This is a genomic window from Microbacterium stercoris, assembly GCF_017592545.1.
GTDB lineage: Bacteria > Actinomycetota > Actinomycetes > Actinomycetales > Microbacteriaceae > Microbacterium > Microbacterium stercoris.
The window spans coordinates 1-226516 of the sequence record NZ_JAGFOA010000004.1 but is presented as its reverse complement, the minus strand read 5'-3'; the positions used below and the strand labels follow the sequence as shown (position 1 = coordinate 226516).

General features: G+C 69.5%; 217 protein-coding genes, 7 tRNA genes and 2 pseudogenes (1 of these 226 cut by a window edge). 89 read left to right on the top strand and 137 right to left on the bottom strand.

Translation table 11 applies throughout. The features are described 5' to 3' along the window. The 3 genes in view from valS to J5V96_RS11260 are tightly spaced (at most 7 nt apart) and all read left to right on the top strand, a layout consistent with a single transcriptional unit that may run on beyond the window. On the top strand, positions 1–1631 hold the 3' portion of the coding sequence (valS, locus tag J5V96_RS11270; protein ID WP_208503814.1) for a valine--tRNA ligase. 940 nt of this gene lie to the left of the window's left edge; the window shows 1631 of its 2571 coding nt (coding positions 941–2571); its start codon lies beyond the left edge, outside the window; its stop codon occupies positions 1629–1631. Continuing rightward, entirely contained in the window at positions 1631–1840 is a 210-nt protein-coding gene (locus J5V96_RS11265) for a hypothetical protein (protein ID WP_208503813.1), read from the top strand. The genes valS and J5V96_RS11265 overlap by 1 nt, the downstream gene beginning before the upstream one ends. Before the next feature lie 7 nt (positions 1841–1847). Beyond that, the gene (locus J5V96_RS11260; RefSeq protein ID WP_208503811.1) at positions 1848–3467 is read left to right on the top strand and encodes an ABC-F family ATP-binding cassette domain-containing protein; all 1620 of its coding nucleotides are present in this window, start codon (positions 1848–1850) and stop codon (positions 3465–3467) included. A gap of 18 nt (positions 3468–3485) precedes the next feature. On the opposite strand, the gene J5V96_RS11255 is transcribed toward J5V96_RS11260, so the two are convergent. Continuing rightward, complete coding sequence (locus tag J5V96_RS11255) at positions 3486–3704, bottom strand: hypothetical protein (RefSeq protein ID WP_208503809.1); 219 nt, start codon at positions 3702–3704, stop codon at positions 3486–3488. Further along, entirely contained in the window at positions 3701–4300 is a 600-nt protein-coding gene (locus J5V96_RS11250; RefSeq protein ID WP_208503807.1) for an ArsR/SmtB family transcription factor, read from the bottom strand. Before J5V96_RS11250 ends, J5V96_RS11255 begins: the two co-directional genes overlap by 4 nt. A gap of 98 nt (positions 4301–4398) precedes the next feature. Here J5V96_RS11250 and J5V96_RS11245 point away from each other — a divergent pair, with 98 nt between their 5' ends. Next, positions 4399–6462 (top strand): M3 family metallopeptidase, encoded by a 2064-nt coding sequence (locus tag J5V96_RS11245; RefSeq protein WP_208503805.1) that lies wholly within the window; start codon positions 4399–4401, stop codon positions 6460–6462. A 69-nt stretch (positions 6463–6531) separates the two neighbouring features. After that, the gene (locus J5V96_RS11240) at positions 6532–7110 is read left to right on the top strand and encodes a carboxymuconolactone decarboxylase family protein (RefSeq protein ID WP_208503803.1); all 579 of its coding nucleotides are present in this window, start codon (positions 6532–6534) and stop codon (positions 7108–7110) included. Between the two features lie 10 nt (positions 7111–7120). Here the strand turns inward: J5V96_RS11240 and J5V96_RS11235 are convergent, their stop codons facing one another. The 4 genes from J5V96_RS11235 to J5V96_RS11220 form a co-directional block, all read right to left on the bottom strand. After that, positions 7121–8230, bottom strand: a complete 1110-nt coding sequence (locus J5V96_RS11235) for an epoxide hydrolase family protein (RefSeq protein WP_208503802.1) — start codon at positions 8228–8230, stop codon at positions 7121–7123. Positions 8231–8287: 57 nt separating this feature from the next. After that, entirely contained in the window at positions 8288–9562 is a 1275-nt protein-coding gene (gene clpX, locus J5V96_RS11230; RefSeq protein WP_208503800.1) for an ATP-dependent Clp protease ATP-binding subunit ClpX, read from the bottom strand. 151 nt (positions 9563–9713) lie between these two features. Then, complete coding sequence (locus J5V96_RS11225; protein WP_208504224.1) at positions 9714–10379, bottom strand: ATP-dependent Clp protease proteolytic subunit; 666 nt, start codon at positions 10377–10379, stop codon at positions 9714–9716. 22 nt (positions 10380–10401) lie between these two features. Further along, entirely contained in the window at positions 10402–10995 is a 594-nt protein-coding gene (locus J5V96_RS11220; RefSeq protein ID WP_208503798.1) for an ATP-dependent Clp protease proteolytic subunit, read from the bottom strand. 196 nt (positions 10996–11191) lie between these two features. On the opposite strand from J5V96_RS11220, the gene glgX reads away from it, so the two are divergent. Genes glgX through treZ form a run of 3 tightly spaced genes read left to right on the top strand, consistent with a single transcriptional unit; the run spans position 11192 to position 17369 of the window. Beyond that, positions 11192–13363, top strand: a complete 2172-nt coding sequence (glgX, locus tag J5V96_RS11215; RefSeq protein WP_208503795.1) for a glycogen debranching protein GlgX — start codon at positions 11192–11194, stop codon at positions 13361–13363. Continuing rightward, a complete protein-coding gene (gene treY, locus J5V96_RS11210; protein ID WP_208503793.1) occupies positions 13360–15681 on the top strand; it encodes a malto-oligosyltrehalose synthase in 2322 nt (773 codons plus the stop codon). Before glgX ends, treY begins: the two co-directional genes overlap by 4 nt. Beyond that, a complete protein-coding gene (gene treZ / locus J5V96_RS11205) occupies positions 15678–17369 on the top strand; it encodes a malto-oligosyltrehalose trehalohydrolase (RefSeq protein WP_208503791.1) in 1692 nt (563 codons plus the stop codon). Before treY ends, treZ begins: the two co-directional genes overlap by 4 nt. Positions 17370–17435: 66 nt before the next feature. On the opposite strand, the gene tig is transcribed toward treZ, so the two are convergent. The 4 genes from tig to J5V96_RS11185 all read right to left on the bottom strand — a co-directional run bounded on the left by tig (position 17436) and on the right by J5V96_RS11185 (position 21132). Next, positions 17436–18968 carry a trigger factor gene (tig, locus tag J5V96_RS11200; RefSeq protein ID WP_208503789.1) on the bottom strand — a complete coding sequence of 511 codons (1533 nt, stop codon included), beginning with the start codon at positions 18966–18968 and terminating at the stop codon, positions 17436–17438. Positions 18969–19042: 74 nt separating this feature from the next. Further along, positions 19043–19116: transfer RNA gene (locus J5V96_RS11195), tRNA-Pro, on the bottom strand. Positions 19117–19183: 67 nt separating this feature from the next. Beyond that, a complete protein-coding gene (locus J5V96_RS11190; protein ID WP_208503787.1) occupies positions 19184–20035 on the bottom strand; it encodes a phosphotransferase family protein in 852 nt (283 codons plus the stop codon). Positions 20036–20421: 386 nt separating this feature from the next. After that, positions 20422–21132, bottom strand: a complete 711-nt coding sequence (locus J5V96_RS11185) for a DUF4238 domain-containing protein (protein WP_208503785.1) — start codon at positions 21130–21132, stop codon at positions 20422–20424. A 76-nt stretch (positions 21133–21208) separates the two neighbouring features. Here J5V96_RS11185 and J5V96_RS11180 point away from each other — a divergent pair, with 76 nt between their 5' ends. After that, complete coding sequence (locus J5V96_RS11180; protein ID WP_208503783.1) at positions 21209–22300, top strand: toll/interleukin-1 receptor domain-containing protein; 1092 nt, start codon at positions 21209–21211, stop codon at positions 22298–22300. Between the two features lie 229 nt (positions 22301–22529). On the opposite strand, the gene J5V96_RS11175 is transcribed toward J5V96_RS11180, so the two are convergent. Both J5V96_RS11175 and J5V96_RS11170 read right to left on the bottom strand, forming a co-directional pair. Further along, entirely contained in the window at positions 22530–23021 is a 492-nt protein-coding gene (locus tag J5V96_RS11175) for a hypothetical protein (RefSeq protein WP_208503781.1), read from the bottom strand. A 132-nt stretch (positions 23022–23153) separates the two neighbouring features. Next, entirely contained in the window at positions 23154–23771 is a 618-nt protein-coding gene (locus tag J5V96_RS11170; protein WP_208503779.1) for a toll/interleukin-1 receptor domain-containing protein, read from the bottom strand. Positions 23772–24002: 231 nt separating this feature from the next. Between J5V96_RS11170 and J5V96_RS17075 the strand changes: the two genes are divergently transcribed. From J5V96_RS17075 to J5V96_RS11155, 3 genes are all read left to right on the top strand, one after another. Beyond that, complete coding sequence (locus J5V96_RS17075) at positions 24003–24185, top strand: excisionase family DNA-binding protein (RefSeq protein ID WP_208503777.1); 183 nt, start codon at positions 24003–24005, stop codon at positions 24183–24185. Positions 24186–25299: 1114 nt separating this feature from the next. Continuing rightward, on the top strand, positions 25300–25614 hold the full coding sequence (locus J5V96_RS11160) for a WhiB family transcriptional regulator (RefSeq protein ID WP_208503775.1): 315 nt from the start codon (positions 25300–25302) through the stop codon (positions 25612–25614). 58 nt (positions 25615–25672) lie between these two features. After that, on the top strand, positions 25673–25975 hold the full coding sequence (locus J5V96_RS11155) for a hypothetical protein (protein ID WP_208503774.1): 303 nt from the start codon (positions 25673–25675) through the stop codon (positions 25973–25975). Positions 25976–26189: 214 nt separating this feature from the next. Here the strand turns inward: J5V96_RS11155 and J5V96_RS11150 are convergent, their stop codons facing one another. Further along, positions 26190–27515: a hypothetical protein gene (locus J5V96_RS11150; RefSeq protein ID WP_208503773.1), complete on the bottom strand. Its 1326-nt coding sequence runs from the start codon at positions 27513–27515 to the stop codon at positions 26190–26192. A 323-nt stretch (positions 27516–27838) separates the two neighbouring features. On the opposite strand from J5V96_RS11150, the pseudogene J5V96_RS11145 reads away from it, so the two are divergent. Further along, a pseudogene (locus J5V96_RS11145) lies at positions 27839–28394 on the top strand (recombinase family protein). A gap of 109 nt (positions 28395–28503) precedes the next feature. On the opposite strand, the gene J5V96_RS11140 reads toward J5V96_RS11145, so the two are convergent. Continuing rightward, positions 28504–28577: transfer RNA gene (locus J5V96_RS11140), tRNA-Gly, on the bottom strand. Positions 28578–28773: 196 nt separating this feature from the next. Here J5V96_RS11140 and J5V96_RS11135 point away from each other — a divergent pair. Next, positions 28774–28956: a hypothetical protein gene (locus J5V96_RS11135; protein ID WP_208503771.1), complete on the top strand. Its 183-nt coding sequence runs from the start codon at positions 28774–28776 to the stop codon at positions 28954–28956. A 56-nt stretch (positions 28957–29012) separates the two neighbouring features. Continuing rightward, positions 29013–31883, top strand: a complete 2871-nt coding sequence (locus tag J5V96_RS17415) for a helix-turn-helix transcriptional regulator (protein WP_208503770.1) — start codon at positions 29013–29015, stop codon at positions 31881–31883. 36 nt (positions 31884–31919) lie between these two features. Here J5V96_RS17415 and J5V96_RS11125 read toward each other — a convergent pair whose 3' ends face one another. Further along, the gene (locus tag J5V96_RS11125) at positions 31920–32474 is read right to left on the bottom strand and encodes a gamma carbonic anhydrase family protein (RefSeq protein ID WP_208503769.1); all 555 of its coding nucleotides are present in this window, start codon (positions 32472–32474) and stop codon (positions 31920–31922) included. Between the two features lie 176 nt (positions 32475–32650). On the opposite strand from J5V96_RS11125, the gene J5V96_RS11120 reads away from it, so the two are divergent. After that, positions 32651–33133 (top strand): Dps family protein, encoded by a 483-nt coding sequence (locus J5V96_RS11120; RefSeq protein WP_208503768.1) that lies wholly within the window; start codon positions 32651–32653, stop codon positions 33131–33133. Positions 33134–33229: 96 nt separating this feature from the next. Here J5V96_RS11120 and J5V96_RS11115 read toward each other — a convergent pair whose 3' ends face one another. From J5V96_RS11115 to J5V96_RS11105, 3 genes are all read right to left on the bottom strand, one after another. Further along, positions 33230–34750 carry an amidohydrolase gene (locus J5V96_RS11115; protein ID WP_208503765.1) on the bottom strand — a complete coding sequence of 507 codons (1521 nt, stop codon included), beginning with the start codon at positions 34748–34750 and terminating at the stop codon, positions 33230–33232. Further along, positions 34747–35397 (bottom strand): FMN-binding negative transcriptional regulator, encoded by a 651-nt coding sequence (locus J5V96_RS11110; protein ID WP_208503763.1) that lies wholly within the window; start codon positions 35395–35397, stop codon positions 34747–34749. The genes J5V96_RS11115 and J5V96_RS11110 overlap by 4 nt, the downstream gene beginning before the upstream one ends. Positions 35398–35465: 68 nt before the next feature. Continuing rightward, on the bottom strand, positions 35466–35993 hold the full coding sequence (locus J5V96_RS11105; RefSeq protein WP_208503761.1) for a MarR family winged helix-turn-helix transcriptional regulator: 528 nt from the start codon (positions 35991–35993) through the stop codon (positions 35466–35468). A gap of 72 nt (positions 35994–36065) precedes the next feature. Here J5V96_RS11105 and J5V96_RS11100 point away from each other — a divergent pair, with 72 nt between their 5' ends. Beyond that, positions 36066–36857 carry an SDR family NAD(P)-dependent oxidoreductase gene (locus J5V96_RS11100; RefSeq protein WP_208503759.1) on the top strand — a complete coding sequence of 264 codons (792 nt, stop codon included), beginning with the start codon at positions 36066–36068 and terminating at the stop codon, positions 36855–36857. A gap of 49 nt (positions 36858–36906) precedes the next feature. On the opposite strand, the gene J5V96_RS11095 is transcribed toward J5V96_RS11100, so the two are convergent. The 3 genes from J5V96_RS11095 to J5V96_RS11085 are packed head-to-tail and all read right to left on the bottom strand — an operon-like array spanning position 36907 to position 39718. After that, complete coding sequence (locus J5V96_RS11095) at positions 36907–37935, bottom strand: Fpg/Nei family DNA glycosylase (RefSeq protein ID WP_208503758.1); 1029 nt, start codon at positions 37933–37935, stop codon at positions 36907–36909. Between the two features lie 18 nt (positions 37936–37953). Continuing rightward, entirely contained in the window at positions 37954–38439 is a 486-nt protein-coding gene (locus J5V96_RS11090) for a ribose-5-phosphate isomerase (protein WP_208503757.1), read from the bottom strand. Positions 38440–38485: 46 nt separating this feature from the next. Further along, positions 38486–39718: a ferrochelatase gene (locus J5V96_RS11085; protein ID WP_208503756.1), complete on the bottom strand. Its 1233-nt coding sequence runs from the start codon at positions 39716–39718 to the stop codon at positions 38486–38488. Between the two features lie 179 nt (positions 39719–39897). On the opposite strand from J5V96_RS11085, the gene pepN reads away from it, so the two are divergent. From pepN to J5V96_RS11070, 3 genes are all read left to right on the top strand, one after another. Beyond that, positions 39898–42447, top strand: a complete 2550-nt coding sequence (gene pepN, locus J5V96_RS11080) for an aminopeptidase N (protein WP_208503755.1) — start codon at positions 39898–39900, stop codon at positions 42445–42447. Positions 42448–42531: 84 nt separating this feature from the next. Continuing rightward, positions 42532–43707 (top strand): mechanosensitive ion channel domain-containing protein, encoded by a 1176-nt coding sequence (locus J5V96_RS11075; protein WP_208503754.1) that lies wholly within the window; start codon positions 42532–42534, stop codon positions 43705–43707. 32 nt (positions 43708–43739) lie between these two features. Continuing rightward, the gene (locus tag J5V96_RS11070) at positions 43740–44144 is read left to right on the top strand and encodes a globin (protein ID WP_208504222.1); all 405 of its coding nucleotides are present in this window, start codon (positions 43740–43742) and stop codon (positions 44142–44144) included. A 129-nt stretch (positions 44145–44273) separates the two neighbouring features. On the opposite strand, the gene J5V96_RS11065 is transcribed toward J5V96_RS11070, so the two are convergent. After that, on the bottom strand, positions 44274–44933 hold the full coding sequence (locus tag J5V96_RS11065; RefSeq protein WP_208503753.1) for a DUF8185 domain-containing protein: 660 nt from the start codon (positions 44931–44933) through the stop codon (positions 44274–44276). Between the two features lie 38 nt (positions 44934–44971). Here J5V96_RS11065 and J5V96_RS11060 point away from each other — a divergent pair, with 38 nt between their 5' ends. From J5V96_RS11060 to J5V96_RS11050, 3 genes are all read left to right on the top strand, one after another. Continuing rightward, complete coding sequence (locus J5V96_RS11060; RefSeq protein ID WP_307793596.1) at positions 44972–45856, top strand: acyl-CoA thioesterase; 885 nt, start codon at positions 44972–44974, stop codon at positions 45854–45856. A 69-nt stretch (positions 45857–45925) separates the two neighbouring features. After that, positions 45926–46867 carry an ABC transporter substrate-binding protein gene (locus J5V96_RS11055; protein WP_208503752.1) on the top strand — a complete coding sequence of 314 codons (942 nt, stop codon included), beginning with the start codon at positions 45926–45928 and terminating at the stop codon, positions 46865–46867. An 808-nt stretch (positions 46868–47675) separates the two neighbouring features. Beyond that, entirely contained in the window at positions 47676–48101 is a 426-nt protein-coding gene (locus J5V96_RS11050) for a site-specific integrase (protein WP_208503751.1), read from the top strand. On the opposite strand, the gene J5V96_RS11045 is transcribed toward J5V96_RS11050, so the two are convergent. Next, entirely contained in the window at positions 48070–48915 is an 846-nt protein-coding gene (locus J5V96_RS11045) for a hypothetical protein (protein WP_208503749.1), read from the bottom strand. The two genes, J5V96_RS11050 and J5V96_RS11045, sit on opposite strands and share 32 nt — an antisense overlap. Before the next feature lie 470 nt (positions 48916–49385). On the opposite strand from J5V96_RS11045, the gene J5V96_RS11040 reads away from it, so the two are divergent. After that, on the top strand, positions 49386–49535 hold the full coding sequence (locus J5V96_RS11040; protein ID WP_208503747.1) for a hypothetical protein: 150 nt from the start codon (positions 49386–49388) through the stop codon (positions 49533–49535). Between the two features lie 7 nt (positions 49536–49542). Here the strand turns inward: J5V96_RS11040 and J5V96_RS11035 are convergent, their stop codons facing one another. From J5V96_RS11035 to msrA, 8 genes are all read right to left on the bottom strand, one after another. Continuing rightward, positions 49543–50325, bottom strand: a complete 783-nt coding sequence (locus J5V96_RS11035) for a hypothetical protein (protein WP_208503746.1) — start codon at positions 50323–50325, stop codon at positions 49543–49545. 162 nt (positions 50326–50487) lie between these two features. Next, complete coding sequence (gene sufU, locus J5V96_RS11030) at positions 50488–50925, bottom strand: Fe-S cluster assembly sulfur transfer protein SufU (protein WP_208503744.1); 438 nt, start codon at positions 50923–50925, stop codon at positions 50488–50490. Next, the gene (locus J5V96_RS11025) at positions 50922–52172 is read right to left on the bottom strand and encodes an aminotransferase class V-fold PLP-dependent enzyme (protein ID WP_208503742.1); all 1251 of its coding nucleotides are present in this window, start codon (positions 52170–52172) and stop codon (positions 50922–50924) included. Before J5V96_RS11025 ends, sufU begins: the two co-directional genes overlap by 4 nt. 48 nt (positions 52173–52220) lie before the next feature. Next, on the bottom strand, positions 52221–52703 hold the full coding sequence (locus J5V96_RS11020; protein WP_208503740.1) for an acyl-CoA thioesterase: 483 nt from the start codon (positions 52701–52703) through the stop codon (positions 52221–52223). 160 nt (positions 52704–52863) lie between these two features. After that, on the bottom strand, positions 52864–54543 hold the full coding sequence (gene ettA, locus J5V96_RS11015) for an energy-dependent translational throttle protein EttA (protein WP_208503738.1): 1680 nt from the start codon (positions 54541–54543) through the stop codon (positions 52864–52866). A gap of 63 nt (positions 54544–54606) precedes the next feature. Further along, a complete protein-coding gene (locus J5V96_RS17060; protein WP_307793594.1) occupies positions 54607–55122 on the bottom strand; it encodes a DUF6993 domain-containing protein in 516 nt (171 codons plus the stop codon). Positions 55123–55174: 52 nt separating this feature from the next. Next, positions 55175–55690, bottom strand: a complete 516-nt coding sequence (gene ssb / locus J5V96_RS11005; RefSeq protein WP_208503736.1) for a single-stranded DNA-binding protein — start codon at positions 55688–55690, stop codon at positions 55175–55177. A gap of 146 nt (positions 55691–55836) precedes the next feature. Next, complete coding sequence (gene msrA, locus J5V96_RS11000; RefSeq protein ID WP_208503734.1) at positions 55837–56379, bottom strand: peptide-methionine (S)-S-oxide reductase MsrA; 543 nt, start codon at positions 56377–56379, stop codon at positions 55837–55839. Between the two features lie 113 nt (positions 56380–56492). Between msrA and J5V96_RS10995 the strand changes: the two genes are divergently transcribed. Continuing rightward, a complete protein-coding gene (locus J5V96_RS10995) occupies positions 56493–56750 on the top strand; it encodes a hypothetical protein (RefSeq protein WP_208503732.1) in 258 nt (85 codons plus the stop codon). Positions 56751–56755: 5 nt separating this feature from the next. Here J5V96_RS10995 and yczR read toward each other — a convergent pair whose 3' ends face one another. After that, positions 56756–58189: a MocR-like transcription factor YczR gene (yczR, locus tag J5V96_RS10990; protein ID WP_236014750.1), complete on the bottom strand. Its 1434-nt coding sequence runs from the start codon at positions 58187–58189 to the stop codon at positions 56756–56758. Between the two features lie 61 nt (positions 58190–58250). Between yczR and J5V96_RS10985 the strand changes: the two genes are divergently transcribed. Both J5V96_RS10985 and yczE read left to right on the top strand, forming a co-directional pair. After that, positions 58251–58412: a hypothetical protein gene (locus J5V96_RS10985; RefSeq protein ID WP_208503729.1), complete on the top strand. Its 162-nt coding sequence runs from the start codon at positions 58251–58253 to the stop codon at positions 58410–58412. Continuing rightward, positions 58409–59053, top strand: a complete 645-nt coding sequence (gene yczE, locus J5V96_RS10980) for a membrane protein YczE (RefSeq protein WP_236014749.1) — start codon at positions 58409–58411, stop codon at positions 59051–59053. The genes J5V96_RS10985 and yczE overlap by 4 nt, the downstream gene beginning before the upstream one ends. Before the next feature lies 1 nt (position 59054). On the opposite strand, the gene J5V96_RS10975 is transcribed toward yczE, so the two are convergent. Further along, on the bottom strand, positions 59055–59267 hold the full coding sequence (locus J5V96_RS10975; RefSeq protein ID WP_208503728.1) for a methyltransferase: 213 nt from the start codon (positions 59265–59267) through the stop codon (positions 59055–59057). Between the two features lie 27 nt (positions 59268–59294). Beyond that, positions 59295–59711, bottom strand: a complete 417-nt coding sequence (locus J5V96_RS10970; RefSeq protein WP_208503726.1) for a hypothetical protein — start codon at positions 59709–59711, stop codon at positions 59295–59297. Between the two features lie 214 nt (positions 59712–59925). On the opposite strand from J5V96_RS10970, the gene J5V96_RS10965 reads away from it, so the two are divergent. The 6 genes from J5V96_RS10965 to J5V96_RS10940 all read left to right on the top strand — a co-directional run bounded on the left by J5V96_RS10965 (position 59926) and on the right by J5V96_RS10940 (position 61931). After that, positions 59926–59998 (top strand) — tRNA-Arg (locus J5V96_RS10965). A 48-nt stretch (positions 59999–60046) separates the two neighbouring features. Next, positions 60047–60673 (top strand): oligoribonuclease, encoded by a 627-nt coding sequence (orn, locus tag J5V96_RS10960; RefSeq protein ID WP_208503723.1) that lies wholly within the window; start codon positions 60047–60049, stop codon positions 60671–60673. A gap of 38 nt (positions 60674–60711) precedes the next feature. Then, a tRNA-His gene (locus J5V96_RS10955) sits at positions 60712–60787 on the top strand. Between the two features lie 18 nt (positions 60788–60805). Further along, positions 60806–61156, top strand: coding sequence for a metallopeptidase family protein (locus J5V96_RS10950; RefSeq protein ID WP_208503721.1), 351 nt, complete (start codon positions 60806–60808; stop codon positions 61154–61156). Continuing rightward, on the top strand, positions 61156–61455 hold the full coding sequence (gene clpS / locus J5V96_RS10945) for an ATP-dependent Clp protease adapter ClpS (RefSeq protein WP_208503719.1): 300 nt from the start codon (positions 61156–61158) through the stop codon (positions 61453–61455). The genes J5V96_RS10950 and clpS overlap by 1 nt, the downstream gene beginning before the upstream one ends. Then, positions 61452–61931 (top strand): DUF2017 family protein, encoded by a 480-nt coding sequence (locus J5V96_RS10940; RefSeq protein ID WP_208503718.1) that lies wholly within the window; start codon positions 61452–61454, stop codon positions 61929–61931. Before clpS ends, J5V96_RS10940 begins: the two co-directional genes overlap by 4 nt. Here the strand turns inward: J5V96_RS10940 and J5V96_RS10935 are convergent. Genes J5V96_RS10935 through J5V96_RS10880 form a run of 12 tightly spaced genes read right to left on the bottom strand, consistent with a single transcriptional unit; the run spans position 61928 to position 74656 of the window. Next, positions 61928–62518 (bottom strand): nucleoside/nucleotide kinase family protein, encoded by a 591-nt coding sequence (locus tag J5V96_RS10935; protein ID WP_208503716.1) that lies wholly within the window; start codon positions 62516–62518, stop codon positions 61928–61930. The two genes, J5V96_RS10940 and J5V96_RS10935, sit on opposite strands and share 4 nt — an antisense overlap. Then, the gene (locus tag J5V96_RS10930; protein WP_208503714.1) at positions 62502–62822 is read right to left on the bottom strand and encodes a hypothetical protein; all 321 of its coding nucleotides are present in this window, start codon (positions 62820–62822) and stop codon (positions 62502–62504) included. Before J5V96_RS10930 ends, J5V96_RS10935 begins: the two co-directional genes overlap by 17 nt. A 47-nt stretch (positions 62823–62869) precedes the next feature. Continuing rightward, on the bottom strand, positions 62870–64129 hold the full coding sequence (dinB, locus tag J5V96_RS10925) for a DNA polymerase IV (RefSeq protein WP_208503712.1): 1260 nt from the start codon (positions 64127–64129) through the stop codon (positions 62870–62872). Between the two features lie 46 nt (positions 64130–64175). Beyond that, entirely contained in the window at positions 64176–65336 is a 1161-nt protein-coding gene (locus J5V96_RS10920) for a glycoside hydrolase family 3 N-terminal domain-containing protein (RefSeq protein ID WP_208503710.1), read from the bottom strand. A 30-nt stretch (positions 65337–65366) separates the two neighbouring features. Further along, the gene (gatB, locus tag J5V96_RS10915) at positions 65367–66890 is read right to left on the bottom strand and encodes an Asp-tRNA(Asn)/Glu-tRNA(Gln) amidotransferase subunit GatB (protein WP_208503708.1); all 1524 of its coding nucleotides are present in this window, start codon (positions 66888–66890) and stop codon (positions 65367–65369) included. Then, positions 66890–68404: an Asp-tRNA(Asn)/Glu-tRNA(Gln) amidotransferase subunit GatA gene (gatA, locus tag J5V96_RS10910; RefSeq protein WP_208503706.1), complete on the bottom strand. Its 1515-nt coding sequence runs from the start codon at positions 68402–68404 to the stop codon at positions 66890–66892. The genes gatB and gatA overlap by 1 nt, the downstream gene beginning before the upstream one ends. Next, complete coding sequence (gene gatC, locus J5V96_RS10905; protein WP_208503704.1) at positions 68401–68700, bottom strand: Asp-tRNA(Asn)/Glu-tRNA(Gln) amidotransferase subunit GatC; 300 nt, start codon at positions 68698–68700, stop codon at positions 68401–68403. The genes gatA and gatC overlap by 4 nt, the downstream gene beginning before the upstream one ends. Before the next feature lie 44 nt (positions 68701–68744). Further along, positions 68745–70307, bottom strand: coding sequence for a glycosyltransferase family 39 protein (locus tag J5V96_RS10900; RefSeq protein WP_208503702.1), 1563 nt, complete (start codon positions 70305–70307; stop codon positions 68745–68747). 13 nt (positions 70308–70320) lie between these two features. Continuing rightward, positions 70321–71571 carry a DUF6716 putative glycosyltransferase gene (locus J5V96_RS10895; protein ID WP_208503699.1) on the bottom strand — a complete coding sequence of 417 codons (1251 nt, stop codon included), beginning with the start codon at positions 71569–71571 and terminating at the stop codon, positions 70321–70323. Positions 71572–71574: 3 nt separating this feature from the next. Then, positions 71575–72447: an N-acetylneuraminate synthase family protein gene (locus J5V96_RS10890; RefSeq protein WP_208503698.1), complete on the bottom strand. Its 873-nt coding sequence runs from the start codon at positions 72445–72447 to the stop codon at positions 71575–71577. Continuing rightward, positions 72444–73688 carry an acylneuraminate cytidylyltransferase gene (locus J5V96_RS10885; protein WP_208503697.1) on the bottom strand — a complete coding sequence of 415 codons (1245 nt, stop codon included), beginning with the start codon at positions 73686–73688 and terminating at the stop codon, positions 72444–72446. Before J5V96_RS10885 ends, J5V96_RS10890 begins: the two co-directional genes overlap by 4 nt. Then, positions 73685–74656, bottom strand: a complete 972-nt coding sequence (locus J5V96_RS10880; RefSeq protein ID WP_208503696.1) for a hypothetical protein — start codon at positions 74654–74656, stop codon at positions 73685–73687. The genes J5V96_RS10885 and J5V96_RS10880 overlap by 4 nt, the downstream gene beginning before the upstream one ends. Before the next feature lie 119 nt (positions 74657–74775). Between J5V96_RS10880 and J5V96_RS10875 the strand changes: the two genes are divergently transcribed. Both J5V96_RS10875 and J5V96_RS10870 read left to right on the top strand, forming a co-directional pair. Further along, entirely contained in the window at positions 74776–76479 is a 1704-nt protein-coding gene (locus tag J5V96_RS10875; RefSeq protein ID WP_208503693.1) for a long-chain-fatty-acid--CoA ligase, read from the top strand. Positions 76480–76551: 72 nt separating this feature from the next. After that, the gene (locus J5V96_RS10870; protein ID WP_208504212.1) at positions 76552–78402 is read left to right on the top strand and encodes a DEAD/DEAH box helicase; all 1851 of its coding nucleotides are present in this window, start codon (positions 76552–76554) and stop codon (positions 78400–78402) included. 64 nt (positions 78403–78466) lie between these two features. Here J5V96_RS10870 and J5V96_RS10865 read toward each other — a convergent pair whose 3' ends face one another. From J5V96_RS10865 to J5V96_RS10840, 6 genes are all read right to left on the bottom strand, one after another. After that, a complete protein-coding gene (locus J5V96_RS10865; protein WP_208503692.1) occupies positions 78467–79453 on the bottom strand; it encodes an aldo/keto reductase in 987 nt (328 codons plus the stop codon). 10 nt (positions 79454–79463) lie between these two features. Beyond that, positions 79464–81788 carry an NAD-dependent DNA ligase LigA gene (gene ligA / locus J5V96_RS10860; protein WP_307793592.1) on the bottom strand — a complete coding sequence of 775 codons (2325 nt, stop codon included), beginning with the start codon at positions 81786–81788 and terminating at the stop codon, positions 79464–79466. 37 nt (positions 81789–81825) lie between these two features. After that, positions 81826–82929 (bottom strand): tRNA 2-thiouridine(34) synthase MnmA, encoded by a 1104-nt coding sequence (gene mnmA / locus J5V96_RS10855; protein WP_208503689.1) that lies wholly within the window; start codon positions 82927–82929, stop codon positions 81826–81828. A gap of 61 nt (positions 82930–82990) precedes the next feature. Then, positions 82991–84154 carry a cysteine desulfurase family protein gene (locus J5V96_RS10850; RefSeq protein WP_208503687.1) on the bottom strand — a complete coding sequence of 388 codons (1164 nt, stop codon included), beginning with the start codon at positions 84152–84154 and terminating at the stop codon, positions 82991–82993. Between the two features lie 15 nt (positions 84155–84169). Next, entirely contained in the window at positions 84170–85120 is a 951-nt protein-coding gene (locus J5V96_RS10845; protein WP_208503686.1) for a tetratricopeptide repeat protein, read from the bottom strand. 46 nt (positions 85121–85166) lie between these two features. After that, positions 85167–87056, bottom strand: a complete 1890-nt coding sequence (locus J5V96_RS10840) for a DUF8094 domain-containing protein (protein WP_208503684.1) — start codon at positions 87054–87056, stop codon at positions 85167–85169. A 166-nt stretch (positions 87057–87222) separates the two neighbouring features. Between J5V96_RS10840 and J5V96_RS10835 the strand changes: the two genes are divergently transcribed. Continuing rightward, positions 87223–88272: an AI-2E family transporter gene (locus tag J5V96_RS10835; RefSeq protein ID WP_208503682.1), complete on the top strand. Its 1050-nt coding sequence runs from the start codon at positions 87223–87225 to the stop codon at positions 88270–88272. 21 nt (positions 88273–88293) lie between these two features. On the opposite strand, the gene J5V96_RS10830 is transcribed toward J5V96_RS10835, so the two are convergent. From J5V96_RS10830 to rpsB, 9 genes are all read right to left on the bottom strand, one after another. Next, positions 88294–89004, bottom strand: coding sequence for an alpha/beta hydrolase (locus J5V96_RS10830; protein WP_208503680.1), 711 nt, complete (start codon positions 89002–89004; stop codon positions 88294–88296). A gap of 20 nt (positions 89005–89024) precedes the next feature. Beyond that, complete coding sequence (locus J5V96_RS10825) at positions 89025–89309, bottom strand: Rv1322 family protein (protein WP_208503679.1); 285 nt, start codon at positions 89307–89309, stop codon at positions 89025–89027. Positions 89310–89318: 9 nt separating this feature from the next. Then, a complete protein-coding gene (locus tag J5V96_RS17055) occupies positions 89319–90146 on the bottom strand; it encodes an aggregation-promoting factor C-terminal-like domain-containing protein (protein ID WP_236014748.1) in 828 nt (275 codons plus the stop codon). Between the two features lie 80 nt (positions 90147–90226). Next, on the bottom strand, positions 90227–90790 hold the full coding sequence (locus tag J5V96_RS10815) for a DivIVA domain-containing protein (RefSeq protein ID WP_208503678.1): 564 nt from the start codon (positions 90788–90790) through the stop codon (positions 90227–90229). After that, on the bottom strand, positions 90787–91809 hold the full coding sequence (locus tag J5V96_RS10810; protein WP_208503677.1) for a phosphatidate cytidylyltransferase: 1023 nt from the start codon (positions 91807–91809) through the stop codon (positions 90787–90789). Before J5V96_RS10810 ends, J5V96_RS10815 begins: the two co-directional genes overlap by 4 nt. Positions 91810–91813: 4 nt before the next feature. After that, positions 91814–92368, bottom strand: coding sequence for a ribosome recycling factor (gene frr, locus J5V96_RS10805; protein ID WP_208503676.1), 555 nt, complete (start codon positions 92366–92368; stop codon positions 91814–91816). Positions 92369–92450: 82 nt separating this feature from the next. Further along, the gene (pyrH, locus tag J5V96_RS10800; protein WP_208503675.1) at positions 92451–93167 is read right to left on the bottom strand and encodes a UMP kinase; all 717 of its coding nucleotides are present in this window, start codon (positions 93165–93167) and stop codon (positions 92451–92453) included. Between the two features lie 144 nt (positions 93168–93311). Further along, positions 93312–94139, bottom strand: a complete 828-nt coding sequence (tsf, locus tag J5V96_RS10795) for a translation elongation factor Ts (RefSeq protein ID WP_208503673.1) — start codon at positions 94137–94139, stop codon at positions 93312–93314. A 47-nt stretch (positions 94140–94186) separates the two neighbouring features. After that, a complete protein-coding gene (gene rpsB, locus J5V96_RS10790; RefSeq protein ID WP_208503672.1) occupies positions 94187–95035 on the bottom strand; it encodes a 30S ribosomal protein S2 in 849 nt (282 codons plus the stop codon). 322 nt (positions 95036–95357) lie between these two features. On the opposite strand from rpsB, the gene J5V96_RS10785 reads away from it, so the two are divergent. Continuing rightward, a complete protein-coding gene (locus J5V96_RS10785) occupies positions 95358–95879 on the top strand; it encodes a murein hydrolase activator EnvC family protein (protein ID WP_208503670.1) in 522 nt (173 codons plus the stop codon). Between the two features lie 3 nt (positions 95880–95882). Here the strand turns inward: J5V96_RS10785 and J5V96_RS10780 are convergent, their stop codons facing one another. Beyond that, the gene (locus J5V96_RS10780; protein ID WP_208503668.1) at positions 95883–96785 is read right to left on the bottom strand and encodes a tyrosine recombinase XerC; all 903 of its coding nucleotides are present in this window, start codon (positions 96783–96785) and stop codon (positions 95883–95885) included. Between the two features lie 71 nt (positions 96786–96856). Further along, positions 96857–97183 carry a DUF2469 domain-containing protein gene (locus tag J5V96_RS10775; protein ID WP_208503667.1) on the bottom strand — a complete coding sequence of 109 codons (327 nt, stop codon included), beginning with the start codon at positions 97181–97183 and terminating at the stop codon, positions 96857–96859. Positions 97184–97329: 146 nt separating this feature from the next. On the opposite strand from J5V96_RS10775, the gene J5V96_RS10770 reads away from it, so the two are divergent. The 3 genes from J5V96_RS10770 to dprA are packed head-to-tail and all read left to right on the top strand — an operon-like array spanning position 97330 to position 100414. Then, complete coding sequence (locus J5V96_RS10770) at positions 97330–97692, top strand: YraN family protein (protein WP_208503665.1); 363 nt, start codon at positions 97330–97332, stop codon at positions 97690–97692. Further along, positions 97689–99212, top strand: coding sequence for a YifB family Mg chelatase-like AAA ATPase (locus tag J5V96_RS10765; protein ID WP_208503663.1), 1524 nt, complete (start codon positions 97689–97691; stop codon positions 99210–99212). The genes J5V96_RS10770 and J5V96_RS10765 overlap by 4 nt, the downstream gene beginning before the upstream one ends. After that, positions 99209–100414 carry a DNA-processing protein DprA gene (dprA, locus tag J5V96_RS10760; protein WP_208503660.1) on the top strand — a complete coding sequence of 402 codons (1206 nt, stop codon included), beginning with the start codon at positions 99209–99211 and terminating at the stop codon, positions 100412–100414. The genes J5V96_RS10765 and dprA overlap by 4 nt, the downstream gene beginning before the upstream one ends. Positions 100415–100417: 3 nt before the next feature. Here dprA and rnhB read toward each other — a convergent pair whose 3' ends face one another. The 4 genes from rnhB to J5V96_RS10740 all read right to left on the bottom strand — a co-directional run bounded on the left by rnhB (position 100418) and on the right by J5V96_RS10740 (position 103013). Next, complete coding sequence (rnhB, locus tag J5V96_RS10755) at positions 100418–101077, bottom strand: ribonuclease HII (protein ID WP_208503658.1); 660 nt, start codon at positions 101075–101077, stop codon at positions 100418–100420. Then, positions 101077–101859: a signal peptidase I gene (gene lepB, locus J5V96_RS10750; protein ID WP_208503656.1), complete on the bottom strand. Its 783-nt coding sequence runs from the start codon at positions 101857–101859 to the stop codon at positions 101077–101079. The genes rnhB and lepB overlap by 1 nt, the downstream gene beginning before the upstream one ends. Before the next feature lie 188 nt (positions 101860–102047). Further along, positions 102048–102392: a 50S ribosomal protein L19 gene (gene rplS / locus J5V96_RS10745; protein WP_208503654.1), complete on the bottom strand. Its 345-nt coding sequence runs from the start codon at positions 102390–102392 to the stop codon at positions 102048–102050. A 198-nt stretch (positions 102393–102590) separates the two neighbouring features. Continuing rightward, positions 102591–103013 (bottom strand): MFS transporter permease, encoded by a 423-nt coding sequence (locus tag J5V96_RS10740; protein ID WP_208503653.1) that lies wholly within the window; start codon positions 103011–103013, stop codon positions 102591–102593. Positions 103014–103110: 97 nt separating this feature from the next. Between J5V96_RS10740 and map the strand changes: the two genes are divergently transcribed. From map to J5V96_RS10710, 6 genes are all read left to right on the top strand, one after another. Next, on the top strand, positions 103111–103893 hold the full coding sequence (gene map / locus J5V96_RS10735; RefSeq protein WP_208503651.1) for a type I methionyl aminopeptidase: 783 nt from the start codon (positions 103111–103113) through the stop codon (positions 103891–103893). 118 nt (positions 103894–104011) lie between these two features. Further along, positions 104012–106597 carry a nitrite reductase large subunit NirB gene (gene nirB, locus J5V96_RS10730; protein ID WP_208503649.1) on the top strand — a complete coding sequence of 862 codons (2586 nt, stop codon included), beginning with the start codon at positions 104012–104014 and terminating at the stop codon, positions 106595–106597. Next, complete coding sequence (locus J5V96_RS10725) at positions 106594–107067, top strand: nitrite reductase (NAD(P)H) small subunit (protein ID WP_208503647.1); 474 nt, start codon at positions 106594–106596, stop codon at positions 107065–107067. The genes nirB and J5V96_RS10725 overlap by 4 nt, the downstream gene beginning before the upstream one ends. Positions 107068–107098: 31 nt before the next feature. Then, on the top strand, positions 107099–107863 hold the full coding sequence (gene cobA / locus J5V96_RS10720; RefSeq protein WP_236014747.1) for a uroporphyrinogen-III C-methyltransferase: 765 nt from the start codon (positions 107099–107101) through the stop codon (positions 107861–107863). Positions 107864–107916: 53 nt separating this feature from the next. Further along, on the top strand, positions 107917–109080 hold the full coding sequence (locus tag J5V96_RS10715) for a uroporphyrinogen-III synthase (protein ID WP_208503642.1): 1164 nt from the start codon (positions 107917–107919) through the stop codon (positions 109078–109080). Continuing rightward, positions 109077–109772 carry a sirohydrochlorin chelatase gene (locus tag J5V96_RS10710; protein WP_208503641.1) on the top strand — a complete coding sequence of 232 codons (696 nt, stop codon included), beginning with the start codon at positions 109077–109079 and terminating at the stop codon, positions 109770–109772. The genes J5V96_RS10715 and J5V96_RS10710 overlap by 4 nt, the downstream gene beginning before the upstream one ends. A 7-nt stretch (positions 109773–109779) precedes the next feature. Here the strand turns inward: J5V96_RS10710 and moaA are convergent, their stop codons facing one another. The 4 genes from moaA to modA form a co-directional block, all read right to left on the bottom strand. Continuing rightward, positions 109780–110856, bottom strand: a complete 1077-nt coding sequence (gene moaA / locus J5V96_RS10705; protein ID WP_372439941.1) for a GTP 3',8-cyclase MoaA — start codon at positions 110854–110856, stop codon at positions 109780–109782. An 81-nt stretch (positions 110857–110937) separates the two neighbouring features. Continuing rightward, positions 110938–112095 carry a sulfate/molybdate ABC transporter ATP-binding protein gene (locus J5V96_RS10700; RefSeq protein ID WP_307793591.1) on the bottom strand — a complete coding sequence of 386 codons (1158 nt, stop codon included), beginning with the start codon at positions 112093–112095 and terminating at the stop codon, positions 110938–110940. Positions 112096–112112: 17 nt separating this feature from the next. Next, positions 112113–112943, bottom strand: a complete 831-nt coding sequence (locus J5V96_RS10695) for an ABC transporter permease (RefSeq protein WP_208503637.1) — start codon at positions 112941–112943, stop codon at positions 112113–112115. A 117-nt stretch (positions 112944–113060) separates the two neighbouring features. After that, on the bottom strand, positions 113061–113834 hold the full coding sequence (modA, locus tag J5V96_RS10690) for a molybdate ABC transporter substrate-binding protein (protein ID WP_236014746.1): 774 nt from the start codon (positions 113832–113834) through the stop codon (positions 113061–113063). 113 nt (positions 113835–113947) lie between these two features. Here modA and J5V96_RS10685 point away from each other — a divergent pair, with 113 nt between their 5' ends. From J5V96_RS10685 to J5V96_RS10665, 5 genes are read left to right on the top strand one after another with little or no spacing between them, the layout of a single operon-like run. Then, complete coding sequence (locus J5V96_RS10685) at positions 113948–115096, top strand: ThiF family adenylyltransferase (protein WP_208503630.1); 1149 nt, start codon at positions 113948–113950, stop codon at positions 115094–115096. Next, positions 115093–116325 (top strand): molybdopterin molybdotransferase MoeA, encoded by a 1233-nt coding sequence (locus J5V96_RS10680; RefSeq protein WP_208503628.1) that lies wholly within the window; start codon positions 115093–115095, stop codon positions 116323–116325. Before J5V96_RS10685 ends, J5V96_RS10680 begins: the two co-directional genes overlap by 4 nt. Next, positions 116322–116798, top strand: coding sequence for a cyclic pyranopterin monophosphate synthase MoaC (gene moaC / locus J5V96_RS10675; RefSeq protein WP_208503626.1), 477 nt, complete (start codon positions 116322–116324; stop codon positions 116796–116798). Before J5V96_RS10680 ends, moaC begins: the two co-directional genes overlap by 4 nt. 22 nt (positions 116799–116820) lie before the next feature. After that, positions 116821–117093, top strand: a complete 273-nt coding sequence (locus J5V96_RS10670; RefSeq protein ID WP_236014745.1) for a DUF6457 domain-containing protein — start codon at positions 116821–116823, stop codon at positions 117091–117093. Continuing rightward, entirely contained in the window at positions 117090–117323 is a 234-nt protein-coding gene (locus J5V96_RS10665; RefSeq protein WP_208503624.1) for a MoaD/ThiS family protein, read from the top strand. The genes J5V96_RS10670 and J5V96_RS10665 overlap by 4 nt, the downstream gene beginning before the upstream one ends. A gap of 2 nt (positions 117324–117325) precedes the next feature. On the opposite strand, the gene J5V96_RS10660 is transcribed toward J5V96_RS10665, so the two are convergent. The 3 genes from J5V96_RS10660 to J5V96_RS10650 all read right to left on the bottom strand — a co-directional run bounded on the left by J5V96_RS10660 (position 117326) and on the right by J5V96_RS10650 (position 119158). Beyond that, a complete protein-coding gene (locus J5V96_RS10660) occupies positions 117326–118111 on the bottom strand; it encodes an NAD(P)H-binding protein (RefSeq protein WP_208503622.1) in 786 nt (261 codons plus the stop codon). A gap of 125 nt (positions 118112–118236) precedes the next feature. Beyond that, complete coding sequence (locus J5V96_RS10655; RefSeq protein ID WP_208503619.1) at positions 118237–118665, bottom strand: molybdenum cofactor biosynthesis protein MoaE; 429 nt, start codon at positions 118663–118665, stop codon at positions 118237–118239. 1 nt (position 118666) lies between these two features. Beyond that, positions 118667–119158, bottom strand: coding sequence for a MogA/MoaB family molybdenum cofactor biosynthesis protein (locus J5V96_RS10650; protein ID WP_208503617.1), 492 nt, complete (start codon positions 119156–119158; stop codon positions 118667–118669). Positions 119159–119346: 188 nt separating this feature from the next. On the opposite strand from J5V96_RS10650, the gene J5V96_RS10645 reads away from it, so the two are divergent. The 3 genes from J5V96_RS10645 to J5V96_RS10635 are packed head-to-tail and all read left to right on the top strand — an operon-like array spanning position 119347 to position 124425. Then, positions 119347–120762 (top strand): MFS transporter, encoded by a 1416-nt coding sequence (locus J5V96_RS10645; protein ID WP_372439940.1) that lies wholly within the window; start codon positions 119347–119349, stop codon positions 120760–120762. 10 nt (positions 120763–120772) lie between these two features. Further along, entirely contained in the window at positions 120773–122323 is a 1551-nt protein-coding gene (locus J5V96_RS10640) for an FAD-dependent oxidoreductase (RefSeq protein ID WP_208503615.1), read from the top strand. Next, positions 122320–124425 (top strand): molybdopterin oxidoreductase family protein, encoded by a 2106-nt coding sequence (locus J5V96_RS10635; protein WP_307793590.1) that lies wholly within the window; start codon positions 122320–122322, stop codon positions 124423–124425. The genes J5V96_RS10640 and J5V96_RS10635 overlap by 4 nt, the downstream gene beginning before the upstream one ends. A 43-nt stretch (positions 124426–124468) precedes the next feature. On the opposite strand, the gene J5V96_RS10630 is transcribed toward J5V96_RS10635, so the two are convergent. Genes J5V96_RS10630 through rpsP form a run of 5 tightly spaced genes read right to left on the bottom strand, consistent with a single transcriptional unit; the run spans position 124469 to position 127336 of the window. After that, positions 124469–125338, bottom strand: coding sequence for a fructosamine kinase family protein (locus J5V96_RS10630; RefSeq protein WP_208503613.1), 870 nt, complete (start codon positions 125336–125338; stop codon positions 124469–124471). 46 nt (positions 125339–125384) lie between these two features. After that, a complete protein-coding gene (trmD, locus tag J5V96_RS10625) occupies positions 125385–126065 on the bottom strand; it encodes a tRNA (guanosine(37)-N1)-methyltransferase TrmD (protein WP_208503611.1) in 681 nt (226 codons plus the stop codon). Between the two features lie 4 nt (positions 126066–126069). Further along, positions 126070–126678, bottom strand: a complete 609-nt coding sequence (gene rimM, locus J5V96_RS10620; protein WP_372439943.1) for a ribosome maturation factor RimM — start codon at positions 126676–126678, stop codon at positions 126070–126072. Further along, complete coding sequence (locus tag J5V96_RS10615; protein ID WP_208503607.1) at positions 126675–126905, bottom strand: RNA-binding protein; 231 nt, start codon at positions 126903–126905, stop codon at positions 126675–126677. The genes rimM and J5V96_RS10615 overlap by 4 nt, the downstream gene beginning before the upstream one ends. A gap of 2 nt (positions 126906–126907) precedes the next feature. Continuing rightward, the gene (rpsP, locus tag J5V96_RS10610) at positions 126908–127336 is read right to left on the bottom strand and encodes a 30S ribosomal protein S16 (RefSeq protein ID WP_208503605.1); all 429 of its coding nucleotides are present in this window, start codon (positions 127334–127336) and stop codon (positions 126908–126910) included. Positions 127337–127531: 195 nt separating this feature from the next. Between rpsP and J5V96_RS10605 the strand changes: the two genes are divergently transcribed. Beyond that, on the top strand, positions 127532–128686 hold the full coding sequence (locus J5V96_RS10605; protein ID WP_208503603.1) for a glutamate--cysteine ligase: 1155 nt from the start codon (positions 127532–127534) through the stop codon (positions 128684–128686). Positions 128687–128698: 12 nt separating this feature from the next. Here J5V96_RS10605 and glpK read toward each other — a convergent pair whose 3' ends face one another. After that, entirely contained in the window at positions 128699–130195 is a 1497-nt protein-coding gene (gene glpK, locus J5V96_RS10600) for a glycerol kinase GlpK (RefSeq protein WP_208503601.1), read from the bottom strand. 44 nt (positions 130196–130239) lie between these two features. Here glpK and J5V96_RS10595 point away from each other — a divergent pair, with 44 nt between their 5' ends. Continuing rightward, the gene (locus J5V96_RS10595) at positions 130240–131910 is read left to right on the top strand and encodes a glycerol-3-phosphate dehydrogenase/oxidase (protein ID WP_208503599.1); all 1671 of its coding nucleotides are present in this window, start codon (positions 130240–130242) and stop codon (positions 131908–131910) included. A 73-nt stretch (positions 131911–131983) separates the two neighbouring features. On the opposite strand, the gene ffh is transcribed toward J5V96_RS10595, so the two are convergent. Further along, positions 131984–133540, bottom strand: a complete 1557-nt coding sequence (ffh, locus tag J5V96_RS10590) for a signal recognition particle protein (RefSeq protein ID WP_208503597.1) — start codon at positions 133538–133540, stop codon at positions 131984–131986. 143 nt (positions 133541–133683) lie between these two features. Beyond that, positions 133684–134145 carry a hypothetical protein gene (locus J5V96_RS10585; RefSeq protein ID WP_208503595.1) on the bottom strand — a complete coding sequence of 154 codons (462 nt, stop codon included), beginning with the start codon at positions 134143–134145 and terminating at the stop codon, positions 133684–133686. A gap of 609 nt (positions 134146–134754) precedes the next feature. On the opposite strand from J5V96_RS10585, the gene lipB reads away from it, so the two are divergent. Continuing rightward, positions 134755–135399, top strand: a complete 645-nt coding sequence (lipB, locus tag J5V96_RS10580) for a lipoyl(octanoyl) transferase LipB (protein ID WP_208503592.1) — start codon at positions 134755–134757, stop codon at positions 135397–135399. A gap of 56 nt (positions 135400–135455) precedes the next feature. Continuing rightward, entirely contained in the window at positions 135456–136418 is a 963-nt protein-coding gene (gene lipA / locus J5V96_RS10575; protein WP_208504200.1) for a lipoyl synthase, read from the top strand. A 23-nt stretch (positions 136419–136441) separates the two neighbouring features. On the opposite strand, the gene J5V96_RS10570 is transcribed toward lipA, so the two are convergent. Genes J5V96_RS10570 through J5V96_RS10560 form a run of 3 tightly spaced genes read right to left on the bottom strand, consistent with a single transcriptional unit; the run spans position 136442 to position 138848 of the window. Then, positions 136442–137002 carry a TetR/AcrR family transcriptional regulator gene (locus tag J5V96_RS10570; protein ID WP_208503590.1) on the bottom strand — a complete coding sequence of 187 codons (561 nt, stop codon included), beginning with the start codon at positions 137000–137002 and terminating at the stop codon, positions 136442–136444. Then, the gene (locus J5V96_RS10565; protein WP_208503588.1) at positions 136999–137769 is read right to left on the bottom strand and encodes a carbon-nitrogen hydrolase family protein; all 771 of its coding nucleotides are present in this window, start codon (positions 137767–137769) and stop codon (positions 136999–137001) included. The genes J5V96_RS10570 and J5V96_RS10565 overlap by 4 nt, the downstream gene beginning before the upstream one ends. Positions 137770–137822: 53 nt before the next feature. Then, the gene (locus tag J5V96_RS10560; protein WP_208503586.1) at positions 137823–138848 is read right to left on the bottom strand and encodes a GGDEF domain-containing protein; all 1026 of its coding nucleotides are present in this window, start codon (positions 138846–138848) and stop codon (positions 137823–137825) included. A 199-nt stretch (positions 138849–139047) separates the two neighbouring features. Here J5V96_RS10560 and J5V96_RS10555 point away from each other — a divergent pair, with 199 nt between their 5' ends. From J5V96_RS10555 to J5V96_RS10545, 4 genes are read left to right on the top strand one after another with little or no spacing between them, the layout of a single operon-like run. Beyond that, positions 139048–140634, top strand: a complete 1587-nt coding sequence (locus J5V96_RS10555) for an ABC transporter substrate-binding protein (RefSeq protein WP_236014744.1) — start codon at positions 139048–139050, stop codon at positions 140632–140634. Then, positions 140615–141628 (top strand): ABC transporter permease, encoded by a 1014-nt coding sequence (locus J5V96_RS17050; RefSeq protein WP_236014743.1) that lies wholly within the window; start codon positions 140615–140617, stop codon positions 141626–141628. The genes J5V96_RS10555 and J5V96_RS17050 overlap by 20 nt, the downstream gene beginning before the upstream one ends. Then, positions 141625–142440, top strand: a complete 816-nt coding sequence (locus J5V96_RS10550; RefSeq protein ID WP_307793589.1) for an ABC transporter permease — start codon at positions 141625–141627, stop codon at positions 142438–142440. Before J5V96_RS17050 ends, J5V96_RS10550 begins: the two co-directional genes overlap by 4 nt. Further along, on the top strand, positions 142440–143975 hold the full coding sequence (locus J5V96_RS10545) for an ATP-binding cassette domain-containing protein (RefSeq protein WP_208503580.1): 1536 nt from the start codon (positions 142440–142442) through the stop codon (positions 143973–143975). The genes J5V96_RS10550 and J5V96_RS10545 overlap by 1 nt, the downstream gene beginning before the upstream one ends. Positions 143976–143981: 6 nt before the next feature. On the opposite strand, the gene J5V96_RS10540 is transcribed toward J5V96_RS10545, so the two are convergent. After that, complete coding sequence (locus J5V96_RS10540) at positions 143982–144482, bottom strand: DUF2004 domain-containing protein (RefSeq protein ID WP_208503578.1); 501 nt, start codon at positions 144480–144482, stop codon at positions 143982–143984. 199 nt (positions 144483–144681) lie between these two features. Between J5V96_RS10540 and J5V96_RS10535 the strand changes: the two genes are divergently transcribed. Further along, on the top strand, positions 144682–146631 hold the full coding sequence (locus tag J5V96_RS10535) for a potassium transporter Kup (protein ID WP_307793588.1): 1950 nt from the start codon (positions 144682–144684) through the stop codon (positions 146629–146631). Between the two features lie 42 nt (positions 146632–146673). On the opposite strand, the gene ftsY is transcribed toward J5V96_RS10535, so the two are convergent. Both ftsY and glgC read right to left on the bottom strand, forming a co-directional pair. Then, positions 146674–147555: a signal recognition particle-docking protein FtsY gene (gene ftsY, locus J5V96_RS10530; RefSeq protein WP_208503576.1), complete on the bottom strand. Its 882-nt coding sequence runs from the start codon at positions 147553–147555 to the stop codon at positions 146674–146676. A 38-nt stretch (positions 147556–147593) separates the two neighbouring features. After that, positions 147594–148856 (bottom strand): glucose-1-phosphate adenylyltransferase, encoded by a 1263-nt coding sequence (gene glgC, locus J5V96_RS10525; protein ID WP_208503574.1) that lies wholly within the window; start codon positions 148854–148856, stop codon positions 147594–147596. Positions 148857–149008: 152 nt separating this feature from the next. Here glgC and glgA point away from each other — a divergent pair, with 152 nt between their 5' ends. Further along, on the top strand, positions 149009–150214 hold the full coding sequence (glgA, locus tag J5V96_RS10520; RefSeq protein WP_208503572.1) for a glycogen synthase: 1206 nt from the start codon (positions 149009–149011) through the stop codon (positions 150212–150214). Positions 150215–150231: 17 nt separating this feature from the next. Here glgA and J5V96_RS10515 read toward each other — a convergent pair whose 3' ends face one another. Together J5V96_RS10515 and smc are read right to left on the bottom strand one after the other, a co-directional pair. Beyond that, complete coding sequence (locus J5V96_RS10515) at positions 150232–151359, bottom strand: class I SAM-dependent methyltransferase (protein ID WP_208503570.1); 1128 nt, start codon at positions 151357–151359, stop codon at positions 150232–150234. Beyond that, positions 151356–154919 carry a chromosome segregation protein SMC gene (smc, locus tag J5V96_RS10510; protein WP_208503568.1) on the bottom strand — a complete coding sequence of 1188 codons (3564 nt, stop codon included), beginning with the start codon at positions 154917–154919 and terminating at the stop codon, positions 151356–151358. The genes J5V96_RS10515 and smc overlap by 4 nt, the downstream gene beginning before the upstream one ends. Positions 154920–155095: 176 nt before the next feature. Between smc and J5V96_RS17290 the strand changes: the two genes are divergently transcribed. From J5V96_RS17290 to cofD, 5 genes are all read left to right on the top strand, one after another. Next, positions 155096–155224, top strand: a complete 129-nt coding sequence (locus J5V96_RS17290) for a hypothetical protein (protein WP_268927566.1) — start codon at positions 155096–155098, stop codon at positions 155222–155224. A 245-nt stretch (positions 155225–155469) separates the two neighbouring features. Beyond that, positions 155470–155844, top strand: a complete 375-nt coding sequence (locus J5V96_RS10505; protein WP_208503566.1) for a hypothetical protein — start codon at positions 155470–155472, stop codon at positions 155842–155844. 69 nt (positions 155845–155913) lie between these two features. Further along, entirely contained in the window at positions 155914–157005 is a 1092-nt protein-coding gene (locus tag J5V96_RS10500; RefSeq protein WP_208503564.1) for a GNAT family N-acetyltransferase, read from the top strand. Then, a complete protein-coding gene (locus J5V96_RS10495) occupies positions 157005–158081 on the top strand; it encodes a GNAT family N-acetyltransferase (RefSeq protein WP_208503562.1) in 1077 nt (358 codons plus the stop codon). Before J5V96_RS10500 ends, J5V96_RS10495 begins: the two co-directional genes overlap by 1 nt. 37 nt (positions 158082–158118) lie before the next feature. Then, complete coding sequence (gene cofD, locus J5V96_RS10490) at positions 158119–159102, top strand: 2-phospho-L-lactate transferase (RefSeq protein ID WP_208503560.1); 984 nt, start codon at positions 158119–158121, stop codon at positions 159100–159102. An 84-nt stretch (positions 159103–159186) separates the two neighbouring features. Here cofD and J5V96_RS10485 read toward each other — a convergent pair whose 3' ends face one another. The 7 genes from J5V96_RS10485 to J5V96_RS10455 form a co-directional block, all read right to left on the bottom strand. After that, positions 159187–159828, bottom strand: a complete 642-nt coding sequence (locus tag J5V96_RS10485; protein ID WP_208503559.1) for a SatD family protein — start codon at positions 159826–159828, stop codon at positions 159187–159189. A gap of 113 nt (positions 159829–159941) precedes the next feature. After that, the gene (locus J5V96_RS10480; protein ID WP_208503557.1) at positions 159942–160871 is read right to left on the bottom strand and encodes a hypothetical protein; all 930 of its coding nucleotides are present in this window, start codon (positions 160869–160871) and stop codon (positions 159942–159944) included. Positions 160872–160945: 74 nt separating this feature from the next. Beyond that, entirely contained in the window at positions 160946–161746 is an 801-nt protein-coding gene (locus J5V96_RS10475) for a signal peptidase I (RefSeq protein ID WP_208503555.1), read from the bottom strand. Positions 161747–161830: 84 nt separating this feature from the next. Continuing rightward, on the bottom strand, positions 161831–162598 hold the full coding sequence (locus J5V96_RS10470) for an alternate-type signal peptide domain-containing protein (RefSeq protein WP_208503553.1): 768 nt from the start codon (positions 162596–162598) through the stop codon (positions 161831–161833). Between the two features lie 92 nt (positions 162599–162690). After that, positions 162691–163581, bottom strand: a complete 891-nt coding sequence (locus tag J5V96_RS10465; RefSeq protein WP_208503551.1) for a hypothetical protein — start codon at positions 163579–163581, stop codon at positions 162691–162693. An 11-nt stretch (positions 163582–163592) separates the two neighbouring features. Continuing rightward, complete coding sequence (locus J5V96_RS10460) at positions 163593–164180, bottom strand: hypothetical protein (protein ID WP_208503550.1); 588 nt, start codon at positions 164178–164180, stop codon at positions 163593–163595. A gap of 95 nt (positions 164181–164275) precedes the next feature. Beyond that, positions 164276–167119 (bottom strand): right-handed parallel beta-helix repeat-containing protein, encoded by a 2844-nt coding sequence (locus J5V96_RS10455; RefSeq protein WP_208503547.1) that lies wholly within the window; start codon positions 167117–167119, stop codon positions 164276–164278. Between the two features lie 347 nt (positions 167120–167466). Between J5V96_RS10455 and J5V96_RS10450 the strand changes: the two genes are divergently transcribed. Next, positions 167467–168216, top strand: coding sequence for a tyrosine-protein phosphatase (locus tag J5V96_RS10450; RefSeq protein ID WP_208503546.1), 750 nt, complete (start codon positions 167467–167469; stop codon positions 168214–168216). On the opposite strand, the gene mutM is transcribed toward J5V96_RS10450, so the two are convergent. The 6 genes from mutM to J5V96_RS10420 form a co-directional block, all read right to left on the bottom strand. Then, entirely contained in the window at positions 168201–169106 is a 906-nt protein-coding gene (gene mutM / locus J5V96_RS10445; RefSeq protein WP_208503544.1) for a bifunctional DNA-formamidopyrimidine glycosylase/DNA-(apurinic or apyrimidinic site) lyase, read from the bottom strand. The two genes, J5V96_RS10450 and mutM, sit on opposite strands and share 16 nt — an antisense overlap. 4 nt (positions 169107–169110) lie before the next feature. Then, entirely contained in the window at positions 169111–169734 is a 624-nt protein-coding gene (rnc, locus tag J5V96_RS10440) for a ribonuclease III (RefSeq protein ID WP_208503541.1), read from the bottom strand. A gap of 180 nt (positions 169735–169914) precedes the next feature. Further along, positions 169915–170124 carry a 50S ribosomal protein L32 gene (gene rpmF / locus J5V96_RS10435; protein WP_208503539.1) on the bottom strand — a complete coding sequence of 70 codons (210 nt, stop codon included), beginning with the start codon at positions 170122–170124 and terminating at the stop codon, positions 169915–169917. Between the two features lie 3 nt (positions 170125–170127). After that, a complete protein-coding gene (locus J5V96_RS10430; protein ID WP_208504196.1) occupies positions 170128–170619 on the bottom strand; it encodes a YceD family protein in 492 nt (163 codons plus the stop codon). 139 nt (positions 170620–170758) lie between these two features. Then, a complete protein-coding gene (gene coaD / locus J5V96_RS10425) occupies positions 170759–171259 on the bottom strand; it encodes a pantetheine-phosphate adenylyltransferase (protein ID WP_208503537.1) in 501 nt (166 codons plus the stop codon). 58 nt (positions 171260–171317) lie between these two features. Beyond that, positions 171318–173504: an ATP-dependent DNA helicase RecG gene (locus tag J5V96_RS10420; protein ID WP_208503535.1), complete on the bottom strand. Its 2187-nt coding sequence runs from the start codon at positions 173502–173504 to the stop codon at positions 171318–171320. Between the two features lie 123 nt (positions 173505–173627). Between J5V96_RS10420 and J5V96_RS10415 the strand changes: the two genes are divergently transcribed. Continuing rightward, positions 173628–174227, top strand: a complete 600-nt coding sequence (locus J5V96_RS10415) for an RsmD family RNA methyltransferase (RefSeq protein WP_208503533.1) — start codon at positions 173628–173630, stop codon at positions 174225–174227. Here the strand turns inward: J5V96_RS10415 and thiL are convergent. Then, the gene (gene thiL, locus J5V96_RS10410; RefSeq protein ID WP_208503531.1) at positions 174197–175195 is read right to left on the bottom strand and encodes a thiamine-phosphate kinase; all 999 of its coding nucleotides are present in this window, start codon (positions 175193–175195) and stop codon (positions 174197–174199) included. The genes J5V96_RS10415 and thiL overlap by 31 nt on opposite strands. Before the next feature lie 57 nt (positions 175196–175252). Between thiL and J5V96_RS10405 the strand changes: the two genes are divergently transcribed. After that, entirely contained in the window at positions 175253–175750 is a 498-nt protein-coding gene (locus tag J5V96_RS10405) for a DUF3515 family protein (RefSeq protein WP_307793587.1), read from the top strand. A gap of 7 nt (positions 175751–175757) precedes the next feature. Here the strand turns inward: J5V96_RS10405 and J5V96_RS10400 are convergent, their stop codons facing one another. From J5V96_RS10400 to J5V96_RS10370, 7 genes are all read right to left on the bottom strand, one after another. Beyond that, a complete protein-coding gene (locus J5V96_RS10400) occupies positions 175758–176852 on the bottom strand; it encodes a D-alanine--D-alanine ligase family protein (protein WP_208503529.1) in 1095 nt (364 codons plus the stop codon). Then, positions 176758–177849, bottom strand: a complete 1092-nt coding sequence (locus J5V96_RS10395; RefSeq protein WP_307793627.1) for an NAD(P)H-dependent glycerol-3-phosphate dehydrogenase — start codon at positions 177847–177849, stop codon at positions 176758–176760. The genes J5V96_RS10400 and J5V96_RS10395 overlap by 95 nt, the downstream gene beginning before the upstream one ends. Positions 177850–177914: 65 nt before the next feature. Next, complete coding sequence (locus J5V96_RS10390) at positions 177915–178658, bottom strand: lysophospholipid acyltransferase family protein (protein WP_208503525.1); 744 nt, start codon at positions 178656–178658, stop codon at positions 177915–177917. A gap of 10 nt (positions 178659–178668) precedes the next feature. Continuing rightward, the gene (gene murA, locus J5V96_RS10385) at positions 178669–180036 is read right to left on the bottom strand and encodes a UDP-N-acetylglucosamine 1-carboxyvinyltransferase (protein ID WP_208503522.1); all 1368 of its coding nucleotides are present in this window, start codon (positions 180034–180036) and stop codon (positions 178669–178671) included. A gap of 86 nt (positions 180037–180122) precedes the next feature. Then, complete coding sequence (leuD, locus tag J5V96_RS10380; protein WP_208503520.1) at positions 180123–180719, bottom strand: 3-isopropylmalate dehydratase small subunit; 597 nt, start codon at positions 180717–180719, stop codon at positions 180123–180125. Position 180720: 1 nt separating this feature from the next. Continuing rightward, positions 180721–182187 carry a 3-isopropylmalate dehydratase large subunit gene (gene leuC / locus J5V96_RS10375; protein ID WP_208503518.1) on the bottom strand — a complete coding sequence of 489 codons (1467 nt, stop codon included), beginning with the start codon at positions 182185–182187 and terminating at the stop codon, positions 180721–180723. A 238-nt stretch (positions 182188–182425) separates the two neighbouring features. After that, positions 182426–183424 (bottom strand): TerC family protein, encoded by a 999-nt coding sequence (locus J5V96_RS10370; RefSeq protein ID WP_208503517.1) that lies wholly within the window; start codon positions 183422–183424, stop codon positions 182426–182428. 297 nt (positions 183425–183721) lie between these two features. Here J5V96_RS10370 and J5V96_RS10365 point away from each other — a divergent pair, with 297 nt between their 5' ends. The 7 genes from J5V96_RS10365 (at position 183722) to J5V96_RS10335 (ending at position 193475) form a co-directional block, all read left to right on the top strand. Continuing rightward, a complete protein-coding gene (locus J5V96_RS10365; RefSeq protein WP_208503514.1) occupies positions 183722–184270 on the top strand; it encodes an RNA polymerase sigma factor in 549 nt (182 codons plus the stop codon). A gap of 5 nt (positions 184271–184275) precedes the next feature. Continuing rightward, on the top strand, positions 184276–185361 hold the full coding sequence (locus J5V96_RS10360) for a DUF4349 domain-containing protein (RefSeq protein ID WP_236014763.1): 1086 nt from the start codon (positions 184276–184278) through the stop codon (positions 185359–185361). Positions 185362–185426: 65 nt separating this feature from the next. Continuing rightward, positions 185427–189134: a nitrate reductase subunit alpha gene (locus J5V96_RS10355; protein ID WP_208503510.1), complete on the top strand. Its 3708-nt coding sequence runs from the start codon at positions 185427–185429 to the stop codon at positions 189132–189134. Between the two features lie 30 nt (positions 189135–189164). Beyond that, the gene (gene narH / locus J5V96_RS10350; protein ID WP_208503508.1) at positions 189165–190838 is read left to right on the top strand and encodes a nitrate reductase subunit beta; all 1674 of its coding nucleotides are present in this window, start codon (positions 189165–189167) and stop codon (positions 190836–190838) included. After that, on the top strand, positions 190838–191464 hold the full coding sequence (gene narJ / locus J5V96_RS10345; protein ID WP_236014742.1) for a nitrate reductase molybdenum cofactor assembly chaperone: 627 nt from the start codon (positions 190838–190840) through the stop codon (positions 191462–191464). Before narH ends, narJ begins: the two co-directional genes overlap by 1 nt. Next, positions 191461–192258 carry a respiratory nitrate reductase subunit gamma gene (narI, locus tag J5V96_RS10340; RefSeq protein ID WP_208503504.1) on the top strand — a complete coding sequence of 266 codons (798 nt, stop codon included), beginning with the start codon at positions 191461–191463 and terminating at the stop codon, positions 192256–192258. The genes narJ and narI overlap by 4 nt, the downstream gene beginning before the upstream one ends. Then, positions 192255–193475 carry a nitrate/nitrite transporter gene (locus J5V96_RS10335; RefSeq protein WP_307793586.1) on the top strand — a complete coding sequence of 407 codons (1221 nt, stop codon included), beginning with the start codon at positions 192255–192257 and terminating at the stop codon, positions 193473–193475. The genes narI and J5V96_RS10335 overlap by 4 nt, the downstream gene beginning before the upstream one ends. A 262-nt stretch (positions 193476–193737) precedes the next feature. Here the strand turns inward: J5V96_RS10335 and J5V96_RS10330 are convergent, their stop codons facing one another. From J5V96_RS10330 to J5V96_RS10320, 3 genes are all read right to left on the bottom strand, one after another. Next, the gene (locus J5V96_RS10330; protein WP_208503502.1) at positions 193738–194745 is read right to left on the bottom strand and encodes a hypothetical protein; all 1008 of its coding nucleotides are present in this window, start codon (positions 194743–194745) and stop codon (positions 193738–193740) included. 11 nt (positions 194746–194756) lie between these two features. Beyond that, positions 194757–195821 carry a restriction endonuclease gene (locus J5V96_RS10325; RefSeq protein ID WP_208503501.1) on the bottom strand — a complete coding sequence of 355 codons (1065 nt, stop codon included), beginning with the start codon at positions 195819–195821 and terminating at the stop codon, positions 194757–194759. A gap of 289 nt (positions 195822–196110) precedes the next feature. Further along, a complete protein-coding gene (locus J5V96_RS10320) occupies positions 196111–197142 on the bottom strand; it encodes a hypothetical protein (RefSeq protein ID WP_208503498.1) in 1032 nt (343 codons plus the stop codon). A gap of 282 nt (positions 197143–197424) precedes the next feature. Between J5V96_RS10320 and J5V96_RS10315 the strand changes: the two genes are divergently transcribed. Continuing rightward, positions 197425–197709 carry a hypothetical protein gene (locus J5V96_RS10315; protein ID WP_208503496.1) on the top strand — a complete coding sequence of 95 codons (285 nt, stop codon included), beginning with the start codon at positions 197425–197427 and terminating at the stop codon, positions 197707–197709. Between the two features lie 50 nt (positions 197710–197759). Here J5V96_RS10315 and J5V96_RS10310 read toward each other — a convergent pair. Both J5V96_RS10310 and J5V96_RS10305 read right to left on the bottom strand, forming a co-directional pair. Continuing rightward, positions 197760–197835, bottom strand: a tRNA-Glu gene (locus tag J5V96_RS10310). Between the two features lie 68 nt (positions 197836–197903). Next, positions 197904–197976 (bottom strand) — tRNA-Glu (locus tag J5V96_RS10305). 137 nt (positions 197977–198113) lie between these two features. Between J5V96_RS10305 and J5V96_RS10300 the strand changes: the two genes are divergently transcribed. Further along, the gene (locus J5V96_RS10300; protein ID WP_208503494.1) at positions 198114–198764 is read left to right on the top strand and encodes an MBL fold metallo-hydrolase; all 651 of its coding nucleotides are present in this window, start codon (positions 198114–198116) and stop codon (positions 198762–198764) included. Positions 198765–198768: 4 nt separating this feature from the next. On the opposite strand, the gene J5V96_RS10295 is transcribed toward J5V96_RS10300, so the two are convergent. The 8 genes from J5V96_RS10295 to J5V96_RS10260 form a co-directional block, all read right to left on the bottom strand. Next, entirely contained in the window at positions 198769–199599 is an 831-nt protein-coding gene (locus tag J5V96_RS10295) for a hypothetical protein (RefSeq protein WP_208503492.1), read from the bottom strand. A 110-nt stretch (positions 199600–199709) separates the two neighbouring features. Further along, positions 199710–200105, bottom strand: a complete 396-nt coding sequence (locus J5V96_RS10290) for a pyridoxamine 5'-phosphate oxidase family protein (RefSeq protein WP_208503490.1) — start codon at positions 200103–200105, stop codon at positions 199710–199712. 58 nt (positions 200106–200163) lie between these two features. Then, positions 200164–201108, bottom strand: coding sequence for a hypothetical protein (locus tag J5V96_RS10285; RefSeq protein ID WP_208503487.1), 945 nt, complete (start codon positions 201106–201108; stop codon positions 200164–200166). A 77-nt stretch (positions 201109–201185) separates the two neighbouring features. Continuing rightward, a complete protein-coding gene (locus tag J5V96_RS10280; RefSeq protein ID WP_208503485.1) occupies positions 201186–201488 on the bottom strand; it encodes a hypothetical protein in 303 nt (100 codons plus the stop codon). 135 nt (positions 201489–201623) lie between these two features. Further along, complete coding sequence (locus tag J5V96_RS10275) at positions 201624–202598, bottom strand: LLM class flavin-dependent oxidoreductase (protein WP_208503483.1); 975 nt, start codon at positions 202596–202598, stop codon at positions 201624–201626. A gap of 103 nt (positions 202599–202701) precedes the next feature. Beyond that, positions 202702–202773 (bottom strand) — tRNA-Gln (locus J5V96_RS10270). Between the two features lie 90 nt (positions 202774–202863). Next, positions 202864–204378: a glutamate--tRNA ligase gene (gene gltX, locus J5V96_RS10265; protein WP_208503481.1), complete on the bottom strand. Its 1515-nt coding sequence runs from the start codon at positions 204376–204378 to the stop codon at positions 202864–202866. A 41-nt stretch (positions 204379–204419) separates the two neighbouring features. After that, positions 204420–205391, bottom strand: coding sequence for a LysR family transcriptional regulator (locus tag J5V96_RS10260; RefSeq protein ID WP_236014741.1), 972 nt, complete (start codon positions 205389–205391; stop codon positions 204420–204422). Between the two features lie 81 nt (positions 205392–205472). Between J5V96_RS10260 and J5V96_RS10255 the strand changes: the two genes are divergently transcribed. Next, positions 205473–206534, top strand: coding sequence for an aminotransferase class V-fold PLP-dependent enzyme (locus tag J5V96_RS10255; protein ID WP_208503478.1), 1062 nt, complete (start codon positions 205473–205475; stop codon positions 206532–206534). A 10-nt stretch (positions 206535–206544) separates the two neighbouring features. Here J5V96_RS10255 and J5V96_RS10250 read toward each other — a convergent pair whose 3' ends face one another. From J5V96_RS10250 to J5V96_RS10230, 5 genes are all read right to left on the bottom strand, one after another. Beyond that, the gene (locus J5V96_RS10250) at positions 206545–207804 is read right to left on the bottom strand and encodes an MFS transporter (protein WP_208503476.1); all 1260 of its coding nucleotides are present in this window, start codon (positions 207802–207804) and stop codon (positions 206545–206547) included. A 1-nt stretch (position 207805) separates the two neighbouring features. After that, complete coding sequence (locus J5V96_RS10245; protein WP_208503474.1) at positions 207806–208579, bottom strand: fumarylacetoacetate hydrolase family protein; 774 nt, start codon at positions 208577–208579, stop codon at positions 207806–207808. 126 nt (positions 208580–208705) lie between these two features. Next, the gene (locus tag J5V96_RS10240; RefSeq protein WP_208503472.1) at positions 208706–209806 is read right to left on the bottom strand and encodes a branched-chain amino acid aminotransferase; all 1101 of its coding nucleotides are present in this window, start codon (positions 209804–209806) and stop codon (positions 208706–208708) included. 48 nt (positions 209807–209854) lie between these two features. Then, positions 209855–210907, bottom strand: coding sequence for a 3-isopropylmalate dehydrogenase (locus J5V96_RS10235; protein WP_208503470.1), 1053 nt, complete (start codon positions 210905–210907; stop codon positions 209855–209857). A 54-nt stretch (positions 210908–210961) separates the two neighbouring features. Further along, positions 210962–212482: an MFS transporter gene (locus J5V96_RS10230; protein WP_208503468.1), complete on the bottom strand. Its 1521-nt coding sequence runs from the start codon at positions 212480–212482 to the stop codon at positions 210962–210964. An 85-nt stretch (positions 212483–212567) separates the two neighbouring features. On the opposite strand from J5V96_RS10230, the gene J5V96_RS10225 reads away from it, so the two are divergent. Beyond that, complete coding sequence (locus J5V96_RS10225) at positions 212568–213110, top strand: TetR/AcrR family transcriptional regulator (RefSeq protein ID WP_208503466.1); 543 nt, start codon at positions 212568–212570, stop codon at positions 213108–213110. 88 nt (positions 213111–213198) lie between these two features. Here the strand turns inward: J5V96_RS10225 and serA are convergent, their stop codons facing one another. The 4 genes from serA to prfB all read right to left on the bottom strand — a co-directional run bounded on the left by serA (position 213199) and on the right by prfB (position 216938). Continuing rightward, positions 213199–214788, bottom strand: coding sequence for a phosphoglycerate dehydrogenase (gene serA, locus J5V96_RS10220; RefSeq protein WP_208503464.1), 1590 nt, complete (start codon positions 214786–214788; stop codon positions 213199–213201). A 145-nt stretch (positions 214789–214933) separates the two neighbouring features. After that, positions 214934–215284 (bottom strand): bacitracin resistance protein, encoded by a 351-nt coding sequence (locus tag J5V96_RS10215; protein ID WP_208503462.1) that lies wholly within the window; start codon positions 215282–215284, stop codon positions 214934–214936. Next, positions 215281–215808, bottom strand: a complete 528-nt coding sequence (locus tag J5V96_RS10210) for a DNA polymerase III subunit gamma/tau (RefSeq protein ID WP_208503460.1) — start codon at positions 215806–215808, stop codon at positions 215281–215283. Before J5V96_RS10210 ends, J5V96_RS10215 begins: the two co-directional genes overlap by 4 nt. A 20-nt stretch (positions 215809–215828) precedes the next feature. Next, positions 215829–216938 (bottom strand): peptide chain release factor 2, encoded by a 1110-nt coding sequence (gene prfB / locus J5V96_RS10205; RefSeq protein ID WP_208503458.1) that lies wholly within the window; start codon positions 216936–216938, stop codon positions 215829–215831. Positions 216939–217027: 89 nt separating this feature from the next. On the opposite strand from prfB, the gene J5V96_RS10200 reads away from it, so the two are divergent. Beyond that, positions 217028–218353 carry an MFS transporter gene (locus J5V96_RS10200; protein ID WP_236014740.1) on the top strand — a complete coding sequence of 442 codons (1326 nt, stop codon included), beginning with the start codon at positions 217028–217030 and terminating at the stop codon, positions 218351–218353. 141 nt (positions 218354–218494) lie between these two features. Here the strand turns inward: J5V96_RS10200 and J5V96_RS10195 are convergent, their stop codons facing one another. Further along, positions 218495–218665 carry a hypothetical protein gene (locus J5V96_RS10195; protein ID WP_208503456.1) on the bottom strand — a complete coding sequence of 57 codons (171 nt, stop codon included), beginning with the start codon at positions 218663–218665 and terminating at the stop codon, positions 218495–218497. A gap of 435 nt (positions 218666–219100) precedes the next feature. Between J5V96_RS10195 and J5V96_RS10190 the strand changes: the two genes are divergently transcribed. After that, complete coding sequence (locus J5V96_RS10190) at positions 219101–219346, top strand: hypothetical protein (protein WP_208503454.1); 246 nt, start codon at positions 219101–219103, stop codon at positions 219344–219346. Positions 219347–219665: 319 nt separating this feature from the next. Here J5V96_RS10190 and J5V96_RS10185 read toward each other — a convergent pair whose 3' ends face one another. The 3 genes from J5V96_RS10185 to J5V96_RS10180 form a co-directional block, all read right to left on the bottom strand. Further along, entirely contained in the window at positions 219666–220382 is a 717-nt protein-coding gene (locus tag J5V96_RS10185) for a hypothetical protein (protein ID WP_208503452.1), read from the bottom strand. A gap of 77 nt (positions 220383–220459) precedes the next feature. Next, entirely contained in the window at positions 220460–220594 is a 135-nt protein-coding gene (locus J5V96_RS17285) for a hypothetical protein (RefSeq protein ID WP_268927565.1), read from the bottom strand. A gap of 400 nt (positions 220595–220994) precedes the next feature. Further along, positions 220995–221897 carry a DUF4062 domain-containing protein gene (locus J5V96_RS10180; protein ID WP_236014760.1) on the bottom strand — a complete coding sequence of 301 codons (903 nt, stop codon included), beginning with the start codon at positions 221895–221897 and terminating at the stop codon, positions 220995–220997. Between the two features lie 565 nt (positions 221898–222462). Here J5V96_RS10180 and J5V96_RS10175 point away from each other — a divergent pair. From J5V96_RS10175 to J5V96_RS10160, 4 genes and pseudogenes are all read left to right on the top strand, one after another. Next, entirely contained in the window at positions 222463–223095 is a 633-nt protein-coding gene (locus J5V96_RS10175) for a hypothetical protein (protein WP_208503450.1), read from the top strand. A 1168-nt stretch (positions 223096–224263) separates the two neighbouring features. Continuing rightward, positions 224264–224809 carry a DUF4365 domain-containing protein gene (locus tag J5V96_RS10170; protein ID WP_208503448.1) on the top strand — a complete coding sequence of 182 codons (546 nt, stop codon included), beginning with the start codon at positions 224264–224266 and terminating at the stop codon, positions 224807–224809. Next, positions 224806–225936: a hypothetical protein gene (locus tag J5V96_RS10165; RefSeq protein ID WP_208503446.1), complete on the top strand. Its 1131-nt coding sequence runs from the start codon at positions 224806–224808 to the stop codon at positions 225934–225936. The genes J5V96_RS10170 and J5V96_RS10165 overlap by 4 nt, the downstream gene beginning before the upstream one ends. A gap of 113 nt (positions 225937–226049) precedes the next feature. After that, a pseudogene (locus J5V96_RS10160) lies at positions 226050–226498 on the top strand (MFS transporter); the annotation flags it as partial. Positions 226499–226516 lie beyond the last annotated feature (18 nt).

Genomic DNA, 226516 nt, shown 5'->3' with positions numbered 1-226516 from the left:
GGCGCGAGCTCGACCTGCCGATCCGCACGATCATCGGCCTCGACGGCCGCGTCGTGGCGGATGCCCCCGAAGCCATCACGAGCGAGGAGGGCAAGGCGGCCTACGCCGAGCTCGTGGGTCTCACCGTCTTCAGCGCGAAGAAGAAGATGGTCGAGCTGCTCGAGGCCGCCGGCGGCCTGCTCGAGGTCGGCAAGCCCTTTATGCACCCGGTGAAGTTCTTCGAGAAGGGCGACCGCCCGCTCGAGATCGTCTCCACCAAGCAGTGGTACCTCACCAACGGCGCGCGCGACGAGAAGCTCAAGGAGCGCCTCCTCGAGCTCGGCCGGCAGATCGAATGGCACCCCGAGTTCATGCGCGTGCGCTACGAGAACTGGGTGAACGGGCTCTCGGGCGACTGGCTCGTGTCGCGTCAGCGCTTCTTCGGCGTGGCGATCCCGGTCTGGTACCGCCTCGATGAGAACGGCGAGCAGGGCGAGGTCATCTACGCCGACGTCGCCCAGCTGCCCGTCGACCCCTCCACGGATGTACCGACCGGCTTCACCGCCGAGCAGCGCGGCGTTCCCGGTGGCTTCGTCGGAGAGACCGACGTGCTCGACACGTGGGCGACCTCCTCGCTGACGCCCCAGATCGTGGGCGGCTGGCAGCGCGACGAGGAGCTGTGGAACCTCGTGGCGCCGTTCGACGTGCGCCCGCAGGGCCAGGACATCATCCGCACCTGGCTGTTCTCGACGCTGCTGCGCAGTGCCCTCGAGGACGACCGCACCCCGTGGGCCCACGCGTCGATCTCCGGATTCATCGTCGATCCCGACCGCAAGAAGATGTCGAAGTCGAAGGGCAATGTCGTCACGCCCGCGGACATCCTGGCGCAGCACGGATCCGACGCGGTGCGCTACTGGGCGGCCTCCAGCCGTCTCGGCACCGACGCCGCGTTCGACCCGCAGAACCCGACGCAGATCAAGATCGGCCGACGCCTCGCGATCAAGCTGCTCAACGCGGCGAAGTTCGTCCTGTCGTTCCCGGTCCCCGAGGGCGCCGAGATCACCGACCCGCTCGACCTGTCGATGCTCGCCGGCCTCGACCGGGTCGTCGCCGACGCCACCACGGCGCTCGAGGCGTACGACCACGCGCGCGCTCTGGAGCTGTCGGAGTCGTTCTTCTGGACGTTCTGCGACGACTACCTCGAACTCGTCAAGGAGCGCGCCTACGACCAGGAGAACCCGGGGCAGGCGTCGGCGGCACTGGCCCTGCGCACCGCCCTCGAGACGCTCACGCGCCTGTTCGCGCCGGTGCTCTCGTTCGCGTCCGAGGAGGTGTGGTCCTGGTTCCAGGAGGGCTCCGTGCACACCGCCGCCTGGCCGACGCCGTCGGGCATCGAGGGCGACCTCGCCGTGCTCACCGCCGCCTCGGAGGCCCTGATCGGCATCCGCCGCGCGAAGACCGAAGCGAAGGCGTCGCAGAAGACCCCGGTCGCCGTCGCGTCCATCACCGCCCCCGCCGCCACAGCCGCGGCGCTTCGTCGCGTGAGCGGCGATCTCAAGGCCGTCGGCCGCATCGCCGAGCTCGAGATCACCGACGGCGAGGAGTTCGCGGTGACGCGCATCGATCTCGCCGAGACGGAAGCGCCCGCCTGATGCAGCTCGGCACCCGATGGAGCGCGGGCGGGGACATCCCCGCCCGCGTCCCGGCCGTCCTGCACGACGCGATCCGCGCGGTCGAGGCGCAGGGCGCGACCGGATCCTGGACGCTGACCTTCCTCGAGGGGCGTCCGCTGGCCGAGCTGGATGCGGGCTTCGAGGTCGCGCTGCACGCGGACGGATCGGTCACGACGGAGCGGTTCTGAGGCGCGTATGCATCTCATCGCGTCGGAGCTGACGTTCTCCTACCCCGGACGCCCCGTCATCCGCGGGGTGAACGTCGGCATCTCCGAGGGTGTGCGGCTCGGCATCGTCGGCGAGAACGGGTCAGGCAAGTCGACCCTGCTGCACCTGCTGGCCGGCGACCTCACGCCCTCCGGCGGAGAGATCCGCCGGCAGGGCACGATCGCGCTCGTCGAGCAGGAGCTCCATCCCGAGCCGGGCCAGACGATCGGCGACCTGGTGCAGACGGCGCTCGCCGGTGTGCGCGCCGCGTCCGCCGCTCTGGACGAGGCCGTCGCGGCCTTCGACCACGAGTCGGGCGACCTCGCGGCGCTTCAGCGTGCCCTCGCGAACGTCGAGCACCTCGCCGCGTGGGATGCGGACCGTCGCGTCGACGTCGCGCTCACGCGGTTGGGCGCACCCCGCGATCCCGCGCTGAAGCTCGCCGAGCTGAGCGTCGGACAGCGATTCCGCGTGCGTCTCGCCTGCCGCCTCGCCGAGCGCAGCGACCTGCTGCTGCTCGACGAGCCGACGAACCACCTCGACGACGCCGCCATCGCCTTCCTCACCACGGAGCTGGCCGCCTGGCGCGGCGGTGTGGTCGTCGTCACACACGATCGCGAGCTGCTGGATGACGTGGCCACGGCGATCCTCGACCTCGATCCGTCCTGGGATGGCAAGCCGGTGCTCTACGGGCAGCCCGGCTACCTCTCCTACCGTTTCGCGAAGAACCAGGCACTGCACAGGTGGCGCCAGCGGTACGCGGCCGAGCGCCAGCGCGCCGAGAAGCTCGCCTTCCGCCTCGATCGCACCTACGAGGGGCTGTCGGATGAATGGCGACCGCCGAAGGGCTCCAACAAGCACCGCCGCCAGACGGGTGCCCGCATCCATGTGAAGGCGGCCGACAGGCTGGTGCAGAAGCTCGAGGCCGAGGCGATCGAGGTGCCCGTGCCTCCCGTGGAGCTCGCTTTCCCCGACCTGCCCGCAGCGTCCCCCGACTGGGACCGCTCCCGGCCCGTCATCGATCTGCGCTCGCCCCGCGTCGGCGATCGTCTTGACCTTCCGGGCACACGCATCGACATCACGGCCTCCGGTCGCCTGCTCATCACCGGGCCGAACGGCAGCGGGAAGTCGACCCTGCTCGCCGCGCTCGGCGGCGCGATCAAGCTCGACCGGGGCGTCCGCGAGGTGATCCCCGGCGCCCGCATCGGCGTGGTGCGCCAGGAGAGTCCGCGGCTGGCGGGCCCGGCGGCCCAGCGCACGGGCTTCAAGGCCTACGGGGAAGAGGCTCTGGCCCTGCTGAAGACGGGCGAACTGGACCCGGATCTCGTGGTGCCGATCGCGGCTCTCGGGCTGCTGTCCGAGGAAGAGCTCGATCGCCCGATCGGCGAGCTCTCGGTGGGGCGGCGTCGCCGGTTCGAACTCGCTCGTGCGCTCGTGCACGTTCCGCACGTGCTGCTGCTCGATGAGCCGACGAACCACCTGTCCATCGATCTCGTCGACGAGTTGACACGCGCGCTGCGAGTGACGCCCGCCGCGGTGGTCATCGCGACGCACGACCGCCGGATGCGCGACGAGCTCGCCGACTGGCCTCGGCTCGAGCTGAGCTGAGGTCTTGCGCGCGGCGTGTCAGAAGAGCCGCGGCACGTCGTACGCGATCGCGCGCATGGCTCGCATTCGCGTGTCAGCCAGCGCGCGCTCGCGCTCGAGGTCGGCGAGCAGGCGGGCATCGCGCCGCATGGCGCGGCGATGGATGTGCGCGGCGAGGTCATCGGCGGCTCGCAAGAGGATGCGCTCCGTCGCCGTGATGCGCATTGCGGACGGTCGGGGCAGCGTGACGGCGGTCATGAGGCACCTCCGAGAGGAGAGAGCGGGAACAGGTCGGCCCGGATGCTCACGACGCGCACGTCGTCGCCCTCCTGGTCGCGGTGACGCTCACCGGCTTCGGTGATGAGCGCTTCGATGCGTTCCGCCAGCTCTCCGAGCTGCGCGGCCGTCATCCTGGTGGTCGTCGTGAAAGAGGAGCTCACATCGCGCCATTCCTCCGGCTCACGGTCCACACGGCGGGTGAAGAAGTCGGTCGTGTCCTCGTTGCGAAGGCGGTGGAACTCGGAGGTAGCCGCCTGCAGCGCCGCACGTCCGGCGGGGGTGCGCGTCTCCTCCGTGTCGCCCCACGATGTCTGGCCACGGGGGCGCTCCCACCAGCGCTCACGCCCCACGCTGCGCTCAGGAATCTCGCGGATCAGGTCCTGCTTGGCGAGAATGCGCAGATGGTAGCTGGTGGACCCCGACGACTCCCCCGTCAGCTCCGCGAGCGTGCTGGACGTCTGCGGACCGTGCTGGCTGAGGATGTCGAAGATGCGCATGCGCAGCGGGTGCCCGAGGGCCCGAAGTTCGGCGACGCCGAGCACCCTGCGCTCGCGCGGCTTCTCGTTCTCATCCATGAGGACGACGATAACAATGCAAAGAGATCTTTGCAATCATTTCTTTGCATACTGTTCTTTGCAAGGAATCCTCGGCACTCGCTCAGTAGAGTCGATGCATGACTGACGACGCCGTCTTCAACCCGCTGCTCGCCCCGTCTCCGCTTCCCTACGGCGTGCCCGACTACGCCGCTATCCGGCCTGAGCACTACCTGCCGGCATTCGAGGCGGCGTTCGCGGAGCACCGGGCGGAGATCGAGGCGATCGCAACGGATCCGGCGGATCCCACCTTCGAGAACACGCTGCTCGCGCTCGAGCGCGCGGGCGCCCAGCTGGAGCGGGTGATCCTGGCGTTCTACACGGTCAGCTCCGCCGACGCGACCGCCGAGATCCAGGAGATCGACGAGAAGCTCGCGCCGCTGATGTCCGCCCACAATGACGCGGTCACCCTCGACGGACGCCTCTACGCGCGCATCAGCGCCGTGCACGACCGGCTCGATCAGCTCGATCTCGACGACGAGGGGCGCCGTCTCGTGGAGCGCCATCTCCGCGAGCGCACGCACGCCGGCGCGGCGCTCGACGAGCAGGCCAAGGCACGTCTGACAGACCTCAACCGCCGTCTGTCGGAACTCACCACGCAGTTCGAGAAGAACCTGCTCGCCGACACCAACGAGCTCGCGGTGTCCTTCGCGGCGGAGGCCGAGCTCGACGGGCTCAGCGCGGGCGAGCTGTCGGCGGCGGCCGAGGCCGCCCGTGAGCGCGGGCTCGACGGGCGCTATCTGGTGACACTCACCCTGTTCTCCGGACATCCCTACCTCGAGCAGCTCGCCGACCGCGTCTCGCGGGAGCGCATCATGACGGCGTCTCGCGCACGGGGTTCGCGCGGCAACGCGAACGACAACAGCGACGTGCTGCTGCAGATCGTGCGGCTGCGAGCCGAGCGCGCGGAGCTGCTCGGCTACCCGTCGCACGCCGCTTACGTCACCGCCGACCAGACCGCGGGGACACCGGAGGCCGTGCATCGCCTGCTGCGCGAGCTGGCCGTTCCCGCCGCGCGTAACGCCCAGCGGGAGAAGGCCGCCCTCCAGCGCCTCATCGACGAGTCCGAGAGCACGCCCTACGCGCTCGAGGCGCACGACTGGGCCTTCTGGACCGAGAGGGTGCGCGCCGCCGAGTACGACCTCGACGCGGCCGCCCTGCGACCGTGGTTCGAGGCCGAACGGGTGCTGATCGACGGCGTGTTCCGTGCCGCCACACTGCTGTACGGCCTCACATTCCGGGAGCGCGCGGACATTCCGGCGTATCACCCGGACGCCCGCACGTTCGAAGTCTTCAATGAGGACGGCACGCCTCTCGGGCTCTACGTACTGGATCTCTACACGCGCGATACCAAGCGCGGCGGAGCGTGGATGAACTCGATCGTGAAGCAGTCACGCGTGCGCGGCACCCAACCGGTCGTTGTGAACAACCTCAACGTTCCCAAGCCCGCGCCCGGGCAGCCGACCCTCCTCACACTCGACCAGGTGACGACGCTGTTCCACGAGTTCGGACACGCACTGCACGGCCTCTTCGCCACGGTCACCTACCCCCACTTCGCTGCCACCGCGGTGCACCGCGACTTCGTGGAGTTCCCGAGCCAGGTCAACGAGATGTGGATCCTGTGGCCCGAGGTGCTGGCCTCATACGCCATCCACCATGACACGGGCGAACCGCTCCCCGGCCACCTCGTCGACCGGTTGCGAGCCACCGAGACCTTCAACCAGGGCTTCGCGACGAGCGAGTATCTCGCCGCGGCGTGGCTCGATCAGGCGTGGCATTCGCTGTCGGCCGCCGACGCCGCCGAGGTCACCGATGTCCGGGCGTTCGAGGCGGCGGCGCTTGCCGACATCGGTCTCGACGAGCCCGCGGTGCCGACGCGATACTCGTCCACCTACTTCGCCCATGTCTTCTCCGGCGGCTACAGCGCCGGCTACTACTCGTACATCTGGGCCGAGGTGCTCGATGCCGACACCGTCGAGTGGTTCCGCGAGCACGGCGGACTGCTCCGCGCCAATGGCGACCGTTTCCGCGAGCGACTTCTCGGTGTCGGCGGGTCGAAAGACCCGCTCGAGGCCTACCGCGACTTCCGTGGCCGCGATGCGGAGATCACGCCGCTGCTGGCGCGCCGCGGCCTCGGCGCCTGATCCGTACCCCTCTGTCGTCCGTCGGATCGAAGGTCTACGCTTCGCGCAGGATCACGGACGGAGTGCACCATGTATCTGAAGACGGTGTCGGACGACGAGGCCACCGGCGAACTCGCCGAGGTCTACGAGGCCGAGCGCTCTGACATGGGGGCGGTGATGAACGCCACGCGCAGCCTCTCGGCGCGGCCCGATCTCGCCGCGCCGGTTGAGGCGCTGCTGCATCAGCTGCGCGACGGCTTCTCGCTCGGGCTGGAGGCCTTCCGGATGATCACGCTCGTTGTGGCGAAGAACGTGCCGTCGAGCTACTGCAGCCACGTGTACTTCCGCGGACTGTCGCGCTTCACGGGGCGGGAGAAAGCCCTGGCCATCCAGAAGGACCACCGCTCGGCGGGCCTGAGCGAGCGTGAGGTCGCGATGCTCGACTACGCCGAGCAGATCGCCGTGGACGCCTCACGGATCGACGAGACCCACATCGAGCGCCTCCGCGGGGTCGGCTTCTCGGACCTCGAGATCGCGGACATCGCCTATGCGGCGTCGTTCCGCAGCTTCCTCAGCCGTTACTTCGACGCGGTCGGCGCCACCGCCGAACCGGAGTTCCTCGATGCCGACGAGGCGGTGCGGGCCACGCTGTCGGTAGGCAAGGCCTAACGGGGCACGCTCACCAGACGTCCGCGGCGAACCGGCGGACGCGCGCGGCCATCTCGCTCGGCACCTCGGCGACCGTGAAGTGACCGCCGCGGTCGAGCCGCTCGAACGTGCGCAGGTCCTGGTAGTAGGTTCGCGCGAGCGATTCGGGATAGTCATGCTCATGCCTCTGGATGTGCACGGATGCCGGCACTCGCACGAGCGGGAACTCCTCGTCCTCGCTCTCGTAGTACGGCCGGAAGGACGTCGCGATGGTGCGCGTGAACCAGTAGATCGCGGCCTCGGTCAGGATCCGTTCGCGCGAGATCGTCTGTTCGATCGACTGCGGATCGGAGGGGTCGGGGAGATCACCCCAGGCGGCGAACTTCTCCGCGACCCAGGCGAGCAGGCCGACCGGCGAGTCATTCAGCGCGGCGGCGAGGACATCAGGGCGTGTGCCCTGGACGTGCGCGTAGCCGCCCTCCTCCCAGAACTCGCCGTTCATGCGATCGAAGAACGCACGCTCCTCGGCATCGGTCGTGAGGTCGCGCTCCGCCATCAGCGGGAAGTGTGCGTGGGTGGCGACGATGCCCGCGACATGCTCCGGATGCTCTGCCGCCAGCCTGTCGCTGACGTAGGCGGAGATGTCCTCACCGTAGGTGAGGTACCGCGTGTACCCGAGCACCTCGGTCATCAGGAGGTGCATGGTGTCGGCCACCCGCCGCTCCGTGAACGGCCCCTCGGAGTAGGGCTGCGAGAAGGCGAAGCCTGGCAAGCTCGCCACCACAACGTGGAAGTCGGTGAGCTGCGCGGCGAAGTCGAGCTGCAGCGCGAAGGTGTGCGGCCAGCCGTGCATCACGAGCAGCACGGGGGCATCCGCGTCTTCCGCCCTGAGATGCACGAAGTGGATCTCTGTGCCCTGGATGTCTGCAAGGAACTGCGGGAATGACGCAAGCCATTCTTCACGAGCGCGCCAGTCGTCGTCGCGCCAGGTCGCGACCAGCTCGCGCAGCCACTCGCCTGTCATCCCCGCCGGGGGCCGCCGCGGCGAGTCGGGCAGCAGCCGCGCGCGCTCGAGCCGCCCGCGCAGATCGTCGAGCTCTTCGTCTGCGACACGAAACCGGAACGGACGAACGAGGGTCATGGAAGCGACGCTAGGCCCGGCCACCGACATTCGTCAGACGCGGGTGGTCGCCTCGTGTTACGCCGACTTCTTCTTCGCCGGCGCGAGCACCAGCGTCGCCTCCGCGCCGTCCTCCACGGCCGCCCGGGTGACGATGACCTTGGCCACGTCTTCCGTCGAGGGAATGTCGAACATGATCGGGCCGAGGACGTCCTCGAGGATCGCGCGCAGACCGCGCGCGCCCGTCTTCCGCAGCACCGCGAGGTCGGCGATCGCGCGGAGCGCGTCATCCTCGAACTCGAGCGCGACTCCGTCGAGCTCGAACATGCGCTGGTACTGCTTGACCAGCGCGTTGCGCGGCACGGTCAGGATCTCCATCAGGGCGTCCTGGTCGAGCGGCTGCACCGAGGCGACGACGGGCAGACGGCCGATGAACTCGGGGATCAGGCCGAACTTGTGCAGGTCTTCAGGGAGCACCTCGCCGAACAGCGACGAGTCGTCGTTCTTGTCGTGCAGCGGGGCTCCGAAGCCGACGCCGTGCTTGCCGACGCGCGAAGAGATGATGTCCTCCAGGCCGGCGAAGGCCCCCGCCACGATGAACAGCACGTTCGTCGTGTCGATCTGGATGAACTCCTGATGCGGATGCTTGCGACCGCCCTGCGGCGGCACCGAGGCGACCGTGCCCTCGAGGATCTTCAGCAGCGCCTGCTGCACGCCCTCGCCCGAGACGTCTCGGGTGATCGACGGGTTCTCGGCCTTTCGGGCGATCTTGTCGACCTCGTCGATGTAGATGATGCCGGTCTCGGCGCGCTTGACGTCGAAGTCGGCGGCCTGGAGCAGCTTGAGCAGGATGTTCTCGACGTCCTCGCCCACGTACCCGGCCTCGGTGAGCGCGGTGGCATCGGCGACGGCGAAGGGCACGTTCAGGCGCTTGGCCAGGGTCTGCGCGAGATAGGTCTTGCCGCAGCCGGTGGGACCGAGCATCAGGATGTTGCTCTTGGCGACCTCGACGTCCTCCGCCTTCTGGTCGGCCGCCTTCAGCTCGCCGCGCGCGCGGACGCGCTTGTAGTGGTTGTAAACGGCCACCGCCAGGGCGCGCTTCGCCGGCTCCTGACCGATCACGTACTCCTCGAGGAACGAGAAGATCTCGCGCGGCTTGGGCAGATCGAACTCCGCGACCTCGCCCGAGCCGGCCGATTCGGCCATCCGCTCCTCGATGATCTCGTTGCAGAGCTCGACGCATTCGTCGCAGATGTACACGCCGGGGCCGGCGATCAGCTGCTGCACCTGCTTCTGGCTCTTGCCGCAGAACGAGCACTTGAAGAGGTCGGCGCTCTCACCGATGCGTGCCATTCGAGTCCTCCTCGGACCTTTCCGTTCGAGTCTTCCTGAGCCTAACCGCTGCCGCCGACACCGGCGCGGCGGCGCGCTCCGGATTCACCCTTCGGGCGAAATATGACGGATGCCCCGGGGAGAGCTCCCCGGGGCATCCGTCTCTTCGCGATCAGCGGTTGAGCGCCGCCGGCTGGCGCTTGCGCGTCGTCAGCACCTGGTCGACCAGTCCGTACTCGACGGCCTCGACGCCCGAGAGGATCTTGTCGCGGTCGATGTCCTTGTGGACCTCTTCCACCGACTTGTTGGAGTGCTTCGAGAGCGTCTCCTCCAGCCACGTGCGCATGCGCAGGATCTCCGCCGCCTGGATCTCGATGTCCGACGCCTGGCCGTGACCCGACTCGCCGACCGCGGGCTGGTGAATCAGCACGCGCGCGTTCGGAAGTGCCAGGCGCTTGCCGGGGGCGCCGGCCGCGAGCAGCACGGCCGCGGCGGAGGCCGCCTGGCCCAGCACGACCGTCTGGATCTGAGGCGAGATGTACTGCATCGTGTCGTAGATCGCCGTCATGGCGGTGAACGAGCCACCGGGCGAGTTGATGTACATGATGATGTCGCGATCCGGGTCCTGGCTCTCGAGCACCAGCAGCTGCGCCATCACGTCGTCAGCGGACGCGTCGTCGACCTGGACGCCCAGGAAGATGACCCGGTCCTCGAACAGCTTGTTGTACGGGTCCTGGCGCTTGTATCCGTACGCCGTGCGCTCCTCGAACTGCGGAAGGATGTAGCGGCTCGAGGGGACCTGGAAGCCCTGAGGGGTCTGCTTGTAGGGGGTGTGCATAAGACTCACGTCCTTCTTGGGCTCAGTTCGCGGAGCGGTCGGTGCCGCCGCCGCCGGAGACGTCGGCAGCGTGCTCGCGGATGTGGTCGACGAAGCCGTAGGCCAGGGCCTCCTCGGCCGAGAACCAGCGGTCGCGGTCGCCGTCCTCGTTGATCTGCTCGACCGACTTGCCCGTCTGCGCCGCGGTGATCTCGGCGAGACGGCGCTTCATGTCGAGGATCAGCTGCGCCTGCGTCTGGATGTCGGAGGCCGTGCCGCCGAAGCCGCCGTGGGGCTGGTGCAGCAGCACACGCGCGTTCGGCGTGATGTAGCGCTTGCCCTTGGTGCCGCTGGTGAGCAGCAGCTGGCCCATGGAGGCGGCCATGCCGATGCCGACCGTCACGATGTCGTTCGGCACGAACTGCATGGTGTCGTAGATCGCCATGCCGGCCGTGATCGATCCGCCGGGCGAGTTGATGTAGAGGTAGATGTCCTTCTCGGAGTCCTCGGCGGCGAGCAGCAGGATCTTCGCGCAGATCTCGTTGGCATTCTCGTCGCGCACCTCCGAGCCAAGCCAGATGATGCGGTCCTTCAGCAGCCGGTCGAAAGCACTCTGTGCCATCAGCGGTTCAGGCATTCTCACTCCATTCAGTGGTGCGTCGGATATGACCCTACCCGCGGCTTCAGAGGCCCCCGGCGCGTGTTCGCCCTGGGCATACGTCGCGGCGTCAAGGGGCTTTCTCGGGACGTGCTCTCCCGTTAGCGTCACAGGCGAGAGCTGACCCGGACCACCACCCCCACCCGCGAGAGCGGGCGAGAAACGGCAGGATCACATGAACACGTGGCCAGGACGGCCCTACCCGCTGGGCGCCGAGTACGACGGCGACGGAACGAACTTCGCGCTGTACAGCGAAGTCGCCACCGGCGTCGAGTTGTGCCTTTTCGACGAAGACGACACCGAGACGCGCGTGCCCCTCATCGAGGTGGACGCGAACGTCTGGCACGCCTATCTGCCCGATGTCGGCCCCGGCCAGCGGTACGGCTACCGCGTGCACGGCCCGTTCGATCCCTCAGCGGGACACCGCTGCGATCCGAGCAAGCTGCTCGTGGATCCGTATGCGAAGGCCCTGTCGGGCGAGATCGACTGGGCCCCGGCGCTCTTCGACCACGACTTCGAGGACCCCACGGTGCGCAACGAGGACGACTCGGCCGCGCACACGCTGCGATCCGTCGTGATCAACCCCTACTTCGACTGGCGCGGCGACCGCCGGCCCCGCACGTCGTACAGCGGCACCCTCATCTACGAGGCGCACGTGAAGGGCCTCACCCAGCTTCATCCGGACGTGCCGGAAGAACAGCGCGGCACGTACGCCGGCGTCGCGCATCCCTCGGTGGTCGCGCACCTGAAGCGCCTCGGGGTCACGGCGATCGAGCTGATGCCCGTGCACCAGTTCGTGCATGACTCGACGCTGCTCGAGAAGGGCCTGCGCAACTACTGGGGCTACAACACCATCGGGTTCTTCGCGCCGCACGGCGAGTACTCCTCCAGCGGCGATCGCGGCGAGCAGGTGCAGGAGTTCAAGGCGATGGTGCGCGCGCTCCACGCGGCGGGCATCGAGGTGATCCTCGACGTGGTCTACAACCACACCGCCGAGGGCAACCACCTGGGCCCCACTCTCTCGTTCAAGGGCATCGACAACGCGTCGTACTACCGCCTCGTCGAGGACGATCCGCAGTACTACACCGACTACACGGGCACCGGGAACACGCTGGGCGTGCGCAACCCCCACTCCCTGCAGCTCATCCTCGACTCCCTGCGGTACTGGGTGACCGAGATGCGGGTCGACGGATTCCGCTTCGATCTCGCCGCCACGCTCGCGCGCGAGTTCTACGAGGTCGACCGCCTGTCCAGCTTCTTCGACCTCGTGCAGCAGGATCCGGTGGTGTCTCAGGTCAAGCTCATCGCCGAGCCGTGGGATGTGGGTCCCGGCGGCTACCAGGTCGGCAACTTCCCGCCCCAGTGGACGGAGTGGAACGGCAAGTTCCGCGACACGACCCGCGACTTCTGGCGCGGAGAGCCCGCCACGCTCGGCGAGTTCGCGTCGCGCTTCACCGGATCCGCGGATCTCTACGAGAACTCCGCGCGCCGGCCGATCGCGTCGATCAACTTCGTCACGGCACACGACGGCTTCACCCTGAGAGACCTCGTCTCCTACAACGAGAAGCAGAACCAGGCCAACGGCGAGGACGGGCGCGACGGCGAGTCGCACAACCGGTCGTACAACCTCGGGGTCGAGGGCCCCACCGACGACCCCGCGATCCTCGAGCTGCGGGCGCGGCAGCAGCGCAACCTGCTCGCCACGCTGCTGCTCTCGCAGGGAGTGCCGATGCTGCTGCACGGTGACGAGCTGGGCCGCACGCAGCAGGGCAACAACAACGGCTACGCGCAGGACAACGAGCTGACGTGGATCCACTGGGACCAGGCGGATGAGCCGCTCATCGAGTTCACGGCCCTCGTCTCGCGTCTGCGGCACGAGCACCCCGCGTTCCGACGCTGGGGGTTCTTCGACGGGCGTCCCGTGAAGCGTGCCGAGGGCGATCCGCTGCCCGACATCGTGTGGTTCACTCCCGACGGCTCCGCGATGGACGAGGAGGACTGGCAGACGGCCTACGCCCGATCGCTGGGCGTCTTCCTCAACGGCCAGGGCATCCGCGAGCGCGGGCCGCGCGGCGAGAAGATCGTGGACCGCCACTTCCTGCTCTTCTTCAACGCGCACGTCGAGCCGGTGGAGTTCACGCTCCCCTCGGAGGAGTACTGCGCGGCGTGGGAGATCGTGCTCGACACGGCCGACGGACCGGATCCGTCGCCGCACGAGCCCGGATCGACCCTGTCCGTCGAGTCGCGATCGGTGGTCGTGCTGCGTGAGTGGCAGCAGGCGCCGGACGCCCCCGACTACTCCCCCAAGGCATCGGTGACCGCCGCACTCGGAAAGTCGGCGTCATGACGCACCGCATCCCGGTGAGCACCTACCGGCTGCAGCTGCGCCGCGAGTTCACGCTGGATCAGGCGGCCGAGCTCGTCGACTACATCGCCGCCCTGGGCGCCGACACCGTCTACCTCTCCCCGATGCTCGCCGCGGAACCGGGATCGAATCACGGCTACGACGTGATCGATCACTCGCGGGTCGATCCCGATCGCGGCGGCTCCACGGGCCTGGTGCGGTTCGCGGCGGCTGCACGCGCGGCCGGCCTGGGGGTGCTGGCCGACATCGTGCCGAATCACATGGGCATCGCCACACCGCGCCTGAATCCGTGGTGGTGGGACGTGCTGACCCACGGACGCGCCTCGGCCCACGCGGGAGCGTTCGACATCGACTGGGATGCGGGCGGCGGACGGGTCCGGATACCCGTGCTCGGCGACGACGACGCGGACGCACCCGATCACGGGCTGCGCATCGAGGACGGCGAGCTGCGGTACTACGACCACGCCTTCCCGATCGCGCCGGGCACGGCCGACGACGGCGCCTCCCCCGGCGTCGTGCACGACCGGCAGCACTACGAGCTCGTGCATTGGAAGCGCGGCGACGACGACCTGAACTACCGTCGCTTCTTCGCGGTGTCGAGCCTCGCGGCGGTTCGCGTCGAGATCCCCGAGGTCTTCGACGCGACGCACGCCGAGATTCTGCGCTGGCTGCGCGAGGGGCTCGTGGACGGACTGCGCATCGACCATCCGGACGGGCTCACCGACCCCGCGGGGTACCTCGCGCGGCTCGCGGAGCAGACGGACGGCGCCTACGTGCTGGTCGAGAAGATCCTCGAGCCGGGAGAGCCCCTTCCTGCGGACTGGGCCGCCGCCGGCACGACGGGATACGACGCGCTCGGCGACATCGACCGCGTGCTCATCGATCCCGCAGGGCAGACGCCCCTCGATGAGCTCGAGGCCGAGCTGCGCGCCGACTCGCCGCAGAAGGGTGGGGTGAGCTGGGACCGCACGGTGCACGATCGCAAGCGCGCGGTGGCCGATGGGATCCTCCGCTCCGAGGTGCGCCGCCTCGCGCGGCTTGTTCCCGACATCGATCGCGCCGAGGACGCGCTGGCCGAGCTGCTCGCATGCTTCCCGGTGTACCGGTCCTACCTGCCCGCCGCGATCGGCCACCTGCATGAGGCCGCAGAGCTTGCCAAGGAGCGTCGGCGCGATCTCGCCCACACGATCGACTCCCTGCTTCCGCTGCTGTCTGACGCGGACGAGGAGGTCGCGATCCGCTTCCAGCAGACCTCCGGCGCGATCATGGCCAAGGGCGTGGAGGACACCGCGTTCTACCGCTATGGACGGCTCGCCTCGCTCAACGAGGTGGGTGGGGATCCCTCCGAGTTCTCGATCGACGTGCAGGAGTTCCACCAGCGTCAGCAGCTGCGGCAGGCGGCCTGGCCGCTGTCGATGACCACCCTCTCCACCCACGACACCAAGCGCGGCGAGGACACGCGAGCGCGGATCGACGCCCTCGCGGAAGCACCCGAACTGTGGCGCAGCACGCTGCGCACGCTCCGTTCGCGCGCAGCGCTCGGAGATGGGCCGTTCGAGGCGCTGCTGTGGGCCTCGATGGTCGGCGCCTGGCCGCTCAGCCGGGAGCGCGCCCACGCCTACGCCGAGAAGGCCTCGCGCGAGGCCGGCACCTCGACCACCTGGACGGCGCCGGACGCCGAGTGGGAGGCGCGCCTCCACGCCGCCGTCGACGCGGCGTTCGACGACGACGTGGTGCACGAGGCGATCGAGTCGTGCGTGAGGTTCGTGCAGGCGGCCGGGTGGTCCAACTCGCTCTCGGCGAAGCTGCTCCAACTGGTTGCTCCGGGTGTGCCGGATGTGTATCAGGGCTCCGAGCTGTGGAACCGGTCTCTGGTCGATCCGGACAATCGCCTTCCTGTCGACTTCGCCGAGCGCCGCGCGGTGCTCGCGCGCATCGATGCCGGGGAGCAGCCCGAGCTCGACGAGACGGGAGCGGCGAAGCTGCTCGTGACCTCGCGCGCGCTGCGCGCGCGGCGCGACCGGCCGGAGCTGTTCACGCGCTACGCCGGACTCGAGATCGTCGGCCAGGCGGCCGACCACGCGATCGCCGCCGACCGAGGGGGCGCCATCGCGATCGCGACGCGCCTGCCGCTGCGGCTCGACCGCGCCGGCGGGTGGGGCGACACGCTGGTGATGCTGCCGCACGGACGCTACTCGGACGCCTTCACGGGCGCCGAGTTCGAGGGCGGGGCCGTCGAGGTGGGCGCCGTGCTCGGCCGCTACCCGGTCGCCCTGCTGCTGAGAGAGGAGGAGGCATGAGCTTCGACCTGTGGGCTCCGCGCCCATCTGCCGTGCGCCTGATGCTCGACGGCCAGCTCCACGAGATGACGCGAGACGGCGAGTGGTGGCACAGCGCGGTGGAGTCGCAGCCCGGACAGCGCTACGGATTCCTGCTCGACGACCGCGACGATCCCCTGCCCGACCCGCGGTCGCGGCGCCAGCCGGAGGGCGTGCATGCCCTCAGCCAGGTGCAGGATCTGTCGTTCCCGTGGACGGACGCGCAGTGGACCGGACGTCAGCTCGCCGGGTCTGTGATCTACGAAATGCATCTCGGCACGTTCACGCCCGAGGGCACCCTCGACGCGGCGATCGAGAGGCTGCCGCATCTGGTCGATCTCGGTGTCGACCTCGTCGAGCTCCTGCCCGTGAACGCGTTCAACGGCACGTGGAACTGGGGGTACGACGGTGTGCTCTGGTACGCCGTGGCCGAGCCCTATGGCGGGCCCGAGGCCTACCAGCGGTTCGTCGACGCGTGCCACGCGGCGGGGCTGGGCGTGATCCAGGACGTCGTCTACAACCACCTGGGACCGAGCGGCAACTATCTGCCGCTCTACGCCCCCTACCTGCACGATGCGAGCGCCAACACCTGGGGCTCATCCCTCGACCTCTCGCGGCGCGAGGTGCGCGACTACATCATCGAGAACGCGCTGATGTGGCTGCGTGACTTCCACGTCGACGGCCTGCGTCTGGACGCCGTGCACGCGCTGGTGGACGACTCCGACACGCATCTCCTGCAGGAGCTGGCCGAACGAGTCGACGCGCTCAGCGCCCACCTGCGCCGACCGCTGACGCTCATCGCGGAGTCGGACCTCAACGATCCGAAGCTCATCACGCCGCGTGAGGCGGGCGGCTATGGCCTCCACGCGCAGTGGAGCGACGACTACCACCACGCCGTGCATGTCGCACTCACCGGGGAGACGTCCGGCTATTACGCCGACTTCGAGCCGATAGCGGCTCTCGCGAAGGCCGCGACGCGCGGGTTCTTCCACGACGGGACGTGGTCGTCGTTCCGGGATCGAGCCCACGGCTCGCCAATCCCGCCCGAGACCCCCACGTGGCGGCTGGTCGCCTATGCACAGGACCACGACCAGATCGGCAACCGCGCCACCGGCGACCGCCTCTCGGCGACCCTCGACGAGGATCTTCTGGCGGTGGCGGCGCTGCTGTCGCTCGCGGGCCCGTTCACACCCATGCTCTTTATGGGCGAGGAGTGGGGAGCTTCCACCCCCTGGCAGTTCTTCACCTCCCATCCCGAGCCCGAGCTGGGTGAGGCGACGGCCAAGGGCCGGATCGCGGAGTTCGAGCGGATGGGCTGGGATCCGGCCGTGGTGCCCGACCCGCAGGATCCTGAGACGTTCCACCGGTCGAAGCTCGTCTGGGACGAGCTCGCCGACGGGCGTCACGCGCGGCTGCTCGCGCTGCATCGCGAGCTCATCGCGCTTCGGCGTCGCGAGCCCGAGCTCACCGACCCGCGGTTCGCGCAGCTCTCGGCCGAGTTCTCGGACGATCCGCGATGGATCCGGATCCGTCGGGGCGCCCTCGTGATCGTCGTCAACCTCGGAGACGCTCCCCTGCCCCTGGAGGGACACGTGGAGACGCTTTTCGCCACGAAGCCGCTCGTGGACGGATCCGTCCCCGCCCGCTCCGGGGCGATCATCCGATCCTGACGTCCGGCCCGCGAACGCCGAGAGGCCCGGTCACCATCAGGTGACCGGGCCTCTCGTGTGACGGGATTACTCCGCGGCCGGCTCGGCGGCCTTCTTCTTCGCGGGAGCCTTCTTGGCGGGAGCCTTCTTGGGCTCCTCCTCGGCGGCGGGCGCCTCCTCGGCCTTCTTCTTGGCGGGAGCCTTCTTGGCCGGAGCCTTCTTGGGCTCCTCCTCGGCGGCGGGCGCCTCCTCCGCCTTCTTCTTGGCGGGAGCCTTCTTGGCCGGAGCCTTCTTCGGCTTCTCCTCGGCGGCGGGCGCCTCGGCGTCGGCGTCATCCTCTTCCTCGACGGCGGCGAAGCCCGACAGGTCGACCTTCTTGCCGTTGGTGTCGACGACCTCGACCTTGCCGAGCACGATCGCGAGCGCCTTGTTGCGGGCGACGTCGCCGATGACGGCCTGCAGCTGGTTGCCCTGCTGAAGCGCCTCGATGAACTGCTGCGGAGCCATGCCGTACTGGCCCGACATCTGGATCAGGTACTGCGTGAACTCCTCCTGCGAGACCTGCACCTCGAGCTTCTCCGCGAGGGCGTCGAGCACCATCTGCGTGCGGAACTGCTTCTCGGAGGCCTCGGTGACCTCGGCGCGGTGCACGTCGTCCTCAAGGCGGTTCTCGCCCTCGAGGTGGCTGTGGACCTCGTCCTCGATGAGCTGCGCGGGGACCTCGATCTCGACGGCCTCGAGCAGCGCGTCGATCAGCTTGTCGCGCGCCGCAGAGCCCTGCGAGAACGCGCCACGCGACTCGACCTGCTCCTTGAGGCTGTCGCGCAGCTCGCCGATGGTGTCAAACTCCGACGCCATCTGAGCGAAGTCGTCGTCGGCCTCGGGCAGCTCGCGCTCCTTGACGGCCTTGACGGTGACGGCGACCTCGGCCTCCTCGCCGGCGTGCTCGCCGCCGACCAGGGTCGAGCGGAACGTGGTGTCCTCGCCCGCGGTGAGGGTCTCGATGGCCTCGTCGATGCCCGGGAGCAGCTCGCCCGAGCCGACTTCGTAGGACACGCCCTCGGCGCGGTCGATCTCGTTGCCGTCGATCGTGGCGACCAGGTCGAGCTCGACGAAGTCGCCCGTGGCGGCGGCGCGCTCGACGGGGACCAGCGTGCCGAAGCGGGCGCGCAGACGGTCCAGCTCGGCATCGATGCCGGCCTCATCGGCCTCGATCGCGTCGACCGTGAGCGAGATCTTGTCGTAGGCGGGAAGCTCGAACTCGGGGCGCACGTCGACCTCGACGTCGACGATCAGGTCGCCCGAGAAGTCCTTCTCCGACGGCCACTCCACGATGTCGGCCGACGGGCGGCCGAGGAGCTTCACGTCGTGCTCGGCGACGGCGGCGCGGAAGAAGGTGTCCAGACCCTCGTTCACGGCGTGCTCGATGACGGCGCCGCGGCCGACGCGCTGGTCGATGATCGGAGCGGGAACCTTGCCCTTGCGGAAGCCCGGCACCTGGACGTCCTGAGCGATGTGCTCGTAGGCGTGCTGGATGCTCGGCTTGAGCTCCTCGGGGGTGACCGTGATGTGCAGCTTGACGCGAGTGGCGCTGAGCTTCTCGACGGTGCTGGTGACCATAGGGGTTCGTTCTCCTTGTGCGTCCTCCCGCGCGCAGGTCGCGCTACGGGACTCAGGTCTGTGTGGGCCGACAGTCGGGGCGACAGGATTTGAACCTGCGGCCTCCCGCTCCCAAAGCGGGCGCTCTACCAAGCTGAGCTACGCCCCGGGAAACTCCGCGCATGGATACGCGAAACGGCCCCGTGAAGTCTAGCCGACGAAGTGCAATCGGCCTCTTAGGCCTCTGCCAGCACTTCCGCGAGCACCCGCAGGCCCCGTTCCTCGAGCTCGGCCACCCCGAATCGGAACGACCAGCAGGCCGCCGAGACGCCCGCCCTGGTGCGCTGACGGAACCATGCGTGCGAGTCGCGCGGATCCGATCCGTACCCCGCGGCGAAGGCCTCGGCCAGGTCGGGCCGGCCGACGAACTCTCCCGAGTCGAGCCTCTCCCAGTCCTCGAACGGCGGCCGCAGATCCGCTCGCCCGAAGTCGATGACGCGCACCGTGCCGAGCTCGTCGACCAGCCAGTTGCGGGGCTGCCAGTCGCCGTGCGTGGGCACGCAGTCGATCGCGTCCTCGGGCCAGTCGGCGATGATCGCACGCAGCCGGGCGACGTCGCCGGCCGGGATGCGGTGCGGCCCGTCGAGCCAGGCCAGCGCCTTCTCGTTCACGCGGCGCTCGAAGTCGGCATCCCGCACCGAGAGCTGCGCGTGGAAACGAGCAAGCAGCGCACCGGCCTGCTCGTAGGTCGCCGGATCCGTCGCGGCGACGTCGCCCTGCACGAGCCGGCCGGGCAGATGCTCGGTGAGCAGCAGCTTCGCCTCCTCGTCGGCCCGCACCAGCCGCGCGGCGTGCCCCGTCGCGACCCACGGCCCCGTCCACTCCCGGTGGGCGCGGATCTCGCGAACGATGTGATGGTCGCTCTCGCCGCCCGCTTTGAGCACCCGCATTCCGTCGGGCGTGTCGATCCGCAGCACTGTCGTCTCGAGCACGCCCCAGGACATGTCGTCGACCACGTCGTGCTGCGGAAGCCACTGCTCAAGGAGTGCGCGCTGCGCTGCGGTCAGTCCCGCGTGAGCCCTCGGCATGGGATGAGCGTAGGCGAGTGCGAACAGCCGCGTGGCGATGAAGTGGAGGAACTGAGGCGACCCCGACGCACTGTTCTGGCCGGGACGCCACCCTCGCTAGCACGCCCTCGACTACTCGCAACCGATGAACGTTGGGACGGTACTCCGCTACCACCTGCGCCCCGCAGCCGAGAGGGCGAGGCTCCCGCCACGCATCCGGTTACACGACCTCCGCCGCACCTACGCATCGCTGACGTTCGCCGCGGTTCAAGCCGCACGAGGTCAGCCGGTCGATGGAGGCATACGTCGGTGTCCACGACAGACGGCATGTAAGCGCCCCTGTACCCGAGCGACTACAGCGTGGACATCGCACGCTTCGAGGCGTTCGTCGCGGATGGCTGATCCAATCAGCGGAAGCCGAACGTACGGGCCACTGCGCCGTCTACGTGATCGACTAACCAGCGTCGGCACTTGCTCGCGATCATGAGATTGAACTGGGGGTGAATGCCGGGGAGCCCGTCTCCGATGATGAGCAGCCGCGTGGGAGATAGCGGGAACGTGACGGCGGAGAGAGGTGCTCCATGCGTCTTGCGGAAAAGCAGTACAGCGCCGTCCCCGGTTACCAGACCGCCTTGGACATTGACAACTCGCCACGTCCAGCGCTCAACTCTCAGCCGGTCCAAGCGGATGGCCTCGGTATCGACGTCGCGTGCGAACGTGAGCCTGTCGCCAAGCGCCATCTCGGCCATTCGTCCCGGTTCCGTCATGCTGCCCATCCACACGGGTACTTTCACCTTTGTCTGATCGGCGTAACGCCCGCGCTCGAGGTGCATGTCGAGAAAGCTCACGATCGCGGACCGTCCCGCGCTGTCAGGAGCGCCACCAGTCGCGAGGCTGCGCAGGGCCGGAATCGCCTGGCTCTCAACCTCGGCATAGTATCCTTCCAGATCAAAGCTTGTGACCGTCGTCTGATAGCCGTAGCTCACAACTGTGGCGTTGGTCAGCGACTGAGGCTTGTTGATCTCATGCTCAGCGTCCCATACATGGACAAGGCCGCGTTCATTGGACCATGCCTCTAGATAGCCCCTGGTGATCATGTGGGCTCGCTTTACCGCCATGTGCCCAGTATGGGATCTTCTTCGGGCATCCCGCGCCGCCATGATGAGCGTGCCCGGCCTCTGCCAGGATTGCCGTATGGCGGAGACTGAATACGACTTCGATGTTGCTGTGACGTTCGCTGGGGAGGACCGATCGTATGTAGAAGAGGTCGTCAAGCTCGTCAAGGCGCAGGGATTCGCAGTCTTCTACGACGAGGACTCGAAAGTCGCGACCTGGGGCGAGGACCTCACGGAGTACTTCGCCGACGTGTACGAGCGACGCGCTCGGTACGCGGTCATGTTCATTTCCGCGAGTTATGCGGCGAAGCCGTGGACCCGCCTGGAACGCCGAAGCGTGCTCGCCCGAGCACTCCAGGAAGCCTCGCCGTACCTACTTCCGGTTCGGCTCGACTCCACCCAGCTGTCCGGCGTACGAAGCACAATCGGGTATCTCGATGGTCACGAGGAGGGCTCCGCGGGAATCGCCGACGCCATTCGTGAGAAGCTGCAGCAGCCGAAATCTGACGGAGAGCGCAGGTTCAACGGGCGCGTCCCGCGGACACCGGCGGAAGTCGCGATCCTCCTCGGCGAGCGACCGCGGGCATGGGAGTACCTCCTCTTTGCCTACTGGCTTGTGTTCAAGCTGGAGCAGAACAAGTCGGCTTACAACGATCACCGGCTCAAGTTTGCGATCTCGGGGCAGCACATCGACAGCGAGGAGGTCCTCGATTATTCGCAGGCAGAACTTGCACGCCTTGGGGCAACCACCGCCACGTTCGAGGAACTTCTGTCGGGCGACGCCCAGGCCACTGCGATGGGCCTGCCTGGCGAACCCGGCGACCCCGATCTCATCGAGCACCTTGCGGACCGCATGATTGCTATCTACGTCGATCTGATGGGCTGGGCTTATCGATTGCGGTCCGCAGCGCCCGCAGGTGACGAAGCGCGGGAGATGCTCAGGGCTCTCGCTGACTACGCCACCCAACCCATCGAGGAGATCCGTCGATTCGTTTACGGCTTTCGGGACGAGATGGACGAGATTACTGCCCGCCTCGCTGAAGGAAACGTCGAGCGATCCGAGTACATCACGTTCGTTATCCCCGACGACGTCAGGGAGCGCTATGACCGGGCGCTTCAGGCCCAAGGACCGCCGCCGCTAGGCGAACGGGGTTGTGGACGGGTTTTCTGATTAGGTCTCTCGGGACGGTAGCCCGAGATCCCATACAGGGACTGGGAGGGGATGACGGGAATCGAACCCGCGTAATCAGTTTGGAAGACTGATTCGCACGCCCGGAAGCTCGTGGCCGACCCGCGCTGTTGCCGAAAACAAGGGGCTTCTGTCGCCTCGAGGCCTACCGTTTCGCGGCGCTCCGTTGGCCACGCGTTGGCCACAGCGAAGAGACGGAGCCGCGTCGCGTTTACCCCAGCGAGCGCGTCGACCGGTGCTCTGGAGCGTCGTCCTCATCAGCGAAACGCCAGACGATTGTGATGGTTCGGATCGCGAGCGTATATCGCGCTCGGGCGAGGAACTCCACCAGCTCTCCAGCCCGGATCTCGCGCGGTAGGTCTCCTTCCACTTCCAGGAGCTGTTGCGCTTGGGTGGGCCTCGCCTCGATTCTTTCCAGAATCATGGGCCGCTTGGAGCTATTCCGCACCAACCAGAGATCACCGCTGTGAGGCTTGGGCACTCCCCACGCCTCCGGTCTGGAGGCGAAAGCGACGTCCTCCTGCGCGGCCGCCATTCGGTTGAGCGCTGACGTCGCCTCAGCCGCGCGAGCCGCCGCCTCTGTGCCCGCCGCCTCGGCATCTCGCCGCGCTTTCCTAGCCTCGCCTGCCTGCCAGAATGCCGCGCCCGCACCCAAGAGCGCCGCTACCCCACCGATCAGTCCCACAGCATCGAACGCGTCCACGGTCGCGAGCCTATGGCCAGGCGCACTCCCGGCGGGACTGGATGCGGCGAGCGCTCCCCGGCGCACACCAGCCGCGGCTCCCGCTTCGAGCTCTCGTCAATCGCACGCAATTGACGCGGCGTCGTCCCAGCCTTAGACCTCTCCGCCGTCATGCCAGCCGCAGATGGTGCAACGCGCGCCTGCATACTCATCGTCTCGACGGAAGTCGCTCTCGTGCCAGCCAGTGAGCTTGTCTACGGTCGCACCGCAACGCGGGCATGCAAGTAGTATCCCGTACCCAGGGAAGTACTGCATCTGGATCCCGAGCTCGTCCAAGGCGTTCTGCATCGCGATGAGCCGTTCGTTGCCCTTCATACCCATCACAGCGCTTGCCACAAAGTCCGGGTCCATGTCTCGGCCGTCGATCCACTTCATGTCGCGCACCAACTCGGGGACCTCAGTCTGGTCCAGTCGCACCACGAGGAGTGCTCGTTCCTCCTCCTCGATGAAACGGCTAATCGCTGAATTGAACTCGCGTCTGACCCAGGCGGATTCCAGGGCCGCCTGAGACCAGAACAGGACGATCGCTTCGTGGTGCCGGAGGGCTTGTGCAATGGCCCCAGGGATCGATTCGCCATAGTCGATCGACCACTCGTCGAGGAAGGTCTCCCTGCCCGCCAACTGCATGCGGCTAGCGACGCTCTTGACGAACTCCTTGTCGTCTCCGGCATGCGACAAGAAGTAATCGCGGAGCGTGCTCAGCTTAGACATCCTCCCAAACTACTAAGCGGTGACGAACGGGCGGCTCGAAAGAGCCCTCCAGCTCACCACCAAGACCGGGAACTGATCACGGGTCTACACTTGTGCGCACCTGGTCACCCCTGGGAAGGTGACGGGCCGAAGAGGCAGGGCCTTTCCTGCTGACGGACGAGTGCCCGAGCCGCACACCACGTGCGAGCCGTACGGAGAGGCGCTACGCGACCCGTAGACGGGACTTTCCCAGTGTTCGAGTACACCAGCATCCAGCAGGCGACGAGCGCGCTCTCCGTCAGCACCAAGACGATCCGGCGACGCATCGCGGACGGCACGATCCCGGCCAAGCGGATCGGTACCCGCACGATGCGGATCCCCGCTCACAGCCTCAATGGGGTCGGCTACGCCATGCCCGCGAGCCGCCGCTCCTGAACGACGAAGCGGCCCCTTACTGCCAAGCCGGGGCCGCTAGTCGATTGCGATCATGTCGAGTCTATCGACGCGCGCAGGCAACCCCGCGCGTTACGAGCTACGGGCGCGCACTCCGCGCCGCGTCCCCTTCGTCCGCTTCGACGGCGCTCCGTCCTCTGTTCCTGAATCATTAGAGGGAGAAAATCTGTCATCGGCGCTCTCGACGATCGAGATCAAGAGAGCAGTTCGAAGCTACGTTACGGAGCACTCCACTCTGCCGACCCTGCTGGGATGCGGCAGCGTGTACCTACGAACCGCACTCGCCGCGTCCCGTGTGATCACGACCACAACGGAACAGCTCGCTGACCGGCTCGGTGTCCAGAAGGGCGACGCCATCGCGAACCTAGCTGAGGCGGACGCTCTGGCTCACGGCCTCCAGGTGACGACCGAGCAGACTTCCGACATCCGCTTCCTCGTAGTGGATGCGCTCGATGAAACCGGAAAAGTCGCCATGGCGACCTCCTGCGCACGTACGCGACCCGCGCACAGCAGAAGCTCCGCCAGACCTGGCTGACCACCTGACGCCTGACACCCGAGGAGATCCCTACATGACGCATCCGAACGACCGCCACGACCTGGCCCGTCCCGACGAGCAGGTGCACTTCCCCGTGGCCCGCACGATCCCCACCAAGGCCGGATCGTTCACGGCCTTCGGGGCCAACGTGGGCCGGGGCATGACCATCACGCTGACCGCCGACATCATCGAGGCTCAGAGGGACCGCCACGGCGACCTCTCCCGATCCTGGGTCGCACTTCTCCACGACGAGGACGCGCAGGTCGCGAGGTTCGGCCAGGTCATCGTGCGTCCCGGTCCGTGGCTTGCGGACGAAGAGATCTGGATCCACGGGATCCGCGTTGGGAGATGGAGCGGGACCGCGCCCGTCGCGCCGCCTGGGGCCTCACCGACGAGCGCGCGCCGAAGCGCTCGCCGCAGTCGAGAAGCGCTCCGCCCCCGCCCGGTCCACCAGCAAGACGCCCGCCGTCTACGAGCGTGGCCAGCACCCGACCGAGCGCGCCGCCGCGGAACAGGAGCGCGAGTTGGCCGCCGCCCAAGCCGCGGGAACCCGGTGATCGCATGGCACGAGGACCCGAACCGAAGGACCAGGCCGAGCTGACCGGCGACGCCGACAGCGCGTGGCAGGCGCTGAGCGCCGCTCTGGCCACGAAGAAGCCGCCGTGCATTGGGGAATCCCGGTTCATCCCGGACGAGCTGTCACAGCCTCAGCAGGCCGAGCTGGCCGTGATCTGCGCGGGATGCCCGATCCTGTCGCAGTGCTCCGACTTCGCTGGTCAGGTCGCTCCGTATCGCTCCGCTGGCTTCTGGGCCGGATCGTCGCGCGGTCGCCACGCCCGCGGCGACTACAAGCGCCGACGCGAGGTGGCCGCATGAACGGCGGTGTAACCCCAGTCGGACTGAGTTTGGTGTCCACCGTCCGCACGCGGCCCCTGTGGCCCGCGCAGCGCAGCAGACGCCGCCTCCACGCCCGCGCTCCGATGCCCGAGCCATCGCGACGGCGCACCTGAAGACGACGATCATCCAGCCGGCGCTGGCCGGGCCGGTGAAGCTCGATGTCGGGGTGAGCACCTACGCCATTCCGAAGGGATCCCGCGTCGCGCACCATGCGGACGAGCCCATCGCCTACGTGCTCACCCCGCAAGGCGGTCTGCACGTCATCTCGGAGCGCGGCGAGCTGACCGGCGTCGCACCCGCCGTCCTGGCCACGATCCGGCGCGTGCGATTCCAGACCTGACAGAGCGCCGCGCGCGCTGGGGTGGCGTGGGATCTCGAACGCGCGCGCCCCACACGTCGACGGACTCCTGCGCGGTTCAGGGATGTTACGTGCTCCCGCCGACACGACGCCCCCGCCCTCGCCTCCCTTCCTAGGTTTGAGCGCCGGGGGCGTCACCCCATGGTGCTTATATGCCCCTCACGAGACGATGCCGGGGCCGTCGCTCCCCGCCGTGCTAACGCACGATCTGATCGTTCCGATCCCAGTCCACAGGCCACTCTTGTCGCGTGGCGTCGATCCACTCCGGGCCGTCCCCAGGCCAGGAGGCAGGTGGCGCGGACCGCGCGTACAGGAACAGACTCGTACGGTCTGTTGCGCCGATGCCGAGCACCCACCCGCTCGGAAGGATGCGCCATCCTCGCCAACGGGTCCTGTCCGGCGTGGTCTCTACGATGACCCCGTGGTCATCCGGAAGTCCGTACCTGGAGAGGGGACGGAGGATGTTGTCCGTTCGCTCCGCTCCCCAGAAGCGGTTTCCTTGCCGCTCGTACCAGCCGGACTGACAGGTGTGAAGCCAACGAAGGGCCTTCTTGGTGCCGTCGAACTCGCGTCGATCGAGTTGAGCGCCATCGGCACCTGCACCCTCTACGCCCGCCAAGGCGTCGAGGGTTTGCAACTGATCGAGCGCCTTCGCGTCGCGACGGTCCAGGTCGTCGCTCACGTCCCGTGCATGACTGACCGCACCCCGAAAGGTGCGCTCGCCACGCAGTTGTAGATGCGTACCGTTGAACGCCTTCGCGGTCCGGAGTGAAAACGACAGGCCCACGAGGATGCCAGCCTTCTCCCGCCAGCTCACGCCCTCATTCAGGCGGGAAACACGGAGAAGGATGCCCTCGACTGCCGCGAGGTAGGCGAAGCCGTAGAGGAACGGGAAGAGCGCGAGAGGAAGCCACACCGCCAAGAGGAGTTGGAGGGTGAGTTCATTCTGATCGAGCGTCGGCCACTGACTTGCCAGGTGAGCGGTACTCCACACCATGAGCCCGAATCCCACTGCGACGAGTGCGGAGTTGACGCATCCGGACAGGGCCTTCTGCCCCGTGCTCGGGTCGATGCGCTGAACTACCACCTGCATGAGCACGAGCAGGATCAGCACTACCTGCAGCAAGATCTCGGCCCACAACGGGAGCGGACTGAGGTTGACGTAGAAGCCGACGAAGGCCGAGAGGCCCACGGCCTCCTTCACCACGTCTCTAAGGAGTAGGCCCCCGGACTTGTTGTTGAGCGCTCGAAACAGCAGGGGGAGACCAACAACCATCGCGGTGAGGATCGTGTCCTTCAGCAGCGAGACGTCCCAGAGGCCGACGTTGTACATGGCCAGCACACAGAGGCCCACCCAGGCGATGTAGGCGACCAACACCCCGATGATCTTGCGGTTCCAAAGCGCCTTGCCGACCCCGGCGAAGCTTCTCAGAAGATCACCGCGAGTCTTCGGGTTGGCCAGTCCCGCGACGATCAGAGCCGCGAGCACAATCGCGGTTGCGACTTCTCGTTCGTTGAGCACCCGACCTCCCGCCGCTGACCGTAGCAGGACGAAACTGTCTCGATTCGCAGGCGGAACCCGGGTCGAGACCGGAGACCCACACTGGGCCTCATCGGGGCTCCAGATTGGCAACGCCGATCCATGTGCGGGGTGCCGGTCAGGAAGTGGCTTCTGACCATAACTTCTGCGAGCTACGAAACGGCCTCGCAAAAAGATCCCGAGTCAAGAATCCAGAGACCAGGCAAAAACGGCGCGACCCGCCGGGATTCGCCATCTCCAAATTCGACTACGGAACTTCATTCAAGTGCTGAATTTTGTTACGCGAGTTTTGAGTGACTTGAACCGTGACGAAGACGACCCCCGCCACCCGTACGCTCGTGGGCTACGCCCGCGTCTCGACCGATAAACAAGATGAGGCGCGCCAGCTTGCCCCTCTCGCTAGCGCCGGGACCACCCACCATGAGATGTACACCGATCACGCACAGAGCGGTGCGAAGCGGTCGCGCCCCGAGTTCGACCGGACTCGCGAACCTCTCGACGGGCGATGTCGTCGTCGTTGCTGAGCTTGACCGGCTCAGACGCGATGCGGGCCACGTCATCACAACGATTCCCGACCTCCGGGAGCGCGGCATCCACGTTCGCGCCCTCGCGGACGGCGTGGACAGCACCACAGACATGGGTGAGCCGATGATGCGTTTCCTCGCGATCATGGGTCAGATGGAACGGCGGTTCTTCCAGCGCCGTGAGTTCGGCTCCGGCCTGGGTCTTGGTGCCCGTGAAGTTCAGCGACCTGCGGGTCCCGTCGGGTGCAGTCCACCGGATCCGCCACTTGCCGTTGCCGAGGGGCGTGATCAAACCGTTGCCGTTGGCACGCTTGGCTATGAATGTCTCCTGCTCTGAGAGCGGGCTGACACTCGCGCATTGGCCATCCGTTGGCCAGGAGCGTCAGCCCTGGTGTGGGGACAGAGGCCCGATCATTCGCGATTCCTGGCGGGAGTAGGTGACTTACTGGAGGGGATGACGGGAATCGAACCCGCGTAATCAGTTTGGAAGACTGAGGCTCTACCATTGAGCTACATCCCCGCGTCCGGTCGAACCGGCAGCACGTTCGAGTCTAGCTGACTCCGCGCCCTGTTCCCGAACCGCGGTACCCCGGGCCTGTCGCCTAAGGCACCTCAGGGCGGTCGTGGCTCCGAAGATAGGGCGATCTCCGGATGCTCGAGGGGCGCCTCAGAGACGACCGTGAAGTCATCAGCACAACGGATGACAGGAGCGGGACATGTACATCGACCCCATGATCGGGATCCTCCGGTACGAGGAGGACGTGCGGCGTGCCGAGGAGCGGATCCGGATGATCCAGGCTCTGGAAGAGCGTCAGGCGGCGGAGCGGTCCTCGGCGCGTCGGGCGCGCCGCACGGAGCCCCGCGGCCTTCTGCGGGCGCTGCTCCCCCACCACTCGTGAGTCCTTTCCGCCCGACCGCTCGCGACGATGTCGGTGGCCGGTGGGACGATGGGCGAGTGACCATCCAGACGAGCGAACTGATCGGCCGCGACGCCGAGCTCTCGCAGCTGGCGGACGTGTTCGCCGACGTCGCCACCGGACGGCCTCGTATCGCCGTGATCGGGGGCGAGGCCGGGATCGGCAAGACCCGGCTGCTCACCGACTTCCTCGAGAACTCCACCCCGGGCGCGCGCGTTCTCATCGGGCGCTGCGTCGATCTCGGGGGCACCGGCGACGCCTACACGGCGATCACGGCGGCCCTGCGCCCGCTCGTCGCCGAGCTCGGAGCTGAGGAGATCGCTCGCATCACGGGCCAGCGGGCACTGGGTGCGCTCTTCCCCCAGCTCGGGCGCGTCGAGGCCGGCGGTGCCACCGCGGGCGGACTGCACGAGTCGATCGCACTGCTGCTGGAGCGAGCAGCCGCCGACCGCCCGGTGGTGCTCGTGATCGAAGACCTCCACTGGATCGACCCCGCGAGTCTCGCCGTGCTGCGCTTCCTCAGCCGCGCGCTCGTGGATGCGCCCGTGCTGCTGGCGATCACCTACCGCACCGAGGACATCGGGCGGGGTCATCACGCGCGCTCCTTCCTCGCGGAGCTGAGCCGGGATCGCCGCGCCGTGCGCGTCGATCTGCCTCGGCTCGATCGCGAAGGCACCCGCCGTCTGATGCGCGCGCTGCTCGGCGACAGCCCCAGCGACTCCGCCGTCGACGCCCTGCTCGAGCGCAGCGACGGCGTGCCCTTCTACATCGAGGAGCTCATCGACCTCGAGACCTGTGACGACGTGCCGCCCTCACTGCCCGACGGCCTGCGCGACCTTCTGCTGGTGCGCTACGAACGTCTGTCCGACGAAGCGCAGCACGTTGTGCGCCACATGGCCATCGGCGGCCTCGAGTCCGATCACGATCTCCTCGCCGCGGTGCTGGGTCAGGATGCCGCGGCGATCGAGGGGCCGGTGTGGGAGGCGATCGGCGCCGGGCTGCTCGTGGCCACGTCGAACGGCTACTGCTTCCGCCATGCCCTCATGCGCGAGGCGATCCACGACGACGTGCTGCCGGGCGTGCGCGAGCGGCTGCATGAGCGCTACGCCGTCGAGCTGGAGCGCCGCGCCGGCGACACCGGCTCCGATGCCGCCGCGATCGCGCGGCACTGGGCCGGTGCGAAGGACGTCGGCCGCGCCTTCCCCGCCTGGCTGCGCGCGATGCGGGAGTCGCGCGCGGCGCTCGGCTACGCATCCGCCGCCGAGCACGCCCAGCGCGCGCTGTCGCTCTGGGACGTCGTGGACGACCCCGAGTCAGCCTCGGGCATGACCCGCCGCGAGCTCATGGGCCGAGCCGCCACCTACCTGCGCAACGCCGGCGACGTCGATCGCAGCCTCGCCCTGCTCAAAGCGGCGCTCGCCGACTGCCCGCCGGGCACGCGTGAGTACGCGCTGCTGCTCAACAACCAGGGTCGCGGGCTCGCGATGCTCGCGCGTCCGGGCGCGATCGAGTCGTACCGCGAGGCCCTCGCCACGCTCGACGGTCTCGAGCAGACCCCCGAGCACGAGCTCATGCGCGCGGACGTGATGGTCTCGCTGGCCGGCCGGCTGATGCTGGCCGGCGAGGACGCTGAGGCGCTCGCCCTGTCCACGGCGGGTGCGGAGATCGCCCATACCCAGCGAGCCGCGCGCCTCGAGTCGGTGAGCGTGAATGTCGCCGCGCTGTGCCACGGGCACATGGGGCGTGCCGATCTCGCCGTCTCGGAGCTCGAACGCGCACGCGCGATCGCCGGCGACGACGGCCCCGCCATGCTGCGCTACTGGGTCAACGCCTCGGATCTCGCGCATCACCGCGGCGAGTACGAGCGTGCGCTGCGAATCGCCCAGGAGGGCATGGATGCCGCACGTCGCTACGGGGCGGACCGCACCTCGGGCGTCATCCTGACCTCGAATGCCGTCGACCCGCTCACCGCGCTCGGTCGATGGGACGAGGCGACCGAGCTCATCGAGCGCGCTCTCGCCTTCTCCCCTCCCGGGGCGTTCCGCTCCTACGTCATCCGCGCTCGCGCCTGGATGCTCGTGTGGCGGGGCGAGGCGACGGCCGCCCGGGAGGCACTCAACGCCTCGCGGGCGCAGTTCACCTCGACGGCCGAGTACGAGGTGCAGTCGCGGCTCGGTGTCGCACATGCAGCCACCGAGATCGCACTCGCGCTCGATGATCTGCCCACGGCGTGGAACGCCGCGCAGGCGCTGCTCGCGGCTGACCCCGAGCGTCTGCACCCCGGTCAGGTGCCCCCGTTCGCGTGGTCCACCTCCCGTCTGCTCACACGGCTGCGAGAGCAGGGAGCGCCGCCCGGGGTCGACCTCGCCCAGGCGGAAGCCGGCCTGCGCCGCGTGGTCGACGGCTTCTCCTGGTGGCCCACGCACGAGGTCTGGGACGCCGCCATCACCGCGCAGCTGACGCCCTCGCCCGCTGCCTGGGCCGCGGCCGTCGAGGCGGCCTCCGGCGAGCGAGCGCCCGTGTATCTGCTGCCCGCCGTGCTGCGGCAGAGCGCCGCCTGCCTGCTCGACGAGGGCGATCGGGCTGCGGCGCGCGACCGCCTCGAGCAGGCGATCCGACTGGCAGATGAGCGCGGGGTGCTCGCCGTCGCCCGCGAGGCGCGCGATCTCGGCCGTTCTTCCGGTCTGCTGCGTGAGCCCGCGGCGCGTCTGACCGCCGACGACCTCACCGACCGCGAGCGTCAGGTGCTCGAGCTGGTGTCGGCGGGCCTCAGCAACCGACAGATCGGCGAACGCCTGTTCATCAGCGGCAAGACCGCGAGCGTGCATGTCTCGGCCATCCTGCGCAAGCTGGGGGCCGCCAACCGCGCCGAGGCCGCACACCTCGCGCGCGACCTCATCGCGGGCTGATCACCGCACCGGCCCAGCTGTCCGCGCCAGCGGCGATCAGCTCGCGGTCAGAGCGGCGGAGTGACGCTCGGCGTGCGCGAGGTAGTTCTCGGCGTTGTCGCGAAGAGCGGCGACCTCCTCGTCGGTGAGCTCCCGCCGTACCTTCCCGGGCACGCCGGCGACCAGCGACCGGGCGGGCACAACGGTTCCCTCGAGCACCACGGCGCCGGCCGCGACGAGCGATCCCTCGCCGATCACCGCCCCCGAGAGCACAACGCTCCCCATGCCGATCAGCGCGCCGTCGCCGATGCGGCATCCATGGACGACGGCGTTGTGCCCGATCGATACGTACTCGCCGATCTCGGTGCCGTGATCGGCATCCACGTGAATCGAGACGTTGTCCTGCACATTGCTGAAGGCGCCGATCTCGATGGCGGCGACATCGCCGCGGACGACCGCGTTGTACCAGACACTCGCCCGCTCTCCGAGGGCGACCGATCCGATCACGCGCGCCCCATCGGCCACGAACGCGTCGGGATGGATCGCGGGGATGTCGTCATGTCCTGAGGGAGAGAGGAGCGGGATGATCGAGGCGGCCGGAGAGATGGGCATGACGCCGACTCTAGGCCGTGTCAACCCCCGCACGCCCGATGAGGTGAGGCTGCCCTTCGTTTCCCCTGGTGAGGCGTGATTTAGCCCAGCCTTTGCTTGCTTGCGGAATGTCTGAGGCCGAGTAGCGTTGCATTCAACAGACGGCGCGCAGCCGGATTCACTTCGGAGGTAAAGACATGAGCAACCAGACCATCGCCACCACCGCCGCCGACCCGACCATCGCCGCGGGAGTCTCGCAGTTCCTCTCCCCCGTCGTGCTGGGCCTGCAGGCTCTGGCCGTCAACGGCAAGCAGGCGCACTGGCACGTGCGCGGCGCCAACTTCATCGGCGTCCACGAGTTCCTCGACACCCTTGTCGCAAACGCGCAGGCGGGTGCCGACGAGGCCGCCGAGCGCATCGTCGCCCTGGGCCTTCCCATCGACGCACGCCTCGAGGCGGTCGCCGCAAAGGGCGCCGGCACCGGTGTCGCCGCGGGCTTCTCCCAGTCGGCCGACACGATCCGCGCCGTCGTGGCCGACATCGACAAGGTGATCGCAGACCTCGACGCCGCGATCGAGGGCCTCGACGAGATCGACCTCTCGAGCCAGGACGTCGCCATCGGCATCAAGAAGACCATCGAGAAGGACCGCTGGTTCCTCGTCGCGCACATCGCGGCGTGATGATCCCGCGCCGCCACGGCGCACGAGCCTAGCGACGAGCAACAGGCTCCCACGACGAAGGCCCCGGATCCGTCCGGGGCCTTCGTCGTGCTCGGATCAGCCCACGTGTGTGAGCCGACCGCCGAGAAGGGTGGCGTGCACGGGCATGGTGCGCAGTTCCTGCTCGTCGCAGGCGAGCGGATCGCGCGCGACGAGCGCGAGGTCGGCAACGGCGCCTGGCTCGATCCGGGACTCCTCCAGCGATCCGCCATAGGTCGACGCCGCCAGCGCCGTCTGCACGTCGAGACACTCCTCGGCGTGCCAGGGCGCCTCATCGCCTCGTCTGCGGAACACGGCGGCAGCCAGGGTGATCCACGGATCCAGCGGCGCCACGGGGGCGTCCGAGCCGAGCAGCAGACCGGCCCCCGCGTTCTGCAGGGATCGCAGCGGGAACGCCAGCCCGGTCTGCCCCGCCCACAGTTCGTCCGCCAGGGCTCGGTCATCCAGCGCGTGCGAGGGCTGCACACTCGCGCCCACGCCGAGGCGCGCGAAACGGGCGAGATCGGCATGGCGCACGAGCTGCGCGTGCTCGATGCGCCCGACGGCGCCGGTGGCCGTGAAGGCATCGAGGGCGTGGGTGTTCGCGACATCCCCGATGGCATGCACCGCGCATCCGATGCCGGCGCCCGTGGCGCGCGTCATGAGCTCGATCAGGTCGCCGTCCGCCACGGTGAGCACACCGTGGTTGTGCGGGTCGTCCGCGTAGGCGTGCGAGCAGGCCGCCGTGCGGGTGCCGAGCGAGCCGTCCGTGATGATCTTCAGGGGACCGACGCGCACAAGATCGGTGGCGGCGTCGCGGAGCGGATCGCCCGACTGGAGCCCCAGCCCGATCGCGCGGTCGAGATCCGGCGGATAGATGCCGAAATCGACGCGCACGGCATCGAAGCCGGACGCCGTGCGCCGCTGCCAGATCTCCTCGTTCCAGGTCATGTCGAGATCGACCCAGCCCACCACGCCTCGGGCGGCAGCGGCATGGGCGGCTCGCGCGACCGCGGCGTCGCCGTCCCGCGCGGGCACGCCGTTGAGAACGCGGCCGAGCGCGAAGGCCTGTTCCTCCCGCACCACTCCGCGCGCGTCGGTCTCGACGCCCTCTCGGCGCTGTGCGGCGGAGTTCAGCCAGATGGAATGCACATCGAGGTTGACGACGTAGGTCGGCACGTCGCCCGTCGTGGCATCGAGCACCTCGATGCTCGGGCCCTCCGGCCAGAGCGCATCGCGCATCTCGATCGCCACGCGCCGGCCATCGGACTGCACAGGGGCCGCGCCCGCGAGGGCCGCGGCCTCGGATGCCGATGTCGCCGCGCGCACCGAGACCCGATCGGCACGCAGCGCCCACTGCAGCGGGTGCACATGGTGATCCCACAGGCCGGGCACAAGCCAGTGGCCACCCGCATCGAGCACCGTGCCCCGGCGTGGCAGCGCACCGGACGGCGCGATGTCGGCGATCAGACCGCCGGAGAGGTGCACGTCGTACAGGGCCGCCGGATCGATCGAGGCATACGGCAGGAGCTCTCGACCGGATCCGGCGATCCGGACATCCGCGATCACGTCGACGTGGTCACCCCGCACGCGGCTCACCGCAGCGCCCCTTTCGCCGCGAGGCGCTGATCCTGCGACCGGCGCATCTCGGCCGCGAGACGTGGATTGCGGTGCGGCCCTGAGCCGTCCAACTCGGCGATGATCGTCTCGACCACCTCATCGGGGCGATTCTGGCTCAGCTTTCGCTTGGCCTCCACGCGCGTCGGCGTCAACCGGAACCCCACCGTGCCCCGCTCGAGACGGTGCACGAAGTCGGGATCGTTGGGGCGCTCCCACATCATGCGCGGAGCGGGCATAGGCGACTCGAAGCGGTCGACGAGCCGATCGAGCACCTCGAGGTTCTCCTCGGGGCTGAGCACCTCGGGCACCCCTGACAGGTGCGCCGAGACGAAGTTCCACGTCGGAACCGCCGGCCCGTCGCCGTACCAGGCAGGCGAGATATAGCCGTGCGGCCCCTGCACCACCACAAGCAGCTCTCGCTCTCCGAGACCTAGGATCGCGTCATCGGGCCGACCGACGTGGCCGACGATCGTGAGGTCGTCGCGTCCCTCGTCGAGCAGCACGGCGTAGTGCGAGGCCATCAGCCCCGTCTCGGTCTGCGCGACGAGGGTCACCCACGGATTCAACTCGATCAGGCGCCTCAGCTCGATGACATCCGTGAAGGCGAAGGAGGGGTTCTGGCGCATGGATCCGATGCTACGGCGGCCCGCACGCCTCGTTCGCCGCACCGCTCGAACAGTCGCCGCCGGCCCGATCACTCAGGACGAGCAGCGGACGGGCCCCATCGCCGCGGGGTCGACTCCGGATCGGGCTGGCGCTCCTGTTCGATCGCATCGAGGATGCGGCGCGTGATGCCGCGCAGCTGGCGCTCCTGTGGCCCGGTGAGCCGGTCGAGCACCAGGCGGCGCACCGTGTCCTGGTGGCCTGGCGTCGCCTGGCGCATCTTGTCGAGGCCCGCCTCCGTCAGCACCGCGCGTGTTGAGCGCCCGTCCTCCGGATCCCGGGAGCGGCGCACCCAGCCATCACGCTCGAGACGGGTCACCGCACGCGACAGGCGAGACAGCGTGCCGTTCGCATAGCCCGCGAGCACCGACATACGCAGAGCCCGCTCCGGGGCGTGAGCGAGCGCGTAGAGCACGCCGTACTCGAAGTGGGTCAGCCCGGCGTCCCGCTGGAGCTGGGCGTCGAGGGCGACCGGGAGCCATTCCAGCAACGTGGCAAGACCCGCCCACGTCTCGAGACGCTCCCCCGCCAGCTCGCCGTGCTCCGCGCCCTCGTGCATACGAACGAGCCTACCCCGCCGCTGTGGTTTACTTGCCCAGGCAATCAATCGACATCACGAGGAGAGTCGCACATGGATCTGGATCTGCACGGTCGGCGCGCGTTCGTCAGCGGATCGACGCAGGGAATCGGCTATGCGATCGCAGAGGCGCTGCTTCGCGAAGGCGTCGCCGTGACCGTCAACGGACGAGTCCCCGACCGGGTCGACGCCGCGGTCGCATCGTTGCGTGCGGCAGCCCCCGCCGGCGAGGTGAACGGCATCGCCGCCGACCTCGCGCAGCCGGATGAGGTCAGCCGACTTCTTGTCGATCTGGGAGACGTCGACATCCTGGTCAACAACGCAGGGGTATTCGAAGTGGAGGACTTCGCCGCCGTGACGGATGCCGTCTGGCAGCGCTACTGGGACGTGAATGTGATGAGCGGCGTACGGCTCTCCCGCCACCTCCTCGGCGGCATGACCGCCCGCGGGTGGGGGCGCATCCTGTTCATCTCGAGCGAGTCGGGCGTGAACGTCCCCGCCGACATGATCCCGTATGGGGCGACGAAGGCCGCGGCGCTCGCGATCGCGAACGGCCTGGCGAAGCTCACGCGCGGTACGGCTGTGACGGTGAACAGCATCCTCGGCGGCCCGACCTACTCCGACGGGGTCGCGCAGGCGATCGATCAGCTCGCCCGCGCACAGGCGATGGATCGGGATGTGCTGACGCAGGCGATCGTCGGCGCGAACCGCACCTCGCTGGTCGAGCGTTTCCTCGCGCCCTCCGAGATCGCGAACCTGGCGGTCTACCTCGCCAGCCCGCGCGCGTCGGCGACGAACGGCGCCGCAGTGCGGGCCGATGGCGGCACGTTGACGACGGTGCTCTGACCGGGCGGCGTGCGGGGGGGGGCGCACCGCCGTCAGGTCGTCGAGCGAGTCAGCGCTGGCAGTTCGGACACCAGTAGAGCTTTCGCGCCTGCATCTCCTCGAGCACGATCTCGGTTCCGCACACGCGGCAGGGCAGGCCGGCGCGGTGGTAGACCCAGTGCCGGTCGTCACGGTGGGCCATCGCCTTGCGCCAGGCCTCTCCCTCGAGGCCGTCCATGGTCATCATCTGGCCGGTCTCCACGCCGATGCGCAGGAGCCCGACCCAGTCTCGCCACATACCCCGCACGAGCTCCTCGGGGATCGCGCGGCCCGGCGTGTGCGGGTCAAGGCGGGCCCGGAACAGCATCTCGGCGCGGTACACGTTGCCGATGCCACTGACCACCGACTGGTCCATCAGCAGCTGCCCGATCGCCACGTTGCGCTTGCGCACCGCCGCCACGAAGCGCTCCTCGTTCTCAGCGGGGTCGCCCACCAGCGGGTCGGGACCGAGGCGGGCGATCACGGCGGCGATCTGCTCCGGAGTCTCCACCGCGCACGCCGTGGGGCCGCGCAGATCCGCGCATGTCGAGGCGGTCAGCAGGCGCACCCGCACCTGGCCGACCACGGGGGGCGGCCATTCGGCGTCCTCGGCCTCGAGGCCGTCCGCCTCGTCGAGACCCTTGGTCTGCTCGGACATACGCACGTGGACACGCGTCCGGCGCGGGGCGCCGATCGAGGCGAGCGAGTTCTCTCCCGCGTCATCGAAGATCGGCGCGTCGTCGGCATCCGCGAGGTCGGTGCCCCGCTGATTGGTCTGACCCATCCGCCCGTTCGCCGAGGCGATCGTGGGATCGACGAGGATCTCGCCCGCGAAGTCCCACGCGCCGTACAGACCGAGGTGCACCCGCAGCCAGACCTCCTCGTCGAACTCGAGGAACATCTGCTTGCCGACGGCCTGCGCCCTCGTGGGCGTGCGGCCGTCGAGCAGCGCCGCGCCCTCGGCGAAACGGCCCTGCGGGCTCGATGCGGAGATGGGGCGGCCGACGAAGTTGCGCTGGAACTGCCGCGCGATGCGGTGGACGGAATGACCCTCGGGCATCGGATCAGGCGATCCGGATCAGGCGCGCGGGTCGGGCAGCAGCACGCCCTCGGTCTCGTAGGCGAAGACCTGGGCGATGCGACGCGCGTGGCGCTCCTCCCCCGGGAACGGCGTGGCGATGAATCGATCGATGAAGCTCACGACCTCCTCGAACGAGTGCTGGCGAGCACCGATCGCGATGACGTTGGCGTTGTTGTGCTCACGGGCGAGCTCGGCCGTGGAGAGGTTCCACACGAGAGCCGCGCGGATGCCCTTGACCTTGTTCGCGGCGATCTGCTCGCCGTTGCCCGAGCCGCCGAAGACGATTCCGAGCGCCTCGACGCCTGCCGTCTGATCGTCGACGACCGCCTGGGCGGCGCGGATGCAGAACGACGGGTAGTCGTCGACCGGGTCGTACTCGATCGGACCGTGGTCGATCACCTCGTGGCCCGCATCGGCCAGGTGGTGCTGGAGCTGGGTGGAGAACTCGAGGCCGGCGTGGTCGGTCGCGATGTGAAGGCGCATGTGCTCGTTCCTGGGATGTCCGGTGGGGTGCGGTGGGGTGGGGTCGTTAGGGCAGGATGCCAGCGACGGCGGGCTTGAATCCCGCACGGACGTTCTCGCAGCAGCCGGGGCGGCACACGTCGAACCAGGGGCCGAGGTCGGTGCGGCGCGGACGCTCGGCGGCCGGCGTGCCGTTCAGGCGCTCCTCGACGAGGTCGATGAGGCCCGCGACGTACGCCGGATCGACACCGGGAGTCGGGGTGCGCACGGACCGGAGGCCTGCCTCGGCGGCGGACTCGGTCGCCTCGTTGTCGAGATCCCAGAGCACCTCCATGTGGTCGCTCACGAAGCCCAGGGGCACGATCGCGATCGCCCGAACACCCTCGGCGGGAAGCTCGGCGATGACGTCGTTGATGTCGGGCTCGAGCCACGGCTGGGACGCGGGGCCGGAGCGCGACTGGTAGACGAGCTTCCACGACACCTCGGCGGCCTCGGGGATGCGCGTGGCGATGTCCGCCATGACCGCTTCGGCGACCGCCAGGTGCTGGGCGGCGTACGCGCCACCCTCGCCCCAGTCGACATCGCGCGGACCGGAGCGATCGGCGTCCTGCATCGGCACGCTGTGGGTGGAGAAGAGCACGCGGATCTCGGCCGGAGCGAGACCGTCGGCCAGATAGTCGCGCAGCGCCGCCTCGACACCGTCGATGAAGGGCTGGACGAACCCGGGGTGATCGAAGAACTGACGCACCTTGTCGATCGACACGCGACCGCCGAGGCCCGTCTCCTCCAGCACGCGGGCGAAGTCCTCGCGGTACTGGCGGCAGCTCGAGAACGAGCTGTAGGCGCTGGTGGAGATCGCGATGAGGTTGCGGTGTCCCGCCGCGTCGGCCTCGGTCACGGCCGCATCCAGGAAGGGGGCCCAGTTGCGGTTGCCCCAGTACACCGGCAGGTCGAGCCCGCGACGCGCGATCTCCGCCTCCAGGGCCTCCTTCAGCGCGCGGTTCTGCGCGTTGATCGGGCTCACACCGCCGAAGTGGCGGTAGTGCGTGGCGACCTCCTCGAGCCGCTCGTCCGGGATGCCGCGGCCCCGCGTGACGTTGCGCAGGAACGGGATGACATCATCCTGCCCCTCCGGCCCACCGAAGGAGGCGAGCAGGATCGCGTCATACGCGACAGGGGTCTCGATGAACGGCGCCCCCGAGGAAGCGGCGGCTGAGGCGTAGAGCGGGCCCTGCGTCTCGGTCGTCGTCTCGTCGATGCCAACGGGGGTCTCGTGGGGCTGCTCGGTCACGTGCTCCATTTTCGCACCCTTGTAGAAGCCGCACGGACACTCTCTCGATGTCGAGGAGTCGCCCGGGGACACGTTCCCTCCGGAATCCGGGACCCGGCGGATGCGACCACGTAGTCTTATCCAGTTGCCGGCGCAGTCACCCCCTGTCGTCGGTGTTCCCCCGATCCGACGAAAACGGGAGCTCATCAGTGCCTGGAGAGAACCTCACCCGAAGCGAAGCGCAGGAGCGCCGCGGCGTCATCGACACCCGCTCCTACGAGATCGCGCTCGATCTGACCAAGGGCGACGAGGTGTTCGGATCGCGCAGCGTCGTCCGGTTCGCCGGTCACGAGGGTGCCGCGACCTTCATCGATCTGATCGCCCGCGACGTGCGGCAGATCACCCTCAACGGCCGCGATCTGGACCCCGCCGAGGTGTTCCACGACTCGCGCATCCAGCTCGACGGCCTCGCGGAGGAGAACGAGCTCGTCGTCGACGCCGACTGCCTCTACACCAACACCGGCGAGGGACTTCACCGGTTCGTCGACCCCGTCGACGGCGAGGTGTACCTGTACTCGCAGTTCGAGGTGCCCGACTCGCGTCGCGTGTTCGCGGTGTTCGAGCAGCCCGACCTCAAGGCCACGTTCCAGTTCACCGTGACGGCCCCGGCGTACTGGAAGGTCGTGTCGAACTCCCCCACGCCCGAGCCCATCACGCACGACGAGTCCAAGACGGCGACCTGGGGCTTCGCTCCCACGCCGCGCATCTCGTCGTACATCACGGCGCTGGTCGCGGGCCCCTACGAGGAGGTCCGCTCGGAGCTGACCAACTCCGAGGGCCGCGTCATCCCGCTCGGCGTGTTCGCGCGCAAGAGCCTGTGGCAGGACGTCGACGCCGACTACATCTTCGAGAAGACCCGCCAGGGCTTCGCGTACTACGAGGAGAAGTTCGGCTACCCGTATCCGTTCGAGAAGTACGACCAGCTGTTCGTGCCCGAGTTCAACGCGGGCGCCATGGAGAACGCGGGAGCCGTCACCTTCACCGAGGTCTACGTGTTCCGCAGCAAGGTCACCGACGCCGTCAAGGAGCGCCGCGTCGTGACGATCCTGCACGAGCTCGCGCACATGTGGTTCGGCGATCTCGTCACCATGAAGTGGTGGAACGACCTGTGGCTGAACGAGTCGTTCGCCGAGTGGGCCTCGACCATCGCCACGGCCGAGGCCACCGAGTGGACCGAGGCCTGGACGACCTTCAACGCCATGGAGAAGACCTGGGCCTACCGCCAGGATCAGCTCCCCTCGACGCACCCGGTGGTCGCCCAGATCAACGACCTCGAAGATGTGCAGGTCAACTTCGACGGCATCACCTACGCCAAGGGCGGATCCGTCCTCAAGCAGCTGGCCGCCTGGGTCGGCGTGGAGGCGTTCTTCGCCGGCGTCGGCGCCTACTTCCAGAAGCACGCGTTCTCGAACACGACTCTGAACGATCTGCTCGTCGAGCTCGAGCGCACCAGCGGCCGTGACCTGTCGGGATGGTCGAAGAAGTGGCTGGAGACGGCGGGCGTCAACACGCTGTCGCCCGTGATCGACGAGGGCGCGGATGGCCTCATCTCGCGCTTCGCGATCACCCAGACCGCACCCGCCGACTACCCGACGATCCGTCCGCACCGCCTGGGGATCGGGTTCTACGATCTGCAGGACGGCGCGCTGATCCGCACGCACTCCCTGGAGATCGACGTCGACGGCGACCTCACCGAGGTGCCCGAGCTCAAGGGCTTCCGCCGTCCCGATCTGGTGCTGCTCAACGACCAGGACCTCGCGTACGCCAAGATCCGCCTCGACGACCGCTCGCTTGCGACCGCGATCGATCACCTCGCCGACATCGCCGACCCGCTCGCGCGCTCGCTGGTGTGGGGCGCGGCCTGGGATCAGACGCGCGATGCCGAGTCGGCCGCGAGCGACTACGTCGACCTCGTGCTGCGCAACATCGGCCGCGAGACCGAGTCGACCACGATCCGCACCACGCTGGCGCAGCTGCAGCTCGCGGCCAACTCGTATGTCGCTCCGGAGCGCCGCGAGTCGACGCGCGCTCGCGTCGCCGACGGCCTCTGGTCGCTCGCACAGGCCGCCGAGCCTGGCAGCGACGCGCAGCTGCAGTTCACGACCGCCTTCGCGTCGGCGTCGGCGACCCCGGCGCAGGCCGAGGTCGTCCGCCGTCTGCGCGACGGCGACATCGCGCTTTCGGGCCTTGTGATCGACACGGATCTGTCGTGGCAGCTGCTCGTGTCGCTGGCGGCGTCGGGGGCGGCCGAGGCCGCGGAGATCGATGCGGCACTCGCCGCTGACAACACGGCCAAGGGCGGCGAGTTCGCGGCTCAGGCCCGCGCCGCCATTCCGACCGCCGAGGCGAAGGCCGCGGCGTGGGCGGCGCTGATCGAGCAGGACACGCTCCCGAACACCCTCGTGCGCACGTCGGCCGCCGGCTTCGTGCACCCGGGCGGCCGTCACCTGCTCGCCGACTACGTGCCCCGCTACTTCGAGATGCTCACCCGCATCTGGGACGAGCGCTCCTTCACCATCGCCGAGTACCTGTGCGAGCTCCTCTACCCGGGCGCGCTGGCCGACCAGCGGCTGCTCGAGGCCACGCGCGCCTGGCTCTCGGAGAACCCGGAGGCTCCGGCGGCTCTTCGCCGTATCGTCCTCGAGGGCCTTGCCGGGGTCGAGCGGGCACTGGCCGCGCAGTCGCGCGACGCGGAGTGATCCCCTCCCCCGCTGACTGAAGATCCTCGGCGAGCCCCGGATGCACACACCGTGCTCCGGGGCTCGCCGCATACTCTGGAGGGGATGATGACTCCTTTCGAATCCGGCGAACCCACGCCGCTCTCCCCGGTGCTCCAGGTGCTGGTCGACGTCGCCAACAAGACCCTCTGGGTCGCCATCACGATCGTGTCGTGCGCCCTGGCAGCCTGGCTGCTGCGCATCGCGATCCGCCGCGTCGTCGAGCGGATCGTGAAGGGCGCCAAGAGCAAGGCGAAGATCGATGACACGCGCGCGCTCGACCGCTCGCCGCTCGCGTCCGTCCGCCTGGTACAGCGAACGCGAACGCTCGGGTCGATCCTGACGAACATCGTCAACACGGCGGTTGTGATCGTGGGCATCATCCTGGTCGTCAACATCATCGACAGCAGCATCCTCGGATCCTTCGCGCTGATCAGCGCCGCGATCGGCGCTGGCCTCGGCTTCGGCGCGCAGAACATCGTCAAGGACGTGCTCAACGGCATTCTGATCGTGGCGGAGGACCAGATCGGGATCGGCGATGTGGTCGACCTCGGGCTCGCCACGGGCGTGGTCGAGTTCGTGAGCGTTCGGATCACACATGTGCGCGACGTGAACGGCACGCTCTGGTACGTGCGCAACGGCGAGGTCACCCGCATCGGCAACATGTCGCAGGGCTGGTCGCGCGTCGTCATCGATGTCGGTCTGCCCGCCGACACCGACGTCGAGGCCGTGGAAGCGGCCCTGCTGGATGTGAGCGAGGACCTCGCCAAGGACAAGCGCTGGCGCACACGCATCATCGGGCGCCCCGAGGTCTGGGGTCTCGAGTCCGTCTCGGGCGACACCCTGTCGATCCGTCTGGTGTTGCGCGCCAAGCCGAGCTCGAAGGACGACGTCGCCCACGAGCTGCGGATGCGCCTGCGCACCGCGATCCACGACCTCGGGCTCGACCTCACGTCCCTCCAGGCGGTCGCCCTCGAAGGCGCGAGCGGGGCCCTGCGCGTGCGCGGAGCGAACCCTCCGCGCACGGAGCCCCAGCCCCTTCCCGAGCGCCCCTCGTGGCGCCCGCTCGGGCGCAGGAAGAAGCAGGCGGAGGCGACGACCGACAAGCCTGCGGCGAAGCCTGTCACCAAGCCGGTGCCGAAGGCGCCCGCCGAGCCCGGCGCGTCCGCGAAGCCGGCGACGTCCACCACCACCGCGTCGCCCGACGACGAGCCCATCAACGACGGAGGAGATCAGAAGTGAGCCTGGGGATCCGGCCCGAGGGCCACGGCGAGCTGCCGTCGATCACGTTCTACGAGGCCGTGGGCGGTCGGGAGACCTTCGCGAAGCTCACGGACGTCTTCTACCGCGAGGTCGCCGACGACCCGGTCCTGAAGCCGATGTACCCCGAGGAGGACCTGGGGCCGGCCAAGGAACGCCTGCTGCTCTTCCTCGAGCAGTACTGGGGCGGACCGACGACGTACAGCGAGAACCGGGGCCATCCGCGTCTGCGCCAGCGGCACATGCCGTTCCACGTCAACCCCGACGCGCGCGATCGCTGGCTCGCCGCGATGCGCACCGCGGTCGACGAACTGGGTCTCTCGCCGCTCCATGAGGAGACGCTCTGGGACTACCTCCAGCGCGCGGCCCACGCCATGGTCAACACATTCGAGCCGACGCCGGGGCACCCCACGGACTGAGCCCCGGCTCGCGAACCGGTGCCCCTGCGGGTGCCTGGGTCGTCGACGCCCTCTCGCGCCCTTCGCTCCCTCGGCGACAGCGCTCTCAGTCTCCGGGCGAGCCGTCCCGCCGCTCGAACCGCGTCGCCGTCAGGCGGCGCCCGTGCTGCGGACGGGGGTCAGGCCGACAGCGGCCGGGCCCCGAGAGAGAATGTGCCCGCGCTCCAGCGCGATGCGCGTCCAGCGGCCGGACGTCGTCACTCGCGCCTGCTCCTCGCCTCCGATGAAGCCCAGGGAGAAGGCGGCGAACGCCACGCCCAGCGGGAGTCCGAGCAGCGCATCGTCGGGGGATCCCCAGACATCGGCGCGCAGGGCGCGCACCACCTCCTCGCCCGCGTCCGTGGGCACCCGCTCGGCCACCGCCGCGATGCCCCACTGAGCGCGGGAGGCGAGGGTGGCGGCGGCGATCTCGCCGACGTGCTGCCATCCCCCGCGCGGCGGCGCGACGCCGGCCCAGGCGGGTGCGAGGGCGGTCTCGGGGAGAGTCAGGGCCGCCGCGTCGTCGGATGCGGTCAGCTGGGCGACGACCAGGTCGCACTCGAGCTCCGGATCGGCCGCGACGATGCGCATGCCGAGCACCGTCGGCGTGCGGTCGAGCAGGCCGGATGGCGCCAGCGCGGCGGTGGTCATGGCCATCACGCCGCCCGAGGCCTGCAGCCGCACGCCGGCGTCGCCGATCCGGGCCGCGCGCTGCGCGAAGGTCAGCGCATCCTGCGCGGAAGGGGCGTCGGCGAGCACGAGCTGGGTCACCCGATCGAGCCTAGCCGCGGCCTTCGTAGACTGGGCTCGTGACCCCCGACACGAACGTCCCTGCACCCGATCCGATCGATGTCCTGCTCGGCGTTCTCGCCCTGGAGGACACGGGGGCTCGGACAAGCGAGGACATCTTCACCGGCTCGTCGCACCCGATGCCGGGCGGCCGTGTCTTCGGCGGGCAGGTTCTCGGCCAGTCCATCGTCGCCGCCTCGCGCACTCTGCCGGAGGACCGCTTCCCGCATTCCCTGCACGGGTACTTCCTGCGCCCCGGCGACGTGCGAAAGCCCCTCACCTTCGCGGTCGATCGCATCCACGACGGCCGATCGTTCTCCCGCCGGCGCATCCAGGCCTTCCAGGACGGGGAGCCGATCTTCTCCGGAATCGCCTCGTTCCAGGATGAGGATCCGGGCTTCGAACATCAGCTCCCGATGCCCGAGGTGCCCGAGCCCGAGCAGCTCGACGGCCCCGCCGCGATCGTCGCAGACAGGCCCGAGGCGTCGCTGATCATCCGCGCGAACCCGATCGAAGTGCGCCACGTCGAATCCGACATCTACCTGTCGGTCGATGAGAAGTCGCCGCGGCAGGCCGTCTGGACGCGGCTGCGCCGTCCCATCGGCGATGATCCGATGCTGCATCGCGCCGCGATCGCGTACCTGACCGACTTCACGATCCAGGAGACGGTGCTGCGCGCGCACGGCGTGGCCTGGGCGACGCCGGGCATGCGCACGGCCAGCCTTGATCACGCGATCTGGTGGCATCGCCCGGCCCGGGCCGACGAATGGCTGCTCTACGTGCAAGAATCCCCGAGCGCTCGGGGAGGACGTGGCCTGGCCCAGGGCCAGCTGTACACGCGCGATGGCCGGCTCGTCGCCACCGTCGCGCAGGAGATCATGCTGCGGGTGCCCGATCTGGCGTGAGTCGGATGACGCTCGATGTCGTGAGATTTCAGGCTGGCGGCCCACGCCGTCGCTGGGGATGATTGGCTGATGACGAGGATCCCTCCTCCCAACACCACAGGAGTTCCCGTGTCCACTCTTCGCCGCACCTTCTCCATCGCCGCCCTCGCTGCTGCCTCCGCCCTCGTGCTCGCGGGCTGCGCGTCGGCGGATCCGCTGGCCGCGCCCTCGGGGGCGCCCGATGACACCGCAGCCGCAGACGACACGATCGTCATCGGCTCGCAGGCGTACTACTCGAACGAGATCATCGCCGAGATCTACGCTCAGGCCCTCGAGGCCGAGGGGTTCACGGTCGAGCGCAAGTTCAGCATCGGCCAGCGCGACGCCTACCTGCCCTCGCTCGAGTCGGGTGAGATCGACCTCTTCCCCGAGTACACGGGCAACCTGCTGCAGTTCTACTCCCCCGACACCGAGGCCCGCTCCGCAGACGACGTGTATGCCGAGCTGGAGGAGGCGCTTCCCGAGGGCCTCACGGTGCTCGAGCAGTCGACCGCCACCGACCAGGACTCGATCACGGTGACCCAGGCGTTCGCCGATGAGCACGGTCTGAAGAGCATCGGCGACCTCGCCGATGTCGACGGCGTCGTCCTGGGCGGTCCGGCCGAGCTCGAGGAGCGTCCGTATGGGCCCAAGGGCCTGAAAGACGTCTACGGCGTGACCGTCGACTTCCAGGCGACGGGCGACACCACGGTCGAGGACCTCATCGCCGGCACGATCCAGGTGGCGAACGTCTACACCGCGGATCCGCGTCTCAAGACCGAGGGGCTCGTCTCTCTCGCCGACCCGGAGAGCCTGTTCCTCGCCTCCAACGTCGTGCCGCTGGTGAACGCGGATGTCGCCGATGAGATCGCCGACGTCATCGATGCCGTCAGCGAGAAGCTCACGCCCGAGATCCTCGTTGATCTCAACGTGCAGTCGACCGTCGACCAGAAGTCCTCCGCCGACATCGCCGAGGCCTTCCTCGCGGAGTGATCCGCTTCTGAGGCGAAAGGGGCGCCGTCCTGCAGATGCAGGACGGCGCCCCTTTTCATGAATCAGTCGCATTCCTGAGAGAATGCCGATACGTCGCTAATTCGTGAGCGGCTCGACGCGGCCCGAGGCGACCCGACATGCTGACGGATTCCGACCCCAATTGACTTACCGATTGCTTGACGTCCCTCCGTACGCTGGCGAGCACGGATTGCGATCGGCTCGCAAGCTAGTCGAAGATGGCGGCCCAAGACCCGGCGCGACAACGCGGCCACGTACGACCTGCACAATCTACCCGGTTCGGGAACCGGCGCATCTCGCAGATCACGACGATGGACGTGGAGGCGTGGCGGGCCGAGCAACGCGCGGCAGTGAAGCCCAAGACGAAGGGCAAGCCTGAAGCGCCGGATGTGTACAACTCGCAGTCGTCTATCCGCACCCGCTACGCGCTGGTCGCGTCCGTGTTCAAGTACGCGCTGAGCCTGCGCTGGATCGCCGTCTACCCGTGCTCACCCGGCCGCGCTCCGAAGGTGCCGCACCACGAGCTGACGTTCCGGACGCCCGAGCAGGTCGCGGCTGGGGTCGAGTACCTCGACGAGCACAGCGCGTCTGACGGCCTGATCGTGCCGTTCGCCGCGTATACCGGACTTCGCGCCGAGGAGCTAGAAGGCTTGCGCATCGGCGACGTGAACCTGTTCGCGCGACGGCCGTTCATCCGCGTGCAGCGTCAGGCTCACTATGCGCCCAAGGTCGGCCGGGAGTACATCTCACCGAAGTCCAACAAGTCCATCCGCAATGTGCCGCTGAACCCGTGTCCTCGTGGCTCGCGTACGGGGGGGTACCTGACACACCACCCGAACGCCCACGACGCGGACGCCTTGCCCTCGCCGGGCGCAAGCGTGGCGGCGCGGGCAAGACGCGCGGCGCGGTCGACTGGTGTCCCCAGTTCAACCACGACAACCTTTACCGGAAGCGCTGCTTCCTCCCAGAGCTCGCCGCGCTGCACACCTCCTCGGTGCGCTGGGACGACCTCCGCCGCCTCTACGCCAGCGCGCGAGCCAGCGCCGGCCTGCCTATCGAGCGCGTCGCCAAGTTCATGGGGCACGCTGACATCGCCACAATGTACAAGCACTACCTGCACCCGTTCAACCACATGGACCGCCTGGCAGCCGCGGCGAGTCGTCGTGCCCTGGCACGGATCGGCGCTAGGGACGACGCTGGAGCGCACCGGATGTGAACCACTGGACAAGCGGTACCGCGAGCAGGACAGCGGCCTCTGCTTCGGCTTGCGTCGGCTTCCGATAGCCGTTGCCTCCGTGACGACTCTCCTGGCCGACCCACAGCGCCTCTGCCATCTTCAACGGCACATCCGCATCGGGCGTCGGTAGGTCCAGCTTCCAGTCCTTCTGCGCCTTCATGTCGCGAATCATCGAGCCGAGAGTGGCCTTCTTGTTGTTCGGTGTGACAACGTGCGCACCGGCTTCCTCGACGGCCTTGATCGCCTTCTCGTAGGCCTCCTCGGTATCGGGATTGCGTCCGAAGGCGGCGTGCCACGATTCTGAGAGCAGAGCACCAGCCGAACCGGAGCCAGTAATGGTGCTCTCCGCCGCTTCAACAACACCCTCGGGCACGCGCTTCTCGAGGGACGCAAATCCGGCTCGGCTGCCGACCCTCCATTCCGACCCTGCGTCCGCAAGAATCGTTTCGAGCTTGGCAAGAGCTCGCCGCGAATCACCAGACGCTTGCTCTTCGACCTTATAGATCAAGAAGTCGACGAAGTCGAGGAACTCCGCCTCGCCCATCTCAATGAGCAGCCGGTCAGCCCCACCCGCCTGGAACTCATTGACGAGGGAGACTGAGCGCCGGATCGAGGTCTCATACTCGGCGAGCAACAGAGCGTTCGGCTTACGCCCCGTTCCATATGGATAGTCAGAGCCTTCATACGCCACGACCTCGACCCACGCGAGCAGGAAACGTCGAAGCCAGGTGGGAACGCCAGGGTGCAGAGCCGCCAACTCTTCGGGGTCAGCCCCACGCCTATGCCAAGCCATGTCACCATTCTGGCCGAGCGCACCGACAACTCGCTGCGGGACCCGGAGGGGCGCGGTGGGGATTTCGTTGGGATCCGCGATCGCCCGCCTCACACGACAGACGCCCGTATCTTCCGTTCTGCTGCCGAACTCCGGGCCTAATCTGTTGGCTCGGGCACCTCGACTCGAACCAAGAACAACTCAACCAGAAGCGGGAGCGCATGGCGTTCCCATTGATACCAGGGAGTACCAGGGCTGACCCCTGAACCCCGTCCTCGCCCGGAATCTCGCAGGAGTTCGGCCGCCCCAGGTGGTCAGCGGTCAGCCCTGGTCAGGCGACGCGGGTGGGGATTCGGTGGGGTTCCGTGGGATTCTGCCGCTCGCGATCCCCGCCGAGGCGGCGAGCGACCTTCTGGCCGCTCACGACGCCGGACGCCACCGGAGGGCACTTACCCAGCCGGTGGCGTTCTCGTTGGTTACGCGCCATTCTCGTGGGCGCGGTGGTGCGCTCAGGCGAGGCGTTCGCCGTATTCCATCGGTTCGTCCGGATGGGCCTGCACCTGTTCAACGACGACCTGACCGACGACATGGACCGCCTGGCAGCCGTGGCGAGCCGTCCAGCGTTTGCGCGGATCGGCTGACGATCGGTCACGCTGACGCTAGTTGGATCGTCGAAACGCCCTCCGCTTCCAGAAGCGGATTGAGAAAGTCCACTATGCCGCGCATGATCACGATGAGTTCGTCGGTTGCTGCATCGGTGGCGTTCGCATCTATGACCCGGTTCAGAGGAACGAAGACGAACTGCAGTTCTGGGTCATGGACGCCGAGCGCCACCGTTCCAACCGGCCCCGGATCTGAGTACTCGCGGGTGAGATCAACCCGACACTTGTAGATCGCAGCTATCTCCAGCGTGTGGTCGTGCTTATCGCGGTTGCTCAAATCCGCGAGGTTGGCCGTCCACTCAATCCCATTGAATGGCTGGATGGCTTCAATCGCTGCCACGTGCGACTGCGCCACTCCGTGCAAATCGTTGCGCCGTCGCTGGCTCCATTGCGAAGCGTCACGGCAAAACGGAAACATCGTGCCGCGCGGACGTTGACCTCGACCGCGCCACGCGAGCTGATAAACCGCCGCATCCAATGCCGCACGGAAGTGGAAGATCGCTTCGCTTGCGAGAGCGGAAGCCTCGGGACGCGTCGTCAAGAACTCGTCGCCGAGCTCACCAATCATGAGCTCCTGGGTATGCACATCCCTTCGGACCCGCGGATAGCCCTGCCAGCTTCCAGCGAACGTCCCGAGCAGATTTTGAAGCTCCTCAAAGCGCCTCGCGCCTTGCATGAATCGCGCTGCAGCCCACCAGAGGGTGGGATTCTCCGCTCCTCCTCCAGGGACCAGACGCAGCCAGAGATCGCTATCTGTCGACGGTGCCATGTTTACATCATGCCGCTCCCCACCAGCGTGGGGTTTTCGTGGGGATCTGCGATTGCCAGCCACACACAACAGAGGCCCGGATCTTCCGTTTTGATGCGGATTTCCGGGGCTATCTGTCTTGCTGGGGCACCTGGACTCGAACCAAGAACAACTGAACCAGAATCAGTCGCTCTGACGCACACAGGCCTCGAGCGCGACCCAGCCGAGCATGGCGCACTTCACGCGCATCACGTACTTGGCGACTCCCTGGAACGCCGCGGCGTCCTCGAGCGACTCGGGCGGCTCACCTTCCCCGCGAGAGCGCAGCATCGTGCGGAACTCGTCCACGCGCGCGAGCGCCTCCGTCTTCTGGGCGCCCTTCAGCAGATCCGCCATCACCGAGGCCGAAGCCATGGAGATGCTGCAGCCCTGTCCTTCCCACACGAGCCGCTCGATGGAGCCGTCGGGCGCGACCGTGACCCCCATGGTGATCTCGTCACCGCACGAGGGATTGAGCTCGTGATGCTGATGCGCGGCGGCGGACGGGTCGCCCTTGCCCTGGGGGTGACGGGAGTGGTCGAGGATGAGCTCGCGATACAGCTCCTCCAGCTCGGCGCTCATCGGTCAGCTCCGAAGAATCCGCGCACCTCGGCGAGGGCGGCGCCGAATCGCGCCACGTCCTCGGCGGTGGTGTAGACGTACGCGCTGGCGCGGGTGGACGCGGCCACACCCAGGCGACGATGCAGCGGCTGCGTGCAGTGGTGGCCGGTGCGCACGGTGATCCCCCGATCGTCCAGGAACTGACCCACATCGTGGGCGTGCACGCCATCGACCACGAAGCTCGCGAGCCCGCCGCGCTCGGCACCGGCGCCCGGGCCGATCAGGCGGACGCCCGGAACCGCGAGCACGGCGTCGACGAGCAGCCCCGCCATCTCGGACTCGTGGGCGCGCACCCGCTCCATGCCGATCGCCGAGAGGTAGTCGGCCGCGGCCCCGAAGCCCACCGCCTGCGTGACGGGCTGGGTGCCCGCTTCGAAGCGCTGCGGCGCGGGGAGGAACTGCGCGTCGTCGATCGTGACGGTCGTGATGGTGGATCCGCCGGTGCGCGCGGGCGGGAGCTCGTCGAGCAGCTCTGCACGGCCGTACAGCGCGCCGATGCCCGTCGGCCCGAGCATCTTGTGCGACGAGAACGCGGCGAAGTCGACGCCGAGCGCGCCGAGGTCAAGCGGAAGGTGCGGGGCCGACTGGCAGGCGTCGAGCACGGTGAGTGCGCCGACGCGCTTCGCCACCTCCACGACCTCGGCGACCGGGGCGATGAAGCCGGTCACGTTCGACACGTGCGCGAAAGCGATGAGCTTCGTGCGCTCGGTGACCACGGCGGCGAGGTCATCGAGTGACCACAGACCGTGCTCGTCCACGGCCACCGCGCGGAGCGTGGCGCCCGTGCGACGAGCAAGGCGCTGCCACGGGATGAGATTGGCGTGGTGCTCGGCCTCGGTGACCACGATCTCGTCACCGGGACCGAACGCCAGGTTCGTCGCTCCGAACATGGCCGCATCGGAGAGCCCGAGGGCCACGACGTTGAGAGCGTCGGTGGCGTTCTCCGTGAAGACGATCTCACGCTCGCCCGCCCCGACGAACCGCGCGATGCGCTCGCGCGCGCCCTCGAAGGCCCAGGTGGCCTCGCCCGTCGCCATGCTGGAGCCACGGTGCACCGCCGCATACTCGGTGCGGGCGAACGCCTCCTCGGCCTCCAGCACCGGATCGGGGCGCTGCGAGGTGGCGCCCGAGTCCAGATAGACGCGGTCGGGGTGGTGCCGCAGGTACGGCGTGGCGGCGCGCAGGGCGGCCAGATCGAGCGTGCTCATAGGTCTTCCAGTCTCCCCCATTCCGCGGGAGTGCTGGGCGTCGCTGGCTCAGCGTCGGCTGAAAGCGATGGGCTCCTCGACATAGGGCGCCCACACCTCGCGGACATCCTCGGGAAGGCGCGTCGGACGACCGGTCGCCGTGTCGACCATCACGACGACGGCCGAGGCCCGGGCATAGAGCGTCTGCGCTTCGGGGCCGGTCGACGGGCTGTAGACCTCGTAGCAGATCTCGGCGCTCGAACCACCGAGTCGGCCGATCCACAGCTGCACATCGAGCGGCTTGTGCTCGTAGGGCACGGGCGCGAGGTACTCGATCTCCTGGCGTGCGATCAGCGTGGCGAGGGTGCCGCCTTCACCGAGCACATCGTTTCCGAACACCGCTGTCGGGGCCTGATCGGCCGGATCCTCGGACTTCCAGAACGCGCGCAGACGCGCCTCCTCGAGCAGTTTGAGCATCGACGTGTTGTTCACGTGGCCGAGCGCATCGAGATCGCCCCAACGGCGGTGGATCGGGATATGGACGCGAGTCATGTGCTCATTCTGGTCGACGGGTCACCACGCCGGCCGCACGGGGCCCGGCCCCTGCCTCATCGCAACGCGGTCATCAGAGCCCGCGTCGCTGTCCAGGGCGCTGAGATGCCAGACGCCCGCCCCGGATGATCCGGAGCGGGCGCCTGAGCCGGCGGCTGAATCAGTCGCGGGTGAGCTTTCGGTGCGTGGTGCGGTGCGGGCGGGCGGCCTCGACGCCGAGACGCTCGATCTTGTTCGCCTCGTACGCCTCGAAGTTGCCCTCGAACCAGTACCACTGGGCCGGGTTCTCGTCGGTGCCCTCGTACGCGAGGATGTGCGTCGCGATGCGGTCGAGGAACCAGCGGTCGTGGGTGATGACCACGGCGCAGCCCGGGAAGTCGAGCAGCGCGTTCTCGAGCGAGGACAGCGTCTCGACGTCGAGGTCGTTGGTCGGCTCGTCGAGGAGCAGCAGGTTGCCGCCCTCCTTAAGCGTCAGGGCGAGGTTGAGACGGTTGCGCTCACCACCGGAGAGCACACCCGCCTTCTTCTGCTGGTCCGGTCCCTTGAAGCCGAACTTCGAGACGTACGCGCGCGAGGGGATCTCGGTCTTGCCGACCGTGATGAAGTCGAGGCCGTCGGAGACCACCTCCCACAGCGTCTTGTCCGGGTCGATGTTCGAACGGCTCTGGTCGACGTAGCTGATCTTGACCGTCTCGCCGATCTTCAGCTCGCCGCCGTCGAGCGGCTCGAGCCCGACGATCGTCTTGAACAGCGTGGTCTTGCCGACGCCGTTGGGACCGATGATGCCGACGATGCCGTTCGGCGGCAGGTTGAACGAGAGGTTCTCGATCAGCGTGCGGCCGTCGAAGCCCTTCTGCAGGTTCTTCGCGTCGATCACCACGTTTCCGAGGCGCGGACCCGCGGGGATCTGGATCTCCTCGAAGTCGAGCTTCCGCGTGCGCTCGGCCTCGGCAGCCATCTCCTCGTAGCGGGCGAGACGAGCCTTCGACTTCGTCTGTCGCCCCTTAGCGCTCGACCGCACCCACTCGAGCTCTTCCTTCAGGCGCTTGGCGAGCTTCGCATCCTTCTTGCCCTGGATGTCGAGGCGCTCGGCCTTCTTCTCGAGGTACGTGGAGTAGTTGCCCTCGTAGCCGATGAGACGGCCGCGGTCGACCTCGGCGATCCACTCGGCGACGTGGTCGAGGAAGTAGCGGTCGTGGGTGATCGCGATGACCGCGCCCTTGTACGCCTGGAGGTGCTGCTCGAGCCAGAGCACGCTCTCGGCGTCGAGGTGGTTGGTGGGCTCGTCGAGGAGCAGCAGGTCGGGCTTCTGGAGGAGCAGCTTCGCGAGCGCCACGCGGCGCTTCTCACCACCGGACAGCGGACCGATCTGGGCGTCGGCCGGCGGGGTGCGCAGCGCGTCCATGGCCTGCTCGAGCTGCGAGTCGAGATCCCAGCCATCAGCGGCGTCGATCTCCTCCTGGAGCGTGCCCATCTCGGCAAGCAGAGCATCGAAGTCGGCGTCGGGGTCGGCCATGAGCCCGGAGATCTCGTTGAAGCGGTCGACCTTCGCCTTGATGGCGATGCCGTCCTGGATGTTCTCCAGCACCGTCTTCGTGTCGTCGAGCTCGGGCTCCTGCATCAGGATGCCGACGCTGAACCCGGGAGTCAGCTTGGCCTCGCCGTTCGACGGGGTGTCGAGGCCGGCCATGATCTTCAGGATCGTGGACTTTCCGGCGCCGTTGGGGCCGACCATGCCGATCTTCGCGCCCGGCAGGAAGGCCATCGTGACGTCGTCGAGGATGAGCTTGTCGCCCACGGCCTTGCGGGCCCGGACCATGGAGTAGATGTATTCAGCCATTTGGGTTCCAGTCTAGGACGCCCGAGCCTGATCGCACGGGCAGAACCAGCGCCCGCACCCCGGTCACCAGTCGATGACGCGGGTCTCCCCGATGAGGCACACCGTGCCGCCCTGCACCGCCTGCAGCACGGTCGCGACCGGCGCCGACATGTCCGGCCCGGCCTGGCCGACGAGACACTCGCCCCGCCACAGCACTGAGAACTGCAGAGCCTCTGCGGGGTTATCCACCGTGGAGCGGTCCTGTGTCACCTGCATCGCTGCCTTGTCGAACCCGGCGGCGACCAACGCGTCCACATAGGCCCGCCCCTGCGTCTTCTGCTCTGTCGCCCACACCTGCGCGACGATGGCCGAGAAGAAGGGCAGATTGTCGGTGGCCGAGCCCTCGCGCATGAGGGTGGGCGCGGCGTCCTTCGGCGCGGGCGTCGGCGTCGGGACGTCGTGCGCCGTGGTCGAGACGGGCGTCGGCGCTGGCTCCGCTCCCGTCCCGGTGCATCCGGCGAGTGCCACCACAGTCGCGAGTCCCACGACCGCTCCCGCGACGCGACCGCGCAGGGTCAGCGGATCACGTCGGAGGCTCACGGGCTCGAGTCTACGGGCGCGGCGGCAGCCCGCCGCGCGGGCGGCGCGACCGTCAGAACGGCGCGACGGTGGCGAGCTCCTCCACGAGTTCGCGGGCACCGTCACCTTCGGACGCTTCGGGTGCCGGCTCGTCCGGTGCGGACCACGCGTCCTGCGGCTGGCCGTGCTCGCCGACCTGCGCGGGGCGATCCGACGCGGCGGACGAGGCCTTTGCCTGCGCGCGCTCGAAGCGGCTGCTGCCGAACGTCAGATCGTGACCGAGAGCCTCGGCTTCGATCTCCGCTTCCATGCCCCGCTTGCCGTCGTTCTCCCAGGCGCGCAGCCGGAGCCGGCCGCTCACGATGACGCGCTCACCTTTGTGCAGCGAGACCGCGGCGTTGTCTCCGAGCGCCCGGAATGCGGCGACGCGATACCAGTTGGTCGGTCCGTCGACCCATGTGTTGGTCTGACGATCGAGCCGGCGTGTGCCACTCGCGACGCGGAAGTTCGTCACGGTGACGCCGCTCGGGAGCGTGCGATGCTCCGGATCCGTCGCGACGTTTCCCACGACGGTGATGGTGTCGTTCATGCTCGTCCTCTCTCAGTCGCCGGGTGCCCGGCCAGGCCGTTCTTCGGCCTCGAGACGACAGTGGCGCGATCCGGATCGCTAAAACGGGAATCGCCCCCATCCGGGATGGATGAGGGCGATTCGCGAGCCTGTGGACGAGGCTCAGATCAGCGCACGTACTCGGCGAAGCGGGCGCGCACCTTGTTCACCTTCGGCAGCGCCACCGCGAGGCAGTAGCCCTGGTTGGGGTTCTTGGCGAAGAAGTCCTGGTGGTACTCCTCGGCGTCGTAATAGTCGCCGAGGGGCTCGATCGTGGTCACGACCGTGCCCTCGGTGCGCCCGACCGGCGCGTCCCAGATGTCTGCCGCGCGGTCGCGCGCGGCCTCGAACAGCTCACGCTGCGCGTCGTCGGCCGGGAACATCGCCGATCGATACTGCGTCCCGGTGTCGGCGCCCTGGTGGTTGAGCTGGCGCGGGTCATGCATCGTGAAGAACGCGTCGAGGATCACATCTGCCGGGATGACCTCGGGATCGAACGTCACCTTGACGGCCTCGGCGTGTCCCGTGGCTCCGGTGCAGACCTGTTCGTAACTCGGATGCGCGGTGGCGCCGCCCGTGTAGCCGGAGACGACGCTCTCGACGCCCTCCAGCGATCGGTACGCCGCGTCCAGGCACCAGAAGCAGCCGCCGGCCAGAACGAAGGTCTCCATGTCGTCTCCTCTCGCCGCTCGCGCGGCACGTCAGCCCACGCTACGCGGGATCGCGGTGCGCGGGGCGAATGTCGGTGGCCCTCCCTATCGTCGTGCGCAGGAAGGAGCACACCATGATCAACACCGCAGCAGCCCTCAGCGTTCCCGTCGCCACCCCGCATATCCGCGGCCGCGAGAGACTCGATCGCGCCGGTGCGGCGCTCTGGCGAGTGGTCGCACGCGACGAGCGGATCATCGGGCACCTCCGTCAGGTCGACCACCCCCTTGGCGTTCGGTTCCGAGCGGAGCGCCTGCACCTGCCTTCGGGATCGTTCCGCGAAGTCGGCGAGTTCTGGTCGCCCGATGAGGCTGTGGCGAGCCTGCGCGTCTGAGCCGGTCAGACCACCGCGTCCAGCGGCGTCGCCTCACCAGCCTCGAAGCGGGCGTCGGCGACATCGCCCCATGCCTCGACCAGCAGCCCGGCCGCACGTTCGAGCACAGGCGCCGGGGCGGTGAACGGCACGCGCATGTGCCGCTCGTGTCCACCGCCGACCGAGAACCGCGGGCCCGCCGACAGCAGGAGCCCGCGTCGCCTCGCGGCGAGAGTGAGCGCCGAGCTCCGGGGAGCGCCGAGGCCGACCCAGAGCGCCACGCCTCCGGGCGTCGAGGGCACGTCCCACTCCGGTATGTCCCGCCGCAGCGCCTCGATCAGCACGTTCCGGCCCGCACGCAGAAGTTCGGATCGCTGCTCGAGGATCTCGGGCATCGCGGGCATCAACCGCTCGGCGACCGCCTGCTCGAACTCCGGCGTGCCGAGGTCGGTCGTGGGACGTGCGGCCGTGAGACGCCGGATCGTATCCAGGTCGGTGCGGATCCAGCCGATCCGCATGCCACCCCACACCGTCTTGCCGAGCGACCCGAGCGTGATCACGCCCTCCTCACCCGCGACCGCCGCGAAGGGGGCCGGAGAGATCACCCGATCGGCGCCGAGCTCGGCGGTCGTCTCATCGACGACAACCACGGCGCCGACCGACCGCGCGAGGTCGGTGATGCGCACCCGGGCCTCGACAGACATCGACGCGCCGGTCGGGTTCTGGAAGTCGGGCATCAGATAGACGGCGCTCGGGCGCGACCGCAGGATGGCGTGCTCGGCGCGTTCCAGATCCCATCCGTCGGCCATCGTCACCGGCACGCCGACGAGGCGCGCGCCCTGGCGCGCGAACGCCTCGGCCGCATGCGGGTACGTCGGGGTCTCGAGCAGCGCGCGATCACCGCGGGCGATGAGCAGCGAGGCGAGAAGCGAGATCGCGCTCTGCGCGCCGTTGGTCACCATGATCTGCGAGGCATCGGTTGGGAGCCCGCGGTCGGTGTAGCGACGCGCGATCGCCTCACGCAGGCCGCGTCGTCCGAGCACCTCGTAGCCCGGTCGTGCGATCACCGAGGGCGCGTCGGCGGCGACCTCGGCGTACACCGCGGCAAGGCCCGGCCAGGCGGCGGGGCTCGCCTGCTGGAGGTCCACGGACTGCTCGTCCACGGAGACGCCGCCCAGCTCCCGGCGCCCCAGCGGTCGTGTGATGCTGCCCGATCCGCGCACGCTCTCGATATGCCCGGTGCCGCGAAGACTGCGGTAGGCGGCGGCGACCGTCGTACGGCTGAGCCCGAGGCGCGTCGCGAGTTCGCGCTCGGCGGGCAGTGCCGTCCGCGGCGCGATCCGGTTGTCGAGGCACAGCAGACGGATGGCGTCGGCAAGCGCCTCGTACGCCGGCTCGCGCGTGCGCCACGGGCCCAGCTGGGCGTCGAGGGCACGAGCGGAGAGGCGGGAGTCCATCATGCGGCCACTGTAGCCGAATTGGACTCTTTACCGGAGTCCAATCAGGCTGTGGACTGTTCCCATGCTCCTTCAGTTCGTCCTGCTGTCCGCGATCGGCTTGCTCTGCTTGGCTGCGCTGGGCGCAACCGTCCTCGACGTCGCCCGCGACGGCTATCGGCGACACCGAGCAGAGTCGTCGTACGGCGCGCCGGAGTCCACCATCGCTGACCGGATCCGCGCATGAACCCGATGGCTCGACGGATCACCCAGCTGTCGCTCGGCCTTCCCCTGTTCGGCGTCGGGGTGGGGTTCACCGTCGAAGCCGGCCTGGGTCTTGACCCGTGGACTGTTCTCGCCGAAGGCATCTCGCTGCACACGGGAATCGGCATCGGCTGGGTCGCGAACATCCTCGGGGCGTTCGTGCTGCTCCTCTGGATCCCCTTGCGACAGCGGCCCGGCATCGGCACCATGGCGAACATCCTGCTCGTGGGCACCGCCATCCAGATCACCACCGACCTGATGCCCGCAGTGCACGGCCTGCTCTGGCAGATACTGCTGTTCCTGGCCGGCGTGCTGCTCGTCGGGCTGGCGTCGGGGCTCTACATCGGGGCCCACTTCGGCCCCGGACCGCGCGACGGCCTGATGACCGGACTGAATGCGCGCTTCGGGGTGCCCGTCTGGGCAGCGCGCGGTGGCGTCGAGCTCACCGTGCTGGGAGCCGGATGGCTTCTCGGCGGCACGGTGGGATGGGCGACGCTCGCGTTCGCCCTCCTGATCGGTCCGTCTGTCGACCTCGGACTGCGGCTCTTCGACATCCGTCGCATGCCGCGAGTCGCCCAGCCGGAACCCGTCGACCTCGCACCGACGGCGGTGGAGCCCGCCTGACTCAGTGCTCCCGGAACTCCGGGCGGTCAGATCCTGGCGGCAGCTGCGCCACCAGCGCGCTCTTTGCCACCTCGAGTCCCTCGAACTGACCGAGTGGCGTGTCGGCGCCGGCCAGTGTCACGGCGTACACGCCGTCGTCGACCTCCTTGATCATGCCCACCGCGCCCGCCGGGCCGAAAGCCACAAACAGTCGCCGAGTGTGCGTCAACGCCATGATGACTCCTTCCGCTCGCCCCGGACATTACGCCCGTCTCACAGCGCTCGGAAGGGCTTGACTTCGGCGGAACCGGGGATGCCCGGGCAGCCGGCCGACGAGTGGCCTGGCGGACTCCCCTGACCGGATGTCGGTGGCCTCTTCTACCGTCAGGCCATGCCGATCACCCGCGAGCGACGCTACGAACTGCAAGAGCTGCATCGGCAGCGCAACTTCCACCGCGTCGTCGACTACCTGCGTGCGCATCCCTGCGTGGACTGCGGAGAGGCCGATCTCGTCGTCCTCGAGTTCGACCACCTCCCCGGCAAAGACAAGCGATTCGACGTCGCCCGCGCCGTGTCCGGTTCGACCCGTGCGTGGAAGACCATTCGGGCGGAGATCGACAAGTGCGAGGTGGTGTGTGCCAACTGCCACCGACGGCGCACGGCGCGTCGTGCCGGCCATCGCCGTCATCTTCTGCTGATGGGAATCAAGATCGCCGAGCCGGCACCTGTCGACCGATTCCGTGTGCCCCACGGCGGTGGCACGAAGGGACGCCGCGGATGCCGATGCGATCCCTGCACAGCACGACGGCGCCAGTACGCGCGAGAGCTGTATCGCGCGCGCCGACGCGCGGGTGGCGAAGACGCGGGCTCCGGGGCCGGTACCCTGGAAGCGACCCCCAATAGCTCAGTGGACAGAGCTGCAAACTTCTAATTTGTAGGTCGCAGGTTCGAATCCTGCTTGGGGGACTGCACCCGCGTGATCCGGTGTCCGCCCCCTTCGTTAGGCTGGACCGCATGGTAGGCGCCTCCGAGAACGACCGGCTCGTCTGGATCGACTGCGAGATGACGGGCCTCGACCTCTCGGTCGACGAGCTCGTCGAGATCGCGATCGTCGTGACTGACTTCGAGCTCAAGATCCTCGACCCGGGATTCCAGGTCGTCATCAAGCCCTCCGAGGCGGCTGTCGAGCACATGGGCGACTTCGTCACCGAGATGCACCGCAAGTCGGGCCTGCTCGACGAACTGGCCGGGGGCGTCTCGCTCGAGGAGGCGCAGCGCCAGTCGCTCGACTACATCAAGCGTTTCGTGCCGCAGGAGCGCAAGGCTCCCCTGGCGGGCAACACGATCGGCACCGACCGCATGTTCCTCGCGAAGTACATGCCCGATGTCGACACCTATCTCCACTACCGCAACGTCGACGTCTCCTCGGTCAAGGAGCTGTCGCGCCGCTGGTTCCCTCGTGCCTACATCCACGCTCCGGCGAAGGATGGCGGCCACCGCGCCCTCGCGGACATCCTCGAGTCCATCCGCGAACTCGAGTACTACCGCCGCGCCGTCTTCGTCGCCCAGCCGGGTCCGACGTCCGATCAGGCCAGGACACACGCGGCGTCCGCCGTTTCGCTCTTCTCAGCGACCGTGTGATTAAATATTCAAGTTGTCCCGAGAGATCGGGGAACATGGTGGCTGTAGCTCAGCTGGTAGAGCACCGCGTTGTGGTCGCGGGGGTCGCGGGTTCAAGCCCCGTCAGCCACCCCACTCACCTGGGATGATCCCATGATCGATTTCGATGCAGAGGCCTTCGAGCGCCTCGTGATCGACGAGCTCGATCGGCTTCCTGACGACATGGTCGACGGACTCGACAACATCGTGTTCGTTGTCGAAGATCGCCCCGAGGACGGATCGCTCGATCTCCTCGGCCTGTACGACGGTCTGGCCCTCACGGAGCGCGACCGCTACGGCATGGGCGAACTGCCCGACCGGATCATCGTTTATCGCGAGCCCCACCTCGCCCAGTGCGAGACGGAGGACGAGCTGCGCGACGAGATCCACACCACCCTGGTTCACGAGATCGCGCACTTCTACGGAATCGACGACGAGCGCCTGCACGAGCTGGGGTGGGCATGATGAGCATCGCGTCGCCCGATCTCGACCGCGACATCCGCCTGGACGAGGCCGCGGCCGCCGACGTCCCCTGGCAGACGGTGGTCTGGAACGACCCCGTCAACCTCATGAGCTATGTGGTGCGGGTCTTCCGTCAGTACTTCGGGTACAGCCTGGACAGGGCCACGCAGCTGATGCTGGCGGTGCACCACGACGGTCACGCGATCGTGGCCGAGGGCCCGCGCGAGCAGATGGAACTGCATGCGCAGGCGATGCACGACTACGGCCTGTGGGCCACCGTCCGGAAGGCTCCGGCGGCATGAGCGATGTGGTCGTCACACTCACCCGAATCGAGATCGCGCACCTGGCCGACCTGATCACGCAGTTCGCCGATCTGGTCGACGGCGCGCCCTCCTCGCAGGATCCGGCGATCGAGCGTCTCACCCCCGACGTGTACCCGGATGATGCGGAGGCGTCGCGTGATTTCCGCGCGGTCACACGTTCCGACCTGCTGCGCCGCCGCGCCGCCGATGCGCAACTGGTGCGGGCGGACCTCCCCCACGCCGCCGCGTCCGAAGACGACGACCCGTTCGAGGAGATGACCATCACCCTCGATCCGGAGCACCTCGAAGCCTGGTTACGTGTACTCGCCGCCCTGCGCCTGGTCGTCGCCACCCGTCTCGGCATCGTGACGGAAGACGATGACCGCGACCCCGGCGATGCCCGCTTCGGCATCTACGACTGGCTCGGCTTCCGCCTGGAGACCCTTGTGCAGGCAGCCGACGAGGCGGGCCTCTAGGGCAGCTCGAACACGAGGTCCGCCACGGCTCGAGGATCGTGCTCGTCGATGTGAGCGACCTCTTGCGCCGCCCACCGCTCCCAGTGCGGGGCATACGTGTCGCCGTCACGCTCGAGTGCTCGCCTGCGTCGCGACTCCTCCGGCGCGTCGATCCACACCGTGAGGTCCGCGAGCGCGGCGGCGGATGGGGTGAGCGCCCCCGCGCCCTCCACGATGAGCGCTCGCTCCGGATCGACCACGTGCGCTTCGTCGAATGCGAGCGCACGCCAGTCGAAGCGCCGCCACCGACCCTCGATGCGGGCGCGATGAGGAATGAGCAGCCACTCGCGCGTGAGACGCGTGGCCTCTGCGAGCCCGTCCCAGCCCGGGTAGAAGGAGTCGAGTGCGACCAGCTGCGGCTCCTCCCCCGACCGCGGCCACTCCGCGACGAGGCGTCGGGCCAGCGTGGTCTTCCCGCTGCCGCTGCGACCGTCGATCACCACAACAGGAGCCGCCCCCTCGAGCCGCGCAGCGGCGTCAGAGATCTCCGCGAAAGCCCCGTCGAGCGCCGTCGTGAGGGCCTCCGGTGCGCTACTTCTTGAGGGCACGGATGATGCGTGACAGCGCGTGACCGGTCACCCACACAAACGGGATCGCGACCGCCACCAGAGAGATGAGGTTCGGCTCGAACATCAGCGAGTCACCTCGACGCACGTAGGCGCCGAGCGGGGCCGAGAAGCCACCGCCACCGCCACCGCCGTTGCCCTGCTCGTCCGAGCCGCCGCCGAAGCCGCTCCAGGTGGCGGCGACGGGCACGATCCGCACGCCGTCGACGTCCTGCTGCTCGCCGTAGGCGTTGTGGACGCCGAGGCCCGCCGAGATCTTGCCGAGTTCCAGTGCGATGTTGGGCATGTGCCCCACGCTACCGGGGCGTCGTGCGGAGAGCGAGGGGCATGGGATCACTCGGAGTCGGCGGGCGGCCTCGGATGCGACGGAAGATGATGACGATCCTCACGGCCGAGGAAGGTCGCCCGGGTGACCGCCCCGCGTCCGAACCGCGCGAGAGTCGCATCGAGGGTGCCCTCGAGCTTCTTCCAGTCCTCGTCTTCGTCCCAGAGCGCGACACCGCCCGATCCGGCCGGCCGCAGTCTCTCTGCGCGCACGCCGATGAGGCGCACCGGCAGACGCCGATCCACCCCGGCGAACATCTCCCGCGCGGCGTCGCCGAGGCGCTGGCCGACGGCCGACGGCTCGGCCAGCGTGAGGGTGCGGGTGATCGTCGAGAAATCGGAGAAGCGCACCTTGATGGCCACGCCGGCCGCCTCGACGCCCGCCCTGCGCAGACGAACGGCCACGCGGTCGGCGAGACGCAGCAGCTCGGCCCTCAGCACGTCGACGTCGTCGACGTCGGTGTCGAACGTCTCCTCGTGACCGATCGACTTCTCGATCCGGGTGGTCTGGACCTCGCGCGCATCGAAACCGCGGGCGAGCTGCGCGAGACGCTGTGCACCGGCCGGACCGATGACGCGTTCGAGCACCTCCACCGGGGTCTCTCGCACGTCGCGGATGGTGCGGATCGCGCGCGACTCGAGAAGCTCGGCGGCCTTCGGCCCGATACCCCAGATCGCCCGCACGGGCTTCGGGTCGAGGAACTCCTGTGTGCGGGGCCCGGGCACGATCAGCAGCCCGTCCGGCTTCGCCATCGTCGAGGCCATCTTGGCCACGTGCTTGGTAGCTGCCACGCCCACGCTCGCCGTGATGCCCACCTCGGCCAGGATCTTCTCGCGGATCATCCGTGCGATCTGTCCCGGACTGCCCCAGAGCCGGCGCGCGCCCCGGACGTCGAGGAACGCCTCGTCGATCGAGAGCGGCTCGACGAGCGGGGTGAAGCTGCGGAACACGTCCATGACCTGCGCTGACACCGACTGGTACCGCTCGAAATGAGGCAGCACCACGATGGCATGCGGACACAGCCGCAGAGCCTGTCCCATCGGCATCGCCGAGCGCACCCCGTAGCGACGCGCCTCGTACGACGCGCTGGATACGACGGAACGGCCGTCGGGCGCACCGATCACCACCGCCTTGCCGCGCAGGGACGGATCGTCGAGCTCCTCGACCGACGCGTAGAACGCGTCCATGTCGACATGGAGGATGCCGGTGTCGGTGTCGTCCGCATCAGCGGACGACACGATGCGCCCCGATCCGTCCGCTCGTCCCATGTCTCCATTGTCTCCGGCACCGCCGACATCGCGGTCCGCGACGGGCTCAGTCCTCGAAGACGGGATCGTCGAGGAGACCCGATGCCAGCACTCGCAGCGTCACGACCCGAGTCGCCGCCTCCTCCAGCCGGGCGGGTTCGACCTCGGATGCGATGCCCGCGGCCATCGCCCGTGCCGTGGCCACATCCGATCCGGCGACCATCAGTGCCAGATCTGCGCCCGCGGAGATCGCCATCACGGCGTTGCGCACCGGATCGGCGTACTTCCGTTCCCCCGATGCCAGCAGCATCCCGAGGTCGTCCGTGACGGCGACACCCTCGAACCCGAGCTCGTCGCGCAGGATGTCGTACCACTCCGGAGAGAGGGAGGCCGGCTCCTCCGATACGTCGGTGAAGCGCAGGTGGCCGCTCATCACAAGCTCCGCCCCCGAGTCGATGCCCGCCGCGAACGGCGGAGCATGACTCGCCCGCCACTCGTCGAGACCCATGTCGGTCTGCGGGATCGTGTGGTGGGAGTCGCCCGCGGCGGCGCCATGGCCGGGAAAGTGCTTGAGGGTCGAGAGCACGTGGTGTCGCTCGCCTTCCACCGCCGCCGCGACGCGCTCCGCGGCCGACGTCGCGTCCGCTCCGAGAGTGCGCGAGCGGATGAACCCGCTGGTCGCGGTGCCGACATCCGCGACGATCCCGAAGTTCACATCGACGCCGCCGCGCTCGAGCAGCCGGCCACGCGCCTCGAACGCGGCCTCGGTCTTCGCGGGTGGCAGTGCCTGCAGTGCGGCGCCCGCCGGCCCGTCGTCCCATCGAAGGCGGGAGACGATCCCGCCCTCCTGATCGGTGGCGAGCAGCGGCGGCAGCGCGTCCGCGTCCCCATGCATCGCGTTCGTGAGCGCGCGCAGCGCGGGCTCCGATGGCGGCACGTTCGAGCCCATCAAGATGAACCCGCCGAGCCCGCCGTCGTGGAGATAGGAGGCGAGCGTGCTCGGGTCCGTCCCCGCGGTCGACCCCATCACCACCGTGGCGGCCCGCTCCTCGATCGACAGGTCGTCGACGATCTCCTCGGCGAGAGCGGCAGCGACCTCCCCTCGGGTCGCGGGGGCCGCTTCGGCCGTCGCGGACGCGGTCGCTCCCTGCGGCGCACCCAGGACGAGGACGAGGCCGGCCAGCGCGGCTGCGAGCCACGCGGACCGGCCTCGGCCGGACAACGACATCACGCCTGCGGGGCGCGCTCCAGACGTCGTCTACGCTCCTTCCGCACCGGCGCGCTCCAGCACGAGTTCGCGCACGCGAGCGGCATCGGCCTGACCCTTCATGGCCTTCATGACCGCGCCGATGACCGCGCCCGCCGCCTGGACCTTGCCGTCCTTGATCTTCGCCAGCACGTCGGGCTGGGCGGCCAGCGCGTCGTCGATGGCGGCGATGAGCGCGCCGTCGTCGGAGACGACGGCCAGGCCGCGGGCGTCCACGACCTCCTGCGGCGTGCCTTCGCCCGCGATGACGCCCTCGAGCACCTGACGGGCGAGCTTGTCATTGAGCGTGCCGGCATCGACGAGCTTCTGCAGGTCGGCGACCTGCTGCGGCGTGACGAGCTCGGCAGCCTCGCGGCCCTCGGCGTTGGCGATGCGTGAGATCTCGCCCGTCCACCACTTGCGCGCCGCCGTCGGCGTGGCACCTGCCGCGATGGTCGCCTCGACCTCGTTGAGCAGTCCCGCGTTCACAACCCCCTGGAAGTCGATGTCGCCGAAGCCCCAGTCCGCCTTCAGCCGGCGACGACGTGCGACCGGCTGCTCAGGCAGCGCAGCGCGCAGCTCCTCGATCAGCTCGAGGCTCGGCTGCACGGGCAGCAGGTCGGGCTCCGGGAAGTAGCGGTAGTCGTCGGCGTCGGACTTCGGGCGCCCGGGCGAGGTCTCGCCGGTGTCCTCGTGCCAGTGACGCGTCTCCTGCGTGATCGTGCCACCGTCGGCCAGGATGGCCGCCTGGCGCTGGATCTCGTAGCGTACGGCGCGCTCGACGGATCGCATCGAGTTGACGTTCTTCGTCTCCGTGCGCGTGCCGAGCTTCTCGGCGCCGCGCGGGCGGAGCGAGACGTTCGCATCGCAGCGCAGGTTGCCCCGCTCCATACGGGCCTCGGAGATGCCGAGCGAGATCGCGATGTCGCGGATGGTGGCGAGGTACGCCTTGGCCACCTCGGGCGCGCGGCCCTCGGTGCCGAAGATCGGCTTCGTGACGATCTCGACGAGCGGCACGCCGGCGCGGTTGTAGTCGACGAGCGAGTACTCGGCGCCCTGGATACGGCCGGTGGAGCCGCCGACGTGCGTGAGCTTGCCCGCGTCCTCCTCCATGTGCGCGCGCTCGATCGGGATCGTGATGATCTCGCCGTCGGACAACTCGATCTCGACGGATCCCTCGAAGGCGATCGGCTCGTCGTACTGGCTGATCTGGTAGTTCTTGCCGAGGTCCGGGTAGAAGTAGTTCTTCCGCGCGAAGCGGCTCGAGGGCGCGATCGAGCAGTTCAGCGCGAGACCCAGGCTGATCGACGAGCGGATCGCCTCGGCGTTCACCGTCGGCATCGAGCCGGGCAGGCCCATGTCGACCGGAGCGACGAGCATGTTGGGCTCGGCGTCGTGGTTCGCCGAGTTGGCCGGGTTGGCCGCCGACGAGAACATCTTCGTCTTGGTGTTGAGCTCGACGTGGACCTCGAGACCGATCACGGGCTCGAACAGCTCGAGCGCCTTGTCGAAGTCCATCAGCTTGGCGCCGGCCATCAGCGGGCCCCACCCTTCAGCTCGGGGGCGCGGTCCAGCAGGAGACCGCCCCACTCGTCGACGAACAGCGCCTCGAGCGCTGCTCCTACCCGGTACAGGCGCGCGTCCTCACGGGCGGGGGCCAGGAACTGGATGCCCACCGGCAGGCCGTCCTCGGGCGCGAGACCCACGGGCAGCGAGATGCCGGGCACACCCGCGAGGTTCGCCGGGATCGTCGTGAGGTCGTTGAGGTACATCGACAGCGGATCGTCGATCTTCTCCCCCAGCTTGAAGGCGGTGGTCGGCGCCGTCGGCGTCGCGATGACATCCACCTGCGCGAACGCCTGGTCGAAGTCGCGCTGGATCAGCGTGCGCACCTTCTGCGCGGAGCCGTAGTACGCGTCGTAGTAGCCCGCCGACAGCGCGTAGGTGCCCAGGATGATGCGGCGCTTGACCTCGGGACCGAAACCCGCGTCGCGCGTCGCCGACATCACGTCCTCGACCGTGCCGCCGGGCACGTCGAGTCGCATGCCGAACCGCACCGAGTCGAACTTCGCGAGGTTGCTCGATGCCTCCGCCGGGAGGATCAGGTAGTAGGCGGCGACCGCGTACTCGAAGTGCGGGGCGCTGATCTCGACGATCTCCGCTCCCTGCGCCTCCATCTTCGCGAGCGAGTCGCGGAACGCGGCGGCGACGCCGGGCTGGAAGTCGCTGTCCGGCAGCTCCTTGACGACGCCCACCTTCAGGCCCTTGAGCACATCACCGCGCGCGCCCTCACGGGCGGCGTCGGCGAACGACGGCCACGCGTCGGGGATCGACGTGGCGTCGTGGATGTCGTGACCGGCGATGACGTCGTGCAGCAGGCCCGAGTCGAGCACCGTGCGCGTGACGGGACCCACCTGATCGAGGCTGGAGGCCAGCGCGATCGCTCCGTAGCGGCTGACGCCGCCGTAGGTCGGCTTGACGCCGACCGTGCCGGTCACGTGCGCGGGCTGACGGATGGATCCGCCGGTGTCCGAGCCGAGGGCGAGCGGCGCCTCGAACGCGGCGACGGCCGCGGCCGATCCGCCACCCGAGCCGCCGGGGATGCGGTCGAGGTCCCACGGGTTGCGCGTGGGACCGTAGGCCGAGTGCTCGGTCGACGAGCCCATGGCGAACTCGTCCATGTTCGTCTTGCCGAGGGGCACGAGACCCGCGGCGCGCGAGCGCGCGACGACCGTGGCGTCGAAGGGCGACATGTAGCCCTCGAGGATCTTGGAGCCCGAGGTGGAGGGCATGTCGGTGGTGACGAGCACGTCCTTGATCGCCAGCGGGACGCCGGCCACGGGGCCCAGGTCCTCGCGAGCCGCGCGACGGCGGTCGATCTCGGCCGCCGCGTCGAGGGCGCGGTCGGAGACGTGCAGGAAGGCGTGGACGTCGCCGTCCACGGCCGCGATGCGGTCGAGGTGGGCCCGCGTGGCCTCGACGCTCGAGATCTCGCGCGAGGCGAGCTTGTCGGCGAGGTCAGCCGCGCTCAGGCGCGTGATGTCGGTCACTGCTCTTCTCCCAGGATCGCGGTCACGCGGAAGCGCGACCCATCGGCGTCGGGCGCATTCTGCAGCGCCTGGGCCGTCGTGAGCGTCTCCGTCACCTCGTCGGGGCGGAACACGTTCTGCATCGGGATCGGGTGGCTCGTCGCCGGCACGTCCGGGGTGGCGACCTGCGCGACCTTCGCGATGTTGTCGACGATGGCGTCGAGCTCGGAGGTCAGACGGGTCACCTCCTCGTCGCTCAGCTGGATCCGGGCGAGCACACCGAGATGGCGCACGAGATCAGGGGTGATTTCAGACACCCGTCAATCCTACGTGCGGCCGCCGGGTCGCACTCACGGCCGGGTCACCCGGCACGTTCCCAGACCGAGACGCGCACACCGCTGATCTCGTCGAGCACCCGCTCTCGGAAGCCGGCTGCGACGAGTGTCCTGCGGAAGACTCCCACCTCGCGTTCCCCCACCCAGATGCGCTCGATCTCCGCGAGATCCGACGGCGTCGGCAGCGCGACCTCGTCGACGAACGTGCTCAGCTCCACGTGGGAACGGCGAAGGGCGACGTCCACCATCCCCTCGAACGCAGCGGGGTACGCGGACAGGGCCGCGCGCGGCTGCACGGAACCGGAGCCGCCCGGGTCCAGCAGGAAGGCTTCGCCTTCCGAACCATGGCGCTCGAAGAACTGCGCGATGGCACGCAGATCCAGCTCCTGCTTCGCGGTCGCGGCCCGTGTGCTCACGAGGAACGACACCGAGGCAAGACAGAGGACGAGCGCGACGGCGATCGCCAGCCGCAGATCCGGATAGCGCACGGTCAGGCGCGTCCACGCGGTTCCGCACAGGATGGCCACCGCGGGCGCGCACACGGTGAGGTACCGCGGCGCGAACAGCGGCAATCCGGCTGCGGTCGCCGCGAGCAGGCCGATCGGGAGGAGCGTGGCCCACAGCACGAGTCCGGCGCACACGCGGCTCCGCACGCCGCCTCCGCGGACGCGCGCCAGGGCCAGCGCCGCGATCAGCCCGGTCACGAGGACGGCGACGACGGGCGCGTCGCCGAACATCGGATCGACGAGGATGCTCGCGGCGTCGAGCTGCTCGCGCGCGATCCAGGAAACCTGGCCGCGCTGTCCCGCGAGCACCACCACCAGCGGCAGCGCGCCCACTCCCGGCGCGAGGGTGCCGGTCAGACGGCGGACCCGAGCCGCTGCCGGATCGCGCGCACGATCGATGACGACGGCGAAGGCAGGCAGCACGGCGGCCGAGAACACGAACGTCCAGACGGCCAGCGAACCGAGCACGACATAGCCGAGCCACGCCGTTCCGCGTGCGACCGTCGCCGACGCGGTGTGCACCGCCCGCAGGAGAAGCAGCAGCGCGATCAGAAGGAGGGCGGTGGCGATCGCGTAGGAGCGCGCCTCAGCCGACTGCAGCGCCACGCGCGGAAGGAGCAGGAAGACCAGCGCGGACGCGAGGGCGGCGTGCACGCCCGCCCCCAGGCGCAGCGCGACCCGGTGAACCGCGCTCGTCGCGACCGCGGTGGCGATGACCGACGGCAGGCGGGTTGCGAGCTCCGACTCGCCGAACGCGCCGATCCACACGTGCATAAACGCGGCGTACACGGCATGGACGGCGTCCCGGTTCTGGATGAAGCGCGCGAACTCGACCGTGTCGAGTCGCGCCAGCTGGAGCGTGGCGGCCTCGTCGAACCAGTAGGAGGGCACCCATGCCGCAGGCAGGTGCACGGCCATGGCGAGCACGAACAGCGATCCGGCCGGGTGCGCAACGCTCCAGAGGCACACCGCCCGCAGAAGCCGCGCCGCCCGCGCCGCTCGCCCCCGCCTGCGCGGCTCGCCCGGTCCGCCCGGCCGCTCGCCGTCCGAGCCGGGCCCGACTCCCGGCGCGAGGAGGTTCATGCCGCCGCGAGGATCAGCGCGCCGCGTCGGAAGCCGCGGCACGCACCCTGCGCGTCACCCGCCGCGCCGTGCGCACGGCAGCGCGCGCCGGCACTCCCACCACGAGGGCGAGGGCACCGGCCAGCGAGCGGTCGTGGTCGCCGAGCGCGCGCTTTCGGTGCCATGCCTCGCGCAGGGCTCCGCCACCGCGCGGCAGCGGGTCACGCCGCGGAAGGCTGCCTTCGCGCCGTCGACGCACCAGCCCCATCAGCACGTCCGCCCAGTCGTCCTGGGAGGGGTCGTGGAAGTAGTTGTCGGCGAGCCACTCCGCGTCGGGGGTCCGGAAGCGGCGCGCGATCACATCGTCTTCGTCGCCGAAGAGACCGCTGCCTACGAAGACGGTGTTGATGAGCCGTGCGCTCACGCCGAACGCATCCAGCGCGATCACCGGCACCCCCTGCGTCACCGCTTCGATCGCGGCGGTGGAGCTCACGGTCACCAGCCCCTGCGCCGTCTGCAGCGCGCGCCCCATCGGATCGGTCGCGACGACGAGGTTCGGGGGGACGGATCCGAGGCGCGCGAGCAGCTCGGGGTACGGCAGATCCTCGTGATGGGTCTGCTGCTCGCCGGCGAGTCCGCGCAGCTTCAGCACGACCCGCCGGGACGGATCTGCCTGGGCGGCGCGCACCAGCATGCGTGCGATCCGCGTGCGATCGCCTTCGCTGCGCGGCACCTTCGCCTGTGCCGCGAACACCAGGTCGGTGCGAGCCGCGCCCTCTGCAGGATCCGCCCGAGCCACCTGGGCGAACGGCAGAGTGCTGAGCGCGAGGCGGTGGTCCCACCCGTGCTTCGCGGCGAGAGCCCCGAATTCCCGCAGTTCGCGCGTCGAGTGCAGGATCATCAGATCCGCCTGATGGCGGCGGTCGAGCGCCAGCCGGGTGGCGGGGATCGAGATGCCCGGGAGGCCCGACACCAGCACGGGACGCGGCTCGACCCGGGCGACGGCCTCCATCAGCAGCCGCGCCAGGGGGCCGGTCGCCGCGACGAGCACGGCGTCCGGACGCATCCTGCGCACCTCCTCCGCGACGCGCGCGAAATGGATGCGCGTCACGTCACCGGGTGTGAACGGCGTGCCGTCGACCGCCGCGCGCAGCTGGGACGTGCTCACGGCGAGCGCCCCCTGGACCGCGCGCAGGTGGGTCTCCCACCCCGAGGGGGCGCGGCCCAGCAGGGCCGCCGCCCACTTGAGGTAGGAGTCCGACTCGGCGAGTCCGAGGATCCGCACGGATCAGGCCTGGACGCGTCGCAGCTTCGCCTGCGGCGCGAGCTCACCCTCGTAGACGCGCTTCACACCGTCACCGAGGGCCTCCTCGATCACGCGGATGTCACGCACGAGGTGCTCGAAACCGGTGGGCTCGAGCGAGGCCGCGTGGTCGGAACCCCACATCGTGCGGTCGAGCGTGATGTGGCGCTCCACGGCCACGGCTCCGAGGGCGACAGCCGCAGCGGAGATCTGCAGCCCCCGCTCGTGACCCGAGTACCCCACCGGCACCCCCGGAAAACGGGCCTGCAGCGTGTTGATCATCCGCAGGTTGGCCTCGCCCGGCTCCATCGGATACGTCGACGTCGCGTGCATCAGGATGAGGTTCTCGGTGCCGACCTCCGCCACCGCGCGGTCGATCTGCTCGATCGTCGACATGCCGGTCGACAGGATGATCGGCTTCCCCGTCTCACGCAGCGCGGCGAGCATCTCGAGGTCCGTGATCGAGGCCGACGCGACCTTGTGGGCCACCACGCGCAGATTCTCGAGGAATTCCACGGAGGGCACGTCCCACGGCGAGGCGAACCAGTGCAGCCCCCGCATCGTGGCGTAGTCACCCACCTCGATGTACTGCTCGCGCGAGAACTCCACCCGGTAGCGATACTCGAGGTAGGTCATCGTCCCCCACGGGGTCTCCCGCGGCACGTCGCGCATGTGCTCCGGGGTCGCGATCTCGGGAGTGCGCTTCTGGAACTTCACGGCGTCGGCACCCGCGTCGGCGGCGACGTCGATGAGGCGCTTGGCGATCTCGACGTCGCCGTTGTGGTTGAGCCCGATCTCCGCGATGACGTACGTGGGCTGGCCCGGGCCGACCTTCCGCGATCCGATCTCGATGGTCATGACTGCCTCCTGGTGTTGCTGGTGTCGAGGGATGTCGCGGCGGCCGAGGCGGCCGACGCGGGGACGATCTGAGGGGTGGCGGCGCGTGCCGCCAGAACACGACGCGCGAGGTCGCGGACCGCGCCGTCGCCGCCGCGGCGCTCGAGCACAACCCGGGCACGGGCGCGCACCTCCGCGTGCGCCTCGGGCACCACCACGGGCCAGCCGACGATGTCGAGGCACCCGAGGTCGTTCACGTCATTGCCGACGTAGGCGATCCGATCCAGAGCGAGCCCGTTAACGGTCGCCCACTCGCGCAGCACGGCGGCTTTGTCCTCGACTCCCTGGCGCACCTCCACGCGCAGCTTGCGCGCGCGAGCCGCGACGACCGGATCCGTCTCGGTCGACAGGATCAGGACGGGCACTCCCGCTTCGCGGAGGAGCCCCACGCCCATGCCGTCGGCGCGGCTGACGCGCACGCTCTCGAGGCCGTCGGACCGGAGGATGGCCGTGTCGTCGGTGTGCACGCCGTCGAAGTCGGTGACCACCGCGTCCACATCGATCGCCCCCGCGACATCGATCAGCGGGGCGAGAGCGCGCGCGGCGTCCAGCTCGGATCGCGAATCGATCTCGATCGCGCCGAGCTCCGGCACCTCCACCGCGTCGATGCGTCCGAAGAACCGGTGTCGCGCGCGGCGGAATCCCGCGGTGTCGAACACGTAGAACGCCCCGGTCTCCTGGTGATGCGGCTCGCGATCCTGGCGGCGGGGACGATGGGCCTCGTGATGCCCGAGGCCGCGCATGCCATCGGCCGTGCGCTCCCAGAGGAAGCCATAGGTCGGCACGGCGGAGAACACACTGTCAGCCGCCGAGGCCATCACCCGGCGCACCGCTTCGGCGAGAGCGCTGCTGTCGATGAAGGGCGACGTCGCCTGGAGGAACGCCGTCGCGCGGGGCCGCACGCCGTCGGCTTCGAGCGCATCGAGCGCGTGCAGCACGGCCGCTTCGCTGGAGGCGGTGTCGCCCGCGATCTCGGCCGGACGCCGGATCACCCGCGCACCGGCGCTGAGGGCGAGCGCGGCGATCTCGTCGTCGTCGGTGGAGACGACGACCATGTCGATTCCGCGCGCGGCACGCGCGGCGTTCACCGCCCGGACGACGAGCGGCACGCCACCCACCGGCAGCACGTTCTTGCGCGGCACTCCCTTGGATCCGCCCCGTGCCGGGATGACGGCGACGCAGGCGGCGGTCTGGTCGGTCATGCCCCGACGCGGTTCCCGCTGAGGCCGGCCACGGGGCCGGGGGTCGCACCGAATGCGCGGAGCGTGACCGATCCGGATGCCTCCGGGAGGCGCCGCAGGGTGCTCCCCGTTCCTGCGAGCACCAGCGGAAGCGTGACCTGCGTGCTCGGCGAGAGGGTGACGATGTCGAGATCGGCGGTCCCGGCGAGCACCAGCTCGGCGGGCAGGTCCGTGCGTCGCACGGTCACCCCCCGGAGCTCCGCGACGGCGCGCAGCTGCTCCAGCGACTCCCGGCGGTGCGGCAGGTAGGTCACCTCGCCGTCGGAGGCGGCTCGGGCCACCCAGGCGAGGTAGTCCGCGCGGAGCATGCGCCCATCTGTGGGCAGTGCGCTTCCGAGCACGACGCGACCCCGCAGATCCGTGTCCCGAGCGTGCGCACGCGTCCACTCGAAGGCGTGAGCGCCGACGGACACCCCGCGATCGGCGAGAGCCGCCACGCGCGACGCGCCGAGGTCGAACGCCGTGTACAGCGCGACACCGCCCTCGCGCGCGGTGCGGCCGATGTGGTCGAGCGCCAGCGGAGCGACGCGGGTGCTGAGGCCGTGCTCCGCCACTCCGGGCCGACGATAGGGCGCACGCCCCGTGAGCGCATCGGCGAAGGGGATGGCGTGAGCGCCGTCATCCAGGAACGTCATCTCCCGCGGGCGCAGCACCGACGCCGCCATCCGGAACTGCCCGGAGAACCCGTCGCCGATCAGCCACCGACGGTTCGCGGCGAGCCGACGCCAGGGGATGCCGAGCCATTCGCTGAGCTCTGCGAACATCGCTCCCCGGCGACGCAGCTCGAGCAGGGTCTGCACCATCTGCGGCGTCGAGCGGATCGCCACGGGCACGGAGCGCCGGTGCGCCCACGCCCACTCCGCTGCCCCCACGAGCTGGAGCGGAGACTCGGCCCAGACGAGCGGCGGTTCCGGCGTATCGGTCGGCATGCATCGACCATCCGCCTGAGCGGTGAACGATCATCCGCTCCCGGGTGAACCCCTGCGACGCCGCCGGTGAACGTTCGGTGCTCCTCGCCGCGACCGGGGCGCCCGCCTAGGCTGAGATCGTGACCGAGTACGTGCCTCCGCGCCCCTGGATCGCCAGCTACGCCGCCGGCGTCCCCGCCGACCTCGACGAGATCACCGGCTCGCTGCCCGACCTCGTCGCCGCGTCGGGCCGCGAGTTCGCCGATGCACCGGCCCTGCAGTTCTTCGGCCGCACCACCAGCTACGCCGACCTGAATGCCGCGATCGAGCGCGTGGCCGCAGGACTCCACGCGCGCGGCGTGCGCAAGGGCGATCCGGTTGCGATCGTCCTGCCCAACTGCCCGCAGCACATCATCGCCTTCTACGCGATCCTGCGACTGGGCGCCGTGGCGGTCGAGCACAACCCGCTGTACACCCCGCGAGAGCTGCGCAAGCAGTTCGAGGACCACGGCGCGAAGCACGCGATCGTGTGGAGCAAGGTCGTCAAGCAGGTGCAGGAGTTCCCTGCCGACCTGGCGGTGAAGACGCTCGTCTCGGTCGACGTCACCCGCGCGATGCCGCTGACGATGCGCGCGATGCTGCGACTGCCGATCGCGAAGGCCCGCGAGTCGCGCGCTCAGCTCACCGAGAAGGTGCACGGCGCGACGCCCTGGGAGGAGCTTCTCGCGCACGCTCCCCTCCCCGCCGCGCATCCCGGCCCCGTCACGGACGATCTCGCGATCATCCAGTACACGTCGGGAACCACCGGCACGCCGAAGGGCGCCGCGCTGACGCACCGCAATCTGCTCGCGAACGCGGCACAGGCGCGCGCGTGGGTTCCGACGATCCGCCGCGGCCGGGGCACCAATGTGTACGCCGTGCTCCCGATGTTCCACGCGTACGGCCTCACGCTCTGTCTCACCTTCGCCATGTCGATGGGCGCACGCCTTGTGCTGTTCCCGAAGTTCGATCCCGACATGGTGCTCGATGCCGTCAAGAAGGCGCCCGCGACCTTCCTCCCGCTCGTTCCGCCGATCGCCGAGCGTCTGCTCAAGCGCGCGCAGGAGCGCGGCGTGTCGCTCGTGGGCACCGAGATCGCCATCTCGGGCGCCATGGCGCTCTCGGCCGACCTGGTCGAGCCGTTCGAGGCAGAGTCGCACGGCTTCCTCGTCGAGGGCTACGGCCTCAGCGAGTGCTCCCCCGTGCTCATGGCGAACCCGGTCGCCGCGCACCGCGTCGCCGGAAGCGTCGGGCTGCCGCTGCCGGGCACCGAGTGCCGAGTGGTCGACCCCGATGACCCGACGCGCGATGTCGAGCCGGGCGGCCGCGGCGAGCTGCTGGTGCGCGGCCCACAGGTGTTCGGCGGCTACTACGGCAAGCCCGAGGAGACCGAGGCCGTGTTCGTCAACGGATGGTTCCGCACCGGCGACATCGTCACGATCGACGAGCACGGCTTCGTGCGGATCGTCGACCGGATCAAGGAGCTCATCATCACGGGCGGCTTCAACGTCGCACCGACCGAGGTCGAGAACGTGCTGCGCCAGCACGAGGACGTGCGCGATGCCGCCGTCGTGGGACTTCCGAGCGAGCACAGCGGCGAGGAGGTCGTCGCGGCGGTTGTGGTCGAGCCCGGCCGCGACCTCGACGTCGAGGCCCTGCGAACGTATGCCCGGAGCATCCTCACCCCGTACAAGGTGCCGCGTCGGGTGTTCGTCGTCGACGAGCTCCCCACGTCGATGATCGGCAAGGTCCTGCGCCGGCAGGTGAAGGAGCGGATCGTCGCCCTCACCTCCAACGAGGGCTGACGTCGCCGACGCACCCGAGTGCGGGCAGGAGCCAGGCGTTTCCACATGCTCGAGCGGTAGCGTTGACAGGTGATTGACGAGCAGGATGCCCCGAACGAGACCGACGCCCCCGAGACCCCCGGATTCGAGGAGCTCGGGATCACCGGCTCGGTGCTCGCCGCGATCCGCGATCTCGGCTACGAGACGCCGTCCCCGATCCAGCAGGCGACCATCCCGACGCTCCTGAGCGGTCGCGATGTCGTAGGCATGGCCCAGACCGGCACCGGCAAAACCGCCGCGTTCGCCCTGCCCATCCTCGAGCGGCTCGACGTGGCCCGCGCGGTGCCCCAGGCCCTCGTGCTCGCCCCCACGCGCGAACTCGCCCTCCAGGTCGCCGAGGCGTTCGAGTCGTACGCCGCGCAGATGCCCGGAGTGCACCTCCTTCCGGTCTACGGCGGCCAGGGCTACGGTGTCCAGCTGTCCGCGCTGCGCCGCGGCGTGCACATCGTCGTCGGCACCCCGGGCCGTGTGATGGATCACCTCGCCAAGGGCACCCTCGACCTGTCGGAGCTCGAGTACCTCGTGCTCGACGAGGCCGACGAGATGCTCAAGATGGGGTTCGCCGAGGACGTCGAGCAGATCCTGTCCCAGACTCCCGAGGACAAGCAGGTCGCCCTCTTCTCGGCGACGATGCCGCCGCAGATCCGCCGCATCGCGCAGCAGTACCTGCGCGACCCGGAGGAGATCTCGGTCAAGTCGAAGACCTCGACGAACGCCAACATCACGCAGCGCTACCTTGTGGTCTCGTACCAGCAGAAGGTCGATGCGCTCACGCGCATCCTCGAGGTCGAGAACTTCGACGGCATGATCGTCTTCGTCCGCACGAAGAACGAGACCGAGGCCCTCGCCGAGAAGCTGCGAGCCCGCGGCTATTCGGCCGCCGCCATCAATGGCGACATCCCGCAGAACCTGCGCGAGCGCACCGTCAACCAGCTCAAGGAGTCGAAGCTCGACATCCTGGTCGCGACCGACGTCGCCGCCCGCGGCATCGACGTGCCCCGGATCAGTCACGTGGTGAACTTCGACATCCCCACCGACACCGAGTCGTACGTGCACCGCATCGGCCGCACGGGTCGCGCGGGCCGCACGGGTGATGCGATCAGCTTCATCACGCCGCGCGAGCGCTACCTGCTCGCGCACATCGAGCGCGCCACGCGTCAGCAGCCCGCGCAGATGCAGCTGCCGACCGCCGAGGACGTGAACACCACGCGTCTCGCCCGCTTCGACGACGCCATCACCACGGCACTCGAGGACACCGCGCGCCTCGACGAGTACCGCGACATCATCGCCCACTACGTGCGCAACCACGATGTGCCGGAGGCCGACGTGGCCGCGGCGCTCGCGATCGTCGCGCAGGGCGACAAGCCGCTTCTCATCGACACCGAGCAGGACACGCTGGCCGCCGCCGTCGCGGCGGACAACCGCCCGCCGCGCGAGCGTCAGGCGCGCGAGCGTCGTGACCGCGACGGTGAGGAGCGCGCCCCGCGCCGCAGCCGTGGCGACTTCCAGGCGTATCGCATCGAAGTGGGCCGCCGCCAGCGCGTCGAGCCCCGCCAGATCGTCGGCGCTCTCGCCAACGAGGGGGGCCTGCGACGGGACGACTTCGGCGCGATCAACATCCGCCCGGACTTCTCGATCGTCGAGCTGCCCGCGAATCTCGATCAGAGCGTGCTGGAGCGCCTTCGCGACACGCGCATCTCGGGCCAGCTCATCAACATCCGCCCGGACCGCGGCGCCCCTGCACGCCGTTCGTACGGTGACCGCGACGGAGGCCGCTCGTACGGCGGTGACCGCGGTGGCCGGTCGCACGGCGACCGCCCCTATGGCAGCGACCGTCGCTCGGACGACCGCCCGGAGCGCAAGCCGCGACACCGCAACGACTGACGCCTGACACGGGAAACGCCCGCCGGATCATCCGGCGGGCGTTTCCCGTTGTGCGCTCAGGCTCTCACCAGCGGCCGTGCACCTGAGCCCGGATGCGCTCGTCGTACAGGTCGCGCACGGCGTCGAGGAACTCCTGCGGCAGCGGCTCGACGGCGCCCGCCGCCGCGTTCTTCCGCGCGTGCTCCGGCGTGCGCGCACCCGGGATCACCGACGAGACGCCGGGCAGCTGCGCGATCCACGCGAGCGCCGCCGTCGCGGGCTCGAGACCGATCTCCCGAGCGAGCTCAGCGAATCGCTGGGCGGCGTCGACTCCGGTCTCGTAGTCGACGCCGGAGAAGGTCTCGCCGACGTCGAAGGCCGAGCCGTCGCGGTTGAAGTTGCGGTGGTCGTTCTCGGCGAAGACCGTCTCGCGCGTGAAGCGTCCGCTGAGCAGGCCGCTCGCGAGCGGAACGCGCGCGATGATCCCCACCCCGGCGGCCTCGGCGGCCGGGAGGACCTCGTCCAGGGGCTTGCGGCGGAACGCGTTCAGGATGATCTGCACGCTCGCGACGCCCGGACGTGCGATCGCCCGCAGAGCCTCGTCGGCGGTCTCGACGCTCACGCCGTAGTTCTTGATCGCTCCCTCGGAGACGAGCGTGTCCAGGTCGTCGAAGACCCGGTCGCTGTCGTACACCTCGCTCGACGGGCAGTGGAGCTGCACGAGGTCGAGCGCGTCGACGGCGAGGTTCTTGCGCGAGCGGTCGGTCCACGCGCGGAAGTTCTCGAGCGTTGCGTTCTCGAGCTCGGGTCCGACGCGGCGGATCATCTTGGTCGCGACGAAGACGTCTGCGTCGGGATTCGCTTGGCGCCACTGCGCGATCGTCTGCTCGCTGAGGCCGTCACCGTAGACGTCAGCGGTGTCGAAGAAGGTGACGCCGGCGTCGTAGGCGGCGTCGAGCACCGTCAGCGACGTGGTGGGGTCGACATCGCCCCAGCTGCCGCCGAGCTGCCAGGTGCCGAGACCGATGACCGAGACGTCGCGTCCGGTGCGTCCGAGAGTGCGCTGTTCCATGCTCACGAGCCTATTGGGCCTCGACGGGCGGAAGCGCCGACGGGCCCTCGGTCACCAGCAGGTGGAACTGCGCCGCGTCGATGATCCGCACGCCGAGCGCTTCGGCTTTGGCGAGCTTCGAACCGGCTCCGGGGCCGGCCGCGACGAAGTCGGTCTTCTTGCTGACGCTCGAAGCCGCCTTGCCGCCCGCCTTCATGATGGCCTCCTGGGCGCCCTCTCGGCTGTAGCCCTCGAGACTGCCCGTGGCGACCACGGTCAGCCCCTCGAGCACTCCACCGGCCTCGACGGCGGCGCCCGGGCCCGCGTGTCCGGGCGTTGCGAACCGGACGCCGGCCGCCGTCCAGCGCTCGATGATCTCGCGGTGCCAATCGACCTCGAACCAGTCGAGCAGGGAGTCGGCGATGATGCCGCCGACGCCCTCGACGGCCGCGAGCTCTTCCCGGGAGGCGGCTCGGATGGCGTCGAGCGAACCGAAGTACGCCGCCAGCGCTCGCGCGGCGACGGGGCCGACGTGGCGGATGTTCAAGGACACAAGCAGGCGCCACAGGTCCTTCGTCTTCGCCTTCTCCAGCTCCTCGAGCAGCTTGAGGGCCTGCGCCGACGGCTGCGCCGCGTTTCTGCCCTCCTTCTTCTCGGCCGCAGAGGCGTTGCGCCGGAAGGGCGCGCGACGCACGAAGTCGCCGGTCTTCTCGTCGACGCGACGCTCTCCCGTCTCGGCGTCGCGCACAACGACCTCGATCGGCACGATCTGCTCGAGCGTCAGGTCGAACAGGCCCGCCTCGGTGTGCAATGGCGGCTCTGCCGGCGAGTCCGGCTGCGTGAGCGCGGCAGCGGTCACCTCGCCGAGCGCCTCGATATCGAGCGCACCACGCGAGCCGATGTGCTCCACACGGCCGCGCACCTGCGCGGGGCAGTCCTTCGCATTGGGACAGCGCAGGTCGATGTCGCCCTCCTTCATGGGGCGAAGCGGCGTTCCGCACTCCGGGCAGTCGGCCGGCATAACGAACGCGCGCTCGGTGCCGTCGCGACGATCGACCACCGGGCCGAGCACCTCAGGGATCACGTCGCCCGCCTTGCGCAGCACGATGGTGTCGCCGATCAGCACGCCCTTGGCCTTCACAACCTCCTGGTTGTGCAGCGTCGCCTGCCGCACGACGCTGCCCGCGACAAGCGCGGGCTCCATCACCGCGTACGGGGTCGCGCGCCCCGTGCGACCGACCGACACCACCACGTCGAGCAGTCGCGTGTGCACCTCCTCGGGCGGGTACTTGTACGCGATGGCCCAGCGCGGGGCGCGGCTCGTTGTGCCGAGCTCATCGTGCAGGGCGAGCTCGTCGACCTTCACGACGATGCCGTCGAGCTCGTGCTCGATCGAGTGGCGATGCGCGCCGAAGTACTCGACGAAGGCGACCACCTCGTCGATGGAGGCACAGACCTTCGGATGCGGGCTCACCGGCAGCCCCCACTCTGCGAAGAGTGCGTACACCTCACTCTGCGAAGCCACCGGCGGGTTCGGCCATGCTCCGAGTCCATGCACGTACAGACGCAGTGAATCGACGCGTGCGAGGCCCGCCTCGAGCTCGAGCCCGGACTTCTTGTCGAGCTGTTGACGCAGACCGCCGCTGGCGGCGTTGCGAGGGTTCGCGAACGCGGGGAACCGGCGCGCCGCCGAACGCTGCGCCTTCTCCTCCTCGATGCCCCGCCCGCGCGCCTCGGCGACCACCCGATCGCGCAGCTCCGCCTGCAGGGCGTTGAGCTTCTCGAACGAGGCGACCGGGATGAAGACCTCGCCGCGCACCTCGACGATCTCCGGATGACCGGATCCGGAGAGCCGTTCGGGGATGTCGGCGAGTCGCAGTGCGTTCTCGGTGACGATCTCCCCCACCCGGCCGTCGCCGCGCGTCGCCGCCGACGTGAGCACCCCGTTCTCGTATCGGAGGTTGATGGCGAGGCCGTCGATCTTCACCTCGGTGAGCCACGCGACCGAGCGGCCCGCCGCATCCTGTGTCTTGGCGGCCCATTCGCGCAGCTCGTCGAGGGAGAACACGTTGTCAAGCGAGAGCATGCGCTCGGCGTGCTCGATCGTGGCGAGCCCCGTGCCCTCGGCCGCGCCGACCATCTGCGTCGGCGAGTCCTGGCCGGCCAGCTCGGGGTGCGCGCGCTCGATCGCCTCCAGACGACGCATCCACGCGTCGTAAGTCGCATCGTCCACGAGCGAGGTGTCCCGCCCGTAGTAGGCGTCCTTCGCTTCCAGGATGCGATCGGTCAGCTGCTGCGCCTCGGCGCGCGCCTCATCGAGTGTCAGGTCCGGCAGGTCATGAGCGTCGTCAGCCACCTCCTCAGTCTAGGAAGAGCCTCCGACATTCCGAGCGCTAGACGTGCGCCGGCACCGCCGATATCGTTCGGTCGATCGTGCACTGGCCGAGCACACGCGTGCCCGTGTAGATGACCGCGGTCTGGCCGGGCGCGACGCCGTGCAGCGCGTCGTCCGGTGTCACGACGAGCTCGCCGTGGCGCACCATGGCCTCGGCCGGAACGGGATCCGCGTGCGCCCTCACCTGGACGTCCACGCGGAAGGGCGTGAACGGATCCGTCGGAGCGGCTCCCGCCCAGGAGAATCGGGCACCGGCGAGCTGGCCGATCGCGAGCGCCTCCTTCGGGCCGACGACGACCGTGTTGGTCACCGGCCGCACCTCGAGCACGAACCGCGGCTTGCCGTCCGGCGCCGGCACGCCGAGGCGCAGACCCTTGCGCTGTCCGACCGTGAACGCGTGCGCGCCATCATGCGACCCGACGACCGCGCCGGAGCGGTCGAGGATCTCGCCCTGCTCGGAGCCGACCTTCTCGGCGAGCCAGCCGCGCGTGTCGCCATCGGGGATGAAGCAGATGTCGTAGCTGTCGGGTTTGGTGGCGACGGTGAAACCGCGCGACTCGGCCTCGGCGCGGATCAGCGCCTTCGAGGGCGTCTCCCCGAGCGGGAAGTACGTGTGCGCCAGCTGGTCGGCGGTGAGCACGCCCAGCACGTACGACTGATCCTTCGCCTCCTCGCTCGAGCGGTGCAGCTCGAGGCCGCCCTCGCCCTCGCGCAGAATCGCGTAGTGGCCGGTGCACACGGCGTCGAAGCCCAGCTCGAGCGCGCGCTCCAGCAGCGCCGCGAACTTGATCTTCTCGTTGCAGCGCATGCAGGGATTCGGGGTACGCCCTGCCTGGTATTCGGCCACGAAGTCGTCGATGACGTCGTCGCGGAATCGCTCCGAGAAGTCCCACACGTAGAAGGGGATTCCCAGCTTGTCGGCGACCCGCCGCGCGTCCATGGCGTCCTCGATGGTGCAGCAGCCGCGACTGCCGGTGCGCAGGGTGCCACCCGCCCGCGACAGCGCCAGGTGCACTCCGACCACGTCGTGTCCCGCGTCCACCGCACGGGCCGCGGCGACCGCAGAGTCCACTCCGCCGCTCATCGCCGCCAGGATCCGCATCGTCCCATTTTAGGTTCCCGCGGGCGGGCCCGGGCCAACGGCCGGATCTGGGCGGGCCGGATCAGCGGCGCGCGGCCGTGCGGTAGGCCGTCGGCAGCGCGTCCGCGAGCGCATCGACGTCCTGCGGAGTGCTGGTGCGGCCCAGCGTGATGCGCAGCACCTGACGCGCCGCCCGTTCGTCGAGCCCCATCGCCATCACGACATGCGACGGCTCGGGCACGCCCGCCTGACAGGCCGATCCTGTCGACACCGCGATGCCCGCGCGGTCGAGCAGGTAGAGCAGCGACTCGCCGGCCGCACCCGGCAGATGCACGTGCAGGCTGCCGGGGAGGCGGTCCACGGGATCGCCGAGCAGGACCAGCTCGGGGATCTCCTCGCGCAGGCGGCCGAGGAGCCGGTCGCGCAGCGCCGCGAGCCGCACGGCCTCCGTCTCGAACTCCGCCTGGGCGAGTTCGGCGGCGACGGCCAGGGCGGTGGCGCCCGCCACGTCCTGAGTGCCCGCGCGCAACGCGCGCTGCTGGCCGCCTCCATGCTGCAGGGCGGTCAGCGTCGCGTCGCGCGACACGACGAGCGCGCCCGTGCCGACAGGCGCACCGATCTTGTGGCCGGACACGCTCAAGGCGACAAGCCCTGCGGATCCGGATGCCGCACCACGCCACGCACGGAAGGCGACGGGCACGTGCCCGAACGCGGCCACCGCGTCCAGGTGGAGCGGCACGCCGCGCTCGGCTGCGACGGCGGCCAGCGCCGCGGCGTCGTTGACCGTGCCCGCCTCGTTGTTAGCGACGAGCGCGGTGGCCAGGGCGACCTGCTCCCCCAGCGAATCCGCGAGGCGATCCGGACGGATCCGGGCATGGCGGTCGAGTGCGACCGGAACGACCTGCGTTCCCTCGTGGCTGCGCAGCCAGCCGACCGTGTCGAGTGTCGCGTGGTGCTCGCCGTCCGGGAGCACGAGCGCTTCGGTCCCGGGACGGCGCGACCACCAGAGTCCCTTGAGCGCGAGGTTGATCGACTCCGTACCGCCGGAGGTGAACACGACCTCGATCGGCTGGCAGTCCAAAACCGCGGCGAGACGCTCCCGCGCATCTTCGAGGAGACGGCGCGCGTCCTGCCCCGCACCATGGATCGAGGACGCGTTGCCCAGGTGACCCGTCGCCTCGAGCCACGCGTCGCGCGCCTCGGGCCGAAGCGGAGACGTCGCCGCGTGGTCGAGATAGACCGTCACAACGGGGTCCGCGATTCAGAACAGCAGGGAGGTCAGGCGACCGCGGGCGCGCACGACGCGCGGGTCGGCGGCGCCGACGAGCCCGAACAGCTCCAGCAGGCGCTCGCGGACGGGCGCCCGCTCATCGGCCGGCAACGCGGCGAAAAGCTCGAGAAGGCGATCGAACGCGTCCTCGACGTGTCCCCCGCTGATGTCGAGGTCGGCGACCCGCATCTGAGCCTCGACGTCCTGCGGGGCGGCCGCGGCCGCCGCGCGCGCGGCCTGCAGATCGACGCCCTGAACGCGCGAGAGCAGGCGCACCTGACCGAGCCCGGCCTGCGCCTCCTCATCGCGCGGGTTCTCCTTGAGAGCCTGCTCGTAGGCGGCGATCGCTCGGGTGTAGTCGCCCACCTCGATCGCCGCGAACGCCTCGGCGTGCAGCGGCGGCAGAGGCCGCTCTCCCTCTGCTGCGGGCGCCTCCGCGTCCTCCGCGGGCACCGTCCCCGTCACGCCGTTCTGCGCCGCGAGCTGAAGCAGCTGCGCGAACACCTGACCGAGCTGCTCCTCGGGCACAGCACCCGCGAACAAGGGAACGGGCTGCCCTGCCACGAGAGCGATCGCCATGGGGATCGACTGCGGGCGGAACGCCTGGACGAGCTGCGGGTTGGCGTCGGCATCGACGCGGACGAGCACAAGACGGCCGCCCTGTGCACGCACGGCGTTGGCGAGTCCCGCATCCGTCCCTCCCGCTCGGGGCGACCACAGCTCGACGACCACGGGCACGCTGCGCGAGAGCTCCAGGACGTGGCCGAACGACGCGTCCGTGACATCAGCGACCAGCGACGATGCGGTCTCGCCGCCGGGGGACGACGACCCGTTCGGCGCCCCGCCCGCGGGCGCCGAGGCGGGCGCGGGGCGGTTGCGGAGGGAGGAGAGGTCGACGGCACCGCGCAGGGCGGCGGCAGTCAGGCCGGAGGGGTCGCTCATCGGTCGTCCTTCGTCGGGAGGGTCAGGGAGAGGAGAGGGGCCGGGATCACTTCACGGCGTCGATCGAACGGAGTCCGTCCACGAGGCCACCGGCGAACCCGAGCACGCGGATCGCTTCGTCCGATCCCTTCGCGGGCACCGCGAAGAAGAGCTGATTCGTGTTCGTCTCCACAACGCCGGTGGTGTTCTTGTCCGTGCCCAGCAGCACACGGGCGGCCGGGTTGCTGTCGAATTCGATGAACACCCCCTCCTCCTTCGGCTTCGTCACGATGGTCGTGTCGAGCGTGACGGCCACCAGGGCGCCGTTCTCGAGCGTTCCGAGGGCCACGGGATCCGCGGCTCCGGCGCGCTGCTCGAACGTCATCTCCGCCGTCTCGGCACCGCCCTTGTCAGAGAGGATCTTCAGGGATTCGGCACGCGAGGTCTCGAGCGCCGAACGGAACGCGTCGCTCTCGAGATCGAACATCGAGGCGTACTTGCTGGAGTCGCCGTTCTGCAGCACGTCGGCGTACGCGGCCGCGAGCTGATCCGGCGCGATCTGCAGGAAGGACGAGTCCGGCGGGATCAGCGACGAGCCCAGCCAGGCCGGTGCGAGCTTCGGGATCTCCACGGAGGCCTCGAGATACGCGAAGGTCGTCACCTTGTAGTTGGACCACGGATCCGCCTGCGTGATGTTCATGATCGCCGGCGGCGCCTGCTGCTCACCCTCGGCGGGCGTCGCGCCCTCGACGATCATCATCGCGTTGCGCGGCCACTCGTCGAACGCCTGCGGCAGCAGGATCTGCACGCCGCCGCCGGGCAGCGGCTGGGGCGCGGCGAAGTCGCCCGAGCCCGAGCGCACCTTGTAGTTGACCTTGCGCACCTCGAGCGCCACGCCTTCGAGTCGCGTGGCGGCCAGATCGCCGTCCCGCTTCTCGTCGGCCTCGGCGACGGTGGCGGCGATGGACTCGGCGATACGCGCAGCCTGCGCCTCGGTGAGCGCGGGAGCCTGCTGGTGCTCGGGCGCCACGACGGTCTCCGTCGGCGAGGGCGTCGGCGTCTCGGCGAGCTGCGGCCACGCGTCAGGCGAGCACCCCGTGAGCAGCGCGACCGTGAGGCCCATCGCCGGAAGCGCGATCAGGGCGCGACGACCTCCTCGCGGCGAGCGGCCGGTGTCCGGGTCCGGCGATCCCGTCTCGGCCTCGGTCTCGCCGTCGGTCTCCTCACCCGCGGTGATCTCCTTCTGCGGCTCGGGGGCCGTCAGCGCCGGCTTGCGGCGACCCGCCCCCAGCGCCCGCGGACGCGTGGGCGGCGTCATGCGGCCCTTGCGGCGCGGACCGCGGGAGCGGCGCACGTGCCGCACCCCCAGGAAGTACAGGATCAGACCGAGCAGCAGCAGGATGCCGCCCAGCACGATGAGAGGGCCGGCCCACGGCGTGGCGTTCGAGATCGGCCAGACGATGGAGACGTCCGACGGCGCGGGCGCGGTGCCATCCGAGGCGAGGAGAACGCTCACGCCGTCCGGCAGCTGCAGCTTCTTGTTCAGAGTGCCGGTGTCCGACGTGTACTCGTCGAGCCACAGGTCGGCCCCCGCGGGATTGCGGCCGGAGAACTCACCCTCATAGGTCGGCGTCTCCGCCTCGACCGACTCCGCCACGGCGGTGCCGTCTGCGTCGAGCGTCACGTGGGTGAACGGCGCATCCGCCAGCCACGCCTCCATGTCGGAGGTGCGGCCGTAGGCCAGGTAGATCGTGTCCGATCCCGAGACCTGAAGGGTCTGCAGTCCTGCGTGAGCGCGGAAGACCTCGGCATCAACGAGCGTGTAGGGCTGGGGCTCCGAGATCTCGACCTTCATGGTCGCCTCGTCAGGCCCGAGGAACACGGTGCGCTGTGCGATGCCGGCGCCGATGAGCGCGGCCGCCAGCACGAAGGCGATGACTGCCCAGACGAAACGCACGAATTCGACTCCTCACGCGACCCGCGCTTCGGAACGCAACGGGTCTGGTTCAGACGTCCCAGCTTATCTGCCACGCGCTGTGTACCGCCTCCGGGCCCGTCGAGCATCGCGATATCGTCCGCTCCCCCTATTCTGGCGAGGTACCAGCCGCGCTCGAGGAGGCCCCGTGAAGATCCACAACCCGTTCCGTCTCGCGCTCGTCGCGACCCTCGGCGTCGGGCTGGGCATCCTCTTGCTGCAGAGCGTGCAGACCCTCTCGACGATCCTTCTGTACGTCGGCACCGCACTGTTCATCGCTCTGGGTCTGGATCCGGTCGTCTCCTGGCTCGAGCGTCACCGGTTCCCGCGCTGGGCCGCGGTGCTCATCACCCTGGTGGCGGTGCTCGGCCTGTTCACCGGGCTCGTGCTGATCATCCTTCCCGTGCTGGTCGACCAGATCAGCGCGCTGGTGAAGGAGGTGAGCGAGATCGTGTCGCGCGGCACCTGGCTCGACGAGCTGCGCACGTGGCTGCACTCGCTGCTGCCGGCCCTCAAGATCGATGAGGTGCTCGAGAACATCAACGGCTGGCTCAATGACAACATCGACACGATCAGCGAGAGCGTGCTCGGCGTCACCTTCGGGGTGGTGAACGGGCTGTTCGGCGCGTTCATCGTCGTGATCCTCACGATCTACTTCACCGCCTCGACCCCGTCGCTGAAGCGGTCGATCTATCAGCTCGCCCCCGCCTCGAAGCGCGCAACCTTCGTCTCGCTCGGCGACCAGATCACCGACTCGGTCGGCTACTACGTGATGGGCCAAATGAGCCTCGCGGTCATCAACGGCGTCCTGAGCCTGATCTTCCTCAACATCATCAGCGCGCCGTTCCCCGCGGTGCTGGCGGTGGTCGCGTTCTTCGGCTCGATGATCCCGCTCGTCGGCACGATCTCCGGATCGGCCGTGATCGTCCTCACCTGCCTGATCCCGGGCGTGGGGTCGCCGACGACGGCGGTGATCGCGGCGGTCTACTACCTGATCTACATGCAGATCGAGGCGTACGTGCTGTCTCCGCGCATCATGAGCCGGGCGGTCTCCGTGCCGGGCGGCGTCGTGGTCGTGGCGGCGCTCGCCGGTGGCGCACTGCTCGGCCTGCTCGGCGCGCTCATCGCGATTCCGGTCGCCGCGAGCGTGCTGATCATCTACCGCCAGGTGGTCATCCCGAGGATGAACCAGCTCTGACGGAGCGCGCGGTGCGCGTCCTCAGCCGGCCCACTCGGTCGGCAGCGGAAGCGCCGCGGGGTTGATCGCCCGCACGATCTCCGTGAGCACGCGGTAGGTCTGCTTCTCGCCGACCCAGAGATGCTTGCCCTCCTCGACGGCGATCAGCCGCAGATGGGGAATGAGCGAGAACCGCTCCGCGGCCTCGTCGGGTCGCAGGTAATCGTCGAACTCGGGGATCAGTGCGACGAGAGGGCGCGGGTCGCCCGCCCACGCACGAAGCTCGTCGTCGGTCGTGCGGTGCAGCGGCGGCGACAGCAGGATGGTGCCGCGCGTGGGGTGCTCGCGGCCGTACTTGAGCGCGAGTTCCGTGCCGAAGGACCACCCGAGGATCCACGGGTTCGGAAGTCTCCGCTCGGCGACGAACGCCATCGCGGCGGCCACATCGGCCACTTCGCTGACGCCCTCGCCGAATCGGCCGTCGCTGGTGCCGCGCGGCGAGGCGGTGCCGCGCGTGTTGAAACGCAGCACCGCGAGATCGGCCAGGGCGGGCAGACGTGCCGCGGCCTTGCGGATGATGTGGGAGTCCATGAAGCCGCCGTGCGTCGGGAGCGGATGCAGGGCGACGATGGTCGCGACCGGCGTACGGTCCGCGGGCAGCGCCAGCTCGCCGACCAGCGTGAGGCCGTCGCTCGTGTGCAGCTCGATGTCCTCGCGTGTGGCAGGCAGCAGTGCGGCGCCGCGGATCTCCATGAATGTCCTCTCCGGGCCGATCAGGCCGTTCTCCAGCAGTGAGTGTGCCAGTGGCGACGCGCAGCGAGATCGGCGGCGGCACCCATGATGCCGTCTTCACTCCACACGACGACGTGGGGGACGCCGACGTCGATCGTGCCGCGGCAGCCCGGACACGTGTAGGACTTCTCCGCGCGCGCACCCGAGACCGGCTGCACCGAGTACTCGCGTCCGCGACGTGTCTCCGTGCGCCGCCAGCCGGCGATCAGGCGGTCGAGCGGATCATCGCCCCGGTCGTCACGGCGACGACGGTTCGAGCGTGGCATGCGCCGCGCTCACCACCAGTGGTTGGAGGTCCAGAATGCGTAGGCGCTGGCCCAGCTCCCGTAGCGGCCGACCGCATAGCCGTTCGCCCACTGCAGGTTCGCGACGGGGTTGTAGCCGCCGCCCGGCACCTTGCTGCAGGGAAGCGCCTGGACGAGGCCGCACGCGCCGGACGACGCGTTTGTCGCATTGGGGTTCCAGCCGCTCTCGCGGCTCACGATGTAGTCGACGTAGCCCCAGTCGCCCTGCGCGATACCCGCGGCGGCCATCCACTCCGCCGGCGAACCGCCGCCGGTGTAGAGCACGGGCTGCAGAGCCACACCACCGGTGGAGGCGACCGTGGCCTTCTTCGCCTCTTCGGCTTCGGCTTCCTCCTCGGCCTTCTTGGCCGCTGCGTCGATCGCCGCCTGGATCTCCTCACGCGAAGCGCCGGCGGGCACCTCCACGCCCTGCGATCCGGCGTACGCCGCCCATTCCTCCGCAGAAGCCTTGGGGTGCGGGCTTCCGTCAGCCTGGGGCTGCAGCGAGACGCCATAGCCGGCGCCGAACGCGAGCCCGCCCGACGGCGCCAGGTCGGCCGCGGCGACGTACACCTGGGCGTCCGCCTGCGCGGTGTCGTAGTGGGATCCGGGCGTGCCCTCGGCCATAGCGGCGGCGGTCGGCACGAGGTACGCGGCCAGGAAGCCGAAAGCGGCGACGCCGGCGAAGACGTTCAGCACGCCGCGACGACGGTTCAGGCGCGTCGAAGCGGGGGCGGCAGCAGGGCGGTTGATCGCACGCGCGTCACGTCGGGTGATCTGGGCTGCCGTTCGGGTTCGGGTCTCGTTGGCGGAAGTCACAGTTCCCCGAGTGTAACCCGGGCCTCCTGGAGAAGTCACGCGCGAGCGTGATCTTCTCGTTATCTCCGGCCGCGGCTCCGTCAGCGCACGGCCAGCATCACACCGACCACGGCGTCGAGGAGCGCGTCGACCTGCTCCTCGCGGTAGCCGCGGCGCACGGTGCGGAAAGCGGCTCCGCGCACCTGATCGACCGTGACGGTCTCGCCCGACTCGAAATAGCGGGTGAGGCGATCCGCCACCAGGTCGACCTCGTCCGGCGCGTAGCCGTAGGCGAAGACCCCGACACGATCGAAGCGCTCGCGCTTCGGGCGGCTCAAGCGATTCAGGATCACCTGAGCGTCCTCCCGGGCGCCCTGCACCCACGCGTCGGCACCGGAGACGGCGATCGCGCGCTCGCGCTCACGCGCCGCGAAGGCGTCCTCGATTCGGCCGAGCGCTGCATCCACGGCCGCCACGTCATAGCCGCCGCGTGTGAGGGGGAACGCGACCTCGCGCACGGAGCGCGCATCGAGCGCCGCTCCTCCCCCGCGTTCGAACGTGCCCCTGGCCTCGGCCAGGAACGCATCCACGGCGGCCCGGTCATAGCCCTTCTGTCGGCCCTGCGCTGACGGAAACGGCTGCGGGCGTGTGGAAGCGTCGCTCATGAGACCCCCAGGGGCGAAAGGAAGTGGTGCAGCGCGAGGGCCGCGGTGGCGGACGGCAGGATGCTGTCGAGTCGATCGAGGACTCCGCCATGTCCCGGCAACCACGAGCTCATGTCCTTGACGCCGAGGTCGCGCTTGACCATCGACTCGCTGAGGTCACCCGCAGTCGCGCTGCCCACGAGCACCGCACCGAAGATGAGCCCGCTCCACCAGGGCAGGCCGAGCATGAAGTGCGCAAGCAGCGCACCGGCCACAAGCGACGCGAGCACCGCTCCGGCAAAGCCCTCCCACGTCTTCTTGGGGCTGATCGTGGGCGCCATCGGGTGCTTGCCGAATGACAGTCCGGCGGCGTAGGCGCCGGTGTCGGCGGTGACGACCACGACGATGAAGGCCAGCACCCACCACTCGCCCCCGGGCTCCCTCAGGAGCAGCAGGGCCAGGCTCGTGAGGAACGACACGTACAGCATGACGAACGCCGACACCACGACGTCCGCGAGCACATCCGCATACAGTCGCCCGTCCTGAGCGATCATCTGCACAAGCAGTCGCCACACGATGATCAGCGCGAGGCACGCGAAGATCATCGACCAGTGCAGCCAGAGATCCGCCCAGTAGGCCGAGGCGAGCAGAAGCACCACCGACGCGAGCTGGGGAACGAGGTCGATGCGACGCCCGCTCGCCTGCAGTGCGCGAGACAGCTCGAAGACGCCGAACACCGCGGCAGCGAGAGCGAAGATCGCGAAGATCCACTTCGCGAACACGAGCGACGACACCACGATGACGCCGATCGCGAGACCGATGCCGATCGCCGCGAACAGATCTCGCCCGGTGCGCTGCTTGATCCGCTCGTTCGCCTCGTCGAACTGGTCCTTGGCGTGCGCGGCGTGAGCCTCGAACTCGGTGCGGGCCGCGCGGATGCGGGCCTCGAACGCGGCGTGGTGATCGTGCGGCGCACCCGAAGCGGGCGCTGTGGCCGCCGTCTCAGGCGCCGGGCGCTCTGCGTCGGGAACGTCGCTCATCGGATCAGACCTCGAGGAGTTCGGCTTCCTTGTGCTTCAGCGCCTCGTCGATCTTCTCGACGTGCACCTTCGTGAGCGCGTCGAGCTCCTTCTCGCCACGGGCGATGTCGTCCTCGCCGACCTCGTCCTTCAGCGCGTCGAGGTCGTCCTTGATCTGACGACGGATGCCGCGGACGCGGACCTTGGCGTCCTCGGCCTTGGTCTTCACGATCTTCACGTACTCCTTGCGGCGCTCGGTCGTGAGCTCCGGCATGGTGATGCGGATCAGGCTTCCGTCGTTGGTCGGGTTCGCGCCGAGGTTCGGGATCTCGCGGATCGCGTCCTCGATCGCCTTCAGAGCCGACTTGTCGTACGGCGTGACGATGAGCGTGCGCGCCTCGGGGTTGGCGAGGGCGGCGAGCTGCTGCAGAGGGGTCGGCGTGCCGTAGTAGTCGACGAGCACCTTCTGGAACATCTGGGGGTTCGCGCGCCCCGTGCGGACCGATGCGAAGTCCTCCTTCGCCGCCTCGACGGCGCGGTCCATACGGGAGGTGGCCTCGGCCAGAACGTCCGCGATCACAGTGACTCCATTCAGTCGGGGTGTTGCTTCGAAGTTTACTGGGGGCGGCCCGCACGTCGCGGTGCGGACGCCCCGGGGTCGGTCACGCGGTGACGAGGGTGCCGATCTGAGCGCCGAGCAGGGCCTGCGTCACGTTGCCCGGCTCCATGCCGAACACGCGCATGTCGATGCGGTTGTCCATGCAGAGGCTGAACGCCGTCGAGTCGACGACCTTGAGGCCCTGCATCAGCGCGTCGCCATAGCTCACCGTGTCGAGCTTCGTGGCGGCGGGATCCGTGCGCGGGTCGGCGGTGTAGACGCCATCGACGCCGTTCTTGGCGACGAGCACCTCGTCGGCGCCGATCTCGAGCGCGCGCTGCGCCGCGACCGTGTCGGTGGAGAAGTAGGGCAGGCCCGCGCCCGCGCCGAAGATGACGACTCGACCCTTCTCGAGGTGCCGGGTGGCGCGCCGCGGGATGTAGGGCTCCGCGACCTGCGTCATCTCGATGGCCGACTGCACGCGGGTGGCGGCGCCGGCCTGCTCGAGGAAGTCCTGAAGGGCCAGGGCGTTCATGACCGTGCCCAGCATGCCCATGTAGTCGGCACGCCCGCGGTCCATCCCGCGCTGGCTGAGTTCGGCTCCGCGGAAGAAGTTACCGCCGCCGACGACCACGGCGATCTCCACCGTGTCGGTCGCCTCGGCGATCTCCCGCGCGATCTGACTGACGATGTCGGGGTTCACACCCAGCTGCCCGCCTCCGAAGGCCTCGCCGGAGAGCTTCAGGAGGACGCGGCGGCGTCCGGTCTTCTCAGTGATCACGTGTGTTCCTCTCGTCGCGTTCTAACGCTACCGGTGGCAGTGTGATCTGCCGCTGTGGATGGCGCCGCTGGTTTTGCGCACGAGAGGTCCCCGTGCGCGGCAAAGGGGCCCGGATCCGCTGATCCGGGCCCCTTTGAGGGACGCTTAGGCGCCGACCTTGAAGCGGGCGAAGCCCGTCACGGTGATGCCGGCGGCCTGAGCCACCTGCGCGACCGACTGCTTGTCGTCCTTCGCGTACGCCTGGTCGAGCAGGGCGACCTGCTTGAAGTAGGCGTTCAGGCGACCCTCGACGATCTTCGGGAGGGCGGCCTCGGGCTTGCCCTCCTGACGCGTGAGCTCGGTCACGAGCTCGCGCTCCTTCTCGACCTCGGCGGCGGGGACCTCGTCGCGCGTCAGGTACGACGGGTTCGCGAACGAGATGTGCTGCGCGATCGAGCGAGCGGTCTCGGCGTCCCCACCGGTGTAGGCGACGACGACGCCGACCTGCGGCGGGAGGTCCTTGCTGGTCTTGTGCAGGTACACCTGGAAGGCCTCGCCCTCCAGCGTGCGCACGCGACGCAGCTCGACCTTCTCGCCGATGATGGCGGCCTCGTCCTCGATCAGCTGCGCGACCGTCTGCTCGCCCGCGGGGGCGGCCAGGGCGGCCTCGGCCGAGTCGGCGCCGACGGCGGCGACCGCGTCGGCCACCTTGTCGGCCAGAGCGAGGAAGCGGGCGTTCTTGGCGACGAAGTCGGTCTCGCAGGCGAGCTCGAGCAGGGTCACCTTGCCGTCGACCTCGCGAGCGGCGACGAGGCCCTCGCTGGTCGAGCGGTCGGCGCGCTTCGCGTTGCCCTTCGCACCGGCGAGACGCAGGATCTCGGTGGCCTTCTCGACGTCGCCGTCAGCCTCCTCGAGCGCCTTCTTGGTGTCGACCATGCCCGTGCCGAGCTGCTCGCGCAGCGCCTTGATGTCGGCGATGGTGAAGTTGGCCATTGGTACTGGCTCCTCAGGTTCGGTGGATCCGATCGGATCCAGGCGACTTACTTCTCGGTGGACTCGGTGGCCTCGGCCGGGGCCTCGACCTCGGCGGGCGCCTCGGCGGCGGGAGCCTCGGCGGCGGGCGCCTCAACCTCGGCGGCCGGCGTCTCGAGGAGCTCCTGCTCCCACTCGGCCAGGGGCTCGGCGTCACCCTCGGGGTTGTGCTTCTGCTGCAGGCCCTCGGCCGCGGCGTCGGCGATGATGCGCGTGAGCAGGCCGACCGAGCGGATGGCGTCGTCGTTGCCCGGGATCGGGAACTGGAGGTCGTCGGGGTCGACGTTGGTGTCCAGGATGCCGATGACGGGGATGCCGAGCTTCTTGGCCTCGTCGATGGCGAGGTGCTCGCGCTTGGCGTCGACGACCCACAGCGCCGAGGGGGTGCGGGTCAGGTTGCGGATGCCGCCGAGCGACTTGTGCAGCTTGTCGAGCTCGCGCTTCTTGAGCAGCAGCTCCTTCTTGGTGAAGCCGGTGCCGGCCGGGTCGTTGAAGTCGAGCTCCTCGAGCTCCTTCATGCGCGCGAGGCGCTTCGACACGGTCTGGAAGTTGGTCAGCAGACCACCGAGCCAGCGCTCGTTCACGTAGGGCTGGCCGACGCGGGTCGCCTGCTCGGCGAGCACCTCCTGGGCCTGCTTCTTCGTTCCGACGAAGAGCACGGTGCCGCCGCGGGCGACGGTCTCCTTGACGAAGTCGTAGGCCTTGTCGATGTAGCCGAGCGACTGCTGCAGGTCGATGATGTGGATGCCCGAGCGCTCCGTGAGGATGAAGCGCTTCACCTTCGGGTTCCAGCGACGCGTCTGGTGACCGAAGTGGACGCCGCTGTCGAGCAGCTGGCGGATGGTGACCACAGCCATGGTCTCTCCTTCATTCGGGCAGGGTCGGCCGAGCCGGCTTCCTGCCATTGCGGTTTTTTCTCGCGGATCGACGATCTGCGAGCCTGGTGCCCGGCGCACTGCCGCCCTCTGCGAGGGACCGATGGGAGTGGATGCCGCGACCTGCTGGTCGCTCTGGGCACGCGGAGTCATCCCGACATGCGAGATGCGTCTCTCAGTGTATCAGGGGCGCGCAGGCCCGACGCGCCGCGGCGGCTCGTCCACAGGCCCCCGACTCCGGGCGCTGACTCCCGGACCGCCGACCCGCGCCTCCGCGCGACGTCGAGCCCGGCACGCTGGGCGCATGCCTCCTCGTCCGCCCCGATTGCTCGCTGCCCTCGTGCTCGGCGCGGCGCTGCTCTCAGCGCCCGCTCCCGCGAGTGGCGCAACGGATTCCCCGCAGCGCATCGAGACCGCCGAGGCCTGGCGATGGCCAGTGGCGGATGGCGTGCGCATCGTGCGTCCGTGGACCGCTCCGGCCCACGCATACGCGCCCGGGCACCGCGGCATCGACCTGAAGGCGGAACCTGGAGCGGAGGCGCTCGCTCCGGCCGGCGGCGTCATCGCCTTCCGAGGGCGGGTCGTCGACCGTCCGCTCGTGACGATCGATCACGGCGGCGGCCTCGTCACCACTCTCGAGCCGGTCGCATCGGAGCTCTCGCCCGGCGACGTCGTCCACCGGGGTCAGGTGGTCGGTCGCGTCGCGGCAGGCGGACACGTCGAGGCGGGAGCGCTTCATCTGGGTGTGAGGCTCGACGGCGAGTACGTGAATCCGATGCTGCTCCTGGGGGGTGTGCCCCGCGCGATCCTGCTCCCCTGCTGCTGAGCGCTACGCCCGGGGGTGCGCCAGCCGATAGGCGGCGGCGAGACGCTCCGAGGACACGTGGGTGTAGATCTGCGTCGTGCCGAGGCTCGCATGGCCGAGCAGTTCCTGCACGGCCCGCAGGTCGGCGCCGCCGTCGAGGAGGTGGGTCGCGGCGGAGTGGCGGAGCGTGTGCGGACCGACCGCATTCGATCCGAGCGCCGGACCGACCTCTCGGGCCACCAGATCGTAGACCGCGCGGGTGCCGATCCGCCCCCCGCGCACGCCGAGGAAGAGCGCGGGCGACGATGTCCCCGCGCGACCGAGGAGGGAGTCTCGGGCCCGTGTCAGGTAGGCCCCCACCGCGCGCGCCGCGGGGGCGCCGAAGGGCACGACCCGCTCCTTCGAGCCTTTGCCGACGACACGCACGGTCGCTCGGTCGAGGTCGAGATCGTCGATGTCGAGGCCGCACAGCTCCGACACGCGCGCCCCGGAGCCGTAGAGGAGCTCGAGAACCGCGTGATCGCGCAGGGCGACAGGATCCCCCTCCTGTGCTCGCTGCTGCAGGGCGTCGAGGACGTCCCGCAGGGCGTCGGCCGTTGCGACATGCGGCAGGGTGCGTCCGCGCTTGGGCGCCACGAGCCGGAGACTGGGGTCGATGTCGATCAGCTCCTCCTCCTGCGCCCAGCGGAAGAAGGAGCGCGCGGCCGACGTGCGGCGGGCGAGCGTCGAGCGCTCATCGCCGTGCTGGGTGGCCCGCCAGAGCCACTCGCGAAGCTGCTCGAGGTCGACGTCGCGCACATCCGGGTCGCCCGACGCCTCGGTGAGACCGCGCAGATCATTGCGATAGGCGCGCACGGTGGCCGGCGAGAGTCGGCGCACCCGCTCGAGGTGCTCCGCGAACGACTCGATCGCACGTGACAGCCGCATGCCTCCAGCTTCGCGCTCCCGCGCGAGCATGAGGGTCCGACCCGCCGTCGGGGCGTCGCTGCGCGCGCCCGCTACTTGCCGTCGAGCGAGAGGTCTTCGGGCAGCTGGAAATCGCGGCGCGAGAGCTCCTCGACGTTCACGTCCTTGAACGTGAGCACACGCACCGACTTCACGAATCGATCCGCCCGATAGATATCCCAGACCCAGACGTCCGTCATGGTCAGCTCGAAGTAGAAGTCGTGCTCGGTGTCATGACGCACGACGCTGACGTCGTTCGCGAGGTAGAAGCGCCGCTCCGTCTCGATCACGTACTGGAACTGGCCGACCACGTCGCGGTACTCCTTGTAGAGCGCCAGCTCGAGTTCGCGGTCGTAGTCGTCGAACACCTCGTCATCCATGGTCTGTCCATCCTATGCCGCCGGACGGGCCGCGATCGCCCCGTGACGACGCGGCTGGCTCGTTCACAGGACCGGTTTCCGAGCGGCCCGCTCCCGGATCGCGGATCCGCCGGTTCGGGCTCGTCCCGACCCGTCACGCTCGGGAGATGGCACGCAAAGACGAACTGGGACGGGCGGGAGAAGAGCGCGCGGCGGCGTACCTGCGCGAGCGGGGGTACGAGATCCTCGCGCGCAACTGGCGCTGCAGGCAGGGCGAGATCGACATCGTCGCGGCGCGTGGCTCCCGCATCGCCGCCGTCGAGGTGAAGACCCGCCGCAGCATCGCGTACGGCCACCCGCTCGCGGCCATCGATGACGCGAAGCTGTCGCGGATGTGGAACGTCGCGCTCGCGTGGGCTGCCGCCCACCCCGAGAAGGCCCGACGCGGCCGGGTCGGCGTGGATGCCATCGCCATCATCGGGGCCGACCCTCGGCATGGCACTCTCGAGCACCTCGAGGGTCTGCGATGAGGGTCGCGCGCACCTGGGCCGTGGCCCTGACGGGTCTGCGCGGAGAGCTCGTCGAGGTCGAGGCGGACGTCACCGCGCAGAAGCCGGAGTTCCGCATCATCGGTCTTGGGGACAAGGCGCTGGCCGAGGCGCAGCGGCGGGTGCTCAACGCCTGCGAGAACAGCGACATGCGCCTGCCCGACCGTCGCGTCACAGTCAACCTCTCCCCTGCGGGTCTCCCGAAACAGGGCACGGGGTTCGATCTGGCGATCGGCGTGGCATCGCTCGCGATCGACGGGCTCGTCAACGCCGAGTCCCTCGCACGCACGGTGCACATCGGCGAGCTCGGACTCGACGGCAGGCTGCGCCCGGTGCCGGGCGTGCTGCCCGCCGTGCACGCGGCGGCGAACCGCGGCTTCGAGCGTTTCGTCGTGCCGCACGCGAACCTCCCGGAGGCGCGGCTCGTGCCGGGCGTGGAGGTGCTCGGCGCCGTGTCGCTTCCGGAGGTCGCTCGGTGGCACGGAGCGGACATCGAGGTGCCGGACCTCGACCCCGTTCCCGGCGAAGCCGCCTCCGCGCCCGCGACGGATCCCGTCGATCTGGCCGACATCGTCGGCCAGCCGGCGGCGGTCGACGCCCTGATCGTCGCGGCCGCGGGCGGGCACCACCTGCTGATGTCCGGGCCACCCGGCGCGGGAAAGACGATGCTGGCGCAACGGCTTCCGGGGATCCTTCCCCCACTCGACGAGGAGGCAGCCTTGGAAGTCGCGTCGCTCCGCTCGCTTGCCGGCCACACGATCTCCACGCTGGACCGCACGCCCCCGTTCGAGGCACCCCACCATTCCGCGAGCATCGCCGCACTGATCGGGGGCGGCTCGCGCACGGCCCGACCGGGTGCGATCGCCCGGGCCTCCCGCGGCGTGCTCTTCATCGACGAAGCGGCGGAGGCCCCCGGCGGCGTGCTCGACGCGCTGCGTCAGCCGTTGGAGCAGGGCCGCATCGAGATCCACCGCGCCGGATTCCGTGCCGAGTTCCCCGCCCGATTCCAGCTCGTCCTGGCCACCAACCCCTGCCCGTGCGGGGAGTTCGGCGTGCGCGGCGGCACCTGCACGTGCGCGCCGAGTGTGGTCCGCCGCTACCTCGCCAAGCTGTCCGGGCCGCTGCTCGATCGGATGGACATCGATCTGCGCCTTCAGCGCGTGACGTCGTCGCGCGCAGACGACTCACCCGTGATCAGCACCGCAGAGGCCAGCGTCCGCGTATCCGACGCGCGGGAACGCGCCACCGCCCGACTTGCCGGAACCCCCTGGCGAGTGAACGCGGAGGTGCCGGGCGCCTGGCTGCGTCAGGGCCCCCGGCCGATCGCCGCGGAGGCGCGCCGTGCCCTCGAGGGCGCACTGCAGCGCGGCGCGATCACCCTCCGCGGCTATGACCGCGTGCTGCGCGTGGCATGGACTCTCGCCGACCTGGCGGGAGTCGACCTCCCCACCTCCGCCGAGATCGGCCAGGCGCTGTTCCTCAAGAAGGGAATCACCTCATGACCGCGAAGCGACCGCCGAGCGTGCTCGACGACCCGGGTCTGCGGGCGGCAGCCGCGCGGATATCGTCCCCGGTCGAGGATCCGGAGGGCCTCGCCGCCCGCCTGGCATGGAGCGTGCTGTCCGAGCCCGGTGAGGCGACCGCGGGCGCGCTCATCAGCGAGTGCGGACCTGCCGCCGCGTTGCGGATCGTGGAGGACGTCGTCGCCGGCCTGCCCGTCCCGGAGATCCAGGGCGTGCTCGCGCGCGACCTGGTGGACATGTCGAAACGCTGGCAGCCCCGGCTGCATCCGCCCATGATCGCCGACGTCGCCCGTGCAGCGGCGCGCAGCGCTCTCACGTTGCTCGCTCCCGAGGGGGCCGGATGGCCCGCGCGTGTGGACGACCTCGGCGCACACCGGCCCCTCGCCCTGTGGGTGCGCGGCGACGCGGCGGCGCTCTCTTCCACCGAGAGGTCCGCAGCCCTCGTCGGCGCACGCGCTGCCACACCCTACGGCGAGCACGTGGCCGGCGCGCTCGCCGCCGATCTCGTGGACGGTGGAGTGGCGATCGTCTCCGGGGGCGCCTACGGCGTGGACGGAGCGGCGCATCGTGCGGCTCTCGGGGCAGGCGGCACGACCGTCGCGTTCGTCGCGGGTGGCGCCGACCGCGTGTATCCCGCCGCCCACGCGAATCTGTTCCAGCGCATCGCCGACCAGGGGGCCGTGGTCAGCGAGGTCGCTCCGGGCGGGCCGCCCACGAAGTGGCGTTTCCTCCAGCGCAACCGCCTCATCGCCGCCGCTGCTGCGGCGACGGTCGTCGTGGAGGCCGGCTGGCGCAGCGGCTCACTGAACACCGCGGGGCACGCCGCAGCGCTCGGGCGGCCGCTGGGCGCCGTGCCGGGGCCGGTGACGAGCTCGACGTCAGAGGGCTGCCATCGGCTGCTGCGTGAGTTCGACGCGACGTGCATCACTCGGCCGACCGACGTGCTCGAGCTCATCGGCGACTGGGACACGGGCGGCGACCGCCGCGGCGAGGACCGCCCGCATCCGGACGCCATCCGCGTGCGCGACGCGCTCGGGGTGCGCGCATGGCGCACGCTCGACGACGTCGCTCGCCGATCCGGTCTGTCCCTCGCCGAGGTTCAGGCTCAGCTGGGCCTGCTTGCGCTGGAGGGTCGTGCCGAGGCATCCGTCGACGGCTGGCGGCTGGTTCGAGAGGGATGAGTGTCAGAACAGGGTGGGGGCGTCGGCGATCGCCCACGACTGGCGATGATGGGAGCTCAGCCCGACCTCGCGGATCGCGGCCCGATGGGTGGGGCTCGCGTAACCCTTGTTGCTCGACCATTCGTACGCCGGATGGTCGTCGTGCAGGCCCACCATGTGCGTGTCGCGAGCCACCTTGGCGATCACGGACGCCGCCGAGGCCGAAGCGCAGTCGCGATCGGCCTTGATGACAGGTCGTACCGCCAATCGCGACGGGGAGACGGGGTTGATGTAGTCGTAGTTGCCATCCAGCAGCACGACACCGGCGGCCGCCGCGAAGCCCTGCTCCTCGAGACCGGCGAGCGCCCGGACGGCGGCGAGGCCGAGCGCGCGGATGATGCCGACCTCGTCGATCTCCGCGGCGGTCGCCCACCCGACCGCGCTGGCGAGCACCCAGCCGGCGGCCCGAGCGGCGACGTCCGCACGCTTCGGCTCGGGGACGAGCTTCGAATCCCGAAGCCCCACCGGCACACGTCGGCGCGCCGAGGCTGCGTCCACGACGGAAGCGCCTACCGCGACGGGGCCTGCGAGCGCGCCCCGGCCGACCTCATCGCATGCGAAGACAAGCGGCGTCTCCTTCAGCAGGCGACGCTCGAGGGAGAGCGTGGGAACGGCGACGGCCATCAGCCCACGTCCTCCGAAGCGGGCACCCCCGCGAAGACGTCGGGCTGTCCGTCGATCGCGCCGAATCGGTCGAACGGCCACGTGCGCAGGAACACCTTGCCTACCACGTTGTCGAGAGGGACGAAGCCCTCCCCCGGCTGATCGGTGTTGAAGCGGGAGTCCTGCGAGTTGTTGCGGTTGTCGCCCATCACCCAGAGGCGCCCCTCGGGCACCGTGACATCGAACGGCACCTTCGACGCCTCCGTCGAGCCGGCGGGGAGCTTGATGAAGCCGAGCTCGTCCACCGGCACGCCGTTGATCGACATCTGTCCGAGCGCATTGCAGCACACCACGTGATCGCCCGGCAGCCCGATGATGCGCTTGACGAGGTGATCGTCCTGGTCGGTCATCGACAGACCCACGAGGCCCAGCAACCAATCGACGCCTGACTGGAACGGGTTGAGGTCGGGCGCGGGTGTGGGCGGCAGCCAGCCTCCCGGGTCGCGGAACACGACGACGTCACCGTGCGAGTAGCCCGTCCAGTTGGGCGTGAGCTCGTCGACGAGGATGCGGTCGTCGATGACGAGCGTGTCCTCCATCGATGCGGACGGGATGAAGAAAGAGCGCACGACGAAGGTCTTCACCAGGAAGGACACGAGCACCGCGATGATCACGATGACGATGACGTCTCTCAGGAAGGAGACCCAGCCGCGGGTGCGCCGCGCCTCGCGCGACGCCGACTCGGCCTCGCGGCGACTGCGCCGGTAGAGGGGGGCCGCAGACTCGGGGAGATCGGTGCTCATGGGTTCCTTCAACACGTGCGCGCCCGTCACGGGCGCTCAAGCCAGGGTGGCATATCAGGAGCCCGGCGACCGACGCGGCGTGCCGGTGGACAGACGATCTCCAGCACTTCCGAAGCCGTCGGCCCAGCGGTGATGCAGAGAACCCCGCGATCCGTGCGGATCGCGGGGTTCTCGGGAGACGGGCTGATTCAGCCGCGCTTCTCCTTGATCTTCGCCTTCTTGCCACGCAGGTTGCGCAGGTAGTACAGCTTGGCGCGACGCACGTCACCGCGGGTCACGACCTCGATCTTGTCGATGACCGGCGAGTGCACCGGGAAGATGCGCTCGACGCCGACCTGGAAGCTGATCTTGCGGACCGTGAAGGTCTCACGGACGCCGTCGCCCTGGCGGCCGATGACGACACCCTGGAACACCTGGATGCGCGAGCGCGAGCCCTCGATGATGTTGACGTGCACCTTGATGGTGTCACCGGGGCCGAAGGCCGGGATGTCGGAGCGCAGCGAGGCCGCGTCGACGCTGTCGAGAATGTGCATCTCTGTGTCACTTCCTGCGACCGCAGCAGGCCGATCGCATCAAGAAAAAGTAAGAAGCTCGTGTCGTGAGATCCATACGGATCCTCGGCTCCCCTGCAGCAGAGCGACGAAAGCGGATCAGCAACGGCTGAACCGGCCACGGCACAAGGGTCCATTCTGCCACAGCCCCGACCGGCGGCAAAACCGGCCGCGGGCGGATCAGCGGCGCTCGTCGACGACGATGACGCCGGTCTGCGGAGTCCGCAGAACCGCGGTCGACTCGCGCCACAGCTGCCACAGCTGCACCCAGAAGACTCCGACCGCCGCCACGATCGCGAGCACGAGCGTCAAGCCGAACCACGCCTCGCTGAACAGCCCCACGAGGATCGTCAGCACATGCCAGGTCGTGAAGGCCGCGACGTCGAGCCAGGAGACCGACCCGGTGCGTCGCACAGACGGCCGCGCACGGTTCAGCAGCGTGAGCACCGCCTGCACGACGAAGACCGACGGCAGCGCGATGAACAGCACCCACAGGAACGCCCAGCCGCCGGCGTTGAAGACGCCCCACCCGATAAGAAGCCACAGCGGCAGCACGAAGGCTGCGGGCCAGAGCCAGCGGGAGAAGATGCGTCGAAGCGCCATGGTGCGATGCTATGCGGCCTGTGAGAGCCGACAGCACTCCCATAGGGAAGACACAGGGCCTGATCGGCGAAGATGGATGCTGAGTGAGAGGACTCCCATGATCGAACTGCGCACCCCGGCCGAGATCGAGCAGATGCGCCCCGTCGGCCGCTTCGTCGCCGAGACGCTCGCGACGCTCCGCGATGACACGAAGGTCGGCACGAACCTGCTGGCCATCGACCGCCGCGCGCACGAGATGATCCGCAAGGCGGGCGCGGAGTCCTGCTACATCGACTACCACCCGTCTTTCGGTGCGAGCCCGTTCGGCAAGGTGATCTGCACCTCGGTGAACGACGCGGTGCTGCACGGTCTCCCCCACGACTACGCCCTGCGTGATGGCGACCTCGTCACGCTCGACTTCGCGGTGTCGTTGAACGGCTGGGTGGCCGACTCCGCCGTCTCCTTCGTCGTGGGCACGCCCCGCGACGAGGACCTCGCACTCATCGACACGACCGAGCGCGCGCTCGATGCCGCGATCGCCGCCGCTCAGCCGGGCGGGAAGACCGGCGACATCTCGGCGGCGATCGCCGCGGTGGCACTCGGCGAGGGACTGAAGATCAACACGGACTTCGGCGGGCACGGCGTCGGCCGCGAGATGCACGGCGATCCCCACATCGCGAACAACGGCCGCGCCGGCCGCGGATACCCGCTGAAGCCGGGCCTTGTCGTGGCCATCGAGCCCTGGTTCCTGCAGACCACCGACGAGCTCATCACCGACCCCGACGGATGGACGCTGCGCAGCGCCGACGGATCGCGCGGCGCGCACTCGGAGCACACGATCGCGATCACGGCCGACGGCCCGATCGTGCTCACCGACCGCTCCTTCCTCGGCGTGAAGTAGCCCACCGCGCTTCGACCGGACCCTCACCTCCCCCACGCGCGGGATGTGAGGGTTTCGTTCGCTCGGGGTAATCGAACGCCGCGCGGGGGCGAAACACGTCGTTCCTAGCGTGAGCGTCATGACCGATCCGACCGCTTCCCCCCGCCGCATCGTCGTCGTCGGCGCCGGCATGGTGGCGCACCGCTTCGTCGAGAGCCTGCTGTCTCGCACGGAGGACGCGCGCGTCATCCTGTTCGGCGAAGAGGGCCGCCTGCCGTACGACCGTGTCGGTCTCACCGGTTTCTTCAACGGCGCGACCGCGGACGACCTCACCCTCGATCGCACTCTCCTCGACGATGAGCGCGTGACGTTCGTGGCGGGCGATCCGGTGGTCTGGATCGATCGCACGGCGAAGACCGTCACCACCCGCTCGCGCCGCACGATCGGCTACGACGATCTGGTTCTCGCGACCGGGTCGTACGCGGCCCGGCCGCCGGTCGACGGCTCTGACCTCCCGGGCACCTTCGTCTACCGCACACTCGACGACGTCGTCGCGCTCCGGGAGTTCACCGCGACCCGCTCGGCGCAGCTCGGCCGTCCGCTCGTCGGCACCGTCATCGGCGGCGGTCTGCTCGGTCTCGAGGCCGCCGGCGCGCTGCAGGGTCTGGACGTCGACGCGACGGTCGTGCAGTCCTCTGACCGCCTGATGTCGGCACAGCTCGATCTCGCGGGCGGCAGCACACTTCGGCGCCTGATCGAGAGCCGCGGCATCGCGGTGCGCACCGAGAGCCGCACCACGCGCATCGACCAGGATCGCTCGGGCCACGTCTTCGGGCTCGAGTTCCGGGACGGCGAATACCAGAAGACCGACGTGGTCGTCTTCACCGTCGGTGTGCGTCCACGCGACGAGCTGGCGCGCGAGGCGGGCCTGACACTCGGCACGTACGGCGGCGTCGAGATCGATGAGGGCTGTCGGACGAGCGACCCCTCGATCTACGCGATCGGCGAGGTGGCGTCCTACGCGGGCCGCACGGTCGGCCTCGTCGCTCCCGGGTACGCAATGGCGGAGGTCGCGGCCGACCGCCTGCTGGGCGGCGCGGCGTGCTTCCCGGGCTACGACGACTCCACGAAGCTCAAGCTCTCGGGCGTCGATGTCGCGAGCTTCGGCGACGCGTTCGCCGCCACCCCCGGCGCCCTCGACGTGGTGTACGCCGATCCGGTGTCCGGCGTGTACAAGAAGCTCGTCCTCTCGGACGACGCGAAGACCCTGCTCGGCGGCATCCTCGTCGGCGACGCATCGGCGTACGGCGCGCTTCGCCCGCTCGTCGGAAGCGCGCTCGGCGCCGATCCGGCGGCCTACCTGATGCCCGCCGACGGCGTCGAGGCGCCGACGGGCGACCTCCCCGACGCCGCGATCGTCTGCTCCTGCTCGAACGTGACAGCGGGCCGGATCCGCGGCGCGGTGCACGAGGACGGCTGCGCGGACGCGAACGAGGTCAAGGCCTGCACAAAGGCCGGCGCCACCTGCGGCTCGTGCTTCACGATGGTCAAGAAGATCGTCGGCAAGGAGCTCGCGGCGCTCGGCCAGACCGTGAGCAACGCCCTGTGCGAGCACTTCGACATGACGCGCCGACAGCTGTTCGACGCCATCCGGGTCTCGGAGCTCACGCAGTTCAGCGCGATCATCGACCGCTTCGGACGCGGCCGCGGCTGCGATGTGTGCAAGCCGACGATCGCGAGCATCCTGGCCAGCCTGACCGGCCGCCACGTGCTCGAGGGCGAGAACGCGACCCTGCAGGACACCAACGACCACGTCATGGCGAACATGCAGAAGGACGGCACCTACTCGGTCGTGCCTCGGATGCCCGGTGGCGAGGTGACCCCCGAGGGGCTGATCGCGGTGGGCCAGATCGCCAAGGACTTCGGGCTGTACACCAAGATCACCGGCGGTCAGCGCGTCGACATGTTCGGCGCGCGCCTCGAGCAGCTGCCGCTGATCTGGCAGCGCCTGGTCGACGAGGGGTTCGAGTCGGGCCACGCCTACGGCAAGTCGCTGCGCACGGTGAAGTCCTGCGTCGGATCGACGTGGTGCCGCTACGGCGTGCAGGACTCCGTGGGCATGGCCGTGAGGCTCGAGCTGCGGTACCGCGGCATCCGATCCCCGCACAAGTTCAAGCTCGGCGTCTCGGGTTGCGCGCGCGAGTGCGCGGAGGCGCGTGGCAAGGACGTCGGCGTGATCGCCACCGAGAACGGCTGGAACATGTACGTCGGCGGCAACGGAGGGTTCACGCCCCGCCACGCCGACCTCCTCGCGGAGGGCCTCTCAGACGACGAGCTGATCACGGCGATCGATCGCTTCTTCGTGTACTACATCCGCACCGCCGACCGTCTGCAGCGCACCGCTCCCTGGGTGGCGGAGCTGGAGGGCGGCATCGAGGAGCTGCGACGGGTGATCTTCGAGGACAGCCTCGGCATCTGCGACGACCTCGACGCCCAGATGGCGCTGCTCGTGGAGAACTACGAGGACGAGTGGGCCGCCACGCTGCGCGACCCCGAGAAGCTCAAGCGCTTCGCCTCGTTCGTGAACGCCCCCGACACGCCGGATCCGTCCCTCGCGTACGTCGCCGAGCGCGGTCAGGTGCGCCCGGCCTTCCCCGAGGAGCGCGAGGCGGCGTCGGCCGGCGGCGTCCTCATCGCCGGAACCACCCTGGAGGTGCGTCGATGACCGTCGCCGAGCAGACCCGATCCGTCCCCGCCGCGTCCGCCTCCGCGGCCGCTGCCCTTGGCGCCTCCTCGCGCTGGGTCGCGGTGTGCCGTCTCTCCGACCTGGAGGTGGAGCGGGGCCGTGCCGCTCTCATCGGCGACACGCAGCTCGCCCTCTTCCTGCTCGCGGACGGCAGCGTGCGCGCCGTGTCGAACTTCGACCCATACGGCAAGGCCAACGTCCTGTCGCGCGGCATCGTGGGCACGAAATCTCTGGGAAACAATGCGCCGTCGTCCGGAAACAACGAGATGTCAGAATCCGGATCGACGGCGTCGCGCGAGGATGTGCCCACCATCGCCTCACCCCTGCACAAGCAGGCGTGGGACCTCCGCACCGGAATGGTCGTGGAGACCCAGGGCAAGGATGCGCGCGACATCCCCGTCTGGCCGGTGGCCGTGCAAGGCGATGAGGTGCTGGTCCGCTTCCCGTGAGCGGCATGACGGCAGGAGAGGTGAGAGCAGCATGAGCGCGAAGACCATGGGCCGGGTGGCCCTCCTCGGCGGCGGCCCGGGCCCCGCCGATCTCATGACCGTGCGCGCCTACCGCCTTCTCCACGCCGCCGACGTCGTGATCGCCGACCGTCTCGGCCCCGTCGACGTCCTGGACGAGCTCGATCCGCGGGTGACGATCATCGACGTCGGCAAGCGGCCGGGCCATCATCCGGTGCCTCAGCACGAGATCAACGCCCTCCTCGTCGAGCACGCGCGCGCCGGTCGCCGTGTGGCCCGCCTGAAGGGCGGCGATCCCTTCGTCTTCGGCCGCGGAGGCGAAGAGGTCGCAGCCTGCCTCGCGGCGGGTGTGCCCGTCGAAGTGGTGCCCGGCCCCACCTCCGCGGTCTCGGTGCCCCAGGCCGCAGGCATCCCGGTGACGCACCGTGGCGTCTCGGGCGCCATGCATGTTGTCAACGGCCAGGCCGAGCTCGGTCCCGGCACTCTCGCGGCGCTCGCCGACGACAGCGTGACCACCGTGATCCTCATGGGGGTCGCCTCTCTTGACCGGATCGTCGCGGGGGCGCTCGCGACCGGCGCGCCCGCGTCGCGACCCGTCGCCATCGTCGAGAGCGGACACACGCCGAATCAGCGCACCACGCGCACCACCCTCCGCGATGCTGTGGACGACGCCCGCGCCGCCGGTGTCAGCAACCCGGCCGTGATCATCATCGGCGAGGTCGCCCGCGCCGACCTCCTGTTGCCGACGACGCTCGACGTACCCGCGCTCGCCGTCTGATCCCGTTCCTCCTGCCCCACCCGCTCCACCCGCTCCTCCCCGTATCGGACGCCATGAACCACCTGACGGACACCGTTGCCGACACGAGCCCGGTCCCCCGGCTTCTCTCCACCGCTCTTGCCGGATGCTCGATCCTCATCACCGTCGACCGCCGTTCGGGCGAGCTCACGTCCGCTCTGGAGCGGCACGGCGCGTCGGTCCAGCAGGCCGCGGCCCTGACCATCGAGTCGCACATCGACGACGCGGCGCTGATCGAGCGCACGCAGCAGCTGATCGCGGACCCGCCGGATGTCGTCGTCGTCACCACCGGCGTGGGGTTCCGCGGCTGGGTGGAGGCAGCTGACGAGGCGGGCCTCTCCGACGAGCTGATCGCAGCGTTCCGCGGGGCGCAGATCGTCGCCCGCGGCCCCAAGGCGCGCGGGGCGATCCAGCAGGCGGGGCTGACCGCCGACTGGGTCGCCGAATCCGAGACGGCCGCCGAACTCGGCGAGTACCTCGTGGCGGAGGGTGTGTCCGGCAAGCGCGTCGCGGTGCAGCACCACGGATCCGGCGCCGACGGCCTCGACGAGCTCTTCGCCCGGCACGGGGCCGAGGTCGTGAGCCTCACCGTCTACCGCTGGGGCCCCCCGCCGGAGCCGGCGGTCGTGCGCCGCTCGGTGCGAGCCGCCGCGGCGGGCGAGTACGACGCGGTGCTCTTCACCTCCGCTCCCGGCGCCGAGGCGTGGCTGTCCGAAGCCCGCCGCGCCGAGGCCCTCGACGGCATCCGCGCGCGCGTCGCCGATCGCCGGCTCGTGATGGTCGGCGTCGGCCCGATCACCGCCGAGCCGCTCGCGGCGGAGGGCATCGAGGTGCTGATCGCGGATCGCGGCCGTCTCGGGTCGCTCGTGCGCTCGGTCGTGACCTACTTCGGCGGCGGGAACGCTCCCTCGCACGTGACCAGTGCGGGGCGCCTCGAGCTGCGCAGCGGCGGGGCGGTGCTCGACGGACGCGTGATCTCCCTGTCGCCCACCGGGACGGACGTGCTCGCGGCGCTGTTCCGGGCGGGGGGCGCTGTCGTGTCGCGCGCCGAGCTGCAGAAGGTGCTGCCGCGGTCGGGCCAGAGCGCCCACGCCGTGGAGATGGCAATCGCTCGCCTGCGGGATGCGCTCGGGGTGCCGGATGTGATCAAGACCGTCGTCAAGCGCGGGTACCGTCTCACTGTGGAGGATCCGCTATGACGACGTTGATCGCCTGCTCCCACGGAACCCGCTTCCCGGAGGGCCGGGACGCGATCCGCGCCCTGGTCGCGCAGGTGCAGACGGCCCTTCCCGATGTGACGATCGCGCAGGCCTTCGTCGACGTCGAGGAGCCCTCGGTCGACGAGGTCGTCGCAACCGTGGAGGGACCGGCGGTCATCGTGCCGCTCCTGCTGTCGGCCGGGTTCCACACCGGCGTCGACATCGCCCGCGCGGCCCGCACGCGGCACGACGTCGTGGCGACCGATCCGCTCGGCCCCCACGAGCTGCTCGCCCAGACGCTGAAGCAGCGTCTCGAGGAGTCGGGGCTGCACGACGACGACCACGTTGTGCTGGCGGCCGCCGGCTCGTCGCGACCCGCTGCCGCGGTGCACGTCGAGCAGATGCGCGACCTCCTGGCGCCGCTGCTGCGCCAGCCCCTCACGGTCGGATACGCCGCGGGCGCGGTGCCCCGCATCGCCACCGCCGTGCAGGCCGCGCGCGAGGCCGGCGCCGCGCGCGTGGTGGCGGCGAGCTATGTGCTCGCGCCGGGGTTCTTCGCGCGCGAGGTCGCGGCCGCGGGGGCCGATGTCGTCACGCCCCCGCTGGGCGCCGACGAACGCGTGGCCCGCGTGGTCGCCGAGCGCTACCGATCCGGTGTCGCGGCGCTGGAGGCGCTGCAGTCCACTCGCTGAGCCGCCGTCAGCCGCCGATGGCGTTCATGCCGCGGCGGGGCTGGAGGAAGGACGGGTCGTCGATCGCGTGACCCGGCAGCTTGCGCAGGATGCATCCGCGCATCATCGCGTCGAGCTCCCGGTCCATCTCCCCCGGATCGTCGTAGCTCGTCCGCAGGATCGGCAGCAGATCGAACTCGGTGGTCGAGAAGAGGCAATTGCGCAGCTGCCCGTCCGCCGTCAGGCGCAGCCGGTCGCACGCGCCGCAGAAGGGGGCGGTCACGGAGGCGATGACGCCCACGCGATGCGGGCCGTCATCGAGCACCCAGGTCTCGGCCGGAGCGCCACCCCGACCGGGAACGGGCGTGAGCCGCCAGCGTGCGGCCAGCCTGTCCAGAATCTCCTCGCGCGTCACCATGCGCTCGCGCGACCACGTGTGGCCGGCGTCGAGCGGCATCTGCTCGATGAACCGCAGCTGCGCGTTATGGGCCACGGCGAACTCGACGAGGTCGACGAGCTCGTCCTCGTTCACGTCCCTCATCGCCACCGTGTTGAGCTTCAGAGGCGAGAGTCCGGACTCGGAGGCGGCAGCGATGCCGTCGAGCACGTCGGCGAGCCGGTCGCGGCGCGTGAGGTCGCGGAAGCGCTCCGGACGCAGCGTGTCGAGCGAGATGTTCAGGCGAGTGAGGCCCGCCGCGACCAGGGCGGGGAGCTTCTCGCGCAGCGTGATGCCGTTGGTCGTCATCGCGATCTGCACGGGCCCGTCGGGGCTCTCCAGGCGAGCGAGCCGGCGCACGACCTCGACGAGGTCGGTGCGAAGCAACGGCTCTCCCCCGGTCAGCCGGAAGGTGGTGATGCCGGCCGCCGCAGCGATCCGGGCGATCCGCTCGATCTCGTCGAGCGTGAGGATGCTCGTCTTCGCGAGCCACTCGTTGCCCTGCTCAGGCATGCAGTAGGTGCAGCGCAGGGAGCAGCGGTCGGTGAGGGAGACGCGCAGGTCGCGGTGCACCCGCCCGAAGGTGTCGACGAGCGGGCCGTCCGAGGGCACGGCGCCGGTCTCCGGCATGCGCGGACGCACGCCGAGGGTGACCGGCACAGCGGTCACGAGAGCGGTCTCCGCGTCATGCCCTCAGCCTACGTGCGCTGCACCTCACGGGGCGCCCTCGGAGGCGGTGAGGAAGAAGGGTCATGCCGATGGCTGGGCCGCCATCACCCGCACATCCGACGCGTCGACGGAGAGGCGGACGGGATCGCCCGTGCTCAGCGCGAGCGCCGCCAGCTGAGCGGCGGGAACCTCCACCACCACGTCGGGCGCGGTCGTGTGCACCCGAGCCCCGCCCGGGGTGGGCTCGAGCCGCGCGACCTTGGCGAGCCACTCTCCGGGTTCGCGTGGCTCATCGTGCGCGACCCGGATGGCACCCGTCCAGGTCGGCTCCGCGGTGCGGGCGAGGCGGACATCGGCGGGACGGAAGACGGCGACCAGCGAGGCGCCGTCGGCGGTGCCCGCCGGCAGCGACGCCTCGATGCGCAGGGCCTCGTCGGCCGTCGGAGCCGTCCATGCGCCGCGCGTCGCGGTGCCCGTGACGCGATTGAGACCGGCGACGGCCGCGACGAAGCGCGTGGCCGGCGCCTCCAGCACCTGACGCACCGCGCCGCGCTGTGTGACGCGACCGCCCTCGATCACCACGACCTGACGCGCCAGTGCGGCCGCATCGAAGGCGTCATGCGTGACGATCAGGGTGCTCGTGCGCGTCGCGCTGAGCTGCTCGTGCAGCACCGCGCGCGTCTCGGACGCCGTCTCGGCATCGAGGCCGGTCAGCGGTTCGTCGAGCAGCAGCAGGCGGGGTGACACCGCCAGGGCGCGGGCGAGGGCAACGCGCTGCTGCTGCCCGCCCGAGAGCTCGCGGGGTCGATGGCCTCCCGATCCGGACAGCCCCACGCGCCACAGCCACTCGTCGGCGACCTGGCGTGCGCGAGACTTGGCGAGCCCGCGGACCGTCAGGCCGAACGCCACGTTGTCGCGCACGCTCAGGTGCGGAAACAGCAGGGCGTCCTGACTCAGCATGACCACGCCCCGGGCCTGCGCGGTCGGATGCCGGCGCTTCGAGACGATCGTGCCGTCGATGAGTTCGATCTGCCCCGACGCGACCCGCACCGATCCGGCGACCGCGTCGAGCAGGGTCGACTTGCCCGCGCCGCTGGGGCCCATAACAGCCGTGACCTCTCCCTGGGGCACGGTCAGCTTCACCTCGAGGCGGAAGTCGCCCCGCTGCACCGCGAAGTCGGCCTTCAGCGCGACCCCGTGGCCGAGCGCCGGATCGACGGCCTCCGATGCGCGTCTCACCCCGCGCGGCACCCCGTTCATCGCACGCTCCCGGGCCGCCAGCCGCGCACGAGCAGCAGCACCGCCACGGCGGTCACCAGCAGCAGCAGCGACAGCGCGACGGCGGTGCCCTGCCCCACACCCGATCCGTTGAAGGCCGTGTAGATCGCGAGCGGCATCGTCTGGGTGACCCCCGGGTTGTTGCCGGCGAACAGCGCGGTGGCACCGAACTCCCCGATCGCCCGGGCGAAGCACAGCACCAGCCCGGCGACGAGTCCCGGGCCGGCGAGCGGCAGCGTGATGCGCCACAGGGTGGCCCACCGCCCCGCGCCCAGGGCCGCGGCGGTGCGCTCGTACTCCACTCCCACGGCGCGCACGGATCCCTCGACGGCGAGCACGAGGAAGGGCAGCGCGACGAAGACCTGCGCGAGAACAACGGCGGCGGACGTGAAGGGCAGCGCGATGCCGAATCGCGCCAGCCATTCGCCGACAGGAGCGGTGCGGCCGAAGAGGAACAGCAGCGCGACGCCCCCCACCATGGGCGGCAGCACCAGGGGCACCGTCACCAGCACGCGGAGGATCGCGGCGAGCCAGGGGCGGGCGCGGGCGATGAGGACCGCGAGCGGCAACCCGATCAGCAGGCACACGATCGTGGCGATCAGGCCCGTCACCACCGAGAGCACCAGCGCATTCACCGACGCGGGCGCGGAGATGTCGGCCCACATCGAGCCCCATTCGGCACGCGCTGCGAGGCCCGCGAGCGGCGCGATCAGGAGCGCGAGGGCGAGGACGGCCGGCAGTGCGAGCAGGCGCGGAAGGTTCCCCCGAGGCGCGCCCCGATCGCCGGCCGTGCGGCGCGCGTCAGCCATGCTGATGGACTCCTTCTCGGGACATGCTTCCGATCCTGCCCCGAACGGACGCGGATCCGCACGCACGGAGGCTCCGCACGTCGTGGGATTCGCTGCTCACACGACGAGACGGGCGGATCAGGGCGCGCCGAAGCCGAACGACTTCAGGATCCGCTGCCCCTCGACCCCCGTGACAAAGTCGACGAGCGCCGCGGCGGCTTCCGAGTTCGCGGCCCCGCGGACGGCGGCGATCGGATAGCGGCTCACCACGTCGGCCGCTCCCTCCGCCTCGACGATGTCCACCTCGCCCGCGGCGGCATCCGTACGGTACACGAGCCCGGCATCCGCCTCACCCGCCGCCACCTTGGTCAGCACGGCGGAGACGTTCTGCTCGAGACTGTCGGGCGCGGGCGTGAGGCCCGCGTTCTCGAAGAGCGCCGCGGACGCCGCCCCGCACGGCACCTCGACGGCACAGAGCACAACGATCCGCCCCGGATCGGCGAGGTCCTCGAGCCCGGCGATACCTGCCGGATTGCCGGTCGGCACGGCGATGATCATCGTGTTGGTCGCGAAAGGCCGGGGTTCGGCCACCAGATCACGCACGCGATCCATGTTCGCCTCGTCGGCGCTCGCGAAGACGTCGACCGCCGCTCCCTCCGCGAGCTGAGTGGCGAGCACCTGCGAGCCGTCCGTGACAAGGGGCCTGACGTCGACGCCGGGATGGTCCGCCTCGAACTCCGTGGAGATCTGCTCGAACGCGTTCTTCAGCGACGCGGCCGCGAACACCGTGAGCTCGCCCGAGAGCGCACCGGCGGTGCCGGACGACGTCGACGAGACCGGATCCGCGGGGGCAGCGGGACCGGTCGCGCACCCGGCGAAGGACAGGGCGGCGAGAAGGAGGGCAGCGGACATCGGACGAGCCTGCATGTCCTCTGTCTAGCAGGGCGCCGTCACGCGCGGGTGACGGCGCTGTCACCGCAAGGCGACCCGAGGCGCGGAGAGCCCGGGGAGCCTAGGCTGTGGACATGTCGGCCCTCCCCCCGCTCGTCACACCCGTCGCCGCGCTGTCGCAGGCCGAACGCGAGCGCACAGCACGCCACCACGTCCTGATGCCGCTCGGCGAGCTCGGGCAGCGTCGCCTCCGCGCGGCGCACGTCGCGATCGTGGGAGCGGGAGGCCTGGGCTCGCCCGCGGTGCTCGCGCTCGCCGCGGCCGGTGTCGGCACGCTCACCGTGATCGACAACGACGACGTGGAGCTGTCGAACCTGCAGCGCCAGGTGATGCACCGGATCGTCGATATCGGCGCGCCGAAGGCGACGAGCGCCGCCCGCGCGGCGGCCGATCTCGCCCCCGAGGTGCGGGTGCACGCGGTACGCGAGCGCCTGACGGCCCGCAACGCCGAACGCCTGCTGAGCGGTGCCGATGTCGTGCTCGACGGCACCGACACCTTCGCCACCCGCGAGCTCGTGGCCACGGCGACCGAGTCGCTCGGCATCCCGCTGGTGTGGGGCGTGGTGCAGGGCTTCGACGCGCAGGTCACCGTGTTCTGGTCGGCTCCTCCCGCGGGATTCCCGGCCGTGCGCCTCTCGGATCTCTATCCCGCCGGAAGCGCGGGCGACGTGCCGACGTGCGCCGAGGCCGGGGTTCTCGGCTCGCTGTGCCTTCAGGTGGGCGCCCTGATGGCGACCCAGGCGGTGCACCTCATCGCGGGCATCGGCGAGCCGCTGCTCGGCCGCATCCTGGTCATCGACGGCCTGCGCGCCCGGCAGCACGAGGTTCCGCTGCGCGGACGGCCTTCTGACGCCCCCGCGCCCGTCTCGCCGGCCGCGGAGCACGAGCCCGAGCGCGTGGAGGTCGCGGCGCTGCGGGCCGCGCTCTCGAGTGCGGCCCCTCCCCTGGTGGTGGACGTGCGCGGTGCCGACGAGGTGCTCGCGGGCATGATCCCGGGCGCCCTCCACGTGCCGTTGCCCGACATCCAGGCCGACCCGGAACGCGCGGCCGACCGGCTCTGGGCCGCGGCCGGCGACCGTCGCATCGCCGTGGTGTGCAAGGGCGGAGCGAGATCCGATCAGGCCGCGACGCTGCTCGCAGCGCGCGATCTCGACGTCGTCTCCGTGCGCGGCGGCATGCGCGCCTGGACGGGCGAGACGGTCGTGCCGGAGGTGGCCCGATGAGCGGCCTGCGCACCGTCGATGAGCACCTCGCCGAGGTGCTCGGCACCGTGACGCGCACCGATGCGATCCCGCTGTTCCTGGCAGCCGCGGCGGGGCTCACGCTCACCGAGGACGTCCGCGCCCGCGTCGACGTCCCCGTCTTCGACAACTCGGCCATGGACGGATTCGCCGTGCGCTTCGCCGACGTCGCCGATGCCGCACCCGAATCGCCCGTCGAACTGCGGGTCGTCGCCGACCTGCCCGCCGGCACCGGCGAGAACCCCGCACTCGCGCCCGGCACGGCGGCGCGCATCATGACCGGATCCCCCGTGCCCTCCGACGCCGACGCCATCGTCCCCTTCGAGGAAACCGCCGGAGGACTGGCCGACTCGCTCGGCACCGTCAGGGTGGTGCGGGCGCCGAAGGCCCGTGGCGTGCACATCCGTCGCGCCGGGGAGGACCTGCGCGCCGGCGATGTCGTCATCACCGCGGGCACTCTGCTCGGGCCGATGCAGCTCTCCGCCGCCGCGGCCACGGGCGTCGACCGCGTCTCGGTCGCACGCCCTCCGCGGGTGCTCGTCGTCTCGACGGGAGATGAGCTCGTCGAGCCGGGCTCCGAGCTGGAGTACGGTCAGATCCCCGAGTCGAACTCGACCCTGCTGGCCGGCCTCGTGCGCTCCACCGGAGCCGAGCTGATGAGGGCGACGTGCGTGCCGGACGATCCGGACAAGCTGCGCCACCTGCTCGCGGGACACGCGCGTGCCGACCTCGTCATCACGTCCGGCGGGGTCAGCGCGGGGGCCTACGAGGTCGTCAAGCAGGTGCTGGAGAGCGACATCGCGTTCACGAAGGTCGCGATGCAGCCGGGCAAGCCACAGGGATTCGGGCGCCTGCCGAGCGGCGCGCTGCTGTTCGGTCTGCCGGGGAACCCGGTCAGTGTGGCGGTGTCGTTCGAGGCGTTTGTGCGCCCCGCCCTGCTCGCGATGCAGGGACGCACACAGCTGCAGCGCGACCGGATCCGGCTCCCCGCCTCGGTCGGCTGGCGCACGCCGCCCGGACGCCGGCAGTACCTGCCCGCCGCCATCGACCGCTCCGACCCCGCGCGCTGGACCGTCCGTCCCGCGACGGCCGGCGGATCCGGCTCCCACCTCGCCGCGGGGCTGGCGGCCGCGGAGGCCTATGCGGTGGTGGACGCCGAGATCGACGCGGTCGTCGAGGGCGACCTCGTCGATGTCATGCTGATCTCATGACGTTCACGCACCTGGACTCCGCCGGTCACGCGCGCATGGTGGATGTGACCGAGAAGCAGCCGACGGTGCGATCCGCGACCGCGCGCGGGTTCGTGGCGGTCGCCCCCGAGACGGTCGCCACGCTGCGAGACGGGGCGGTGCCCAAGGGCGACGTGCTGGCCGTCGCGCGCATCGCGGGCATCCAGGGCGCGAAGCGGTGCGCCGAGCTGCTGCCCCTCGCCCATGTGATCGGTGTCCACGGCGCCACGGTCGACCTCGCGATCGAGGACGGCGGCGTCGCGATCGAGGCCACGGTGCGCACCGCCGACCGCACGGGCGTCGAGATGGAGGCCCTGACCGCCGTGACGATCGCCGCACTGTCGGTGGTCGACATGGTCAAGGGCATCGATCGCACCGCGCGCATCGAGAACGCCCGGATCGTCGCGAAGACCGGCGGTCGCAGTGGCTCCTGGGCAGAGCCACAGGCCGATTGATCGACGAAGGAGCCGAGTTCCGATGACCACAGGCAATGAGCGCACGCTTCCCCCGGAGGCGCTGGACGAGTGGGCCCGCGCGGCCGCGACGCGCCTGGGCCTCGACCCCGACGACATCGACATCCCCCTGATCCTCGACCTCGCGCGCGACGTGGCGCACGGGGTCGCACGCCCCGCGGCTCCGCTGACGGCGTTCCTCGCCGGGCTGGCAGCGGGGCGTGCGGGCGGATCGCGGGAAGCCGTCGAGAACGCGGTCTCCGACGTCACGGATCTCGCGAAGTCGTGGTCGGCATGACGCGCGTCCGCTACTTCGCCGCGGCGGCCGAAGCCGCCGGACGCGCCGAGGAGGACCGCACAGAGGCCACGCTGGGAGAGCTCCGCGCCGCTCTGGCCGCGGAGTACGCGGGCCTCGGCGGGATCCTGCCGCGCTGCGCCGTGCTCGTGGACGGTGAGCGTCGTGACGACGACGCCCCGCTCGCGGGCGCGCAGCACGTGGATGTGCTGCCGCCCTTCGCGGGCGGCTGAGCTCAGGCGGGGTGGAGCGCCCCGGCCAGCGCGAGATCGACCGCCTCACCGAGCGAGGTCGGCCGGTGCCCGAGCAGCATCCGCAGCTCGTCCGAGTCGGTCGAGAGCACGTCGCCCAGGCCCTGGTTCTCCTCGCTGCGCCGGAAGGCGATCGGCCGACCGGCGGCGCGAGAGAGCTCGCGCACGTAGTCCTCCGCCGTGAAGGTCTCGCCGCCGAGCTCGTACACACGCCCCGCCCGGGGCGTGAGGATGGCGGCGGCCGCCGCATCCGCGTAGTCGCGCCGATGCGCCGCCGAGACCCGGCCGGTGCCGCCGACGACCTCGCCGCGCGCGACGTCGCGCTGCGCGCGCTCCATAAACGTGTCGAGATAGGCCCCGTTACGCAGGATCGTCGCGGGGATGCCGGACCGCCCGAGTGCCTCCTCCGTCTGGCGGTGCTCCTCGAGAGCCGGATGACCCGAGTCGGCTCCGAGCGAGCTGGTGTAGACGAGGCAGCCGACCCAGGCGCGCTCGGCGGCGGCGATCACGTTGCGGTGCTGGGTCAGCCGGTGACCGACCTCCGTGCTCGCGATGAGCAGCAGTCGCTCGACACCGCGGAAGGCGAGGTCCATGGATGCCGGGTCGTTGTAGTCGGCCTGGCGCACCGTCACGGCGCGGTCGCGGAAGCGCACCCCCTCGGGGGTGCGGGTGATGGCGACGATGTCGGTGGGCGAGACGCCGCGGGCGATGAGCGCGTCGATGGCGAAGGAGCCCAGTCGTCCTGAGGCTCCGGTCACTGCGATGGACATACGATCCTCCGATCTGCCGGCCTTCGACGTTGAAAGCCGCCCTTGTTTCGAGGATGCGCTCGTCTCCGGCGCTCGGCAATGCCGCAGGTCGCGAAGAATGACCGATATTTGTCGCATCGGCAGGTTCAGCCGCCGAGGCCCTTCCAGCCGGCGGTGCCGTCCTCTTCGAGCTGCCGCTTCCAGACCGGCAGCTCGCGCTTGATGTCCTCGATGACGTCTCGGCACGCGGCGAAGGCCTCCGCCCGATGAGCCGCCGCCACCGCGATGACCACCGCCGCGTCGCCGACCACCAGGCGACCCACCCGGTGGCTGACCGCGATGATGGCATCGTGCGCCCCCGCCGCACGCGCGGCGATGGTGTGCAGGGCCTTCTCGGCATCCGGGTGGGCGGTGTATTCAAGGGCCTCCACGGGCCCCGCCGCATCGGGATCGTGATCGCGCACGCGCCCGACGAACGTCGTCTCGGCGCCCGCGCGGCGATCGTCGATCGCACTCAGGTGGTCGGCGAGCAGGATCGGATCCGCCGAGATCCGGGCGATGCGCACATCCGCCATGTCAGTGGTCCTCCCCTGCGAGCTGTGCGATGACGTGCTTCGCGACCGACAGGACGACGGGCATGCCGCTGCGGACGGCGGCGGGCGATCCGGGCAGGTTCACGATCAGGGCTCCGCGAGCCACACCCGCCAGGCCGCGTGAGAGCATGCCCGCGGGCTTCTCGGCGGCGCCGATGCGGCGCAGCTCCTCGGAGATGCCGGGGATCTCGCGCTCGAGCAGCACCCGGGTGCCCTCGGGCGTCTCATCCCGGGGCCCCAGACCCGTGCCGCCGGTGGTGACGATGAGCCGGGAGCCGGCCGCGATCATGGCCACCAGCGCACGCTCGACGCTCTCCGCACCATCGGGCACGATCACGGCATCGGGGCACTCGAAACCGGCCACACGAAGTGCCGCGACGGCCTCCGGTCCGGACAGGTCGCCGCGTTCGCCACGCGAGGACCGGTCGCTGACGGTGATGACGGCCGCGCGCGCAGCCCCTCCCGACTCGTCCATTCCCCGAGTCTAAGGATGACGGTGCGCGCCCGCTCCGCCCGATGTTTCGAACGTGTGACGAACCTCTCAACGGTCCGCCGCCGATCCGGTGGGTGAAAGGTGACTCCGGCGAAACCGCCGTGCAGGGCGCTCGGAAACACGCGACTTCTAGCGTCGGAGCAACACCCCGCCCGTCCTGAGGAGTAGCCATGGCACCGACCTTGAGCACCACCCCGATGAGCACCACCCCCACCCCGGCCGCCGTCGAGGCGCCCACCGAGCTCACATTCCGCCCCGGTCGATGGATCGACGGCTGGAACGCCGAGGATCCGTCGTTCTGGGCGTCCACCGGCCGCGCGATCGCCAAGCGCAACCTGGGCTGGTCGATCTTCGCCGAGTTCCTCGGATTCATCATCTGGCAGCTGTGGAGCATCGTGGTGGTGCTGCTGCCGGCCGCGGGCTTCGAGCTGACGACCACCGAGACGTTCTGGCTGATCTCGCTCCCCTCGCTCGTGGGCGCCACGCTGCGCTTCCCCTACACGTTCGCCGTTGCGCTGTTCGGCGGCCGCAACTGGACCATCGTCTCGGCCGGGCTTCTGCTGATCCCCGCCACGCTGCTCGGCTTCGCCGTGCAGAACCCGGAGACCCCGTTCGGCGTGCTCCTGCTGATCGCCGCGCTCGGCGGCGTGGGTGGCGGCAACTTCGCCAGCTCCATGGCGAACATCACCTACTTCTTCCCGCAGAAGGAGAAGGGCTGGGCGCTGGGCCTGAACGCCGCGGGCGGCAACATCGGCACCGCGATCGCTCAGCTCGCCGTGCCGATCGTCGTCACCCTCGGAGCTGCGGGCACCCTCAACATCCAGCTCGCCGGATGGATGTGGATCCCTCTCATCCTCGTGGCTATGTGGGGCGCATGGCGCTACATGGACAACCTGTCCTCGGCGAAGGCCGACTTCGCCGGTGCCGCCTCGGCGCTGCGCGAGCCCCACCTGTGGGTCATGGCGCTGCTGTACATCGGCACGTTCGGCTCCTTCATCGGCTTCGCCGGGGTCTTCCCGAAGCTCATCGCGGACCAGTTCCCCGAGTTCTCGACCTTCCACGTCGGCGCCGCATCGCTGTCGCTCGCCTTCCTCGGCGCGCTCGTCGGATCTCTCTCGCGTCCCTACGGCGGCAAGCTCGCGGATCGCTTCGGCGGGGCCCGGATGACCGTGATCTCGTTCTCGGTCATGATCCTCGCGACCCTCGCGCTGATCCTGACCCTGCCGCTGGGCAGCTTCTGGGTCTTCCTCGGATGCTTCCTGGTGCTGTTCGTGGCGACCGGCATGGGCAACGGATCGACCTACCGGATGATCCCCGCGATCTTCGCCGCGCGCGGTGCGGCCAACGGCGGCGACGCGCACTCGGTGTCGACCCAGCGCCGCGGGGCCGCCGCGCTCGGCCTGATCGCGGCCATCGGCGCGTACGGCGGCTTCCTGATCCCGCAGGTGCTCGGCGCATCGAAGTCTGCGACGGGCGGCTACGAGACGGCGTTCTGGTGCTTCATCGCCGCCTACGCCGTGCTGCTCGCCGTCACCGCCGCCGTCTACCTCGTGCCGCGCTCCTCGCTCGCCGGCCAGCGCATCTGAGGACACCTGCATGACCGCCCCCGCCCTGCGCGTTGTGCTGATCGGCTTCGGGCCGGTCGGCGTGCGCTTCGCCGAAGAGCTCCTCCCCGACATCGCCTCGGGGCGCGTCCACCTCACCGTGGTCGGCGCCGAGAGAGTCGAGCCGTACAACCGCGTGCTGCTCGCGGAGTACGCGAGCGGCGAGCTCGAGATGTCCGATCTCGTGATCGCCGACACGGGCGAGCTGCGCGCGGCGGGGGCGGAGGTGCTCGCCGGAGTGCGGGTCTCGGCGATCGACCGCGCGGCGCGGGAGGTCGTGCTCACCGACGACACACGGGTCGCCTATGACCGGGTCGTGCTCGCGACGGGTGCCCGCGCCGTGGTGCCGCGCCTGGACGGGCTCGAGCACCTCGGCGCGGATGCGACCGGGCTCGACACCGACCTCACTCGCGGAGTGGTGGTGCTGCGTTCGCCGGAGGATGCCGAGCGCGTGCGACGGGTCGTCGCCACCGGAGGGCGCGTGGTCATCCTCGGCGCCGGCGTCCTCGGCATCGAGCTCGCCCTGCTGCTGGCGCGGGCCGGCGCGATGCCCCACGTGGCGCACTTCGGTCCTATGCCGATGCCTCGCCACCTCGATCGCGGATCGGCCTCCGTGCTGGCCGCCGCGCTCGAGACGGCGGGTGTGCGGGTGTGGCCGCACACCCGCGCGGAGGCGATCATCGCCCGGCCCGACGCCGACGGCGTCCGGCGCTTCCAGGCCCTGGTGAGCTCGGACGGCAAGCGCATCGAGGGCGACCTGCTTGTGCTCTCGTGCGGCGTCCGCGCCCGCACCGAGCTCGCCGAGGCCGCGGGACTGCGCACCGGCCGCGGCGTGCTCGTCGACGACCGCCTGCGCTCCTGGACAGATCCGGACATCGCGGCGATCGGCGATTGCGCCCACATCGCCGACACCGTGCACACGCACAGTCATGACGTGCCGGGCGGTCCGAGCGGGCTCATCGGCCCCGGATGGCGACAGGCCGAGTTCCTCGCGAGATCGCTGCGCGAGGAGTGGGAGGGGGCGATCTCCACGTCGTTCTCGGAGGAGGTCCCCGGCGTGGTCGCGCTGAAGGCCGAGCAGGTCGACCTCATCTCTGCGGGCGACGTGTCGGCGGATCCCTTCGCGCCGGTCGTGGCCGGCGAGACGCCGCTCGGCGTGTCCATGTGGGCCGATCCGGAGCACGGCACGTACGTCAAGATGGTGAGCCGGGACGGGGCGCTGACGGGCTTCGTGTCGGTGGGCATGCCCCGCACCGGCGCCGAGCTGTCGGTGCTCTACGGGCGACGCGGTGAGCTTCCCGCCGACAGGTCGCTGCTGCTGCGCCTGGACGCCGAGGAGGATCAGGGACCGCGCCCCACGGGCCGCGAAGCCACCATCTGCGTGTGCAACGCCGTCACCGCGGGTGCGATCGAGGACGCCGTCGCCGAGGGCTGCGACACCGTCGCCGAGGTCGGCAGGTGCACGCGCGCCGGCACCGGCTGCGGCGGCTGCAGGTCGCGCATCGCCGAACTCATCGACGCGCGACTGGGAGCGACCGCGTGACCGCCCTCCGCACCGCCCAGGACGGCGCGCGCGTCGCGGACACCCACTGCCCCTACTGCGCGCTCCAGTGCGCCATGACCCTCACCCCCACGCCGGGTGAGCGGCTCCCGGTCGCCGTGGACGGGCGGGACTTCCCGACCAACCGCGGAGGCCTCTGCCGCAAAGGATGGACCTCGACGGAGCTGCTCGGCACGACCGACCGGCTCACGGCTCCGCTGGTGCGCCGCGCCGACGGGCGGCTCGAGCCCACCACCTGGGACGACGCGCTCGACCTCATCGCAGCGCGGATCACCGCGATCCAGTCGGAGAGCGGTCGGGATGCGATCGGCGTCTTCGGCGGAGGCGGCCTCACGAACGAGAAGGCCTACCAGCTGGGCAAATTCGCCCGGATCGCACTGCGCACGTCCCGCATCGACTACAACGGCCGCTTCTGCATGTCCTCGGCGGCCGCCGCTGCGAACCGCGCCTTCGGAGTGGACCGTGGGCTGCCGTTCCCCCTCAGCGATCTCGATACGGCCGAGACCATCCTGATGCTGGGCTCGAACGTCGGCGACACGATGCCGCCCTTCGTCTCTCATCTGCAGGGGGCCCGCGCGCGCGGCGGGCTGATCGTGGTGGATCCGCGTCGCAGCTCGACGGCGGCGCTCACCTCCGACGGGGGCGGGCAGCACATCCAGCCGGTGCCGGGGAGCGACCTCGCGCTTCTGCTCGGCCTGATCCATGTGGTCATCGCCGAGAGCCTGTACGACGCGCGTTATGTGGCAGAGCGCACGACGGGCTTCGACTCCCTGCGGCGGTCGGTCTCCCTGTGGTGGCCGGAGCGGGCCGAGGTCGCCACCGGCGTGCCGGCCGCGACCATCCGCTCCCTCGCCCGCACGCTCGCCCAGTCGAGCTCGGCATACATCCTCACCGGACGCGGCGTCGAGCAGCATGCCGACGGCACCGACACGGCCACCGCCGCGATCAACCTCGCGCTGCTGCTCGGCCTGCCGGGTCGTCCCGGCAGCGGCTACGGCACGCTCACGGGCCAGGGCAACGGTCAGGGCGGTCGCGAGCACGGCCAGAAGGCGGACCAGCTCCCCGGCTATCGCAGGATCGACGACCCGAGAGCGCGCGAGCACGTCGCCGGCGTCTGGGGCGTGGACCCCTCGATCATCCCCGGCGCAGGAATCCCTGCCGTGCAGCTGCTGCGATCCAGCGGCCGTCCGGGCGGGGTGCGTGCGCTGCTCGTGCACGGTTCCAACGTGGTGGTCTCCTCCCCCGACGTCCAGTCGATCCGCGACGCCCTGGGCAGGCTCGACCTCCTGGTGGTGAGCGACTTCGTGCTCTCGGAGACCGCCGCCCTCGCCGACGTTGTGCTGCCGGTGCTGCAGTGGGCCGAGGAGGAGGGCACCATGACCAACCTCGAGGGACGTGTCATCCGTCGCCGTCGCGCGATCGCCCCGCCCGCCGGCGCCCGCAGCGAGCTGTGGATCATGTCCGAGCTCGCGCGCCGTCTCGAGGCTCCGGGCACCTGGGACCTCGAGCCCTCCGTCGTGTTCGACGAGCTGGCCCGCGCCTCCGAGGGCGGCATCGCCGACTACTCCGGCCTCAGTCACGCGCTCCTCGACGAGGGGATCGAGGCGCATTGGCCCTTCCCTGCCGGCAGCACGGGCACCCCGAGGCTTTTCGCCGCCTCCTTCGCGCACCCCGACGGGCGTGCCCGCCTCGTCGCCGTGCGCGCGAGTGCACCCGAGACGCCCCGCGGATCCGATCTCAGCCTCATCACCGGCCGCCTGCTGTCGCACTATCAGTCCGGTGCCCAGACGCGTCGCGTCGCCGAGCTGGCCGACGCCGAGCCCGAACTCGTCGCCCAGCTGCATCCGGCGACCGCACGCGCGCGCGGCCTGGCGGACGGCGATCTCGTGCGGCTGTCCACCCCGCGCGCGGCCGTCGAGGCGCGCGTCGGACTCAGCGCCGACATCCGCCCCGACACGGTGTTCCTGCCGTTCCACTACCCCGGTGCCGACAGCGCGAACCTGCTCACGAGCGAGCGGCTCGATCCGATCTCGTCGATGCCCGAGTTCAAGCACGCCGTCGTCACGGCCGAGAAGGTGGTGTGAGCCGCCCGTCCATCGGGCGTCGTGGCGGAGAGTCGCGCGGGGGTCAGAACCGCGCGAGCGTCTCCCGGGCGATCGCGGCGGCGCCCCAGTCGGGCTCGAACTGCGCGATGACCGCGAGATGCTGACGCAGCTGGATGACGGGCATCCGCTCTCGCCACGCGCGATCCAGCCCGGTCAGCTCGGCGTAGAGATCGAAGAAGCCGGCGGCCTCGGCGGGCGGGGCCGTCGTCCACAGATGTGCCAGGTCGACCTCGGCCCAGGTGTACGACACCGCCGGATCGATGAGGGCCGCGGCGCCGTCGGCCGTCGCCATCACGTTGTAAGCCCAGAGGTCGCCGTGCACGAGACACGCGGGGGCATCGGGCAGGATCTCCGGGAGCCGAGCGCACAGCCGCTCGAGCTGGGCGCGGCCCGCCTTGCCGAGCGCGGCGAACACCTTCGGCTCATCGAGCCAGCGTAGGAGGCGCCGCTCGGCGAAGAAGGCGAAGCCGTCGTCGCTCCAGGCGTTGTGCTGACGGCGGCGGCCGAGCCAGTTGTCGCGGTGCCAGCCGAACCGGTCATGCCGCGTGACCGTGTGGTGGCGGGCGAGAGCGTGCGCGAAGTCCGCCCAGAACCGCTCGTCCTGCGGGCGTGGGGCGAGAGACTCGAGCACCAGCAGATCCCGCGTCGCCACGATCACCTCGGGGGTGGCGATGCCGCCGCGTGCACGCAGCACCTCCAGCCCCTCCGCCTCGGTGGCGAACGCGTCGTCCCCCGGCGGATCCGGAAAGGTCTTCACGAACAGCGTCGTGCCGTTGTTCAGATGCGCGAGCCCCGCGTCGGCGGCGAGTCCGCCGGAGGCGGTCTCGACGGAGACGACGTCGGTGATCCCCGCGGCGCGCAGGCGATCGAGCAGGAGGGAGGGCTGGGTCACCGAACCAGGATGCCCCACGCCGACGCGGCGCCGCAGCGCTCGCCGATCAGTCGGCGAGCAGGTCGGGGCGGCGCTCGCGCGTGCGCTCGAGCGACTGCTCCTTGCGCCAGGCGGCCACGGCGCCGTGGTTGCCGCTGAGCAGCACCGGCGGCACCTCGAGGTCGCGCCAGATCGCGGGCTTGGTGTAGATCGGGTACTCGAGCAGGCCGTCCTCGTGCGACTCCTCTACGAGGCTCTCCGGATTGCCCATGAATCCCGGGATGAGGCGGGTGATGGCCTCGATCATGGCCATCGAGGCCACTTCGCCTCCGTTGAGCACGTAGTCGCCGATCGAGACGAGCCGCACGCGCCCGCGCGCGGCGTAGTGGTCGATCACCCGCTGGTCGATGCCCTCATAGCGTCCGCACGCGAAGACGAGCTGCTTCTCCTGCGCGAGCTCCCGTGCCAGCGACTGCCGGAACACCTCGCCGGACGGCGTCGGCACAACGAGCACGGCGTCGTCACCGAGGATGGCATCGAGCGTGGCGCCCCACGGCTCCGGCTTCATGACCATGCCGGCGCCGCCGCCATAGGGCGTGTCGTCGACCGTGCGGTGGCGATCGGTGGTGGCGTCACGGAGATCATGGACGCGCAGATCGAGCAGGCCCTTCTCGCGGGCCTTTCCGATCAGCGAGACATCCAGGACGTCGAAGAACGCCGGGAAGATCGTGACGATGTCGATCCGCATGGGATCAGGCCGAGGTTCCGGGAGCCTCCGCGGAGGCGTCGTCGCCGGACGCGGCGGGAGCCGGATCATCCGGCAGCTCCTCGAAGAGGCCGGCGGGCGGCGTGACGATGACGCGGCCCGCGGCGAGGTCGACCTCGGGCACGATCGCCTTGACGAACGGAACGAGGATCTCGCTCTCGCCCGCGGCGACGATGAGCAGGTCCTGCGCCGGGAAATGGTCGACGCGGGCGACCTTGCCCACCACGGTGCCCTCGCGCACGACGTCGAGGCCGATGAGCTGGTGGTCGTACCAGGCGTCGTCCTCGGCGGGCGCGTCCTCGTCCTCGTCGATCCAGAGGATGGCGCGCACGAGGGTGTCGGCGGCGTTGCGGTCGTCCACTCCCTCGAAGAAGACGACGGCCTGGGCGTTCATCCAGCGGAACTCGCGGACGGTGACGGTCTTGCCGTGCCATTCCGACTGCTCGGGAACCTGAAGGGTGAAGGACGCCCCGGGCGTGAAACGCCCATCGGGGTCATCCGTGTACAGCTCGAGCTTGAGGGCGCCCTTGAGGCCGTGGGCCTTGACGAGACGGCCGACGCGGAGCTGATTCTTGGGCTGCGCGCTCACGTTCAGTCGTCCGCGACGTCGACGCGGACGCGCGTGCCGGCCGCGAGGGCGGCGACGAGCGTACGCAGAGCCTTCGCGGTACGGCCGCCGCGCCCGATGACACGTCCGCGGTCGTCGGCGTGGACATGCACTTCCAGCACATCCCCACGCGACGACGTGGACGAGTCGATGCGCACGTCGTCCGGGTGATCCACGATCCCCTTGACGAGGTGCTCGAGCGCGGCGGCCAGCACGATTACTCTGCGGCCTCGGCCTCGGCGGCCTCGTCGGCGACCTCAGCGTCGGCGGGGGCCTCAGCGGCCTCGGCCTTCTTCTCGACCTTGGGCTTGACGACCGACTTCTTGGCGGAGTCGGCGACGTAGCCGGTCTTGTCCTCGCGGGTCTTGAGCGTGCTCACGGCGTCCTTGTCGCCCTTGAACTTGCCCCAGTCACCCGTGATCTTGAGGATGGCGGCGACCTGCTCGGTCGGCTGCGCGCCGACGGAGAGCCAGTACTGCGCGCGATCCGAGTCGACCTCGATGAACGAGGGCTCCTCGGTCGGGTGGTACTTGCCGATCTCCTCGATCACACGACCGTCGCGCTTGGTGCGCGAGTCGGCGACGACGATGCGGTAGTAAGGCGCACGGATCTTGCCCAGGCGCTTGAGACGGATCTTGACAGCCACGATTCTCCTGAATGGTGTGGAAACGAAGCGAACCAGTCGCCAGGTAGTGGGGTGCACTCCGGCGGAAGCTCAATAGGAGGACTCTGGATGCTGGATAGAGGGTCGAGCACCCGGTCCGACCCTCCATTCTGCCAGATGACGCGCCGGGTCGCGTACAGCTTGCCGCTGGGCGCGCCGCACCCACACACTGGCGACATGACGATCACCTTCGCCACCTCCGCCCGCTCGACGGTCGGCATCGAGTGGGAGCTCATGCTGGCAGACGAGACAACCGGAGATCTCGTCGGCCGCGCGCCCGAGATCGTCCCCGCGCTCGAGGAGGCGACAGCGCTCGAACGGCACACCGTCACGCAGGAGCTGCTGACGAACACGATCGAGATCACCAGCGGCATCGGCGACACGGTGGCGGCGGCCGTCGATGACATCTCGGACGCGATCGACGCCGTCCGCTCGCAGACCGATCCACTCGGCATCGAGCTGATGTGCGCGGGCAGCCACCCCTTCGCGCGCTGGTTCGACCAGACCGTCACCGACAAGACGAGGTACCACACGCTCATCGAGCGCACCCAGTGGTGGGGGCGCAACATGATGATCTGGGGCATCCACGTGCACGTGGGCGTCGAGGACGTCGACAAGGTGCTGCCGATCATCCACGCGCTGTCCGGCTATCTTCCCCACCTGCAGGCGCTGTCGGCGTCCAGCCCGTTCTGGGCGGGCGAGCGCACGGGCTACGCGTCGAACCGTGCGCTGGTGTTCCAGCAGCTGCCGACGGCGGGCCTGCCGTGGCAGCTTCAGACGTGGGACGAGTACGAGGCGTATCTCGACGACATGCAGCGCACGGGCGTGATGGACGATGCCACCGAGGTGCGTTGGGACATCCGGCCCGCTCCCCGCTGGGGAACGATCGAGGTGCGGGCGTGCGACGGCATGTCGACGCTGCCCGAGCTCGCCGCCGTCGCCGCGCTGGTGCAGACGCTCGTCGAATCCTTCTCCCGGGATCTCGACGAGGGCAGGGAGCTGCCGATCCTGCAGCCCTGGTATGTGCGGGAGAACAAGTGGCGCGCCGCGCGCTTCGGCCTCGAGGCCCGCGTCATCGTGGACCGCGAGGGCACTCAGGTGCCGGTGCGCGAGCACCTGCGAGAGACGCTCGAGCGCCTCGAGCCCATCGCCCTCGAGCTGAAGTGCGAACGCGAGTTCGCCGGCATCGCCGAGATCCTGGAGCGCGGCGCCAGCTACCAGCGCCAGCTGATCGTCGCCGAGGCGTCCGACGGGGATCTGCGCGAGGTGGCGCGCTCGCTCATCCGCGAGTTCCGCAACGGCCCCTCGCGCCGCGACCGCCTGCGCCTCTGACGCCGCGGGCGCTCAGGCCCAGTCGAACGTGCGCGGCACGGCATCGCGCCAGCGCGCGAGGTGGGCGTCGCGTTCGTCGGCCGGCATGGCGGGCTCCCAGCGGCGGTCCTCGCGCCAGAGGTCGCGGAGCTCGTCGAGGCCCGACCAGAAGCCCACCGCCAGCCCGGCGGCGTAGGCGGCGCCCAGCGCGGTGGTCTCGACGACCGCCGGTCGCAGCACGGGCACCCCCAGCACGTCCGCCTGGAACTGCATCAGCAGGTCGTTCGCCACCATGCCGCCGTCGGCGCGGAGCTCCTCGACGGCCACGCCCGCATCGGCGCAGACGGCGTCGATCACCTCGCGCGTCTGCAGCGCCACCGACTCGAGCGCCGCCCGCGCGATATGCGCCTTCGTCGCGTAGCGCGTGAGGCCGAGGATCGCGCCGCGGGCGTCAGGGCGCCAGTGCGGAGCGAACAGGCCGGAGAAGGCAGGGACGATCACCACGCCGCCGTTGTCGTCGACACTCGCCGCGAGCGGCTCGACATCGGGGGCGCTGCCGATGATTCCGAGGTTGTCCCGGAGCCACTGGATGAGCGATCCGGTGACCGCGATCGAGCCCTCCAGCGCGTAACGCGGCGCCTGCTCCCCCAGCCGGTACGCGACCGTCGTGATGAGGCCATGCCGCGATCGCACGATCTCCTCACCGGTGTTCAGGATGAGGAAGTTGCCCGTGCCGTAGGTGTTCTTCGACTCCCCGCGCTCGAATGCGGCCTGACCGAAGGTCGCGGCCTGCTGGTCGCCCAGGATGCCGGCGATGGGCGTCTCGCGCAGCAGGCTCTGCGACGAGGCGTGCCCGTACACCTCGGATGAGGATCGGATCTCCGGCAGCATCGCCCGCGGCACGCGGAAGGCCTCGAGGAGGTCCTCACGCCAGTCGAGCGTGCGCAGGTCCATCAGCAGCGTGCGGCTCGCGTTCGTCACGTCGGTGACGTGGACGCCGCCCCTCGGTCCCCCCGTGAGGTTCCACAGCACCCACGTGTCGGTGGTGCCGAACAGCAGCTCCCCGGCCTCCGCGCGCGCCCGTGCCCCCTCGACGTGGTCCAGGATCCAGGCGATCTTCGTCGCGGAGAAGTAGGTCGCCAGCGGCAGCCCCGTGACGTCGGCGAAGCGATCCGCGCCCCCGTCGGCCGCCAGGGCGTCCACGTCGGCCTGAGTACGGGTGTCCTGCCACACGATCGCCGGATGGATCGGTCTGCCCGTCTTCCCGTCCCAGACGACCACGGTCTCTCGCTGGTTCGTGATGCCGATGGCGGCCACGTCGTGCCGCGTGATGTCGGCCTTCGAGAGAGCCATGCCGATCACCTGGCGGGTGTTCGCCCAGATCTCGGTCGCGTCGTGCTCCACCCAGCCGGGCCGCGGGAAGAGCTGCCGATGCTCGAGCTGGCCGGTCGCGACCGGACGGCCCGCGCGGTCGAACACGATGGCGCGCGTGCTGGTCGTTCCCTGATCGATAGAGACCACATAGTCCATGGCTCCATAGGCTAGGGCGTAGAAGCCCAGGGAGAGGGGACGCCATGCAGCGCCAGCAGGTCACCGCCATCCGGGAGCGCCCACGAGCCCAGGTGCTCGTCATCGGCGGCGGCATCAACGGCATCTCGACGTTCCGCGATCTCGCGCTGCAGGGAGTCGACGTGCTGCTCGTCGAACGCGGCGACTTCGCCTCCGGGGCGTCGTCGGCGTCGAGCCACATGATCCACGGCGGCATCCGCTATCTCGAGAACGGCGAGTTCCGGCTCGTGAAGGAGTCGGTGCAGGAGCGCAACGGCCTGCTCAAGACCGCTCCGCACTACGTGAAGCCGCTGCGGACGACGATCCCGATCTTCTCGACCTTCTCGGGCATCCTCACCGCGCCGCTGCGGTTCCTCACGCACCGATCCGGCCCACCCGTCGAGCGGGGCGCGGCCCTGATCAAAGCGGGTCTTGTGCTGTACGACGCCTTCTCGGGCGCCGGGCGGGTGGCCCCGCGTCATGCCTTCCACGGTCGTCGCCGCTCGCTCGCTCAGCTTCCGGCACTGAACCCCGACCTGAAGTACACCGCGACCTACTTCGACGCGTCGATGCACGATCCGGAGCGCCTGGCGCTCGATGTGCTGCTCGACGGCGAGGCCGAGGGCGGGCGAGCCGTGAACTACGTCGAGGCGGTGGGTCGCTCCGCACAGGGCGTGCGCCTGCGCGACCACCTCACGGGCGAGGAGTTCACGGTGGCGGCCGACGTCGTGGTCAACGCCTCCGGGCCGTGGACGGATCTCACGAACGAGGCGCTGGGAACGCGCACCCGCTTTCTCGGCGGCACCAAGGGGTCGCACATCGTGCTGGACCACCCGGAGCTGCTGGCCGCCACCGCGGGACGCGAGATCTTCTTCGAGAACTCCGACGGACGCATCGTGCTGATCTACCCGCTCAAGGACCGCGTGATGGTGGGCACGACCGACATCGACGCCGACCCCCGCGAGCCCGTGCAGTGCACCGAGGCCGAGGTCGACTACTTCTTCGACCTCATCCGGATCGTCTTCCCCCGGATCGCCGTCGACCGGTCGCAGATCGTCTACCGCTTCTCGGGGATCCGTCCCCTGCCCCGTCACGACGACATGGCGCCCGGCTTCGTCTCGCGCGACTACCGCATCGTCGTGGATCACCCCAGCGGGTCGGTGCCGACCGTGAGCCTCGTCGGCGGCAAATGGACGACGTTCCGGGCGCTCGGCGAGCACCTGGCCACGACGGTTCTCGGCCTGCTCGGAGCGGAGCGCATCGAGAGCACCGTCGGGCGGGTGATCGGCGGCGGGCGCGACTGGCCGCGCACCGAATCGGATCAGGCGGCGTGGCGCCGCCTGCACCTCGGAGAGGATTCGCCGAGAACGAGGAAGCTGCTCGAGCGGTACGGCACCCGTGCCCGCGAGGTCGCGGCGTTCCTCGCCGAAGGTTCCGACGAGCCGCTGCTGGGCGATGACCTCACCGTGCGCGAGCTCGAATGGATGGTGCAGCGCGAGCACGTCGCACGCCTCGCCGACGTGGTGCTGCGCCGCACCGACTTGGGCTTCACGGGCCGCGCCGACGACGCCGCCCTCGTCATCCTCGCGGGCGCGCTGGGGGCGCTCCTCGGGTGGGACGCGGACACGCGCGATGCGGAGCTCGACGCCGTGCGCGCGCGAGTGGTCCAGCCACCCTCGATCGTCGAGCACGCGTAGCCAGTTCGCCACGCGCCGAATGCGCGAACGGCCCCGGGTATCCCCCGGGGCCGTTCTGCGTCTCAGGGATCGCTCAGCGACCGCCCCCGAACAGCTTCTGGATCTCTGCCAGGTCGGCCTCGGTGGGCTGCGGGGCGCCGGCCCCGAGTCCGAAGCCCGACCCCGTGGCCGGCTGAGCGGCGGCGATGCCCGCGTTCTCGGCGGCGCGCTTGGCCGGGTTGCCCGAACGCGAGCCGCCCTTCTTCTGCTGCTTGCCGCGCTTGGCCGAGGCGCCCGGGCGTCCCATTCCGGGCACCGCGCCCATGCCGGGGATGTTCGGCGTGCCACCGCGGGCCACCGTCTTCATCATCTTCGCGGCCTGCTCGAAGCGATTGACGAGCTGGTTCACGTCGGTCACGGTCATGCCCGAACCCCGCGCGATGCGCGCGCGGCGCGAGCCGTTGAGAAGCTTGGTGTTGCGGCGCTCGGCGGGCGTCATCGAGCGGATGATCGCCTCGGTGCGGTCGATCTCGCGTTCGTCGAAGTCATCGAGCTGCTGCTTCATCTGGCCCATGCCCGGCAGCATGCCGAGCATCTTCTTCATCGAGCCCATCTTCTTGAGCTGCTGCATCTGGGCCAGGAAGTCCTCGAGCGTGAACTGGTCGGTCGCGAACTTCTCGGCGACCTTGCGCGCCTCCTCCTCGTCGAAGGCCTGCTGCGCCTGCTCGATCAGGGTGAGGATGTCACCGAGGTCGAGGATGCGCGACGCCATGCGATCGGGGTGGAACGGCTCGAGGTCCTCGAGGTTCTCACCGGTCGACGCGAAGATGATCGGGCGACCGGTGACCGAGGCCACCGAGAGCGCCGCGCCACCGCGGGCGTCGCCGTCGAGCTTCGACAGCACCACACCCGTGAAGTCGACGCCGTCCTGGAACGCCTTCGCCGTGTTGACGGCGTCCTGGCCGATCATCGCGTCGATGACGAAGAGCACCTCGTCGGGATTCGTCGCCTTGCGGATGTCGGAGGCCTGCTTCATGAGCTCGGCGTCGACGCCGAGGCGGCCGGCGGTGTCGATGATGACGATGTCGTGCTGCTTCTGCCGGGCGTACTCGACACCCGCGCGCGACACCTGCACGGGGTCGCCGACGCCGTTGCCCGGCTCGGGGGCGTAGATCGCGGCGCCCGCGCGCTCGGCGACGACCTGCAGCTGGTTCACGGCATTGGGGCGCTGCAGATCGGCGGCGACGAGCAGCGGGGTGTGGCCGTCCTTCTCCAGCTGACGCGCGAGCTTTCCGGCGAAGGTGGTCTTACCGGAGCCCTGGAGACCCGCGAGCATGATGACCGTCGGCGGGTTCTTGGCGAACTGGAGGCGGCGCTGCTCGCCTCCGAGGATCGCGACGAGCTCCTCGTTGACGATCTGCACGACCTGCTGTGCCGGGTTCAGGGCCTTGTTGACCTCGTCGCCGAGCGCGCGCTCGCGCACCTTCGCGGTGAAGTCCTTGACCACCTGCAGCGCGACATCGGCGTCGAGCAGCGCGCGACGGATCTCGCGGACGGTGCCGTCGACATCCGCGGGCGACAGCTTGCCCTTGGTGCGGAGGTTGCGGAAGGTCTCTGTGAGCCGGTCGGAGAGCGTGCCGAAGGTAGCCATGATCCTCCGATTCTACGTGCGCGCGTGGCGGCGCCCGGCCGGGTTCGCGTGCCCGGCCGGGCGTCGTGCGGAAGGAGGCGTCAGGCGCGGGCCGCCGCGACCCGGCGCGAAAGCGTCTCCTTCGAGTCCAGAGTGGGACTTACTCAGAAGTAGCCGCCTCCGTCACGGTGCGCTCGCGTGAGAACGCTGCACGCCGTGGGCACTCCACGCGAGAAGACAATCTGAGCGCTCACCGTGAAATTCTTCGTACATGTCGTCAGCTTCTTCTGAGTGAGCCAGAGGACGCCTGCTTGGGACCCGAGATACGAACCGATCAGCTTTCCGGCAGTTCCAGGAATCCAGCCTGCTGCGAGGCTGGGAAGGATGAGCTTGGCGGACTGATTTCCTGCCGACGTGTAAAGCTTTTTGGCCGCGCAGGCGTTGAGATTCATGTAGGTGTACAGATTTCCAACAATTACCTTGTTGGTAGTCCGCGCGACTGGCTTACACGCGGCCTCTGCCGGAGTCGACTGAACGACGGGGGCCAAAGCCCCCAGTGCAAGCGCGCTCGCGAGAAGCGAAACCATCACCTTCGTGCGGGTCTTAAGTTTCGTCGTCGCTGACATACTTTCTCCTTCTCATTCGCCGTCGTCGTTGACATTCACCGTCATCGGTGACATTCGAGGCACGACACTACTAGTCAGCCGGTCGATTCATCTTTCGCGCCCGCGAAGTTCGTGACCAAACTGTTACCACGGTCGATGTGAATACTCCTACCAGGACCCCTACGGCAAGCGCGAGTTGCAACTCGCGCGTCGCGAGGTACGTAACGCCTCCGACGAAAAGGATTGTGACGGTGGCGGTGATCGAACTCAACAAGTACGTGCCTGATGTGCGGCTTACGCGCTTGTCTATTCCCGAAGTATCTTGCGGCACGACGCTCCCCTTCTTGGACGTAGGCCGATCTTATCGACCGGACAGCGGAACCGGCACGGTCACCTGGGGGGCGTGGCGCTAATCCGTGTCTGGCCTTGCAAATGACGTGCTCGGGATGCCGACCTGCGTGAGTGCCGGCCCCGCCGCCAGCCTCGCGTCGAAGGAGGTGCGGGACTCGCGGGGCGACGCAGGGCCGCCGTGAATGCCGGCCCGCCCGATGCTTCGACACCGAATCATCGCGGGTGTGTCTATTCTTGGACGCAATCCAAGAACTCACGCATCGGATCCGAAGGGCCCCCATGCTCGACATCGTCCAGGTCGGCCTCGCGCCGGACTACGTCCCCTACCTCGCAGGCTGGGATCTGCAGCGAGAGGTGCACGCCGCTGTCCGAGCGGGAGAGCGACCCGACACCCTGCTGCTTCTCGAGCACGAGCCCGTCTACACCGCCGGCAAGCGCACGCAGCCGGAGGATCGTCCCGTCGACGGCACCCCCGTGATCGAGGTCGACCGCGGGGGGCGGATCACCTGGCACGGCCCCGGACAGCTGATCGGGTATCCGATCGTGAGGCTCGGCGATCCGAGCGACGTCGTCGGCCATGTGCGGCGGCTCGAGCGCGCGCTCATCACGGCGCTGGATGAGATCGGCGTCGCGGGCACGCAGGTCGAGGGCCGCAGCGGCGTGTGGATCGAACGCGAGGGCGCCTCCCCCGCCAAGATCGCCGCCATCGGCGTGCGGGTCGCCGGCGGGGTGACCATGCACGGCTTCGCGGTGAACTGCGACAACTCCCTCGAGGGCTTCGGAGGCATCGTGCCCTGCGGCATCTCGGATGCCGGCGTCACCACCGTCACCGACGTTCTCGACGAGCGGGTCTCCCCCGCCGACATCCTGGATCCGATCTCCGCCGAGATGACCGCGGCCTTCGCGAAGGAGGTGGCCGCGTGAGCTCCTGCGGCGCGCCCACGACGTCCACCCCCGCGACCACTCCGAACGGACGGCGGATGCTGCGGCTCGAGGTGCGCAACGCCGAGACTCCGATCGAGCGCAAACCCGAATGGATCCGGACCACCGCCAAGACCGGTCCCGAGTACACCGCGGTCAAGCAGCTCGTGAAGGGCGAGGGGCTGCACACGGTGTGCCAGGAGGCCGGCTGCCCGAACATCTACGAGTGCTGGGAGGACCGCGAGGCCACCTTCCTCATCGGCGGCTCCCAGTGCACGCGCCGCTGCGACTTCTGCCAGATCGACACCGGCAAGCCCGCCGACTACGACACGGACGAGCCGCGCCGCGTCGCGGAGTCGGTGCGGACGATGGGACTGCGCTACGCCACCGTGACCTCGGTCGCGCGCGACGACCTGCCCGACACCGGGGCGTGGCTGAACGCGGAGACCGTGCGCAGGATCCACGAGCTCAACCCGAACACGGGCGTCGAGCTGCTCGCCAACGAGCACAACGCCGACCCCGCCTTCCTGGGCCAGATCTTCGAAGCGCGCCCCGAGGTCTTCGCGCACAACGTCGAGACCGTCCCTCGCATCTTCAAGCGCATCCGCCCGGCCTTCCAGTACGAGCGCTCGCTGTCCGTGCTGACGCAGGGCCGGGACGCCGGCCTCATCACCAAGTCGAACCTGATCCTCGGCATGGGCGAGGAACCGCAAGAGGTCATCGAGGCGCTGCAGGATCTGCACGACGCCGGCTGCGACATCATCACCATCACGCAGTACCTGCGTCCGACGCCGCGCCACCTCCCGGTCGCCCGCTGGGTGAAGCCCGACGAGTTCGTCGCCTTCAAGGCCGAGGCGGAGCGCATCGGCTTCCTGGGCGTGCTGGCCGGTCCTCTGGTGCGCTCTTCCTACCGCGCGGGACGGCTCTGGGCCCAGTCGATGACATCCAAGGGTCGCGAGATCCCGGCGCACCTGGCGCACATCGCCGCCGATGCGGAGGGCGGATTCCTCCAGGCCGTGTGAGCACGGCCGGGATGACGCGAGGCTCAGTCGAGGGGGATGCGCGCGATCGCGGCGAGTGCCCCATCGAGAGTCGCCGCCAGGTCGCTGCACCCAGGACCCGACAGCGCCCAGCGTTCGATGGCCGCGATGACCGCACCGCCGTAGGCCGCACCCGCCACGTCGGCGGTGAGCGCGTCGCAGCCGCCGCGTCGGAGTGCGCGCGCCACTGCTCGGCCGATTCGAGCGCGGCGCAGCGCCGCCTCGCGGTCGAGCTCGGAGGCGACGCCCATCGCGTCGGCGTTCGCGAAGGCCAGCGCGAGCGCGTCCGGCGCGAAGCCCTCGACGATGCGCCGCGCGGCGACCGAAGGGCGCTCCCGCTCCAGGTCCTGTTCGAGGCGGTCGAGGCGCTCGTCGAGCCCACCCCACAGCAGTGCGCCCTTCGACGTGGCGTAGTTGAAGAAGCTCGACCGGCTCACGCCCGCGCGGGCGGCGATCTCGGCGATCGACGTCGCCTCGTAGCCCTTCTCGAGGAACAGCTCGCTTGCGGCTTCGGCCAGCACCTCGCGCGACGAGGCCTTGGGGCGGCCGGCGCGCGAGGAGGTCATGCGATCAGCGTACGGGTCCGCTCCCCCAGCGTCGCGCGGCGGTCCGCCCACATGCGCTGGGCATCGCGCGTCTCGGCGATGACAGCGGGATCCACGTCGGCGATCGCAAGACCTTCGCGCGCGTCGGCCGTGGCGATGCGCCTGCCGACCGGATCGAAGACGGCAGAGCCGCCGATGAAGTCATGAGGTGCTCCGACGAGGCCGGCGAAGACCACGTACAGGCCGTTGTCGAGCGCTCGGGCGGCGTAGTGCAGGTCGCGGCGCGCCTCCCCGCCCGGGAAGTAGGCCCCGCTGTTGACGTAGACGAGGGCGCCGTCCGCCGCAGCGGCAGCGGCGTGCTCGGGGAAGTTGGCGTCGTAGCAGACCGACAGCGCCACCGGCACGCCGTCGATGTCGATCGTGGCGCCGCCCTCGCCCGGTGAGAAGTGGGTGCGCTCGCTGGCGTGGAGGTGCTGCTTCGCGTACGCCGGCACCGGCGCCGCCCCGGGGGCGAAGACGAGGCTCGCGAGGCGCCCGTCGAGAGGCGTGTTCACGACCGCCACGGCCCCGGTCTCGTCGATCGCCGATTGCAGCGGAGCGAAGTCGAACTCGGTCGACCCGGCGGCGAAGACCCCCTCGTCGTAACCCGTGACGAACGCCTCCGGGAACACGACGAGGCGCGCCCCTTGCACGGAGGCCGCGCGCACCCAGCGAGCAGCGGACGTGATGTTCGCGCTGAAGTTCCCGGGGACGGATTCGGCCTGCACGGCGGCGATGCGGAGGGTCACCACACGATTCTGCCCGAGGCGAATCGCCTCCGCGCCGCGGCAGAGGCCCGCGATCAGGCGCGGCTGACGGGCGGGCGCACGCCCTCCGGCGCGACTCCCCTGCTGCGGTTCTTCTCGACGTACATCAGGGCGTCCGCACGGGCCAGCAGAGCGTCGACCGCGATCACGTCTCCGGGGGCCACCTCGTACAGCCCGACGCTCGCCGCGACGCCGTGGGAGGAGATCTCGTCGAGGATGCGTCGGCGCAGCTGTTCGAGCTCGATGCCGGGCTCGACGTAGATCGCCGCGAACTCGTCCCCGCCGAACCGGGACACGACGTCCCCGGGCCGGGCGATCAGATCCAGAGCCCGCCCGACGGCGCGGATGGCCTCGTCCCCCGCGGCGTGGCCCCGGGTATCGTTCGTGCGCTTCAGCCCGTCCATGTCGACGAACGCCATCACCGCCGGACGTCGCGCCGTGTCGCCGTCGCCGAGGGCGGGACCCGCATGTTCCCAGAAGCCCCGGCGATTCAGCAGCCCCGTGAGCTCATCCGTGCTGGAGAGACGGGTGAGCTCGCTCTCCACACGAACGCGCGCCTCGAGTTCGGCGCGGATGTTCACGTGGGCCATCGCGACCGATGTCGAGTCGGCGAGTGCCTGCAGCAGACGCACCTCCCCCTCGGTGGCGTGGTGCTCCTCGGCCCAGTAGTTGCCGATCGCACCGATCGGGTCGACCGAGCGGATCGGCACCATCACGAGGCTCTTCACGAAGGTGGGCCGGTACGCGTCGTGCGGGATGCGATCGTCGGCGTAGATGTCGGGGATGACCGCGACCGACTTGCTGAGCATCGACCAGCCGCTGATGCAGGCCTCGAGCGGGAAGCGCTGGCCGCGCCAGAGCGGCTCGATCGCGTTCTCTTCGACGTAGAAGCACTTGTCGCCGTCGCGCAGGACGAAGGTGGCGCCGTCGGCGCCCGTGAGCTCCCGCGCGGCGATGCGGACGATCCGGACCACGTCGTCGAGCGAGGTCGCCAGTGCGAGCTCCTGGACGGCGCCGACCAGGACGGCGACGCCGTCGATGGTCGGGGTGGTCTCGGTCATAAAACCAGAATATGGCTTACTCACCTAAATGTCCCCTGAATGGGGGACAAGACCACCCGGGTAGTCGGCGCCCGCCCCCTCGTCAGCGCGTAATCTTGGACTCGGTCCGGAATCCCGGACCCACCCCGCAGACCTCACGAAGGTGACCATGCTTCGCCGTGCCCTCCCCGCGCTTCTCCTCACCGCGACCGTTGCCGTCATGGCAGCCGCCTGCGCGCCCGCCTCGGGCGACGCCGCACCGTCTGACGACCCCCAGGAGGGCGGCACCCTCGTCTACGCCACGGGAGATGCCGAGCCCACCTGCCTCGACCCGCACGTCGGCGGCAACTACCCGCAGGCGCTGATCAGCACGCAGTACCTCGAGCCCCTCGTGGGCCGTGACGCCGACGGCACCATCACGCCGTGGCTGGCCGAGGACTGGACGGTCTCGGCGGACGGATTGACGTGGGACTTCACGCTCCGCAGCGACGTCGTCTTCACGGACGGCACGCCGCTGGACGCGGAGGCCGTCAAGGCCAACATCGAGCACCTCCAGAACCCCGACACGATGTCCTCCACGGGCTACCTCGCCGTGTCGAAGGTGGCCGAGGTCGAGGTCGTCGACGCGACGCACGCGCGCTTCCACCTGTCCGAGCCCGATTCGGCGCTGCTCGAGTCGCTGAGCATGCCCTGGACGGCGATCGAGTCCCCCGCGGGCATCGCGCGCGGGATGGACGAGAACTGCGCCGCGCCGGTGGGCACCGGGCCGTTCGTCGTCGACGAGTGGGTGCCCCAGCAGCAGGTCACGATGCTTCGCAACGACGATTACCGCACCCCGTCGGCACAGTTCGAGAACACGGGAGCTGCACACCTCGACGAGCTCGTCTGGCGCTTCATCCCCGATGCCGCCACGCGTCAGGCCGCCCTCACCTCCGGCGAGGTGCATGTCATCGACAACCCGCTCCCCTCCGACATCGTGGCCGCCCAGGCGGGCGACGAGATCGAACACCTCGACGCGCCCCGGCCCGGATCCGTCAACCGCATCGAGCTGAACGCCGGCCAGGCCCCCTTCGACGACATCCGCGTGCGCGAGGCGTTCATCCGCGCCGCCGACCCGAACCCGGGCATCGAGTCGCTCTACCTCGGCACGGCGAAGCGCTCCTACTCGCCGCTCGGCTCCTCCGAGCCGATGGCGGTATCGGACGAATCGCTGTTCGCAACCGACACGGATGCCGCCAACGCGCTGCTCGACGAGGCCGGCTGGACCGAGAAGGACGCCGACGGCGTGCGCATGAAGGACGGCAAGCGTCTCACGGTGCGCTTCCCCGTCAGCACGAACCAGTCGGTCGCGGCAGAGCAGTCGCTGTTCGAGCAGATCCAGGCGAACGAGGCGGCCGTCGGCTTCGACGTGCAGCTCTCGCCCGTCGATCTCGGCACCTGGTACGGCGTGCTGGGTGAGGGCGCCTACGAGGCGGTCAGCGCGCCCTATACCCGCGTCGGCGCCGAAGTGCTGCGGGTCCTGTACCACTCCGATGCGATCGTCCCGGCGCCGTCGGGATACTTCGCCAACCATGCCCAGCTCGCCGACCCCGAGCTCGATGCGCTGCTCGACGAGGCCTCGGCCACGATCGACGACGATGCCCGCGCCGACCTCTACGCGCAGGCCCAGCAGCGGGTGCTCGAGAGCTTCACGGTGCTGCCCCTGTACGACCAGCAGAACCACTTCCTGGTTCGCGGCGTGACCGGCGTCGACACGCTCGACACGGTGGCGACCCCCACGTTCGTCGATGCGCGGATCGCCGGCTGATCCGATCCGGTCCGTCCTCGCGTGGGTCGCGAGACGGGCCGGATCCGCGGCGCTTGTTGTGCTGATCGTCGCGACGGTCGTCTTCTTCGCGCTGCGCGCGTCGGGAGATCCGCTCGAGGCGATCATGGGCGGACCGGGCTCCCAGGCGGGCCCCGAGGCGGTCGCCGCCGCTCGCGAGGCCTACGGGCTCGACGACCCCCTCCTCGTGCAGTACGCCACCCAGCTGTGGCGGGTCGCCACCTTCCAGCTGGGCGACTCCTACGCACGCCACCAGCCGGTCGCGCAGATGATCGGGGGGCAGCTGCCGGGCACCCTGCAGCTCGCCGCGCTCGCCCTGCTGCTCGCGTGGATGCTCGCTCTCGTGGGGTCGACGATCGCGGCGACGGCACGCGGCAGGATCGGCCGCGCTGCCGTCTCTGCGCTCCGCGGGCTCGAGCTCGTCGCCACGGTCATGCCGCAGTTCTGGCTCGGCGCCGTGCTCATCCTGGTCTTCGCGGCGTCGCTGCGGGTGCTGCCCGCCACCAGCAGCGGATCGGATCCCGCGGGTCTGGTTCTTCCGGTCGTCACGCTAGCCATCCCGATCGCGGGCTTCCTCGCCCAGCTCTCCCGCGATGCTCTGGGCGAGGCCGACGCCGCGCCCTTCGCCGTCACCGCGCGATCGCGCGGGGCGAGCGAGCCCCGGGTGCTGCTCACGCACACCCTCCGGCACGCGAGCCTGCCCGCCCTGTCGCTGTCGGGATGGGCCTTCGGGCACCTCCTCAGCGGCGCGGTGGTCGTCGAGTCGCTGTTCGCGCGTCCGGGCCTTGGCCGTCTGCTGCTGGATGCCGCGCTCACGCGGGATGTGCCCGTGGTCATCGGCGCGGTGGTGGTCGTGTCGGTCCTGTACATCGTGGTGGTCACGGTCGTCGATGCCGTCGAGCTGCTCATCGATCCGCGACTGCGAACGGTGCGGGCAGCGCCCGAGCGCGCTCCCGAACTGGCGGTGGGATCGTGATCGTCCTCCGGCGACTGGGCGCAGGCGGCATCGTCGCGGCGACCGGGCTGGTGCTGATCCTGATCGCCGTCGTGGCCCCGGCCGTGCTGGCACCGGGCGATCCGCTCGCGATCGCGCCGGCGGAGGCCTTCCGCGCACCCTCGTGGAACCACCCCTTCGGCACCGACGAGTCGGGCCGTGACCTCTTCACCCGCGTGGTGCACGGCGCGGCCGCGTCGGCGGGGATCGGTCTGGCCGCGACCGGCATCGGCGTCGGCGCGGGTCTTGTGCTCGGCTTCGCGGGCGCCCTCGGCCCCCGGTGGCTCGATGCGGCGATCGCCCGCGTCGTCGAGGTGCTCTTCGCGCTGCCCACGCTTGTGCTCGCGCTCCTGCTGGTGGCCGTGATGGGACCGGGCACGCAGGCATCGATCCTCGCGATCGGCGTCGCCACGGCCCCCGGCTACGCGAGGATCCTGCGTTCGCGCGTGCGAGGCGTCGCCCGCAGCGACTACGTCCGCTACGCGCGTCACGAGGGGGCGGGGCCGCTGACGGTGTTCGCCCGGCACATCGCACCCAACACCCTCTGGCCGCTCGTCGCCACGGCCACGCTCGGAGTCGGGCAGGCGATCGTCTGGGTCGCGGCGCTGAGCTTCCTCGGCCTCGGCGCGCTCCCTCCCTCTCCCGAGTGGGGGGCCATGCTCAATGCCGGGCGCGTGTACATCTCCACCGCGTGGTGGATGACCGTGATGCCGGGACTGGTGATCGTCGCGACCGCCACCGTGCTCACGGTGCTCGGCCGCCGTGCGTCCACCGCCGGAAGGGAGGTCGGATGATGAACGCGCAGCTCCCCCCGACGCTGCTCGCGCTGCGCGACCTGCGGGTCGCCATTCGCGGCACCGAGGTGCTGCGGGGCATCGATCTCGACGTCGCACCGGGCGAATGCCTCGCGATCGTCGGCGAATCGGGAGCCGGCAAGTCGGTGCTGGCCCGCACGATCCTCGGACTGTCGCAGCGCGAGGGCTTCCAGGTCGAGGCGGACACGTTCGAGATCGGTCACCGTTCGGCGCTCGGGCTGCCCGAACGCTCCTGGCGCACCCTGCGGGGCCGCTCGGTCTCCCTCGTCCTGCAGGACGCCCTCCAGTCGCTCGATCCGCTGCGCACCATCGGGGCCGAGGTCGGCGAGACGCTCGCCATCCACGGCGTGCCCCGCGCCGAACGCCGCTCCCGCGTGCTCGACGCGCTCGACGCCGCGGGTCTCCCCCTCGGTGGCCCCGAACGCCCGGAAGCGGCCGCGCGTCTGCGCCAGCGCCCGGGCGATCTCTCCGGCGGCATGCGCCAGCGTGCGCTGATCGCCTCCGCGATCGTCGGCGGCGCGCCCCTCATCGTGGCCGACGAGCCCACCACCGCCCTGGACGCCACCACGGCCGTACGGGTCCTCGACCTGCTCGGCCGGCTGCGCAGCGAGGGCACGGGCCTCCTCCTGATCACGCACGACCTCGCTGCCGTCTCGCGGATCGCCGACCGGGTGGCCGTGCTCGACGGAGGCAGGATCATCGAGCACGGTCCCGCCGCGCGTGTCTTCGAGGCGCCTTCGCACCCCGTCACGCGGGCGCTCCTGGCGGCCGTGCCGCGCGGTCCGAAGCCAGAGCCGTCGAGCGGCGGGGCGACCGTCCTGGAGGGCATCGGCCTCACCCGCCGGTACCCCGGTCCCGGCGGCGGGATCCGCGCGGTCGACGACGTCGACGTCACCGTCCGCGACGGCGAGGTGCTCGGAGTCGTCGGCGAGTCCGGTTCCGGCAAGTCGACTCTCGCGCGTCTGCTGATCGGCCTGGAGCGCCCCGATGCCGGCACGATCGCGCGTCACGGCGATCCGCGGATCCGGCTCATCCCGCAGGATCCGCTGGGCGCGTTCGATCCGCGCCACACCGTCGGGCGCATCCTCCGCCACGCGCGCCGCGACGACGCTCTGTCGCCGGGCGAGCTTCTCGCTCGTGTCGGACTGGACCCGGTTCTCCTCCGTCGCCGCCCGGCCTCGCTCTCGGGCGGTCAGCGCCAGAGGGTGGCGCTCGCCCGGGCGCTGGCCGCTCGACCCGATGTGCTCGTGTGCGACGAACCGGTCTCGGCTCTCGATGTGACCACCCAGGCCGGCATCCTCGAACTGCTGCTCGACCTGCAGCGGCGCGAAGGGCTCACGATCGTCCTCATCTCGCATGATCTCGCCGTGGTGCGCCGCGTGAGCGATCGGGTCGCAGTCATGCGTCACGGGCGGGTCGTCGAGCACGGCGCGACCGAGCAGGTGTTCGCCGATCCGCAGCATGCCTTCACCCGCGAGCTGATCGCGGCTGGGGCGGCGCTGCCCGCGGATTAGCGCGCGTCAGTCCGCGCTGGTGACTCCGAGCACAGCGCCCTCGGAGGAGAGATTCACGAGCAGCACGTCGTCGGCCGCGTCCGGGTCGAGCGCATACTCGAGCACCGCGAACGGATCCGTGCCCCCGTGCTCGTCGGCGAGGATCGTCATGCTCATGAGCTGCAGCGAGCGGATGATGTCGACGGCCGGCTCGGTGCTGATGTCGACGAGGAAGTCCTCGAGTTCGTCACCCAGTGTCTCCTGCTGCATGAGGATGTACTCGGTCACCTCGCTCGCGCGGTTGTCCACCTCCGCGAGCATCGCCTCGCGCGCGCGCCGGTCGAGCTCCTCAAGCGCTGAGACCATCGCCGCGGCCGCGTCCAGGGCCGCGGTGGAGACGTCCTCCTGGTCGGGGGCCGTCAGATCGACCGTCACGTTCTGGTCGCCCAGGTCGACGTTCTCCGACCAGAAGATCGAGCCGTCCGGGCCGGACTCCAGAAGTCCGAAGAAGTCGTGTTCGATCGCCATAGGCCTATGAAACCAGCACGCCCGCATCCGCGGTAGTCAAGGGCTCACCGGCTGTTCACGGGCGTGTCGCGACTTCCTCCCCGTGGTCACGAGCGCGGATGCCGCGCCCGTGAGGATTCCGTGAGGATGGCCCCGCCGACCGTGTGGGTTCCGTGCGATCCGGACGCGGCCTCTGATCCGGCGCGTACGGTCATCCGACGTGACAGAACTGCTCGAACGCACCGAGACGGCCACGACGCACGCGACCGCGGGCCCGAAGGACCGGGTCCGGATCGCCCTTGTGCTCGGGGCTCTCGGCGTCGTGTTCGGAGACATCGGCACCAGCCCCATCTACACGCTGCAGACGCTGTTCAATCCGGACGACCCGCACCCGGTCCCCCTCACCCCCGACAACGTCTACGGCGTCGTCTCGCTCATCTTCTGGTCGCTGATGATCGTCGTCACGCTCACCTACGTGTCGCTCGCCATGCGGGTCGACAACCACGGCGAGGGCGGCATCATGGCCCTGATCACTCTGGTGCGCTCGTGGGCGGTGACGCACAAGGCGCGGTCGATGGCGATCCTGGCCGCACTGGGCATCTTCGGCGCCTCGCTGTTCCTGGGTGACGGCGTGATCACCCCGGCCATCTCGGTCCTCTCGGCCGTCGAGGGCCTCAACGTGGTCAATCCCGCCTTCGAGAGCTGGGTCATCCCCATCGCCGCCGCGGTGCTGATCGTGCTGTTCGTCGCGCAGAAGTTCGGCACGCACGTCGTCGGCCGTGCGTTCGGGCCGATCATCCTGCTCTGGTTCGCCGCGATCGCGGCGTGCGGCATCGGCGGCATCGCGCTCGAGCCGACGATCCTCGCCGCTCTCTCGCCGACCTACGCGTTCACGTTCCTCGTCGGCCACTTCGAGTTCGCGTTCTTCGCGCTGGCTGCGATCGTGCTCTGCTTCACGGGAGCCGAGGCGCTGTACGCCGATATGGGCCATTTCGGGCGCAAGCCCATCAGCCGCGCATGGATGCTCGTGGTGCTTCCTGCCGTCACCCTCAACTACTTCGGCCAGGGGGCGCTCGTGCTTCACGATGAGGCGGCCGTCTCCTCTCCGTTCTTCCTCCTGATCCCGGAGTGGGCGCTGATCCCGATGATCCTGCTCGCGACGCTGGCGACCGTGATCGCGTCGCAGGCGGTGATCTCGGGCGCCTTCTCGGTCGCGTCGCAGGCCGCCGAACTCGGCTACCTGCCGCGTCTGCGCATCCTGCACACTTCCCACGACACCTACGGCCAGGTCTACGTGCCGTGGGTGAACTGGATCCTCGCCGGCGCCGTGCTTGTGCTCGTCTTCACCTTCCAGTCGTCGACCGCGCTCGCCTACGCCTACGGAATGACGGCGATCGGCACCATCACGATCACCACGATCCTCTTCTTCTACGTCGCTGCGCGCACCTGGCGCGCACCGCGATGGCTGCTGTGGAGCGGGGCGATCCTGATCCTGGCGTTCGAGGTCACGATCCTCGCCGCGAACTTGACGAAGATCCTCCACGGCGCGTGGCTGCCACTCGCGATCGCGCTCACCTCGTTCGTCGTGATGACCACCTGGCAGAAGGGTCGTCAGGTGGTCACCGACAAGCGCACCCGGATCGAGGGCTCCCTCGCCGACTTCATCGCGGACATCCACGCCCGGCCCGAGGCGATCGCGACCGTACCCGGCACCGCGATCTTCCTCAACCGCGGCAAGACCACCGTGCCCCTGGCGCTTCGCGACAACATCCGCCACAACCACGTGCGCCACGAGAGCATCGTCATCGTCTCGGTCGACATCGCCGTGGTGCCCCGGGTGCCCAGCACGCACCGGATCGTCGTGGACGATCTGGGAGACCCCTCCGACGGCATCACGCATGTCACCATCAACTTCGGCTACGCGGAGGTCACGGACGTGCCGCGCGCGCTCTCACTGGTCTCGCCCAAGGCCGCTTGCGGCCGGCTGAACCTCGACGAGGCGGTTTTCTACCTGTCGAAGATCGAGCTGCGCGCCGGGCGCAAGCCCCGCATGGCGAGCTGGCGAAAGAAGCTGTTCCTCGCGACCTCGCGGATCACCGTCGACGCCGCCGAGCACTTCAACCTGCCGCTGAACCGCACCGTCGTGCTGGGCGAGGTCGTCGAGGTCTGACGCCCGTCAGCCCGCGCGGATCTCCATCGCCTCTCGCCGCCGTCAGTCGACGGCACCCTCGATCAGCCCCTGCACGAACACGTGCGGAGTGAAGCCGGTGAGGTCGCCGATTCCCTCGCCCTGGCCGAGGAGCTTCACGGGGATGCCGGTGCGCTCCTGCACGTTGAGAACGAAGCCGCCCTTGGCCGAGCCGTCGAGCTTGGAGATCACGAGCCCCGTCACGCCGGCGTGCTGCAGGAACGCCTCGGCCTGCATGACGCCGTTTTGTCCCGTGGTGGCGTCCAGCACGAGCAGCACCTCGCTGATCGGCGCCTGCTTCTCGATGACGCGACGGATCTTCGTGAGCTCGTCCATCAGGCCGCCCTTGGTGTGCAGGCGGCCCGCGGTGTCGACCAGCACGATCTCCGTGCCCGTCCGCTTGGCGTAGTCGATGGTCTGGAAGGCGACCGAGGCCGGGTCCTGGCCCTCGCGATCCGGACGCACGATCGCGGCGCCGCCGCGTTCGGCCCAGGTCGCCAGCTGATCCACGGCGGCAGCGCGGAAGGTGTCCGCCGCCCCGACGACCACGGAGCGCTCGTAGCGACGCAGGAAGTGCGCGAACTTGCCGATCGTCGTGGTCTTTCCGACGCCGTTGACGCCCACGACAAGTACGACCGCGGGGCGCTCGGTGAGCTTCAGCGTGGTGTCGTACTTCGCGAAGCGCTCCTCGAGAGCCTCGGTCAGCATGCGCTTGAGGTCACGCGGATCCGTCGTGCGGAAGCGCTCGACATCCGCGCGCAGCTGGTCGATCACTCGCTCGGTGATGTCCGGGCCGAAGTCGGCCTGGATCAGCGCGCTCTCCAGCGTGTCCCAGGTGTCCTCGTCGATGGTCGGGCGCACGAACACGCCGCGCAGTGCGCGACCCAGGGACCACTTCTCAGCCATGGATCCAGCCTATGCGGCCGGGGTGCCCCGGCTGACGCTCAGCGGGACTTCAGACCGCGTGTGACGCACACGTTCTTGCCGACGACGGTGATCCCCGTGTCGGTGACCGTGAATCCGCGAAGACGGTCGAGCTCGGCGTCGACGCCGACGGTCGCGCCCGCCTCGACGACCACGTTCTTGTCGAGGATCGCCCGTCGCACGGTCGCCCCCTTGGAGATCCGCGCGTCATCGAACGCGATGGAGTCCGTGACCATCGCGCCCGAGTCGACGGACGCGCGGGTTCCCACCACGCTGCGCTCGATGTGGGCGCCCGAGATGACCGTGCCGAGCGAGACGATCGAATCGATGACGGTGCTCAGCGTTCCTCTCGCGTCGCGCGTGAACTTCGCCGGCGGCATGTTGTCCTGGCGGCTGAAGATCGGCCACTCGTTGTTGTAGAGGTTGAAGATCGGCAGCACCGAGATCAGGTCCTGGTGCGCATCGAAGTACGACTCGATCGTGCCGACGTCGCGCCAGTACGAGCGGTCGCGCGCGGTCGATCCGGGAACGTCGTTGTACTTCAGGTCGTAGACGCCCGCGGTGCCCTTCTCGACGAAGTACGGCACGATGTCGCCGCCCATGTCATGGTTTGAGTCCGTGCGCTCCCCGTCCTTGAGCACGGCGTCCACGAGCGCGTCGGTGGTGAAGATGTAGTTGCCCATCGAGGCGAGCACCTCGCCGGGCGAGTCGGGAAGCCCCTGCGGGTCTGCGGGCTTCTCGAGGAAATCGCGGATGCTGTCGGGTTGCGCCGGGTCGACGTCGATGACGCCGAACTGATTGGCGAGCGAGATCGGCTGGCGGATGGCGGCCACCGTGCACTCTGCACCGGAGGCGATGTGCGCCTCGAGCATGGCCTCGAAATCCATGCGATACACGTGGTCGGCCCCCACCACGACGATGTAGTCGGGCTTCTCGTCGTAGACCAGGTTGAGGCTCTGCAGAATGGCGTCCGCAGAGCCCAGATACCAGCGCTTGCCCAGGCGCTGCTGCGCGGGCACCGAGGTGACGTAGGAGTTGAACATGCCGCTCATGCGCCACAGCTGCGAGATGTGGCGGTCGAGGCTGTGCGACTTGTACTGCGTCAGCACCACCACCTGGCGCAGGCCCGAATTCATCAGGTTCGAGAGCGCGAAGTCGATGAGACGGTAATGCCCGCCGAACGGCACGGCGGGTTTCGCCCGGTCGAGGGTGAGCGGCATCAGCCGCTTGCCCTCTCCGCCCGCGAGAACGATCCCCAGCACTTTCCGAGTCGCCGCAGCCATAAGGCTGACACTAGTGTCATTCGACCGCGTCGTGTGGACCGTTTCGGGTCATCTCCTGCGCGCCGTCCGGGCAGTTCAGCCCGCCTCCCGCAAAGCCCGGAACGCCCTCCCCACGGGTGCGCGGTGACTTGCGCCCGCGCTAGGTTGACCTCATGCGCGTCGACCTGCTCACCCGTGAATATCCGCCGGAGATCTACGGGGGCGCCGGTGTGCACGTCGCCGAGCTCGTGAAGGCGCTTCGGCGCACCGGCGGCGCCGATCTCGACGTCCAGGTGCGCGCCTTCGGGGCCCCGCGCGAGGAGCAGGGCGCCACCGCCTACAGCGTGCCCGCGGATCTGACGCACGCGAACGGCGCGCTGCAGACGATGGGCGTCGACCTCGCGATCGCGGCCGACGCGCAGGGTGCCGATCTCGTGCACTCGCACACCTGGTACGCCAACTTCGCGGGCCACGTCGCGAAGATGCTGTACGGCATCCCGCACGTCGCCACCGCGCACAGCCTCGAGCCGCTGCGCCCCTGGAAGGCCGAGCAGCTCGGCGGCGGCTACCGCCTCTCGAGCTGGATCGAGCGCGATGCCCTGACCTCCGCCGACGCGGTGGTCGCGGTCAGCGAGGGTATGCGCCGCGACCTGCTGCGCGTCTACCCCGATCTCGAGCCGGAGCGCGTCAAGGTGGTCTACAACGGCATCGACCTCACCTCCTGGACGCGCGTCGAGGATCCGGACACGGCGCGCGTGCTCGGCCTCGATCCCGATCGCCCGTCCGTCGTGTTCGTGGGACGCATCACGCGCCAGAAGGGTCTCCCCTATCTGCTGCGCGCCGCCCGCCTGCTTCCGCCCGATGTGCAGCTGGTGCTGTGCGCGGGCGCCCCCGACACCCCGGAGATCATGGCCGAGGTCGAGGGCCTCGTGGCCGAGCTGCGTGAGACCCGCGAGGGCGTGGTCTGGATCGACCGCCACCTCCCCCGTCACGAGCTCTGCGTGCTGCTGAGCCACGCGACGACTTTTGTGTGCCCCTCCGTCTACGAGCCGCTGGGCATCGTCAACCTCGAGGCCATGGCCTGCGGCGCACCGGTGGTCGGCACCTCGACGGGCGGCATTCCTGAGGTCGTGGCCCACGGCGTGACCGGCACGATCGTGCCGCTCCATCAGCTGCAGGACGGAACGGGCACCCCGACGGACCCGGAGAGGTTCGTCCACGATCTCGCGGAGGCCCTGGCCGACATGGTCTCGGATCCGGACCGGGCCCGCGCGTGGGGCGAAGCGGGTCGCCTTCGCGCCGAACGCGAGTTCTCCTGGCTGGCGATCGCCGAGCGCACGCGGGCCCTCTACGACGAGGTGCTCGCCGACCCCCGCTGATCCATTCGCCTGGCCGGTTATCGGCGCGTCGAGACCGTCACCGTGAACTTGGCATTGCGGCCGGCCTGATGTGTCTTCCCCACGGCGCGCTCGAGGATCGGGCGGTAGCCGAGGTGCGAGTTGAACACGACCCACAGCTCGCCTCCCGGGCGCAGCACGCGCGCGGCGTCGGCGAACATCCGCGGGGCGATCTCCTCGGTCACGGCCGCGCCCGAATGAAACGGCGGGTTCAGCAGGATCAGGTCAGCGGACGCGTCCGGTTGGGCTCCCAGGCCGTCGTCGCGCACAACCGCGACCCGATCGGCCACGCCGTTCGCCTCCGCGGTCGCGCGGGCAGAGGACACGGCAGCCGCCGACTGGTCCGACGCGATCACCCGGATGCCCGGCTGCGCCTTCGCGAGCATCGTCGCGAGCACGCCCGTGCCGCACGCGAGGTCGATCCCGACGGCCGCGGCGGGGAGATCCGGCAGGAACGAGAGCAGAAAGCGCGTGCCGATGTCGATCGACGTGCCGGCGAACGCGGCGCCGTGCGCGCAGACGATGAGCCCGAGGTCGACGTGCCGCTCACAACGCGGCCAGACGCCGGCCGTGCCCGCGCGCGGCTCGCTCCCCTGCAGCACGCGTGACTTGCTCGCCGCGCGGCTCACATCGACACGTGCGAAGTGGCGGCTGAGCACGTCGTTCATGCCCAGACTCATGTGCTTGATGCGGCCTCCGGCGACGAGTCGCCCGCCGGCGCCCGAGACGAGGCCCGCGATCTCGTCGAGCGCGTCGAGCGAACGCGGCAGCTGGAGCAGGGCCGTGTCGGCGTCCTCCAGGAGCGCCGCGTCGAGGTCGTGCCAGCTCACGCGATCCAGCGGGAGACCGAGCTCCGCCGCATTGAGCGCGAGCGCGCGCTCCCCCGTGAGCGCGTCCTGATGCACGCGCACCCGCAGATCCGGATCCGACGCGAGCAGGGAGAGGGTGAGCGCGCCATAGCGGTCGCCGATCACCGCGACCGTGCCGCGCAGCTCGCCGGCCTCCGCCAGGATCAGGCGGTCGCTCGCGTCGGCGGCGACGAGATCGTGTGCCTCGATGTCGGGGCGGCGACGCAGCCGGGCAGCCAGCCCGTCGAACGCGTCGACGGCGGAGGCGGCGGTGCTCACGAGGCGATCTCCTCGGCGAGCCGCTCGGCCTGGCCGCGATCGGTGATGCGCTGCCCGACGACCGCGGAGACGCCGTCCTGCCGCATCGAGACGCCATAGAGGGCGTCGGCGATCTCCATCGTGCGCTTCTGGTGGGTGATGACGAGCAGCTGGCTCGAGACACGCAGCTTCTCGAAGACGCCGAGCAGGCGGCCGAGATTGGCGTCGTCGAGTGCGGCCTCGACCTCGTCGAGGATGTAGAACGGGCTCGGGCGGGCCGTGAAGATCGCCGTCAGGAAGGCCACGGCCGCGAGGGACCGCTCGCCACCGGAGAGCAGGGAGAGGCGCTCGATCTTCTTGCCGACCGGCCGCACAGAGACCTCGATCCCCGTCGTGAGCATGTCGTCGGGGTTGGTGAGGGTGATCGACCCCGTCCCGCCGGGGAAGAGGATCGGGAACACCTCGGTGAACGCCGCCTTCGTGTCCTCGAAGGCGGCGGCGAAGATCACCTGCATGCGCTCGTCGAGGTCGGCGATGATCGTCATCAGATCCCGGCGGGTGCTGACGAGATCATCGAGTTGCTCGGTCAGGAACTTATGGCGCTGTTCGAGCGCGGCGAACTCCTCCAGCGCCAGCGGATTGACCCGGCCCAGCTGACTGAGCTTGCGCTCGGCGTCCTTGAGCCTGCGCTCCTGCATCCGACGGTCGTAGCGGATCGTCGCGATCATACCCTCTGCGGCATGCGGGTCGGAATCCTGCTCGGCCACCTCGGACGCATCGCGAGGAACGGGCTGATCGGGCCCGTATTCCGCAACGAGGATCTCCTCGTTCAGACCGAGCTCGCTCGCGACGCGCTCAAGCAGGCTGGTGATGTGCACCTTCTTCTCGTGGATCTGCAGCTCGAGGCCGTGCACGCTCTCGGTCAGTCCGCTGAGTCTCTCTCGCAGACCCGACTCGCGCCCGCGCAGCTCACGCAGCTCGGCCGTCACCGCCGCGCGCGCGGCCTCGGCCTCGGCCAGCGCCATCCGAGCCTCGGTCACCGACCGGTCGACCGAATCGAGCACAAGAGGCAGCTCGGCGGCGACGGCCTCCGCGATCTCCCGCTGACGACGACGGATCACCGCACGTCGGGCGGCCGCCTCGGCGGCCTCGCGCTCGCGCTCGCGCTGGCGTTCCAGCCCGACGGCGCGCGCTTCGGCCGAGCGCACGCGCTCACGCAGGGTCTCGACCTCGAGGCGCGCCCGCATCTCCTGTTCGCGCGCGGCATCGAGCGCGGCGACATACGCATCTCGCGAGGACGCATCCAGGATCGGACGCGGCGTCTCGAGCGCGGTCTCGAGGTCCCGAGTCGCGGCCTGGGCCTTCGCCTCGGCGTCGGCGACCGCGCCCTGCGCCTGGGCGAGGCCCGCTTCGAGGCGTTCGCACTCGGCGACCGCGGCCTCGTGGCGCACCGTCGCCTTGTTGAGGTGCTCGGCGTGCTGCGCGAGGCGCGCGTCGTGCTCGCGCAGGAGCTGGAGCGCCTCCTTGGCCACACGACGCGCGGTCTGCAGACGCTCGTTCGCCTCGGCGCGCAGCACCGTGAGCTCGTCGACCTGAGCGCGCACGTCCGTGAGGCGCTCGGCGGCGCCGTCGCGCTCGGCTTGAAGCTCGATCCGTGAACGCTCGCCCGTGCCGGCGCGCACGGTCTGAGCGGTGCACACCTCGCCGGCGCGCGTGACGATCGTGAGAGCCGTTTCAGGGGCGGCCTCGAAGACCGCACGCGCCGACTCCAGATCCTCCGCGACCGCGACGTGCGCGAGGATCCGCAGCACGCCCTCCGGCGCGCGCACGACCGATCCGGCGGCGACGACCCCCGCGACCGCCGGCAGCGCACCGGCCGCTCCCTCAGGATCCGCGATGACGATGTCGACGACACCGAACTCACCCGCCTCCGCGGCGACGCCGAACGCCGCGGCGCGTGAGTCGACGAGCACACCCTCCGCGAGCGGCCCGAGCACGGCGGCGATCGCGGCCTCGAAGCCCGCATCCACCTGCACCGCGTCGCCCACGAGGCCGCGCACGCCCGCGCCGCCCCGCGCGATCAGAGACGCGGCCCCGTTCTTCACGTCGAGCATGCTCGACAGCGCGGCGACCTTGGCGGTCAGCGCATCGCCCTCACGCTCCGCCGTGCGGTGCGCCTCGCGGATGCGCTCCAGCTCGGCTTCGGCATCGGACGTCTCGCGCTGCGCCGCCTCATAGGCGGCCTGATGCTCGGCGGCGGATCCCTCCGGCGAGGTCTCAGCCGGATCGATCCGCTCCAACTCCTCTGCGGCCTCGATGCGTCGCTGGTCGGCCGCGTCGAGCGCGTTCTGCTGGCGGAGCACGCCACCGCGCACCGCGGCGAGGGCCGACTGCGCGGCGTCCGCGGCACCCCGCAGCGCGGCGAGCCTCATGTCGTGCTGCGAGACGAGTGCGCTCTGCTCCGCGATCTCGGCGTCCAGGGCATCGAGCTCCGCGCGCGCCTTCGCGACCAAGCGCGACGCGTCCTGCGCGGCATCCTGAGCGCTGCCGACACTGTCGGACAGCCGCGTGATCTCCTCGCGCGCCGCGTCGATCCGCGATTGGGAGACGGTGATGGCCCCCGCGCTCGGATCGTCGTCCGCCCCCAGCAGGGCGAGCTTCTGGTTGGCGAGCGTGTACAGGCCCCGCAGGCGCTCCTGCACCTGCTCGAGGCCGAAGGCCACCCCGCGCGCCTCATCGACGGCCTCGGCGTTCTGCTCGCGTTCCAGGTGCGCGATCCGCGCACGCACCCTGTCGACCTCGTCCTGCAGCACCATGCGCTCGGTGTTGCGCTCCTGCTCGCTGCGCGCGTGGTCGGCGAGCGCGTTGCGCAGCTGCACCACCTCGTCGGCGAGCAGTCGCGCCTTCGCATCGCGCACGACGGCGGCGATCGTCTGCGCCTCGCGGGCGATCTCGGCCTGTTTGCCGAGGGGCTTGAGCTGTCGGCGTATCTCTCCCGCCAGATCACTGAGGCGTGTGAGGTTGGCCTCCATCGCCTCGAGCTTGCGGAGCGTCTTCTCCTTGCGCCTGCGGTGCTTGAGGATGCCGGCCGCCTCCTCGATGAAGCCGCGCCGATCCTCGGGGGTGGCCTGGAGCACGGCGTCGAGCCGGCCCTGGCCGACGATCACGTGCATCTCCCGCCCGAGGCCCGAGTCGCTCAGCAGCTCCTGCACGTCGAGCAGGCGGCAGGACTCGCCGTTGATCGCGTACTCGCTGGATCCGGATCGGAACAGCGTGCGGCTGATCGTCACCTCGCTGTACTCGATGGGGAGGGCGCCGTCGGAGTTGTCGATCGTCAGCTGCACCTCAGCGCGGCCGAGCGGGCCGCGCGTGGCGGTGCCGGCGAAGATGACGTCCTCCATCTTGCCGCCGCGAAGGGTCTTTGCTCCTTGCTCCCCCATCACCCAGGCGAGAGCGTCGACGACATTCGACTTGCCGGAGCCGTTGGGGCCCACGATCGCGGTGACACCCGGCTCGAGCGCGAAGGTCGTCGGCTGCGCGAACGACTTGAAGCCCTTGAGCGTCAGGCTCTTCAGATGCATCCGCGCTCCTTTCCGGGCCCCGTGATCATGCGGATTTCACGCTACCGGACCGGGCCTGCGCCTCCGGATCGCACACGCGGGAATTCGCGACACGCCCGGGAGCTCCTTGACGGAGGCTGAGAATTGCCCCTACTGTCAGGAACCGCGACCCACGCACATTCGAGAGGAGGGGCGCGATGAACACCATTCTCACCCCAGCATTCACCGCCTCGGATCTTGTTGCGTTCGGCGTCGCAGTGCGGCGTACTCCCGCGTTCGGCTACGCCCTTTCCGGCGCCGCGCGACGTACACCCGCCATCGGCTGACGCTTCGCGCCACCCGTCTGCCCTCTGAGAGCGCTCCCGTGAGATCCGTCTCCGGGATCCGCATCCCTCGAGCGCACCCGATCCGCTGACGCGTCGATCGGCATCCGCGATCCCAGCCCCGTGCTGCGGATCACGTCGATCGCCGTCGCCTCAGACCGGATCCTCGTCCGCAGGATCCGCATCCCGCCCCCTCTCGGGGCACATCCATCCACGTCCCCGCCGGGGACCCACCAGAGGAGACACCCATGTCGCCGATCAGCACCACCAGCGCCGCCACCCACACCACCTCCCCCGATCGACTCACCCAGACCACGGAGAACATCACCATGAACGCTCACCTCGCCGAGGCACAGGCCGTGCGCACGTCGCATCCCCCGCAACCGCCGGGTCCGCCCCAGGTAGCGCAGTCGCTGCAGAACCGCATTGCACGCACCTCGCTTCCTGACCGGGTGGCCATGTGGCTCGGTCTCAAGCTGCTGCTCTGGGGCACGCGCCCCGTAGACGGGCAGCTCACCACCTCGGAACTGCACGAACGCCGCCTCGAGCGCAAGCGCCTGATGCTCCAGATGGAGCTCGACATGGCTCGCGCCATGAGCCTCTTCGGCCAGCAGATCCGCTGACACATCCCGCCCGGGCCGGGCGGACACGAATCCGCCCGGCCCGAACTCCCCGCTAAGGAAGCACCACTCATGTTCGACACGATCGACATCCCCGGCCTGCGCATCGACGCGCTGGCCGTCCCCGCGACGATGGACGCCGCAGGCGCGGCCGACCTCATCGCCGCCGGCGAGGTCATGACGGCCTCGACCCGGCACGACACCGGCACCACCCTGTTCGACTGCGAGCCCGCCGAATGGCTCGCCGCGCTGCACGCCACGGCGTATACCGATCGCCAGGCGCACGTCGCCCGCGACGGCGACCGCATCGTGGGCGTGCTCACGTTCGAGTACCAGCGCGACGGCGAGAAGAACGTCACCGCCGGTGTGCACGTGCATCCGGATGCACGCGGCTGCGGCATCGAGGACGCCCTCTTCGGCCACGCCGAACAGCTGGCTCGAGCGCACGGACGCACCGTGCTCAACACCTTCAACATGCTGCCGGCGGGTTTCCCCGGCGAGCAGCTTCCCTCGCCCGCCGGCCTCGGATCCATCGCCCGCGATGCCGAGTCGACGCAGCTCCTGCTGCGGCACGGCTACACGCTCGGCCAGGTCGAGCGCTGCAGCGTGTTCGCGTTCGGGAGCTCGCTCGACCGTGCCGAGCGCATGCTCGCCGAAGCCCTCGAGAAGGCCGGCCCCGACTACCGTCCCGTGTGGTGGCAGAACCCCACCCCCGACGAGTACGTCGACAGCTACGCGTACGCCGTGTCGCGCATGGCGACCGACGTGCCGAGCGGTGAACTCGAGTGGGAGGAGGAGACGTGGGACGCTGAGCGCATCCGATACCGCGAGAAGCTCAAGCGCGATGCCGGCCAGATCATGGCGGTCGCCGTCGTGGTCCATGAGCCCACAGGCGCCATCGTCGCCTTCAACGAGATCGTGATCGGACGCGACCGCCACCGCCGCTCCGAGAACTACGGCACGCTCGTGCTCAAGGAGCACCGCGGCCACCGCCTCGGCACCATCGTGAAGTGCGTCGGTCTGATCCGCTGGCACGAGCTCGTGCCCACCTCTCCGAGTGTGATGACCTTCAACGCCGAGGAGAACCGATACATGCTGGACGTGAACGAGGCCGTCGGATTCGTGCCGGCCGTCACCTCGGGCGAATGGAAGAAGGAGCTGTGATGGACGTTCTGATCGAAGACCTGATCGTGCCCGCGACCCTCGACGGCCCCGAGGCCGAGGGCTTCCTCGCGATGGTGCAGATCGGCAATGACGCGTGGCGACGCTGGTCGGGCACCGACCTCCACGACGATTCGGCCGTGGAGTTCCGCGCCCGCGCCCAGGAGACGCCCTACCGCGTGATGCGCGGGGCGATCGCCCGCGTCGACGGCGAGATCGTCGGCGCGGTGCGCGTGGACATCGACAAGTCGATGCAGGACTCCGTGGAGATCGACGTGATGATGACCGAGGAGCACGAGAACGGCGGACCGGTCGTCGATGCCCTCGAGGCCGAGGGCGAGCGCATCGCACGGGAGTACGGGCGCACGGTGCTGCAGTCGTGGACGATCCACCGCGCCGATCCGGTCGAGAACACACTCGTGCCGCCGACGGGAGCCGGATGGGTTCCCGCGGATGACCCGAGCACACGGCGCATGCTCGCCGCGGGGTACCGGCTCGGGCAGGTGGAGCGCAACAGCCGGTTCGATCTGCAGGGCGACTACGAGCCTGTCGAGCGACTGCTCGCCGAGGCGACCGCCACGGCGGGTCCCGATTACCGCGCGGTGTGGTGGGCGGGCCCGACTCCCCCCGAGTATGCCGACGGCTATGCCAAGGCCATCGCGCGGATGCACTCGGACGTCCCGAGCGGAGACCTCGTGATGGAGGCCTCGACCTGGGACGCCGAGCGCGTGTTCGAGCGCGATGCCCGCTTCGCCTCGGCGGGCACGCTGTTCGGCGTGACGCTGGTGATCCATGAGCCGACGGGCGAGGTCGCGGCCTTCAACGAGCTCACCATCGGGCCGGATCGCACCAAGCCCACGTCTCAATGGGGCACCCTCGTGATGCCGGAGCACCGCGGCCACCGGCTCGGCTCCATCGTGAAGTGCGTGGGCCTGGCGAAGTGGCACGAGGCGGTGCCCGAATCGCCGTGCGTCTCGACGTTCAACGCCGAGGAGAACCGCTACATGCTCGATGTGAACGAGCAGGTCGGCTTCGTGCCGGCGTCGTACGCGGGCGCCTGGGAGAAGAAGCTGGCGTGATGCGCCTCGCCGGCGCCGCCGCTGGTTGACTGGTGGGATGAACATCACCGTCATCGGCGGCGGCGTCGGCTGCGCGCGCTTCGTGAAGGGCGTGCGCGAGCACGCGCGTCGCTCCGGCGACGACCACCGGATCGATGTGGTGGTCAACACCGCGGACGACTGGTGGGTCTCGGGCCTGCGGATCGCTCCGGATCACGACAGCCTGCTCTACGCGCTGGCCGGTGTGAACGACACCGCACGCGGCTGGGGCCGCGCCGACGAGACCGAGCGCGTCGCCGCCGAGCTGCACACCTGGGGCACCGCCCCCGACTGGTTCACGCTGGGAGACCTGGACCTCGGCACGCACATCGCGCGCACGGCCTGGCTGCGCGATGGCGTCTCCGTCTCCGACGTGTACCGCCGCCTCGGCGCGCGCTGGGATCTCGGGGTCACGCTGCACCCCGCCACGGACGCCGAGATCGACACGTACGTGCTGCCGGCGGACGGATCCGATCCGCTTCACTTCCAGGAGTGGTGGGTGCGGCACCGCGCGCAGCTTCCCGCGCGGGGGTTCGTGCAGCGCGGCGTGGAGACGGCGGCGCCGTCCGCGGGCGCGCTGGAGGCGATCGCCCGCGCCGACGTGGTGCTCGTCGCCCCCTCGAACCCGGTCGTCTCGGTCGGCCCCGTGCTCGCCGTACCCGGCATGCGCGACGCTCTCGCGTCGGCATCCGCTCCCGTCATCGGGGTCTCGGGCATCATCTCCGGCGCTGTCGTGCGGGGCATGGCAGACGTCTGCCTCACCACGATCGGTGTCGAGACGTCCGCCGCGGCGGTCGGTCGTCACTACGGCTCGCGCTCGTCCGGAGGCCTCCTCGACGGATGGCTGGTGGACACGTCCGATGCAGGCGACGTCGAACTGCTCGCCGCGTCGGGCGTGCGTGCGCGCGCCGTACCGCTGTGGATGCACGACGCGGACACCTCCGCCCAGCTCGCCGCCGACGCGCTGGCCTTCGCGTCCGACGTGCGTCGCCCACCTCTCTGAAAGGACGTGCTCTCAGCGAGAACGTGCCGGGTCTGATCCGATCCGGCATGTCGTCGCTGAGAGCACGTGTGATCAGGCTCCGGATCAGCCGTCGGCGAGACCGCGCGCGCCGAGACGGAGCGCACGCACGAGCGGCTTGTTGATCGCCTGCGAGACGGCGGCCTGCGTGATGCCCTCTTTCGCGGCGATCTCCTTCTGCTGCAGGCCACGCCAGGTGTCGTAAGTGGCGCGACGGGCGCGCGGGTTCATATCCGCGACGACCTGGTCACGCAGCAGCAGGTAGGCGTTCACCACGGGCACCCGCTCTCGAAGCGCCTCGGGCTCGCTCTCGTGCACCGCGAACCACGAGCGAACGCCGGGCAGTCTGCCCTTGTCGAGCTCGTTCGCATGGTCGATGGCCGAGCGCGCCGCCCACCAGCCCGGACCGTCCTGGATCCGGTCGGCCAGCAGCGACTCGACGGGCACGATGTCGCCGACGCCGATACCGAAGCGGCAGCCGACGCCCTCCGGCAGGGCGAGCTGGAGATGAAGCGTCGCGACGAGGGCATCCTCGACCGTGCGGTACACGGCTTGGAACTCGTCGCTGAACGTGGGCCACCACTCCTGCACGGCGCGCGGCCTCACCCGCTCGACTTCGCGTGCGGCGGCCTCGATCTCGCGTTGCACCGCGTCGCGGTCCTGCGCCGCACGGGAAGCGACGATGTCTGCGATGACGGCGACAACCATGTACATGAGCGTAACACTGATATTTGCTCGTAAATAAGCGATCTGGCTGAAACAACTCATATATCAGCGATTTGGCTGACAGACCTCGGATATCAGCGATCCGCCCATGGTGATCAGATTCGCCCGTCCGACGCTCCCCCGGACGTCCCGAATTCTCCCGCGCAGACAGCGCACTGGACCGTGCGACTTCCGTCTTCGTGGCACAGAAGCGCACGGCGCTCCCCACCTGCCAGGGGTTCGTCGCAGTAGTCGCACACCACAGGACGTCGGAAGAAGACCATCAGGAAGCCGATGCCGAGGAGACCCAGCGCCAGGAGCGCGAAGGGCCAGGGATCGGAGCCCGTGATCGCCAGGAGCGCAGCGGTGTCTCCGCGGAGCACGACCTGGACGTCGAAGGACAGCTCCGCGGATGTCGTGTCCGCACGGCGCTGGTCTCTGACTTCGCTCGGCATACTCGCTGTGAGCGTGATCGGCACCGTCTCGCCGCGCGCCACTCGAAGCTGAGCGATCTCCGTGCGGGGTGCAGACACCTGGATGACCTCATCGAATCGTCCTCCGCCCGCGACCTGGCCGACTGCCCAGGAGAGATCCACGTTCTCCCCCAATGCGCGATTGCGTGTGTCAGCGGCGAACAACTCGCTCGCGGCGATGCTGACCGACATCGTCGCGGCTTCCGGGCCACTGTTCGTCACCAGCAGCGTCCGCGTCACCTTGTCTCCCGGCGCGAAGACCCGGGCCCCGATGAACGAGGCTTCTGCGGTCTCATAGCCGTCGCCGGCCCAGTTCAGATGGGTGGTGGGCCCATCCCAGACCGCACGAACGGGAAGCTGAGCAGACCCCGCTTCGGGTGCGGCTGGCGTGGCCGTCCCGGGCGGGGAGCCCTCCGTCTGCACCACGACGTCGCCGCCTTCGTCCGCTGCCTCCTGTCCCAGAAGCGCCTGGGCTCCGGGAAGAGCCCCGGCGAAGAAGAGGACGAGAGTCAGGACGAGGGTGGCCAACGCCGCAACGGCCACGGCGATCCAGCGCCCACGGCGGGTCAGCATGCCACGAGACCACTCCCTCGCCACGACCCGGCTGTTCAAGGGGCGTTTCATGGCTCCAGCGACGGGATCCGGGGTCATGATCTCGTGTCCTGGGTCGCGGGTGGAGAAGTCTCAGAATCGGGATCGACGGAGCCCATGGCCCAGCTCAGCTCGCGTTCGCGCAGAAGCAGCTCGCGCTCTCGAAGGTCCAGTTCGCGTCTGCGGAGCGCGAGCTCATCGGGCGCCGACGACGTTGCCTGAGGAGTGCCCACCGGCGTGGAGGACCCGGACCCCGCCATCGACGCCACGCCGGGAATCCGCACAACCGTTCTCTGCTGCTGGCGCCCCGGCCACAACCACCACACGGCCGCGATCGCGATCCCGAGAGCCATCGCCAGCATCGGGTTCTGCTGGATCCATTCCTTCACCCAGCCGACGGACGGAATGGCATACATAAAGACGCCGCGGACCTGCTCGGGAGAGATCGGGTCGTCCGCCGTCGAGTTCGCATCGCCCTGGGTCAGCAGACGGCAACCGGAGCCATCCTCGAAGGAGCCGATGGTGATCCCGACGACGCGATGAGTGATCAGCGACGGGTCATCGGGGGCCGGCAGGAACGTGACGATGTCGTTCACGCTCACCTCGGTGCAGACGTCGTCCGGATCGATGCCTCGTACCGCAACGACGTCCCCCGGAGAGAGAGCCGGCTCCATCGAGCCGGTGAGCACGGTGAGGGCCTGGCCACCCATAAGACGCGGGATGAGGAGAAGCGCCGCGATCAGTGCGACCAGCAGCGTCGCGACAGCGATTCCCAGAGCCCGGATGAGGATGCGCCAGGGCGAGTCGTACCAGGCGCGCTCTCGCGTGCGTGCGCGGCGAGTGGCTGGGCGGGTCATTTTGTCCTCTGACGGGTTCAGGCGGAGGGATGTCGGGGCACGCCGGGTTGCCGGCGTGCCCCGACTGGGGGGATCTGACCTGGATCAGAACTGCGCACCGGTGTCACGCACCTGCTGCAGGGTGAGCGAGAGCCCGGCGAGCGTGTCCGCGGCCAGCACCTGATCGCGCTCCGTCACCGTGACGTCGCCTTCGGTGTAGGTGAAGTCGCCGTCCTTGTCCTCGAAGAACGAGCCGTACACGACAACGGTGATGTCCTCGGTGTTGGTCTCCATGGGAAGCACGGTGGTGTCAGCGTCCTCGAGACCCGCGTCCTGGCCGGTGCCCGGAGCCGAGAGGTACAGCAGGGTCGCGTCGGCCGCAACGGGCAGAGCGCGCTCATCCGAAACCAGCTCGCCATCCTGGTAGACCTCGTAGCTGTAGCTCATGCCGGTGTTGGCCAGTGCGTTCGCATCGAGACCATCCACCCCGAGGCGAGCAACGAGGTTGTCGCCCTCGAGGGTGACGTCTGCCGAGAACGACGCGGCGACCTTGTCACCGGGGACGATGCGCCAGGTGGAGGCGTTCGTCGGGGTCAGCGCGTGGCCGAGCTGGCTGCCGTCTGTGCCCGTGACCGTCGCGGTGGCGTCGGCGCGGTCGGCCGAGACGTCCCAGAACGTCGTATCAGCGGTCTTCACCAGGTTCAGGTCACCTGCGGTGATCGTGCCACCGGCGAAGGTGTCGCCGGCCGACCACAGCGCGAACGTGCTGCCACCGGCAAGGAGAGCGATGGTCGCGCCGCCGAGGATCAGCGCGCCTTTTCGTCGCTTCTTCTCCTCGGTCACGACGACGATCTCAGGGTTGTGAACGGACATGGGTGTCTCCCTTTCTCAATGGGGTTGGTGTTGCTCCTTCACGGAGCTGGCTGCCTTGTGCAGCCGTTCGCACGGCGGGCCCGTGCGAAGTCTCAGTTCCGTTCAGCCCGCGGCGCGGTGCTGACGGTGGTGACAGTCGGTTGGAACTCGAGCAGGACGGCGGGTTCGCGGGAGGGATCGGGAAAGACGGTCGCTTCCCAGATCGCGTCATCACTCGCGAAGGTTCCGTCCTCCGCTCTGCCTTCGGCCTCAGCGCGGTTGCGGTAGAGGCCGAGCGCCTTCAGTGAGACAGGGAACGCGACGGCGGCGATCCACTCATCCACTGCCGTACGTGACGAGCCGTCCTCTCCGACCCCGACTGCGAATGCGTCGTTGACGTAGATGCCGTCGGGCGGCTGATTCCAGTCGACCGCAGCACACCAGGTCTGCGTGATCGGCGATGCCTGATGGTTGGTGTTGGCGGCTTGGAGAGTGTGGTCTTCGGCTGCGTAGAGGTGGACGTTTCGCTCGTCACCCTCCGGCAGCTCGGGGACCAGGGAGCAGTCGTCCCCTTCCCCGGCCGGGTAGATCCGGAGCGTCGAGTTCGCCAGCAGGGTGTCCTTGACCGCCTTGCCATCCGTGAGCGGGAGCACCGTTCCGTCCTTGGCGATCTGCGCCGAGGCGACGATGTCGTAGTCCAGGCCGGCGATGCCGTACGCCGCCCCGGTCACGTGGAATCGCCAGATGAAGGGATCGGGGCTCAGTCCCGTCTGCGTCAGCACCTCGGCCATCACGGATCCGGGAATGGTGAGGGAGACCGCCTCCCCATCCTTTGAGGTGACCGGCGCAGCCTTCTGGAGGGCATCCTGAACGGCGAAGGACACGCTGCCGGAGCGCATGGCGGGGATGACGGTTGTGTCATTCACGGTCCACAGTGCGGAGGCCCCCGAAAGGGTTCCGAAGGACAGCGCGCCGACGACGAGGCTGGTTGCGGTGATGCGCATGCGAGGAGTCATCAGCGCACCTGCCTGAGTGCCACGATGATGTCGCCGATGGACCACAGATCAGCCGTCGGCGCATCAGCCCAGATGTAGTCGCCCGTGAGCTCGGCGGTGAGGACGACCTTCCAGGAGGCGGTTGCGCCGCCATCGTGTCCTTCGAGCCCGGGCACCGGGAGCACTTCACCGAGTTCAGCACCGCCGGTCGCGGGTGCGACCTGGATGCCGTCAGCGTCCTCGATGCGAAAGGAGATCTCCACGGAGCCCGATCGGACGTGGTCCGCCAGTGCCGAGGGATCCCTCAACTGGACATCGAAACCGCCGACCAGGTTGTCGCCACGGAGATAGGTCGTGACCGGCTGAACGATCTCCACGATGTCGCCGGGCATGCCGATGAACTCAGGGGTAGTCTCCAAACCGCCCGAGAGCGGGTCGGATACCCCGGGAGTGACCTGCCGCCACGTGGGGTCACCGGTGGTGATGCTGAGGTCACCCGCGGTGACCAGGCCGCCGAGGAACGTGTCCTCACTCGACCACATCGCATAGGCGATACCGGCGCCCGCCATCGCTGCCACAACGGCTGCACTCGTGGTGATCACGGCCACGGCCGCCCGCCTTCGGGCCTTCTGCCCGCGCTTCTTCCGGCCTCCGCGAGCACTTCCCTCACCCGTCGACGCTTCGGCCGATGCGACGCCGCTGTTCATCGCTCTGCCCCCACGGTGACGGTGGTGTCGACAGGGATCAGCGTCGCGCAGGCGGAGAGAGAGGTGCTCTCGCCGATACCCAGGCGAGCAATCGTGCCGATGGTGCCGTTCTGGCCGAGCCGGGTGTCGGAGTCCGTGACGACGATCTCTGACAGCGTGGTCGCCCAGTCGTCCTGGGAGCGGTTGGTGACCGTGTAGACGAAGCACACCTGCTCGGCGTCGAGGAGACGCGCGCCGCTGAGAGCGGGAGTTCCCGTTGCTTCGATGCGCGCGGGGCTGGAGGAGTCGGTGACGCCGGTGTACGCGCGCTTGTCGATCTCGATGGACGGGTCGGTCGCGAACAGGAAGGGAGTCACGGTGGGGACGACCAGACCGTCATAGCGAGGGTCGCCCGAACGCAGAGTTCCGAGGATCGCGGTCGCGGTGTTGGCAGCGACGGCACCTTCGCGCGCGGTGACGCGGATCAGGTCGGTGTGCTCTCCTTCCGCCGCCACCTCGGGGGCGCTGTCGGACACGCGCACGCCGTGCTCCTGCCCTGCCGCATCCAGAGCGAGCTCGAACACGAGTTCGCTGTTCGGAACGGGAGCGCCAGCACGCAGGGCATAGGCGTACTCCTGGCCGTTCGGCTCGCCGGTCACGACGGAGAACTTCGACTTGGTGGCCGTGACCGGATTCGTGAAGGTGATGCCGGAATCGTCACTCGCCGCAGGACCGGCGTTCGCGAGGCCCGACGTGGCCGCGACCGTCCCCTTGGGCAAGGTGGCAGTAACCGTGGCAGAGTCGTCGACCTCGATCAGAACGTCGAAGATCGTGCCGTTGGAGCCCTCGACCGGGGTCACGCCGGTGACACGGGCGTTGATGCGGGTGGCGTCGTAGGTGAACTCGGTAGCCACAGCGGTGAGCTTGATGTCGTCCGCCTGAACCGTGGACGGGTCGAGCGGCACAGAGGAGGTCAGCCTGTAGTGCAGCTGGCGGTTGGTCGTGGGGTCGTTCTGCGTCTCCGTCTGCTTCAGCGTGAGAGCCGGCCGGCAGTTGCCGGTCACCGGCACCACACGGCTGTACTGCGAGCTGGTGTTCTGCGGCTCGGTGTTCAGATGGGTCTGGACTCGGACGTATCCGGAGACGGTGCCCGTCGTCGGATCGACGGCCACGACGGAGACATTCCCCTTGTGCCCCGGAAGGGTCTGCGCCCCCATCGGCAGCGAGAATGTCAGGTTCGCCGTGGCGCCCGCGACGTTCTCCGCACGCCCGAGGTAGAGCTCCGCCGTGGAGTTGGCGGTCCAGTAGACCTCGAGGTCCGCGCCGTCGGCAGGGAGAATGCCGGTCCCCGCGCCCGTGGGCTTGGTGACCTGGACCGTGGCCATGCACATCGAGGAGATCGAGTCGCGATCACGCGGCGAGACGACGATGCTCCCCTCCGGTGCGGCCTTTGTGAGGACCGTCGCCGTCGCGGAGGGATACCAGGTGCGCAGTCCTTCGTTCGCGGTCGCAGCGTGGTTGTCCAGCAGCAGGGCGGCGTTGTCGGAGGTCTCCTCGCCGAGCGCCGGGCGGGCCTGGGATGCCGATCGGGCGCCGAAGGTGTTGCCGGACACGTTCACGCGGCCGGTATCACGCAGGCGGATCGACGAGGTGCTGTAGCCGTCGAAGTGGTTGTCGATGATGTCCAACCCGCTGGCTGCGGTGAGACCGGGACTTGCCGCGGCCGCCCACCCGATGGCGTACGACTGGCCGCTGTCCGCGCGAAGGAACGTGTTGTTGCTGATGCGGTTGGCTCCTCCGAGGGGCGTGTTCGGCATCGTGATGAGCGACGTGTCGTAGCTGCCCGCGCGACCCTGGACATTCAGGAAGGTGTTTCCACTGATATCCAGGTCGGAGAGAGTGATGCTGGTCGCGGCGGTGCCGAGGCCGAAGCGGAATGCGTCGACCCCGGAGAGGTTGGTCACCCGCGAGTTGGTGAACGAGAACCCTTGCAGGTTGACGTTCCGGCGCTCGTAGAACGACGTGAGGTTCGTGCGGCATCCCGTGCCGTCGGCGAAGGTGCACAAGCCACCGCTGACGTAGTCGACAGCCACCCCGTCGATCCGGATGTTGCTGATCGGGGCGGTCTTGCTGCCCGCGTCGAAGAGGAACAGGCCCGTTTCCTCGCCGTCGTTGTAGAAGCCCTGGAGACGGTAGTTGCGAATGGTGATGTCCGTCGCGCCGGCTTCATACACCGCGAAACGCTCGGGGTAGTAGCTGCGCGTCGTGACCGATTGGCCGCCCTCCAAGACGACACGCTTTGCGTTCGGCCCGAAGACGACCGAGGAGCCGGACCCGAAGATGTCGGTGAAGTTCTTCAGCGTGATGTCTTCGCCATTGACATGGAAGGCAGCCATCTCGAGGTCGGTCACCGGGTATACGCCCACGCGATTGCCCAGGTCGATCGTGACGGGGGCGGTGATCTCGTAGGCGGCGCCGGCGTCCCAACTGGTGACGTTGGCCGTGGTCATCCAGTTTCCGGTGCTCTCGATCATCGTCGGCTTGATGTCACCCGACAGTCCGTCTTTGACGACGATCTCGACGCCACCCGAAGCACCCTTCAGGGCGTTCGACTCCTCGATCGCCGCACGCAGGGTGCAGGTCTTGCTGTCCGTCGCACAGTTGCCGTCGCCGGGCACGGCATCGCGTCCGGACGCCGCGAGGCTGTCCACGACGAGCGTGCGGGGGGCAGCCACGGCCGGCAGAGCGACACTCAACCCGCCACCGACCACTGCGGCCACTGCCAGCGCAGCGACGACCGCGCGGCGCATCGACGTGCGCCCGGCGTGCGTACGGCGTCGCGTGACGCGGCGGCGGTTCATGTCGCGATCTCCCCCAGGTGTGAACGTGAGCAGCGATGAGACTGCTGAGGCTGTTCCGTCGGAACCCGGTGGGCTCAACGACGTCACCTAGAACTCTGTCGCGCGGCTTAGAGCGGCCAAGCACGAGATGGCGAAGATGAGTGGCTCGCTGGGCGGAATAGAGTGCGTCGGAGCACGTGGGTAGGTAGAGGCTCCACTGATCTGAGCGCCGATCGCCACCGCCTGTGCAGCGGAACCGCGCCGTTCCGAGCGGTCTTCCGGTGCGGTCACCGCGGACGAACCGTGCGTTCCGCAGGGCGCCCGCTCGATATCCTCGGCCATCGCGAGCCCGATGCAAGACTGCCGGTATGGAACGCACGCTGACCATCGCCGGGCTCGCGAACGCCCGCGACCTTGGCGGGCTTACCCGCAGGGACGGATCTGTCACACCCTGGGGCGTGTTCGTTCGCACGGAACGACTCGACCGCGTTGACGCACAGGGATGGGACGCGCTCCGAGCGCACGGAGTGCGCACGGTCATCGATCTTCGTCGACCCAGCGAGAGCACAGGTCACGCACCGACGTCGGTCGCACACGTTCGCGTGGATCTCGACGGCGATGAAGCCGAGTTCTGGGAGCCGTATGAAGCGGACGGACGCTGGGGCACCCCCCTCTACTACCTCGCGCACCTCCGCGAGCTCCCGCACCGACTCGCCGCTGTGCTCGAAGCCATCGCAGCTGCCGAGGAGGGTGCGATCCTCTTCCACTGCTCGGCGGGCTGGGACCGAACAGGCCTCCTGGCTGCGGTGCTCCTCCGGGCTCTCGACGTCGAGACGGATGCGGCGGTCGCGGACTATCTCCTGTCCTTCGCGAATGCCGACGCGATGGCCGCGCTGCACCAGCGATCATCCGAAGCCGAAGGGCGGCACATGATCCTCCGTCAGTTCGGCCACACCGCGGAGTCGGCGTTCCGTGACATGTACGAGAACCTCGACCTCGCCGAATGGTTCCGCGTCTCGCGTACCGATCCGACAACGCGGGTGGCCATCGAGACATGGCGAGGAGCCGTCGGCAGGGAGGAGATCCGGCGGCGCGCTCCGGGCTACGGCTGCCGCTGACACCTCGGGCAGAAGAACGACGAGCGGTTCATAAACGCCACTCGCCGGATCGCCGTGCCGCACCGATCGCACGCTTCACCCGCACGCCCATATGCATGCAGGTACCTGCTGAAATAGCCCGCCTGCCCGTTGACGTTGACGTACTGCGCGTCGAAGCTCGTGCCCCCCTCGGCGAGAGCCCGCGCGAGCACCGAACGCACCTCGGCCAGCAGCCGGTTCACGGCGCGCGTCGAGAGGTCCCTCGCGATCGTCTCGGGGTGGATCCGCGCGGCCCACAGCGATTCGTCGGCGTAGATGTTGCCGATCCCGCTGACCACGGTCTGGTCGAGCAGCACGCGCTTGATGCCGGATGCCTTGGCCGCCACCCGGCGCCGGAACAGGGCATCGTCGAACGCCGGATCGATCGGATCGCGCGCGATGTGCGCCGCCTGCTCCGGAACGAGGGGCGCGGCATCTCCGAATCCGCCCGGGTGTCCATCCTGCGTCGGGATGAGCGGATCGATCGCGAGCGATCCGAAGGTGCGCTGATCCGAGAACACCACTGCCAGTTCGCCGTGCTCGGGATGCTCGATCGAGATGCGCACCCGCTCGTGCCGCTCGGCCGGGGCGCCGGGCGCGCGCAGAAGCATCTGCCCGCTCATTCCGAGGTGCACCATCACCGACTCGGGGCCACGCGCCGCCTCGTCGTCCAGCGGCAGCCAGAGGAATTTGCCGCGCCGCGCCGCCCCACTGAAGCGACGGCCGGTCAGCCGAGCCTCGAAGTCGTGCGCCGTGCCCGGGTGACGCGTGAGCGCGCGGGCATCGTGCGCCTCGACTCCGAGCACCCGAGCGCCGACGACGGCCGGCGCGAGACCCGCGCGCACCACCTCGACCTCGGGCAGCTCCGGCATCGGATCAGTCCGCGGTCTGATCGGAGAGCCGGCGCCAGAGCTCGAGAGCGGCCGCCATCTCGGCGGTCTTTTTGCTCGTGCCCTCGCCGGTCGTCGACAGCCCGCCCACCGTCACCGTCGCGACGAAGCGGCGCTCGTGGTCCGGTCCGCTCGCCTGCACGGAGTACGTCGGCGGAGTGAGCCCCTGACGCGCGGCGATCTCCTGCAGCGCCGTCTTCGGATCCATCGCGGCGCCGTAGCGCTCGGGGTTCTCGAAGAGCGGCTCGACGAGGCGCAGCACCATGGCGGTGGCGACGGGCGCGCCGGCCGACAGATACGTGGCGCCGATCACGGCCTCCATCGCGTCGGCCAGGATCGACTCCTTGTCGCGTCCGCCCGTGAGCTCCTCGCCTCGGCCGAGCTTGAGGTGGTCGCCCAGTCCGATGCCCCGCGCGACCTCGGCCAGCGCGACGGTGGAGACGACACTGGCGCGGCGCTTCGCGAGCGCGCCCTCTTCGAGCTCCGGATGACGGGTGTAGAGCATGGAGGTGACCGCCAGGCCCAGCACCGAGTCGCCGAGGAACTCCAGGCGCTCGTTATGCGGCAGGCCGCCGTTCTCGTAGGCGTACGAGCGGTGCGTCAGTGCCAAATCGAGAAGCGGGGGGGGGGGGGGGGCGCCGCGCGTGGCGGGGTGGTGAAGGGTTGCGGTCCGTGTCGGCGTCCGGGGGGTGCCCCCGTCAAAAACCCCCCCCCCCCCCCCCCCCCCCCCCCCCCCGCTTCTCGGTGAGGTACTGCGTTCCGCGACTATCGATCGTCACGGGAGGCCGAATCAGACGTCGGCGACCTTGCGGCCCTTGTACTCGAGGAACAGCTCGGTGCCCTGCGAGTCGGTGACGACCTTGGCCTGGTGAGGACGGCTGTAGACGACCTTGCCGTTCTCGATGGTCTTGACGAGCGGCGTCGCCTCGGCCTTCCACTGCGCGCGGCGCGAGCGGGTGTTGGAGCGGGAGACCTTCCGCTTCGGGGGGTTACCAGCCATTGTTCAGCTCTCTTCTGTGTCGCGGGCGGCGCCTTCCGGCGCCGATCCGTGGTCGGTGAGGTTCTGGAGCGCGGCCCAACGAGGATCGAGGGGCACCTGCGAGGCGCTTGCCGGTTCAGTCATCCGCTCGCCCGTGACCGGATCAAGGCCGGGGCAATCCGGCTGACAGACCGGCTGAAACGGGAGCGCCAGAACGATCGCATCCCTGACCAGAGTTTCAAGATCCACGTGGTCGTCTTGAACTTCGAAGTCAGCAGTTTCCAACCCAGGATACTCGAAAAGCTCCTGGATCTCGACTTCGAGCGGCGCGGCGATGTCGCGCAGGCAGCGCCCGCACTCGCCCTTGTACTCGGCATCGATCGTGCCCGAGACGAGGATGCCCTCGTGCACGGACTCGAGGCGCACGTCCAGGTCGATCTCGTCACCCTTCGGCACCGACACGATTCCCTCACCCCAGCGTTCGCGCACAGGGATGGTCAGGAAGTGCTCGCGCATCTCGCCCGGCTTGCGCACGATGTCGCGCACGGGCAGCACGAAGGGTCCAGAGAGTCGAGGTCGCACGGTTCGATGCTACTCGCGGGGAGCAGCGGGAGGCCGAGCCTCGCCGCCCTCGGCCGCATTCGTCAGCCGGTTCTCAGAAGTCCCGGGCGCCGGCCTGCTGCAGGAAGCGGGCCACAGCCGGCGGGACGTACGGGGAGACATCGCCCCCGAGCCCGGCCACCTGGCGCACGAGCGAGCTCGACACGAGCGCGTGCGACGGCTCCGGCAGGAGGAACACGGTCTCGATGTCGGCCAGATGACGGTTCACAACAGCCATCGGCGTCTCGTAGGCCACATCGACCTGAGAGCGGATCCCCTTCACGAGCACCCCGGCACCGACCTCCTGCGCGTAGTCGACGAGGAGTCCGACGCTCCACGAGCGCACCACGAGGTTGCCTTCCATGCCGTCCTCGGCGATGGACTGCTCGAGCAGCGAGACGCGCTGGGCGGCGGGAAGCATGCCCGCCTTGTCGGGGTTGTGCACCACCACCACGTGGAGCTCGTCGTAGAGCCTGGCCGCCCGACGGATCACGTCGAGGTGACCGAGGGTGGGCGGGTCGAAGGAACCGGGGACGACGGCGATCCGAGCGCTCATGCCCGCAGACTATCGGGCGCTTCCTATGGCCCGGATCGGAAGACGGGTCTCGGCGCGCTCAGCTCTTCGAGAGCGCGGCCCGCTCCTCCTGCGTGACGCGACGCGCAAGCGCCTCGGCCAGTTCGGGGTGGCCCGAGAGGTCGGGGTCGGCCTCGAGGATGCGCTCGGCCTCGGAACGCGCCAGCGCGATGAGCGAGGCGTCCTTCACCACCCGCAGCAGTCGCAGGGACGACCGCACGCCGGATTGCGCATCGCCCAGCACGTCGCCCTCGCCGCGAAGCTCGAGGTCGATCTCGGCGAGTTCGAAGCCGTCGAGAGTCGACGCCACCGCCTCGACTCTCTCTCGCGCCACGGACTCGGCCTCGGCCTCGGTCACCAGCAGGCAGAGGCCGGGCACGCCGCCGCGGCCCACCCGGCCGCGCAGCTGGTGCAGCTGCGAGACGCCGAAGCGATCCGCGTCGAGGATCACTATGGTCGACGCATTGGGAACGTCGACGCCGACCTCGATCACCGTGGTCGCCACGAGCACGTCGATCTCGCCCCGCGCGAAGGACTGCATGATCGCGTCCTTCTCGTCCGCGGGCATCTTGCCGTGCAGCGTCGCGATGCGCAGCTGCCCCACTCGGGGATGGCGCTTCAGCATGTCGGCGACCTGCACAACGCCCCAGTGCGGCTTCGGGGCCTCCCCGGGCACGATCGGCGCCGCTCCCCCGGTGCCGTCGTCCGACCCCGGGCGGGCGGGCGCCTTGGTCTCCTTCTCGGCATCGATCGCCGAGCAGACCACGAACACCTGGTGGCCCTTCTCGACCTCCTCGGCCGTGCGCTCCCACACCCGGCCGAACCACGCCGGCTTCTCGGCGAGCGGCGCCACGAAGCTCTGGATGCCGGCCCGCCCTGCGGGCATCGTGCGGATGGTCGACACGTCGAGATCGCCGAACACGGTCATGGCCACCGTGCGCGGGATCGGTGTCGCCGTCAGCACCAGCGCGTGCGGACTCGTGCCCTTGGCCCGCAGCGTCTCGCGCTGCTCCACGCCGAATCGGTGCTGCTCGTCGACCACGACGAGACCCAGATCGGCGAACGTGGTGCCCTCGCTCAGCAGCGCATGCGTGCCGATGACGATGCGCGCCTGCCCTGACGCCACACGCAAGGCGGCCTTGCGGCGGTCGGCCGCGGGCATCTGACCGGTCAGGAGCGTCGGCATCAGCTCGGGCGCGAGTTGCGGCCCCAGCATCCGTGTCATCGAGCGCAGGTGCTGGCCCGCGAGCACCTCGGTCGGCGCGATGAGCGCCGCCTGTCCGCCCGACTCGGCCACCTGCAGCATGGCGCGCAGCGCGACCAGCGTCTTGCCCGATCCGACCTCTCCCTGCACAAGCCGGTTCATGGGCCAATCGGCCGTGAGGTCGTGCGCGATCGCCTCGCCCACCGTGATCTGGTCGGGGGTGCGCTCGAAGGGAAGCGCCTCGTCGAACCGCTCGAGGAGGCCACCGGGCGCCGCCGGACGCCGGATCGCCGACATGCGCCGCACGGCCTGCCGCTGCTGCGCAAGGGCGGTCTGCAGCACAAGCGCTTCGTGCAGGCGGAGCGTGTTGCGAGCCGCATCGATCTGGGGGCTCTCCTCCGGTCGATGGATCCATTCGAGTGCCTGGCGAGCCGTGAGCAGCGACCGGCGCTCGCGTAGCTCAGCAGGCACGGGATCGGGCACGTCGCCGAGGCGATCGAGCACGTCGGACGCCCATCCGGCGATGGCCCAGGAGGCGACCTGTGCCGTGGCCGGGTAGATCGGGATCGGCGTGCGCACCATCTCGTCGGCCTCGGCCGATCCGTCGGTGTCGTCGTCGAACAGCTGGTAGTCGGGATGCGAGAACTGGAGGCGCTCGTTGAACACGCCCACCTTGCCCGAGAACACACCGCGCCGACCGGTGCGCAGTTCGGCCGCGCGCCAGGCCTGACCGAAGAACGTGAGCGTGAGCTCGCCCTCGCCGTCGCTGATGACCACCTCGAGCATTCCGCCGGGCCGATTGCGCATCTGGCGCGTGGAGACCTTGCGCACCTCGGCCACGACCGTCGCCAGCTCGCCAATCGGGAGGCCGCCGATCGGGGTCAGCTCGCCCCGGATCGCGTAGCGACGCGGGTAGTGCGCGAGCAGGTCGCCGACAGTGCTCATCCCGAACGCCTTCGACAGGCGGGTGGCGACCTTGTCTCCGAGCGCGTCGGACAACGGGGTGTCGAGGGTGAGCGACATGATCCCACCCTATCCGCGCATTCGGACATTTCTTCGATCGCGACCGGTCCACAATGGCGAGACGCGCGGACCGCACGCGCGGCGTCGCGACGGCGTCGTCCCCGCGCCGTCTAACGTGGATCCGTGACCAGGATCATCGCGGGAGCCGCCGGTGGCGTGCGTCTCGACGTGCCCTCAGCCGGCACCCGTCCCACCAGCGACCGCGTGCGGGAGTCCCTGTTCGGCGCACTCGAATCGGCGGACGCCCTTGACGGCGCACGCGTGCTCGATCTGTACGCCGGATCCGGTGCCCTCGGCCTCGAGGCCGCCAGCCGCGGGGCAGGGTCGGTCGACCTCGTGGAGCGCGCGAAGCCGGCCGCGGCCATCGCCCGCCGCAACGCCGACGGGGTGCGCCGCTCGATCGGAGCCGGCGCCCCGCCCGTGCGTGTGCACGCGAACCCGGTCGGCACCTGGCTGCGCGCGGCATCGGGGCCCTACGATCTGGTCTTCCTGGACCCGCCGTACGACCTGGCGGACAACGAGCTCACCGAGAACCTCGCCGCGCTCTCGTCTGTCCTCGCGCCCGACGCGCTCGTCGTGGTCGAGCGCGCGTCGCGCTCGGGCGCACCCGACTGGGCCGCCGCCGGGCTCGAGCCGATCCGCGACCGTGCCTATGGCGACACGACCCTCTGGTGGGGCCGCCCCCACGAGGCTCAGCCCGAGACCGAGTCCCAGTCGCGGTAGGGGTCCCACCCGCCGGGGCCCGCGTACGGGCGACCATCCACCAGCACCGGCGCCTCGCCGCGCTCGACGACGCGCCCGATGACCCGGAATCCCGGGGGCAGCGCATCGCCGGCGAACGTGGCGAGCAGCGCGTGGTCCTCGCCGCCCTCGATCGCCAGCACCGGATCATCCCCCAGCGCGGACGGATCCAGATCGATGGTCACCTTCGACGCATCGGCCATCCGCCGCGCGTCGAGGCCCAGTCCGTCGGAGACGTCCATCATCGCGTGCGCTCCCGCGACGGCCGCCATCGGTCCGAGGCCGATCGGCGGCGACGGGCGCAGCTGACCTCCCAGCGAGGCGTGATCGCCCGGTGCGAGCAGCGCGCCGTCCACAGGCACGGGCGCACCATCGGCCGCGCGGAACCGGTCGAAGAGCACCGCGAGGCCCCGGGCGGCGACGCCCAGCTCCCCCGCGACCGCCACCACATCGCCCGGCTGCGCACCCGAGCGCAGCACCGCGGTGCGGCCCTCGAGGTCTCCGAGCGCCGTGACGGCGAGCGTCAGAGTGGGCGAGACGGTGAGGTCGCCGCCCACAACGGCGCAGCCGGGCGCGAGGGCCTCGCAGGCCTCGCGCAGGCCGTCCGCGAGCGCCTCGACGAAGGAGATCCGGGTGTCGTTCGGCATCGCGAGCGCCACGAGCAGAGCGGTGGGCCGCGCGCCCATCGCAGCGACATCCGCGAGGTTCACCGCGGCGGCCTTCCAGCCGAGGTCGTAACCGCTCGACCACGCCAGACGGAAGTCCGGCCCGTGCACCAGCGTGTCGGTCGTCGCGACGACTGTGCCGCTCGGCGTGCCGATCACCGCGGCGTCGTCGCCAGGGCCCACCTGCGTCGCGGCAGCGCGGCCGGTGCGGGCGGCGATGCGCGCGAGCACCTCGCCCTCGCTCAACTCGCCGATGATCGGGTCCGCGGGAGCGCCTTCGTGCATTCGTCCAGGCTATCGGCGCGCGGCGCCTGCTCAGCCTCTCCGACCTACGCTGGTGGGGTGATCCGCCGACTCGTCGCCCTGTCCGCTCTCGGTCTCGCAGCCTCCGGTCTCGTGGGCTGCTCCTCCACGGTGTCGATGCCGGCGGCCGACGACGCGAACAACCCGGCCTGCGCCGAGATCACGGTGCGACTCCCCGAGTCCCTCGGGGCGGAGGGCGAGTTCCCGCGTCGCTGGACCGACGCCCAGGCCACCGCGGCCTGGGGCGACCCGACGGCCGCCATGCTCAGCTGCGGCGTCGCGGTGCCGGGCCCCAGCACCCTGCAGTGTGTGACCTTCGGCGGTGTCGACTGGGTGGTCGACATCTCGGAGCTGCCCTATCAGCGCATCACGACCTATGGCCGCAATCCGGCCACGCAGGTCTACGTGAACACCGAGGTCATCAGCCCGTCGGTCGTGCTCGAGGCCATCAGCCCGAAGGTCAAGCCGATCGAGGCCACCGCGTCGTGCGTCGCGCTCGAGGACGCCACCCCGGCGCCCGCTCCCACCGACGGCTGACGTCGCCTCAGGCGGCGCGCGCCATCCCGAGCTCCAGCAGCTCGGTGATGAGCTCCGCGTAGGTCATTCCCGACGCGATCCAGCACTGCGGGAACATCGAGATCGGCGTGAAGCCGGGCATCGTGTTGACCTCGTTGACGATGACCTCGCCGTCCTTCGTGAGGAAGACGTCCACGCGCGCGAGCCCGCGGCCGTCGACCGCCTCGAAGGCCCGGCGGCCGATCTCGCGGATCAGCTCGGTCTGTGCCGGCGTGAGATCGGCAGGGCACACCGTGTCGACGCCCTCGCCGCCGAGGTATTTGCCCTCGAAGTCGTAGAAGTCGCGGGTGGTCAGCACGATCTCGCCCGGAAGCGACGCGCGCGGACGCCCACCGTCGCGGCCCTCGAGCATCGCGACCTCGATCTCCCGACCGACGATGCCGGCCTCCACCAGCACCTTGCTGTCCTCGGCGAAGGCGATGCTCATGGCCTCATCGAGCCCCGACGGATCCACGACCTTCGACACGCCCACGCTCGATCCGGCGCGGGCGGGCTTCACGAACACCGGGAAGCCGAGAGCGGCGACCTCCTCGCGCACCCCCTGGGGGTCGTCGGCCCAGCGCGCCGTGCGCACCGTGAAGCCGGGCGAGACGAGGATCCCCTCGGCTCGCAGCGCGATCTTCGTGAAGTGCTTGTCCATGCCGATGGCCGAGTCGAGCACACCGCCGCCCGCCCACGGGATCTCGAGCACGTCGAGGAAGCCCTGCATCGTGCCGTCCTCGCCGTGCGGGCCGTGCAGGATCGGCAGCACCACGTCGATCTCGCCGATCACGTCGATCTCGCCGTCGGCGCGCTGCACACGCAGTGTGCGATCGCCGCCGCCCGAGGGCCACAGGATCCGCGTGCCGTTGTCGACCACCTCGGGAAGGTGGGCCGCATCGAGCGCGAACTTCGCCGGATCGTCCTGCTCGAGGACGAACACGCCCTCACGCGTGATCCCGACGGGGATCACCTCGAAGCGGTCGCGATCAATCGCGCCCAGCACCCCGCCCGCCGTCGCGGAAGAGATCGAGTGCTCGCTCGAGCGCCCTCCGAAGAGCACCGCCACGGTCGTCCTGGCCATTCTGCGTCCCTTCGCCCTGAGGCGTGTCGTCGTCTGTCGTGAGGTGGGGCGCGATGTCCCGCGGCTTCATACGTCCGTCGAGCACCATCTTCACCTGCTGCACGATGGGCATCTCGACGCCCGCCTCGCGCGCGAGCTGCAGGATCGGCGCGACGGACGCGAGCCCCTCGGCCGTCTGGTTCATCTGGGCGATGACCTCTTGGAACTTGTATCCCTGCCCGAGCAGGCGCCCGGCCGTGTTGTTGCGGCTGAGCGGCGACTGGCACGTCGCGATGAGGTCCCCGAGGCCCGCGAGTCCCTGCAGGGTGCCCGGCTGCGCGCCGTAGGCGACCGCGAAGTCGGTCATCTCGACGAGGCCGCGAGTGATGATCGAGGCCTTCGTGTTCTCGCCGTAGCCGACGCCGTCCACGATGCCGATCGCCACCGCGATGAGGTTCTTCAGCACACCGCCGAACTCGGTGCCGATCACGTCGGTGTTCACGAAGCTGCGGAAGTACTCGTTGCGCGCTCGCCGTGCCACTGCGTCCGCCGTGTCCTGGCTGCTCGAGGCGATCACCGCGGCGGTCGGCTGCTGCTTCGCGATCTCGAGCGCCAGGTTCGGCCCGCTGGCGACTGCGATGCGCGCCGGATCGCACCGGAGCTCCTGCTCGATGACCTGGCTCATGCGCAGGTTGGTCTTCTTCTCGACGCCCTTCATCAGGCTCACGATCGGGATCGAGTCGTCCCCGACGAACGCGCGCATCGCCTGCAGGGTCTCGCGGGCGGATTGGCTCGGAACCGAGAGGTAGATCTGGGTGGCGCCGTCGATCGCCCGCGAGAGGTCGCTTGTGGCATGCATGGTGCGCGGCAGGTTGATGCCGGGCAGGTACTTGGAATTCCGCTTGGCCTCGTCGATCTCGAGCGCGAGCTCGGGACGGCGAGCCCACATCGTGACCTGGGCACCGCCGTCGGCGAGCACCTTGCCGAAGGTGGTGCCCCAGCTGCCCGCTCCGATCACCGCGACCTTCGGACCCTGCGGGCGGCGTCCGACGGGGATGCGCCCCGTCGGCTGGCCGGCCGGGCTCACAGCCGTCCCGTCTCGGACTGACCGTGCGAGGACGGATCCCATCGCGTGTCGGGTGCCTTCTCCTCGCGGATCTCGGCAAGAAGCGCCGTGATGGCGGTCATCAGACGGTTCGTCGCCTCCGTGATCGAGGCCGGATCCGTCGGGCGGCCCTTCAGATCGGAGAGGTCGATCGGGTCTCCGATGAGCACCTGCACCGGCTTGCGCGGCGGCCAGAGGCTCAGGCCCTTCGCGTAGCGGCCCATGATGTTCTGCACGCCCCAGTGCGCGACCGGGATGAGCGGCATGTCGCCGGCGAGGGCGAGGCGAGCCGCGCCCGACTTGCCCCGCATCGGCCAGAGCTCGGGATCGCGCGTGAGCGTGCCCTCGGGGTAGACGATGACGCCGCGGCCGTCCTCGACGAGTGCGGTGGCCTGCGACATGGTCTGCGTGGCCGCATTGCGCGACGAGGTGCGCGCGACGGGCACCATCCCGGTGGCACGCAGCGCCGCGCCGAGCACCGGCACCCGGAACAGGCTCTCCTTGGCCATGAACCTCGGTGCGCGGCCCAGACGCCAGACGGCGACGGCCACGATCAGCGGATCGAGCTCAGACACATGGTTCGGCGCCAGCACGTACGCGCCGGAGGCCGGCAGCTTCTCCGCCCCGCTGATGCGGATGCGCGCGAGCAGTCCCACCGCCGGGACCCCGATCGCGGCGAGGGGCCAGAACCAGCTCGGCCGGCTCTTCTCAGGAGACGACATCGCCGTGCGCTCAGCCGACGACGTCGAAGTCGGCGCCGAGGGCCGTCAGCTTCTCGAAGAACTTCTCGTAGCCGCGGCGGATGATGCCGACTCCCGAGACGCGCGAGGTGCCCTCGGCCGCCAGTGCGGCGACGACGTAGCTGAAGCCGCCGCGCAGGTCGGGCACAACGATGTCGGCGCCCTTCAGCGGCGTCGGCCCGTTGATGACAGCGGCCTGCTCGAGCTCGCGACGGGGCACACGACGGTTCTCGCCCTCGAGGCCCTTCTCGTGCACCACGATGTCAGCGCCCATCTGCACCAGGGCGCGGGTGAAGCCGAGTCGGTTCTCGTACACGGTCTCATGCACGACCGACTCGCCGTGGGCCTGCGTCAGCGCGACGATGAGCGGCTGCTGCCAGTCGGTCATGAAGCCGGGGTGCACATCCGTCTCGACCGTGATGGCCTTCAGCGGCGCCTTGCCGCGGCGGAAGCGGATGCCGTCATCGGTGATGTCGAAGTCGCCCCCCACCTTGCGGTAGACGTTCAGGAAGGTGAGCATCTCGTACTGGCGGGCGCCCTTTACGAAGATGTCGCCGTCGGTGGCCAGTGCGGCGCACGCCCACGAGGCAGCCTCATTGCGGTCGAAGAGCGAGCGGTGGTCGTAGCCGCGCAGCTCGTCGACACCCTCGATGAAGATGACGCGGTTGGGCTCGTACGAGATGATCGCGCCCATCTTCTGCAGCACGCCGATGAGATCCATGATCTCGGGCTCGATAGCCGCGTTGCGCAGCTCGGTGACACCCTTCGCGCGCACCGCGGTGAGCAGCACCTGCTCGGTCGCGCCGACCGACGGGTAGGGCAGCTCGATGGACGCGCCGTGCAGGCCCTCAGGCGCCGACAGACGGATGCCGCTGGGCTGCTTGTCGACGATGGCGCCGAACTTGCGGAGCGCGTCGAGGTGGAAGTCGATGGGGCGGTCGCCGATGCGGCAGCCGCCGAGGTCGGGGATGAACGCCTGACCGAGCAGGTGCAGCAGCGGGCCGCAGAACAGGATCGGGATGCGCGACGACCCTGCGTGGGCGTCGATCTCCTCGAAGTTCGCCGACTTCGCGTCGGAGGGGTCGAGCACGAGCGAGCCCGGCTCCTCGCCCTCGGAGACGTGCACGCCGTGCACCTCGAGCAGCGAGCGGACCACCTCGACATCACGGATGTCCGGCACGTCGCGCAGGATGCTCGGAGTCTCGCCCAGGAGCGAGGCCACCATCGCCTTCGTGGCGAGGTTCTTCGCGCCCCGCACATCGACCTGGCCCCGCAGCTGGCGTCCGCCGCGGATCTCGAGCACCTCGCCGGACGCGTACGCGGGAGTTCCGGGAGTCTTCGCCTCGCCGATCAGAGTCATGTGGTGGTGCCTCACTGGAGTTCTCGCGGCGGTCGGCCGCTGGACTTTTCGGGCGAGTCCGGGGTCCCGGTGGGACTCCGGCAGGCTCACGAGACGGGTGTCGTCCGCGGCCTCCACGCCTCTCGGCGTGCCTCGAACTGCGCGATCTTGTCTTCGTTGCGCAGCGTGAGCCCGATGTCATCGAGCCCTTCGAGGAGCCGCCACCTAGTGTAATCGTCGATCTCGAAGCCAGCCGAGAAGTCGCCGATCCGGGCGGTTCTCTCCACCAGATCGACGGTCATCTCCACTCCGGGCTGCGCATCGATCGCGGCCCAGAAGCGCTCCAGGTCGCCATCCGAGATGATGCCCGTGACCAGGCCCTGCTTGCCGGAGTTGCCACGGAAGATGTCCGCGAAACGGGGGCTCAGCACCACCTTGAACCCGTAGTCGCGCAGCGCCCACACGGCGTGTTCGCGGCTCGATCCCGTGCCGAAGTCGGTGCCCGCGACGAGCACCGAGGCGCCCCGGAAGGGCTCCTGGTTCAGGATGAAGTCCGGATCCTGGCGCCAGCCGTGGAACAGCGCGTCCTCGAAGCCGGTCTTGGTGACGCGCTTGAGGAAGACGGCCGGGATGATCTGGTCGGTGTCGACGTTCGAGCGCTTCAGGGGCGCCGCGACACCGGTGTGCGTCGTGAACTTCTCCATCTCAGGCCTCCGAGCCGTTCGTCGTCATCTCGTTGCCCTCGAAGCCCAGATCGGCCGGGCTCGAGAGGGTGCCGCGGATCGCCGTGGCGGCCGCGACGAGCGGCGAGACGAGGTGGGTGCGCCCGCCCTTGCCCTGGCGACCCTCGAAGTTGCGGTTGCTCGTGGAGGCGCAGCGCTCCCCCGGTGCCAGCTGGTCGGGGTTCATCCCGAGGCACATCGAGCAGCCCGCGAAGCGCCATTCGGCGCCGAAGTCGGTGAACACCTTGTCGAGGCCCTCGGCCTCGGCCTCCAGGCGCACGCGCGCCGATCCGGGAACGACCATCACGCGGACGCCGTCGGCCTTCTTCTTGCCCTTGATGATCGAGGCGAAGGCGCGCAGGTCATCAAGACGGCTGTTGGTGCACGAGCCCATGAACACCGCGTCGACCTTCACCTCCTTCAGCGGGGTGCCGGCCTGCAGGTCCATGTACTCGAGCGCGCGCTCGGCGGCGGCGCGCTCGTTCGGGTCGGCGATGTCGGCGGGCGTCGGCACGACATCGCTCAGCGAGACGCCCTGGCCGGGGTTGGTGCCCCACGTGACGAACGGCTCGAGCTCGTCGGCGTTCAGGAACACCTCGGCGTCGAAGACGGCGCCCTCGTCCGTCGGCAGGGTCTTCCAATAGGCGACGGCGTCGTCCCAGTCCTGTCCCTTGGGCGCATGCGGGCGCCCCTTCAGGTACTCGAAGGTGGTCTCGTCCGGCGCGACCATGCCGGCCCGAGCCCCGGCTTCGATCGACATGTTGCAGATCGTCATGCGGCCGTCCATCGACAGCGAGCGGATCGCGCTACCGCGGTACTCGAGCACGTAGCCCTGGCCGCCGCCGGTGCCGATCTTGGCGATGACCGCCAGGATGATGTCCTTCGCGGTCACGCCGGGCCGCAGCGTGCCCTCGACGTTGATGGCCATGGTCTTGAAGGGCTTCAGCGGGAGCGTCTGCGTGGCCATCACGTGCTCGACCTCGGAGGTGCCGATGCCGAAGGCCATGGCGCCGAAGGCACCGTGGGTGGAGGTGTGGCTGTCGCCGCACACCACGGTGATGCCGGGCATCGTGAGGCCCAGCTGCGGGCCGACCACGTGGACGATCCCCTGCTCCTTGTCGCCGAGCGAGTGCAGTCGCACCCCGAACTCGGCGGCGTTGCGGCGCAGCGTCTCGATCTGCGTGCGGCTGGTGAGATCGGCGATCGGCTTGTCGATGTCGACCGTCGGCGTGTTGTGGTCCTCGGTCGCGATCGTCAGATCGACGCGGCGCAGGGGACGCCCCTCGGCGCGGAGGCCGTCGAAGGCCTGCGGGCTCGTGACCTCGTGGACCAGGTGCAGGTCGATGTAGATCAGGTCGGGCTGACCGTCTTCGCCCTTCACGACCAGGTGGTCGTCCCAGACCTTCTCGGCCAGGGTGCGAGGGCGGGCGGGGGTGGTGCTGTCGCTCATGTGTCTTCTCCGGGGGTGGTTCGCGTGGTCGGCCTGCGCGACGGACTCCGCGACGGGGAGAGGCCTAGAGCAGGATCCCGCCGCGGCGCAGAAGGAGAAGAACTCCGGCGAACCGCATGGGCCCAGACTAACATCCTGCTTCGCGTGAGGACGCCTTCTGCACAGAGTGCACAGACGACGACGGCGCGGAGATCGTGCCGTTCAGCAGATCTCCGCGCCGCGTGTCAGATCGCTGAGATCAGCTCTCGATGCCCGCCTTGCGCTTCTCGCGCGAGGAGGAGACGAGGCTCGCGATCGTCGCCACCGCCATCGACAGGACGATGACCGCCAGCGAGACCCAGTTGTTGATCTCCGGCGCCCACTCGATGTGCTGGCCGCCGTTGATGAAGGGCAGCTCGTTCTCGTGCATCGCGTGGAAGAACAGCTTCACGCCGATGAAGAACAGGATGAAGGCGACGCCGTAGTGCAGGTACTTCAGGCGCTCGAGCAGGTCGCCCAGCAGGAAGTACAGCTGGCGGAGACCCATGAGGGCGAAGATGTTCGCGGTGAAGACGATGAACGGGCTGCGGGTGAGGCCGTAGATCGCCGGGATCGAGTCGATCGCGAACATGAGGTCGGTCACGCCGATCGCGACGAACACCAGCAGCAACGGGGTGAAGTAGCGCTTGCCGTCGACGACCGTGCGCAGCTTCTTGCCGTCGTAGTTCTCACTGATGTCGATGAAGCGACGCAGGAAGCGCACGATCGCGTTCTCCTGCTTCTCGTCCTCTTCGAGCTTCTCCGGGAGCGCCTGGCGGATCGCGGTGTAGACGAGGAACGCACCGAACACGTAGAAGATCCAGGAGAAGTTCTCGATGAGGGTCGCGCCGAGGAGGATGAAGGCGCCTCGCAGCACAAGCGCGATGATGATGCCCACCATCAGCACTTCCTGCTGCAGCTTCCGGGGCACGGCGAACTGGCTCATGATCAGCACGAACACGAACAGGTTGTCGATCGAGAGGCTGTATTCGGTCATCCAGCCGAGCAGGAACTGCTGACCGTATTCGGCGCCGGCGATGTTCCACATCAGCATCGCGAAGATGAGCGCCAGGACGATGTAGAACACGACCCACAGCGTCGATTCCTTCGTCGAGGGGATGTGCGGGCGCTTGAGGATGAGCAGCAGGTCGGCGATCAGGATCACCGTCAGAACGACGAGGGATCCGATCTCGAACCACAGGGGGAGGTACAGGTCCATGCGGGCCTTTCGGGTACGGGCCCTCCGCGTGAGGGCTCGGCTATGAGACGAGAGTCTCTCCCCCGCCGCTGACGGCGGTGCGGCCCGGGATCCCTCCGTCGAGATCCGTGATGACGAGCGCGCTTCTTCCGGGATACTCCCTCTCGCAGGGTCAAGGATAGCCGCGCCCGGTTTCGGGGATGTCACGCGAGTCGAGGATCCGTCGTCACCGAACCGAGACGATCCGCCCGCTGCCGACACTGACAGAGTGAGAGACGACGCGGACCGCCCCGGTTCGCGAGAGGAATCGCCACGACGATGGACGCCACACTCGAGCCGGACGCCGCGCTCGTCGCGCGCGCGGCAGCCGGGAGCGAGCAGGCGTTCCGGCAGCTGTATCGCCGGCACGCGCGCCCCGTCTACTGGATCGCGCGCGGCCTGCTGCATGCCGATGCCGACGCCGAGGACGTCACCCAGGAGACCTTCGTCGTCGCGTGGCGCAAACTCCCGGGGTTCGAGCTGGCGGGCGACTCGCTGCTGCCGTGGCTCGCGACGATCTGCCGCTTCCAGTCGGCCAACCGGCTGCGCGCCCTGCGGCGAGCGGAGGCGGATGAGCTCGACGAGCGCTCCGCCGGCACCGTGGACATCGAGCAGCAGGTCATCGACGCAGAGCTCGCCGATCGCATCCTGCGCGCCGTGGACGGCCTCTCCGAGCTGGATCAGCGCATCTTCCGCCTCTGTGTCGGCGAGGGGTACGCGTACCAGGCCGCTGCCGACGAACTCGGCGTCGCCCACGGGGTCGTGCGCAACCGTCTCTCCCGCATCCGCACGCGACTGCGGACCGCCGTGACGGAGGAGGCGTCGTGATCGACATGAAGCAGGACGACGGGCTGCCGGAGGTGTCCGACGAGACGCTCGGGCGCATCGAGGCACGGGTCTTCGAGGCGATCCGCGAGGACCGTCCCGCGCGGGCGGCCGCGCCGCGCCGTCGACGGCGCCTCTGGCAGGGCATCGGCATCGCGGCGGCCATCGTCGCTGTGGCCGCCGTGATCTCGCCGGCGGTGCTCGGCGGATTGAACGGCGGCACGGCGACGAGCTCATCCGATGCCGGCGGTGCCGCGGCGCCGGAGATGGCCCCGCTGCCGGAGGGAGCCAAAGGCCTCTCGTCGGAGGACGGCGCCGTGACGGACGCACCTGCCGGCCAGACCGTCGACGGCGACGCGAGCGCGGGACAGACCACCGTGGCGCCGGACGAGCGCGAGATCATCCGCACCGGGTCGGCGAGCATCCTCGTCGACGATCCGGAGTCCGCGGCGCGCGAGGTCGCGGACCTCGCCGTGGACCATGGCGGATGGGTCGAGCAGCTCTCGATCGGCATGGATCGGTCCTACGCGCCCGCGGAGACGGACAGCACCGTGTGGGTTCCGGAAGACGGGGGCTTCGTGTCGCTCCGGATCCCTGCCGACGACCTCGACGCCGTGATGACCTCCCTGGAGGACATCGGCGAGGTCGAGAGCAGCCGCGTAGGCACGCAGGACGTCACGAGCACTGCCGTCGACCTGCGCGCCCGCATCGACGCCGCGCGGGCGTCGGTCGAGCGGCTGACGACGCTCATGTCGCAGGCCGGCAGCGTCGGCGACCTCGTGCAGGTCGAGACGGCGCTGGCGCAGCGTCAGGCCGAGCTCGAGTCGCTCGAGCAGCAGCTGGAGTCTCTCGAAGGCCAGGTGGCGATGTCGACGCTCTCGGTGTCGCTGCTCACCGAGGCGCCCCCGGTCAAGGCCGATCCCGCCGGGTTCGGCGACGGTCTGCTCGCGGGGTGGAACGGGCTGCTCGCCACCCTGAACGGGATCGTGATCGGCCTCGGCTTCGTTCTGCCCTGGCTCGGGGTGGCGGCGGTCATCCTGGCCCTCATCGTGGTCATCCGCAAGGGTCTGCGTCGAAAGAAAAGCGACAGCTGATCTCGGCTTCATTCATTTGCCCGAGGGTGTAGCGCGCGTCTTCCGGCATCGCTACATTCGGCGGCATGACGCCCCGAATCGGTGTGGACGGCCCCGCTACCGACGCGCTGCTGGCTACCGGAAGGTTCTTCACGAGACGCGAGCAGACAGCGGATCACCGCGCCGAGTTCCGCAGCGGAGGGCGCGACGGAGACGTCTTCTACCGTGACCGCTGGAGCCACGACAAGGTCGTCCGCTCCACTCACGGTGTGAACTGCACGGGGTCGTGCTCCTGGAAGGTGTACGTCAAGGACGGCATCATCACGTGGGAGGCCCAGCAGACCGACTACCCGAGCGTCGGTCCCGACCGCCCCGAGTACGAGCCCCGCGGCTGCCCCCGCGGGGCCGCGTTCTCCTGGTACACCTACTCCCCCACGCGCGTGCGCTACCCGTACGTGCGCGGCGCGCTGCTCGAGGAGTACCGCGCGGCGAAGGCGCGCACGGGCGGTGATCCTGTCGAGGCGTTCCACGAGGTGGTCTCGGATCCCGAGACCCGCCGTCGTTATCAGCAGGCCCGCGGCAAGGGCGGTCTCGTGCGGGCGAGCTGGCAGGAGGCGGTCGAGCTCACGGCCGCCGGCTACGTGCACACGATCAAGGAGCACGGTCCGGATCGCGTCGCCGGCTTCTCGCCCATCCCCGCGATGTCGATGGTGTCGCACTGCATCGGCACACGCTTCACGCAGCTCATCGGCGGCGTGATGACCTCGTTCTACGACTGGTACGCCGACCTGCCGGTGGCGAGCCCGCAGGTCTTCGGCGACCAGACGGACGTGCCCGAGTCGGGCGACTGGTGGGACGCCACCTACCTCATGATGTGGGGATCGAACGTGCCGGTCACGCGCACGCCCGACGCGCACTGGATGGCCGAGGTGCGCTACCGCGGCACGAAGGTCGTCACGGTCAGCCCCGACTACGCCGACAACACGAAGTTCGCCGACGAGTGGCTGCCCTGCCAGGCCGGCACCGACGCGGCCCTCGCGATGGCGATGGGCCACGTGATGCTCAACGAGCACTACGTGAAGAGCCGGGAGCCGTTCTTCGCCGACTTCGCCCGCACCTACACCGACCTGCCGCACCTCATCGCGCTCGTCGAGAAGGACGGCGCCTACGTGCCGGGCACCTTCCTCACCTCGGCGGACCTCGGAGGCGCGACCGACGAAGACAGGTGGAAGACCGTCGTCCTGGATGAGGCGACGGGCGAACCCCGCGTCCCCAACGGCTCGATGGGGTTCCGCTATGCCGACAGCGGTGAGGGCCGCTGGAACCTCGGCCTCGAGGGCGTGGTTCCCGCCCTCACGATCGCCGACCTCCCTGCGGCGAGCGCGACCGAGGACGTGGAGGTGCTGTTCCCGCGGTTCGACTCCCCCGACGGGTCGGGCGGCATCCTGCGCCGTGGGGTGCCGGCCACGCGCGTGGCCGGGCGCCTGGTGACGACAGTGCTCGACCTGATGCTCGCGCAGTACGGCGTCGCGCGGCCGGGGCTCCCGGGGGTGTGGCCCACGGGCTACGACGATGCGTCGGTGCCGTACACCCCGGCGTGGCAGGAGGAGATCACGGGTGTGCCCACCCAGGCGTGCGAGCGCATCGCCCGTGAGTTCGCGAGGAACTCGATCGACTCGCAGGGCCGCACGATGATCATCATGGGCGCGGGCATCTGCCAGTGGTTCCATGGGGACGCGACGTACCGTGCCATCCTCGCCCTGCTGATCCTGACGGGCGCGATGGGGCGCAACGGCGGCGGATGGGCGCATTACGTCGGTCAGGAGAAGTGTCGTCCGATCACGGGCTGGCTGTCGCTGGCGAACGCGCTCGATTGGAATCGTCCGCCGCGCACGATGATCGGCACGGCGTACTGGTACATGCACACCGACCAGTGGCGCTTCGACGGCTACTCGGCGGATGCGCTGGCCTCTCCCCTGGCAGACGGCCACCTCGAGGGCATGCACACGGCCGACACGATCGCGCAGTCGGCGCGTCTCGGATGGATGCCGTTCTATCCCCAGTTCGACGTGAATCCGCTCGACCTGGCGGACAGAGCGGCGGCCGCCGTCGACGCCGGTGAGGCCGAGAGCGCCGCGGCCTACGTGGCGCAGTCGCTGGTGCGGGGTGAGATCACCCCGGCCATCCACGACGTGGACGCGCCCGAGAACTGGCCGCGCCTGCTCACGCTGTGGCGGTCGAACCTCATGGGCTCCTCGGCCAAGGGCAACGAGCACTTCCTGAAGCACCTGCTCGGCACGCACAGCAACTCGATGGCGTCGGATGAGGCGTCGGTGCGACCCCGGGAGATCGTCTGGCGCGAGGACATCCCCGAGGGCAAGCTCGATCTGCTGGTCTCGGCGGACTTCCGCATGACATCGACCACGCTGCTGTCGGATGTCGTCTTTCCTGCGGCCACCTGGTACGAGAAGCACGATCTCTCCTCCACCGACATGCACCCCTTTGTGCACGCCTTCACCCCGGCGATCGATCCGCCGTGGGAGGCGAAGAGCGATTTCGACCTGTTCCATGCGATCGCGCGGGAGTTCTCTCGTCTCGCCGCCACGCATCTCGGCACGCGCAAGGATCTCGTCTCGGTTCCCCTGCAGCACGACACCCCCGGCGAGGTGGCGCAGCCCGGCGGCGCGGTGCGCGACTGGGCGCGGGGCGATGTCTCTCCCATCCCAGGCAAGACGATGCCGGCGTTCACCATCATCGAGCGCGACTACACCGCCATCGCGGATCAGCTGGCCACGGTCGGGCCGCTGGCCGACAAGCTGGGTTTCACCATCAAGAACGTCACCTACGACGTCTCGCACGAGGTGGAGCGTCTCGCGCACGAGAACGGCGTGATGGACAGCGGAGCCGCGGCAGGACGCCCGGCGATCGACACGGATCAGAAGCTGGCGCAGGCGATCCTGACGTTCTCGGGAACCACCAACGGCGAACTCGCCTCCCAGGGGTTCCGCACGCTCGAGAAGCGGGTCGGCGGGAAGCTCGTCGACCTCGCCGAGGGCGCCTCGGAGAAGCGGATCACCTTCGCGATGACGCAGGCGGCTCCCGTCCCCGTCATCACGTCGCCCGAGTGGTCCGGGTCGGAAACGGGCGGACGCCGCTACGCCCCGTTCACGGTGAACATCGAGCGGCTGAAGCCGTTCCACACCCTCACGGGCCGGATGCACTTCTACCTCGACCACGACTGGATGCGCGATCTCGGCGAGGGGCTGCCCATCTACCGCCCTCCGCTCGACATGCACCGACTGTTCGGCGAGTCCCGACTCGGGCCGGACGGATCTCAGCAGGTCACGGTGCGCTACCTGACACCGCACTCCAAGTGGTCGATCCACTCGGAGTACCAGGACAACCTCTTTATGCTGTCGCTCTCTCGCGGCGGCCCCACCGTGTGGATGAGCCCCGAGGATGCCGCCGCGATCGGCGCGGCCGACAACGAGTGGGTCGAGTGCGTCAACTCCAACGGCGTCCTCGTGGCCCGTGCGGTGGTGTCGCACCGCATGCCCGCGGGCGTCGTCTATGTGCACCACGTGCAGGAGCGCACGATCGACGTGCCGAAGTCCGAGGCGACGGGCCGTCGCGGCGGCATCCACAACTCGGTGACCCGCCTGCTCGTCAAGCCCACCCACCTGATCGGCGGGTACGCGCAGCTTTCCTACGCGTTCAACTACCTGGGCCCGACGGGCAACCAGCGCGACATGGTGGCGACCATCCGGCGCCGCTCGCAGGACGTCCGGTACTGACGATCGACCAGCGGAGACGGGGATGACGGCATGAGAGTGATGGCCCAGATGGGCATGGTCATGAACCTCGACAAGTGCATCGGATGCCACACGTGCTCGGTCACGTGCAAGCAGGCGTGGACGAATCGCGCCGGCACCGAGTACGTCTGGTTCAACAACGTCGAGACCCGCCCCGGCCAGGGCTACCCGCGCCGGTACGAGGATCAGGATCAGTGGCAGGGCGGCTGGGTCGTGAACAAGCGCGGCCGGCTGAAGCTGCGCGCCGGCGGTCGTGTGAAGAAGCTGCTGACGATCTTCTCCTCCCCCGTGCAGCCGAAGCTCGAGGACTACTACGAGCCCTGGACGTACGACTACGAGACGCTCATCGAGGCGCCCCTCGGAGACGACTTCCCCGTCGCACGTCCCAAGTCGCTCATCACGGGCGAGGACACGAAGATCACGTGGTCGGCCAACTGGGACGACAACCTCGGCGGCGCGAGCGAGATGGGCCACCTCGACCCGATCGTCGCGAAGGTGCGACGCGAGTCCGAGGACAAGATCAAGATGCAGTTCGAGCAGACGTTTATGTTCTATCTGCCCCGCATCTGCGAGCACTGCCTCAATCCGTCCTGCATGGCGTCGTGCCCGTCGGGTGCCATCTACAAGCGCGCGGAGGACGGCATCGTCCTGGTGGATCAGGATCGCTGCCGCGGCTGGCGTCAGTGCATCACCGGCTGCCCGTACAAGAAGATCTACTTCAACCACAAGACCGGCAAGGCCGAGAAGTGCACGCTCTGCTATCCGCGCCTCGAGGTGGGCCTGCCCACCGTGTGCTCGGAGACGTGCGTCGGGCGTCTGCGCTACCTGGGTCTGTTCCTCTACGACGCCGACCGGGTCACGGAGGCGGCTTCGACGCCCGACCCGAAGGACCTCTACGAGGCGCAGCTGTCGCTGATCCTGGATCCGGACGATCCGGAGGTGATGGCCGCCGTGCGCGAGCAGGGCGACATCCCCTACGACTGGATGGACGCCGCGCGCCGTTCGCCTGTCTATGCGCTGGCGAAGAAGTATCGCGTGGCCCTTCCGCTGCACCCCGAGTACCGCACGATGCCGATGGTCTGGTACATCCCGCCGCTGTCGCCGATCGTCGACCTGCTGCGTGACCAGGGCCACGACGCGGAGTCAGCGGGCACGCTGTTCGGGGCGATCGAGAGCCTCCGCATCCCGCAGGAGTACCTGGCCGAGCTGTTCACCGCGGGCGACACCAACATCATCAACGGCGTGCTGCACAAGCTGGCTGCCATGAGGGCCTACCTGCGCGACATCGCCCTCGGCGGCGAGCGCGACGAGTCGATCGCGAACGCCGTCGGCATGACCGGCGATGTGATGTACGAGATGTACCGCCTGCTCGCGATAGCCAAGTACGACGAGCGCTATGTCATCCCGACCGCGCACTTCGAGCGCGCGCACGAGCTCGAGGAGCTGGGCTGCTCGCTCGACTTCGACGGCGGCCCGTACGAGATGGGCTCCGGTCCCCTGGGTGAGGCGAGTGGGCGTCCGATGCCCGTGGCGGTCGAGACGTTCCAGGCCCTCAGGGAACGGCAGACATCGGGCGAGGCCGCCGGCACGGAGTCCCTGCGCGGCCGGGTCAACCTGCTCAACTGGGACGGCAACGGCGTGCCATCCGGTCTGTTCCCGGATCGCGGATCCGGTGGGGGCGAATGATGCGCCGCGAGGTGGTGTACCAGGCGGCATCCCTGTGCCTGCGGCATCCGGACGCCGAGATCCTGGCGATGGCCCCGATGATCCGCACGGCCCTGCGGGAGTCCGCGCGCACCGCGGAGGCGGCCTTCGCGCCGCTGTTCGCTTGGTGGGACACCGCTCGCCCGGAAGAGGTCGCGGCGGCCTATGTCGACACGTTCGACATGTCGAAGCGGCACGCGCTGTACCTCTCGTACTGGACCGACGGCGACACCCGTCGTCGCGGCATGGTGCTCGCGGGCTTCAAGCAGCGCTACCGCGAAGCGGGCCTCGAGCTCGCGGGCACGGGCGAGCTGCCCGATCACCTGCCGCTCGTGCTGGAGTTCGCCGCCCAGCGGCCGGATGAGGGCGCGGCGCTCCTGCAGGAGTATCGGGCGAGCGTGGAGCTGATCCGGATCGCCCTGGCCGAGCGCGGATCGCCGTATGCCGGCGTGATGTCGGCGGTCTGCGCCACGCTGCCCGGCGTCTCCCCCGCCGACCGTCAGGCCGCCATGGCGCTGGCCTCGGCCGGGCCTCCCGCCGAGACCGTCGGTCTCGACGCCTACGATCCGCGGCTCCTGCCGCTCCAGCCCGTCGGAGGTCGACCGTGAACACGTGGGACCTGCTGCTGTGGGGTGTGCTGCCCTACGTGATGCTGGCGATCCTCATCGGCGGCACCATCTGGCGATACCGCTACGACAAGTTCGGCTGGACCACCCGCTCATCGCAGCTGTACGAGTCGCGGCTGCTGCGCATCGGCTCGCCGCTGTTCCACTTCGGCCTGCTCGTTGTGATCGTCGGCCACGCGATCGGCCTGGTGATCCCCAACACCTGGACCGCTGCCGTCGGCGTCACCGAGGAGATGTACCACGTCGTCGCGCTGAGTCTGGGGGCGGTGGCGGGCATCGCGACCCTCGGCGGGGTCGCCATCCTGATCTACCGCCGTCGCACGACCGGGCCGGTGTTCATGGCCACCACCTGGAACGACAAGTTCATGTACGTCGTGCTGGTGCTCGCGATCGTCGCAGGTCTCGCGACCACGCTGATCAGCGTCTTCGGGCCCCATCACGAGCAGACCTATCGCGACACCGTCGCCCCGTGGTTCCGGTCGCTTTTCGTGTTCCAGCCCGACATCGTCGCGATGTCGCAGGCCACCCTCGAGTTCCAGATCCACACCCTCATCGGAATGGTGCTGTTTATGATCTGGCCGTTCACACGGCTGGTCCACGCGTTCACCGCTCCGCTGCACTATCTGTTCCGTCCTTACATCGTCTACCGCTCGCGCGACGGGCGGCCCTCGTCGGCCCGCGCGATCCGGCGCGGGTGGGCCCCGATCGGCACGCCGGATCGGGAGTCCGACCGCCCCACCCGCAGAGACCGCCGCCCGACAGGAGGCCGACGATGAGCACGCCCGCCCGCACGGCGCAGACCGTGACGCACCCGCTGCCGGGGCGTGCGAAGAACCTCTGGCTCGCCACGGCGGCCTTCGCCATCACCTTCTGGGCGTGGAACGAGATCGGTCCGCTGGGCATCCGCTACGCGCAGGACATGGACCTCACCGCCACGCAGACCTCGATCCTCGTCGCCGTGCCGGTGCTGGTCGGATCGCTCGGACGCATCCTCACGGGTGTGCTCACCGACCGCTACGGCGGTCGTTCGATGTTCGCCGCGTTCACGGCGATCTCGGCCGTCCCTCTGCTCCTGGTCGCGTGGGCCGGATCCATCGACTCGTACGTGATGCTGCTGATCTTCGGGTTCGTTCTCGGCATCGCGGGCACGACGTTCGCGATCGGCGTGCCGTTCGTGAACGCCTGGTACCCGCCGGAGAAGCGCGGATTCGCCACCGGCGTGTTCGGCATGGGAACGGGCGGCACCGCTCTGTCCGCATTCTTCACGCCGCGTATGGTGCAGTGGGTCGGGTATGTGCCGACGCACGTCATCATGGCCGTCGCTCTCGTCATCATGGCCTTTCTGGTGTGGCTGTTCATGCGGGATTCCCCCGCATGGAAGCCGAACACCGACAGGGTGCTGCCGAAGCTCGCGGCCGCGGGGCGCCTCGCCATCACCTGGCAGATGTCGTTCCTGTACGCCGTGACCTTCGGCGGCTTCGTCGCCTTCTCGACGTATCTGCCGACCTACCTCAACACGGTGTACGGCTACGAACTCGCGGGAGCCGGCGCGCGCACTGCGGGGTTCGCCATCGCCGCGGTGGTCGCGCGCCCCTTCGGCGGCATTCTCTCCGACCGGTTCGGCCCAGCTCGCGTGCTGCAGGTGCTGCTGGGCGCCACCGCCCTGATGGCGGTCGTGATCGCCTTCGTGCCACCGCCGGAGCTGCTCGCCGGGGCTTCGTTCGTGATCATGGGCATGCTGCTCGCCGGCGGCGCAGGCGCCGTCTTCACCTGGGTCGCGCAGCGCGCTCCGCAGGCGCGCGTCGGCACGATCACCGGCATGGTCGGCGCCGCGGGCGGTCTCGGAGGCTTCTTCCCGCCGCTTCTGATGGGCGCCACCTACAGCCCCGAGCTCGGAGGCTACACCGTGGGCCTCGCCCTGCTGTGCGCCACCGCGCTGGCGGCCACGCTGTTCACCTACATCATCGCCCACGCCCCGAAGGACGCCACGTGATCGACGGCAACGCGAAGAAGCCCGGTCCGAGCGGACCGGGCTTCTTGCTGTGGTGACCCCAGCGGGGGCGGCCATTCGGGATAGAGGGCTTGTAGCTAGAAATCCGATAGGGGATCCTGGTGCCGGACGCAGCCAGGCCGCTATGCGGGTCGCTATTCAGCACGAGCAAACCAAGGCGTTGCTGGGGTCAACTGCCGCGGAATCAGCGATCGCTAGCTAACCTGAGGTTGACGTGAAATCGTCGCCGCTGCGGTTGGTACCGTCAGAGAGCCTCGTCGTATTCCTGGATGGTGCCACGCCGAGGCTCCACCGCGTACCCGGCGAGGTCAGCCAGCCCCGGATAGACAGCCTGCAACTCGGCATACGTCAGAGCGAGACGACAGACCGGGCACTGGAGCTGCACAGCAGTCGGGAGCTGCGGGATAAGCACCCCCGTCGGGCTGCCATCCTCCCAATCCACTAGTTCCAGTTCCTCCGGGTTGCCGAACTCGTCTTCCGGCTTGACTAAGAGTTCAGCGCGGTACGTACAAGCGGGACACTTGTCGCGGAAGACCACACGGCCAGGAGGAATGAGGGGGCTGCCTTCGTCTTCGATCAGGCCGACCACGGCCAACAAGTCACCTAGGACCAATTGAGCCTCCAGCTTTTCGTAACGGATTTTGGCGGCACGTATCTTTACTGCCACCTCCGCGCGAATCACCTCAGCCCTCTCGTCGATGAGTGCATTCACCAGGTCGAGACGCTCCTTGTCCCAAAACCGCTTTGGCTTCACGCCGATGCTGGGCAGCACCGCAGCAACCACCTTTGCCAGTGAGGTCATGACGGGGCGAAGCTGCGACGTATCCACGGCATACGCGTGGACGACCGCGTTGCGCTGCTCGAACACGGCTGATACATCCGCGTTGAGGTCGCTGAGCCCCGGAACGGCCTGCGCAGCCAGGTTTCGCACCACCGCGGTATCCGTCGTGGTCTGCGCGGAGAGCCACTCGACCTCAACGTGGGCGGTCTGATGTGCTCGCACCATTGCCGCGCTCATGGTCGCATTCTGACTGCGAGCGATGAACAGCAGCGAGGGCGAAACTCCGGCGACGACGGCGCGTAAAGCGAACTCCAGCGACATCCCTGCTCGCACCAGAGCTGACGCAGCGTCCGCCTGCGAGTCCGTGCCGACGCCATCGAGGGCGAGACGTGCCATCTCCGCGGAAGCCTTCAAGAAGTGCTCAACGAACGCATTCATCGGCTCGCTGGCGTTCACCTTGGCTGTCGACATGGTCGTCACACCTATTCAGCGAGCACCCACGCGCGACGCAGCGGCAGGTCCGCCTTCACGTCAGCGGGCAGCGCGTCGTAGTTGTCAAAGATGGCGCGCTGGAGCCGGTCGGCATCCCACACGGCGACTCGAAACCTCTGCCCGACGAGTTGCTGCTCCGCGGGCCTCGTCACGCCGCCCATCGCCACCAGAAGACCCTGGTCCGCCGCGTTGCGTGCCACCGCGCCGTGGAGTTGCGCGACGACCGTGTCGCTCACCGCCTTTGGCTCCGACTTCACCTGAACGACTACGCGCGGCGAGTCCATTCCGAACAGCCCGCGGCCCGCGAGGATGTCCACTCCCCCGTCGGAGCCGGGAGGCGACACCTGGACGACGAATCCTTCCGCTTCGAGAATCGCGCCAACGAGCTGTGAGAGGCGATGACCGTCGAAGCGTTCGCGAATGCGCGCAGTGATGCGATCAGAGACATACGCGTCGATGTCGAAACCGGACTCGGTCGCCGCATCCGCGAGGTCTGCGTCATCGTCCGTCTCGACAGGAGCCACAGGCTTCGGGGTCGCTCCCGAACGCTCACCAGGGTCCTCCGCGTCAGGCGACCCGGCGAGCACCGAGAAACGCCACGCGGCGTCGTTGCGCTGCACCTGCACAACCGTGGAGAACGCGCCGATGGAGTAGAGCAGGTCTTTCCCGATGACAGTGCGCGGGATGTCTGTGCGCAGCCACTCCACCTTGCGGATGTGGCGGAGCACGCCTAGGCCGTCGGCGACGTACTCATAGTTGCCGGTGATGCGCCCGATGGCGACGCGCTGCGTGTTCTTCAAGGGAACGACGACGAAGTCGCCGCGCTCGATGCGCCCGCGGAACGCCCAGGCCTGCGCTGCGTAGTTGAACGCCGATGCTTCCCTGGCGTCAGGAAGAACCTTTAGCGCCCGTGCCTTCATAGCCTCACGACTGTCCACCGCGGTGAGGTCGCCCCACTCGGTGAACCCGATACCTACGAGGTTGTCGCTGAGGAACAGCGGGTCGCTCTCACCCTTGCTACCGCCGCGAACAACCCATGCGCGAGGCTCGGTCATCGTTTCCCCCTTGTCAGAACTCCCCCATACTGTCAGCGCCGTGGGACCATCGCTCGCAACCGATGAGTCAGCTTCGGTAGAGATTCCGGCCGGTCGAGTGCTATGGGGCCCTCATCGAGCTCGTCATGATGCGCAGCAGTCGCAGCGCGCTGCGCGGTGACCAGGCACGAGAAGCCTGACGAACGTCAGCTCCTCGCGTACGTCGGCGAGCGGGACATGTTGCTTCTGGTAGATATCGTCTGGTCCGATTGGATTCGTCAGAACCCGCCCATCAGCAGTCGGAAGTGACTCAAAACGGGGTGTCGTCCCCGTACTGGGTGGGCGACCCCCACGGGTCGGGTTCACGAGCAGCGACAACGGCCTGAGCCGCCTCGAGTTCGACCCGGGCCTGCTTCTCGCGCTCTGCGGCCGCGTCGGCTTCGCGCTTTTCGCGGGCGGCGAGGATGTCGCGCGGCTCCCTGTTCGACAGACGCACCATTAGCGCGGCGACGACGTGCATCATCAGCCAGGCATCCGCCTTCGTGACGTCACCGGCACGGTGGTAGTGCGCGTTGCCCCGATTTGAGCGGTCTGCGTTGACCCAGTCCATGAGAGGCTTCATGAGACTCCGATCAGCGCCGCTGATGACCTTCTGGGTCGCTGCGTTGTCGAGCTGGTTCGACAAAGAGTTCCCGTCCACGCCGAGCGCTCGGAAGAACTCCTGGAGCGACGTAGCTGCTTCTGTCAACGCGACATCCGCCTCACCCTTCGTCAGCTTCGTCAGCGCACTCTGAAACGCAGCGGACGCCCGCACGAACGTAAGGTCGTCCGCAAGCAGGATCGTGGCCGGGCGCAGCACCTCGGAGTGCATCACGAAGTTCCCGCGCTCCTGGAAACGGCCATCTTCGAAGGACCAGTCAACGCGCGCGTGAAGCAGGCGGTCGTTCAGTACCTCAATGAGAGTGTCCAGGTCGTAGGTCGGTTCGTAGTTGTTTCGATTGCTGTATCCCGAGTCCTCCCACTCGTCGTCGTTCTCCGCCAGCCATACAAACGCGCCAACGACGGCGGCTACAGCGTCGAGACGGGCGATGTCGTCATCCTCGCCACGGAGTCGTCGCTCGCTGACCCAGTCTCGAGAGGCGCGGAAGCCCAGCCGCCTGTCAGCACGCTGGTACACGCGGTACGAGACGTTGGTCAGCTCATCTACGGCCGCAGCTATCTCGGCGCCGACGGAAGCTGGACAACCGTCGAGCCAAGCGATGCCAGTCTCCATCTCAGCTGCCGCCTGCTCGCGACGGCGACGCAGTTCGGACGGCAGCGGGTCTAGGCGGTTATCTCGCACGCGGTCAGCGTACCGATGCTTGGAAGACCTCAATGAGGAGCGCGGCGATACAACTGTGGACGCGGCTCATCATCAACCGCCCTCGCGGTGGCACGGTGCCGTTCATAACGTACGAGAGCGGTGGGTTCCCTTCCGCATGAGGAGCTGAACAGCCGCCTCGTTTCACTTGACGCCTCGTACGAGAGCCGCACCGACGAGAAAAGCACACAAAGTGCCCAACGAGCTGCACGGCGTCGCCGTGCCAATCGCACAGCCCGCCTGAATGGGCTCGTACTGGTTCGGATGGACTGCGCAGGAAAGGCTGCGGGCGCTGTACCGCTCGGCGGCGCGGGCGCCGTCTTCACCTGGGTCGCGCAGCGCGCTCCGCAAGCGCGTGTCGGCACGATCACCGGCATGGTCGGCGCGGCGGGCGGTCTCGGAGGCTTCTTCCCGCCGCTTCTGATGGGCGCCACCTACAGCCCGGAGCTCGGGGGCTACACCGTCGGCCTCGGCCTGCTGTGCGCCACCGCGCTGGCGGCCACGCTGTTCACCTACATCATCGCCCACGCCCCGAAGGACGCCGCGTGATCCGAGGCGACGCGAAGAAGCCCGGTCCGAGCGGACCGGGCTTCTTGCTGTGGTGACCCCAGCGGGATTCGAACCCGCGTTACCGGCGTGAGAGGCCAGCGTACTAGGCCGCTATACGATGGGGCCGTCCTAGTTGATGGTCCTCGCGGACCGGATCTCGCCTGCCGCGCGCGACAGCGAGAAGTATGAGATTGTGACCCCAGCGGGATTCGAACCCGCGTTACCGGCGTGAGAGGCCAGCGTACTAGGCCGCTATACGATGGGGCCGTCCTAGTTTCGGACCCTTTCGGGCCCCGTTCCCGTTTCCGGCAACTAGAAGAGTATGACATGCCCTCGTGCAGTGGACAAATCGGGGCCGCCCTGCGACGATCCCGTGCGTGTCGCGCGCGTGGTTGACTCGGAGCATGCGCATCACGAAGTTCGAGCACGCCACCCTCCGCGTCGAAGCCGAGGGCCGCGCGCTGCTTATCGACCCCGGATCCTTCACCTCGCACGTGGACGAGCTCCACGTGCTCGATGCGATCGTGATCACCCACGAGCACGCCGACCACTGGACTCCCGAGCAGCTCGCGCGCATCTTCCAGCACGCTCCGAACGTGCCGATCTACACGACGGCCGCGGTGGCCGCCGCGATCTCGGAGAAGGTCGACGGGCACGAGGCCGCCGTCGTCCTGCCGGGCGACGAGATCTCCGTCGGCGCGTTCACCCTGCGCTTCTTCGGAGGCACCCACGCGCAGATCCATTCGAGCATTCCTCAGTGCGACAACGTCGGTGTGCTCGTCAACAACGAGCTGTACTACCCCGGCGACTCTTTCGAGGCCCCGGAGGGCATCGAGGTCGCGGTGCTCGCCGCGCCGGTCGGAGGCCCGTGGCTCAAGCTCGGCGAGGCCATGGACTTCGTGATGGCCGTCGCACCGCGGCACGCCTTCGGCACCCACGACATGACCCTCTCGGTGGCCGGTCGCGGCATGAGCCTCTCGCGTCTGCTGTGGGCCACCGAGCAGGGCGGTGGCGAGTTCCACCCGCTCGAGCCGGGCGAGAGCCTGGATATCTGAGGGCTCAGGCCTCGGGCTCGGACAGCTCGCCCGTCTCGACATCGAGCCGGACCACCCCATCGGGCGTCGTCGGCTCCGGCGGATCGATCCGCCAGACTCTCACGACATCCCCGTCGAGGACGAAGCGGAGCTGCGTGCCCACCGCCGCTCCACCGATCGACTGCGATCCGAAGAGCATCGGACGGCCTTCTCCCTCGTCGTCCCAGACCTCGATGTCGAACACCGGATCCAGGCCGCTCGCCGTGCAGGTCGACCAGATGCCCGGTTCGACGCGCTCATTCAGAGCGGCGAACCCGAGGCAGTGTCGTTCTCGGCCGTCGATCGTCTCGGTCCAGGACCGCACGTCCAGATCGAAGTAGGCACTGTAGGCCACGGAGTCGGCCGGGAACGGGCGCTCGGGGCGGTCATCCGCCCCGACGGCCGAGAGCACCGCATCCGGCTGCCGATCGGCGTGCAGAGTCGTCGGTCCCGTGACCACCTGCATGACCGCGGCGCCGATCACCAGGCCGAGCGTCAGGCCCCCCGCGCCCCAGAGCCACCTGCGCGCCGGCCGCGCCGACGGCATCGGCGTGGGCGCGGGAGGTACGGACGCGGGGGAAGGCGTCGACCCGTCGGGCGTCGTCGAGGGGTCCAGGGGCAGCGTCCCGGCCCCGCGGACCGGCTCGGCGGTGGCACCCGGATCGCTCCGCGGCGGGGCCTCGGGAGCGGCCTGATCGACGGACAGGCGGTGGCGCTCCTCGAGATACGCCAGTCGCGCGGCGCCGTCCGCGTCGATGCCGCCCGCCGGACCGTACGCCCGGCGCTGCAGCTCCGCTCGTTCGACCGCTTCGTCCACCCGCTCATTCAAGCACCGCTGCCCGGTGTCGGTGGCGGGCCGTCGTCTCGCGCGGTGGCGAGCACGACGGCATCCGTGCAGCGGCGGGGGTGGTGCCGTACAGCGGCGAGTCAGCCGGCGTAGTCGTGCGCCCACCACGAGGTGGGGCGCACCACGAAGGCGACGAGTCCCGTGCGCACCCCGTAGGGCTCCCCCGTGTACTTGACCGCGATGCGGTCGACCAGCACGAGGGCGGCCTCGCCTTCGAGCCGTGCGGTCACCTCGCCCCGCACCGTCGCCATGTCGAGCGGGTTGGCGGGATCGGTGACCGAGAGCGCGACGCGGGGCTCGTGCCCGATGTTCTTGTCCTTGGCGGCTCCCGCCTCCGTGAAGAAGGCGAGGTCGGTCTCGTCCACGACGTCGACCCACAACGGCACCGAGCGTGGACCGCCGTCTCTTCCGACGGTGGCGAGGTGGGCGACCGCGGTTCCGGCGAACTTGGGGGCGACGTCGTTCCAGTCGATCATGCCGCCCACCGTACTCACTCCATGCCGAGCGCGGCAGGGGTCGCCGCCCCCGGAGCCGTCATCCTCGCAGGATGGCCGCGCGCTGCGTCCGCGCCCGGGCGAGGGCGTATTCGAGCTCGTTCGACTGCACGGCGAGGCGTGCTTCGATGCCCGCGACCAGGTCCCGCGCGCGGTGCACCCTGGCCTGTGCGCCCTTGATCTGTCCGCGCACCGCCCAGGACGAGAAGATGTCGTCGAACCACAGGTCGAACGCGTCGAGATCCGCCGAGATCTGCAGGTCGATCGAGGCCCGCTGACCGATGTGGCCCAGCTCGACCGAGAGGTATCGGAGGGCGCGATCGGCCTCGTGCAGATGCCGCGACGCGGTGTCCATCGCCTCGCGCTTGGCGAGGTCGACGAGCAGACCGGAGTCGAGGAACGTGTCGTAGGTGGCCCAACCTCCCGCCTCGGAGAGGTGCTTCGCCGCGTGCGCAAGCGGCGGGAGCGCGGCCGTCGCCGCGCGGAGGGCCTCGCCGACTTCTTTCTGCTCGGCCTCGATCACGGCCACACGGCGCAGCACCTCGGCCAGCGTCTGCGCGTCGGGGCCGTCGTGGCGCAGCACCCATTCCTGCACGTCGCGCTCGGCCTGCGCATGGACGGATGCGACGTCGCCGAGAGCGGCGCGATCCTGCTCGGTGCCTCGTACCGCGGAGATCGCCGCCTCGAGGCGGTCAGCGGCGAGACCGAGCCGGAATCGCGCGGCCTGCTCCTGTGCCCGTTCCCGCGCCAACCGCTCATCGGTGTCGCGGCGAAGCGCCGCCCACGCCCGCGCGAAGGAGACGCGCTCGAGCTGGGCGACATCCTCTGCCTCCTCGCCGAGCACGCGCTGCGCCTCAGCCACGGCCGCGCCGGCCGCCGCCAGTTCCTCGCGCTGCGTACTGAGCAGGCGTTCGAGCCTGTCGGCTTCCGCGAGCTGTCGCTCGGCCTCGGCGAGTCGGGCACGCGGATCATCGCTCAGGGGCATGCGCCCATCCTGGCCGAACAGAGCAGCGAACGCGGACCCGCGCCCCGAGCGGAACGGAACCTGCTGGCTGTCGGATCTCAGCCCCGGGCAGCGAGGTACCTTCCGAGGCCCACGCGCCCGGCGGCGCCGAGCAGCAGCGGGGCGGCGATGAGGAGAAGGTATTGCAGAAGCAGCGGAGCGATCACAGGCTCGCCCACCAGCATGAGGGATGCGCCGACGATGACCACAAGAAGGCGGGCCGGAGTGCCCGCATCGATACGAGTTGGCTTCTGCTCAGGTGAGTCCTTCGGCACCTCGCTGAGCCCCACGAACCACGCACCGAGAAGCACGGAGCACAGGGGCAGAGCGCCGGCTGCGATGGCCGTGATGAAGGGAACCATGTCCGGCAACCTACCTCGTTGTGGCCAGGGCGTAGCAGTCCGTGAGCTGTCGCTCGGCTTCGCCGAGCTGCTGCTCCGCCTCCGCCCGTCGGGCACGCGGCTCATCCCGCAGAGGCCTGCAGCCGCCCTGGCCGATCAGCGCAGCACCCGCGCGAGGTCATCGAGCGCACCGAGGCGATCGGCGCCGACCGGCGCGAGCACCACGGTCGTCGCGCCGGCCTCGTGACGCGAGGCGATCCTCGTGCGCACCTGACCCGGCGTGCCTGCCAGGGCGAGCTCCGCCACCCAGGCGTCGGGCAGCCTGGTGCCGAACTCCGCGGGTGAGGTGCACTCGGCTCGCAGAGCGGCGAGCTCATCCGCGAAGTCGAGAGGGGCGATGTGCACGCGCCAGTCAGGCTCGCCGATCCAGGCGAGGCCCGGACGCACCCTGTCGAACGCGACGGAGGGATCGTCGGCGACCGCCGCGACGTCGTACGTGATGACGAGAGGATCCGTCTGTGCGGTTCGCTCGGCGGTGACGCGGCGGAGCGAGTCGACGATGTAGCCCGGCGCCGACGGCTCGGCGAGCACCACACCGTCGGACACGGCGCCGGCGGCTGCCAGCGATCGCGGACCCCGCACCCCCAGCACCACCGGAGGAAGCTCGGTCGGGCGCTCCTCGAGTCGCACACCCGACACGTCGACGTAGCGGCCGCCCGCGGGAGGATCATCCCCGCGCAGCAGAGCACGAAGCGCCACCGTGTACTCCTTCAGCAGCGTGAGGGGGCTCTTCGGCCAGGCGCCGGCCTGCGCCATCCAGTCCGGCATCCCGTGACCGATGCCGACGGTGAGACGCCCCGGGAACAGCCGCGCGAGCGTTGTGATCTCCATGGCCGCGAACACGACGTTGCGCGCGCCGGCCGGCAGGATCCCGATGCCCACGGTGATCTCGGACGTCGCGGCAAGCACAACCGCCGCCTGCGCGATACCGCCCCGGAAGCCGAGGTCCTCCACGACCCAGACCTCGTCGAAGCCGAGGCGCTCGGATCGGCGGGCGAACTCGGTCAGCTCGTCGAGAGGCAGGTCACGCGGCAGCATCACGCCGACACGGCGCGGTGAGGGACTCGTCATGCCGCCAGAGTAGGGCCGGGAGCGCTTCCTCGGCCCCGTCACGAACGAACTGCGAAGACATCCGGATACGAGAAAACCCCCGCCGGAGCGGGGGTTTTTCTTGCTGGGGTACCTGGACTCGAACCAAGAACAACGGAACCAGAAACCGCCGTGTTGCCAATTACACCATACCCCAATGGCTTCCCGGGTTACCCCGTGCCGAAGATCAAGCTTACGTCAACCCTCGACAGAGGCCAAACCGGGAGCCGAGCGCGGGCGTGTCGCGTCAGGCCGCGAGGTGCCGCACAAGCGCCGCCAAACGCGCCACTGAGGCCTGCTTGCCCAGCAGCTCCATCGACTCGAACAGCGGCGGCGAGACGCGGCGACCAGAGATCGCGACGCGCGGCGGGCCGTAGGCGACGCGCGGCTTGAGGCCGAGGCCGTCGATCAGCGCCGACGAGAGGGCATCCTGGATCGCCTGAGCGGTGAACTCGGTCTCGGGCACGAGCTCGAGGGCCGCGACGCACGCGTTCAGCACCTCCGCGGCGTTGTCCGGGAGACCCGCAAGCGCGTCGTCGTCGTACGAGACCTCATCCGCGAACAGGAAGCCCAGCAGCCCCGGGGCATCGCCCAGCAGCGGCAGGCGCTCCTGGATCAGCGGGGCCGCGGCGGTGATCAGCGCGCGCTGCTCGTCGGTCGGGTTCTTACCCACCACACCCGCCTTGACCAGGTAGGGCACGATGCGCTCGGCGAAATCGGCGGGCTCGAGCATGCGGATGTGGTCGCCGTTGATCGACTCGGCCTTCTTCTGGTCGAAGCGCGCCGGGTTCGGGTTCACGTCGGCGATGTCGAAGGCTGCGATGAACTCCTCGAGCGAGAAGACGTCGCGGTCATGGCCGATCGACCAGCCGAGCAGCGCGAGGTAGTTGAGCAGACCCTCGTGGATGAATCCGCGCTCGCGATGCAGGAAGAGATCCGCGCGCGGGTCGCGCTTCGAGAGCTTCTTGGTTCCGTCTCCGAGCACCAGCGGCATGTGGCCGAAGCGCGGGATGAACGTGGTGACGCCGGCGTCGACGAGGGCGGCGTACAGCACGAGCTGGCGAGCGGTCGAGGGCATAAGATCCTCGCCGCGCAGCACGTGGGTGATGCCCATCAGCGCGTCGTCGACCGGGTTCACGAACGTGTAGAGCGGCGCACCGTTCGGGCGCACGATCACGAAGTCGGGGAACGATCCGGCAGGGAACGTCACCTCGCCGCGGATGAGGTCGACGTAGGTGATGTCCTCGTCCGGCACGCGCAGGCGCAGCGCGGGCTGACGCCCCTCGGCGCGGAACGCGGCCTTCTGCTCCTCGGTGAGGTCACGGTCGTAGTTGTCGTAGCCCATCTGCTTGGCGCGTCCGTTGGCCTCGTTGCGAGCGTCGATCTCCTCGGCCGTCGAGAAGCTCTCGTAGACCGCGCCGGCGGCCTTGAGCTTCTCGAGCACCTCGAGATACAGGTCGCTGCGCTGCGACTGACGGTAGGGCGCGTGCGGGCCGCCCACCTCGACGCCCTCGTCCCAGTCGATGTGCAGCCAGCGGAGCGCGTCGAGCAGCTGCTGGTAGCTCTCCTCGCTGTCGCGCGCGGCGTCGGTGTCCTCGATGCGGAACACGAGCTTGCCGCCGTGGTGGCGCGCGTAGCCCCAGTTGAACAGGGCGGTGCGGATCAGGCCGACATGCGGCAGACCGGTGGGAGACGGGCAGAAGCGGACGCGGACGTCGGAGCCGGTGGCCGTCGTGGTGCGGGGATCGGGTGCAGAAGACATCGCGTCCAGCTTAGTTGCGGATCCTGCCGACTCCGTGGGCCTCAGCGGGCGGCCACGGGATCGATGACCTGCCGGATCAGACGTTCGAGCGTTGTGGTGACCGCCCGCACGGAGGGGAGGCGATCGGCACCCCGGGCCGTCACGAGGTGCAGCGTGCGACGCTCGCCCGCGGGGAGCGGCCGGATCACGACCCCCTCGCGTCGCGCGGTGGCATCGAGCGCGATCCGCGGCAGCGTGGCGACGCCGATGCCCTGGGCGACGAGCCCCTCCACCGCGACGAAGTTGTCGGTCTCGAATGCGATGCGCGGCACAAAGCCCGCCCGCCCGCAGAGTTCGAGCAGGTGCCCCCGGCAACGCGGGCATCCGCCGATCCAGCTCTCCTCCGACAGGTCGGCGATGTCGACCCGTTCGCGTGCAGCGGACGGGTGGTCGGCGGGCAGCACCAGCAGCAGCTCCTCCTGCCCGATCGCGCGCATCGACAGTCCGCGCGCGCTGCGCCCATGCGGGTCGTCGCGGTCACCGGGGAAGCTGAAGGTCAGCGCGACATCCGCGCGACCCTCGCGGACGGCGTCCACCGCCTCCGGCGGCTCGGCCTCGACATAGAGCACCTGGAGACCGGGTTCACTGCGCCCGAGGTCCGCGAGCAGGCGCGGCAGCAGCGAGGCGGATGCGGACGGGAACCCGGCCAGGCGCACCTGCCCACGGCCACCACCCCGCAGCTGCGCCAGATCCTCCTGCGCGGCCTCGAGCGCGGTCGCCACGGCAGGGGCGTGGCGTGCGAGCACCCGCCCCGCCTCGGTCAGGCGCGCTCGGCGTCCGACCCGCTCGATCAGCGGCAGCCCGGTGCGGCTCTCCAGGCGCTTGATGTGCTGGCTCACGGCGGGCTGGCTGTAGCCGAGCGCGAGCGCGGCACCCGTGATCGACCCCGAGTCGGCGATCGCCCGCATCAGCCGCAGGTCCTGCGCGCCGAGCATCGGGTCCGGCATGTGCGCGGGTTCTTCGAGGCGGGACATGCAGCGAGCATAACAAGACTGCATGTGTTGCATCCCTCACCTGTCGTAGACGAATGACAGACCGTCGGCGAGGCTCGAACCATGACCACGATCGCCGCTTCCCCGCTCCCCCTGCGCGACGCTTTCGCGGCCGGCGCCGACTACCTCGCCACCTGCACCGTGGGCGTCCTCCCCCTGGCGACGCGCGATGCGCTCATCGCCGATGCCATGGCGTCGGCCGACGGCCACGCCGATCCTGTCGCGTACAGTGCGGCGACCGAACGCGCCAGGGCGCACTTCGCCGCCCTCGTGGGCACCCTGCCCGAGCGGGTGGCCATCGGCTCGCAGACGTCGGCATTCACCTCCCTCATCGCCGCCGCGCTGCCGGCGGGTGCCGAGGTGGTCGTACCGGAGGGAGACTTCTCCTCGCTGCTGCTGCCCTTCGCGCACGCACCCCAGGGTCTGCGCGTCCGCGCGGTCCCGCTCCGGGCGCTCGCAGATGCGATCGGGCCGGAGACGTCGCTCGTCGCCTTCTCACTCGTCCAGTCGGCGACGGGCGAGGTCGCCGACCTGCGCGCGATCACCGAGGCAGCGCACCGCCACGGCGCACGCACGCTGTGCGACGGAGCGCAGGCCGTCGGCTGGATGCCCGTCGATGCGACGCAGGTGGATGCGCTGGTGTGCCACGCGTACAAGTGGCTGTGCGCACCGCGCGGTGTCGCCTTCCTCGCGCTCTCGGAGTCGTTCGCCCGCGAGATCCCGCCCCTCCAGGCCGGCTGGTATGCCGGGGCGGATCCGTGGTCCTCCTGCTACGGACACGAGGTGCACCTCGCCGACGACGCCACGCGCTTCGACGTCTCCCCCGCCTGGCCGGCGTTCTTCGGCGCCGAGCAGTCGCTCGCGCTGTTCGCCTCGGCCGACGCCCGGGCGAGCCATGCGCACACCACGGCGCTGGCGGCGGCCTTCCGCGAGGCGATCGGCGTCGGCGAACCGGCGATCCCCAGCGCGATCGTCTCGTGGCCGGATCCGGATGGCCGTGAGCTCGCCCGCCTCACGAACGCGGGCATCATCGCGTCGGGACGCGCGGGACGCGCGCGCGTCGGCTTCCACGTGTACAACGACGAGCGCGACGTGGAGCGAGCGGTGCGAGCGCTGCGCGCCTGAACCGCTCGGCTCAGCGCCGGCCGAGCGGCGACAGCGCGGCCGTGACCGCGACGACGCTCAGGGCGATCAGCGCGAGCGTGCCGTAGCCGAACGTCTCGAGGACGATGCCCGCGAGCACGGCGCCGACGGCGGCCGATGCGGTCATCGTGGTGTCGCTGAGACCCTGCCGACGAGGGCGGCGCGCGAGGGGCGTCGCCTCGGTGAGCAGGGCCGATCCGGCGACGGTGCCCGCGCTCCATCCGAGGCCCAGCAGGAAGAGCCCCACGATCACCGCGGCGTGCTCATCCGGCCAGAGCGTGAGCGTCAGGAGGGACATCACCAGGATGCCCAGCCCGATGAGCACCGTGTTGACACGGCCGAGGCGGTCCGCGAGCCAGCCGAACAGCGGCGAGGCTCCGTACATGCCGAACACGTGCAGCGCGATCGTGACGCCGACCAGCTGAGTCACCGCGGTCGTGTCACCGTGGCCGGCATGTCCGGTGCCGACCCCCGCGAGGTGCGACAGATGGATCGGCGTCATCGCCATCACCGACGCCATCACCACGTGCGACGCGGCCACCGCAAGCATCGCGTAGCGGGCGGCCACGGGGCGATCGGACTCGACGACCGGCCCGGACGACCCCGACGACAGGGCGACGCGCTGTGCGAGCATCAGCGGATCGGGGCGCAGCGTCACGAGGTACAGCACGAGAGCTGCGATCTGGGCGACGATCGAGAAGAGGTAGGCACCCGTGAGCGGCGGCATGCCGATCGCGGCCCCGACCACCTCGCCGGGCGTCGTCATCAGCGGGCCGAGCACACCGCCGACCGTGGTGGCCCAGACCACCGTGCCGAGGTCGCGTCCGCGCCGCTGAGGGGTGGCGAGATCGGTGGCGGCGAAGCGCGACTGCAGGTTGCCGGCGTTTCCCGCGCCGATCAGGATCACCCCCGCCAGCAGCAGCGGGAAGGAGCGGATCGCCGCGGCCAGGATCACGATGGCGATCCCGACGAGCGCGAAGACGTTGCCGAGCGTCAGCGCGAAGCGCCGACCACGGCGACCGGCCAGACGCGCGAGCGGGATCGCGCACAGCGCGGCTCCGAGCGTGACGGATGCGGTCGCGAAGCCCGACAGCGATTCCCGGCCCGACAGGTCGGCCGCGAGCAGCGCGCCCAGCGACACGGTCGCGCCGAAGGCCACACCTCCCAGCACCTGCCCCGCCGCGAGCACGCGCACGGTGCGGCCCTGGAGGCGCGCGATCTCCGCGGCATCGGGGACGGCTGCGGTCGTCACGTCAGGCGATCAGCGCGTCGCGCGCCGTGTTGCGCAGGATGCCGAGGCCCGGGATCTCGACCTCGATCACATCGCCCGCCTGGAACGCTCCGACGCCGGCGGGGGTGCCCGTCAGGATCACGTCGCCCGGCAGCAGCGTGAACGCCGCGGTGATGTACTCGATGAGGAACGGGATGTCGAAGATCATGTCGGCGAACGGCGCCTGCTGCTTCACCTCGCCGTTCAGGCGCGTGATGACCTCGCCCTGCGAGTAGTCGAAGTCGGTCTCGATCGCCGGGCCCAGCGGGCAGAAGGTGTCGAAGCCCTTGGCTCGCGCCCACTGTCCGTCGGGCTTCTGCAGGTCGCGCGCCGTGACGTCGTTCGCGATCGTGTAGCCGAACACGTAGTCGTGGGCGTCGGCGGCCGAGACGTTCTTGGCGATCTTGCCGATGACCACGGCGAGCTCGCCTTCCCACTGGGTGTCCTGGCTCTGCGGCGGGCGCACGATGGTGTCGCCCGGCCCGATCACCGACGTGTTGGGCTTGAAGAACAGCAGCGGCTGCTTGGGCACCTCGTTGCCGAGCTCGGCGGCGTGATCGTGGTAGTTGCGTCCGACGCACACGACCTTCGAGCGCGGGATGACCGGGGCCAGCAGAGCGACGTCGGCGAGCGACACGCGCTCCCCCGTGGTGTCGAACCCGGCGAACAGCGGGTCGCCCGCGAGCACAACGAGCTCGGTCCCGTCGAGGATGCCGAAGCGGATGGTGTCCTGGTGGCTGAAGCGCGCGATCTTCACCCGATCAGCCTAGTCAGCCGGTGCGCCCGACGTCGTCGAGCTCGCGCGCCGACCGATCCGCGTCCCCCGTGGGCCCGAACGACGAACGCCCCGCTCCGGAGAGCGGGGCGTTCGGGTCGTGCGGGATCAGGCGTCCAGACGCATCAGCCAGCCGTGGGTGTCCTCGCGGCGGCCGTACTGGATGTCGGTCAGCTCCTCGCGGAGCGAGAGGGCGAGCTCGCCGATGGGCTGCGCGTCCTCGAACTCGTCGCTCTTGAGCAGGCCGATGGGCGAGATGACCGCCGCGGTGCCGCACGCGAAGACCTCGGTGATGTCACCGGAGGCGACGCCCTCACGCCACTCGGTCAGCGACACGGGGCGCTGCTCGACCGTGAGGCCGCGGTCTCGCGCCAGCTCGAGGATCGAGTTGCGCGTGATGCCGTCGAGGATGCTGTCCGAGGCCGGCGTCACGAGGGTGCCGTCCTTCTTCACGAACAGGATGTTCATGCCGCCGAGCTCCTCGATGTAGCCGTCGGCGTCGAGGAAGACGACCTGGTCGCAGCCACGCTCGTAGGCCTCGGCCTGCGGCAGCAGGCTGGCGGCGTAGTTGCCGCCGGTCTTGGCCGCTCCCGTGCCGCCCTTGCCTGCGCGCTGGTAGGTCTGCTCGAGCCAGATGTTGATCGGCTTGATGCCGCGCGGCCAGTACGAGCCGGCCGGGCTGCCGATCACGTAGTACGCGACCTTCTTCGCCGCGCGCACCCCGAGGAACGCCTCCTTCGCGAACATAAACGGTCGCAGGTAGAGGCTCTGGTCCTCGCCAGACGGCACCCACGCGCCATCGACGGCGACCAGCTCGCGCAGCGACTGCACGAAGTAGTCGACCGGCAACTCGGGAAGCGCGAGACGACGGGCCGAGCGCTGCAGGCGCTTGCCGTTCTCCTCCGGACGGAACGTGTAGATGCCGCCGTCAGCGTGGCGATACGCCTTGATGCCCTCGAAGATCTCCTGCCCGTAGTGCAGCACCGCGGCCGCGGGGTCGAGGCTGATCGGGCCGTACGGCGACACACGCGGGCGGTGCCACCCGCCGCGCTCCGACCAGCAGATGTCGACCATGTGGTCGGTGAAGTGGGTGCCGAATCCGGGGTCCGCGAGGATCGCGTCCCGCTCGGCCGGCGACTTCGCCGCGAGATTCTTGGTGACGGTGAACTCGAGAGCGGCGGCCTGGGCGGTCTCAGTGGTGTCAGTCATGTGTGACGGTCCTGTCTTGTTCGGGCGTCGCGGGCGCGTGCGCCCAGATTACGCCTGGAGGCGAGCGGCGATCGCGTCGCCGATCTCCACCGTGGTGCGAGGCGCGGAGCCTCGCTCGCTGATGTCGCTCTCGATCGCGCGCGTGACGCGATCCGCCTCTTCGCGCAGCCCGAGGTGATCGAGCAGCAGGGCGATGGAGCCGATGGCCGCCGTGGGGTCGGCCTTTCCGGAACCGGCGATGTCGGGTGCGGATCCGTGCACGGGCTCGAACATCGACGGAGATGCGCCAGAGGGATTGATGTTGCCCGAGGCGGCGAGACCGATGCCACCGGTGACGGCGCCGGCCAGGTCCGTGAGGATGTCGCCGAAGAGGTTGTCGGTGACGATCACGTCGAAGCGGCTGGGGTTCGTGACCAGGAAGATCGTGGCCGCGTCGACGTGCAGGTAGTCTACGGCGACTTCCGGATGCTCGGCCGCCACCTCGTTCACCAGTCGCTGCCACAGCGATCCGGCGTTCACGAGCACGTTCGTCTTGTGCACGAGGGTGAGCTTCTTCGAACGCCGCTCTGCCAGCTCGAACGCGTAGCGCACGACGCGCTCGACGCCGTAGGCCGTGTTGACGCTGGTCTCGTTCGCGACCTCCGCGGGCGTACCCCGGCGGATGGAGCCGCCGTTGCCCACGTACGGCCCCTCGGTGCCCTCGCGCACGACGACGAAGTCGATGTCGCCGGGCTCGGCGAGCGGGCCGGGCTGGCCCGGGTACAGCTTCGACGGGCGCAGGTTGACGTAGTGGTCGAGCTCGAAGCGCAGCTTGAGCAGCAGCCCGCGCTCGATGTTCGCGTCCTTCAGACGCGGGTCACCGGGGGTGCCGCCGACCGCGCCGAGCAGGATCGCGTCGTGCGCCTTGATCGCGTCGAGGTCGTCGTCGGTGAGCGTGTCGCCGGTCTCAAGGAAGCGACCGGCGCCGAGCGAGAAGGGGGTCTTCTCGAACGAGACGTCCGATCCGGCGGTGACGGCATCGAGTACCTTGACGGCCTCGGCGATGACCTCGGGGCCGATTCCGTCACCCGGGATGACGGCCAGCTTCACGACACGCGACATTGCTCTCCTTCTTCAGGGCCGCGGCCGAGGCGCTCGGATCTTCGCGGCGCGAGCTCAGCGGCGTCTTCCCAGCGTAGTGGCGGCGATGACCCCGCTGAGCACGACGAGCCCGGCTCCGATGAGCGAGGTGACGACCACCCCGCCGTCGAAGGCCGCCGCCGCCGCATCGCGCAGCATCCGCCCCAGTTCCCCGCCGAGCGAGTCCGCGGCGTTCATCGCTCCGGCCAGCGTCTCGTGTGCTTCGGCGGCCAGTTCGGCAGGAACCCCCGTCGGCACCGCGAGCGTGGAACGGTAGCCCGCGGTCAGGATGCCGCCCAGCAGCGACGTGCCGAGCACCGCGCCCAGCTCGTACGCGGTCTCGGAGACGGCACTCGCGGCGCCGGCCTTGGCGGCGGGGGCATGAGCCAGGATGAGCTCGCCCGACACCGTCTCGGCGGCGCCGACGCCCGCGCCGAGGAGAGCGAAGGCGAGCACGATCAGCCAGAGATCATGCGCCCCCGACAGCGCGACCACCAGGTAGCCGGCCAGCGCGAACGCGAGACATGCGGGCACCACGACGGCCGCGGAGAACCGGCGCGCGATCGGCGTCACACCGAGGCCGCCCAGGATCGACAGGATCATTCCGGGCACGAGCGCGAAGCCCGCCTCCATGGGGCTGAGCCCCACGATCAGCTGCAGGTGCTGCGAGGCGAAGTACAGGAAGCCGACGAGCGCGATGACGCTGCAGAGGTTGACCAGCAGCGATCCGGTGAAAGCCGATCGCCGGAAGAGGGACATGTCCAGCATCGGCTCGGCCATACGCAGCTGACGACGCACGAACAGCACTCCGAAGACGACGCCGACGGCGATCGGCAGGGCTCCGGCCCAGCCGTGGACCGCGACCTCCTTGATGCCGAAGGCGACCGGTGCGAGGGCGAGCATCGACAGCGCGATGCTGATCGGATCCACCGGCGCGGGTCGCGGATCGCGGCTCTCGAGCACGAAGATCGGTGCGAAGACGACCAGCACCAGCAGCACCGGCACCGCAAGAAGGAAGACGCTCTGCCACGGCAGGTGCTCGATGAGGAATCCGCCGGCGATCGGCCCGAGCGCGGCGCCCGCCGAGAACATCCCCGCCCAGATCGCCACCGCGAGGCGGCGCTGGTCGCGGTCGGGGAAGATGCTGCGCAGCAGCGACATCGTCGACGGCATCAGGCACGCACCGAACAGGCCCATCGCGGCGCGCGCCGCGATCAGCCAACCGGCCGTGGGCGCGAAGACTGCGAGCACCGAGACCGCCGTGAACCCCACGGCACCCGCCATGAGCAGACGCCGCCGGCCCACGCGATCGCCGAGCGATCCCATGGTCACAAGCAGTCCCGCCAGCACCAGCGAGTAGGCGTCGATGATCCAGAGCTGCTCGGCGCTCGTCGGCTCGAGATCGCGCGCGATGGCCGGCAGGGCGAAGTTCAGGATGGTGTTGTCGACCGAGACGAGCAGGACGGGCAGCATCAGCACGGCCAGGGCTGTCCACTCCCGCCAGCCCGCGCGCGCGATCCGATCGCTTTCCGTCACGGTCGTGCTCGCTGTCAACATCTTCTGCTCCCGAATTAGTGTACCGTCCAGCTGGTACAGTAATCGAAGTCGCTGGGCATCGCCTGCGCATGACAAAGTTGATCGCATGAGCCGTCCGCCGCACGCACGCAACAAGGTGCTCGACGCCTTCGAGCGCGTGCTCATCGCCGAGGGCGAGAGGGCCGCCACCCTCGAGACGGTTGCCCGCGAGGCGGGGGTCTCCAAGGGAGGCCTGCTCTACCACTTCGGATCGCGCGAAGCGCTCGAGGAGGGCCTGTACGCCCGCCTGCGCACCCTCGCAGCCGAGGATGTGGAGGCGGTGCGCACCGCACCGCAGGGCCCGATCTCGTACTTCATCTCGACCTCGGCCGACGTCGGACTCCCCCTCGACCGCGTGATCACGGCCGTCGGCCGGCTCGCTCACGGGGGCAACGCCCACGCGATCGCCGAGCTCGCGGCCGTGCGGTCGAGCTGGGCAGATGTCCTGCGGCCGCACGTGCGAGATGACGCGGCCCTCGATCTCGTGATGCTTGTGAGCGACGGGATCTACGTCAACTCCGCCCTCATGAACGACCTCCCGGGTCCGGTGCCTCAGGGCTCCGCGCTCGAGGCGCTCATCAAGGTCGTCGAGCGCGCCGCCGGCGCCTGACAGCCGCTCCCCCACGCCCCGGGCGCACCGTCCGGGCGCACGAGAACGCTCCCGGCCGCACGGCGACCGGGAGCGTCAGAAGCCCGTCTCAGGCCTCGGTGATCTCGAGCTGGGTGATCAGCGTCGCGTCGATCTCGCGACCGATGGAGGCGAGCACCTCGTCGTCGACGCGCTGGTCGACGGTGACGATGCTGAGGGCCAGGCCGGCCTGCTCGCGAGCGACCTGCATGCCCTCGATGTTGATGCCGGCGGCGCCGAACTTCTGGCCGTAGACCGCGACCACGCCGGGGGCGTCGCGGTAGATGAACACGACGTGGTGCTTCTCGATCGGCACCTCGATTTCGTAGCCGTTGATGCCCACGATCTTCTGCACCATGCGGGTGCCCGCCAGCGTGCCCGAGACGCTCAGCACGGTGCCGTCGGCGAGCGCGCCGCGCAGCGTCGTGATGTTGCGGTACTCCGGGCTCTCGGTCTCGGCGGTGAGGCGCGTCTCGATGCCGCGCTGCTCGGCGAACAGCGGCGCGTTGACGTAGGAGACGTTCTCGCTGACGATGCCCGACAGGATGCCCTTGAGCGCAGCGAGCTTGTAGACGCTCACGTCGTAGGCGGCGAGCTCGCCGCGCACCTCGATGTCGAGGTTCGTCACGGCGCTCTGGGCGAGACCCGTGAAGACCTGGCCGAGCTTCTCGACCAGGGCGATGCCCGGCCGCACGAACGGATCGATGATGCCGCCGGCGACGTTGACCGCGTCGGGCACGAGGTCGCCCTCTAGTGCGAGCTTGACCGACTTGGCGACCGCGATGCCCGCCTTCTCCTGGGCCTCGTCGGTCGACGCGCCGAGGTGAGGGGTGGCGATGACGTTGTGCAGGCCCGTCAGGCGCGTGTCGGCCGGCGGCTCGCTCGAGAACACGTCGAGGCCGGCGCCGGCGATCTCGCCGTCCTTGAGCGCCTGCTCGAGCGCGGCCTCGTCGATCAGACCGCCGCGCGCGACGTTGACGACGTACGACGTCGGCTTCATCTTCTTGAGCTGCTCGGTCGAGATCATGCCGGTGGTCTCCGGCGTCTTCGGCATGTGGATCGTCAGGAAGTCGGCCTGCTCGAGCACCTCGTCCAGCGAGCCCAGCTCGACGCCCAGCTGCTGGGCGCGCTGCGGCGTGACGTACGGGTCGAACGCGATGACGCGCATGCCGAAGGACTGCATACGGGCGGCGACGAGCGCGCCGATGCGACCGAGACCCACAACGGCCAGGGTCTTCTCGAACAGCTCGATGCCGGTGTACTTCGAGCGCTTCCACTCACCGCCGGCGAGCGCCGAGGCGGCCGGCGGGATGTGACGGGCGAGGCTCAGGATGTGGCCGCAGGTGAGCTCGGCGGCCGAGATGATGTTCGACGTCGGCGCGTTGACGACCATCACTCCGGCCGTCGTGGCGGCCTTGATGTCGACGTTGTCGAGGCCGACGCCCGCGCGGGCGATGACCTTCAGCGCGGGAGCCTTCGAGATCGCCTCCTCGTCCATCTTCGTGGCCGAGCGGATCAGCACGGCGTTCGCGTCGGCGAGGGCCGAGAACAGGGCGCCGCGGTCGGTGCCGTCCACGGTGCGGACATCGAAGTCCGGACCGAGCGCGTCGATCGTGGCGGGAGAGAGTTCTTCGGCGATGAGGACGACGGGCTTCGGCACGAGGTGGAGATCCTTCGAGTGCGTGCGCGGTGGGGACAGCGCGGGGTGTGGGTGGGTCCGTCGCGCCACGCCAGCGGAGCGCGATCCTGCCTCCCACTCTATCGGAGGCGTCGCGTGCCTCCTGACGCGGGCGGGTCGCCCGGGGTCAGCCGATGATGGGCGAGACCGTCGTGTACGCCGCGACGTTGAGCCAGAAGACGGCCACCAGAGAGAGCCCCGTGAGCTGGAACAGCGCAAGCCGCACGAGCCCGCGGCGTCGCCCGAGAGCGAGCGCGATCCCGAACAGGGTGATCGGCAGCGCGATCGCGAGGATCCACACGATCCAGCCCATGGCGTTGAGGGAAGCGCCGGCCGCACTGGCCGCCTGCTGCCACTCCACGAGGTAATTGACCGCGCTCCACACGGCGTATGCGTAGAGCAGGCCGAACACGCCGGCGATCGTCGCGATCGCCCAGGTCGGCGCCGTGCGGTCCGTCGTCTGCGTCTCGGCGGTCATCGTCCGACCATCCCCATCATCACGAAGGGCCAGGGAACCAGCAGCAGGATACCCAGGGCGAGCCCCGCGAACCGGCGCCAGAGAGCGGATCCGCGCGTGACGAGCATCGTCACGAAGAACCAGATGATCGGCGCCGCCATGCCGAGCCACATCGCGGCCTGGAACATCACGTCGGCGACCTGACCGCCGGCGGTCTGCACATCGCGCAGGCGGAACGAACCGAGCGCCCAGCCGACCACGTAGAGCGCGTAGACGCCGGCGATCACTCCGATGCTCACGAGCGCCGCGTTGCCGAGGGACGCCGGGGCACCTGAGTCGGCCTCGGCGGGTGCGCTCTGGACGGCTTCGTCGTCGTCGGCGGGTGCGCTCTGGACGGCTGCGTCGTCGTCGGCGGGCGGGACCGCCTCGCTGCCCTTGCCCACGGCGCGCCACCCTCGCGGCGGCGAGGCGGGCACCCGCGGTGACGGGCTGTCGATCCGGTCCTCGTCGCCGTCCCAGGACAGCGCGTCGTCGTCGGAGCTCATGCGCCCAGGCTACCGAGCGATCAGTCCTCGATCTTGCGCTTGCGCCAGCGGATGCCCGCGTTGATGAGGCCCTCAAGGTCGCCGTCGAACACCGTGGCCGGGTTGCCGACCTCGTAGCCGGTGCGGAGATCCTTCACGAGCTGCTGGCCGTAGAGGAAGTACGAGCGCATCTGGTCGCCCCACGACGCCGTGATCGTGCCCGCGAGCTCCTTCTTCTTCGCCGCTTCCTCTTCCTTCTGGAGCAGGAGCAGTCGGGTCTGGAGCACGCGCATGGCGGCGGCGCGGTTCTGGATCTGCGACTTCTCGTTCTGCATCGACACGACGATGCCCGTCGGGAGGTGGGTCAGGCGCACAGCCGAGTCGGTCGTGTTGACCGACTGGCCGCCGGGACCGGACGAGCGGAAGACGTCGACGCGCAGGTCGTTCTCCGGGATCTCGACCTCGCCGGCCTCCTCCATGATCGGGATGACCTCGACCGCGGCGAAGCTGGTCTGGCGCTTGTCGGCGGATCCGAAGGGGCTGATGCGGGCGAGGCGATGGGTGCCGGCCTCGACCGAGAGGATGCCGTAGGCATAGGGAGCGTCGATCTCGAAGGTGGTCGACTTGATGCCCGCACCCTCGGCGTACGAGGTGTCGAGCACCTTCACGGGGTACTTGTTGCGCTCGGCATAGCGCAGGTACATGCGCATCAGCATCTCGGCGAAGTCGGTGGCGTCGTCGCCGCCGGCGCCCGAGCGGATCGTGACGACCGCGCCGCGCGAGTCGTACTCGCCGTCGAGCAGCGTCTTGACCTCGAGGTCGCTGATGACCTTCTCGAGGTCGGTGATCTCCTTGCGGGCCTCCTCGACGGAGTCCTCGTCGCCCATCTCGTTGGCGAGCTCGACGAGCACCTCGAGGTCGTCGAGACGGCGCTCGACCGCCTCGACGCGGTTCAGCGACGCCTGCGTGTGGCTCAGCGCGCTGGTCACCTTCTGCGCGTTGGCGGTGTCGTCCCACAGACCGGGGGCGGCGGCCTCGGCTTCGAGACGCGCGATGTCGGCGCGCAGCGAATCGACGTCGACGACCTCTCGGATGTTCGCGAACGTGGTGCGCAGCGCCTGGATCTCGGCGGAAGGATCGTATTCAAGCATTTCAATCCAGCCTATCGCGGCGAGGTCGTCCGCCGTGCGGATCCGTCCGCCCGTCCCGCCGTGCATCCGCCGGGAGTAGCGTGAAGGAGATGACGCAGATCGGATCGGGTGAGGGCGGCGGGGCGGCCGAGACGATCCGCCGATATGCGCCGATGGTCTACGGGCCCACGGCGATCTACTCGCTCGGGCAGGGCGCGATCCTGCCTCTGCTTCCCATCGTGGCCCGCGACTTCGGGGCCGACCTCGCCACCGCCGCATTGGTGGCCGCGATGCTCGTCGTCGGTCAGCTGTGCGGCAACCTGCCCGCCGGCTGGCTCGTCGCCCGGCTCGGCGAGCGCTACACGATGGTCGTGGCCTCGGGGGTCTCGCTGCTCGGCGTCGCCGGCATGCTGCTCTCGCGCCATCTCGGCGTGCTCATGGTGTCGGTGTTCGTCATGGGGTTGAGCGCCGCCGCGTTCGGACTGGCGCGTCACTCCTTCATGACGACACGCGTGCCGGTCGCCTTCCGAGCGCGCGCCCTGTCGCTGCTGGGCGGCTCGTTCCGCCTCGGAGCGTTCGTCGGCCCGTTCATCGCCGCGGCGCTGCTGTGGATCTTCGGCGACGAGCACTCGAGCATCTGGTTCTTCGGCGCATCCCTGGTGGTGGTGGCGCTGCTCGTCGCGTTCGGTCCGGATCCGGAAGAGCGCGCGATCGCCGCCGAACGCGCCGCCCGCGCCGAGCGCGCACGCAACGCGGCGGAGCAGGCGGAGGCGTTCGAGCCCGAGGACACCGGCGAGGCGGTGACCGGATCCATCCCCACGCAGGCGCGGATGGGGATCCTCGGCACCATTCGCGCGAATCGCGGTGTGCTGTCACGCCTGGGCCTCGCGGCGGCGTCACTGTCGTTCGTGCGGGCGTCGCGCCCCGCGATCCTGCCGCTGTGGGGCCTGTCGATCGGGCTCGACTCGTCGACGATCGCGCTGATCGTCGGCATCGCGGGCGCACTGGAGTTCGCGCTGTTCTACGCCAGCGGCCAGGTGATGGACCGCTTCGGCCGCCTGTGGGCCGCGGTGCCGGCGCTTGTGCTGATGGGCGGCGCGATGATCGCGCTCGCCTTCACCCACGAGGCCGGCGAGGCCGCGATGTGGTTCGGTGTGTTCGCCTCGGTCATCGGCGTCGGCAACGGGCTCTCGAGCGGCATCCTGCTCACGCTCGGCGCGGATGTGGCGCCGAAGCACAGCCCGGCGGCATTCCTCGGGGCGTGGCGCACGATCACTGACGCGGGCGGCGCCCTCAGCCCGCTTGTGGTGTCGGGGCTCACGGCCGTGGCGTCGCTGTCGATCGCAGCGGGCGCCATCGGCGTCGTCGGTCTGCTCGGGGCGCTCGCGTTCGTGCGCTGGGTGCCGCGCTACGTGCCGCGACGGCCGAGCACCTGAACCCGATCAGTCGAGCGCGACCTCGACATTCACCGCATCCGATCGGCACGTCACGGCCGACTCGACCCCGAGGCTGCCGACCGCGGGACGGGCCGCGAGTCCCGGACGGTTCAGCGCGGCGACCGCGGCCCTCTCGACCTGCTACCCGAGGCGAGCCCCGACGATGTCGCCGCGCTCGCCCTCGACCTCGCCCACGAGGCCATCGTGCCCGGCGCGCTCGGCGTCCCCTGCCCCGAGCACGACGCCGAGCCCGGTCGGCACTGCACCCGCGGCCTGCGCTAACGTGCGCGTCCCGTGTGCGGAGGTCGTCATGAGATACCCCGGTGGGTCCTGGCGGCAGGAGATCCTGCGCGCGGATCTCGGCGAGGCCCAGCGGCCGCGCGACAAGCCCAAGGGCAGGCGACCGCAGCCCCGAAACGGCCGCCGCGCGCCCCGTGCGCCCTACAGGCGCGACAACAGCCCCCGCGACGTCCGATCGCCCGTCCACGCCCTCACGACCGCGCTGGGCGCGGTTCGGCGGCGACCACTACCGACTCGCCCCCGAGGAGAACGGCCGATGAACACCCGAACCGACCTCACTGCGACCGGCCCACAGACCCCCCGAGGGCATGACCCCCTGCGCGATCGGCGTGTGCCGACCGCTGAAGCGTGCCTCATGACTCTCCGCTCACCATTGGTCACCTAGCGGCTTGGGGCGTATTACCACCACTGCCCCGCAAGCGGGGCCGCCAACCAAGGAATGAGCGCATGTGCACCAACACCGACGCGCGCCCTTACCGCGTAAGTCTGCTCCAAGACTTTTACAACGAGGTGCTGGCCGCTGTCCGCGGTGTGTGCGGCATCCCGACGACCGGCCCGACGACCGGCTGCCCCGTCCTGTCCCGCTTGATCGAGACGGCCGCAAGAGAGCGGGCCGACAAGACCGCCGAGGGCGCGACGCTCGACCCCCGACGTGCGGCGATTGCCTCGCGGTCGGCGATCGTGCGGCCCTGATCGTCTCGCCGCCCTGGACTGCGCCGCGCCTCCGGCTCGGTCCCCCTGTGGCACGTGCTCGCGGCCCTGTACGCCCTCTCGGCGCTCGATCAGCCGCTCCCCAGCCCCGACATCACCCCGGCGCGTCTCGGCACCCTCGCCCATCGAGAAGCGGCGAGCACTGGTGCGCCATCTGCTCCATGTGGGAGTGCACCCGCTCAGCCCTGGTGTGTTCGGCTCTCGCCGGTGGCTCATCGCGCATCGTCGTGCAACACCGCTGAATAGCGAAGTGGAGACCGAAGCACTGCTCGCAGCCGCCTAGCTCGGACGACTAACGCTCTCATAACTCGTATGGGCGCGGTGGGAACTTCCGGTACTGCGTCGTGGGGTTCTCCTTCGGTGCGGGCTTCAGGGGGTCGCCCGCGTAAACCTGCGGCATAGCAGTACCCAGGCTCCAATGCCGGAACCATGACGGGTGCAACCGTCCGCGGCGATATTGCATGAACGAGTTGGTCAGCAGATGCATCCGGGTGATGTACTCCGGGTCCAACTGGTTGCCTTGTGTGGCCTCATGGCGGTTTTCGAGCACGTCGTTCTCAATAGCTGAGAGCACAGTCAGATCATCACCGCGAGCGATGAGGGCCGTCTGACGGATGCGTGTGCGAAAGGTTCCCAGCGCATTCAGCACCTTACTCGACGGCTCGAACCGGTCCCCGACCAGTGCACGTATTCCCGGCTCGTCGCTATAGAACTTGTCCCCAAACTCCTGCGCTTCATCCGAGATGCGGTCCGCATAGGCGTCCAGCGCGTCAATCCAGAGCAAGTTCCTGTCGTCGAACCGCTCCTCATAACGGTCCTGCTGCTCGGCGTTGCGGAGTAGGCGGGAAAACCACCAGGTCAGGACCGCACCGACGGCTACCCCGACGAGGGTTGCGATGACCGTGGACCAGAACGGCGCGCCCCAAGGGTCCAGACTGTCCTCTAGCGCCGCTGCTATCCGCTCCAACAAGGTGGACCAGTCCGTCGTTGCTGCCTCGGATGTGGCGAGTGTCATCACAGCCGGAGGGTACCGCACACCCGCTTTTGGGCAGAGTTCTCCTTAACCATTGGTGATTGACGCTGTCTTCGAGGCTCTCAGCGACGCCGACGGTTGCGCTTGCACTTCCGCTTGTCACGCGACTCGCGGAAAAGGGCGATGGTCTGGTTCATCGCGAGAGCCAGACCGGTCAGCGAAGCGAGGAACGCCGTAATGTCGTTCAGCAACGTCATCAAGCGACCTCCCCTCAGGGTGGTGCTCGCCAATGGGGCGAGCGAGACCGCAGGACATAGCGGTCGCGGAGCTTTGGGGTGCCCACGGCATAGAAAAAGCCCGTTCGATGACGGGCTTCGGCTGGGCGCGGATGTCCCAGGCGGATTTCACGTTACGGGAGCGAGTGCGCGCAGCAGTTCGCACGCTCTGACGCTAGGGACGGAAAGCACTCGCGGCGCAGCCGACACGCTGGACTGGGAACAACAAAGCCCGGTCGGAGACCGGGCTAGGCACACGAGTACCGTGCAAGAACAAGTTAGCGCATTCATGACGCACGTGCGCGCACAACACGCCCATTATGGGTCTAGGGGTCAACGGTCGCAGGTCAAGCGCGACACGCTTGCAAGCGTGCGACTCCGGTTAGCCGACATCGTAGGTGCGCTGGCGACGTTCGCCTTCCTCGTCCCATGCGACCGTGAGCTTCCCCACCTCTCCCCCGCCACCCATGCCGCGCATCGTCACCAATCGGTAGGTCTGACCGGCGTGAATTGTCATCGATCCTTCGCGACCCATGGCAAGAAGTCCCGACTCGTCGGTGTTCGCCGAGAGCGTCACATTTTCGGCATCGCGAGACAGGTGGCGATTGGTCACGTCTATCCAGCGATGAGTGCGATTCCTCGGTACGCCCTTCGACGAGTACTCCACCCGGTTCTCAGACCCGGGCTGCACAAGCCACGTGATGTCCTCCGGCGGTGTGGCGCTCGTCGCTACAAGAGCACCGAGGTCCATCCCCGCAAGGTCGTGCTCGACCGCCTGCCAGACCTTGGCAGATAGCTCGGTGACATTGGCATACTCGCCGTACAGCCCGCGCTCCTGCACCTCAGCCTTAAATGCCCGCAGTCCCTGAACTTGTGCGAGGTCAACGTCGTGTGGGAGCGGCGCCGTTGAAAAGAAGAGATGAACGGGTACATCTCGCGCAGTTGCTCCCTCAATCTCCTCAACGGTGCCAGACACAGCTTCCTCTGTCGGTGAGCCGAGTCGGCTACCGAACAACGCGAACACGATGTCCGCGCGTTCCAGGCCCTGCGCGTTGATGAGCGCTTGGGGTGCCCCGCCAAGCACAGGGACCGCGCTTGTCTCCCATCGCCACGGAAGGAGCATTACGCCGCGAGTGCGGGCGTTCGCATCGTTCCAGGACCAGAGAGCATTCTGGACTGCATCGCGCGCTTCAACAGTGTCGGAAGGCGATGCAATCATGACCGTGAGCACGGTAGCCGAGAACCCCATGCCGCCAACGTATCGAGTTCCGCCGACAACGAGCATCACCACTGCGAAAGGGAACATTATGGCGCGACCGCCGAGTCCGGGGCGCGTGGAAGCCAACCCGCCGCCTGCCTCCGGTTACCCGAGCGCCTACGACATCCCGAAGTTCACGGACATGCGAGAACAGTTGGCTGCCATGAAGCTGCTCACCGCGTTCACGCCCTCTATGCGGGAGACCTACGAAAGCTGACCATCGAGGTGGAGCCCATCGTGGGAGCAGTCGAGCGCTTCCGCAACATTCTCGGCGAGCCGCATTGGGTGTTCCACAACAACCTCAAGCTAGACCCACTTGTCTCTGCTCTGAGCAATGAGGACCCGGACACGGCAGAGTCGGCACCCATCGCGCAGTACCGGGACGCCACTCCCGGCGCTACTCCGTGGCTGCTGCGGTGCAAGGGGCACATCTGCACCCATAGTTCCCGTAGGCGTGTGATGTTCCAAGCCTCGGGTCCTCGTCAGCGAGCGGCTCAGGGTCCACGTCCCGCGCTTCCGAAGGTGACCGTCTGTTGCTTCTCGCGCTGCTTTGCCGGTACTTGCCAGCCGCAGCACGGCATAGGCTCCTGGCATGACCGCGATGTCGGCGAAGAACCCGAACGGAAAGCTGCTGGTGCCGCACGTCGGGGGCGCTGAGCCCTATCCGACGGATGCCTTGGAAGTTGCGGTACCAGGAGCCTTGGGCATCACGTGTGCTGCCGGTCATTCGTTCCCACGCCCCCGCACCGTTGCACGCGACGGATTCGACACCTGCACATGTGGGCAGCCGCCCGGACCGAGCATTGCCGTCCTCCGTGATGACGCTTGGCTCGTAGAGGATGTAAACGCCGCCGGTACACGTCAGTGGTGGCACGCTAGTACCCAGAGCGCGCTGACGCTTTCTGGGCGTCAGTTTGTCCATCTCGGGTCAAGAGAAGCCGCCGCCGACCGAGCGAATTACCTTCTGCACCGTGCCGTGCACTCGGGCAGGACCATTGAGGTCTTTCTCTACAGCACCCGCCTGAGACCCGACGCACGGGTGCATCTGGATGTGCTCGTTGAAGAGCCGATGGCCGGTAGCGACCACACGCACGCGGAATCTCTGTTGTCAGGCGCCGACGCGGTGCGCTACGTCAATGCCACAGAGGCACCGGGGTCAGTCTCGCTCGTGGCAAGGGCTGAGGCGCTGGAACCTCTCACCGCCCACGGCGTAATGTCCTCGTAATGAGCCGGGTGACATCTCTAGACGCCTCGCCCGCGTTCCATGCGTTGACGACTGCCCCGCAACATCGTGGGGAGCCAGACTCGACTGATGCGCCCGCCCAACTACTCCAATGAATCACAAGCGCTGTTACGTCGAGTTCGTCCGCGTGCACGAGGTCGTTCCGGATACGGTCCAAGGCGTCGAAAGCATCGTCGGTTATGCCAGCAGGTAACGCAGGTCTTCCCCTCTACGCGGATAAGCCCGCTGAACCGGCGCCCTTCTCGATGGCGACCGACAGAGCAAGTCCGCCACAATTGCCGCTGCTTGGAGGAACGCTGCTCTACGGTTGGTGAACCGCAACACCCGGTCCGGCGATTGATCCAGAGCTCCTCGGAGGTCTCGCCGCTGTGTCGAGCAGGAGCCGCCGTCAAAGCGGTCTCCTCTTCGTCACACGTGAATGGACACCTCATACTCGCCCCCGTCACCGACTCCCACGGCCTCGCCATCGGCGCCAACGAAACCGACTATATCGCTCAGATGTCCGCCGCCGACGCGGGCGGCATGTGGCCGCCCCGGGCCAGCTATGGGAGGGGGCGCGTCGTCGCGGCCAAGGCGGCCCGCGCGTGACCGCCGCCGATGTCGACCCGGCGCTCCTCGTCGACCTGTACCTCCGCCTCTCCATCGACAGCAGGGCAAGGACTCACTGACGCGCCAGGAGGCCGACCTTCGTGACTGGGCCGCACGCGAGGGTCTCACCCTCCGCAAGCTCTGCGGACGCAGGAGAATCCGGCTACGAGCGAGGGGTCAAGCGCCCCGCATTCGATTCGGCCATAGCGGCGCTCGTGGCCGGGGAGGTCCGGGCCTTCGCTGTATGGACGCTCGACCCCTCAGCCGTCGCGGTGCTGGGCAAGTCGGAACGGTCCACGAGGAGCAGGCGGGCGGCTCTACTTCCTCAAGGGCGGATCTGACTCGTCCGTGCCGGACTCTCGAATGATGACCGCGTTCGTCTCCGAGCAGGCGCACGCCGAGACCGCTAATGCCTCCATCCGAATCCAGTCGAAGAAGGACCACGACGGCCGCATCGGTCGGTACCTAGATCTCGGCCGCCTCGTCAACTCGACAGCCAGCCGCAGGGGCCCAGCGGGAGAGCGACGCCATAGCTAGGCCATTGCGCCGCTAGTGTGTCGCTATGCCGCCGACGTCCAGCCGGGAAGCGCTCCTACCGCACCAGCAACTCGACCTGAACGCCCGAAAAGGGCGCTATGGCGTCGTCTACATGCGCGCGGTCGCGGGACAAGCTGGATGCGGCTTCACCGAGACCAGCCCCGGCGAGGACACCCTCGCAATCGACTACACCCTCGAGTTCCCAGAGGGCGCCGTGCGCGTACAGGTCAAGACCTCCGCGCAGTACCAGATCGATGGCGACGACGACTTCCTCAGCTTCGGCGTCAAGGACGAGTGGATCGCCAAGTGGGCACGCACCAAGCTCCCCATCTACTTCGTCATCGTCGTCGTCCCGAATGACAGTGGCTCCTGGTTGAATCACGACATCACTGGAACGCAGATGGTCCGCACCGCGGCGTACTGGGTACGGCTCCAGCCCGGCCAGTTCGCCACGACAAAGACCATCAAGATTCCCCGGTCCCAGCGAGTGACGAGCGAGACCTTGCCTCAGTGGCACCTGGACTTCTGCGCCTTGTTCACCCCCAGCACAGAAACGGAGGAGGCGGCATGACCGACCAGACCGCTACGCGACGCGACGTCGCCAGCTTCCTCACGCGCAACGGCTGGGTACCGGACCGCGGCGGCCTCATCGGCGAACTCTGGCGACCGACAGCCGCGCCAAGTGGCTCCGCCATCGCAGTCCCTTATGAGCTCGATGCCGGTACGGCGGAGTACCGCGCCGTTATCGCGAGACTGGCGGACCACGCCGCCGTGAGCTTGCAGGACATGGCCGACGAAATCGAGCGCGAGTTCCGGGACATTCACCACTACAAGATCGGCGACCGCTTCGTCGTCGACGAGTCCGTACTCCTAGACAGCGCCTCTACCGTCCTCACCAACGCCAGGCGCATGGTCCGCGCAGCGGCTACCACCGCACGCAAGCCACGCCCAACCATCGGTGCGAACTATAGCCCTCCCGGCGACGCCTTCGCCGCTCAGATGCGCCTCTCACACACCCGGCGCGGATCCTTCGTGCTTCCTGTGGTTATGCCCGTCGAGCCGCCTGAACTCAGCGACGGGGAGATCCTAGGCGACCGTACCGCTGTGGAACCCGGCGAGCGCCGCGTTACGCGTACATTGGCCGCCGCCGTCGCCGCGATCAACAGCGTTGTAGTAGTCCCGGATCGCGAGCCGACGACGGACGACGTCATCCACCTCATCCAGAGCGGCGTGAGCAGCGAGATAGTCGCCGCAGTGCGCGCAATCGCTACTGACTCCGGCGTGCAATCGCTCGACATCAGATTTCAGTGGGCACCCGGCCTGCAAGCTCCAGGCGGCATCCCAGAGCGTGTGGTCATCCCCGACGAGGCTGCAACGGTCCTCTCGAGGGTCGAGCGCAAGCTCAAGCGCAGCCGCCCCGAGACCAGCGAGTCATTGTCGGGGCAGATCGTCGAGATTCGCCACGTGCCGGACGAGCCCATGGGCGAAATCGCGATCCGCACGATCCGCAACAACCGCAGCGCCGAGGTACGGATCACGACCCCCGCCGACGTCATCCGGTCCGCCTACGACTGGGCGAAGCAATCTCGGGCGATCATCGCGCGAGGCAACGTCGTCACCTCGCCGGGACGGCCGCTCTCCATTCCACGGCCAGAGCAGCTACAGCCCATCGACGAGCTCTTCGCGGCGCCGCACTAGCAGCTCCGCACACGCACTAGCCCCACCCATCCCCCATCTAACGGTGAGGGCTTTCGTGCGTCTCTAAGCCCTCCACGGGCCGCTACAGCACCGTTGGTCGACGATCGCGCTGCGTCGGCATCGCGGGGACACTGGAGTTCGCGCTGTTCTACGCCAGCGGCCAGGTGATGGACCGCTTGGCCGCCTGTGGGCCGCGGTGCCGGCGCTTGTGCTGATGGGCGGCGCGATGATCGCGCTCGCCTTCACCCACGAGGCCGGCGAGGCCGCGATGTGGTTCGGTGTGTTCGCCTCGGTCATCGGCGTCGGCAACGGGCTCTCGAGCGGCATCCTGCTCACGCTCGGCGCGGATGTGGCGCCGAAGCACAGCCCGGCGGCATTCCTCGGGGCGTGGCGCACGATCACTGACGCGGGCGGCGCCCTCAGCCCGCTTGTGGTGTCGGGGCTCACGGCCGTGGCGTCGCTGTCGATCGCAGCGGGCGCCATCGGCGTCGTCGGTCTGCTCGGGGCGCTCGCGTTCGTGCGCTGGGTGCCGCGCTACGTGCCGCGACGGCCGAGCACCTGAACCCGATCAGTCGAGCGC

Bases quoted from the DNA above. Each gene is read 5' to 3' on its own strand.
- mutM (WP_208503544.1), bottom strand. From the start codon at position 169,106: ATGCCGGAGCTGCCCGAGGTCGAGGTGGTGCGCGCGGGTCTCGCGCCG.
- J5V96_RS10665 (WP_208503624.1), top strand. From the start codon at position 117,090: ATGACGCGCGTCCGCTACTTCGCCGCGGCGGCCGAAGCCGCCGGACGC.
- ssb (WP_208503736.1), bottom strand. From the start codon at position 55,690: ATGAACGACACCATCACCGTCGTGGGAAACGTCGCGACGGATCCGGAG.
- J5V96_RS11250 (WP_208503807.1), bottom strand. From the start codon at position 4,300: ATGGATGAGAACGAGAAGCCGCGCGAGCGCAGGGTGCTCGGCGTCGCC.
- lipB (WP_208503592.1), top strand. From the start codon at position 134,755: ATGCTCGACATCGTCCAGGTCGGCCTCGCGCCGGACTACGTCCCCTAC.
- J5V96_RS11260 (WP_208503811.1), top strand. From the start codon at position 1,848: ATGCATCTCATCGCGTCGGAGCTGACGTTCTCCTACCCCGGACGCCCC.
- J5V96_RS10940 (WP_208503718.1), top strand. From the start codon at position 61,452: ATGAGCGATGTGGTCGTCACACTCACCCGAATCGAGATCGCGCACCTG.
- J5V96_RS10900 (WP_208503702.1), bottom strand. From the start codon at position 70,307: ATGAACCTCCTCGCGCCGGGAGTCGGGCCCGGCTCGGACGGCGAGCGG.
- J5V96_RS10290 (WP_208503490.1), bottom strand. From the start codon at position 200,105: ATGATCGACTGGAACGACGTCGCCCCCAAGTTCGCCGGAACCGCGGTC.
- cofD (WP_208503560.1), top strand. From the start codon at position 158,119: ATGAACATCACCGTCATCGGCGGCGGCGTCGGCTGCGCGCGCTTCGTG.
- J5V96_RS11105 (WP_208503761.1), bottom strand. From the start codon at position 35,993: ATGCACGAGGGCGCGGAGCACGGCGAGCTGGCGGGGGAGCGTCTCGAG.
- J5V96_RS10975 (WP_208503728.1), bottom strand. From the start codon at position 59,267: ATGGCGTTGACGCACACTCGGCGACTGTTTGTGGCTTTCGGCCCGGCG.
- tsf (WP_208503673.1), bottom strand. From the start codon at position 94,139: ATGGCCAACTTCACCATCGCCGACATCAAGGCGCTGCGCGAGCAGCTC.
- dinB (WP_208503712.1), bottom strand. From the start codon at position 64,129: ATGGGACGAGCGGACGGATCGGGGCGCATCGTGTCGTCCGCTGATGCG.
- rpsB (WP_208503672.1), bottom strand. From the start codon at position 95,035: ATGGCTGTGGTCACCATCCGCCAGCTGCTCGACAGCGGCGTCCACTTC.
- J5V96_RS11125 (WP_208503769.1), bottom strand. From the start codon at position 32,474: ATGCCCATCTCTCCGGCCGCCTCGATCATCCCGCTCCTCTCTCCCTCA.
- J5V96_RS10780 (WP_208503668.1), bottom strand. From the start codon at position 96,785: ATGCGGCTGTCACGTGCGATCGAGTCGTTCGCGGAGCACCTCGAGCGG.
- J5V96_RS10640 (WP_208503615.1), top strand. From the start codon at position 120,773: ATGACCGCCCCCGCCCTGCGCGTTGTGCTGATCGGCTTCGGGCCGGTC.
- J5V96_RS11045 (WP_208503749.1), bottom strand. From the start codon at position 48,915: ATGGCTTGGCATAGGCGTGGGGCTGACCCCGAAGAGTTGGCGGCTCTG.
- J5V96_RS10240 (WP_208503472.1), bottom strand. From the start codon at position 209,806: ATGACTGACACCACTGAGACCGCCCAGGCCGCCGCTCTCGAGTTCACC.
- J5V96_RS10170 (WP_208503448.1), top strand. From the start codon at position 224,264: ATGCCGCCGACGTCCAGCCGGGAAGCGCTCCTACCGCACCAGCAACTC.
- J5V96_RS11245 (WP_208503805.1), top strand. From the start codon at position 4,399: ATGACTGACGACGCCGTCTTCAACCCGCTGCTCGCCCCGTCTCCGCTT.
- narJ (WP_236014742.1), top strand. From the start codon at position 190,838: ATGCGCCGCGAGGTGGTGTACCAGGCGGCATCCCTGTGCCTGCGGCAT.
- J5V96_RS10655 (WP_208503619.1), bottom strand. From the start codon at position 118,665: ATGGCGGATGTGCGCATCGCCCGGATCTCGGCGGATCCGATCCTGCTC.
- J5V96_RS17050 (WP_236014743.1), top strand. From the start codon at position 140,615: ATGCGCGGATCGCCGGCTGATCCGATCCGGTCCGTCCTCGCGTGGGTC.
- J5V96_RS10390 (WP_208503525.1), bottom strand. From the start codon at position 178,658: ATGTCGTCTCCTGAGAAGAGCCGGCCGAGCTGGTTCTGGCCCCTCGCC.
- glgC (WP_208503574.1), bottom strand. From the start codon at position 148,856: ATGGCTGCGGCGACTCGGAAAGTGCTGGGGATCGTTCTCGCGGGCGGA.
- gltX (WP_208503481.1), bottom strand. From the start codon at position 204,378: ATGTCTTCTGCACCCGATCCCCGCACCACGACGGCCACCGGCTCCGAC.
- J5V96_RS11225 (WP_208504224.1), bottom strand. From the start codon at position 10,379: ATGCACACCCCCTACAAGCAGACCCCTCAGGGCTTCCAGGTCCCCTCG.
- J5V96_RS10725 (WP_208503647.1), top strand. From the start codon at position 106,594: ATGACCGTCGCCGAGCAGACCCGATCCGTCCCCGCCGCGTCCGCCTCC.
- J5V96_RS11120 (WP_208503768.1), top strand. From the start codon at position 32,651: ATGAGCAACCAGACCATCGCCACCACCGCCGCCGACCCGACCATCGCC.
- J5V96_RS10865 (WP_208503692.1), bottom strand. From the start codon at position 79,453: ATGGAACAGCGCACTCTCGGACGCACCGGACGCGACGTCTCGGTCATC.
- J5V96_RS10275 (WP_208503483.1), bottom strand. From the start codon at position 202,598: ATGACGAGTCCCTCACCGCGCCGTGTCGGCGTGATGCTGCCGCGTGAC.
- J5V96_RS11035 (WP_208503746.1), bottom strand. From the start codon at position 50,325: ATGGCACCGTCGACAGATAGCGATCTCTGGCTGCGTCTGGTCCCTGGA.
- leuD (WP_208503520.1), bottom strand. From the start codon at position 180,719: ATGGAGAAGTTCACGACGCACACCGGTGTCGCGGCGCCCCTGAAGCGC.
- J5V96_RS10650 (WP_208503617.1), bottom strand. From the start codon at position 119,158: ATGGACGAGTCGGGAGGGGCTGCGCGCGCGGCCGTCATCACCGTCAGC.
- prfB (WP_208503458.1), bottom strand. From the start codon at position 216,938: ATGCTTGAATACGATCCTTCCGCCGAGATCCAGGCGCTGCGCACCACG.
- smc (WP_208503568.1), bottom strand. From the start codon at position 154,919: ATGCATCTGAAGAGCCTGACGCTCAAGGGCTTCAAGTCGTTCGCGCAG.
- J5V96_RS10810 (WP_208503677.1), bottom strand. From the start codon at position 91,809: ATGAGCGACGTTCCCGACGCAGAGCGCCCGGCGCCTGAGACGGCGGCC.
- J5V96_RS10480 (WP_208503557.1), bottom strand. From the start codon at position 160,871: ATGCTGACCCGCCGTGGGCGCTGGATCGCCGTGGCCGTTGCGGCGTTG.
- J5V96_RS11170 (WP_208503779.1), bottom strand. From the start codon at position 23,771: ATGTCTAAGCTGAGCACGCTCCGCGATTACTTCTTGTCGCATGCCGGA.
- J5V96_RS10585 (WP_208503595.1), bottom strand. From the start codon at position 134,145: ATGTCAGCGACGACGAAACTTAAGACCCGCACGAAGGTGATGGTTTCG.
- modA (WP_236014746.1), bottom strand. From the start codon at position 113,834: ATGTCCGCTGCCCTCCTTCTCGCCGCCCTGTCCTTCGCCGGGTGCGCG.
- J5V96_RS10215 (WP_208503462.1), bottom strand. From the start codon at position 215,284: ATGACCGCCGAGACGCAGACGACGGACCGCACGGCGCCGACCTGGGCG.
- J5V96_RS11235 (WP_208503802.1), bottom strand. From the start codon at position 8,230: ATGACCCTCGTTCGTCCGTTCCGGTTTCGTGTCGCAGACGAAGAGCTC.
- J5V96_RS10765 (WP_208503663.1), top strand. From the start codon at position 97,689: ATGAGGGTCGCGCGCACCTGGGCCGTGGCCCTGACGGGTCTGCGCGGA.
- J5V96_RS11055 (WP_208503752.1), top strand. From the start codon at position 45,926: ATGACGAGGATCCCTCCTCCCAACACCACAGGAGTTCCCGTGTCCACT.
- J5V96_RS10370 (WP_208503517.1), bottom strand. From the start codon at position 183,424: ATGGACCTGTACCTCCCCCTGTGGTTCGAGATCGGATCCCTCGTCGTT.
- J5V96_RS10715 (WP_208503642.1), top strand. From the start codon at position 107,917: ATGAACCACCTGACGGACACCGTTGCCGACACGAGCCCGGTCCCCCGG.
- clpS (WP_208503719.1), top strand. From the start codon at position 61,156: ATGAGCATCGCGTCGCCCGATCTCGACCGCGACATCCGCCTGGACGAG.
- J5V96_RS11135 (WP_208503771.1), top strand. From the start codon at position 28,774: ATGTACATCGACCCCATGATCGGGATCCTCCGGTACGAGGAGGACGTG.
- J5V96_RS10175 (WP_208503450.1), top strand. From the start codon at position 222,463: ATGACCGCGATGTCGGCGAAGAACCCGAACGGAAAGCTGCTGGTGCCG.
- J5V96_RS10190 (WP_208503454.1), top strand. From the start codon at position 219,101: ATGTGCACCAACACCGACGCGCGCCCTTACCGCGTAAGTCTGCTCCAA.
- mnmA (WP_208503689.1), bottom strand. From the start codon at position 82,929: ATGCGGATCCTGGCGGCGATGAGCGGCGGAGTGGACTCTGCGGTCGCC.
- narH (WP_208503508.1), top strand. From the start codon at position 189,165: ATGAGAGTGATGGCCCAGATGGGCATGGTCATGAACCTCGACAAGTGC.
- J5V96_RS10355 (WP_208503510.1), top strand. From the start codon at position 185,427: ATGACGCCCCGAATCGGTGTGGACGGCCCCGCTACCGACGCGCTGCTG.
- J5V96_RS10360 (WP_236014763.1), top strand. From the start codon at position 184,276: ATGAAGCAGGACGACGGGCTGCCGGAGGTGTCCGACGAGACGCTCGGG.
- J5V96_RS10455 (WP_208503547.1), bottom strand. From the start codon at position 167,119: ATGAACCGCCGCCGCGTCACGCGACGCCGTACGCACGCCGGGCGCACG.
- J5V96_RS10785 (WP_208503670.1), top strand. From the start codon at position 95,358: ATGCCTCCTCGTCCGCCCCGATTGCTCGCTGCCCTCGTGCTCGGCGCG.
- J5V96_RS10825 (WP_208503679.1), bottom strand. From the start codon at position 89,309: ATGCCACGCTCGAACCGTCGTCGCCGTGACGACCGGGGCGATGATCCG.
- J5V96_RS11160 (WP_208503775.1), top strand. From the start codon at position 25,300: ATGGCACGAGGACCCGAACCGAAGGACCAGGCCGAGCTGACCGGCGAC.
- J5V96_RS10880 (WP_208503696.1), bottom strand. From the start codon at position 74,656: ATGCCGACCGATACGCCGGAACCGCCGCTCGTCTGGGCCGAGTCTCCG.
- J5V96_RS10595 (WP_208503599.1), top strand. From the start codon at position 130,240: ATGCAGCGCCAGCAGGTCACCGCCATCCGGGAGCGCCCACGAGCCCAG.
- treZ (WP_208503791.1), top strand. From the start codon at position 15,678: ATGAGCTTCGACCTGTGGGCTCCGCGCCCATCTGCCGTGCGCCTGATG.
- J5V96_RS10335 (WP_307793586.1), top strand. From the start codon at position 192,255: ATGAGCACGCCCGCCCGCACGGCGCAGACCGTGACGCACCCGCTGCCG.
- J5V96_RS11090 (WP_208503757.1), bottom strand. From the start codon at position 38,439: ATGCGCCTTCACATCGCGACCGACCACGCCGGCCTCGAGTTCTCCACC.
- moaC (WP_208503626.1), top strand. From the start codon at position 116,322: ATGACGTTCACGCACCTGGACTCCGCCGGTCACGCGCGCATGGTGGAT.
- thiL (WP_208503531.1), bottom strand. From the start codon at position 175,195: ATGCACGAAGGCGCTCCCGCGGACCCGATCATCGGCGAGTTGAGCGAG.
- J5V96_RS11180 (WP_208503783.1), top strand. From the start codon at position 21,209: ATGGCGGAGACTGAATACGACTTCGATGTTGCTGTGACGTTCGCTGGG.
- sufU (WP_208503744.1), bottom strand. From the start codon at position 50,925: ATGAGCGCCGAGCTGGAGGAGCTGTATCGCGAGCTCATCCTCGACCAC.
- J5V96_RS10500 (WP_208503564.1), top strand. From the start codon at position 155,914: ATGTTCGACACGATCGACATCCCCGGCCTGCGCATCGACGCGCTGGCC.
- J5V96_RS10770 (WP_208503665.1), top strand. From the start codon at position 97,330: ATGGCACGCAAAGACGAACTGGGACGGGCGGGAGAAGAGCGCGCGGCG.
- clpX (WP_208503800.1), bottom strand. From the start codon at position 9,562: ATGGCACGCATCGGTGAGAGCGCCGACCTCTTCAAGTGCTCGTTCTGC.
- J5V96_RS10885 (WP_208503697.1), bottom strand. From the start codon at position 73,688: ATGACCGACCAGACCGCCGCCTGCGTCGCCGTCATCCCGGCACGGGGC.
- J5V96_RS10555 (WP_236014744.1), top strand. From the start codon at position 139,048: ATGGCAGCCGCCTGCGCGCCCGCCTCGGGCGACGCCGCACCGTCTGAC.
- J5V96_RS10540 (WP_208503578.1), bottom strand. From the start codon at position 144,482: ATGGCGATCGAACACGACTTCTTCGGACTTCTGGAGTCCGGCCCGGAC.
- J5V96_RS11095 (WP_208503758.1), bottom strand. From the start codon at position 37,935: ATGCCCGAGGGTCATTCCGTCCACCGCATCGCGCGGCAGTTCCAGCGC.
- J5V96_RS10645 (WP_372439940.1), top strand. From the start codon at position 119,347: ATGGCACCGACCTTGAGCACCACCCCGATGAGCACCACCCCCACCCCG.
- J5V96_RS11085 (WP_208503756.1), bottom strand. From the start codon at position 39,718: ATGGAGCACGTGACCGAGCAGCCCCACGAGACCCCCGTTGGCATCGAC.
- J5V96_RS10660 (WP_208503622.1), bottom strand. From the start codon at position 118,111: ATGTCCATCGCAGTGACCGGAGCCTCAGGACGACTGGGCTCCTTCGCC.
- J5V96_RS10475 (WP_208503555.1), bottom strand. From the start codon at position 161,746: ATGACCCGCCCAGCCACTCGCCGCGCACGCACGCGAGAGCGCGCCTGG.
- J5V96_RS10970 (WP_208503726.1), bottom strand. From the start codon at position 59,711: ATGGCCGGCACGACGCGCCGTGCGCCGTCGGTGGCAGTTGGCACACAC.
- J5V96_RS10950 (WP_208503721.1), top strand. From the start codon at position 60,806: ATGATCGATTTCGATGCAGAGGCCTTCGAGCGCCTCGTGATCGACGAG.
- J5V96_RS11220 (WP_208503798.1), bottom strand. From the start codon at position 10,995: ATGCCTGAACCGCTGATGGCACAGAGTGCTTTCGACCGGCTGCTGAAG.
- coaD (WP_208503537.1), bottom strand. From the start codon at position 171,259: ATGAGCGCTCGGATCGCCGTCGTCCCCGGTTCCTTCGACCCGCCCACC.
- J5V96_RS10450 (WP_208503546.1), top strand. From the start codon at position 167,467: ATGGAACGCACGCTGACCATCGCCGGGCTCGCGAACGCCCGCGACCTT.
- J5V96_RS10560 (WP_208503586.1), bottom strand. From the start codon at position 138,848: ATGACCGAGACCACCCCGACCATCGACGGCGTCGCCGTCCTGGTCGGC.
- orn (WP_208503723.1), top strand. From the start codon at position 60,047: ATGGTAGGCGCCTCCGAGAACGACCGGCTCGTCTGGATCGACTGCGAG.
- J5V96_RS10420 (WP_208503535.1), bottom strand. From the start codon at position 173,504: ATGTCGCTCACCCTCGACACCCCGTTGTCCGACGCGCTCGGAGACAAG.
- J5V96_RS10605 (WP_208503603.1), top strand. From the start codon at position 127,532: ATGACGATCACCTTCGCCACCTCCGCCCGCTCGACGGTCGGCATCGAG.
- J5V96_RS10505 (WP_208503566.1), top strand. From the start codon at position 155,470: ATGTCGCCGATCAGCACCACCAGCGCCGCCACCCACACCACCTCCCCC.
- J5V96_RS11020 (WP_208503740.1), bottom strand. From the start codon at position 52,703: ATGACTCGCGTCCATATCCCGATCCACCGCCGTTGGGGCGATCTCGAT.
- J5V96_RS11265 (WP_208503813.1), top strand. From the start codon at position 1,631: ATGCAGCTCGGCACCCGATGGAGCGCGGGCGGGGACATCCCCGCCCGC.
- J5V96_RS10685 (WP_208503630.1), top strand. From the start codon at position 113,948: ATGTCGGCCCTCCCCCCGCTCGTCACACCCGTCGCCGCGCTGTCGCAG.
- J5V96_RS10695 (WP_208503637.1), bottom strand. From the start codon at position 112,943: ATGGCTGACGCGCGCCGCACGGCCGGCGATCGGGGCGCGCCTCGGGGG.
- J5V96_RS10260 (WP_236014741.1), bottom strand. From the start codon at position 205,391: ATGTCCCGCCTCGAAGAACCCGCGCACATGCCGGACCCGATGCTCGGC.
- J5V96_RS10815 (WP_208503678.1), bottom strand. From the start codon at position 90,790: ATGAGCGACGCTTCCACACGCCCGCAGCCGTTTCCGTCAGCGCAGGGC.
- rplS (WP_208503654.1), bottom strand. From the start codon at position 102,392: ATGCACATTCTCGACAGCGTCGACGCGGCCTCGCTGCGCTCCGACATC.
- J5V96_RS10180 (WP_236014760.1), bottom strand. From the start codon at position 221,897: ATGCTCGTTGTCGGCGGAACTCGATACGTTGGCGGCATGGGGTTCTCG.
- lipA (WP_208504200.1), top strand. From the start codon at position 135,456: ATGCTGCGGCTCGAGGTGCGCAACGCCGAGACTCCGATCGAGCGCAAA.
- J5V96_RS11025 (WP_208503742.1), bottom strand. From the start codon at position 52,172: ATGAGCACGCTCGATCTGGCCGCCCTGCGCGCCGCCACGCCGTACCTG.
- J5V96_RS10985 (WP_208503729.1), top strand. From the start codon at position 58,251: ATGCTCCTTCAGTTCGTCCTGCTGTCCGCGATCGGCTTGCTCTGCTTG.
- nirB (WP_208503649.1), top strand. From the start codon at position 104,012: ATGACCGATCCGACCGCTTCCCCCCGCCGCATCGTCGTCGTCGGCGCC.
- msrA (WP_208503734.1), bottom strand. From the start codon at position 56,379: ATGGAGACCTTCGTTCTGGCCGGCGGCTGCTTCTGGTGCCTGGACGCG.
- J5V96_RS10365 (WP_208503514.1), top strand. From the start codon at position 183,722: ATGGACGCCACACTCGAGCCGGACGCCGCGCTCGTCGCGCGCGCGGCA.
- J5V96_RS17290 (WP_268927566.1), top strand. From the start codon at position 155,096: ATGAACACCATTCTCACCCCAGCATTCACCGCCTCGGATCTTGTTGCG.
- J5V96_RS10740 (WP_208503653.1), bottom strand. From the start codon at position 103,013: ATGGCGCTTCGACGCATCTTCTCCCGCTGGCTCTGGCCCGCAGCCTTC.
- glgX (WP_208503795.1), top strand. From the start codon at position 11,192: ATGAACACGTGGCCAGGACGGCCCTACCCGCTGGGCGCCGAGTACGAC.
- J5V96_RS10680 (WP_208503628.1), top strand. From the start codon at position 115,093: ATGAGCGGCCTGCGCACCGTCGATGAGCACCTCGCCGAGGTGCTCGGC.
- J5V96_RS11255 (WP_208503809.1), bottom strand. From the start codon at position 3,704: ATGACCGCCGTCACGCTGCCCCGACCGTCCGCAATGCGCATCACGGCG.
- J5V96_RS10465 (WP_208503551.1), bottom strand. From the start codon at position 163,581: ATGCGCATCACCGCAACCAGCCTCGTCGTCGGCGCGCTGTCCTTCGGA.
- J5V96_RS10200 (WP_236014740.1), top strand. From the start codon at position 217,028: ATGACGCAGATCGGATCGGGTGAGGGCGGCGGGGCGGCCGAGACGATC.
- yczE (WP_236014749.1), top strand. From the start codon at position 58,409: ATGAACCCGATGGCTCGACGGATCACCCAGCTGTCGCTCGGCCTTCCC.
- J5V96_RS10485 (WP_208503559.1), bottom strand. From the start codon at position 159,828: ATGGTTGTCGCCGTCATCGCAGACATCGTCGCTTCCCGTGCGGCGCAG.
- J5V96_RS10315 (WP_208503496.1), top strand. From the start codon at position 197,425: ATGGACTGCGCAGGAAAGGCTGCGGGCGCTGTACCGCTCGGCGGCGCG.
- J5V96_RS10195 (WP_208503456.1), bottom strand. From the start codon at position 218,665: ATGACGACCTCCGCACACGGGACGCGCACGTTAGCGCAGGCCGCGGGT.
- trmD (WP_208503611.1), bottom strand. From the start codon at position 126,065: ATGCGGATCGACATCGTCACGATCTTCCCGGCGTTCTTCGACGTCCTG.
- J5V96_RS10930 (WP_208503714.1), bottom strand. From the start codon at position 62,822: ATGCCCAACATCGCACTGGAACTCGGCAAGATCTCGGCGGGCCTCGGC.
- J5V96_RS11075 (WP_208503754.1), top strand. From the start codon at position 42,532: ATGATGACTCCTTTCGAATCCGGCGAACCCACGCCGCTCTCCCCGGTG.
- J5V96_RS10300 (WP_208503494.1), top strand. From the start codon at position 198,114: ATGCGCATCACGAAGTTCGAGCACGCCACCCTCCGCGTCGAAGCCGAG.
- J5V96_RS10890 (WP_208503698.1), bottom strand. From the start codon at position 72,447: ATGACCATCGAGATCGGATCGCGGAAGGTCGGCCCGGGCCAGCCCACG.
- J5V96_RS10470 (WP_208503553.1), bottom strand. From the start codon at position 162,598: ATGTCCGTTCACAACCCTGAGATCGTCGTCGTGACCGAGGAGAAGAAG.
- rpmF (WP_208503539.1), bottom strand. From the start codon at position 170,124: ATGGCTGGTAACCCCCCGAAGCGGAAGGTCTCCCGCTCCAACACCCGC.
- J5V96_RS10495 (WP_208503562.1), top strand. From the start codon at position 157,005: ATGGACGTTCTGATCGAAGACCTGATCGTGCCCGCGACCCTCGACGGC.
- J5V96_RS11110 (WP_208503763.1), bottom strand. From the start codon at position 35,397: ATGCGCCAGAACCCCTCCTTCGCCTTCACGGATGTCATCGAGCTGAGG.
- rnhB (WP_208503658.1), bottom strand. From the start codon at position 101,077: ATGGCCGTCGCCGTTCCCACGCTCTCCCTCGAGCGTCGCCTGCTGAAG.
- yczR (WP_236014750.1), bottom strand. From the start codon at position 58,189: ATGATGGACTCCCGCCTCTCCGCTCGTGCCCTCGACGCCCAGCTGGGC.
- J5V96_RS11100 (WP_208503759.1), top strand. From the start codon at position 36,066: ATGGATCTGGATCTGCACGGTCGGCGCGCGTTCGTCAGCGGATCGACG.
- J5V96_RS10280 (WP_208503485.1), bottom strand. From the start codon at position 201,488: ATGGTTCCCTTCATCACGGCCATCGCAGCCGGCGCTCTGCCCCTGTGC.
- map (WP_208503651.1), top strand. From the start codon at position 103,111: ATGATCGAACTGCGCACCCCGGCCGAGATCGAGCAGATGCGCCCCGTC.
- J5V96_RS10225 (WP_208503466.1), top strand. From the start codon at position 212,568: ATGAGCCGTCCGCCGCACGCACGCAACAAGGTGCTCGACGCCTTCGAG.
- J5V96_RS11190 (WP_208503787.1), bottom strand. From the start codon at position 20,035: ATGCCGAGGGCTCACGCGGGACTGACCGCAGCGCAGCGCGCACTCCTT.
- J5V96_RS10545 (WP_208503580.1), top strand. From the start codon at position 142,440: ATGAACGCGCAGCTCCCCCCGACGCTGCTCGCGCTGCGCGACCTGCGG.
- J5V96_RS10845 (WP_208503686.1), bottom strand. From the start codon at position 85,120: ATGAGCGACCCCTCCGGCCTGACTGCCGCCGCCCTGCGCGGTGCCGTC.
- J5V96_RS17285 (WP_268927565.1), bottom strand. From the start codon at position 220,594: ATGACGTTGCTGAACGACATTACGGCGTTCCTCGCTTCGCTGACCGGT.
- J5V96_RS10230 (WP_208503468.1), bottom strand. From the start codon at position 212,482: ATGTTGACAGCGAGCACGACCGTGACGGAAAGCGATCGGATCGCGCGC.
- cobA (WP_236014747.1), top strand. From the start codon at position 107,099: ATGAGCGCGAAGACCATGGGCCGGGTGGCCCTCCTCGGCGGCGGCCCG.
- J5V96_RS10430 (WP_208504196.1), bottom strand. From the start codon at position 170,619: ATGCGCGAGCACTTCCTGACCATCCCTGTGCGCGAACGCTGGGGTGAG.
- glpK (WP_208503601.1), bottom strand. From the start codon at position 130,195: ATGGACTATGTGGTCTCTATCGATCAGGGAACGACCAGCACGCGCGCC.
- J5V96_RS10570 (WP_208503590.1), bottom strand. From the start codon at position 137,002: ATGACCTCCTCGCGCGCCGGCCGCCCCAAGGCCTCGTCGCGCGAGGTG.
- ffh (WP_208503597.1), bottom strand. From the start codon at position 133,540: ATGGCTACCTTCGGCACGCTCTCCGACCGGCTCACAGAGACCTTCCGC.
- J5V96_RS10830 (WP_208503680.1), bottom strand. From the start codon at position 89,004: ATGGAGATCCGCGGCGCCGCACTGCTGCCTGCCACACGCGAGGACATC.
- J5V96_RS11185 (WP_208503785.1), bottom strand. From the start codon at position 21,132: ATGGCGGTAAAGCGAGCCCACATGATCACCAGGGGCTATCTAGAGGCA.
- gatB (WP_208503708.1), bottom strand. From the start codon at position 66,890: ATGGCCGGCGCCAAGCTGATGGACTTCGACAAGGCGCTCGAGCTGTTC.
- ftsY (WP_208503576.1), bottom strand. From the start codon at position 147,555: ATGGCTGAGAAGTGGTCCCTGGGTCGCGCACTGCGCGGCGTGTTCGTG.
- J5V96_RS10670 (WP_236014745.1), top strand. From the start codon at position 116,821: ATGACCACAGGCAATGAGCGCACGCTTCCCCCGGAGGCGCTGGACGAG.
- treY (WP_208503793.1), top strand. From the start codon at position 13,360: ATGACGCACCGCATCCCGGTGAGCACCTACCGGCTGCAGCTGCGCCGC.
- J5V96_RS10235 (WP_208503470.1), bottom strand. From the start codon at position 210,907: ATGTCGCGTGTCGTGAAGCTGGCCGTCATCCCGGGTGACGGAATCGGC.
- ettA (WP_208503738.1), bottom strand. From the start codon at position 54,543: ATGGCTGAATACATCTACTCCATGGTCCGGGCCCGCAAGGCCGTGGGC.
- J5V96_RS10400 (WP_208503529.1), bottom strand. From the start codon at position 176,852: ATGGCCAGGACGACCGTGGCGGTGCTCTTCGGAGGGCGCTCGAGCGAG.
- tig (WP_208503789.1), bottom strand. From the start codon at position 18,968: ATGGTCACCAGCACCGTCGAGAAGCTCAGCGCCACTCGCGTCAAGCTG.
- J5V96_RS10325 (WP_208503501.1), bottom strand. From the start codon at position 195,821: ATGACCGAGCCTCGCGCATGGGTTGTTCGCGGCGGTAGCAAGGGTGAG.
- J5V96_RS10710 (WP_208503641.1), top strand. From the start codon at position 109,077: ATGACGACGTTGATCGCCTGCTCCCACGGAACCCGCTTCCCGGAGGGC.
- glgA (WP_208503572.1), top strand. From the start codon at position 149,009: ATGCGCGTCGACCTGCTCACCCGTGAATATCCGCCGGAGATCTACGGG.
- J5V96_RS10330 (WP_208503502.1), bottom strand. From the start codon at position 194,745: ATGTCGACAGCCAAGGTGAACGCCAGCGAGCCGATGAATGCGTTCGTT.
- J5V96_RS10285 (WP_208503487.1), bottom strand. From the start codon at position 201,108: ATGCCCCTGAGCGATGATCCGCGTGCCCGACTCGCCGAGGCCGAGCGA.
- J5V96_RS10920 (WP_208503710.1), bottom strand. From the start codon at position 65,336: ATGTCGTTGTCCGGCCGAGGCCGGTCCGCGTGGCTCGCAGCCGCGCTG.
- dprA (WP_208503660.1), top strand. From the start codon at position 99,209: ATGACCGCGAAGCGACCGCCGAGCGTGCTCGACGACCCGGGTCTGCGG.
- leuC (WP_208503518.1), bottom strand. From the start codon at position 182,187: ATGAGCGACAGCACCACCCCCGCCCGCCCTCGCACCCTGGCCGAGAAG.
- J5V96_RS10775 (WP_208503667.1), bottom strand. From the start codon at position 97,183: ATGGATGACGAGGTGTTCGACGACTACGACCGCGAACTCGAGCTGGCG.
- J5V96_RS10165 (WP_208503446.1), top strand. From the start codon at position 224,806: ATGACCGACCAGACCGCTACGCGACGCGACGTCGCCAGCTTCCTCACG.
- J5V96_RS10995 (WP_208503732.1), top strand. From the start codon at position 56,493: ATGATCAACACCGCAGCAGCCCTCAGCGTTCCCGTCGCCACCCCGCAT.
- lepB (WP_208503656.1), bottom strand. From the start codon at position 101,859: ATGAGCACCGATCTCCCCGAGTCTGCGGCCCCCCTCTACCGGCGCAGT.
- murA (WP_208503522.1), bottom strand. From the start codon at position 180,036: ATGACTCTGATCGGCGAGGCGAAGACTCCCGGAACTCCCGCGTACGCG.
- J5V96_RS10210 (WP_208503460.1), bottom strand. From the start codon at position 215,808: ATGAGCTCCGACGACGACGCGCTGTCCTGGGACGGCGACGAGGACCGG.
- J5V96_RS10255 (WP_208503478.1), top strand. From the start codon at position 205,473: ATGACCACGATCGCCGCTTCCCCGCTCCCCCTGCGCGACGCTTTCGCG.
- J5V96_RS11240 (WP_208503803.1), top strand. From the start codon at position 6,532: ATGTATCTGAAGACGGTGTCGGACGACGAGGCCACCGGCGAACTCGCC.